This window comes from Spirosoma lituiforme, assembly GCF_054776635.1.
Map to the genome: position 1 here is coordinate 519,044 of NZ_BAAHBO010000003.1, position 230,686 is coordinate 749,729.

The following is a 230,686-nucleotide window of genomic DNA, read 5'->3' on the forward strand; positions in this document are numbered from 1 at the left end:
TTGAACGCCACTGGATTTATGTCCAACCGGGGTCGTCAGAACGTAGCCAGCCTGTTGCTTCACCGGGGCGAAAAGCCGGATTTGAGCGTATGGTGGCCGTGGGGGGCGGCCTACATGGAAAGCCTGCTGATTGATTATGATCCAGCCAGCAACTGGGGTAACTGGAATGCGGTGGCCGAGGTCGGGGCGGACCCGAACGGCGACCGTTATTTTAATATCTATACCCAGGCCACCCGATACGACCCTAAAGGGGAGTACGTTAAACACTGGTGTCCCGAACTTAAAGACGTACCCGCCGATAAGCTGCATTTGCTGTCACTCAACAGTCCAGAGGAGCTAGCCAGCTGGGGTGTTGAATTAGGCGTTACGTATCCGCGTCCATTAGTCGATCCCATCAAATGGACGCGTCGCAAACCGAAGCCTGATCAGGGCTAAACCTGGCTGGTTATTGACAGCAAATGGACCAGAACCTGGCATTACGCCCGCTATGTTTCGAATTTGACCACTACCACTGAGCTTGATTGACCAGGCAATAACCAGGTGAACGGGCATGTGAGCATTCGCAAGGTGAATGGCCGGACATCAATTCCGCTGCTGCTATCATTGTTAATTAAAAGAAGCCTGCACGACTAATGCAGGCTTCTTCTCATTTATAGCTGCCGTTAACCAGTAGATTACCATCTTCTGTGACGGAGTAACTTTCGACATCTTTGTATTCCTTCACTTCATAATGCTCCCCTTCTTCGAAGTTATATTTCTGCTTGAACGTCTCCTCCGCCTGCTCCCGGGTTTGGTTGACAAAGACGGCAACATATTGATACGGTTCTTTCTGAAAAACAATCAGGACAACAGGGCTGGGGCTGGGCAAATAGGACGCGATCTGATTTTGCATGACTAGGGCTATGTTTAGCTTTACAAGCCTGAGAACTCCCGGTTTATGACCTTTGTTCAGCGATCCTTTTGTACACGCGCTTTGCCTAACAGAATGCCACACTGGTTCGTACTGCCTAAACAAAAAGGCAGCGACCAATTAGTCACCTCCTTTCACGGGCCGACCAATGAATGGTGGGAACGCCTGCGGATGGATGGTGTAACTCTACTTAATACCTGCCAGGTATTGTCCGGTCTCAATCATAACATACCTCTCTCGACTGAATAACCGACAGATTATTGTTTCTGAGCCGTTGACACTGGCCGCTCTGTCAACCAAGCCAGATTAAACTGGTAATGGAGACTACTGCTGAGCAGATGAATCACATTGTCGGGCGTTTGCGTTGCGGCCAGATAGCCTTTGGGTTCAGCGTGGGTCTGATCCATTTCAAAAGCCCCGGTCCAGGCTCCCCCGTTCAGGTAACGCTCCTTTCCATCCGTCAGCAGCTTGACGAAAGGCCAGGTTTTACCCTCATCGAAGGACACGGCAGCATACATACCGTAGCCTTTGTAGCTTTTTCCGTCAGCCGTTTTAAATAACATACCCGCCATCTTTTCGCTGCGCTCGTCGGGGTGATGCGTAAATGAAACCAGAAGTAAAGCCCCTTCATTTAATCGGGTAAGCACCAACCGCTGACCGCTCCAGACGGGCGGAAAGGGGGATGCCGAATAAGTCCAGGTTTTACCCATATCGGTTGAACGACTCATGGGCATCCGCAGACCCGAGCTGTCGGCAGCCGGGATGTCGTTTTTTCGGCCGAATGCCAGTAAATCACCATTTTTGAGTGGCACCACGCCCGCATGGATACCGGCAATGAGACCACCAGTTTCGCCAGCGCCGAAGCTGGGCGTTTCGTTACCCTCGTACGGATTCGTCCAGGTACTGCCTTTGTCTTTACTAATATGAATGGCGGTACCGCCAGATGGACCCGGATCGGCATCGGCAGGCTGGATTAGCCACCCCTCCTTGGTTAGGCTCATGCCAGCAATGACCTGGTTTCGCTTCCTGTGCTCAGGATCAACCAGACGCGGAGCCGACCAACTCACCCCGTTGTCCCGACTAGTGCGCAACGCCATAGCCAAGTCCTGCCAATCGCCATCTGTTTCTACCCCGTTCATGTGATAGATCGTTCCTTTGCCGTCGTGTAGCAGAGAAGCGCCCGTCATGTTGCGATCCGGTACTTTAAAAAATTCACTGGGCTCATCCCACATTAACGCACCAGCCCGGCGTCGACTGGATAGAACGGTCATCTCGCGGCCACTCTCTTCGTCGGTCGAAAACCAGATCGTCAGCAAGTCTCCATTAGCACACCAGGTAACGGCGGGCTGGTGATTGTGGCTGTAAAATGGCACCCGATGCGCACAGTCAGGCTTGTTAATATACCGTTGCGGTTCCCGGAAGACGGGTTTTGTGGCATCTGTCGGCTTCCATGCGTAAGGCCGCTGCGGAACCGGACCGGCATAGGTAGGTAGCGCAACGGGTGGTAGCGGTTTACCCGTTGGCAAGGCTGCCTGAACGATGCGAAAACCAACCAGCCAGTTCTTATCTTCCGGGATCATTCCCGCCCGGTTGGCCGACCGCAAAAACGTGACCGGCGTTCCGAAACTCCCTCCCCGGCTCACCCGATACAAACCGGATGCCCGGCCCACAGGATCCTGTTGCGGGCTAGCCGCGTACGGGCCGTACCAGTCCAGACACCACTCTTCTACATTGCCATGCATGTCGTAAAGCCCCCAGGCATTAGCGGGCGTCTGGGCAACTTTTAACGAGACGACTGCCGTATGGCGATCGGTCATCTGGTTTTTCTGGTATTCTTTTGGTAGTGAATTACCTGTCGAAAAATCCGAAATCGTTCCGGCCCGGCAGGCATATTCCCACTCCGCTTCGGTGGGGAGTCGATAGGGTTTTCCTTCTTTTTTGGTGAGCCAGTTGCAGAAAGCGGTGGCTTGCTGATAGGAAACAAAAACAACCGCTTCGTCGTCCTGCGTTGAAAAGCCACCCTTGCCCCGAAGCTGCCTGTGTGTCGGATCGAACGCTTCGTACTGGGCGTTGGTCACTTCGGTGGCCGACATCCGGAACCCAGTTGTCAGCGTAACCCGGTGAACCGGACTTTCGTCAACATCCTTGCCTTCGCGCTCGGAGCCCATGTAAAATTTACCCGATGCTACCGATACCAGTTTTATACCAAGTGAGTTTACATCCTGAGCCCACGTTGTAGTCGTGATAAACGGAAAGTAAAAAAGCAATAATAAGCCTAGTTTTGCTTTCATAAGGGCAGTTGTTGCTGGCGTACGTTTGACATTAAAAAACCGCGATCAACTGGAAGTCAGTTAATCGCGGTTAATTTATGTGCCGAAGGCGAGACTCGAACTCGCATGTCCGTAAAGACACACGCCCCTGAAACGTGCGTGTCTACCAATTTCACCACTTCGGCAGCGCGTTTCCCCGTGTTGGGACTGCAAAGATAAGGGTCTCCAAACCGATTGTACAAGGTTTTGCCCTATTTTTTTTTGATGTTACCGGACAAATGCCAGCCGCTCACCCGGTTGATCGGTCATAAACCGGCCATTTTCATAGGCTAGTTTTCCCGAAACGATCGTGTGTGTTACGCTGGCACCAAACGTATGGCCATCCAGCGGTGACCAACCACATTGATACAGCGTGTTTTCCGCCGATACGGTCATCGACTGCGCTGGATCGACCAGGACCAGATCGGCCCAGTAACCCTCCCGTACGTAACCGCGCCGGTCTATCTGGAAACAGTCTGCGGGCGCATGACACATTTTTCGAACCAGGGTTTCGAGAGAAAGTTTTCCTTGTTTCACAAAATCGAGCATGAGCAGAAGCGGGTGCTGCACAAGTGGCAAACCAGACGGTGCCTGCCAATAGGGTTGTTGCTTTTCGGCCCAGGTGTGGGGGGCATGATCGGTCGCAATAATATCCAGGTGATCGTCCAGCAGGCCAGCCAGCAGTGCTTCTTTATGATAAGGCGCTTTAATGGCCGGATTGCATTTGATCAGGTTGCCTAATCTGGCGTAGTCTTCGCTGTCGAACCAAAGATGATGTACGCACACTTCGGCCGTAATTCGCTTTTGAGCAAGGGGCGTTTTGTTATCGAATAATGCCAGTTCATCAGCGGTAGAAATGTGCAGAATATGCAGGCGGGTGTTATGTCGTTTGGCCAGTTCAACGGCCATCGACGATGATCGCAGACAGGCATCTTCGTTCCGAATCAGGGGGTGGAGCCCCGCGGTGGCATGCTCACCGTATTCGGCTTTGTAATGCTCCGTGTTGGCTCGAATGGTAGCTTCATCCTCACAGTGGGTGGCAATCAGCATGGGGCTTTCCTGAAACAGCTGATCCAGCACTTTCTCATTATCCACCAGCATGTTACCGGTCGAGGAGCCCATGAACACCTTGATTCCACAAACGTCATTGCGGTTGGTTCGCAGGACTTCGTCAAGGTTATTGTTCGAGGCCCCCATAAAAAATGAGTAGTTGGCCAACGATGTGCCGGCCGCAATGGCGTATTTCTGGGCCAGTAACTCCTGCGTCAACGCATTGGGAACGGTATTGGGCATTTCCATAAAACTGGTTACACCCCCTGCCACGGCCGCCCGCGCTTCGGACCCAATCGTTGCCTTGTGCGTCAGACCGGGCTCCCGAAAATGCACCTGGTCGTCGATAACGCCGGGCAGTAAATACTTGCCTTGGGCGTCGATAATCTGACTAACACCCGCATCAGACAGACCGGACTTGACCTGGGCAATAAATCCGTTTTCTATTAATACATCCGTGTCAATAATTTGCCCTTCATTCACTAAGCGGGCGTTACGAATCAGGAGTTTAGTCATTACAAAAACGGTTGGGCACAGGACCAGAGTTTAGAATCAGTAAATTCCCCAACGAATGGCGCGTTGGTTACCAGCGCAGTTCGTTGAGGAAGTAAAGGGTACCATTATGGGCTCATCTGCCTAACTATTCAGTACCCGGGCGGCTTCCTTGGCAAAATACGTCAGAATGACATTCGCGCCAGCCCGTTTGATAGCCATCAGCGACTCCATCATAGCGCGTTCGCCATCGAGCCAGCCGTTTTGCGCAGCCGCTTTAATCATGGCGTACTCACCGCTGACGTTATAGGCCGCAATGGGCAGGTGAAAATTGTCGTTCAATAATTTGATGATGTCGAGGTAGGCCAGCGCCGGTTTTACCATCAAAAAATCAGCCCCTTCTTCGTAATCAAGCTGGGCTTCAATCAGTGCTTCCCGACTATTGGCGGGGTTCATCTGGTAGGTTTTCTTATCGCCGAATTTAGGGGCCGATTCAAGCGCATCACGGAAAGGACCGTAGAAAGCGCTCGCGTATTTGGCGGCATAAGACATAATCGCTACATCATGGAAGCCCCCTTCGTCCAGCACCTGCCGAAGATAACCGACGCGGCCGTCCATCATATCGGAAGGGCCAACGATGTTGGCACCAGCCTGCGCCTGGGCGAGAGCCATCTTTCCCAATACCTCCAGGGTCGGGTCATTGACGATCTTGCCGTTTTCCACAATGCCATCGTGCCCATCTGAACTGTAAGGGTCCATGGCCACATCGGTCATGATCATTACATCAGGAAAACGGTCTTTAATAGCCCGGATCGCCTGCATGTACAAGCCATCGGGGTTGTAACTTTCGGTGGCGTACTTATCTTTTTTCGACTCAGCGATATTGGGAAACAGGTCGAACGTTTTAACGCCCAGATCAACACATTCCTCAATTTCGTTGAGCAGCAGATCCAGTGAATACCGATAGATGCCCGGCATCGAGGATACTTCCGACCGAACATTCTGGCCATCCGTAATGAAGACCGGCAAAATAAAATCAGTAACCGACAGGCGGGTTTCCTGCACCATGTCGCGGATAACAGCCGATTGGCGATTCCGGCGCGGACGGCGTATAAGGTTCATGCGTTCTGGTTTATGGTAGTTGGTTTACGGTTTATAGCGTTTACAACACGCGGCATCACCAGCTGTTGAGAACCCCATGAACCCGTGTTTTGTAAACCAAAAACCATTAAACAATCAATTTAAATCCTTCGCCGTGTACATTAACAAGTTGGACCGCGGGGTCCTCTTTCAGGTACTTGCGTAGTTTTGTCACATACACGTCCATGCTTCGGGCGTTGAAATACGAGTCATCGCCCCAAACCATTTTCAAGGCAAAACTACGGCTAACCGGCTGATTCAGGTTCTGAGCCAGCAATTTTAATAACTCCGACTCCTTGCTGGTTAGCTTTTGCGGCTGTGTATCTGCCGTTCGGGAGAGAAGCTGATGAGGGTAATCGAAGGAAAAGGAGCCGATCTGGTAGGTAGTCGCTTCAATGGCTTCCGTTGTGCGCTGGTACCGGCGTAGAATGGCCTGAATCCTGAGCAGGAGTTCTTCCATGCTGAACGGCTTCGTCATGTAGTCATCGCCCCCCACTTTGAACCCCTGAATCGTATCTTCCTGCATGGACTTAGCGGTCAGAAAAATGATGGGTACGTCACGATGGTCCATGCGAACCTCCTTTGCCAACGTAAAGCCATCTTTTTTGGGCATCATCACGTCGAAGATGCACAGATCGTAATGGCCCGCCATGAATAGTTGCAGCCCCTGATTTCCGTCAGTAGCCCGGTCGGTCTGGTATCCTTTCATGGTCAGGTACTCCTGTACCAATAGACCCAGGTTCGGGTCGTCTTCAACAAGCAGAATGGTTGGCATAATACAGTAAAGAGCGAAAGAGTGAATGAGTGAATGAGCGGTCGGTCACCAGCCCTATACTCATTCACTCATTCACTCTTTCGCTCATTTGTTTATAGGGAATAATCACTTCGAAGGTACTGCCTTGTCCAGGCTGGCTTTCGACCAGAATTTGACCGTGGTGCTCCTCAACCATTTTCTTTACGTAGCTGAGGCCGAGGCCAAATCCTTTTACATCGTGCCGGTTTCCGGTAGGTACCCGGTAGAATTTTTCAAAAATACGGCTGGTCTGCTCTTTGCTCATACCCAGCCCCTGATCCGAAACAATAATACTGACGCCACCATTTGTTGCAGTCCCTTCGGGTAGACTACGCGTACTGATGGTAATGTGTGGACTTTCGGGCGAATATTTCAGTGCATTATCCAGCAGATTGTACACAATGTTGGTCAGGTGAAGCTCATCGGCTTCCACAACCTCCCGGTCGGCATCGAAGTGAAGATCGACCTCGCCCCCCCGCTGCTCAATTTGCAGACTCAGGTTATTCAGCACTTTCTCAATGACATCGTGCACGTTGACGGAGCTTAGGTTCAGCTTGATTTCTCCCTTGTCCAGCAACGCCATTTGCAGTACTTTTTCCACGTGGGAGCCTAACCGCCGGGTCTCATCCCGAATGATGCTCATGTAACGCGTCAGACGAGCGTCCGGTATACTCGATCCGGGCATCGCCTGATCCGGTAGCCCATCCGTAAATGAATTGGGTCGGGAGCCGAAGCCGCTAGAGCCCGCGTTGGTCAAAGCCGTCGATCGCTGATTCATTTCATTCGACCGCAACTGCTCCTGTGCCATCTCGACCGCCAGCGATATGGTCGAAATGGGCGTTTTGAACTCGTGGGTCATGTTGTTGATAAAGTCGTTCTTAATATCAGCCAGTTTTTTCTGCCGGACAATCGTGTTGATCGCAATGTAAAAACACGCCAGAATGACCAGAATCAGCACGACGGAAGCACCCAGCGTGAAGCCCAGGCGGCTCAGAATAAACTCTTTCTGGGTCGGGAAATAGACATATACGTAATTCCCGGTTTCCATTAAATTGTTGGGAAACAGCGCTGCCTTATAGCCACTTACATCGAACTGCTGGGCTTCAATGCCTTTTGAAGTGAACAGAAACCGGGGCTTCTGGCTGGTTCGCACGGCGTAGGCAAACGGAATACTGATGCCCCGCTCAATCAACGATTGACGAAGTAAGGTGTCGAGTGCCAGGCGGTTAACGCGGTCTTCAATCGGTCGGTCAGACAGGAGCAGGCCTTTGAGCACATCCTTGATCATATGCGATTGCTCTTCAGTCCGTCCCGCGTTAGTCCGGTGCTGGCTCGCCAGGGTACTGCTGGTGGGTGAACCGGATCTGGCCGATGCCAAAGCCTCATCAGCCTGATTTTTTCGGCGCTGGCTGGCCCGACGGAGCTTGTTCCTGGCCGCACGCACCGCCGAATCCTGCTTAACCTGGTTGTTGATTCGATTCAGCTCTGTGTACATAAGGCCTTCGGCCCACTGATTGAATTGCTGTTGCTGCGCTAGCTGGGTCTGCCAGTCGCCAACGGCCATTAGTTCATCTTGCTGACGAACAAACTCTTCAACGACCGCCATCTGCTCGGCCGAGAGCGGACGAACAATCGGATGCAGCACATCCGACTGCACAACAATATTCCCAACCGATGTCATACCGGAGGGGATTGTCTGACGGGCCGCCAGTTGATCAGGGGTTGACAGGTGTGGCTGTTTCTTCTGGTCTGCGCGGGCTGGTTTGGCGACAACAAGCGGTTTCTCCGTATCGGCTCTTTTAGTTGGCTGCCCCTCCTTCTTGGCAATGGCCATCAGCCGGTTCTGGTGTTCGCGAGCCTGAACACGCTGGTTGGTCAGGTAAAAAATTTCCTGGCGCTCCAGCGCTCGTACCACCTCCTGGAGCGCATCGGTTACTTTGTAGGCAAACTGTTCTCGCTGTAACTGCAATGCGCTACTGATCCAGTAGACCTGCAGTCCTACCAGCCCCAATAGTCCAATAGCCATTAAGGCTACAATCCAGCGTATGCGTTGTTTTGACATTTTTTTACTCGCTCATGCAACCTTTAACCAGCTTTTCCATCTATAAGAAACCAGGTTAAAAGGCTAGTAAAAGTACGAACGGGGTCAGCTAGTCATTGACCTGTTAACAAACTTTAACAACCCCTGTATCAATTGGTTTAGCAACTTTTCATTCCTTCGTTTGCAACGTACCAGTACCATGAAAAAAACAGTTATTGCTCGTTACCAGTTCGCATCGGCCCTGCTGCTGGCCGTTGCCTTTAGCGGAACTGCCCTGGCGCAGATGCAAACCAGCCCATCCAAAAAAACCGGCAGGAGCGACGTAAACGTACGGATCATCGAGCGCAATGGCGATGAGGTCCGCGAGATCGAACGGACGTACCACATAGATGGTATGAGTGATCCGGAGCGCGACGCTATGGTTATGAAACTGGTTGATTCACTCAAGGCATCCCGTAAAGATGCCGGCAAACGCCAGATGACCATTATCATTGACGATACCAACGGAGATCGACGGGTAACGCGGGAACGGACGGTACCAGGTCCGCGACGCGCTCCGGCCGATGCCTATGCACAGCGAGGGAAACTTCAGCGCGGCCATACGGACCAGGACGCCTGGACTAACCAGAATTGGCGCTACGAGTTTCGGCGGGGAGCCGATTCATTGGCCGACCAACTGAATCGGTTAAAATTTCAGCTTCCCAGAGATTTTGACCGGCAACTCGTTCGGCCCTTCGAAGACTGGGCGCGCAATACCAGCGGCAAAGTATCAACCATTCGCGGACTGGAGGCTTTCCCCAACAACCCCGATCACGACCAGTTGACTGTTCGCTTTACGGCACCCGCCAAAGGAGACATAAGCATCGTTGTCACCAATACGAAGGGTAAAGAAGTGGCTAAACGAGAGATCAAGGATTTCTCGGGTGAATTTGTTGGGCAGATAGATCTGAACAAAAAAGCGCAAGGCACCTACTTCATCACCGTCACACAGAACGAAGATGGTGCTGTTAAACGGATTGTGATCGATTAACGCGACGAGATAGTTCCTGATTTGGCGGTGTTGACCAAATCAGGAACTATCTCGTATAAAGTTGAAAAATAATTTAAAGAATTTAGTACTATGTATTGCAAGATACCAAACTAAACCCATATCTTTGTATTGTTCTTAGACACGAACGACCATGAAAACTCTCTGGGTAGTCGGCATTTTACTTTTAGGCATCAGTGCACAAGCGTTTAGCATGGGGCATCCCCACAACATGTTTGCTGCCCGGAAGCAACTGAGATTAAAGACCGCGGCTTCAGTTGCCAAGACAAAATCGACAACGTCGGCCTACTGGCATCAAACCGTTCAGGAAACGAAAGCCGTTATCGGTGAGCGTTTTCTGGCGGCCCTCATGAACGTGCGCCCCGCTCGGCCTTATTAGCCAAGCTGCTTACTACTTCATGTTTCGCCAGTGGTCAGAATCCGCTGCACTGGTTTACTGTTGGCCCATTTTACGGGCTTTTTTCGTTTTGCCCCATTTTTGATATGTATTACCGCCATTCGTTCAGGTATCCTTTTCCATTTTATATAGTTATACGAATAAATAGTTGATATTATCCATGCTGATTACAGACTAGTCTATCTTGAGAAGACAGTTTATTTGGTCATATTTCTTCTGCAGCGGTCTGTTTAACTTGTTGATTATCTGAATGGAGACCCGTTCAGCATTTAATTTAATTTTGGATTAATCAGCTAACAAGAACGTTTTATCAAAACTATTCTGTTAAAAACTTAGACAATTCGATGATTCCTTGTGGTTTACGGCAGCCTTTGGTTATTTTTATGGTCTGTCCAAAAAACTACCGTCAACTGACAACTGCTTTTTCTTTATTGAGTGTCCATGCGGAATATCGTTGTACGACCTATTTTACTTATTGTCCTTTTGTTCGTCAGCCTGTTAACCGCTTCCGGTTTAACAAAACCTGGTCGTAACTTCTGGGCAAAACTTGCTCGGACAACAGCCATCAGAGCAGCTGCCAAACGGACGGCGGCCGCCCACGCCAGTCGGATAGCCATCGTCCCCTATAAATTTGGTCCGGCTGCCAGACCGGTGGAGGTATTCGCTATGACTGATAGTAGCGAGCACTGGGTGGACAGCGTTTTTCATACGTTAACGCCCGAACAGAAAGTTGGCCAGTTCTTTATGGTGGCCACGTTCTCCAACCGCCACGACAATCATTACCAATACATTGACCACCTCATTCAGACGAATCATATCGGTGGATTGATCTTCTTTCAGGGTGGTCCCTACCGGCAGGCGGTTCTGACCAATCGCTACCAGGCGGCTTCGAAAGTACCGCTGTTAATTGGTATCGACGGCGAATGGGGGCTCGGCATGCGCCTGGATAGCACAATGGAATTCCCCAAGCAAATGTCACTTGGTGCTATTCGGGATAACGAAGTTATTTACCGCATGGGCGCTGAAATTGGCCGTCAATGCCAGCGCCTGGGGATTCACATCAATTTTGCTCCTGTATCAGACATCAACAGTAATCCGGCGAATCCGGTCATTGGCGTGCGATCGTTCGGCGAATCCAAAGAGAATGTAGCGCTGAAAGCGTCGGCCTACATGCGGGGTTTACAGGGTACACATGTGATTGCTACCGCCAAACATTTTCCCGGCCATGGCGATACCAACGCGGATTCTCACCATACGTTGCCAACCGTCAGTCGATCGTCGGAGCAGATGCGGGAAATTGATCTGTACCCATTCCGGAAACTGATTGCCGATAGCCTGATGGGTGTTGTCACGGGCCACCTGCACGTACCCGTTATGGATAACACGCCTGCTTTGGCCGCCACTCTATCCGAAAAAATCGTTACTGAACTTCTCAAAAAAGAACTGGGTTTCCGTGGACTGGTCTTTACCGATGCGCTGAACATGGGCGGAATCAGCCGGTCGCCCAAGGCAGTAGACGTTAACTTACGGGCGCTCATGGCTGGAAACGACATTCTCCTGTATCCTGAAAACGTGCGGGAAGCGACAATCAACATCCTGAACGCGGTACAGCAGGGAGTCATTACGCAGGAACTGATCGACGAAAAGGTCAAAAAGATCCTGCGGGCAAAATACTGGGCAGGGCTGGCCCACTACAAACCCATTAATCTGGGTGGCCTGTCGACAGATCTTAACTCGCCCGAAGCAAAACTGCTCAAACAGGAACTTTGCGAGCAATCAGTAACGGTAGCCGATAACAAGAATAGCCTGCTGCCCTTCAAGCACCTGGATACTCTGCGTCTGGCATCGGTAGCCATTGGAGCCGAACCAGGTAATGTTTTTCAGAAAACACTGAATCAATACGCTCCTTTTCAAACACTTGCCTATCCCGAAAAACCTGTTTCCGAAGCCGATCTGACCAATATTCTGGCGCAGGTTAGCGATGCGAACACGGTTGTGGTCAGTTTTCACCGAATGAGCGAGTCGGCACAACGGAAATACGGCATTACCAAACCATCGCTCGACTTGATTACCCGACTAAAACAGCGGGGGGCAAAAGTAGTGGTAACCGCCTTCGGCTCGCCGTACAGTCTTCAGCAGTTTACCGGAGCCGATGCGCTGGTTTGTGCGTACCAGGAGCTTGACGACATGCAACGCGTAGTTCCCCAGGTCCTGTTTGGTGGTTTGGGTTCGCAGGGTATGTTGCCAATCTCGATCGGCGATATGAAAGTAGGGATGGGCTTAACCTTAAGTCCCGAAGGACGGCTCTCGGTTGGGTCGCCGGAAAGTGTAGGGATGAAGTCGACCGTACTGAACCAGATAGATGCCATTGCGCAGGGAGCGGTGAAAAATCATGTCGTGCCCGGCTGCGAAATTCTGGTTGCCCGCAAGGGTAAAATTGTATACAGTAAAAACTTCGGCGCGTTGACCTACGCCCCAAATGCCGAAAAAGTAACGGACGAAACTCTGTATGATCTGGCATCACTAACGAAAGTGCTGGCCACTTTACAGTCCGTGATGGTGTTGTACGACCGGAAGCAACTTGACCTCACGCAGAAAGCCTCGTTTTACCTCCCCGAACTTCGGAACACAAACAAGCAAAACATTACCCTTCAGGATTTACTTTGGCATCAATCGGGTATGGTTTCGTTCTACCCGACTACCTGGGATCGTACCCGGTTGCCCGGCGGAGGCCTGAAAGCCGAGTATTACTCTTCGGTACACGACAGTTTGCATACACTCCAGATCGCACCAACACTCTGGGGTGTTCCGGCGTTACGGGATTCCGTCTGGAAATGGGTAGTCCAATCGCCGATGTCGAAGAAAAATGATGAAGCAGGCAGGCCCGCTTTCGTTTATAGCGACCTCAATTTTCTAACCTTACAGAAGATCGTTGAGCGAGTTAGCAAGCAGCCTCTGGACAAGTTCGTTACGGACAATGTGTACAAGCCGTTAGGGCTGCACCAGCTTGGTTTCACACCTTTACAGCGGATCAATAACCCAAAGTGCGCGCCAACGGAACAGGATACGTATTACCGCAATCAGCTCCTGGTAGGCACGGTTCATGATCAGATGGCGGCCGTGCAGGGAGGCATTTCCGGTCATGCCGGGTTGTTCGGGAATGCACACGATATTGCCACGCTGCTGCAAATGAATCTCCAGAAAGGCATGTACGGCGACGAGCGGATTCTTCAGCCAATGACGGTACCCTATTTTACGCAAACGCTCAGCAACCGCAGCCACCGGGCGCTCGGCTGGGACAAACCAAATCCGGAAAGTGCCAGCAGTGTTTACATGGCGCAACAGGTATCACCCCGTTCATTTGGGCATACGGGTTTTACCGGCAACGTTGTTTGGGTTGACCCCGATCAGGAGTTGATTTTTGTTTTTCTTTCCAATCGTATTTATCCAACGGCCGGCAACAATTCCATCAACACGACAAAACTCCGTCGGCGTATTCACGAAGTCATTTATTCGGCCATCCAGTAAGTATACAGCGGTCCGAAGCCATTTAAAGTCATCTGCTTTTAGTATAATCCTGTATGATGCCACTTCTATGCAGAAGTGGCATTTTTATTGCTACACTGCCTAATTAGTTAAACATAACGACCATCTGGTACACTGTAATTTATATATACTAGTCAGCGTACATTAATTAAGCATTTTTACAGCGAATACAGGCGGTCGCAGCCACACCAGCCGACTACTGCATATCGTTTATAAATGCGCTAACTTTAGGTTTTCAACCGCTTTTTCCTCCTACTTTATGAAGGGACGTATTGTTTACTCCTGCTTACTTCTCTGGCTTTCCTTGGTTGGCTTAAGCACCCATAGCTTTTCTCAGACAATTTCCGGTGTTTCGTTTTCTCCGGCGGCTGTTTGTTCAGGTACGGGTCTGACTGTCTCCTTCTCCACCAGCACGTCCTTTGCTACAGGGAATGTATTTACCGCCTATTTGTCGGATGTAGCTGGCACGTCATACCCAACCGCCATCGGGAGCGTTACCAGCCGAACGGCAGCGGCTATTAACGCAATCATTCCGGCATCAGCCACTAGCGGTTCAGCGTATAGAATTCAGGTGAGATCATCGACCGGTTTACCAGCCAACGCGGGAGCATCGTCAGCATCAACCCTCACAATCACCACCAGACCCGCTGCGCCAACTGTAGCCTCATTAATCACGTACTGCGAGAATGATGTAGCCTCTGTGTTGACGGCAATGGGATCGTCGGGGGGTACACTGAACTGGTACGCAGCCAACCAAACCAGTGGAACCACCTCAACGCAGGCGCCCAGGCCCAACACAGCCCCCGCGGCCATTGGAAATACCATTTACAACGTCAGCCAGACCATTAACGGCTGCGAAAGTGCGCTGGCCGCCATTACGGTAACGGTAAAAAGCAAACCCAGTGCCCCCACCGTAAAAACTCCCTTGATATACTGTCAGGGAGCAGCAACAGAGCCATTGAGCGCAACACCCACCGGCTCGAACACGCTCCTGTGGTGGGGCACGTCGGCATCGGGGGGAAGTTCAACCACAACAGCCATCGTTCCTAATAATCAGACCAGTGCCACGTATTACGTTAGCCAGATTGATAATGACGGCTGCCAAAGCCTAACCCGATCTCCTATTTCCGTTACCATCGTTGGAGCGCCAGGCGAACCTACAGTTCAGGGTCCGCCTGCCGTTTGTGCCGGTTCGCCGGTTGGCTCCCTGACCGCCACGGCAACGTCATCTGATTATGAGTTGCGCTGGTGGGGCACGTCGGCATCAGGAGGAAGCTCGACCACAACAGCGCCCACGGTAAGCAATACCCAATCAGCCACGTACTATGTCAGTCAGGTGGCTAAAGTAGGCGGGTGTTCCAGTCCCAGAAAGGGAATAACGGTCACCATTAATAGCCTCCCATCTACGCCAACGGTTTCGAGTTCGCCCGTTATTTACTGCCAGAGTAAGGCATCTAGCCCGTTGCAGGCGAGTGCCACTGGTAGCGCTACGCTGAACTGGTACGGTACACTCGACAAAGGGGGTAGCCCCAGCACCCAGGCCCCATCGCCACCAACCGACCAACTTAAAACAAGCACCTATTACGTAAGCCAATCAGTTAATGGTTGCGAAAGTGCTCGTGCGGCTATCACCGTTACTGTGAATGCCGTTCCAGCAGCCCCTACAGCTACGCCCCCCGCAGCGTATTGCGAAGGTGTAACAGCACAGCCCTTATCGGCTAGTGGTCAAAATCTCAGATGGTATGGCACCAATGAAACGAGTGGTTCAGGGTCTGGTAACGCTACTGTGCCTAGTACATCGGCCACTGCAATTGGCAGTACAGTATATTACGTATCGCAACTAGTAAACGGCTGTGAAAGCGACCGAACGGCCATACCGGTGCAAGTGAAAGATACACCAAACGCGCCCACGACATCGGCCATTGAGTTTTGCCAGGGAACCAGTGCACCAGCCTTGACGGCCACATTGGTAGCCAATGCAACGATCAATTGGTATGGTACAAGTTCATCGGGTGGTCCCGCATCGACAACAGCCCCGGTAGCTTCCAACGCCAACGCCGGTACCACCGTTTACTACGTCAGTCAGACGGTGGCCGGTTGTGAAAGCCCCCGCGCGACACTCAATGTTCGGGTTAAAGCTATACCCGGCGCTCCAGGCACAAATTCGGTCAGCTTCTGTAACAAAAGCCAGACCCAACCGCTAAGCGCTTCCGGTTCGGGCCTGAAATGGTATGATTCGTCGGATAACCTCCTGAACGGAGGAGCACCGACGCCCAATTCAGATGCTGTGGGAAATCAGACCTACAAAGTATCGCAAACGGTAGAAAGTTGCGAGGGCCCGAAAGCAACGGTTACCGTTACCATCAAACCCCTCCCCGACAAGCCCGGCGTATCCAGTCCAACTTATTGCCAGGCCCAGCAGGATCAGCCTTCGCAGAACATCACCTCATTGGCAGCCAACGTCACTGGATCAGACTTCAGATGGTACAACTCAGCAGGCGCGTCGCTTTCGGGAGCTCCGATTCCCTCTACCACACAAGCAGGTGTACAGAAATATTTAGTGAGCCAGGTAGTTAATGGGTGCGAAGGCGATAAAGCTGAAATCCAGGCAACCATTCTCACACCATCGGCGCCGGCTACGCCGAAGTCACTCGTTACCTATTGCATCAATGACAAAGCCGTGCCTTTAGAAGCGGTGGGCGAAACAGGAAGCCAGCTACGCTGGGTCGACCCGTATGGCAACGTAACGTCAAACGCCCCTACCCCATCGACGCTGAATACGAATGTCCAGCTTCAGGGCGATCCGTTCTACGTTTACCAGATTGCCTCCTACGGCTGCTACAGCGCCCGGTCAACGATTCGTGTTGTCGTGAACACAACGCCAACGCTGTCTTTATTTACCCAAACAACCACCGTCAACCTGGGTCTGCACGTTCCCTTGCAATTGAAGTTTACCGGATCAGGGCCTTATAGTTACAGCCTGACTAGCGGTTATTCCGGTACAGCACGAAGCGATACAACCATTTCGGTATTGCCGCGCGGCAACACATCGTACCAGGTAACGTCTGTTGTTAACGGCTGTGGAACAGGCTTACCCGGAAATCCGGCAACCATCGTGGTTCGCGTGCCGACCGTATCGACCAGCAGCTTAACCACCACAACCTTATGCGCGGGTACGTCACTTTCGGTTCCGTTTACCTCAACGGGTGAATTTAATTCAGGCAATGCGTTCAGAATTGAGCTGGTTAGCGTGGCCGATACAACAAAAAAATACGCGGCTTCGACAAGCACAGCCAGCTCGCCGGTTATCAGTTCACTGCCAATAACGTTACCGGGAGGCCAGTACTATGTTCGCGTAAAGGCAGATAATCCGGAAATAGGCATCACGGGCAGTAACAGCCCTACCCTCCTGACAATTCGCTCTTTACCAACAGCGACCCTCACCGGTACGCAGAACATTTACGAAGGTGTACCGGCGAATCTGACGCTTACCTTTGGCGGGGATGGCCCCTGGACGACGACGTACGCTGACAGCCTCCGCAGCTATTCCCTTACGGCTTCCACGAGCCCCTACGTTGTAGAAGCCCGCCCTTCCCGCACAACCACGTATCGCCTGACCAGTGTTCGCAACAGCTGCGGAACGGGCGCTCTTTCCGGTACAGCCGTCATTTCGGTGTTACCGCTATTGGGCGTTGATGACAACTCGCTCGATCCATTGATCAAAGCGTATCCGGTACCTACCGAAACAATCCTGATTGTTGAGTTAAACTTACCCCTGACGCGTGACCCGGCTATTGTTACGTTAACCGATTTGAGCGGCACCCCTGTTTTGAAACAGACTACCCGGAACCAGCGAAATGAACTAAACCTTGGTTCGCAGCCGAGCGGCCTGTATCTCATGCGCATCCAGGTTGGCGATCGGCAAACGGTTCGAAAAATAATGAAGCAATAAACGTTAGCCGATACAGACCCTCATGCCCGACGAGTATTTCATGGAGATGGCACTGATCCTGGCCGAAGAAGCTGCCGACAGTGGAGAAATTCCGGTTGGTGCCCTCGTTGTTTGCCGAAATCGAATTATTGCCAAAGCCCGCAATCAGACAGAGCAGCTAACGGACGTAACGGCGCATGCCGAATTAATGGCGATTACTTCAGCGACGCAGTATCTGGGTAGTAAATACCTTCCGGACTGCACCATGTACGTTACTCTGGAGCCCTGCGTCATGTGTGCAGGTGCTCTTTTCTGGGCGCAGCTTGGTCGTCTGGTTATCGGGGCCAGTGATCCCAAACGCGGCTATAGCCGATTTGGCTCATCCCTGCTTCACCCCAAAACCCGGCTCGAAACGGGAGTCCTTGCTGAAGAGAGTCAGGCTTTGCTGGTGAAGTTTTTTAATCGCTTAAGAACATAATTCACTGTAGTGTTGTTAAATCAACCGAATAATCTTCCATCTAACTGATTAGTAAAAATGGCTTTTGTACTAGACCCACTGCCTTATCCGAGCGATTCGCTCGAACCAAATATCGATAAACAGACCATGGAAATTCACCACGACAAGCACCACAATGCTTACGTGACGAATTTGAATAACGCCATTGCCGGTACCGAAATGGAGAATAAATCCATTGAAGACCTGTTGGTCAATGTGAGCAGCGCACCCGTTGCCGTTCGCAACAACGGCGGTGGTCACTATAACCACACATTGTTCTGGAATACGATTTCGGGTAATGGCGGTGGTCAGCCAACGGGTACACTGGCCGACGCTATCATGCAGAAATTCGGTTCGTTCGATGCGTTTAAAGAAGAATTTACGAAAGCAGCCACCACCCGTTTCGGGTCAGGCTGGGCCTGGTTAATCGTAACCCCCGAAGGTGAGTTGGCCGTTACCTCGTCGCCAAACCAGGATAACCCGCTCATGGACGTTGCCGATAAAAAGGGTTTCCCAATTATTGGTCTTGATGTATGGGAGCATGCATACTACCTGAAGTACCAGAACCGCCGGCCCGATTACATTGCCGCTTACTTTAACGTAGTGGACTGGAACGCAGCCGAAAAACGGTACCAGCAGGGCAAACAAGCCTAACGAATAGATAGGGATGGGTTATAAATGATGATTTTGTTGCTTAATTTGGCAAAAAACTTGTCGTTTATAACCCATAATCCACAAATCATTATTACTTTTGCACTCCTAAAACGGTGATTGTAGCTCAGTTGGTTAGAGCGCCGGATTGTGGTTCCGGAGGTCGCGGGTTCGAGCCCCGTCTTTCACCCTTCAGTAAAAAGGCCTTGATAACTCAAGGCCTTTTTTGTTTTCCGTTGAGCCATAGCAGCTATCAAAGCAACCCTCCTATTCTATTTTCTAGTTTACTGCGCGTAAAATGAGAGGCTCACCCCACATTAATTTTATTCGCTATTAACAGCTATATTTTGTTTAAACGTTTCAGAATTAAGTTAAACAAAAGAAATTTTTTCGTAATTTAGTACCTGTAATTTATAGAACATTATCATAGCCATTCAGCGCCTGAAATCGAGGGTATAAGCCAATGGCCTGAGAAAAGGCCCCTGTATTTTTCAATTCATGAGTACATACTCAATCAGAGATTTAGAACAACTTTCAGGTATCAAAGCGCATACGTTGCGCATATGGGAGCAACGCTATGCCATTCTCTCGCCTGACCGGACAGATACAAATATCCGCACCTACGGTGACGATGACCTTAAGCGGGTACTCAATATTTCTTTGCTGAAAGATCACGGCTACAAGATTTCCGAAATCGCCAAGCTTTCGTCGGAAGCCCTGAATCACGAAGTTGTCAAGATTTCAGAAAAACAGCTGAATTACCCGGACCAGATTCATGCTCTCACTATTTCAATGCTGGATCTGAGCGAAGAGCGGTTCGAGAAAATTATCAGTACCAACATTGCGCAGTTTGGCTTTGAGAACACGATGGTCAATATCATTTACCCGTTTCTCAGCCGCATCGGTACCCTCTGGGTAACGGGCTCCATTGGACCAGCGCAGGAACATTTTATTACGAACCTGATTCGTCAGAAAATTATTGTCGCCATCAACGGGCTAACGGGCACGCCCGCTGAATCGGGTAAAAAGTACATGCTGTTTTTACCCGAAGGCGAGTTTCATGAAATCAGCCTCCTGTTTGCCCATTACATCATTCGCTCCCGGTCCAACAAAGTAATTTATCTGGGGCAAAACCTACCGTTGAAGGAATTGGCTTTTGCTCACCAGATGCACCAGCCCGACTGCATCTTTACCGTACTGACATCCGTGCCGGCCAACCATGAAGTGCAGCCTTTCGTTAACCGAATGGCAAGTACCTTCCCGAATTCGCAGATACTCATGACGGGCTACCAGGTAGTTGGTCAGGATATAACTACCCCCGACAACACGGGCATCATCAATCAGATTAATGAGTTGATGCACATTTCGGCGAATTGACAAGTAGGTTCATTGAAACGGAAACCGTTCCCTACGCTATCGATTGGGCAAACGAGAGGGCCCGTCGTTCGGCGTAGGTGTGTGCATCCCGGATCATCTGAAAGCCAACGTGACCACCCGTTCTGGGAGTCTCCAGAAACAGGTGGGCATGTGATTCGGCAAGCCAGGCGGGTGAGCACTCCGGCGATAGCAATGGATCGTTCTGTGCGTTCAGCAACAACGTTGGTACGGTAATGCCGGGCATGAAATGAACGGCCGACGCCTGCGTGTAGAAATCAGTAGCGTCGCGGTAATTATTGACGGGTGCCGAGAAGAAATCGTCAAAATCCCGCCACTGCCTTACGTCTTTCAGGCGGCTCATGTCCAGCCGTCCTGGAAACAGGGTTGCTTTCTGACTGATTTTAACGACCAGCTTGCGCATGAATCGATTTCGATAGAAGCGGTTCGATGGCTGATCAAGTAGTTTCGCACTGGCGCCAAGGTCGGTTGGCGCCGATATAGCGATGCCCCCTCTGATAACGGCAGGCAGTTGGGAACCCTGCACGCCAAGGTATTTCAGGGTGATATTGCCCCCCATGCTGTAACCGACCAGCACGACTTCGCTGTACCGCTTTCGCTGAAGCGCATGGGCAATTACTTCACCCAGGTCACCTATTTCGCCGTGGTTATACAGCCGAAAGGCCTTGTTCATTTCTCCACTGCACGAACGGCAGTTCCAGGCCAGCACATCGTAATTATGCTCGGCAAACAATTTGGCCGTTCCCCGAATGTACTGCCGGTTGCTGTCTCCTTCCAGACCGTGGGTTAAAATGACCAGTCGCTCTTTCCCGTTTTCTAGCCAGTCTAAGTCGACAAAATCACCATCCTGCAAAACCAGCCGTTCGCGCTGGTATACAACGCCCTGTACCTTGCGCACCAGGCTGGGGATGACGGTTTGCAGGTGACCGTTGTACTGGTAAGTGGGTGGGCCAGGATAAGCAGACGGAATAAGTGGCATATTGCTAAACAAGGGATACTTTTACAACGTTGTTCCACAACACACCAACGCAATGCAGTTCGCAAAATACCTCTCTGTCATCATAGCCAGTACCATTAAATTTGCCGCTGGCCCCTTATCGGGCGCAGCACTCGGCCTGACCTGGATCGAAACAGCCATCTGCACAACGGTGGGTATGATGATCACAGTTATCGTGATTACCTATGCAGGCGCAGCCATACAAGCCCTAGTCAAACGGTTCAGGCCGGCTCCCGCCAAACGGTTTACCAGACGGACACGAATGGCTGTTCGAATCTGGAAGCGCTTTGGCATGACAGGCATCGCGTTTCTGACCCCTCTGCTTTTAACGCCCATTGGCGGCACAATACTGGCCGTTTCGTTTGGGGTTAACCGGGGGCGAGTGCTATTCTTCATGCTGATGAGCGCTATTCCCTGGGCAGTTGTTCAAACGCTGTTTTTCTATCTGATTCCCGGTCTGAAAGGATCAGTCGGGTAGCGTGTGCTTACCGACTGACCGTCTGCGGAACGGAAGCCGTTTTTTTGCGGAAATCGCCCTGCGAGAAATACTTCTCGATCAGGCAGTACATCAGAATAAAGAAATAACGACTTCCCATTTCTTTAATTTTCAGCTTCGACTCGCCGTATTTCCGATTGGTCCAGCTGTTGGGCACTACAGCGTACGAATAGCCACGAACAATTGCCTTTAGCGGAAGCTCGACCGTTAGGTTAAAGTGGGGTGCCAGAAACGGCTTTACCCCCTCAATCGTTTCGCGTTTGTACAGTTTAAAGGCGTTGGTCGTGTCGTTGTACTTGATGCCCATCACCATACGGACGATAAAATTCGCGATCCGATTGATGAATTTCTTCAGGGCCGGGTAATCGATCACTTTTCCACCTTTTTCCCAACGGGAGCCAAAAACGGCATCCACATCGGAGTCCAGCATTTTGTTGTAGAACCGCACCAAGTCTTCCGGATCATCAGAAAGATCGGCCATGAACACCGCCACGCAATCACCCGAAAACCGTTCCAGGCCGTACCGTACAGCATAGCCGAATCCGTTAGGTCCGGGATTTGTGTAATAAACGAGCGTTGGAATTTCGGTAGCCGCCAGGCGTTCGAGCACAGCCAGCGTACCATCTTTCGAATTATCGTTCGTCACACATATTTCGTGCGGAATCCCGTGCTCGGCCAAGGTCTGGTAAAGGATACGGAGTGTTGGCGGCAACGACTCTTCCTCATTGTATGCTGGTATGACGACGCTTAATTTCATAGACAAAAATAGAAAGAACTACGTCAAAATCAGCTTTTTGGTTTCCAGTGATCAGCAACATCGGGAACAGCCAACTGGATACGAGCCAATAAATCAGTCGGTAAAGGGCCCAGCTTTTCGGCCTGGCGGTTGGCTAAAACCTGTTTTTCGTTACGCATACCAGGAATAACGACGCCAACAGCCTCGTTCGACAAACTAAATCGCAGAGCCGACGTTGCCAGTCCCCCCGGCTGCTCGTCCAGAAAAGCTAGTTTACGGGCCGATTCCAACAGCCAGTTACGGTCGCGTTCGGGCAGGTAATGCCGATACTGATCCGTCGGAAAACTGGGGTCTTGGGTAAGGTAAGCAGGGTTCAGAAAACCCGATGCCAACGGAACCCGGCCAATAAACAGGTAGTCGCCCGCAGTGGGCGCATTGAATAGCAACTCTTCAGCCCGGCGGTCCAGCGCATTGTAAATTACTTCCAGTGCTGTACCAAAGCCTGCTTCCAGTACGCGCCGGGCCCCATACACCGAACGTGAGCTAACCCCGTAGGCCCGAATCTTGCCGGCTTTTTTCAACTTCTCGAACGGTGTTGAATCGTAGGTAGCCCAGTCAAACGCATCCGGCGGACTGTGCAACAGCAGCAGATCGATCGTATCGACTCCCAAGCGGTCCAGACTGGCCTCAACGGCTTCGGTCAGGTAGTCTGCACTGTAATCCTGTATCGGCTGGCCGTCCGGCAACTGACGATTCCCGAATTTAGTGCAAATGATTTTAGCTGAGTCGGGCTTTTGTGCAAAGGCTTCCTGCAAAATCAGTTCAGATTGGCCCCGACCGTAACTGTCGGCTGTATCGAAGAAGTTGATCCCCTGCTCCAACGCGCGGTGCACGGCCCGAATGGCATCCGCCTTGTTAACTTCACCCCAACCGGTTGGGTTGCCGTTTACAACGTTTGCCCCCCCAAATTGCCAGGTACCAAAACCCAGACGAGATGTTAACTGCTCTTTTATGGCTACACTCATAGTAAAAAAGCAGTCTGGTACTGGTCGAATCAGTCAACATAGTCACCTAATTCAACCAGCACCAGACTGCGTATGCAGGAACACGCCCAACTACCTCAGGGGTAATTTGGCTACTTTCCCGGTATGATTAATAAACGGCGTCAGCAGCCGGTGTAATAATGATTTTCCCTTTGATGAGGCTCCGTTGACCCGGAAATTCGGCAAAGAAAGCGTTGCGACCGTGTAGCACGCGATCATCGTGGAAGAATACGGCTTCGCCTTTCTTCAGCTGTACGGGTAGAATGATGCCCGCGTTCATGATCCGGCTTTCGAGGAACTGGTGAAAACGCTCGCATAGATCTAGCACCTCCGCCGAGTTCTCTTCGCGCGACAGACAGAAGTAGTTCCAGTTGGCCAGATAGCCTTCGCCATCCTTATCAATGATCTTCCGCACTTTCCGGGCGCCCCCTTTGGCGTGAACCACATCCGTACTCATCAATTCTTCCAGCAACGCTTCCTCACCATCCAGTTTCATGCACTCTACCAGATTGGGCAAGTCGAAGAACGTAGTCGCACCACCAACTTTGGCGTTCGAGGCACAATAGAAGAAGTTCACTGCTTCTTCGCCACCCAGTTCAACATACGAGTCATCCGTATGCAGGGGCTGGCGCGTATTGCTTGACCGATAACGATCAGGAATCTGTGGATCGTACGTGATATCAATCCAGCGATTTCCGGTCATTTTACCCGTAGCCAGGTCTTCATCGGCAGCGTGAATCCGGCCAACCGTTTCTGATAGCTTGCTGTAAAAATCGTGGACGGGCAGGTCTTCGCGGAAATCGGACAGGAAAACCAATTTATTGTTTTGAACGGCTTCTTTTACGTTCTGGATCGTTTCTTCCGGCGTTGTATAGGCAACTTGCTGAAAAAAATTCATAGCCTCTTCGGTTTCGTTATTTAGTTCACAAAATAGGGAAAGTGAAACAGTTACCCAAAAAGGTGTAACCGAGTTACTCAATTATTTAGAATACGGTGGAGGCCAATTGCCACTATGCCGTAAGCACGCTGTAGAACAGGTGGGGTTAAATGGTCATAAACAACCGTTTTTAAATCGGGCCAGTTTGGTTTCGCCAGTGAATAATACTGGCGAACCAACTTCAGTTTTCCTATGTATGAATTGCGGAACTGTCTGCTTTTCAGCATCATCCGATAATAACGGGCTATGTTCTTTTTCAGTAGCCGATCATATTGATAATTCAGTTCCTGGTTAATGTTGCTGTACATATCGATTCGGTTTTGCAGGAAGACCGCATCGTCATACTTATCCGTAAAACTCGTACCGTTACTATTTTTCCGATAGACCGACATAACATCCGGCAAATAACCAATCTTACCCATTTTCGCCTTCAGAATCAGGCGGGGAATATCGCCACTCACGGATTCACTGAACCAGGCAGGATACTCTTTTATGGAGTTCCGGTACAGCGTACTGGAAGTCGCCATAAACCAGATTTCGTCTTCCCCGATCAAATCCTCAATCGTATAGTAAGGCTTCATATCAGGCCCGTTGAGCACGTGCGACGGACTGCCATCCTCGTACGTTATCAGGGCATTATGAAAGGCCATCGAATAATCGGGATGCGCATCCAGCAGATCGACCTGTTTCTGTAACTTAAGCGGATCCGTTAAGTAATCATCCCCATCGATTAACGCGTAATACTCACCCGCTGCCCGTTTCAGCGTTTCCAGAAAGTTGATGCCGCCATTTTTACCCATGTTTCGTGGATGAAGCACCCCTTTCACTAAACCAGGATGCTGGCGTTCGTATTCCTGAATAATTTCCCGGGTACCATCGCTCGAAAAATCATCGCCAACTAATATTTCTATTGGAAATGTAGTCTCTTGGGCCAGCACACTATCGATGGCCTGACGAATAAAATTCTTCTGATTGTACGTGATAATCAGGACACTAACTTTTGGCATAACAATCAAGTGTTCGATTTATAGCAGAACCATTAACGTGTTCTACACTATAAACCGTAAAGCAACAAACTAGACAACAGCTTCCGACGCTGTGCTCTTAGCCGTTTGAATCTGAGCTTTCCAGCCTTGTGGTTCATCTTTATCGGCTGGTACGGCCCACGGATCATAGAAGGGCAGAATGGCCACCCAACGTCCGGCGGGATCTTCCCAGCTAAAGCGATCAGCAAAACTTGACGGGCTAACCCAATGTGGCAAATCGTAGCGAAACAGGATCAGATCACCGATATCCTGAAAGCCTTCTGTTTCAACGATATGGTCGTGAATAACATAGCCTGTACCACCCGATGTGTAATCCTTTCCGTACTGGTTCAGGGCCAGGATTGTTCCTACTTTCTGCGGATTGAGCGGGTGCCAGTGCCGACCAAAGAAACTTCCTCCCAATGGATAATGTGTTACCTGCGGGTGAAAATAAGGCTGTCCTTTGCGGATACCATACTCTTCGTTGTTTCCCGTCAGGTCGTTCCAGAATTGACGCATGGGTTTGAAAACTTCCATCAATCGTTGTTGCATTGGCGCTTCAAGATCCAGGATAGCATCGAAGGTGTGGTCGTGAAACAACTGCGGTGCCTGCTGAATTTTAGCAATGTGTAACCGCTGCTTGTGCTGGTTATTATCGAATGGATCGGGGCCTTCGGCCAATGGCGTTTTAGAAGCCCACTCGTGGGTCGTCTTGATAACGCTGCGCAATGTCTCTTCGGGGATGCCCGTTTTGATAATGACAATGTTTGGCTCATTGACCAACCGCATTACTTCCTCATAGGGAACTTCAGGAATGATCCTGCCGTCCTTGAACTCCGCATCAATTTTTATCAGGTATTTTGCAACTTCTTTCATAACAAAAAACGTGTAAATGCGCGACTATCCGCGGCTGTTCTTACTTGTTTTACATTGTGTCACAAAGTAGGGCGGTATCTGGAGAAAATACAACCTTCCCGATACTGATTTTCATCAGCCTGCGGGCTGAGTTGCGTAGCCAAATCCCGATGCACCAAACCCATTTCCATTGTACAGCATCACCCATTGGTCATGCTGTCTAAAAATATGACAATAGTCCATCATCATTGAATCCCAGCCATCAACCGACCGCTCAATTCCCGCCAGATCATCCTTGCGCTCCCAGGTAACACCATCTTTAGACTCGGCGTAACCAATCCGGTAACTCCGCTGAACATCGGTCCGGTAGTTGGTTGCGTTACGGTACGAAAAATACATTTTGTACAAATCAGCACCGGTTGAATCTTTATCCTTGTACACCGTTGGCCGGCCAATGGCATCCGTAAACTGATCGTAGCCAACACAAACGTGGCCGGTACGCTCCCAACTGATGCCGTCGTTCGACTCGGCGTATTTTACATCATAAAAAGGTTCGGGATGACCATTGATCACCTCGATCTTTGTACAGGACAGGTACCACATCCGCCACCGGATAGAGCCGTCCGCCTGTTCCTCGCGCATTACGCAGGGTTGGGCAATCCAGACCTGGTCGTATATGGATCTATCAAGAATCGGTCCAGTATATTTCCGCTCGAAGGTCAACCCTCCATCGCGGCTGATGGCCAGACCGATAGCCAGTCTGTAACTAGCGGTTTCACTCTTGTTCCAGCCGGTATAATACAACCAGATTTCGTCGCCCACTGGTAAGAACCAGGAAGGCATCGTTCCTGTTTCGTCAAACATGCCAACCGCGCCCTTTGTCAGACTCGCTTTGTCATGTATATACGTAACTTCCGAAAGGTTGTCCGGGTTCAGTTCGACGAAAGAAACGGCCGAAGCACTGTCTTCATCGCGGGTAGAGAAATACACGCGCAGCTTGTCCTGCATCGGATAACCAAACGGAACCTGCGCATGGGTACGGCTGAACGGTTTAGAACCGTCGGGTTTATAAACAAGTCCTTTTTTCTGCCAAGTCATTCAAATCAGGTCTTATAGAAGGTTGAATACCCACAGGCAAATGCCACGTTAACAACGTGAGCAGAAGCCTGTGGGTACGTCGATTAAATCGTTGGTGATAAACGCGAAACCATGCTGGTGTGGATCTGGCTCATCGTTTCTTTCAGATCGAACGTCCAGTCCCAGCCCGGGTAATGCTGTTTGAATTTGGTCAGATCGGAAATGTACCAGATGTGATCACCGCTGCGGTTGGTTTCCGAATACTGGTAGTTCATTTTGTTTCCCGAGATCTGCTCACACAGGGCAATGGCTTCGAGCATGGAGCAGTTGGCGTAACGGCCACCGCCTGCGTTGTACACTTCGCCCGGACGAGGATTCTGGTAAAAATGCCAAAACATGTTTACCAGATCCCAGCTGTGGATATTATCCCGAACCTGCTTGCCTTTATAACCAAAAATGGTGTACTGATTGCCCGTAATGGCGCATTTCATCAGGTACGACAAGAATCCGTGTAACTGAGCACCGGAGTGGTTCGGACCGGTTAGGCAGCCGCCCCGGAATACCCCCGTATTCATACCAAAATACCGGCCATATTCCTGCACCATAATATCAGCCGCTACTTTCGACGCGCCAAAAACCGAGTGCTTGGTATGGTCAATACTCATGTGCTCGTCGATACCGTTTTCGAAATAGGGGTGATTCTGGTCGATTTCCCAGCGCGTTTCTGTTTCAATCAGCGGCAGGAAGTTCGGGTTATCGCCGTATACTTTGTTGGTCGACGTGAAAATAAAGACAGCTTCGGGGCAATGCAGGCGGGTCATCTCCAGCATGTTAAGCGTGCCGACAGCATTAACGCCGAAATCGGTGAAAGGCTCGCGGGCAGCCCAGTCATGACTTGGCTGAGCGGCCGTGTGCAACACCAGTTTGATGTCGGTACCATATTCCTGGAAAATCGTTTCCAGTTGCGATACTTCCCGAATATCGGCGGGCCGGTGCTGGTAGTTGGCATACGCTTCTGCCAGGCGGTTGCGGTTCCACTCCGTTGAGCCATCGGCGCCAAAAAAGTACTGCCGCATGTTGTTGTCGATGCCGACAACCAAATCAAATTTATCCGCGAAGAAGGCTACCGCTTCGCTACCGATCAAGCCGGCAGAGCCCGTAACTAATGCAATTTTCATATCGTCTTCAGGTCGTAATGAAACTTTGTCATTCGAATAATACTATTTTTCGAAGATTTGAGTAGACAAAGTAACGCAAAAATCCAGACTTACATTCCTTTTATTATCCTATTCGGGGAAACAAGGTATGCATTTTAGCGAGCGGGAAAAAGCGACAGCGATGAATCAGCGTTTATCCGCCAATTCATCGCTGTCGCTTTGTCAATTGAGTCGTCAGGAAAATTTATGCACCCTGACCTGATGTGCCGGCACCAAATAGTTTCTCACGGATTTTTTGAGTCCGTGCATCCAAATCGGGATTCGGCGTGTATTTGTATTTTGTCTGTACAGCAGCTGAATCCCGGCCGGCGCCATACACTTCCGGATCACCCGCCCGATAGCCCGCCCGAAAGTCGTCTACCCGGGCATCCTTCTGACGGATTGAGTTATATTTCTGATAGTCGCAGGATGCCAGCGATAATGCCGCTACAGCCAACAAACCTATGCTTAGTACGCGTTTCATAGCCACTTGATTACGAATTGATTCGGCAAAAATAGGTTAGACCACTTAGGTTTCCAAACAAGAGTACCTAGTTCTTACGGAGCTGGGGCAGCATACATTTATTTTTTCGACCAGATGGCCGGGCCTCCATGAGTCGTCACTCCACCAGACCAGTCGGGAAGGGAACAGGACTACCCAGCGGATTGATTTTTCAGGCGCTCGATTTCTGCCCAGACAAAGCCTATTAACTCCTGAATATGATCGTACGAAAAGTCGAAAGGCACGTTGGCGGCTGCGTATATGTCCCGAATGGGCGCTTTATAACCCAGGCTCAACGCGTTCTTGTAACCCGCCAGTCCCGCCTTCGGATCACGACGATAGTTGCGCCACACGCCAATAGCCCCCAGCTGTGCAATGCCGTATTCAATGTAGTAGAATGGTACTTCGTACAGGTGCAGCTGCCGCTGCCAGATGTATTCCTGGTAAAACGCAAAGCCATCCCAACTGGTAACCGTATCGGCAAACTGGTTATAGATCTGAACCCAGTTTTCACGGCGTTCCGCATCCGTATGGGTCGAACGAGCCCCCGGTGGGTTCTCGTAAATCCAGTGTTGAAACTTATCAATCGTGGCTACCCAGGGAAGGGTTTCGATGATGGATTCGAGATGCTGAAGCTTGGCTCGACGCAGTTCATCCGGATTATCAAAAAATACATCCCAATGGTCCATCGACAATAGCTCCATACTCATCGAGGCTAGTTCCGCCACTTCCATGGGCGGGTTACGGAAGGCTTTCAGCGACAGATCACGCGTGAGAAACGAGTGAACAGCGTGGCCCCCTTCGTGAACCATTGTTACCAGATCGCGCAGGCTTGAGGTTGCGTTCATGAAAATAAACGGTACCCCAATCTCTTCGAGCGGGTAATTGTAGCCTCCCGGCGCTTTCCCTTTCCGCGACTCCAGATCGAGGTGGCCCATGGCGCGCATGATGCGCAGATCGTCACCCAGTTCGCGATCAAGCCGGTCGAAACACGCAATTGTCTTTTCGAGAAGCTCGCTTCCGGTCGAGAATGGCTTTAGTGGCGCACGGCCTTCTACATCCACTTTGGCATCCCAGGGCCGGAGAGGATTTACCGACGGGTCGGCTTCCTGTAATTTCTGTTTGCGTTCGTCAGCAAGCTTATTCACCAGTGGCACAACGGCCCTGGCTACGGAGTCATGAAAATTAACGCAATCCTGTGGACTGTAATCGAAGCGACCCAGAGCAGCAAAGGAATAATCGCGGAAATTGGCGAAACCGGCATTAATGGCAATTTGATTGCGTAAGTCGCGTAGCCGGTCAAAAAGCTGGTCGAGTACTTCGTGATCCTGGTACCGTCGTTCCCAGATTTTTCGCCAGGCCTCTTCGCGCACGGCCCGGTCAGTGGATTGCAACCGGTCACTGGCTTCGGGCAGGGTCATCTCGCGTCCGTCGATGGTTACGGTCATTGCGCCGACAATTGCCCCATATTTACGCTCTTCCGTCTGAAGTTCCGTTTGTAGCGGAACATTTTCGTCCCGGTAAATCTCAATGGCTTTCTTCATGCCCCGCACCATCACCTCATACCCATCGTCGGTTAATTCGCTCAGGAAAGGACTGTTAACGGCTTTCAGGTCCAGCTCGTTTCCAAGAGTGGTCATGGGTGGCTGAATCTCCGAGATGAAGAAATTTAATTGGGCAACCAATTCTTCATTGGCCGTGTCGCAGGTCATGCGAATGTACCGCCACGCAAAATTTTCGGATAAGTAGGATTCCAGTTCACTCCGGTCAATCAGCCATTGCTTAAGCTCCTCGGCATTGTCAATCGAGCGATCCAGTAGTTCTTCGTACAGCGGCTGAACATCGGCCCAACTGCTTAATTCGATGGTTTCACCGATAAATGAGCGCGTTGGCCGAGCCGGAAGGTTTAGAGTTTGATTGGCTGTCATAGGTATTGTTCCATGTTGTGGCTAAAAACCAGCTAGCTTATGGACTGGATTTCTGTATGCGATTTACCGGATTTATGCGGCTCAAAAGCTACGTTACAGTAAGCCATTATGCATGTTTTTTGTTCATAAGCTTGCAACTACGAAAATGTTCGTATATGTTTACTACGAAATTATTCGTAGTAAACATGAAGCCAACTGATTCTGAACTGGAGATTCTGCATGTACTCTGGGCCAACGGTCCCAGCACCGTACGTCAGGTGCATGAAAAACTAAGCCAAAGTCGTGACATTGGGTATACAACGGCCCTGAAGCTGATGCAGATCATGCATGAAAAAGGGTTTGTGTCCCGCCAGGAGGAGGCCCGCTCCCACACGTATAGCGCCCTTGTCAGCGAGGAAGATACCCAGCGGGGTCTGGTTGATCGTTTCGTCGAAACGGCCTTTCGGGGATCGGCGTCGAAACTGGTCATGCAGGTGCTGGGGCAGCACAAAGCCTCACGCCAGGAATTGGACGAGATAAAGAAGCTATTGAACGACCTCGACCGGAATTCGTAAACGATTCGGATTCGTCTTTTATGTATATGGGCCTCACCCTTCGCACGCGCTGACATACACTACCTCGATTTTCTAAACCAGCAGACAATACGTTTATGAACTCGTTCATCTTTCTATCAGGTCCGGTTGCCGACGCGCTTGGCCGGACCCTCCTCCATGCCGTTTGGCAGGGCTTTGCGCTTGTGCTGCCCGCAGCGGTGGCCTTGCATCTGTTGCGCAACCGATCGAGCGTGCTGCGCTACCGAATCGGTACCCTTGCGCTGCTCAGTCAATTATTAGTCTCGGCCGCTACATTCGTTTGGTCTTACAAACCCTTGATTCCTACAATCACACCAAGGTCCATGGCGATGGCGGTACAGGCCTTACCGGTTCGTTGGCAAGCCATTACCCAGACTCTCCCCTGGCAACAGCAGGTGCAACTGTTTCTGGAAAACCACCTGGGTCAGTTTGTTTTCATGTATCTGGTTGGTGTGGCGCTTTTCGGGTTGCGGCTGGCGGGTGGCTGGCTATACTTACAGCGGCTTACCCAAACGGCTACGGATCCGGTATCGTCTCTATGTCTGCAACTCACTAACCGAATCCGGTCTACGATGGCTATTCAACCCGTCATTCAGGTGCGCGAATCCACTCGTATTATGGTGCCAATGGTCGTTGGTATGCTGAAGCCGGTTCTGCTGTTGCCGGTTAGTCTCGTCACCAACCTCACAACGCGCAAAATAGAAGCTATTCTGGCGCACGAACTAGCGCATGTTAAGCGCCATGATTACGCCGTTAATCTGCTCCAATCGGTAATAGAGGTTCTTTACTTTTTCCACCCGGCCTTATGGTGGCTATCGGCGCGGGTGCGGGAAGAGCGCGAACATTGCTGCGACGACTTGGCGGTACTGGCCTGCGGTGGCGACGGCCGTATGCTGGCACGGGCGCTGGCGCATGTTGAAGAACTCCGACGAACGCCGGCATCCTCAACCCCGGCGCTGGCGATGGCCCTATCGACCAACCGGCAACAGTTGCTGCACCGGGTTCAGCGCATGCTGGGCGTTCCTACCCGCCCATTTGTCTCGAATGGCAGTTTGGCGGGCCTCACTCTGGCCACGATTCTGTTGATGAGTGTATCCGTTTATGCGGTGCAAAAGCACAGCCAGCCCAAGCCCGTAAAGAGTCATTCCCCGACAACGCGTCGGCACAAGACCGGAGATGATACGGTGTTCAGCCTAACCGATGACCGGAAAATCAACTCCGTCGTCTGGAAAGGCAAAAAGCTACCCGCCAGCCACATCACCCGACTCCAGCAGGCATTCGATCAGGTTATGGCGGGTCAGCTTTCACTGGATGACGTGAAGCAACCCGACCGGGATATTCTCCTTGAGCTGATTGAGACGACCGCAGCCAGTGCCGGTAAAACAGACGATATGGAAACCTTCGCCGATGGATTGACCCAGGTAGATTACAGCGATATTGTCGCATCGGCCCTGAATAATATACCGCTTAGCTCGGATGGGACAGTAGCAGGATTGGCCAATGTGAACTACGACAGCATCATCAAAGAAGCTATGTCAACGGTTGACACAAACATTACTGTATTTGATGGCGGTGTGGTCAACATCAATGATAGGCTCACCAGAGGGCTGTATAACCAGCGCCAGCTTGACAGTCTAAATCAGCTGATGGCTCAACGGTCAAAGCAGATACGGGCCATACAGTTACAGATGGAAAAACTCCGATTCCCGATTGAGGAGATTGAGCGTAATCAGGAAGTGCTGAACTGGCGAAAAGATAAACTGATGGAGCAACGGGATGCCTTGATCGAAAAACACCAACGTCTGCTTTACAATGACGGTAAGCAAAAGATTAGCCAGGTTGAGGTTGAAAAACAACTAGAGGCCATTGAGCCGGAAATCAAAAAACTGGAAAGCAGTTTAGAAAGCGTAAATCAGCAGGTCGAGGCAGCCAACGCCAAACAAGAAGAGGTGAAACTACCGCTTGAAAAATTAGAGCGCGAATCGGAACAGCTGGAAGAACAGATCGATAAACTCTCAGGCCAGGTCGACCAGTATAGTGATGATAGTGATGCCCTGACCATCAGGAACGTACTTGTACGCAGCGCCCCCCACCGTGCTCCGCGAACGGCAAGAAACGTGCGGGGGCTAATCCCACCCGCAGCGCCCACGCCCCCTGCGGTAACAATCCGTCCGGTCCCTGCACTCAAATCCGCTCCGGCGCCCCCGGCAACCCGTGTACGTGGTCGGGCTATATCAATTCCACCTGGCACACCGAAGCCCGCATCGGCATCAACTCCCAAGTAACTGTACTAACAAAAACAACCCGGCAGAAGGCTATAAGTCTCCTGCCGGGTTGTTTTGCCCTATATCAGGGCTTTTTATGTAGTATCTAGGCAGGGTTCGTGTCCTCACGACCCGGAGACACACAACCTGCTATTCTCTTGCTTGACGGCTATAGCCGTGGAATCAGCCGGGTCGCCGACTGATTCTACATTAACATAAAACAGCAAAATCCGACTAACCCTATTCAATCTCAATCACCACATCGCGGCCAACCGGGTGCGCCACGCAGGTAAGGACGTATCCGGCCTTCAGTTCTGATTCCGATAGGCCATCTTCTTCGTCCAGCTTGACTTTCCCGGAAATGCATTTGCCCAGACAGGCGGTACACATACCCGCCTGACACGAGTAGGGCAAATCGATGTCCAGATCCAGTGCCGCTTCCAGAATGGTCTGATGGGGCGCTACAGCGAACTTGTATTCACTCCCCTCATACAGCACCGTAACTTCGGGCGAACCGCTATCGGCAGCTGTCATGGGCTCCTCCACGACTTCGCCAGCTGCAACGGGTGCCGTCGCGTAACTTTCTTTATGAACACGCTCGGTCGAAACGCCCACCAGCGACAATGCCGAACGGGCCTCGGCCATCATGCCATCGGGACCACAGAGATAAAAGCTTGCATTCTGCAACTCTGCGCCGGGAAGCTGATCGAATAAACGGGTAAGCGTATGCTGATTCAACCGTCCTTCAACGCCCGTCCAGGTAGACGATGGCTGACTCAGTACATGGGTCACCTGAAAACGCGACTTGCCGTAGGCCTGCTCCATCGCGTCCAGATGTGCTTTGTAAATAATCGACTCCTGGTTCCGGTTACCGTAAATAAGCCAGACACGACTGTTGGGCTCCACGTGCAGGGCAGACTTAGCCATCGAGAACAGAGGGGTAATACCACTGCCCGCGCCAATCAGCACAATGGTCCGGCGGCTTTGCGGATCGAGCTTTGGAACAAACGTGCCCATTGGCTCCAGCGCTTCAAGTATATCGCCCGGCTTTGTGTGGTCGAAGAGGTAGTTGGACGCCAGTCCGCCCGGCACGCGCTTCACGGATACCGACAACGAAACGTCGACGTGGGGCGACGAGGCCATGGAATAGGACCGACGAACTTTTTGACCGTTTATATTGAGCAGAAATGTCAGAAATTGCCCTGGCAGGTATCGTACTTCCTCACTGATAGGATGCCAGAAACTTATTGTCACTGCGTCGCCTGTTTCGCGGTCAACGTCTTTTACTTTCAAAAAATACCGATTTGCCATTACTATTCAGGTTGTCTGTCACTACCGGGCGAACGGAGGAAGCAGAAGTGCGCTATATACTCTGGCGACTTCGCTTTTGTTAGACCCGCTTTTTTATTACATGCTGTTCCGCAAAGGTACAAGTGAACAGGAGGAACTTACCCATTTTTGTGAAAATCAACTAACTCATCAGCAGGAGCTTTAATAATGTGACCCATTGTTAAGCCGGTTTGTTTCACTGCCTGTTGCAGCAAATCAGAAAAATAATAGGCAATCGACCCCACGAAATGAACCGGCCATTGATCCGCTTCCGGAAAGCGCCGGACGTAGGTCGTCAAAAACAGGGCAAACGCGTCGGTTACCAGTTCAGTCACGTACGGGTGCGCTGCATGAGTGGACAGGAAAGGCGTGAAGGAAGCAAAATAGCGATTAGGAAACGGCTTCTGGTACGCATTTTCCAGCAGCGTAGCCCGGTCAAGCGCATATTGGTCCTGGAATGCCTCACGAAGCTCTGCCGGAAGCCGTTCCTGAAAAAAATCCCGAACCAGTGTCTTGCCCAGATATCCTCCGCTGCCTTCGTCGCCAAGCCAGAAGCCCAGCGACTGGATTCCGCGAACAATGCTGGTTCCATCGTAACAGCAGGCATTGGCCCCGGTTCCAAGGATACAAACAATACCCGACTGTTGCCCCATTGCCGCTCTGGCAGCCCCGAGCATGTCGCTGTTGACCTCAACCAGTTGCAGGCCCGGCAGCACCGCCTGCAATGCCTCGGCGATGATGTAATTAACCGATGGACCCGTACAGCCCGTTCCGTAGTAAAACACCGTTGTCACAACAGCCTGCTTCATGTGCGGTAGCAGTTGCGTTTGCAGCGTAGTCGCGATTTGCGGGGCATCCTGATAATATGGATTGAAACCATCCGTTTGAATAGCAAGGGAGTAATCCGTATCGGGATCGACGAGCCGCCAGTCGGTTTTGGTCGATCCACTATCAGCAAGTAAAAACATGGCCTGTTGTATGGGTTGTGATTCGGCTAACCTGTTTACCCCTTAAACGGGATAATGGATAGAACTAGCTTAGTAGAGTGCGTTCAGATTAATTTTCCAACGGCGGTAAACCGGGCAAACACCTTGTTGGTATGGGGGGCATCCAGAAGCTCATCGGTGAGGTCCTGCCCGGCCCAATGTTCATAGTGCTTACCCTGTCGCCAAAGCCGGGATGCTGTCAAGTCGTAAATAACGCCTTCGTACGCACACCAGATTTCGTCACGATCCTGACCATTGCGCAACGCCAATTGTGAGCGGGTAAATACCGGAAGTAATGTATTATCTGTGAGCATCGTATACCATAAGCAACCCCCTGATAATTATTAGATGCCGCTTTTGTTAGTGACCACAAAATTAGCGTAACTTAGCCACTTCTGTTCCTACTGCATTTGTTTAACCATGAGAAAGACTCATTACATCGCATTCCTTTCAATCGCCACTTTACTGGGTACCCTTGCCGGTTGTAGCGGCAACAAGCCAGCCCCTGTTTCTGAACGCATTGCCAAAATCTGGACTGCCAGTAAAGTAGACGAAGGGAAAATAACGGTTTACACCCGGGGAGGAGCCTCTAATGTTCGTAACTACGCCCCGTTTAAGCTGGATCTGAGCCAGGCCCCTATTGTCAGATATACGGAGTTCGACGGTAACACCTTTGTCGGCAAATATTCTCTTCCAACAGATACCCAACTCGTACTGACTGATTTAAATCCCGCCCCAACCACTTCCGATAATAGTACGACCATTGAGTTCACGATTAACTCAATTGACGATAACAATCTGAGTTTGTCGCGCACAAAGACATCCCTGAAAACCGGCGGTACGCTAAACGATTACACGTTGACGAATCCGTAAGGATTCCGCAAACCAATTTATCCTGAAAGCCGTTCCGTATGTCAATCGGAGCGGCTTTTTAGCTTTTGTGGTTAATAGATTGGCGCGCTTGCTTATCAATTACTTTGGCAGATCATGACTGACCTTACTAAAATCGGCGAAATTGGCCTGATCGAGCGGATTCGGCAGGCAACAACGGTGCCAGCACATACAGAAACAGTACGGGGTATTGGCGATGATGCCGCGGTGTTCGACTGGGGTGATGACTATGGACTACTCTCTACCGATATGCTGGTTGAAGGTATTCATTTCGATCTGACGTACGTTCCCCTCAAACACCTCGGTTACAAAGCGGTAACGTATGGCGTATCGGACATTGCGGCCATGAACGGACTACCCATTCAGCTAACCGTCAGCATTGCCCTGAGCAGTCGGTTTCCGGTAGAGGCCATCGATGAACTGTACGACGGCATTCGGGCCGCTTGCGAAGCGTATAACGTTGACCTGGTTGGGGGCGACACAACCGCATCGCGTTCGGGTCTGATCATTTCGGTATCCGTGGTCGGTAAAGTGGCGAAAGAGGCCATCACCTACCGCAATACCGCGAAAGCCAACGATGTGGTTTGTGTTACCGGCGATCTGGGGGCAGCTTACCTTGGTCTGCAACTGCTGGAACGCGAGAAGCAGGTTTATCTGGCCGACCCCAATATGCAGCCTAATCTTTCCGAAGAACGGGCTTACCTGGTTCAGCGCCAACTCCGCCCCGACGCCCGCACCGACATGGTTCATGAGCTGCGCGACCTCGGCATACGCCCAACGGCCATGATCGACATTTCGGACGGACTGGCTTCTGAGCTGCTTCATATTTGCCACCAGTCCGGCACGGGCGCCGTTATTTTTGACGAAAACATTCCCATCGACGATCAGACGCACTTGGCCGCTGATGAATTCAAAATAAGCCCCATCACGGCAGCCCTCAACGGCGGAGAAGACTATGAACTCCTGTTCACCGTTCGACCACAAGAATTCGAGAAACTATCTACCAATGCCCGCATTACCGCCATTGGCTACCTGACCGATAATCCATCGCAGATTGTGCTGGCTACCAAGGCCGGGCAGCAGACACCAATCCGGGCGCAGGGTTGGAATACACCTAAAAATTAGGTTACTTGGCACGGCCAGACTGGAGTCTGGCCGTTATTCTCCCCATTTACTCCCACATTTAGGCTGGAAACTGACCAGGATAAAGATGCAAAAGCGGGTTCGGTTCGATTTTGAATTTCACTTTACGAATGGCGGCAGCCTGACCGGCCAGGATTTCAGGCTGGATATTGAGGGCGACGATATTTCGGATCAGGCATTGATCGACTACGTCATTACGGATTTACGTCTGCTGATGGTGGGCCAAACCCGTGTTTTCAACAAAGAGATCATTACCGAAGCGCATAGACGAAAGCCGTTGACGGCAACTGGTCAGGGCAGCAAACTGATCGACTTGAGCCACACGATTGAGGAGGGTCTCGTTACGTATAAAGGATTACCGGCTCCCATTGTCTGCGATTACCTGAGTCGGGAAAACTCCCGCCAGTTTTATGAAGCGGGGACCGAGTTCCAGATTGGCAAGATTGAGATGGTAACCAACACGGGCACTTACCTGGATTGCCCTTTTCATCGGTATGAACACGGGAAGGATTTGTCGGAAGTTGGCCTCGACGCTTTCACGGACCTGGAAGGAACCCTTATTCATGTACCGTATACCAGCACGCTGGCTATCACGGCGCAGCATTTACAGCAGCATGAGATTCGGAATCGGGCCGTCCTGATTCATACCGGCTGGGCTGATTTCTGGAATACAGAAGCTTATTACGAACATCACCCGTTTCTGACCGCCGATGCTGCCCTGTACCTACGAGACTGTGGCGCTAAACTGGTTGGTATTGATTCGCACAACATCGACGATACAACCGGGAAAAGTCGCCCGGTGCACACCACCTTACTGGGAGCCGAAATACTGATCGTTGAGCACCTGTGTAATCTGGCGCTGCTGCCACCCACGGGCTTTACCTTTAGTGCCACCCCACCCAAGTTCAAAGGGGTTGGCACATTTCCGGTGCGAGCGCTGGCCAAGGTTCATTAACGCTGGCCTTTCCGGACGTATGTATAGATCATTTCTGACACCGTTGCCATAGCGGCTGTTGTCGCCTTGTCGTCTTTGATGTCTTTTGACAGAAGCACCAGAACATACGTTCGGCCATCGGGCAGGAAGACGATACCGGAATCGTGCCGGACGCCAGCAATCGACCCCGTTTTATGGGCCACTTTCACATTGCCGGGTAGTTTCCCCGGAATGGCATCGTTGAATTTCTGATCAAGCAAGGTAGAGATCATGGCTTTGGATGCCTGCGGATTTACGGCTCTCCCGGTAGCCATCTTCTCAAAAAGCACCATCAGATCATAAGCTGTCACCGTATTATTAAGACCCTGGGCAAACGCTTTGCTATCCTCCACTCCTCGTCGAACCTGAATGTCGTTAGCTCCCAGTTCGCGCATGGTTTGCGTTACGTTTGGGGCTCCTACCCGCTCAATTACCAGATTGGTCGCCAGATTACTGCTCACGATGATCATGTCATACATCAGGGCTGCCAGCGGACGCTTTGTCCCGACTTCTTTGTATATGTTCGTGTCGCTGTCTTCTGTGGCGTGCAGGCTGTACGTACTGCCATCGACAATACTCCTGAACTCGGTCTTGATCGTTATGGAGTCCGACAGTGCGAGTCGGTGCGCGGCTGCCTGTTTGTAGACCTCAATCATAACCGGCGTTTTCATGGTACTGGCCGCATGAAACACCTCCCGCTCCCGAATCAGCAACTCTTTACCTGTCCCTAAATCTTTGAACGCGACCGCAAACACGCCCGGCTGCTTACTCAACTCACGCATTATCTGGTCCTTTAATTGAGGAATTGTACGTTTGGTTTGAGCGGAGGCATTGAACCAACCAGCCAGCAAGCAGACTAAACTCAAAACCCAAAAGCTAACTCTCGCGTGCGCACAACCCATAAAGATAAAGGAGACGTATGATGATCAGAAACCCAAAAATGCGGTCAAATTAGCAGCTTTCTCTATTTAACCCGAACGAATTTCGAGTAGCAGGGCAACGTCTGGTTGCAGTTCGTCAGTAACATAAGCACGTCCTGCTGAACGACCAGCCTTTGCCTGACGGGTACGGTAGCCCGGTTGGTGTTGATGAAGAAATTAATGAAGAGGCTGTCGGGATAGGTGGTGTCAACCCGATAATACTTTGTTGACGTGTAGTACGTCATTTCACTGCCGTTGGGCGTCAACTGCCCGTCGGTACCGAACGTAAGGGTTTGCGCCGGTGTGGTGGCATAGCGTTTCGTTGTGTAGAACGACGTGTCACGGCGGACAAAAACAGTGTCGATCCCGTTTATCACGGTATCTTTCTTAACAGGCGGATTACCCACTAAAATACTAGTATCCCGGGTAACGACCACTTTAGTTAGAACCGACTTGGTGGAGTCTTTGAGATAATACCGTTCTACCAGCTGCCAGGTGCCCGTAACGCGGGAGTCGCCCGGACCGGGGGAAAAATTGGTTGCCGTATCCTTACAGTCAATAAGAAGGCTCGCCAGCAACAGGCTTAAACTAAGGTAGACTATTTTTTTCACAGGGTACGTATCGGTTCGTAAAGCTAACGAACAGCGGGCTTTCGCCATTGCTTCGCTGGTCTGACCAACCCGTCTTTTATCAAAAATTCCGGCTACTTAACCCGATTGTCGGATTAAGTAGCCGGAGCTGCAAGCGTAGGCCGATCAGGAAGATCTAAACAAACTCCATGCCTCTTTCTTTGGCATCGGAGACAAAGTTCTTTACTTTCTGTTCTTCTTCTTTCCGGCAGATCATCAGGACGTTATCGTATTCAGCAACGATATAACCATCCAGGCCGTTGACGACCACCAGGCGGTCTTTCGGTGTTTTGATGATGCAGTTTTTTGTATCGTACAACATAATGTGCCCATCAATAACGTTGAGGTCATCGTTCTTGTCGGATACTTCATACAGTGACTTCCAGGTACCCAGATCCGACCAGCCAAAATCACTTAAGACAACGTACACGTTATTGGCTTTTTCCATCACACCATTGTCGATGGAAATGCTTCCAGTAAGCGAGTAGGCCTTGGCTACAAAAGCTTTTTCGCGTTCCGTGTAATAGGCCTCGTTCCCCTCCGCAAAAATCTCGGCGATTTCTGGCAGGTGATTTTCGAAGGCTTTGATGATGGATTTTACGTTCCAGACGAAGATACCGGCATTCCAGACAAATTCGCCACTTTCCACAAATTGCTGCGCCAGTTCCAGGTGTGGCTTTTCCGTAAATGTCTTTACCTTCTTTACGGTCTTCTCCGAATCCGCGATGTACTGGATGTATCCGTATCCCGTATCAGGGCGGCTTGGCTGAATACCGAGCGTTACCAGAATATCCTGATCTTTTGTCGCATCAAGAGCAGACTGGATTGTCCGCTGGAATTCTTCTTCCTTTAAAATGATATGGTCGGCGGGAGCAACAACGATGTTTGCTTCCGGGTCTTGCTGGGCAATTTTGTAGCAGGCGTAGGCAATGCAGGGGGCCGTATTCCGCGCAATGGGTTCGCACAATACCTGGTCGTCGGAAAGCTGTGGCAGTTGTTGCTGGCAGAGGTCTTTGTAGAGCGAGCTTGTAACGATATAAATGTTTTCGGGAGGGCAGACACCGTCAAAACGATCGGCCGTTTGCTGCAACAACGTGCGACCGGTACCGAGTACATCGTGGAATTGCTTAGGGTAACTCGTGCGGCTGAACGGCCAGAAACGCGTTCCGACACCCCCCGCCATGATTATTACGTACGTGTGATTCATGAATGCTAAACTAGTTTATGACAAAAATGCCACTATAAAGTTGATTTACGAAGTGCTAGTTTCGTCATATAAATAAAAGTATATCAAAAGTTTATTAGTTTTCCTTACGATATACAACAAAACGAAACAAATCGGTTATATCCTATAAAACCTAATAATCGCCCCCAATTGTTCGAAGAAGGGCTACCGCATACTGAACTTCCTGACTTTGAAGCTGTACCAGTTGCTGTTCCGTGGTCAGAATAGTTCGCTGTGCATCGAGTACTTCCAGATACGTAGCCAATCCCCGAATGTATAATTCGCGGTTGTATTGCTCTGTCCGACGCGCCAAAGCCAGCGTTCGGGCCTGTAAATCAAGCTGCTGACGTAACATCGTTAAATTGTCCAGGGCTGTTTCCGCATCCCGCTGAGCCAATTGCAGGGCCTGTAGATAAATTTGCTGATTTGTTTGCGTCTGCTGCCGGGCCAGTGCTATGTTCTGGCGTGCCCGGTGACCTTCATAAATCGGCACAGACGCATTAACGCCCACGATGTAAGTAGCCGCACTGGGCGTAAACCACGGACCAATTTTGCCCGATAAAACGCCACCCGATCCAATCAGCGTAACCCGGGGCTGGGTGCTGGCCTGCTGAAGAATCACTTGAGCCGCAGCCACCTGGTTCTGACGAATGTACTGTACCAAATCAGGTCGTCGCTGGAGTTGATCGGCGGTAACACTGGCATAGGGATAGGTTGGTACGACAAGTGGTAACGTACCCGATGGGATTGAAAACGCTGTAGGGTCCTGGCCGCAGAGTTGGGCCAGCCCGTTCACCAGTTCGACACGGGACCGCTCCAGACCTTTGAGCGTAACCTGCAAACCGGCATAGTCGGTTTCCGCCCGTTGCACGTCGATCTGATTAATCAGCCCAACCCGGAATCGTTCGCGCAAAATGGACACGGTTGTATCCCGCGATTGAATATTCCGGCGAAAAACGGCCTGCTCAGCATCGTTTCCCCGAATGAGCATGTACGTCCGGGCAATATCAGATGCCAGCGCCAGCCGGAACGACAGGTAGTCAGCATCACTGGCCTGCGCCTGCAAATTGGCGACCGATATGCCGCCCCGAATTCGTTTGAATAAATCCAGTTCATAACTGGCATCGATGGGCAGGAACTGGAAGGTGTTTAGCTGGAAACGCGGCAATAAGTCCAGCTGATTGGGAATGGAGAGCGGCCGGCGTTCCGATAAGCTCTGGGTGGTAATCAGCGCCGAACTGCGCAGGGAAGGCGATAAAAAGGATTGCGCTATGCGCAGCCGAATTCTGGACTCTTCCAATCGGCTCAGGGCAGCCCGTATGTTAGGGCTATTATCAAGTCCCAGTTGAATAAGGGATTCCAGCATTGGATCGCCAAACCGCCGAAATCCACTAACAGTTAAGGCTGGCGTTATATCGGTTGCCGAAAGGGTGGCTCCCGGTAGCGCATTACCCACCGGGCTGTCGCCCTGCGGCTGCACTGTGCCCGGCGCGTTGGCAGGACCAGCACCGGGTTGAACGGTCACAGACCCACCGGGCGCGTTCAGGGGTGTTGTTTGCGCATTAACCTGAACGGCGAACAAACTTAAGATGAAACTAATACGAATACGGTTGATCATTGCTAAGCTATTAGTTTACCGGCCACGGCCTTACGGAATCTTACTTTTTGTCCTCTCACTGGTTGATCCTTAGTTAAGGCTGGCTATCCAGAACATCTATCTGCACAATGGCTTCTTTGTTGAGAGGTCCGTACAAATGGGGAAACGAATCGTGATTGGTAGCCAGTTCGTAGCGCAAATCACTGACCAGCTTATCGGTATCAACGTGCAGAAGCAACAGATCAGGTATGTTCTGGTAATAACGGCTCAACGTTCCGGCCACCTGCTCTTTTGTTGATAGGTGGATAAACCCTTCGGTCTGCAAACTGTTGGCTCTGTAGTTGGACTGGCTTTCCTGCTTTGCCCAGTCAGCGGCAGGAACAATGTGATAAATCAGGCTCATCAAACAACAATTGGTAACTGACTACTTACCCAAGTAATACTACTTAATAAGAAATATAGCGCTAGGCAGTATTGCACAAAAGCAAGACATGAGGACTTTTTCTCCCGCGCTTTCGGCTTAATGTCAGGCAATTTAGTTGTATTTTTTCAGAAACTGACGCCCGATAATTGACTTATTCAAAGAATAAATTTCTTGTCGCTACAAAAATGCGGGGCAGCAATAGCGAACACGGCAATTTGTCTCCGGCAGCAGACGGAGTTTGTGTCCTCTATCCAAAAAGATTTTAGTGATGCAGCTGGCGCTGGTTGGGGCTTAGTCCGAAGCGTTACTTCCTTAACCTACCGATGCGACGATAAGCTAGCCGGCTTTTCGTCGGCCTTATGTTTGGGGCGGCTAAAATCACCACACAAAGCCCGAAAGACCGACGGAGCAAATTTATCGAGGATAATCAGTAGTAGTATGCAGATACCCAGTCCGACCAGAGGGCTCACCAGATAGACGAATCCGCCCGTCACCATGTTTTTTTCAAAAATTCGGTGAAGACCAAGGTTAACAACGGGGTGATACAAGTAAAGTGGCAGGGAATAGCGTCTGCCGTAATAGCTAAGCCAATGATCTGCGGAGATCGATAAACGTAACGATAACAGCAGTATACCAACCGAGAGAGGCAAGGTGCCTACCAGAAAATTGACCCTGGCTGCGTCAGCCATGAAATTCGACAGCAGCGACACTTCAGCGAACTGAAGCCCGATACCAACAACAATCAGTGTATACGCAACCAGGCTGGACGTACTCCGATCCCATGCATGCTTGGATAGTAGAAAGCCAATGCACAAAAAAGGAACGGACAATAAAGAGCGGGCATAGATTGGGTGAGGGTTCAGACCCAGCAGGTAATTGTAAGGTATGAAGATCAGAATAACCAGCAGGCTAACAACCACCAGGGCAGGGAGTAAATTATCTAACTTGTACCGCAGCAGAAACCAAAGTACCAGATAGCCCAGTACCATAGAGGTCAGAAACCAAAGATGAAAGTAAACGCCCGTCAACAGCGTAAAATAGGAGATTAACGGCTCGATCGTTCCTTCGGTAAGTGCGGTAAACAGCAGATAAAATAAGTTAACAAAAGAGGTGACAACCAATAAATTCGTTGCCGTTTTAGCAAAAGCCTGGCTGGGCCGGGCAGCGTAACTCTTCTGAAAATAATAGCCCCCAACCATGAAAAAAAACGGAACGACCCATCGTCCGAATACATTCAGTAAACTCAGTGTTGGTGGATATTCAGCATAGATACTGTGACACAGAACCACTAGGCAGGCTCCAAGAAACCGAAACACATCTATACTTCCGTTGCGCTGATTCATGATTAATGTCCCTGACAGGCCAGCGGCCAGCGTAGTTTGATGAATGCCTTACGATATTATTCTACTAATTTTATATACTTATCACTATATAAACGCTGTGAGCAGTCTTGACTTGGCTCCTTCTTGATTCAGGCAATCTATAGAAAATTTATAAAACTTCGGCTTTAAGTAAACAACAAATGAACATAATTAATTATGCGGTCATTTTTGATATACCAATATAGAAATTTGACTCTGTGAGTTCGTAACCATACAGGCGATAGAAAGCACAGCCTACATTCATACCATCAGCACATAATTGTGAGGTCGAAGCGGAAAACGTCGTAATTTTGCATCAAACAAAATTGATTTCAGTCATGCCAAAGGCACAAATGAATACCGACAAGGGCACAATGCTCATCGAATTCTTCGAGAAGGATGCTCCTAAAGCGGTTGATAACTTTATTACGCTGGCCAAGAAAGGCTTCTACGATGGAATTAAATTTCACCGTGTCATTCCTAATTTCATGATTCAAGGGGGCGACCCAACGGGTACCGGCGCAGGCGGACCGGGCTATTCAATTGATTGTGAACTAACCGGTGATAATCAGTACCACGATCGGGGGGTTCTCTCCATGGCTCACCGGGGACGGAATACCGGCGGATCTCAGTTTTTCATCTGCCACAATCGCCAGAATACCGCCCACCTCGACCGCAACCATACCGTTTTTGGTAAAGTAGTTGACGGGCTGGAGGTGATCGACCAGATTCAGCAGGGTGACAAAATTAATAGCATCACGGTACTGGAAGATTAAAGTAGCTTCTTGTAAAAAGGGTGGTATCTGAGGAAAAATGAGTTATTTTCCTTAGATACCACCCTTTCATATTGACATTGTTCAAACCTGTGTAGTCGTTTCTCATCACGTCATGCCTGCCAAAATTGGTTTAGTACATCGTCAACTATAAGCGGGTGTCTTTTTCGAAATGAGCCCCGAGATGGCCAACCCGACCGCGGCAATGGCTCCAGCTCCGGCAATCAACTGGACTTGACTGTAGCCCGTCTGTTCGGCCGCAATGGCCACATACGCCCAGGTAAATACCAAGATGTAGGCTACACTCCGGTACCGGTTAAAGACGATTGCTCCTACAACCAGCCCAACAATTAGCATGGCCATAGCCCATGCCTGTTCGCTCAGGCCCAGCAGACTGAAATCTGTCGATTTCAGGTATACCGTTACGTTCAGAATTGTAGCCACCGTAAGCCAGCCGAAGTAGATTGAAAAAGGAATCCGGGCCAGCCAGGTTTCCGCCGAAGAGGCTGGTGATTCAGGCAGGGTAGCCTCCGGATCAGTATCAATCAGGGGTGTTGTCGCTCCTCGTACCCCCCGCCGAACAAGCAGTTGTTGCTCGATAATCACCAGCGAGAACAGCATCACCAAAATAACCAGTAAGGCAACGCCGATACGCTCATTATTGAAAAGCGGGCTCCAGGCAGCATTGCCGAATGCATTGATAACTACCCACCAGCCAATAGCCCGAAACCGAGGGTTTTCCCGTTGAGAACGGAGGCTCTGGTAGACAGCAAAGGCCAGCAGACCCAGAAAAATGATTCCCCAGATCGAAAAAGCATAACCCGCCGGCGTGATCAGCGTATGGTATCTGGCAGAAACTACCTTGTTCGTCTGCCCGCCAAAAGCACCTGTATTGGAAAGATAGTTCATCACAATGAGCGTGATGATACTGAACAGGACGAAGAATTGACGCAGTTTGTCGGACTTCATAAAACGAAAGGCTTGGTTACCAAATGATAACCAAGCCTTTCGGGGTAGTGTTTCCTGAACAGGAAGCGTTATAGCTCCAGAATCGTGATTTCGGTTCGACGGTTACGCTGGTGCTCCTCTTCGGTCCTGGCATTTTTAACGACCAGTCTCGTTTCGCCATACCCTTTGGCCACTAATCGATCAGCCGAAATACCCTGCGACACAATATAATCTACAGCTGCTTTTGCCCGGTTCTGAGACAGCTTCATGTTGTACGCGTCTGGGGCTCGGACGTCCGTATGCGAGCTAAGTTCAAGCTTGAGCGTTGGATTATCTTTTAAGATCACCACGATTTTGTCAAGTTCCGGTGCCGCATCCGATCGAATGTTGTATTTATCGAGATCATAGTAGATATTTTCGAGCACAAACGTCTTGTTCAGCAACGACCGGTCGAGCAGAATATCTACGTTGAAGGTGGTATCGGTCTGTGGTTTAGTCAGGAAAACGGCAGGAATGCTTCGGCCCTGCATCGTAAACGGCTCCCGATGGGTCAGGTAGCCTTTACGTTCGGCCAGGATCGTGTAATCTTTGCCTTCTGTCAGCGGATACTTGCCGAACGTTCCGGGCTGGCCCGTTGTGACTTCAGCAATGGGTTGCCCCGTGGCATCGTCCAGAATCCGAACGCGTGCCGAATCGAGCGGAGCAATGGGCGTTTCGTTGGATGAAACTGTCCCGGCAATAAAGTAGCGCACAATTTTGGGCGCATTGGCCGGTGGTGGCGTCTGCACGATAATCGTTGTGGTATCGGTTGGCGGTCCTTCCTGGAAGAAGTAAATGTCATCATCGCCCTTACCACCGCCCCGGTTGGAGGCTATAAAGCCCTTGGCGGGTTCGGTATAGATCAGGCCAAAATCATCGGCTGGCGAATTAATAGGCTGGCCCATGTTCTCCACCCGCGTAACGCCACCCGAGCGCGTAGCCACAAACACGTCCAGCTTCCCTAAACCCGGATGGCCATCGGAGGCAAAGTACAGTTTCGCGTTGGCTCCAACGTACGGAAACATCTCATCGCCGGGTGTGTTGATGTCGCGGCCCATATTAACGGGTCGGCTAAAGCGACCAGATGCGTCAATGCTGGTACGGTACAGATCGATGCCCCCGGCACCACCGGCCCGGTTTGAGGCAAAGTAAAGCGTTTTGCCGTCGGCCGAAAACGCGGGCGAACCATCCCAGGCCAGCGAATCACTAATCGGCAAACGCAGGGGCTGGCTCCAGGCGTTGTTTTCGCCCAGACGACTAATGTACAAGTCCACATCGAGGCCACCTTTCCGTTTGCCGTTGTTGCCCCGCGCCAGAATCATGGTCTTCCCATCTTTCGAGAACGCTGGTGTGCCTTCGTTCACATCTCCCTGAAATACATTGGTGCTGAACACCTCAGGCTTGCCCGATGCACCGCCCGGATTTCCGGTCTCGTCTGGCTTCTGATTCAGTTTAGTTTTGTACAACCCCAGCATGGGCTGCCCGTTATTCTTATACGTCGTTTCTTTTCGGGAAGCCGTAAAGATCAGGTCTTCTCCGCGAACCACGGGGGCAAATTCGGCACCCGGTGAGTTCAGGTTGCCCATGTTCCGGAGGGTAATAAGCGACTTGTTCTGGGCAATAGCGTCGATGGCCTTTAGTGTTTCTACTTCACGTTTGGCTTTGTCGAGCGTGGGCTTGGCTGTTGTTTTGGGGGCGTTGGTCACGTACTGCTGCAACTGCTCCAGCGCACCGGCATAGTTCCCCTGCGATTTCAGGGCATACGCGTAATTAAAATGGGCATCAGGTTCTTTTGTCCCGGCTTCGATGGCCTTCTGATAAAACGGAACGGCCTCGCTGAACCGGTTCGATAAGCGATAGGATTCGGCCATGTAGTAGTTCAGGCGGGCCGGATCAATACTTCCTTTTGCCGCCTTCTGGAACTGCGTCACGGCCAGATTGTATTCGCCAGCATCATAATGACGAACCCCTTTCTTATACGCCTGCATGGCCGAATTGCAGCCCGTTAGTCCGCTGGCCAGACCTAACACTACGAGCAGTACAGATAACGTATTGGTTTTCATAAGATTAAAAAAGCAAATCGCTGATTCTCGCCCAAGATAATGCAAATTTGGGCGGGTCTTACTTTTAACGTTTACAATTGGTTTTTATTGAGGATTGCCTCGCACTAAAACGGGTGAAAATCCGCGCTTTGTAAGAATCTGTTTTAGAGATCACAAAGCACGGATTTTCACCCGTTTTGCTAGGAATTAAATGTACTAGACCTGTTGTGCCACGCCTGCGTCCTCAGTAACTTCGGTTTCGTAGGCCTCCGTTGGAATGCAGGCACAAATCAGGTTCCGGTCGCCATAGGCCGAATCGATCCGGCTAACACTTGGCCAGAACTTACGCGCCCGCACCTGTGGCAACGGATAAACTGCTTTCTCCCGGCTATAGGGACGAGTCCAGGTATCGCTCAGGGCAACCGTAGCCGTATGGGGTGCGTGTTTCAGCACGTTACTGGCCCGGTCAACTTCACCTGTTTCGATTTCACGAATTTCATTTCGAATAGCGATCATTGCCTCACAGAAGCGATCCAGCTCGGCTTTCGATTCAGATTCGGTTGGTTCAATCATCAGCGTACCTGCCACCGGGAAGGAAACCGTTGGCGCATGAAAACCATAGTCCATCAACCGTTTGGCAATGTCTTCTACTTCAACACCGGATGTCGCCTTGAAGGGGCGGCAGTCGAGGATCATTTCGTGGGCGCAACGACCGTTTGTTCCCGTGTACAGGGTGTCGTAATGCCCTTCCAGACGGGCTTTGATGTAGTTGGCGTTCAGGATAGCCCGTTTCGTGGCATTCGTCAGTCCCTCACCACCCATCATGGCGATGTAGGCATACGAAATCGTGAGAATACTGGCCGACCCATAAGGCGCTGCCGAAACTGCGTGAATGGCCTGATCGCCCCCGATAGGCACCACGGCATGACCCGGCAAGAACGGTACCAGTTGCGGAGCCACACCGATGGGTCCCATGCCCGGCCCACCTCCGCCGTGCGGAATGCAGAACGTTTTATGCAGGTTCAGGTGGCAAACATCGGCACCAATCGTAGCCGGCGATGTCAGGCCAACCTGCGCGTTCATGTTCGCGCCGTCCATATATACCTGCCCGCCATGTTCGTGGATGATGGAGCAGATTTCCTTAATGCTTTCTTCGAACACACCGTGCGTAGACGGGTACGTAACCATCAGACACGACAGGTCATTGCTGTACTGCTCGGCTTTCGCTTTCAGATCGGCAACGTCGATATTACCCCGTTCGTCGCACTTAACGATAACGACCTTCATACCGGCCATAACGGCACTGGCCGGGTTGGTTCCGTGCGCCGACTGTGGAATGAGCGAGATCGTCCGGTGGAAATCACCCCGGCTTTCGTGGTAGGCCCGAATCACCATCAGCCCCGCGTATTCGCCCTGAGCACCCGAGTTTGGTTGCAGCGACATGGCGGCAAAACCCGTAATTTCACAAAGCCAGGCGTTCAGGTCGGTAAACATCTGCTGGTAACCTGTCGTCTGGTCTCTCGGAACAAACGGGTGAATTTTTCCGAGTTCGGGCCAGGTAACCGGAATCATTTCGGCGGTGGCGTTCAACTTCATCGTACAGCTACCCAGCGAAATCATGGAGTGAACCAGCGAAAGGTCTTTTTCTTCCAGTGACTTCAGATAGCGCAGCATTTCGTGTTCCGTATGGTGCGTATTAAACACCGGATGCGTCAGGTAATCCGACTGCCGGATGAGCTGATCGGGCCACGTAATTTCCAGACTTTCCAGCAGGGCTTCCATATCGGGCTTAATACCGAATACAGTCAGCAGTTCGGTTACGTCATGGAGCGATTTTGCTTCATCGAACGAGACCCCTACGTGCTCCTCATCGTCGAAATAGCGCAGGTTGATCTGAGCCGCTTTGGCCGACTTTTTCAGCGATTCGGTATCCGACACCTTTACGGTAACCGTATCAAAGTAATTTTCTGTGGTAACCTCGTAGCCATTCCAGCGAAGAGCGGTGGCGAATAGTTTGGTCAGCGCGTGTACCTGTTCGGCAATGGCGCGAAGTCGTTGCGGGCCATGATAAACGGCGTAGCTTCCGGCCATAACCGCCAGCAATACCTGTGCGGTACAGATATTCGACGTCGCTTTTTCCCGGCGAATGTGTTGCTCGCGCGTCTGGAGCGCCATCCGTAACGCCGGTTTACCTTCGGCATCCTGCGATACACCAATAATCCGACCGGGAATCTGCCGTTTGAAGGCGTCGCGGGTTGCGAAGTAAGCCGCGTGTGGGCCACCATAGCCCATCGGCACGCCAAACCGTTGCGACGAACCGACCACAACATCGGCACCCATTTCGCCGGGTGCCGTGAGCAGGGTTAGCGCCAGCAGGTCGGCAGCAACGGCAACGGTTATACCCAGTTCGTGAGCCGCAGCAATCAAATCGGTGTAATCGAATACTTCACCGTCTGAAGCCGGGTATTGCAACACCATACCGAAAATCTGGCCGCTGGTCAGGTCAACGGTGCGGTGGTCGCCAATCAGAATAGTGACACCAATGGGCGTAGCCCGGGTCAGCAGCACATCGATGGTTTGTGGATGGCACCGATCCGACACAAAAAATGTCGTTGCCGATTTCTTCTGCGCCGGACGCATGGCAAAAAGCATGTGCATGGCTTCGGCGGCAGCCGTCGCTTCATCGAGCAGCGATGCATTGGCTAGATCCATACCCGTCAAATCCGACACGACCGTCTGGAAATTCAACAGCGCTTCAAGCCGACCCTGGGCGATCTCGGCCTGATAAGGCGTGTAGGCCGTGTACCAGGCTGGATTTTCGAGGATGTTCCGAAGGATAACGTTTGGTGTGAGCGTATCGTAATACCCCGTACCAATGTATGATTTGAAAATCTTATTCTGCCCGGCTACCTTCTTGAAATCAGTCAGAAAAGCGGTTTCCGACTTGGGAGCGGGTAAGTTCAGTGGGTTAGCCAGTCGAATGGCATCGGGTACGGTCTGGCCAATCAGTTCGTCGATTGTGTTGACCCCAACGGTCTTAAGGATGTCGGCCAGAGCCGCGTCAGTCTGACCGTGATGACGGTCTTCAAATATGTCTGTTTGTTGAAGCTTTAGTTTCATGCCTGAATCGCCCACCTTTTCGTTTTATTGGGAACTCAAATTTACGTCAAAACGTGCAATTTTCGGGTTTGTCCCCCCCTGAATCGTACCGTTTTAGTCTCAGGTATGCCGCTATCCCAAATTTTTAGTCATCTTGTTCGTTTCCTTTCACCTGTCTCGCATAGTATTTGTTGAATGAGCTGATTATACAGGACCTGTTCCACTACACGACTCTCTCTATGAAGCCTTGTCCGGCTTGCGCTAATCGCGAGCACAATACGTTCCTTCGTGTTCGCGAGATGATGCTTGGCACTCGTAATACGTTTACGTATATCCATTGCCAAAAATGTTACTGCCTCTACCTAAATGACTTACCTTCTGATCTGGGTACCTACTATCCGGACACCTACTACAGTTTTAATTATACACCAGGTAACCAATTCATCGAATGGGTTCGTAAAACCAGAGATCGGTTTGCCGTAACGAATCAGGGCGCTCTAGGGCGTTTTTTTTACCTGATCTTTCCCGTAGCTACCATGCGGCTGCTTCATTGGGCGGGTAAATCAGACCGGACGACCAGCATCCTGGATGTAGGCTGCGGCAACGGGCAGGAGTTAGGGTACCTACAACGCCTGGGGTTCAACAACCTGCACGGAATTGATCCGTTTATTCGGGAAGATATTCTGGCGCATCAGGCAGATGGCTTATCCATTTACAGAAAAAATTTATGGGAGTGGAATGGTCAGCATGATCTGATTACGTTTAATCACTCTTTTGAACACTTTACGGTAGCGCCCGAGAAAGTGCTGCAACGGGTAGCCGATTTGCTCAAGCCCGGTGGTAAGTGCAGCATCCGGATTCCGGTTACGGATTGTTATGCGTTTACTCAGTACAATACCAACTGGGTTCAGATCGACGCCCCCCGCCACTATTTCATTCCCTCCGTGCAGACCATTCACCAGTTGGCCCGGCGCGTTGGCCTGACCGTCGAATCCATTCATTACGATTCAACCATGCTTCAATTTATTGGCAGCGAGCAGTATAAGCATGACATTGCTCTTCAGGAAAGTCGCTCGTTTTACTCCCCCTTACCCGGACCCAAATTTATCTCGTGGCCCCAGGCGATTCAGTACTGGTGGAAGGCCAAGCGACTCAATAAGAACAGGCAGGGCGATCAGGCCGTATTTATTCTGGCAAAATGAGCACAAGCCTTATTTGCACGGTGGTTGTCAACTACAAAACCTGGTCGTATACCCAGGCCTGCGTTGATAGTCTGTTAGCCTGCCAGCACCCGGGCCACATTGTCATTGTCGATAATGCGTCACCCAATGATTCCGTAGACAAGCTAACTCAGTTTCTGGCATCTGTCAGCGATTCTGTTGACGTGGGCCAGTTTGAGGGGTTTCGAACAATGACGATCGGGGCTCAGCAGGCAACCATTACCCTCATCGAATCCCGCGTAAACGGCGGCTACTCCGCCGGCAACAACATCGGGCTGCGCTATGGATTAGCCAACAGTAACTGCGCTTATTTCTGGGTTCTGAATAACGACACAATCGTTCACCCCGCGGCCTTACAGGCATTGCACTCACAGGCCGAAACCTCTATCCTACCCAAGCCGGGGCTTATTGGCTCCGTGCTCATGCATTACGATCGGCCGGATGTTGTTCAGTCAATAGGCGGACACTACTTGCCCTGGTTGGGCATCGCTTTTCCGGTGGGCGACGGACTAACAGATCAAACGAAATTAGGACACTATAAAAAACAGATCAATTACGTTATTGGCGCAGCCTGCTTCATGCAGCGCTCCTTTCTGATGGAGGTTGGCCTGATGGACGAGGACTATTTCCTGTATTATGAAGACACGGAATGGAGCTATCGGGCCACTCGCCTGGGCTACACAAACGACGTATGCCTGACGAGCGTAGTCTACCATCGAGACGGCGGCAGCACCCGGCAAAGCACCGCAACACCCCCACTTGTCGACTACTATTTTGCCCGTAATAAAATCCGATTTTCCAAGGTGTATTTTCCGTATTGGCTACCTACGTTGTGCCTGAGTGCTCTGGCCGCTACGGTCTGGCGCCTGCTCAACCGAAACACCAGGGCGGCTAAACTGATTTTGGCGGTAACCGTTGAGGAGCTTTTTGGGCGAGCCCCCAATTACCCGGACGACAAATAAAAACAGGCAGGCTCGGCTTAAGTACTCTTCGCCGGTAGCAGAGACATCACACCGTCGATGACGCGCGCAACCGAAATCTCCCGAATGGAGTAAGGCGATTCGGGGTTAAAATCTTGGGCTATTTCCGATAAACGATGCCTGTTGGCTTCAATGAAGGACGGGTACAGGTAAGTGATCTGAGACCGACTGGCCGCCGGGTAAGGATGCCACCGGACTAACGATTTGCCCTGCGAAATGACTAACGTTGGTGTTTGGGTCGAGGCCGCGATGTGGACAATTCCCGTTTCATTGGCAATCAGCAGATCAGCCTTGCTCAATACATAGATAAGTTCGGGAATCGATAATTTTCCGGTCAGATCGACGACCATTAATGGGTTGGTTAAACAGGCTAAAAACCGTTCTGCGTAAACCAACTCACTGGCTGTCCCCGTCAGCAGAATTTTATGCAGCGGATAATGACTTGATAGATGGGCAGCTACCTGCGCAAAGTTTTCGGCGGGCCATACCCGGAAATCCTGTCCGGCTCCCAGCGAGAATACAATATAGTGATCGGGTACCGTTACCGGCTTCGCATACCGGGTATTCAGCATAGACGCCGGAAGCGGAATTTCTTCCCGTAAGAATTCCTGTACGATACGGTGGTCACGCTCCATCTCGAAAACGATACCGTTTCCGGAGTCAATGAGCCGCGTGTAGAACGTATTTCCCCACCTGGCCTCCCAGGGCTTTATGTTACTGTAATCAGGCCGGCAACCCACGCGTTCAGCCGCTTCCGTTGCCAGGGCCAGGTAATCGTCCAGCACAAGTACGCGGCTGTATGTTGGGCAAAAAACCGCCGAAAAACCCGCCAGCCGAAGTTGCCGAACAACTCGAAACCGGTACAGCGGCTGCGTAGTCAATTTATAAATATCGACCCAGATGAATTGATCAATCACATCAGCATCGAAGGTTTCAGCCAGTGATTTGATCGACACATTACCCAACAGCGTGAGCCGATAGCCGCCGTAGCGAGATGACGCTTTTATCTGGTGGAGGTAATTACGAAACAGCAGGTAATCACCCATCACATCCAGTCGAATAATTAACAGCGACTTGGGTTGACGGGGGGCCGTCGTCGTTAACCGGGCTACCGTATCGACCAGCAGGATAGCCAGGTCGATCAGCACCAGCAGCGGCACCAGTAAAGGCGATGTCTTCAGAAATCGGATGAACGTTTTGAGCATCACTTAACGAGTTTATAAACGGCCGTTATGGCTCGGTTATGTGCCCGGTGCAGCCAGCGGATTGGCGCTCCTGTCCAGTAACGGCAAAACGTCTGGTAGTCTTCTTCGAACTGGCGTTCGTACTGATTTCCTCCTTTAGAATCGGCGTGGATGCGAAAGGCGGTCAGGGCTTCGGGCAATATGGCCGGTGGTTGTCGTTGCAGCAGGCGAAGCCACCAGTCATAATCCATCGTGTAGTGTAATGATTCCGTCAGGAACCCCAGCTTCGTATGGGCATCGCGTCGCCAGAACGTAGATGGCTGGCAGATGGCGTTCGTCATACCTAAATAGGCCGCTGGCGCGAGGGAACGCAGCAGTTGTTTATACCGCCGAACGGGTTGCTGAATAGGCTGGCCGACCTGATCAACGATCAAGCAATCGCCTGTTAGCCAGAGCACGTCGGGATTTTCCTCAAAAAAACGGCCTACTGTCGTCAGGGCATTCGGCAGAAAGTAATCATCCGAATTGAGCCAGCAAACGATATCGCCGGTAGCCCGGCGAAGCCCTTTATTTATCGCATCCGTCTGTCCGTTATCGCGTTCAGCAAGCAGGGTCAACCGATCTTCGTACTCCCTGACGATAGCCAGGGTACGATCGGTCGACAGACCATCCACTACCAGGTAGTCAAGTCGGGGGTACGCCTGCGTCAGCACCGATTCAATCGTTTGCCGAATAAAATCAGCCTGGTTATAGGACGGCGTAATAACGCTAATGGATGGCAGCATGACTACTCCGTAAGGGGGACCGGCTCAATAGCGCTGGCCGAGTTTGTGTCATTGAGCAGGTGACGCGTTTCCAGTTCATTTCGCAGGAGAGCCACTTCCTGCGACAGTACTTTTATCTGGTTTTGTAATCTGGACACCACTACCGATAAGTGAACCAGAAAAATTAGTATAGCGAAAATAGCCCCCAAAAAGATCAGTGAAGGGGGATAGAAAACGCCCAGTGCCAGCGAGATCTGTTCCAGCCCCTTCCGCCAGATAGAAAAGAGGATGAGTATAAGTGTACAGGCAATCCACAGGATGGAGTACTCCTCCCGAAGGCGCCCCTTCACAATCAGCCGAAAAATAAACGCCAGGAATAAAGACGCTCCCAGCAAGCTGATAATCTGAATGGTTAGCGGTACAGATGCCATTACTTCGTGCGTTTATTGACCAGACGAAAATACATAAATACAATGGCCAGCGATACTTTAAGCATGTAATAGAACGCCCGGCTGGTGTTGATGGACGAGACGCCTTCTTCCCGATGGCGCATCCTGACGGGCACCTCCTTAATGCGCAATCCCTGCAACCCAAATTGCACAATAGATTCTGGTTCCGGGTATTCGTCGGGGTAATATGTATTGACCAGCTCAATAGTCCGCCGGTTAAACGCCCGAAAGCCCGACGTGCTGTCGTAAATGGCTTTGCCGATAAGCAATTGGTTCAGCCAGCGAAAATACTTGATGCCCAAACGCCGGGTAAACGACGACTGAAACCCCTCGCCCGTTATAAATCGTGAGCCAATGGACACATCAGCTTCCTGTTGTAAAATTGGCTGCAAAACGGCGGGGAGTTCGGTAGCTGGATGTTGCCCATCGCCGTCGAGCTGCACCGCCACGTCGTACCCTTTCTGAAAAGCGTATCGATAGCCGCTGTGCATGGCCCCGCCAATACCCAGATTGACGGGCAGGTTCAGGTACAGACAGGGAAGTGTTCGAATAACCGCGAGCGAATTATCAGTCGAGCAATCGTTTACGATCAGTATGTCTAATTGATAACCTTCCCGATTTCGTAGTGCCACGAGTTCGTGAACCACCTGGGCAATGGCCCCCTGCTCGTTGTAACAAGGAATAATAACCAGTATACGGGGGGTAGAGACAGCCATTCGTTCCCTACGGATTTGCCTGATAGATGGTCAACGAACCCAGCGTGGCAATCGCCTTCATACACCGCACTTCGACGGGTTGCGGCTGATGATCAAAAACCTGATACTTGACATTCAGCATCTTCATCCGGGGTGAGCAGGGGTCCATCGCAATTACGTAGGCATCCTCAAACTGATTGACCAGAATAACCGAATCTCGGCCGTTGATGTAACTTTGATTGGTTACGTGTGCATACCGGTTGTAGGCTGAGTCTCGCTTCATTTCGGGATCCAGCACCTGAAGAACGTGTTTCCGATCCGGCAGGTACTTGACGCCCGTAATTTGTTTAGCTCCCGTAGCGGTAACCATATACGTCAGGTATTGACTACCGTTAACCAGCCAGCGCGCCTGTGGATCCTGCTCAACCAGTTGACGAACCGTCTTGTAAAATACATTCTCCGTAATGGGAGTCAGTCCCTTCGAGAGTGGGTTAGCCTTCAGGTTGGGCAATAGAAACAGCAGTATGCCCGTGCAGAAAATCGTTGTTCGGTAGCGAACAGGCAGGGTAAACAGCAGCAGCACATTCATCATCGAGAAAAACACAACAGGTATAAACGTCTGGTAGGGTTTGATCAGCCTATCCGAATCGTTCACATTGATGTAGGCCGTGTAAATTACAAACCCAACAATAGCCACTATAGCCAGGCCATTTGCCCAGACGGGCACCTGACGATAGGTAGTACGAATGGTCGTTTCGTTGATCGAGCCCAGGTACATGAACAGCAAAACAATGCCGCCCACCCCCATTGGTATCTGCGCCCGGCGCGTTGGCACCATGTTCATCAGGCTACCTTTGGCCAGCCCTTCCGAAAACCCGATCTCAATCCATACCCACATAAACAGGACGAAAACAGCCGCAGCGGTCAGCATCCAGTCGACTTTCCGATTCAGGACAAACTGGGCAATCAGAAGCGGAATAATGACGGGCGCAAAATTAAGATAGTGTGACAGCTCACAAATGTTGAGCCAGCTCTTGGGAAACGTCTGATCATCGAAAAACCAGCTATAGTATTCAGAATACCAGTTCCCGATAAAACCCGTTCCGCCCAGCTCACTCCGCTGACCCGGATACACCGTGCTGGTGACGGCTTTCAGCGTTTCCTGTACATCGGTATAGAAGGTAGCCAGTACAAGACCGGCAAGACCGGCTGCCACGACCAACATCCCCATTTTTGGTACGATTGCTTTCGGCGGAAATAAATCCCGACGATTGTTGAGGATATACCCCACAAGCACCAGACCAAACAGATAGGCCAGCGGAACCTGATAAGGCGGGTACAGAATAAGGGCATACGACACAACCAGCCAGACCAGCAGGAGCGCCAGTAAAGCAATGCGGAGTATTTTCTGCTCGGTCAACAGATAGACCGCAACCACAAAAGCCGCGCAGCAATATCCAATCATGCTCGATGGAATAAACGACCACCTGACCGTACCGGACGAAAACAACAACGTTAGCGACCCCGCGAGTGCCAGATAGTACTGGTTACGGGTAACGAGCAGGAAAAACAGAAAAGACGTTACTAATAGCACGAATGGGCTACTGTCGTACATCCAGGCGTACCCCCGCTCTACATCCAGCCCCAGAAAGCCCCAGAAAGCCGCTTTAAACAGCAAAATAGGATGCTTGACCGGCGACGTGAGCAAGGGTGAACGCAGTCCGCCAATGGCTTCATTCTCCGTCGGCATGCCGTTCAATACATTCGAGATTGTCCAGGGTGCGCCAACCGCGTAGTCGTCCATCCGGATTTGCTTGGGGGTTCCAGCAACCAGACCGCGCGAGGGTGGTGAACCATCGGGCAGAATCGTGTTCCAGATCGGAAGAGAAACATAGTGCCATTTAAACAGGACGAACAGCACGAATAAAGCAACAAAAGCCATGAGCGTCCGCTTTACCCGCTTGTCGAAGCGAATTAATTCGAATGGCAGCTCAACCGCTGGCGAATCAACAGGAGCGGACAAGTCTGGTACGAGCTGGCTGGATTTATCCGGGGCAGAAACGACAATCTTGCTAGCTGTAGTGGCACCGCCACTGGTAGCTCGGCCTTTTTGTTTCTTCGACATGAGGCAGGTTCTGAACGAATTCTCAGATTAGGTTACTAAGATTATTTAGTGTAACCAAACTTACTAATACCATGCCAGTTTGACAACATTCGGCATTTTCTTTCAGAAAATAGGTAATTTGCCCCATGACCAAGTCCTTCTTCCGTCGAGCAATACCGGTTTTACTGGCTGGTCTTCTTTTGTGGTATGTGCTCCGAAGTGTTCCCTTCCAGGCGATACAACATCAGTTTCTCATGGCCGATTATGGTTGGCTACTGGTAACGGGTTCGCTCATTCTGCTCTTTTACACGATCCGAGCGGGCCGGTGGAAAATTACCCTACAGGCTATCGGCTATCGGCCTTCGCTCCTGCGGGCAACGGTAGCCTTGCTGGCTGGTTCGCTGGCGAGTATGATTGTGCCGGGGGCGGGGGAACTGACCCGATGTGGTTCGCTTCAACGAACGGATGGCATTCCAATCGCACAGGGGCTGGGGTCAGTGGTAGCCGAACGAATTATCGATGTTTTCATGCTTCTGTTGGTCTTAATGCTCACGACTATACTGGAATTTAAGCGAGCGGTAACGTACCTCGCCAGTTTATCGTTCGCCGTACCAGGCACGATGCTCATGTTGGGAGGTGTGCTAGCAGTGGTTGTTGCAGGCCTGGTTATCTGGCAGTTCAACCGGTATCCATCCCTGAAGGAACACCCTTTGCTGGCCAAATTAATCAACGTCAGCCAGGGATTCGGGCGCGGGTTTATGGCGATCCGTCAACTACCGAACCCCGGCCTTTTTATTGCCCTTACGCTACTCATTCAGGTTATTGCCTGGCTGTCGACATACACGTTGTTGCGCACAACCAGCGATACGAGCAGTTTACCGCCCGTTGCCGCCCTGACCATTGTGGCCGTTAGTTCACTGGGCGGGCTGGCCGTACCAACGCAGGGTGGCATCGGCACCTACCACTTTTTTGTTAGCCGGGCGCTCGTTCTGTATGGATTTACGGCAACGCAGGGCGCCGTTACGGCCACTTACCTGCATGCGGTTGGGTTCGGCTTTAACCTGCTGTTGAGTAGCATCAGTTTCTTCGTTCTGCCTTTTCTGATTACGCAACGAGTTCCGCACACTTAGTTCTTGCCTCCGGTTACTTTCCCTGCTTTGGCCGGAACACCCGGTTGTGTCATTTCGAAGTTCTCCTTCTGTTTCGCGTCAGCAACCATTTTCCGGACATCGGCGAGCAGCTTTTTGGCATCGTATACCACGCCATCTTTCACCGTATACGTAACGCCCCCGACGCGCTCCACTTCGTTTTTGTCGCTCAGGTGAATGGCCCCCGTTCCGTAAAGCACTTTGAGGTTGGCGAGTGGATTCTGATCAACGATGACGAAATCAGCGAGTTTGCCCACCTCAACCGATCCAATCTGATCAGCCATACCCAGAGCCTCGGCTCCTTTCATGGTGGCGGCCCGGATAACTTCGAGCGGGTGAAACCCGGCTTCGCGCAGCAGTTCGAGTTCGCGGATATAGGCAAACCCATAAAGCTGGTAAATGAACCCGGAATCGGACCCCGCCGTAACGCGCCCACCCCGATTCTTGTATTCGTTGATGAATGCCATCCAGAGCTGGTAATTTTTCTTCCAGGCTACTTCCTGCTCGGTTCCCCACGAATGCCAGTACGACCCGTGCGAAATCCGGCTTGGCCCGTAAAAACGCCACAAGCTTGGCATCGTATAATCATCGTGCCATTCGGCGCGCCGGGCCAGCATCAGTTCGCGGTTGGCTTCGTAGATATTGAAGGTAGGGTCGAGCGTAAAATCAAGGGCAATCAACTCGTCCATTACCTTGTTCCAGCGATCGGTACCGGGTTTAGCGGCCTGCTGCCAGAGATTTCCCGCTTCCTCGAACCGGTTTTGTTCGTTGTTATAATTGTAGTTGGCGGGATAATTCTGAACAGTTTTATCGTCAAAAAGGGCTTCAGGGAGGCCATACCAGTGTTCGAGAGAGGTCAATCCCGCTTTGGCTGTCGCCAGCGCGTTCATGCGGGCCACTTCCAGTTGAGCGTGGTGACAGGCCGACCGCAGGCCAAGCTTCTTGTTTTCTTCCAAAGCCGCTTTAAATATGGCAGGTTCCGCGCCAAAAAACTTGATTCCGTCGGCGCCCCGTTTCGCATTATGCTGCACCCAGGCACGCGCCTGTTCGGGCGTACTGATGGGTTCTTTAGCACCCTGACCAAACACGGTGTACGCTTTGATACGTGGGGCAGTTATTTCGTTCCGGTCGCTTTTGGCCCGATGCTCCAGTACCCAGTCGAGGCCGTTGCCGCAGGATGGATCGCGGATGGTGGTGATGCCATGACCGAGCCAAAGCTTGAATACATACTCAGCGTTGGCGCCCTGGGCCTGACCGCCGATATGGCCGTGCATATCCACAAATCCGGGCATCAGGTACATCCCCTCGCAGTTCAGTTCTTTATCGCCGGAAGCCGCCTGCGGGCGACCTTTGGGGTCAATGGGAACGCCCGGATAACCCACTTGCCGAATCTGAGTGATGCGGTTTTTCTCCACCACAATATCGACGGGGCCGTAGGGCGGAGCACCCGTACTATTGACCAGGGTGACGCCCCGAATGATGAGCTTGCCGAACGGGCCGTCGCCTTCGTGGCGGGCCGGCGACTTCTCGACCTGAGCGAATGACGTGTAAACGATAAAGAAAATAACACTAACTGAAAGCAGCAGCCGGGCGTAAATTTTGGTCATAGTGAAGAAGATAGGTAGGCGAAACAGTTGTAAGGTAAGCGAAACTAGCGAACTTTTGCCCCGCCAACCACACTTTATCATACGGACTGACTAACTAACATATCGACGGGTTACACCCCGAAAGGCTCATGACTAACTACATTGCCCTGTTTCTGTTGTTCCTTCTATCAGCCTGTTCCAGCGATGGCGATAAGACCAAAGCCCGTACCGACGAGCCCGTTTATACGCTCATTTTTCTGGATAAAACCCGTAGTGTTAATGTAAACAATGCCTTCGTGGCCCGAAAGTACCAGCAGGCGCTAAACGAAATCATCGAGCACAATATTCGGCGTAAAGGGGATAAATTAGAGGTTTATTTTATTCATGAAAATACCTCGAAAGCCCGCGCCCTGACCCTGACAACCCGTACCGAAATGGAGGACGTATCGGCGGCCAGCGCCACCGACCGGGAAGCCGCCGAAACTGAGTTTGACCTGGCGCTTACCCGTGAGAAAGCGCAGATACGTCAGCGGGTTTTTCAGCAGTTGAGTGCCCAAAACGCGGGGGCATCCAACCAGGAAACGGATATCTGGGCCAGCCTGCCCGTTATCGCGAAAGCAAACGAATCGGGCGCAACGGTGAATGTCTATTACCTGAGCGACATGGTCGAAAGCGTAAAAGGCCCCACCCGGCGCGATTTTCAGGTGAAGCCTCCTAAAGACAATGCCCAGGCCGATGAATGGGCTAAAGCTGACGCCAGCCAGTTGAAACGCTACACCATTGGCAGCCCCACGATAACGATGATTCTGCCGTTTGAGCCAAACGCATCGGTGAAGCAGAACAACCCGGCCGTTACGCAGTACTGGCAAACGCTGTTCGCCGATTTAGGTGCCGGTACGGTCGAGGAGCAGTAACTACGGTTCGGCAACGGTTGCCTCAGCCGGAATATCGAACTGGTAGCCTACCGAAAAACCGGAAAAGTCGTTCTTCAAACAATACGAGGTTAACGATAACCCTTCTCCTTCCCGTCTAACAGCCAGGTAGTGAAACAGAGGCTTGTAGTCGGTTGCCAGATCGGGCAATCGGCTTGGCGATATATTTAGGGGCTGCTTGAGACCCCCGCCCCCGCCAATGACCAGAAACGTTTTACCCTCGAACTGATAGCGCTCAAACGCGTGGGAGTGCCCCGTGATGAACAACCGTGCCTTCTGCGACTGGGTATAGGCGGGAACGAACCGCTGCTGGACGAGCTTCGATGAACCAACCAGCTTGCTGTTTGAGTAAGGCGCGTGGTGGCAGGTTACGATAACGACTTTTACGGACGGATTTTCGTCGAGTTCTTTTAATGTTTGCTCATACCAGGTCTGCTGTTTCACCATATCGGCTACCGAGAGGATGCTGAAATTGGAATTGAGCATAATGACCGCAATCGAGTCAGTTATTTTTACGTAACCGGTAGGGCTGTGATCTGGAAAACGAAGCTGAAAGTTTTTGGCTCCCTTGCGCGGGCGACCCATCACATCGTGATTTCCCATAATGGCGTAGACGGCCGTTCCTACAGCCGTACATTTGGCCAGAAACTGATCGATAATCCGCCATTTATTCGATCGGTAGCCAAGTGAGACAATATCGCCCAGCCAATACAGTACTGCCGGTTTCAGGCGTACGATTTCGTCAAAAATGGTAGTCGTCGCTTTCGTGTTCTGGTGCGTCCGCAGGACCAGTCGCTCCACCCACATAGGGGCCTGCGTATCACTTAAAAATAATATATCCTGTTGATTGACGTCTTTCTCCATAATACGTTAGGTACAGCTTTTTTTACCATGAAAATGCTCGCCAGACAAGTTGAAGCTCAGCCGTGAATGCCGCATTTTCGGCCGCTACGGCATCAAACCATTTCAACTCCCCGGCTACTCTGAAACGACGGCCAATGGGGTACGTGTATGAGGCCGCTGCCATCCAGCCTAAACTGGTTGTGTTGGTGGTTACGGTACCTGCATAATTCAGCCGGGTGTAGTTGAGATACGCTCCAGTGCCAGCCGTCACGGCCAGCCGTCTGGTCAGCGTTCGGTCGGTGCCCTTGAGCCAGGCCAGCGGCATCGAAAAGACCAACAGAACCGGAACCGCCGACACATAAACGCGCACCGGGTCGTTGGCCACCTGCCCTCTGTAACTGTACATCGTTGTCCAGCCCGTTTCCAGGCCTACGCGCAGGCGGTGATCCGGATACCACATGACCCGCAAGGATCCAGGCACCCCGAACCGACTCAAATGCTTCTGTTCGATGGCATCAGGAACGCCCAGGTGCGTTGAATAATAAGATAGGCCGCCCCCGGCAGTCACCACAATCGTGTAAGGTCCCCGTTGGGTGGCGATTGAGTCGGGCATCTGAACCGGCTGTCCGTTAACCGTTGACCGGGTAACAAGCAGATAGACAACCACGGCTATGATTTGTACATAAACGCGCATAAAATTACTGCTGTTCAACATAGTGATAATAAGCAACGACGGGCGAGTAATTAGACAGAATACCATCGAAATTATTCTGACTGATAAACTCACGAACAAATTCCGGCTCATCGAGCGTCCAGACGAATACCGTTCGACCTTCGGCTTTCATAGCTGCTACCTCCTCTGTTTGTGGACCAAGGGTCCAACGCGGAGCCCAGATTCGGGCACCCAGACTACGGGTAATGGCGGTATCCAGTTCACACAGGATCGGCGTGTTTTCTTTATCGGCCAAAGCCTCGTATGAGGCTACTGCATCAGAACTGGGCAACCCGATTACGATGCGCAGATTTCGACCCGCCTGTAACGCCTTTTGCCGGTACTTTCGCTGAATAGCCTGTACTTTGTCCATGGGTCCAATGTATTTGGTATCGAGCCACACGAAACTCAGCGATGTATTGCTGACAACCGTTTCCAGGGCCTCCTCCAATGTTGGAATTTTCTCCCCATTGACCAGCCGAACCAGTGTTGCCAACTGTTGATAGGTGTAGTTCTCCACCGGTCCGGTAAGACCACTTTTCTGGATCAGCCGGAGGTTGAGTGTGTTATCATGATATAGGATCGGAACACCATCTTTTGTATAACGCACATCGATCTCGATGCCGGTTGCCCCCAAACGCGACGCCAGTTTTATGATTTCGACCGAGTTTTCGGAAGCCGGCAACAAATCCGATGTGCGCCCCCCGCTCCGGTGGGCCATGATAGCAAAAGGCCGCTGGTTTAGCGGACGTTTGTAGGTTAGGGTTATGGGCGTGGCTGGCTGGGCGGTCTTTTCGCCGTACGCACCCGTCAGCACCAGCGTATCACCCGAAGCCAATTGGCCGGTATAGGGCTGTAGCTGACCGTTGTGCTTGGCTTTCACCGTCAGGCTGGCTAATCCGGTAGCGGTATTGACTAGCTTACGCCAGTAGCCGTTTACGACTAACCCTTGGGTCTGAGGGCCCACTTCCAGATTAAAAAATCCGGCATCGACCCCGGTAAAAATGGACAGATAATGGGTTGTATCAGAGCCGCTTAGAAGATACGTCCATTTCAGCGCTACCTGATCACCGAACTGACCTGACCCATCCGTGACCGTATATACGCCTTCCATCGCCTGCCTGACAGACGGAACAAACTGGCCGGAGCCAGGGGTGTTGGCGAAGGTGTAGGGAACGGGCGCTTCGTACTCTTTTCTACAGCTGCTGAAGCCAATGAGGACTACCCCCAGGGCAAAAAGGTAAGTCAGTTTCACAGGATAAAGCCGAAAATGAGTTGAGGATAAAACAGGTTCCGATCAAACGTATCGTAGAGCGACCACAACTGCCAGTTGAAATTAGAGTAAGCGGCCCTGATACCCACCGTGACGTGGGTTTTGTTGTAAAAGGGCTGTTCCAGCACAGCCGCGAAGGCAACTCCGTTTACCTGCCTTCTGTTGTACTCAACGGCTAGCGAACCGACCTGCGATTTGTAGTACAGATCAATGATCGCTTCTGATTTGAGCGTGACCTGTAAATCTCTCGTCAGCCTATACCCCACGGACACGTTCGGGAACGTCTGAATCCCATAGGCCTGGCTGTTGAAGACATCTTTAATGAGTAACGCACCAAACCAGCCATGTATGTCGTAACCGACCGACGCCGACAACCGATTTGTGATGGGAGTAGCCCACCGTAAGCCAACGCCCAGGTTGCTCTGCACCAGCTGCGATTGTATTCGGCCAACAGCGTACAAGTGCCTGCCAAAGGCTCGCTGAATATTGAGATCAATGGCGGGTACACTAACACGGACCTCCTCCGTTAACTCGGGTGGTGTCGTCGTAAATACGGCCCCAATGGATCTTCGCCATTTGGCAGCCGGTGGTGCCTGAGGAAAGTAAATACCCGGTTGAGCAGGCCAGGGTTCGGTTGCTTGTGCCAATGCCGATGATACGGTAAGCATCAGCAAACAACCTATCTGGCAGTACTTGGTAACTAGTTTATCGATGGTGGCCACTTGACAACGTTGAAAGTCAAATGGAATAAACTGCACAGCAATGGAATATGTTACAAACTCACAAGAATATACGTTAGACGCCAGCAGAGGGTCTGCTTTTGCCGCTTGCCTACTAATTCTGACGTAGAATCAGGCGGTAAGGGCCAATGTAGATTAAGAAGGGGGAACACGGAAGCGAAACACTTGGCTGAGCCGAGTGAGAAAGTAAGCTTGCTCAACTGATTTTCCATTGCTGGACTAATTGACCAAAGAGCATCAACAATTTTCCGGAAGAGCCTGGTTTCGTTAAAAATGCACTGGCGCCTAAATTCATCGCCTTCACTTCGTCTTCATGGTGATTTGACGTCGTCAGAACCACCACGGGAAGATTACTGTAATCAGGGTTGGCCCGCAGCTGTTGTAAGACTTCAAATCCATTCAGGTAAGGCATATTCAAATCCAGCAAAATAAGGCTGGGTTTAACGTCACTCTGGCTAAGCGCAGGCAGCAGTTCTTCGCCATCATTCAATCGCCTGACACTAACGGGAGGATCCAAGGTTTTAAAAGCGATCTCAAACAGGTATTGATCGTCTTCATCATCGTCTACAATCCATATAACGGGCAAGAAAGGAGCAGGCATACATTACGGTAAAAGAGCAACAACAGAGCTAATACAGGGACAAAGCAAGAGTAAACATACCCAATAAACGGGTCAACTTAGCGGTTAAATAAGGAAACCCATGCATTTAGCTTATTCAACGGGTATACATTTTGACTAGCCAATAACTTAGTCTACCCTATCACAATAAATACACAAAATTATATAAACAATAATTTCCCATCTATGTATTTAATGAAATAGTAACCAATCTTGATATGCATCATGTGTTATAATTTCTGATGAATGTCGTGGACTGTAATCGGGCGAAAAGTAGCCTGGATCGGGTATCCATCCAGTTAATCCAGCTTCGCCAGGAAACGCTCCTGCGGGAACAGCCCGTTGACGTTATACAGGCTTGGTTATTCGTCATAGTAACTGGTTTTCCGGACCAGCCGGTCAACGCACATCCCATTCATACGCTCCGGCACCAACACCCTCAATTTTCCAGAAAGTTCCGGCCAAAACGGCCTTAACGACTGCCCCGTTTTGCCTTACCTGCTCTCTGGCTTTCTTACGGGGCAAATAAACGACTCCCCGTGTGTTAGCTGGCAGAGTAGCCCGGAGTTGAAAGCGTTCAGGCGTGTTGTAAAAGGCCACGAGAATCGCTCCCCGCACGGTAGCCAGTTGTAACGATGCCTGCCGCAACGTATCGGGCTGGGGTTTGATTTGCACGGTTTCAAAAGCTGGGGTCAGCGGCTCGACGCCCATCAATTTCCGCACAATAATATTCGCCGGGGCGGCTCCCCAAGCGTGGTTCCAGTCCTGATTGGGTTTGTACCGTGTATCCCAGGCTTCGGTGGTAATGGTTGACCCTGTCTGGATCATATTGTACCAGCTCCGTTCTTCGGTTGAGGTCAGCAGGGCCAGGGCGTAGGCACTTTCGTTCGCATTATAGAGTGCCTCCAGCAAAAACTGCGACCCGTAAACACTACATGCCATACCCCGCGAACGCATGTGAGCCAGCACAGCCGCCTGGTTTTGTGCAGGAACCAGCCCGAACGCCAGCGCCATCATGTTGGCATGAAGGGAACTGTGGTCGGTTTTTCACCGTCGTGAGCCAGACCTGTTTTAGCGTCGATGAACGTAGCAACAAACGCTTGCCTGACCTGACCAGCGCGATTCGCCAGAAATGTTGCCTCCTCGTTTTTACCCAGTTGCCCGGCCAGCTGCGCCATAACCACTAGCCCCCGGTAATGAAATGCGTTCACCACGGCATTGTAGTCGTTGAACACAAAGCCGTCGGTTTCGCCCGCTTCTTTCTTGCCTAGTCCTAATACACCCTGCTGAGGCCAGTCGACAATATCCTGAAGAATAGGCCGACCATCGAACGTTTCGTAATGAATCGACTTGGTGAAGGCAGGTGTCTGTAATCCGGTTCGGGTGCTGATCAACCCATCGGGACGAGCCAATGGCAGGAGCAGCTTCGCTTTCAGGTCATCATACAGCTTTTCGACAACCCGCGAATCGCCGGAATAGAGGTAGTCGTTCCAGGCAATCAGCGGGTTTTGCAACGACCATTCGGTAGGCCAGGTCGCGTGAAAAATCAGGTAATTCAACGACCGTTTGGCCATACTGAATTCGGCATCAGTAGCGTAGTGCGACAGCTGGTTGATCACGGCATCACCCTCGTAAGGAATCCGTTCCCGATCCCCATCGACGTAGTAGCCGGTGAACGTGGTAGCTTTGATGGTGTGTTTGCACAAATCCCAGATTTGATTCAGCGTCGTATCCGAACTGGTAAACGTGGTGGCTTCATTATCGAATGGATAGGTAACGGTCTGGCGGCCAATCTGGTCTACGCGAATAGTACCATTACGCAACTCAAGCTCAACGTACCGGAAGGGCAAGACCTCGCCAATGTAATCAGGCATGAGGATGGCCTTCGGACCCGTGTTGCGGCTATCCGGTTTGACTGGAAAGGCATACCGATGCGTACCCCGTTGCAGTAGAACCGGTATCCGGCGGTAACGAAGCGTGCCAGCGGGTCTGGTATTGACGTGGCCATCGGCTGTAACGGCTTCTCCAACGTGCAGAATCAGCGTATCGGTGTCGGCTAATGTACTAGCCGTAACGAATACCTGCCCGAACGAATCTTTTTCGAAGTCGTATAGAATCTGCCGCGGGCCCAGTTTTCGTTGCGAACGGGGTACGTCTTCCGCTTTCACCAAGGGGTAAAATGGTGTTTCGTAGTCCGATAGTTGAGGGGCGGTACGGAACGCTTTCGGACGGGAAAAAGTACTCTCGATATTCTTGTCATTCCAGACGTTTACTTTCCAGTAATAGATCCGATTCGTATCCAGCTGACGCGCTGCGGGTAACAGAATGCCTGTGCTTTGGCTACCTGTCACTTTTCCAGAATCCCATACGTCACCTACGTTCGCCTGACCGTTCTGCTGGGACGAGCTGACAATCAGTCGAAAAGCGATCTGACGGCTCTGGAGATGCGGGTCTGTCAGCGCCCAGCTAAACGACGGACGTTTGCTCCGAATCAGGGCCGTCTGTCCGGCAAAATGCGCTGAATCGGCGGCACCCAGGGTTAAGTTCGTCAGAAAGCCATTACTCCATACCCGGTCGGTGTGGAGTAACAGGTCAGTACGTAAGGCCGTCGGTATAGCTTGAGCCGACGCCATTATGCTGACCATGGTCAATAAGCTCACTAAAAATAGACAACGCATAAGCCATTCTGGTTATCGTAAATCGACGCTGTGGTCGTTCGGAACATCCTCACCGCTCCATATTTTTTGCGCGCTCCATTTCTCGGGCGCACCAGCCCAGAACGGATCGGACGCGGGCAAACCAAGCGGCAGGAAAATAGCCGTAGCTATGTAAAGACTACCCTGGTTATTGTAAAAATCGGCCAGGTCAGGCTGCGAGCCATACAGCCCGATGGTCAGCCAGCCATTCTGGTACGTGGTCGGACTTTCCAGCGTTTTTTTGATAACCGCCGTCAGCGCGCACCGTACCTGCGCGGGTCGGATCGGATCGGGTAAAGCGTTTCGCCGAGCCATATCCGCCAGGTGTTGAAAAACGGCTCCCCGGTACACAAGCGAACGGCCCGTTGCCGGGTAAGTACCATCTGTATTGATGAGCCGTTCCTGAATGACAGCGTACCGCTCGTTGCGTTTTTTCAGTTTGGCAATCATGCTGTCGTACGCATTCGTCTTCTTCCCGATAACGTCCGTGATGGCGGCCAGGTACGGGTGCATGACATAGCTGTTGTAATAGTCATACGCATACGACGGGCCATCGGAATATAGGCCATCGCCAACATACCACTGCTCCAGCTGCTGCAAGGCATAATCCACCCGCATGGGGTCCCATTCGTAGCCGTACCGGCAAAAAAACGCTTCCGTCATGGCCGAGAATAAAAGCCAGTTGGAGAACACCGGTTTGAACTGGCGCGTACTTTTCAGCGCATTGACCAATTTAGTCTGATCGGTTTTCGGCAGGCGCTCCCATAACGTGGGAGCCCGCACAAACGCCAGGGCAATGAACGACGCATCGACCAGCTGTTGCCCGGCAATGGTAAAAGGCATATAGTCCTTGGCGGTAGAATCCAGGGCATTGTGCACCCCTTGCAGAACCCACTGCCGATACTGATTCCGCAGCTTCACCTCTTCCGCGCTGCCGCCCGCCCCCTGTAACCACGGCGCTATGCCGCTCAACACCCGGCCCAGCACTTCGACGTACTGAACCTGTATTCTGTGCTCTTTATTGTCAACGCGCTTGGAAACTACCTTGGGCATAACTATTCGCAGACTGTCGTGCGCCAGACTGGTAATGACCGGCCGCACCATTTTATCCATCTGCGTCAGCCAGAACTGGCGATCGACAAGGCCGGGCGGCATCAATTTGTTTATCTTGACCGCCGTTTTCTTCTGAGCGTATGTTGTCGCGGCCGTGCAGGCAAACAGGACGACCAGTATAAACCAATTACTAATGTGCTTCATTTGTTGCTGATTTAGTACTGTTTACTCATTACAAACCGGTGCCTTTCGCAGCCCGCCCGCCGAGAAGCCCCTACTCCGACATTTGTGGCCGAAGCCGCGCTAACGACCTGCCCCGGTATGGCGGTAATAAAGGCCCGCATGAATTACTTTTTCCAGATACCCAGATTCCAGCTATCTACCCATCGTACCACGGGCTGATTGGCCTCAAACGACACCGGTAACCACAAATACCGGCTGTCTTTCAAATCCTTGGAATTCCAGCGATCAGCGATAAAAATGAATGCATCTTTCTTTCCCTGCACCGGCAAGATGTAGGTCGACTGCCCATCGAAAGTTTTGTCGGCCATTGGCCCGCGCATGGGGTCGCCTGCCGGCGTCCAGGGACCAAACAATGATTTCGCCACGTGCAGACTGGCGCGGTTGGGTGCCCAGCCCGTACAGCCGCTGGTGATGAGGTAATACTGTCCGTTTTTCTTGAACAGGGCCGGGGCTTCCCGGTGATCGCTGAACAACAGCGTGTCCTGTGTCGTAGCCGACAGGTAATCGTCGGTCAGTTTGACGATGCGCAGGTCGTAATTTTCGCGGGCCGAGTATACGTGGTAAGCCGAGCCGTCATCGTCGACATAGAGCGTCATGTCGCGCGACATGTGGCCGTTGGGCCGGAAGCTTTTCACGTAGGTATACGGACCGGTCACGTTTTTACTAACGGCAACCCCGGCGCGGGCGGCACTGTACCCTTTACCCGGCAGTTCGAGGTGAAACCACATGACGTACTGCTTCGTTTTCGGGTTATAAATCACCTTCGGCCGTTCCATCAGCCCGTTGGTGGCAATCTCGCTGGTTGTGTCGGTCGATTTGGCCAGTGCCAGCCCTTCCATCGTCCAGTTGTACAGGTCTTTTGACGAGTATACATTAACGCCCTCCGAGGCTGACTTACCACGCTTTTCGCCGAACCAGTAATAGGTACCCTTGTCGTAGAGCAGGCCACCGCCGTGGGCATTGATAACCGCACCTTTGTCGTCGTACCAGATTTCGCCGGGTTTGAATTCAGTTTGCCGGGGAGGAGTAGTCTGCGCCTGAATGGCCCGCGAGCCCGTCAGGTAAAGCATTAGGAATACTATGTAAAAGCGCATGGTTGTTTAAGGGTAAATGGTTGTTTTTTCATTCCGCACCGGCAGACCGGTCAGGATAATGTAATGACAAAGGGCAGGCTGTCTCTGCCGCCGGATGTTGTGCATTGCTTAACGGACAGCTTTTTTCACCGAAACGGGCCTGATTCCTTCCAGCGTTGGCTGTACTTTTTTGATGCTGCCGTCGGCGTTGAAGTTGAGTTTGTCGATGCAGGTTTCGCGGTGGTAGCCCGCCGATTCACCCATGTTGATGCCGTTGGGGTAGTTAAACCGGTGGTAAACGATGTACCACTCGTCACGACCGGGAAGTTGCAGGACCGAATTGTGCCCCGCGCCGTAGATACCCCGGCTCTTATCCTGCTCCAGAACAATATTATTGGCCGGTACGGTGATCTTACCCAGCGGGGAATCCGACGTGCCGTACCGCACCCGGTAGTTTGGGCTGCGCGTATCGTCTTCTGACCAGAAAAAGTAATATGTACCGTTTCGGTAAATCACATACGTTCCCTCCCGGAACGTTTTGTCGGGTGTCATTACCTGCTGCGTTTCGGAGTTGAGCGACACCATATCGTCGTTCAACTCAGCGCCGGCCATGTAGCCGTTGCCCCAGTAGAGGTAGCTCTTCCCCGTTTTCGGGTCAGTAAATACGTCGGGGTCAATCTCCTGCCCGCCGTTGACTCCCTCGGGCCTACCGGCAATCAGTGGTTTGCCCGAATCGACAAACGGACCGGCCGGATTATCGGCCCTGGCGACGCCGATTTTTTGAGCCGCGGTGAAATAGTAGAAATACGTATACTGCCCGGCGATCTGCTTCTCCACGATACAGGGAGCCCAGGCGTTGCGGTCGGCCCAGGACACGTCTTTACCCAGCGTCAGCATTGTACCCTCGTCGCGCCAGTTAACCAAGTTGTCGGACGAGAAGGTTTTGAAGTATTTTCCCGACCAATTGTCGAATCCGTCGGAGGTGGGGTACAGGTAGAATTTACCCGTTTTCCGGGCGTACAAAATCTCCGGATCGGCGAAGAAACCGGGTAACACGGGGTTGTTGGTTGTGGCCCATTGCCTGGTCAGTGCGTGGAGTTCGGCAGTAGTGATGGGGAGCACCGTTCCGTGGCGGGGGGTGAAATTCATCGATACCTGGCCGTCGATTTTCCTGAAATTCACCAGATCCGTACTTTCCGTAAACTCGTAGCGACCTTTGGTGTACACGTCGTACATCAGCACCCACTTGTCGGTGTTGTTCAGTTTAAATACTCCTGCGCCTTCCACGGCGTCTTGGGTCTGTTGCAGGTAGAGATCGGGCGTGGGCGGAGTGTAGGGACCCGTCAGGTTGGTAGCCAGTAACTGCTTGATCCCGTTGCCCGAACCTTCGGTTTTATAGAACAGGTGGTACTGCCCGTTTTTCTGAATAATGTCCGCATCGATGCACGATTTGTTACCGGGGCTGGCGTAGAGCACCTTCGGCTCAGTTTCCAAGTCGGTAAAATCAGCGTTGGCGTACGCATAGTAAAACACATCGGAATCGTTACCCTTCCGCATCGACCAATAAATCAGGTATTTCTTTTTCTGAGAGTCGTAGATCGTTTGCGGTGCCCACACCCGGTTAACGCCCGCCCACTGCGGAAAGCGCGTTGGCATATGCACCTTGTGCGACTGCCAGTGCGTCAGGTCTTTCGACTTCAGCAGCACCATGCCCTCATTGGGACCCCAGCCGTTCTTGGCTACGTGCATGTCCGTCACGACCATGTAAAAGAGCCCGTTTTGCCCGCGCAGAATATGCGGATCGCGTACCCCACCCGATGCGCTGATATCGGCCGAGGCCAGGATGGGCTGGTTGTAGTTCAGCGCCTTGTAGTTGAAGCCGTCCAGGCTGGTGGCAAACCGAATGGCTTCCTCACCCGCGCCATTGCCGGTGAAATACACAAACAGATAGGCCGAATAAGGATCGCGGTTGCTCTTTGTCTGAGCATTAGCCACGAAGGCCGGGAGACAAAAGAGGGCCAACAGCCAGCCGTAACGAACTAAAGGAAGTCGGGTCATTCGGATTAGTAAAGCAGATTAGTATAAAGAAATTCCGCCCGGAGAGGGCATCGGAGCGGAAACACCGGAAAATACCCATCCGTAAAGCCACGAAATTAGTGGGCTAAACCATGTTGTTCTAACACAAAACGAGCTATTGCTGAGCTATTTTTGATAAATCCTGACGTAGTCGACCTCAAAGCGGGCGGGGAACTTCGTCGGCTCAGGGTCACCGCCGTTATCGCCACCCAGAGCCAGATTCACCAGGACATAGTGCGGCTGGCGGAATGGATTTTTACCGCTGCCATCGCCGTTGATGGTGTCGGCTAATTTGACTTCGTTGAGTAATAAATCGTCGACGAACAGTTTAATGGCCGTCTCGTCCCAGTCCATGCGCCAGACATGGAACTGATTCGACCAGTCAGGATCATTAAAGGTGGTCAGGAGCTTTTTGGTACTACGCCAGTTGGCCGTCCATCGTTTGTTTGTTCCCCAGGCTACATTAGCCAGCAACATCCCCCGGTAATACTCCATGATATCAATTTCGCCGTTGGATGGCCACTCGCCGGCCGTACCCAGCGTCCAGAAAGCCGGCCACATGCCGGCCCGCGTGTCAATACGCGCCCGCATCTCGAACCGGCCGTACTGCCATTGACGAAGGCCGTTGGTAGTGAGGCTGGCAGACGTATAGTCGATGGTAGAACGTTTCATTTTCCAGTCGCGGCTACCCGCTTTATAGTTCGGGTTAGGCCGCTGTTCGCGCCGGGCTTCGATCACCAGCATTCCGTTCTGGCAACGGGCATTGTCGGGCTGATACCACTGACGTTCGTTGTTTCGCACAAAACCCTGCTCGAAGGCCCAGTTCTTCGGATCGGGCGCTCCGTCAATTGTGAACTCATCGGCCCAGGCCAGCCGCCATCCTGGTAACACGGGGGTATCGGGCGGGCGGTTAGGAGCGGGCTGGCTGTTGCCTCTACAGGCCAGCAGGGTAGCACCGAGGAGCAGGCAGTAGTGGGTTCGCCGAATAAGCGGGTGAAAGCGCATAGCACGTATCATGGGCAATTCATGTATTGGTAAGCTGATGGTCAGGAACCGCAAGATAGCACGGTTATGATTCCTGACCATCAGCTTACCAACGTCGATAGGTATGGGAAGACCACCATTATGCGCCGAAGTTTTTTGATCTAACAATGGGTCAGGGCCTGGTGTTAATGGACAATAGATGCGATTAAACCGCACCTGGCTGTAGCAATGGAAAACGAGCAGATTAAGAAGAAGATACTGGCCGACTACAAGACCCTGCTGGGTCTTAAGTACGACAGCCCTGATTTGGTGAAGGAAAAGCTGCGGATCATAGGCGAGCGCATCGGTCAGTTGGACCGGTCCACTTCGGAAGGGAACGACGTACTGGATGAAGCCCACCGTCTTATCAACTCAGCCTTGTCGACTGATTACCTGGCGTTTGCGGAAGCCCTGACCGAAGAAGATAAGGAGGAAGCACTTGCTCAGGTAAAGCATAAAGCCGCCGAAGCTTGTCAACGTTTACAGATTCATGCCTAGGCAGCCACGTCTGATAGTATCCTTATACGGAAGCGGGTACTCATTCTCCCAGATACCCGCTTCCCTTATTCAGCCGACTTACAAGGCGTTTAGACTACACACTTAAACGCTGTTGGCCGGATCGCGGTCATAATCATTGATTGCGTTGTCATTCCTGTTCCCCGTCAGGATTCCTGGGCCAGCTCATCGGATTCAGTTCGGTCTGCCCGAAACAACACAACTTATAACTATTGATCCCCATCGGGGTTTCATGGGTGAGTGTGTTGCCCAAAAGCACGTGCCCAAATGGTACAGACTTCGACATACCAATTCCCTTCCGGCTACGTCAAGACCGAATCGGCTTCCTGAACCGACACCTACGCATGAATCATGAATAAAGGCAATAAGCTCTATAGTATCTTTCTGAACAAGTGCCCCCGTTGCCAAACCGGCAATTTCTTTGCCGTCAACAACCCCTATGATTTAAAGCGATTTGATCAGATGAATGCACAGTGCCTTTGCTGTGGCGAACGCTTCGAGCGAGAACCGGGCTATTACACGGGTGCGCTGTACGTCAGTTACGCCTATTACGTAGCGCTGATTGTGAATTGTTTTATTCTGTTGCAAGTGTTCCTCGACATGGATTTGACTTATTTTCTGCTCATTCTGGTCGTTCTGATTGTTGGCTTAACTCCGCCCGTTTTCCGACTGGCTCGCCTGACCTGGATTAATTTTTTCGTTTCGTTTGACCCCAATAAGCCTACGCACTGCCCCTAACGGCCACCCATCATTGGTAGATAGGACCGTCGTTTCAGTTGAGTATAGGCAGCTATAGATGGCTATCGGCAAACGAGTTAAACAGCGGTCTTAATAGGTTGTTGAGCCGTTAGCGCGCGAAAGTATATACCCAAAGTCGTCTTTTACGGGGCACTCATAGAAAGCAGTCGGGCTTTGTCTGTAAAAGCCTGAAACTGGCTCGACCGGGGGATTTGGCCAGGTAATGTTGACCAGCGCAGGCTAGTTTAAGTTTAACCCGAACAATACCCCGAACCAGGGTCTTTGTTGATAAATCCAGCGCTGGCGGTTCTCATCCAGTAAATGGTCAAGGCCAACGGCGAGACCGATATTGAAAACCCGCGCATCATAAATAGCGGCCGCACCCGCATTGATAACAACGCCTTCGTATTCGATACCAACGGGCGTCCGCGTCACAAAGTCGTTGATCGCTACAGACCCGATACCGGCAAATAAACCATAGCCAAAGCCGCGACTCTGAAACTGGCGAACGGCGTAGGTTGGGCTGATGGCTTTCCAGGTGTAGCTGTATAAATCGATACGACGCCCCACATAAAGTGCTGCATTGAAATTCGAATTTAACTGAGCCGGTATCGCTGCCTGAGCCGGTCTGATTTTAAAGGGAAGCGTAAAAACGTCTACATCAATCTCGGATCGTTGGAATGTCCAGTGCTGGTAGGCTGATCGGCGCACGAACCGGCGCTGGTCAGTAAGGGGATTTAACAGCTGAAGAGAGTCGCCAATATCTTGCACATAGATTTTCTGTTTGAACAGATCAGGCTGATCCGCATGAATAATCCGGTAGAAGTCCGGCTCCAGTGATCCTTGTGGAGCCGTTACCCGGCAACCGGCCAACAGGCCTAATGCAAGCCAAATCGTCAACCCACTCAGGAGCCATTTTAATAGAGGCATTCTACAGATTAAACTTGAAGGAAGCTGGGGTACCACCGCTATTTTCTATCTTGAAACGAAGAAAAACTGATTAACTGCCTACACCAGTTTTGCAGACGTAAGACCAACAGGCTGGATTTGTCAACCTAAGTCGTGGGTTGAGGCAATCGTTTTATGTAAAAGAAGCTGGCTACTGGAAGTAATCGTTGTTTCTAACGCGACCTAAACCCTGGTCGATCGTGAATTCAGTTTACCAACTGACATCTTTAATTGCTGTAGCGCTTCCTCGACGGCCCGGGCCGTTTGTGTTCTCTGCAAGCCATAGAGCTGATGCGCAATCGTTTCCAGGGCATTTTCCAGTGCTGTTGTTAAAACGTGATCTCCCATCACCGAAAGCATAATCAACAGAACTCGCTCAATTCGTTGTTGCCAGCTGGCAGGAACCCGGGCAATCGTGGCGCTGAAAGAGGTCAAAATGGCTTCAAATACCTGATGCTGCATGGATTCAGACGAGACGACAGCAAGATTTTCGAAGCCCCGCATGAGTTCTTCGAGGGTGTTATCGGTGTAAAAAATGGCGGAAGCACATGCTTCTTTTTCCGTTGGTTGCTCTTCGCTCCAGCAACTTAACAGATTGTGTAACGTATGTACGCACAGAATGCCAGGCGATGGATTTGATTTTGCCGTCGACGTAGAGGTCCAGGCTATCGTCTCTACCTGCTGTATTCCATACGTAGTGTCGTGATCTAAATCCCGCTTCGTACCAATAGTCGTATGTTTCAGTAGTTCTTCGGTCAGTAAAGCAACATGACTCTTTTCTGCATAGATAATCTCGGCAAAAACTTCATGAAAAGCAATAAACGATCCGATAGACCGGGTGAAGCGGATGCGACTACCCTGGCAATGTGTCTGTACGAAAGTCGATAACTGTTTTGTATTGATGCCATTCAGATAACCCCCTTCAGTGGCTACTACGGCCTGGCGGTTTTGTTGATCATGCGGGTTTTCCTGTGTCGTGAATGCCAACATCTCCATCTGACTGGAGCGCGCTTTTAAAATGCGGCTATGGATTGCACTTATAATTTCAGATGGCCGCATCTGATCGATTGTCGTATACATCAACAGGACTAACAGATAAAGCGCAACGCCCGTTAAACTAAAGGCTACTGTACCGCCCAAAACAGGGTTAAATGGATCATTGACGGTGGCCAATGTAATCATTGAGTACAAAGCCAGTCCGACGAAAAATCCCAGGTAGAACTGGTTTGTTTTTCTTCTCAAAAACTGATCAAATACCTGAGCCGTCATAGAACTGGCAGACTGCTGAACAATAACCAGTAGTAAGGTCGTTGTGAGTGTTGTTACGGATATAGTCCCTGAAACAATGGCACCTAATAAACTGCTGGTAGCCTCAGAGCTGGAGAAGATGTGGCTTTTTAAAAAGGCCCTCGCAGGTTGTAACCAGCTAATTTTTGCGTGATCGATGCTATAGGTAAAATAGGATAGAAATATAAATAAAAATATGATAATAGAAGGTAGTAGCAGGAATTCGGAGAACGCTCGCTTGATAACGTCCAGTTTATTTTCGGCTATATAATTTTTTGTCACGATGAGTTTTATTAAATGAAATTCTACTAAAGCGTAACTGATTCTTATCGGTAAACTACTGGAAACCAGTAGTTATTATTATCATGTTTCAGGACAAGGCATAAAAAAACCTGTAAACTTTCGATTTACAGGTTTTCGATTTTGCTACTTAGTAGCGGGAGCTGGACTCGAACCAGCGACCTTTGGGTTATGAGCCCAACGAGCTACCAACTGCTCCATCCCGCGGTGTTTGGTTTGCAAAAGTACCAAAACTTTGCAGATATACAAGTACCTTTGTAAAAAAAAGTTTTTAACGCAACCGAAACGTTTTCTTTTCGGAGAGAGTTGTTTCCTAAAGCCGCTGGTAATCAGCCAGCGGGATCACCTGAGAATGAATACAGATAGTATTGCTAATTTTCCAGCCGATCATAAGGCCGGCTTCGTCAGTATAGTTGGTAAGCCAAACGTAGGCAAATCCACCCTGATGAATCAACTCGTTGGGGAGCGGTTATCGATTATTACCGCCAAGGCTCAGACCACCCGCCACCGCATTATGGGTATCCTCAACGGCACCCACAACGGCCAGGAATTCCAGCTCGTTTACTCCGACACCCCCGGCATCATCAAGCCCCTGTACAAACTTCATGAATCCATGATGAGTTTTGTGCGCGGCTCCATCGAAGATGCGGATGTGGTTTTATTCGTGACTGACATTTTTGAACAGCACGACGAAAACGACGTTATTGAACGGCTTCAGAAATCAGAAGTTCCGGTTGTGCTGATCATCAACAAAATTGATCAGGCCACGCAGGAACAGGTAAACGAGAAGATCGATTACTGGCAGGAACACTTTAACGCGCAGGAAATCATTCCAATTTCGGCCCTGAACGCTTTCAATACCGACCGCGTATTCGAAGCCGTTATGAGCCGATTGCCTCAGCACCCCCCCTATTTTCCCAAAGACGAGTTAACCGACAAACCTGAGCGGTTCTTTGCTTCGGAAATTATTCGGGAGAAAATCTTTCTGAACTACAAGAAAGAAGTACCCTACAGCAGCGAAGTTGTTGTAACAGGATTTAATGAGAAAGACGACATTATCGTCATTCAGGCGGAGATTCTGGTTGAACGAGCTACCCAGCGGGCAATTTTGCTAGGTGAAGGTGGCCGCATGATTAAGAAGACGGGCATTATGGCCCGCGAAGAGCTTGAACGCTTCTTCGGCAAGAAAGTATATCTGGAACAATTCGTCAAAGTAGAGCCCGATTGGCGGCAAAAAGAGCGCATGCTCAAACGCCTGGGGTACGACGAATAGTGGCTGGTAATCACTGGCTGGTGTTGCGCTAACCGTTCACCGGCAGCTAACCGCAAGGGCGGTCTGGCACGAATCAGTAACCACTAAAAAAATCATGGCAAACATTGTTGCAATCGTTGGCCGCCCAAACGTGGGCAAGTCCACGCTGTTTAACCGCTTGACGGAACAGCGACAGGCCATTATGGACAACCAAAGTGGCGTTACACGCGACCGGCATTATGGCACGGCCGAGTGGAATGACAAATATTTTACGGTCATCGATACCGGTGGCTATGTGGTCGGCTCCGAAGACATTTTTGAAGAGTCGATTCGCGAACAGGTGGAAATGGCCATCCAGGAATCCACTGTTTTATTGTTCGTTGTCGATACGCAGACGGGCATCACTGGCCTGGATGAAGATTTTGCCGACGTATTGCGCCGGTCGAAGAAGCCGGTTTACGTGGTTGCCAACAAAGCGGAGACCGCCGAACGGGCGCACGCTTCGGCTGAATTTTACGGCCTGGGCCTGGGAGATCCTTACGCCATTTCGTCACAGACCGGAACCGGTACGGGCGATTTGCTGGATGAAGTCGTTAAACACTTCCAGAGCGACGGTGTCGAAGATCCGGATGCCGGCATTCCACGTATTGCGATTCTGGGCCGTCCGAACGTCGGCAAATCGTCGTTCCTGAACGTTCTGACCGGACAGGAACGTAGTATCGTTACGGATATTGCCGGAACCACCCGTGATGCGATCAATACTCGTTACAAAGCGTACGGTAAAGATTTCATTCTGACCGATACGGCCGGGATCCGGCGGAAAGCCCGTGTTGACTCCAACATTGAGTTCTATTCTGTTCTGCGTTCCATCAAGGCCATGGAAGATTCGGACGTTTGCATTATCCTGCTCGATGCAACGCGCGGCCTGGAAGCTCAGGATCTGAACATCATCGGTCAGGCGGTAAAGGCTAAGAAAGGCGTTGTGATTATGGTCAATAAGTGGGACGCCGTTGAAAAAGATCACCGTACGGCCGACGTGCTGCGCAAAGAGATGATTCAACGGATGATGCCAATCGATTACGTTCCTATCATTTTTGCCTCGGTGCACGAGAAGCAACGTATTTTCCAGGTCATGGAAAAGGCGATGGAAGTGTACGAAAACAAGACCAAGAAGATTGCTACCTCGAAACTAAACGAGGCCATGCAGGCAGAGATCGAGAAGTTTCCTCCGCCAAGTATGAAAGGAAAATTCCTGAAGATCAAGTATATGGTGCAGGTTCCTACTCCTTCGCCAACGTTCATATTTTTCTGTAACCTGCCCCAGTACGTTCAGGAATCTTACCAGCGGTTTCTAGAAAACCGACTCCGTGATCACTTCGATTTTACCGGTGTCCCGATTACGGTCTTCTTCCGGCAGAAGTAGGCCGGTTTTCGGTCGTACAAACAGTCGGCTGGGTTAATCCCCACTTGTACTGCAACCAAACTTGCGTAAACATAAAGGGTGAGGGAGCTGGCGTATTCTTAGGGATACCTCAACTCTCTCACCCTTTATGCCGTTTACCGGTTACCTAACTATCTATCGTTTTGCAACCTGCCCGTTCACGTTATTGGCTTGGCGCTGGTTTGGTTTTTCTGGCAGCCTTTTGCTTTGCCATGAAAGGCATCCTGATCAAGCTTGCTTATCAGTACCCGATTGATGCCATTTCGCTGCTAACGTTGCGGATGCTTTTCGCCCTGCCTTTCTACATAGGCATTTCCATTCATCTGGCCCGAAAGTATCCACCCGTACAGCTGACCATAAAGCAATGGGCAACTCTGACCATGCTAGGTATAACGGGCTACTATTTTGCCAGTTTTTTCAACTTCCTGGGTTTGGTGTACATCACGGCCAGCCTGGAGCGCATCCTGCTTTTTGTTTACCCAACATTTGTGCTATTGATGAACGCCATCGGTTTTGGTCGGCGGGTAACCCGTTTGCAAGGTATAGCCCTGGTCCTGACGTATGCCGGTATTCTGCTGGCTTTCTGGGGAAACGTCGAAAGTTCTGTGCAACAAAATGTTGCCCTTGGCGCGTTCTTGGTTATTCTTAGTGGATTGGTATACGCTATTTACCTGGTCGGCAGCGACCGGGCCATCAGTTGGGTCGGTTCGCAGCGGTATACCTGTTATGCCATGATAGCCGCCACCGTACCAACCGTTTTACACTGTGCCTTGCAGAATGGCTTAGATTTGGTCAACTATTCCAGACCTGTTTATTGGCTGGGACTGGGCATGGCTATTTTTGTGACCGTAATACCAACGTTCATGATTGCCGAAGGGATCAAGCGAGTCGGGTCTGGCAACGCGTCTATCATTGCCAGCGTTGGTCCCATCTTCACGATTATCTTATCAACAACTGTTCTTCACGAGAAAATTAGTCAGGCACAAATCGTGGGTACGCTCTTGGTGTTGGCTGGCGTGTTCCTTATTGGCTGGCGCGGAAGGTAATACTTAAGTACCTGATTAATAATTGAGTATAAACACTTAATAAAATAATTTATATACTTACCAAAAAGTTACCAAGCGGTACATAAAAATATTATCATTGTATTATAGGATAGAAAAAACAGCCATTAAATAAATTCATACTCACTTTCAGGCCATTAGTTACGTTTAATACATTACCTTTCAAGCACTATACCTCTAAAAAAACAAAGTAATTATGGCCAGTGAAAAAGTAATTGATGACGAAAAACGGACTGATAAAGCCGCGTATGTACTCAAAGCAGTAGCACATCCGCTGCGTATCAGGATCATTCAAATGTTAAGTGAAAACAAAGAACTAAACGTATCCGCCATCTACAAAAACCTGAATGCTGAACAGTCGCTCATCTCCCATCACCTGATCAATATGCGCGACAAGGGGATACTTGATATTCGGCGGAGTGGCAAAAACATCTACTATTTTCTGGTAGACTCCGCGGTTGCTGAAGTGATCGAATGTATCTACAAAAGTAAGATACTTAGCTAAATAGATCAACATAGATCCGAAAAAAGGGTACTAAATAAGCGGACTCACACAGCTTATTTAGTACCCTTTTCTTTTCCTTATTCGTATTAACGCTACTGAGGGAATAACTCTCCCGGCCTGTAAGGCGGTGTAAGACCGAGATGGAGATAAGCCCGCTCGGTTGCCTCCCGACCACGCGAGGTCCGTTTCAGAAACCCTTCCTGAATCAGGAACGGCTCATACACTTCCTCAATGGTTTCCGATTCTTCTCCGCAGGCCGTAGCAATGGTTGAAAGACCAACCGGTCCGCCTTTGAACTTTTCGATGATCGTTGTCAGGATACGGATGTCCATATCATCGAGTCCATTCTGGTCAACTTCCAGCGCACTCAGGGCAATCTCGGCAATTTCTACGTTGATGTAGCCATTGCCCTTCACCTGAGCAAAGTCGCGGGTCCGGCGGAGCAGGTTGTTGGCAATACGGGGTGTTCCCCGGCTTCGGCGCGCAATCTCGTAAGCGCCCGTCTCATCAATTGGCGTTCCCAGAATAGCCGCCGACCGCTGTACAATGCTGGTCAAGAGTTTGGCATCGTAGTATTCAAGCCGGGCACTGATGCCAAACCGGGCCCGTAATGGCGAGGTAAGCATACCAGCCCGGGTGGTGGCACCAATCAGCGTAAATGGATTCAGCTTGATCTGAACGGTTCGGGCATTGGGACCAGAATCGAGCATGATATCGATTTTGTAATCTTCCATTGCCGAATACAAATACTCCTCCACAATGGGGTTGAGACGGTGAATCTCGTCGATAAAGAGTACGTCGTTGGGCTGAAGATTTGTCAGCAGGCCCGCCAGATCGCTGGGCTTGTCGAGCACTGGCCCGGAGGTCATTTTGATGCCTGCATTGAGTTCGTTCGCAATGATGTGCGACAGCGTCGTTTTGCCCAGACCAGGGGGGCCATGTAGCAATACGTGATCGAGCGCATCTCCCCGTTGCATGGCTGCTCTAACAAACACTTCGAGGTTGTCGAGAATTTTAGCCTGCCCCGTAAAGTCCTCGAACGAAAGCGGCCGAAGCGCCCGTTCAATCTCCTTGTCGGTTGTTGTCATCCCGTCTCCTGAACCTTTTAACAAGTCGTTTCGCATGGTTTTTAGTGGTACAAACCCACACCGGAAACACCCGAAAAACGGGCCTTCCCGGTGAAGTCGTTTACCTCAAATTTACGCAAAAAGGAGGACAATTACTACCGGATCAGGAGCACGGAACCGCGTTTTACGACTCGTTCCCGTTCAGGAAAATATTCGCTTTTAAAGAGCACAACATAGGGGTAAATCATCGACGGATAGATCGTTCCGTGATACGTTCCATCCCACTTCTGCTCGGGGCTATTGCTGGCAAAAATGACCTCTCCCCATCGATTGTATATCCGGAATTCGTAGTCGCTAATGTATGCCGTAAAGATTTGCAACAGGTCGTTCGTCCCATCGCCATTTGGTGTGAATGCGTCCGGCACATTAACCCGCGGCTCACACAGATTCAGGACACGGGCCACGCCGGTAGCGGTACAACCCAGCGGATCGGTTACCTGAATAGAATAATCTCCAGCGCGCTGAACAGTTATGCTTCTGGCGGTATCACTCCGGTTTGTCCACAAGTATTTCAGACCAGTAGCCCCACTAGCGGACAGTACCGTTGTCCCGTTATCACCCTCGCAAATGGCAGCCTGCTGGGTGTAGGAAAAGGACGGTGGCGGCCGATCACCTACCCGGACGCTGGTACGCCCCACACAGCCCGATAGGGTATTTCGTAGCACGAGGCTATAAGTCCCCGGCTGCGTTACGGTTATGGTAGGTGTACTGGCTCCCGTACTCCATTGGTACACATTGCCGGGAATGTCTCCTAACACGGGTTGGAGAGCCACCGCCAGACCATTACACTTTAGCGTATCGGGGCCTAACCGGGCAAATCCGGTACTATCGAGCCCAACCCGGATGCTATCTGAAAGGGCTTTACACCCGTTGATATCGACGACCTGGACCGTATAGACTCCTGGTGAGGCCTGCCCGAATACAGCCGTTGTCGACACGACGTTGCTGTTTCGATCTCGCCAGGAATACGTCGCAGCAGTCCCGCCCGAAACCGTCAGGGTAATGGTACCGCTGTTCGGTATGCTACACAAGGCATCTCGTACGTTGGGCACTAGCTGAAGCTGGTTGGCCGGTGATTTCAGAATGAAAGCCGAATCCACTTTACATTCATGAAGCGTATCGGTTACGGCTACTTTATACCCGCCTTCGACAAGGCCCGTCTGTTGGTTCAGCGTACCATTGAGGGCCGTTCCGTCAGCCCCCGTCCACGCATATTCGTAAGTTCCGGTAGGCGTAGTCGTGAGCACGATTGTTCCATCCGACGACGTACAGGCGGTTGGGCCGGTCAGGGCCGCCTGCAAGCGAATTTGAGGCAGTTCACGTACCCGAATGGTGTCTGAATTGACGCAGGTGGTACCATCGATAACATCCGATTGTGCCGTTACAGAATACACCCCGGCCGTTGTAACGCTGATTGTTTTCGAATTGCCCCCGTTGCTCCATTGAAACTGCTTCCAGGTTGGTTGTGGTACCGTTATATCGACTTTCGAGCGGTAACAGAATACGGTATCGGGTCCCAGGTCGAGTGTGGGAACCGGTTTAATCTGAACCTGAATCGTATCACTCTTGAAGCACTCGCCATTGGCGGCTAAAGCCACGGCGATGTAGTAGCCCGGTCGGGTAAGTATCAGGGTTCGTTGCCTGCTGACAAGGGCTCCGTTCACCAGCCAGACATACATCTTGGCCTGCACTTTTATATCGAGTGTAATGCCCCGCTTATTACAGATAGCTGTATCGGCCCCCAGCTTTATATCTGGCGGTAGTTCAACAATCGTCAACGTATCTTTGATCAGGGTGTCCTTGCAAATTCCTCCGGTACTGGTTCTTGTTATAATTCGGAGACTCACAAAGTATTGACCGGGCGTTTTGTAAGCATGGGTGATGGGGGTCGTTGCCGTAGTCGATGAAGGGCGGCTTCCATCCCCAAAATCCAGCGTATAAGCTTCCTTCAATTTTGGACAGTTCGGACTTATCTGAAATACGGTTGGCGCATTCACGCAGGTGTCGCCATACGTTAGTCCGGGCCCACTCGAGTTGTCATTAAAATTGGCCACTAAGTTCGGTAAACCCAGTTGGCTTGTTTGCCCACCGAGCGACTGCCCGGCCGGATTATAAATCAGGCTATCCAGCAACCCGCCATTTGGGTTTTCGATCGTGCCGAGCGAACTGCTGCCCTTAATAGCGACGTAAAGTCGACCATCGGGTCCGATCTGAATCGAGCCGTATTGCCTCGTTGTGCTACTGTCAACAACCGTCTTGGAATTTGTTAGAAGCGAATCTCGCTGGTTGAGGTCATATTTTAAGATGTACGACGATCCCTTCTGGCTCCCATCCGCGTTGGTATCAGCCAGCATGGTTACGTACAGACTCTTGCCATCGGGTGAGAACTCGACCCCGTACGCTTTGGGGGGCGCCGGACCCAGATCGAGCGTTCGATCAAATGTTAAGACACCAGTTGAATCGTTGAACGTAAACAGATCAACCGAGTTTTTGGGTGGACCAGGCACAACAACGGCCATCGGCCGGTTTCCCTTATTGCCTCCCGTCGTGTCGGCCGGACCAATTTTGATGTAGCCTTCTGCATTTGTTAAGGAATCAATGACCTGACCGCCCGTATAGGTAATCGGATCAACATTCTCACTGCGCGTTAAGTGACGAACTTCAAACTGATTCGTTCCGTATTTTCTTGTGATGACCCAATACGTAGAATCGCGGGTATTGGCCACCGATGTCGATTGTTCAGTACCCTGACCGGACAGCGGAATATTTTTTTCAACGACAGCCCCTTTTCCCCCATTCTGACGCATGTCCACTACGCTGTACGTTAGTGTTTTCTTCCCCCGTATTTCGGAGGTTGTGTAGACATAATACAGGTATTCACAACCCCGACACGTAGGCTTTGGCACGATCAGGGCCGATTGTGTCGAGTTTTTGTTACCGCCAAGTGGTATGGGGGTGGCTGTTGCCGAGGAATCGCGAGGGTCCAGTGATTTCAGTGGCTTACCATCTTTATCGTAAATGGTGGTTCCATCCGTATAAAACAGTAAGATCCCCTTTGTATTTGCGATGGACGATGACCCCTCAATGGTGCTCAGTTTACCATCGGTAATGGGCTTGGGAGTTCCTCCCCCACTAAAGTCCAGTCCCGCATTTTGTCCGAAATACCATTTAACCCCCTGTGATTCTTTTTTTTCTCCACACACATCGACATTAATCCGATCCTGATACGAACAGCCAACCGAGTTGGTCACTTCTACCGAATAACAGCCTGAACTGTCGACCTGAATGCTTTGTGTGGTTTGTCCCTTTGGGTACCAAAGGTACTGAAGCCCCGATTGTGGAGGACTTCCTGCATAGGGGTCTAGGGTAATGACTTCTCCTTTACAAATCGTTGTATCTGTTTTCCAGTTTACAAACGATTGTGGCCGGTTACCAACGTTGATTGGTGGACGCGTAACAGTTTGTACAACACCGTTCACTGTTCGTTTTAGGGTAACTGTGTATGTACCAGCCTGTAAAAAGACGTGCCGAACGATTGAGTCTTTTTGCGAAGTTGTTGTCACAGTGGCGCTACCATCGCCAAAATTCCAGACACGGTTTGTTACACCTGTCCGTACACTATCTGTAAACACAGCAGAGTCTGATTTACACTCCACGTCTGGCACACAGAATTTTCCGCTGACTTTGAAGCTTGGCCCTGTCTGTGCCCAGGCTGTGATTGACCCGGCCAGCAAGAACAGCATGGCCAAAAGTCCAATTTCCCGAATATGCTTAGTAAAAGTTAACATGAAGAAACGCTGAATAAAGCCCACTTACGCAAATTCGATTCTCAACATAACAACAACCGGGGCATTACGTTACTATAAACGACGTTGTTCAATTAAAATTTCATCGTTTTACACCCACAAAAGCGCCTATACGTCAATTAATTTCAGCCGTTGTTGTCCTCCTAAATACTTCGTTTCACCCGCCAGCGTTGCAACAATAATATTGGCCCAGTCTTTGCCCTGTTTTGCTATATGCTCAATAAATACCTACTACTGATTTTGACACTGACGGTGGGCCAGACTGCTTTCGCCCAGGATCCTCAGTTCACTCAATTTTACGCGGCTCCAATGTACTTAAACCCGGCTTTTGCCGGCTCAGCTCTGGCACCCCGTGTTACCGCTAACTACCGGAACCAATGGCCCGCGATCACGAATTACGTGACAACGATGGTGGCCGTGGATCACTTTATTGAAAAGTACAATAGCGGTGTTGGCCTGATGATTCAAAGTGATAACCAGGGTCAGGGAAGGATTCAATCGACAGACATAGGGTTGCAATATGCGTACCAGTTTCAGGTCAGCGAATCCTCGTTTGTGCGTTTAGGATTGCAGGGCTCTTACGTCAATCGAAGTGTCAACTACTTTGGTTTAACAACGGGCGACCAGTTTACCGACCGGGGCTTTATTACCGGCAGCGTTTCTGGCGACCCCACCCTGCAAGGTGGCTTGCCGGCTGTGAAATACATGGATTTTTCGACCGGAGGTCTGTTTTATTCGGATTGGTTTTGGGTTGGCGCGTCGGCGCACCACATCAACAGACCCGATCAGGGATTCTTTGCGGGCAACCGGGAACGACTGCCCATGAAGACCAGTATTCAGGCAGGTTTACGCATTCCGCTGGGGGGCTTTACGGGCCTGGCCGATGAAGAAGACCGTGAGATCAGTATTTCGCCAGTGGTCATGTATAAGCACCAGGGCAAATACGATCAGTTGGATATAGGGGCTTACCTGACGTATTCTCCTTTAACGATTGGCGCTTATTACCGGGGAATTCCCTTTAAGAAATACAATCAGACATTAAATAACCACGATGCCGTAGCAGCACTGGTTGGCTGGCGTATGGAGAAGTTCTCGATTGGCTACAGTTACGACGTTACTATTTCGACGCTTGGCAACAGCGGTGGCTCACACGAGTTGTCGCTATCCTACATCTTCGAAAAACCCGAAGGCCGACGGTCGGGGGTGAGACGGCGGGATAAGAAACTTCCTTGTCCGAAGTTTTAACCGGGTTAAATAAAAACGGGGCAGATGGTAAATCTGCCCCGTTTTTATTTACGCCAGCTTCTTGTATTTAATTCGGGTTGGCGTGGCATCGGTGCCCAGCCGTTTGCGCCGGTTCTCTTCATACTCCGAAAAATTACCCTCAAACCAGTAGGCTTGTGAATCGCCTTCGAAGGCCAGAATGTGCGTAGCAATCCGATCCAGGAACCAGCGATCGTGGCTGATGACGACGGCACAACCGGCAAAATTTTCCAGTCCTTCTTCCAGCGCCCGCAGGGTGTTCACGTCCAGATCGTTGGTTGGTTCATCGAGCAGCAACAGGTTTGCGCCTTCTTTGAGAATCATGGCCAGATGCACCCGATTTCGCTCACCACCCGATAAGGTTCCTATCTTCTTTTCCTGATCGGCCCCGGCGAAGTTGAACCGACTGACGTAAGCGCGCGCATTCGACTGCTTGCCGCCCATCATAATCCATTCACTGCCGCCCGAGATTGTTTCGAACACGGTCTTATCGGGATCGAGGCCGTCGTGCTCCTGGTCGACGTAAGCAACTTTCACGGTCTCGCCTACATCGAATGTTCCAGCATCGGGTTTTTCGCGGCCCGTAATCAGCTTGAACAGCGTTGTTTTACCAGCGCCGTTTGGTCCTATGATTCCGACAATACCCCCCTGTGGCAGCCGGAAGCCAAGATGCTCGAACAACAGCCGGTCACCAAAGGCTTTGGCAACATCATCTGCTTCGATCACTTTCGACCCCAGACGCGGCCCGGCGGGTATAAATATTTCGAGTTTTTCGTCCCGCTGCTTCGCGTCTTCGTTCAGGAGTTTTTCGTAAGCACCCAGGCGCGCCTTCGATTTGGCCTGGCGTGCCTTAGGGGCCATTTTCACCCATTCCAGTTCGCGCTGAAGCGTTTTTTGCCGCTTCGACTCGGTTTTTTCTTCTTTGGCTAACCGATTTTGCTTCTGTTCCAGCCAGGACGAGTAGTTACCTTTCCAGGGAATGCCTTCACCCCGATCCAGTTCGAGAATCCAGCCAGCTACGTTATCCAGAAAATAGCGATCGTGGGTTACGGCAATGACGGTGCCGGTGTACTGGCGTAAATGTTCTTCCAGCCACAACACCGATTCAGCGTCCAAGTGGTTGGTGGGCTCATCGAGCAACAGGACATCGGGTTGCTGAAGCAACAGGCGACACAAAGCGACCCGGCGTTTTTCGCCCCCGGAGAGGTTATCGATCAACGTCTCGGATGGTGGGCAGCGCAGGGCATCCATGGCCCGTTCGAGTTTCTGGTCAAGCTCCCAGCCATTGAAATGATCGATCTTTTCCTGAACTTCTCCCTGGCGGGCAATCAACTTATCGAAGTCGGCATCGGGATCGCCAAACGCTTCGTTGATCTCGTCAAATTCTTTCAGCAGATTAACCACCTCCTGCGCTCCTTCCTCAACAATTTCCCGAACCGTACGGCCGGGGGTAAACTGCGGCTCCTGCTCCAGCATACCAACCGAGTAGCCGGGAGAAAAAACAACTTCGCCCGTGTAATTTTTATCGATACCGGCAATGATGCGTAATAAAGTAGATTTACCGGAACCGTTCAATCCCAAAACACCAATTTTAGCGCCATAAAAGAAGGAAAGGTATATGTTCTTTAGGATTTGTCGGTTGGGCGGAATATTTTTACTCACGCCCGCCATTGAGAAAATTATGGTTTCCTGACTCATTAATTTCTGATAGATTTGTGTTGGCAATTACCCTCAAATTTAACCCACAGCGCAGCCTTAACCAAGCACAGTAATGGAAAACGCTTCACTGGTAGATGAATACGGTTACGTCAAAGACGGAAAGGTATTTTTGAAAGGCTACCTGAATTACGAAGACCGCCAGATCGGCGAAGTCAAACGAACCGAGCAGGAAGCGCTCGATTATTTCAAAAACCGCTTCATCATTGCCGAAAACAAAGTAAGCCAGTTAGAAAAGGATATTGACGAAGCCCAGAACAAAGGCTCCTATCTGACTAAACTGGTTCAACTCCGCAAGAAGCTGCTCGGCTTCGATGCACTCGGTGATTTCCCCCCCCTGCTCGATCGTCTGGATGTTCAGGAGAAATCACTGGCTGATTTGATTACGGTCAATCAGCTCAAAAATCTCGAGATCAAACGAGCACTCATTGTCGAAGCCGAAGCCGTTGCCGATAGTACGGAATGGCGCGAAACGGCGGATGTATTGCAGGAGATCAAGACGAAATGGATCAAAACAGGACCCGTCGACAAAGCCGCTGAACCCGAGGTTGAAGGTCGTTTTCAGGAACTCCTCGATGGCTTTTTTACCCGTCGGCGCGAGTTTTTCAACGAACAGAACAAAGTTATTCAGGAACGGCTCGACAAGTACGACGAGCTTATTCGGCTGGCTTTCCGGGCCAACCGGCTGGGCGATCTGGATGCTGCCTTCCAGGAAGTTCGGAAGCTCAACAACGCCTGGAAAGTGGTGGGTGAAGTACCGATCAAGAAGAGTGGGAAGCTGTACAAGCAGTTCAAGAAAGCGACCACGATGTTCTATGCCAAGTACAACGACGCGAAGGGCATTGTCATCGTCCCGAAAATTGACCCCCGTATCGAGCAGCAGATGAAAATGGCTGACGAAGTGGAAAAACTGTCGAAACAGCAGGACATTTTCGCGGCCGCCGAACGGGCCAAAGTGTTGCTCAACAGCTGGAAAGAAATCCGCGTACCGTTCAAACTACAGGATAAAGTGGTGAACGAACGGTTCCGGGCAGCCTGCGATAAGATTTTTGAATTGAGCTACCTGGGGCGTGTCCTTACCCGGAAATACCCGGCGTTTGAACTTAAGAGTAAATCGGAACAGATTCGGACGAAGATTCGGGAGATGGAGTACCTCGTTAAGCGGGAAAAGAACGATTTGCAGTTTGCCTTACAGGACGCCGACGGTCTTGACCCCAACAAAGACGAAGACAAACAAATTTTGAATAAGATCAATACGCAGAAGCGGAAGATCGCGATGAAAGAAACGATCCTGCGCGAATTACAGAAAGATCTGGAAACAGCAGGCTACTAACTGAAAAGGCATCGGGTTCAGACCTGGTGCCTTTTTTTAGGCACGTTTTGCTCTCGCCACTTGTTTTATAAACATGGAAACAAACCTGAACAACCCAGATTTTATTGTCGATGAGAACGCGTTTCGGGCAGCGCTTATTCCCGGCAAATTCGTGCGGCTCGAATACCTGACTGACCTCAACGAGTTTATAAAAGCCGACGTAACCATCAAGCAACTTCTCCATCAGGACGGCGCCGAAGTGCTGGAACTAGCCACGGGTGATTTTGTCCCGCTCGACCGTGTAGTGAGTGTTTCGGGTAATTTGTCGCCCCGTTACCCTGGTTATGGTAATTACTCCTGCGATTGCTAATTTGGCCTAGATTTGCCAATTAACCATTCCCTATGAAAGTTCGTCCGTCTGCTCTTATCTGGCGCCAATCCGAAGGCCAGACCCAGGTATTGCTCATGCGCTACTGCTACGGTGAGCAGGACGTTTTTGCGCTTCCCGGTGGCAATCCTGACCGGGGTGAAATTCTGACGGAAACCATTATCCGCGAAATTCGGGAGGAACTTGGTGTAACGGTTGATCTTGGTGAGATGATCCTGGCGGGCGAAATGCTTCTGTCGCAACGCAACGACGACGTTCTGCACGTAGTTTTTGCCGCCCGCAACCTCAAGGGCGAGCCCGCCCTCAATCCTGCCGAGACAACGGCCCTTAACCTGGTTTGGCTACCCGTAGCTGACTTGGATAAACTCAACCTGTATCCAAACATCGGGGCCAAACTCCAGCCGTGGTTTAGCAGCGCTACGTACCTGGGGTATGTGGGCCGGATTGAGCAGCGGTATTTTGGCTAAATCCCAACCCTACTCATGCTCATTCAAACACTGAAAGTGCTATTCCGTCGAGATCTCGAACGACTAAAGCAAGAGATTGATCTATACAAAAGTGAGGCTGTGATCTGGTGTACCGAGCAGGGCATTGCAAACTCAGCAGGCAACCTGTGCCTGCATTTGGTGGGCAACCTGAACACGTATTTGGGTGCTGAACTTGGCAAAACCGGCTACATACGGCAGCGAGAGCTGGAGTTTTCGCTCAAGGGTCTTTCCAAAGCATCGCTTCTGGAAAAAATTGATGACACAATGGTCGTTGTCGATAATGCGTTGGACATGTTGACTGAAGCACAGCTTGACCAAGAATATCCACTACTGGTTTTTGATGAGAAAACCTCAACGGGCTATTTTCTGGTCCATCTGACTACACACTTGACGTATCATCTTGGTCAGATCAATTACCACCGTCGGTTGCTGGATGTATAGTTGAGGTGGCTCGGCTTACCAGGCTGCCTACAACCATCCCAATCGCACTGGCCAATAGCCCCCAGAGCATTGGCGAATCAGGGGTATCCAGCCATAGGCAAGTAAGCCAGACGCCAAAGCCAACCAGCATCGACCACAGACAGCCCGTCAGATTCGCGCGTTTCCAGTAAATGCCCGCTGTCAGCGGAATAAACAGCGACACCAGACTGAAGGCCGACGATTCCCCGACGAGATCGAATATGTTGGCGTCGCGGGTGATGCTCATTCCCACGCAGATGACGGTGATAACAACAACCGTCCATCGGATGGTTTTCAATAACGCCCGATCGCTGATATCCGGCCGGAAAAACTTCATTACATTCTCCCCAAAAACAGTTGCCGGAGCCAGTATCGCCCCGCTCGAAACACTTAAAATGGCCGACGTGACCGCGCCAAAAAACAAGACCTGCAACGGCAGGCTTCCGTGTCGCATAACCATGTTGGGAATGATTAGCTGATTATCTTTCGGCAAATCGGGATGCAGCAGTTTAGCACTCAGGGCGATAAATAGGGGCAACATGGCGATGGTCAGGTACATACCCGATGCCAGAAACGATGCCCGAACGGCTGTCTTCTCACTCTTGGCAGCCATAACACGCTGAAAAACATCCTGCTGAGGGATAGAGCCGAGCCCAATGGTTATCCAGGCGGCTAGATAGGCCAGCCAGTCTTTGGTCGTCGATTGAGGCAAAAAGCGAAAAAAGCCTTTCGGTGTGCGCCTTTGAATCGTCTCCCACCCGCCCACCTCGTTCCAGAGCAACACGCCCAGTACCGCCAAGGCCAGAATGATAATGAGGTTGTGAAAAAAATCGGTAACCGAAATCGACCACATGCCCCCCAACAGCGTATACATCATGACGACGGCTGCACTGGCAATAATACAGTATTCGCGAGGAACATTCGTAACGACACTCAACACAATGCCAATGGCCACAAGCTGAGCGGCAATCCAGCTAAAATACGACGGAATAACCATCAAGGCCGACAGCAATTCGGCCGATCGCCCAAACCGAATACGGAAATAATCGGAGAAGGTCGTGATAGTCAGCCGATAGAGCGGACGTGCGAAGAAAGCGCCAACCAGAAACAAGCACAACGACGATCCGAACGGCTCTTCGATAACAGCCAGAAAACCGCCCTCCACAAACATAGCGGGCGCTCCCATAATTGTCTCGGAGCCAAACCAGGTAGCAAACGTGACCGAGGCCGCCAGCATCAGCGGCAACCGACGCCCCGCCAGAACGAAATCCTGGGATGTTGTAACACGCCGGGCGGCCCATGCGCCAACCGCAACGTTGGATAATAGGTATAGGCAGATGAGTAGCAGGAGCATGGACAGAAATTAAACACAAAAGCACAAACTATACAAATGGGCTCTGTATAGTTTGTGCTTTTGTTCAATGGGCTGTATCTACCTGGGGTATGTTCTCTAAATAAGCTGTGCTCGTCCAGGTACACACTACGTTGCTAGTGGCCGGAAGCACTTAAGCAACAAGTAGATGAATAAAGTTACAGTCGAAGCGTAGCAGGCAGGTATTTGGCGATCAACTCCTCATAATATGGCTTTAATTCGCTCACTACCGGTGGTTTCGGACTCTTGGAGTATAGATCGTATGGATTGAATTTATTGACCCATTTGAACATCTCATGGTCGTGTGCATCCATCAGGTGGTCGTAGGCGCCTTCCCGATGCTGCGAGTAGAACGAGTGGTATCGCATCATGTACAACGCCGGCTCAGGCATGTAGTTCTTCATCAGTTGATACAAATACTCGTCATGCCCCCAGGACATATGCACGTTGCGCAGGCCGCAGTTGGGCTCATAAATACCGTATTTGGTATTGTATCGCTCATCATGTGCATCCGGGTTGTTCACAAAATATTCAGAGTAAACGATCTTATCCGAATGCTTGCATCCAACCGGAAACGTATCGCCGACAACGGCCCATTGCGGCTCGCCGAACAGACACAATACTTTGCCCATGTCGTGCAGAAACCCCGTTAGCACGAACCAGTCCGGATGCCCATCGGCCCGGATGGCTTCGGCGGTTTGGAGAAGGTGCTGAAGCTGATCGAGGTCCGTGTCTGGATCGGAGTCATCAACCAATGTATTTAAAAACTCCATTGCCCCCCAAACAGGTAATTCCTTTTTGTCGAAAGCCAGGAACTCCCGCTCTTTCTCCCGAACAAAATCGTAGGTCTGGTACGTATGATTCAGCCGGTAGAACTCCCGAACGGTGTCGCGCTCTGGTGAGTCGTAGTTTCGGTAGTCTTCCTTCGACTTATGCTCGGGTTCAGGGTAGCGACTCAGCACGTCGTCTTCCCACTGATCGAGACTGGCAAGGGGGGCAATTTCACTTATCATGGCCAAATAGATTTAGAAGACAAATTTAAAAATTTATTGCTGTTAACCAGCGGTATAGTACAAAAGTTGTCTTATGGGATAAAACTCCGTCAAAGCCAAAACACGACCCATAAATCGTTGACTAGTAAAACGATGTCAAGACGCTTAGACCGTTTACCGTGTGTTCTACCAGAACATCGTGTATAAAACCGCGAGGACAGCAAATATGCCTACCGATCCCGCCACAAAGGAGGGAGTTACGCGGAACATGCGTTGATCTACCTCAATGCTTTTGCCGGTTGCGTACCCCGCCGGATCGGTCAATGATACAATGATCATCAATACGATATCGATGCAAAAAACCAGGGTTGTCCGGTGTAGAAATGGAATAGAGTCGGCCTGCACATTGACCAGGCCCATCACCTCGGGCCAGAACTTCAGCAGAGTCGATAAGGGAATTGTCAGGATAGCCACCGTCATGGCAGCCCGGTTCGTGGCCCGCTTCCAGAAAAAGCCGAGCAGAAATATGGCAAATACACCCGGCGTAATAAAATTGGTATATTCCTGAATATACTGGTATACCTGATCGAGCGAGCGAAGCATGGGTGCCAGCAAAATAGCGACGCCAAATGAAGCGATGATGGCCCACCGGCCAACGTTTACCAGCTTCTGCTCCGATGCTGATTTATCAACGTATTTTTTGTACAGATCGAGTGTAAAAATCGTGGATATCGAGTTGCATTTCCCGGCCAGTGACGCCACAACGGCAGCGGTCAGCGCGGCAAAGGCCAGCCCTTTCATCCCAATCGGCAGCAGATTCATTAGAACCGGATAAGCATGATCGGGCTTGACCACACCGGCAGCATCGGTCATGGCCTCGCGGAACGGTCCACTCTGGTAGAGGACAAAAGCCGCGATACCCGGAATGACCACAATGATGGGAATCAGTAATTTCAGAAAAGCGGCAAACAGAATACCCGAGCGAGCCGTCTTGAGATCGGCGCCCAGCGCCCGCTGAACGATGTACTGATTGCAGCCCCAGTACGACAGGTTATTGATCCACATACCACCCGTTACGAGCGCCATTCCCGGCAGAACTTCATAATGAGGGTGTCCTTTGGGGAGAAACATATGAAAATGACTATCGGCCTGCTTATGGATGGCCAGCAACCCATTCCAGACACCTGCCGTTCCTGTTTCCTGCGCAACCAGTTGCAGGGCCAGATACGTGACAACTAACCCACCGAAAATCAACACAACGACTTGAATAACATCCGTGTACCCAATTACTTTCATCCCGCCGAGGGTGATGAAGATGGCAAATAAAGCCAGCCCAATAGTACACGTTGTAAAGGATATACCCACCAGTGATTCAATGGCAATCGCGCCCAGATACAGAATTGAGGTAAGGTTAACCAGCACATAAACGATCAGCCAGAACACCGCCAGAATGGTGCTTACGGTATCGCTGTACCGCTGCGCCAGAAATTGCGGCATGGTGTAAATGTGGTTTCGAAGGTAGATGGGAATGAAAAAAACAGCCACAATGATAAGGGTAGCCGCGGCAAACCACTCGTACGACGATATAGCCAGTCCCATAGCAAAGCCCGAACCCGCCATGCCGATAAAATGCTCTGCCGATATATTGGATGCGATCAGGGAGGCCCCAATGGCCCACCAGGTCAACGACCCTTCGGCCAGAAAAAAGTCCGTCGTATTCATTTGGGCCTGCCGCTTTTTCCGATAAACCCAATAGCCGTACCCGACAACGATGATGAAATAAACGAAGAAAACAATGTAATCGGCCGTAGCGAGGTGATTCATGCAGTAGATATACTAAAAAGGGGGTGCCTTGTCATTAAAGCAAGGCACCCCCTTTTTATAATGTACCACGAGTTTCTACCCGCGCTAATCCAGGCTACTATAATTTACTGAAGTCGAATGTTTCCAGGAAAGCGGTGGTAAACTGTCCGGAGCGGAATGTCGCATCGTCCATCAGTTTGATATGAAAAGGAATCGTTGTTTTAATTCCTTCGATGACAAACTCCTGTAATGCCCGTTTCATCCGGGTAATAACCTCCTCCCGTGATTGACCCGATACAATCAATTTAGCGATCATAGAGTCGTAGTTGGGGGGAATGGTATAGCCACTGTACACATGGCTGTCGATCCGAACGCCATGCCCACCGGGGAAGTGCAAATTGGTGATTTTACCCGGTGATGGACGGAAACCGTTTGCAGGGTCTTCGGCGTTGATCCGGCACTCCATGGCATAAAGTTTCGGGGTATAATTGCGACCCGAAATCCGGGCACCAGCCGCCACTTTGATCTGTTCTTTGATCAGGTCGAAATCCGTCACCTCCTCCGTTATCGGGTGCTCCACCTGAATCCGGGTGTTCATTTCCATGAAGTAAAAATCCCCGTGCTTATCGACCAGGAATTCAACCGTTCCGGCCCCTTCGTACCCGATGGCCTGCGCTCCTTTGATAGCCGCTTCACCCATCCGCTCCCGCAACTCGGGCGAAACAATGGGCGACGGGGTCTCTTCGATCAGCTTCTGGTGCCGGCGCTGGATGGAGCAGTCCCGCTCCGACAGGTGACAAACAGTACCATACTGATCGCCCACAATCTGAATCTCAATGTGGCGGGGCTCTTCAACGAATTTCTCCAGGTAGAGCCCATCGTTACCGAAGGCCGCTCCCGCTTCCGTACGGGCGTCATTCCAGGCTTTTTCAAAATCATCTTCCGACCGAACAATGCGCATCCCGCGACCACCACCACCGGCTGTTGCCTTCACAATGACGGGGTACCCCATGCCAGCCGAGAGTTTTTTACCCTGTTCAACTGACTCCAGCAACCCTTCGGAACCCGGAATCACAGGAACGCCAGCTGCCCGCATGGTTGCTTTAGCCGTCGCTTTATCACCCATTCCGTTGATCTGCTCGGCCGTGGCACCAATAAATTTAATTCCGTAATCGGAGCAGATTTGAGAGAATTCAGCATTCTCCGACAAAAACCCGTAGCCGGGGTGAATGGCATCAGCGCCCGTTACTTCAGCCGCCGAAATAATGCTTGGAATACTTAGGTAAGATTGTTTGCTGATGGGTGGGCCAATACAAACGGCCTCATCCGCAAAACGTACATGCAGACTATCGCGGTCGGCCGTCGAGTAAACGGCTACCGTTTTGATACCCATTTCGCGACAGGTCCGAATAATCCGCAGAGCGATCTCTCCCCGATTGGCGATTAAGATTTTTTTGAACATGGTTCCAATGAATGAATGAGCGAATGGTTGAATGATTGAATAGCTGCTTCAGAATTATTCAATCATTCAACCATTCGCTCATTCACTAACTAAATTAGATGGGTTCTACCAAAAACAGCGGCTGGTCGTATTCGACTGGTGTAGCGTTCTCAACGAGAATCTTCACAATACGGCCCGATACTTCCGACTCGATTTCGTTGAACAGTTTCATGGCTTCGATAATACAAACCACTTTGCCTTCGGTTACGCTGTCGCCTACTTCAACAAACATCGGCGAGTCAGGATTGGCCGAGCGGTAGAAGGTTCCGATCATCGGCGATTTGATCGTGATGTATTTTGACGTATCGGCCTGAGGAGCAGCCGTCGGTGTAGCGACCGGCGCTGCTGGCACAGCAACTGCCTGTGATTGGGCAACGGGTGCCTGTGCTACAGGAGCAGCCGCTGCTGGTATAGCGGCCGGTGCACCGGCTCCATAACGCTTAACGCTGATCTTCAGATCAGTCGTTTCGATGTTGACTTCGTCTAAACCCGATTGCGAGATAAAGTCGATGAGTTGCTGTATGTCTTTTGTATTCATAGCTTTTGATGATAACGGGGCCGGAGCAAAGATGAATGACGAATGATGAATAGTCAATAGCGAGATCAATTCTCATCTACTTTTCATCATTCAGTATTTACTTCACTCGTTCTACATAATCACGAGTACGCGTATCGACCCGAATTTTTTGACCTGATTCAATGAATAAGGGCACCATGATTTTTGCTCCCGATTCTACTTCAACCCGTTTTTTCGGACTATTGGCCGTATCACCTTTAATACCTGGTTCGGCATACGTCACTTCCAGTTCAACAAATGGAGGCAATTCGCACGAAAGGGGCGTATCGCTGTCGGCATTTATCAGAATTTCGACTTCCTGTCCCTCTTTCATCAGATCGGCCCCTTCCACGATCTTTTCGTCCAGGTTAATCTGATCAAACGATTCCTGGTCCATAAAGTTATAGCCTGATTCGTCTTTGTAGAGGTACTGGAATTTCCGACGCTCAACCCGGACTGGGTAAATGGTAGCACCGGAGTTGAAGGTATTGTCAATTACCCGACCTGTTGTCAGGCTTTTCAACTTCGTCCGTACAAAAGCTGCGCCTTTCCCCGGCTTTACGTGTTGAAAGTCAGTGATTTGAAAAAGATCGTTGTTGTAATTAAGAACTAATCCATTACGGATGTCTGCGGTCGTTGCCATGCTTTATTGTGTATAATATACGGTGTATGATGTATAGTACTGCAGGTACATGTATACCTCATATACCCTACATCATACATAAAATTAATACGCCCATTTTACATAAGCGGCTCCCCACGTGAAGCCTCCACCAAAGGCAGCCAGCACCAGATTGTCGCCCTTTTTCAGCTGCGATTCATAATCGAACAGGCAGAGGGGTATGGTAGCCGCCGTTGTGTTACCGTACTTATGAATATTCATCATCACCTTATCGGTCTGAATACCCATTCGATGCGCCGTTGCGTCGATGATCCGTTTGTTTGCCTGGTGTGGTACCAGCCAGGCAACGTCGCTGCCGTTAAGCTGATTCCGCTCCATGATTTCAGCCGATACATCGGCCATGTTCTTGACGGCGAACTTGAAAACAGATGGACCGTCCTGGTAGACATAGTGCCAGCGTTTTTCGACCGTCTCGTGCGTGGGTGGGTAGCGGCTCCCCCCGGCTTTTTGAAACAGGTGGTTTTGCCCTACGCCATCCGACTTGATGATTGTATCCAGAATACCAAGCCCGTCGGTATTGGGTTCAAGCATAACAGCCCCGGCTCCATCGCCAAATAAAACACAGGTTGTCCGGTCGGTATAATCTGTAATGGCCGACATTTTATCGGCCCCAACGACAATTACTTTTCTGTACTTACCCGTTTCGATAAACTGCGAACCCACCGTGATGGCATACAGGAACCCGGAACAAGCAGCCTGAATATCAAAACTCCCTACGTTGCGAATGCCGACCATGTCGCAGATCAGATTAGCCGTACAGGGAAAAATAAAATCGGGCGTGGTCGTCGCACAAATCAGCAGATCGACTTCCTCGGGTTTAATGTTTAATTTCTCGAGCAAACCTGCCACGGCCTTTGCCCCCATGTGCGAAGACCCCATGCCTTCGCCCTTTAAAATATGCCGTTCTTTAATACCAGTCCGGCTAGTAATCCATTCATCGTTCGTATCCACCATACGCTCCAATTCGGCATTGGTCAGCACGTAATCGGGAACATAACCATGAACTCCAGTTATGGCAGCTTTACTCATAGGATGATAGTACAGTTATCAGTAAACAGTGACCAGATACCAATGCATTCAGCTAAATAACAACCTGCTTCTGTTCACTGATACGCGTGTCCGCTTAACTGAGTGCCTGTGCAATTTTAGTGTATGCGTCGGACTCAACCTGCCGAATGGCCAGATTAATCATATTTTTGATCGCTAACGGCGATGAAATACCGTGGGCAATAATCACATTTCCGTTGACTCCCAGAATCGGACTTCCCCCAACCGACTCGTAGTTGGTTTTATCCAGAAACTCGTCGCTCATACCTCGTTGGGCAGCCACGGAATAGAACGATTCTCCCAGCTTGAACATGGCGTTGCCAGTAAAGCCATCCGTTATGATAACGTCGGCGTGACCGGCAAAGAAGTCTCCTCCTTCCATATTCCCCACAAAGTTGATTCGGTTATTGTCTTTCAGAAGTTGATGGGCCGCCTGGGCCACCAATGACCCCTTTTGCTCTTCCGAGCCAATATTCATCAGAGCAACACGCGGCTTGGCAATGTTAAACGTCGATTGGGCATAAATGGAGCCGATATGGCCGAACTGAGCCAGCATTTCTGGCTTACAATCGGCATTGGCGCCAATATCGAGCATAACCGCGTATCCACCCGTGAGTTGTGGAACAAACCCGGCAATGCAGGGGCGCAGAATGCCCTCAATCGCTTTTATGCTAAATAAGGCCCCTACGTGCATAGCGCCGGTATTTCCCGCACTACAGAATGCCTGGACTTTACCTTCCTTCAAAAGTTTAAACCCAACCCCGATGCTGGAATTGGGCTTTTGCGAGAGCGCTTTTGTCGGGTGCTCACTCATTTCGATAACGTCGTCGGCATTCACCAGTTCGATGGTAGAAACTGCCTGGCCCCTGTGCTTCTGGATCAATTCCTGCACAACAGCCTCTCTGCCAATCAGTACGATCGTTACATTTTCCGGCAATTCATCAGCGGCCATCAATACTCCTTCAACGATAGCGTCGGGAGCAAAATCGCCACCCATTGCGTCCACTGCAATTTTCATTGACTCCGTTTGTTCAATACCTTCCCAGTTAAGCTGGTTTTCAAACTAAATACGCGTAAAAATAGGGAGGTGGCTGGCAATAAAAAAGTATTTCGCGTTCATCTTCGGAAAGACGTCAACGAAATACTTTTCAGAAATAGGCGAGATTTAGGCTGTTTTGGCGTAATTCTCAATGATCATTTGTCCTTTGTAAAACAGATTGCCTTCAAAGACGTGGGCGTGATGACGCTCGTGTACTTCGCCAGTCTGGGCGTCGGTTGACAGCGCAACAGGCGTAGCCTTGTAGTGCGTTCTGCGCTTATCGCGCCGGGTGCTGGAGTGGCGTCGTTTGGGGTGTGCCATGATTCAGTCTTATAGTTATAAAGTTATATAGTCACCTAGTTTTCGAGCGGGCAGATTGCGCATGGGTCATTACTTGAATACCCACCACGGCGAACCGTTTTACAACCTTGTCACTCTACAACTAAAATTAGTTGTCACTTAGTTTTCGCAAAGCGGCCCAGCGAGGATCAACTTCCGGCCGGTCGTTTGGTTCATCGTCATTTGTTTCAGCAACAGGGCCAGAACTATAAACGAGCTTTCCTTCCTGCTCGTCGTCCTGATCATCCTCGTCCCGGAAGCGAGGATGCAGCCGCTTCATCGGCAATGACAGACTCAGAAACTCAAAAATGTAACGGGCTACGTTGATGGTGGCCGTATTCCGCTCAATGAGCTCAATCTCATCGCTCAATTCTTCATTGTGATCGCCAAATTTTAACAGCATGGTCTGCTGTGTATCCACTGGCTCATCGTATTCATCAAGGCTACGGTCGCAGGTTTGCTCGACTGTGCCAACAATATGGAGGTCCAGACGAATCATCGTCTCCGACTTCTCCAGGACCACGTGGGTCTTCACCTGTCCCGCTTTGATCAAATCCTGTTCAAGCGCGGCAAAAAACGAATCGTCCGATGTGAAATCGTACTCGTACCGTTTATTGTCAAGACCAATGATATGGATGTCGTATGCGCGTAATGTATTCACCTCGTATCTCCTCCACTCCGGCAGCCCGGCTCAAAAATAAGACCGCAAAGGTACGAAACGTTTGTTAATCAGGAAAGTGCTAACCAAAAAAAGGTTTCTGCTAATTGATGCGTGTCCTCAACAAGGTATTAAATCAGGGGGCTTTCCGAGAAGGGCCTTCTTCTCCCAGTACTAGCCATCGCATTCGTCTGCTGGGGCGGGCCAAGCTTCTGCGTTTGCGCGAGTGCGCTTGTATCTCATTTCTTCCGGGAAACGGCTATCCTGTACCAGTTGATTGGGGCGGGCAGTAGGGTATCGGGAGTTATACGAATTACGATTCGAAGTTAACCATCTCATTACCTCAGACGTTATCGTTACCAGACCAATTTAGCATACGACTATGGCACACTATCAACTTGTCGAGAAACACTCGATTGAACACCACAACGAATACTACGAAGTGCGGACAACGCAAGCAGACGAACAGACTAAAAGCCTATTTTTCAGCACGAATGAAGAAAATCTGGAAGAAGTCGCAGCGGCCATCGTTGCCGATCATCTGCCGGGTGTTAAACAATGGACGGTCATTCCGCACCGTAAAGATGATTAAACCAGATGCGTCGGGTGTACCGTTACCAAAACTTTAACGAAGTATTAAACATTTTTTGTTGATTATAGTTGCGCTAAACTTTATATTCACGAAACGAATAATGGATACCCCATAGAGGTAATTCCTACCGTAACGTGAAACGATGAAGATTAAGGCAACACTGCGTCTAGTAAGTTTAATTATTAGCTTAAGTTACCAGATTTCGTTGGCTCAGGTTCTCACACCGGCCCAAACTCGTGCTGATTTAAGCTATCTCAAACGAAAACTCGATCTACTCCATCCGGGTATGGGTTATTACACGCCCCAGGCCCGGATGGAGCAGTTATACGACTCGCTGTATAACCACCTGAACTCGCCTACCGACTACCTGTCGTTTTACCACCATGTCAGCCCATTGGTATCCGCCCTTAAGGATGGCCATACCAATCTGAACCACCGTAAAAACTACATTGGTAAATCGACCCGGTTCATACCTTTCTACATTCGGCTGGTCGAATCGCAGTACTTCATCAGCCATAACGTATCGTCGGATACCACGCTTCTACGGGGAACTGAGCTACTGACCATCAATAACCGGCCGGTTGCCGATGTGCATGATGAACTGATGAACGCTGATCACTCCGGCTCCGATGGCGACAATCTCACCGGGCGCAGGCAGTGGAGCATGGTACAATTTGCCGACTATTATGCCGCCTGGTTTGGTTCAGCAGATTCCATCAACATCACGTATCGGCTCACGGGCGATTCGCTTGTCCGGCAGGCGCGGTTACGCTGCCTGACCCTGGATAGTTTTCGGAGCAGAATACAGCGCCGGTATGGTATCGAACTTGACAGACGCCCGAATCTGTCGGTGCGTATGGTCGATACGCTTACGCATACGGCGGTCCTGCGCGTCTCGACGTTCATGGGCACCAAGAAAAAAGACTTCTTTCAGTGGGGATTCAATCGGCGGCTGAAGCGGGCCTTCAAACAAATACGCCAGGAGAACGTCCAGAATCTGGTCATTGATATGCAGGGCAATGGCGGAGGAATTGTGCTGAACTCGGCCCGGTTGTTACGCTACTGGATGCCCAAATCGTTCCGGATTATGGACCATGAAGAAATGAAGCGGGCCGCCCGCACGGAACTCGTTACGCGCTGGAATCCTTTCTCAGCCCTCAATTTCAGTCTGCAATACCGTACGGACAACAATGGTGGGTTTGCCAGCCGTTCGGCCAACCGGCGCTTTCGTCCCCGGCATCGGGATTCGTTTTCCGGCAATTTGTATTTTCTAGTCAACGGCGCGTCGTTCTCGGCGACAACAACCGTACTGGCCAAAACGCTCGATGCGGGATTAGGCACGTATGTTGGCGAAGCGAGTGGTAGTGCCTATTGGGGCGATTTTGCGGGTCATTTCAAATCAATTACCCTGCCCAATTCCCGGCTTCAGGTACGTATTCCGCTCAAGAAACTAACCCATGCTGTTGAGACGGAGAAAGCCAACGGCTTCACGGTTGAACCGGATTTTGTTGTTACGCGCAGTTTTGATGACCTGATGAACAACCGGGATTACATACTGGATTATACGCTTCGGCTCATTCGGGAGGGCGTTGTGGTTCGGCCATGTGTTGACAAACAGCCTATTCGAAACCGGGCGTTGCAGGCTTCGCGGTAAAACCGTACCTTTATCATGTATTCGGTTCATGGTTTACAACGCTCAGTACAAACCAAAAGACCCGCGAATGCCTGAGGCCATTTGCGACCCAGTACTGAGATTAGCGAGCCCCGGCCGCAAATTTCTTATGTGTGTATTGCATCGTTGACGTTGAAACTACGGGGGGTGTAAAAGGCCCGACCCGACTTACCGAAATTGCCATCTTTCGCCACGACGGGCAGCAGGTTGTTGATTCGTTTCATTCCTTGTTGAACCCGGAATGCCCAATTCCACCGTTTATCCGGCACCTGACGGGTATCTCTAACGAAATGGTGCAGGACGCGCCCACGTTTGCCGAAGTCGCCAATGATGTGCTGAACATTACCCGAGATGCCATTTTTGTGGCCCACAATGTTGGCTTCGATTTTGGCTTCATTCAGAAGGAGTTGAATTGGCTAGGTCACGACTACCTGCGACGGACCCTGTGTACGGTTCGGACGAGCCGGAAGCTGTTGCCGGGTTACCCTTCCTATAGTTTGGGCAAGCTTTGCCGATCCCTCGACATTCCGCTGAGTGGGCGCCACCGCGCTCAGGGTGACGCGGCCGCTACGGTTTTGCTGTTCGAGATGCTGTTGCGCCACGATTCGAACGGGCTGATTCCGCGGATCAATCTTGAGTACACGCGCTAACGGACTAATAAACTACCCGTTCGGATATAGACGTCGTACCCGTTCCGAACGGCACTTGGCAACGCCTTTCATCCTCACGTTAATCACCAATGTATGCGCTTTTTCAACTTCATCCGTTTCTCCCTTATGTTGAGTTCGTCTGTTGCCCTGGGCCAGTCGTCAAGTCCCATAACGTACCCGGTTGCCCGCAAAACGGATCAGGTCGATAACTACCACGGCACCCAGGTGCCTGACCCCTATCGCTGGATGGAGGATGATCGCTCTACCGAAACCGCCGATTGGGTCAAAGCCGAAAATAAAGTCACGTTCGATTACCTGGCGCAAATTCCTTACCGCAAACAGTTTCAGGATCGGCTCGAACAGGTCTATAACTACCCGAAATACTCGGCCCCCAGCCGCAAAGGCGAGTGGTTTTATTTCTCGAAGAACGACGGTCTACAAAACCAGGCAGTGCTGTATCGCCAGAAAGGCCTTAATGGAAAGCCCGAGCTCGTCATCGACCCGAATAAGTTATCGACGGATGGCACAACGCGTTTAGGTGCTTTTTCGCTCTCGAAAGATGGCAAGTATGCCGTTGTCGGTTTATCGAAAGGGGGCTCCGACTGGCAGGAATACCAGATTATGGAACTAGCGACCAAAACGTATTTACCCGACAAAATTGACTGGGTAAAAGTATCGGGAGCCGCCTGGCAAGGCGACGGTTTCTACTATAGCCGCTATCCAAAGCCCGAAGGCAGCGCACTGGCCGCGAAAAATGAGAACCATCAGGTGTTTTTTCATAAGCTGAACACGCCCCAATCGGCCGACCGGCTGGTGTACGAAGACGCCAAGCACCCGCAGCGCTTTCACATTGTCAGTACCACCGACGATGAGCGCTTTGCCTTGTTGTCGATCAGCGACCGGGGCCAGGGAAAAGATGGAAACTCCCTGTTATTTATCGACGCTACCTCTCCGCAAAAAACCTTTACCCCGGTTGTGGCGGAGATTACTGACTTCAGTTATGGTGTGGTTGACAACGACGGTGACCGGCTCCTGATTCTGACAAACGAGAAAGCCCCTAATAGCAAAGTCGTGGCATTCGACACGAAAAAGAAAGCGTTTTCAACCCTGATTCCCGAAAAGCCGGAGCCCATTGCTGAAGGAAGCGTGAGTGCTGCCGGTGGTAAGCTGTTTGTCGAATACGCCAAGGACGTAACGTCCAAGGTCGAGATTTTCAATTATGCCGGGAAGTCGGAGGGTGAGGTCAAACTACCGGCTATTGGTTCGGCAGGCGGGTTCGGGGGCGAAAAAGACGACAAGTTCGTTTTCTACACGTTTACGTCGTTTACCTTCCCGCCAACCATTTACCGGTACGACATTGCGACACACAAAAGCACCGTTTTTCGCGCTCCCGAAGTCGATTTCAACCCATCTGACTACGAAACCAAGCAGGTATTCTACACCAGCAAAGACGGAACGAAGGTGCCTATGTTTCTGACGTACCGGAAGGGGTTAAAACTCGATGGCACCAATCCAACCTTGCTTTATGGGTACGGTGGCTTCAATGTTAGCCTCCCTCCTTCGTTCAGTCCGTTTCGGATTCCATTTCTGGAGCAGGGGGGTGTCTATGCGCAGGCCAATCTGCGGGGTGGTAGCGAGTACGGCGAGAAGTGGCACGAGCAAGGTATGAAACTCAAAAAGCAGAATGTTTTTGATGATTTTATTGCCGCGGCCGAATACCTGATCGCTCAGAAATACACGAGTCCAGCCAAGCTGGCTGTTCAGGGTGGATCGAATGGAGGTTTGCTGGTTGGCGCCGTTATGAATCAACGTCCCGACCTGTTTCGGGTAGTGATTCCGCAGGTGGGCGTGATGGATATGCTGCGGTTCCACAAGTTTACGATTGGCTGGAACTGGATCGCCGATTACGGCAGCAGCGACAATGCCGACGAATTTAAGGCGCTTTATGCCTACTCACCCGTTCACAACATCAGGACTGGCATTAACTACCCGGCTACCCTGATCACTACCGCCGACCATGATGACCGGGTTGTACCTGCTCACTCGTTCAAATACGCGGCTACGTTACAGGAAATGTATAAAGGCACGAATCCGGTACTGATTCGGATCGACACGAATTCCGGCCACGGAGCCAGCAATACTAAAAAGAACATCGAAACAGCCGCCGATATCTACTCGTTTATTCTCTGGAACATGGGCATCAAGAGTTTGAAGGAAGTAGCGAGCAAGTAACTTCACTTAGTAAAACAAAAAATGGCTTCCTGATAATCAGGAAGCCATTTTTTGTTTTACTAGTTAATTATAGTTTGAACGTTACGCCTAGTCTTAACGGCGAAACATCGGTAGTCAATTCGGCAAATCCTCCTACTTTTTCGCTGAAGAAATAACGACCACCCAAATGAATAGGAACAATGATTGCACCAGTTCCACCATAGTAGTAGGTACCAGAAATACCTTGGTATCCTAACCCGATACCTGCATACAAATCTGCCTTGTCAGTTCCTAGATTCAGCAACTCGTTGAAGTGGTACGAACCCCGTGCACCCAGGTAATAGTACGAAACTCCATCTCCGCCAAGGCCACTGAAGCTCAACCGGCGGTAATCAGCGAAACCGCCAACGGTAATATTCTTCACAACGCCTACCTCAAAAGATGCACCGAATGATACACTTGAGCTATACCCTACTCCAAAGCCATAGCCACCAACGCCAATGCCAACGTTTAACAGCTTAGACCCTTTATCTGGAATGTATTGTGCAAACGACTGTGTTCCGGCCAGCAATCCAAGAACGAGTAAAATAGAAAAGTGAAATTTTTTCATGTGACGAAACTGATTTATGTTAAAACCTGCGACAAAGTAAAGGCGAATCTGCGGGGTCAGCAAGTAAAAAAAATACCCACTTATTAATCGGTCGTTTGTTTATTCGAATAAGAAATGGTTTCTCCTATAAACTATACACCTGTATTAGAGCAATATACAGCACATAAATCGTTTGCTTACGGGAGCCATATTTACCACACTTTTTCCGTTCAGCACAACAAGTAAAAGAGACAACCCAAAGCGAGTTGTCTCTTTTACTTGCACTACTAGGTGGCTAATCTGATAGCTAGTTCGCCATTTCGGGCTTCAATTTCTCTTTGAACACTTTTTTAAACTTGTCCATTTTGGGCGCAATCACGAAAGCGCAATAACCCTGGTTCGGATTATTGGCAAAATAACTCTGGTGATAGGCTTCGGCTTCGTAGAATGTTTCGGCGGGGCTGATCTCGGTCACAATCGGACGACTGTAGGCACCCGCTTTATCTAATTCCGCTTTGGCTGCTTCGGCCAGTTGCTTCTGCTCATCATCGTGATAAAAAATCACCGACCGATACTGCGTACCAACATCTTCGCCCTGACGGTTAAGCGACGTTGGGTCATGACCACGGAAGAAGGCCTCTAGAAGTTCCTGATAGGTTATTTTAGCCGGGTCGTAGGTAACTTCAACGCACTCTGCGTGGCCGGTAGTACCGGTACACACGTCTTTATACGTGGGATTTGGCTTTTGGCCCCCCTCGTAGCCGGAGACAGCGCCAAATACGCCGTCGAGCGATTCATACAGGGCTTCCGTACACCAGAAACAACCCGTTCCAAAAGTCGCTTTGGCCAGATTGGCCGATTGATTTGTGGTCATAAATCGTGTTTTTATAAACCCGTAAGCTTAGCACTAAGGGGATTCTCAAACCTTATAGGCTTAATCAGGTTAATTTTCCTGATTGTTTAACATAACTGTCAAGCGTAAAGTTTACGCCCCCCGCCCGTGAAAGACTTCGATACTGACCGTTTCCGCTACGATGGCGACAAGCCATTTAAACTGAAGAAAGCACCCACCAAAATAGACGATCTCTACGAAGACGATGACCATTATGAGGCCCTGCTTCGGCAACAGGCCGCTGAGATCGATAAGTGGCAGGAACGCATGTTTTCGCACAATCGGTTTGGCTTGTTACTAATTTTTCAGGCCCTCGATGCGGCCGGGAAAGACGGTACCATTCAGCACGTATTTACCGGTACCAATCCGACGGGTGTGCGGGTCAGTTCCTTTAAACGACCTACTGATCAGGAACTGGACCACGATTTTTTATGGCGCAGCTGGCGCGAATTACCCGAACGCGGTACCATCGGCATTTTCAATCGGTCGTATTACGAAGAAGTGCTGGTAACCAAAGTTCACCCCGAGATCCTGACAAAAAGCCAGCGGCTGCCCGAAAAAACAACGGATGATCTGAATAAGCTGTTCAAACATCGCTTCGAGGCTATCCGGGATATGGAGACATTCCTGTTCCGCAATGGTTTCCCCACGATCAAGTTCTACCTGCACGTCTCCAAAAAAGAACAGGGCGAACGACTGATTGCCCGGATCAAGGATGCGGAGAAGAACTGGAAGTTTGACGAAGGTGATGTGAAAGAACGTGAATTCTGGGACGATTATCAGGATGCCTACGAAACCTGCATCAGCGAAACCACCACCAAAAAAGCACCCTGGTACGTGGTTCCAGCCGATGACAAAAAGAATATGCGCTTGCTGGTGGGCCGGATCATCATCGAAGAACTCAAAAAATTACCCATCGCCGAACCCGAACCCAATAATGAGCGCTTTGACGCCTTACAGAAACTGATTCCGGTTATTGAAGCACAATAGTAGCGCGGCCAATCTGTCATTCCTGCAGCAAAGCCGCCATTTTAGTTTACTCTGCGGCTTCTCTGGAATGGGTTCAGCCATGTTACGTTATGAAAAAAATAAACACGAAAGATTTCCGGTACGACGGCAAACGGCCGTTTTTGGATAAGGAAACGGCCACCGTCACCACTCCCTTTTATACGGACGAAGCCGATCAGCGCAAGCAACTGGATGCGCTGGCCGATCGTATGGATCAGGCACAAAACATAATGCACGCCGACGAGCACTATGGGTTGCTGGTCGTTTTTCAGGCCATGGATGCCGCCGGAAAAGACAGTAGCATCCGGCGGATATTCAACGGCGTCAATCCATCCCGTTTTCAGATAGCGCCGTTCAAGAAACCGGAAAAAGAAGATTTAAAACATGATTTCCTGTGGCGCTTCTGGCAGAAATTACCCGAGCGGGGCAACATTGGCGTTTTCAACCGCTCCTATTACGAAGAAGTGCTTGTTCTGCGCGTGCATCCCGAACAGCTCAAAAAGCAATCCATTCCCGAAGATCTCTTGCCAACTGATGAAGACACGCTCTGGAAACAGCGTTTTGGGGATATTGTCCATTTTGAGGATTATCTGTTCCGAAATGGCTTTCCTGTCGTGAAATTTTACCTGCATGTCGAACAAAAAGAGCAGGGCAAACGACTCGTGGCCCGGCTGGAAGACACGGAGAAACAATGGAAATTAAGTCCGAGTGACCTGGAAGAGCGGGCATTCTGGCCCCAGTATATGCAGGCTTACGAAGATACCATCAACGCAACCGCTACCAAACAAAACCCCTGGTACGTGATTCCAAGCGACGACCGGGTTAATCAACAGTTGATCATCGCGACGATTTTGACCGAAATTCTTGAATCGTTGCCGGTAAAATTCCCGGAAACAGATGATAAGGAAGCCAAGAAGCTGATCCGGCAGATAAAGAAACAGGATAGCCAGTAACATCTTCGTTGGTTTTTTCAGCACAGCCTGCCGTTCACCCGCTCATTTGGTGACTTCATCTATTTTTTGCCCGAGCTTACTATAGCTGAACGTACTTTTGCGTTAGCAACCCGAACTGCCATCGGTAACATGGCTGGTTTATTGATAACGCAATGAAACAACGAATACCCTTTTGGCTATGTGGCCTTCTTATATACCTGATGCCCCTGCAAGCCGTAAAGGCCCAGGAATCGCTTAATGCCAAGGGCAGTACGCCTGAGCGAGGAACGCGAGCAGCGGGCCTGACCATCAGCGGGTACATCAAAGATGCGGGTAACGGAGAAGGCTTGATTGGCGTCTCGGTTTACGTCAAAGAAACCGGTACAGGAGCCGTAACCAACAGTTACGGCTTCTACGCCGTTACGCTGCAACCCGGAAACTATAACCTGGTTATCAGCTATGTTGGCTACGAAAAGCAGAACAGAACGATCAATCTGACCAATCAAAACGTGCGGCTCGATCTTGAGCTGGGCCAGGAAGGCAAACAGCTTCAGGAAGTTGTCGTGTCGACGACGCGCGATGATGACAATGTGAAAAACATTGAAATGAGCGTCAACAGGATTGACGTAAAGACGCTGCAACGGATTCCGGCACTGCTTGGCGAAGTCGATGTGATTCGCAGTATTCAACTCCTGCCCGGTGTATCGACCGTGGGCGAAGGAGCTACAGGCTTCAACGTGCGCGGGGGCAGTATCGACCAGAATCTGGTCCTGCTCGATGAAGCGCCGGTCTATAACTCATCCCACTTATTTGGCTTCTTTTCGGTGTTCAATCCCGACGCGGTTAAGGATGTGAAGCTGATAAAAGGCGGTATTCCAGCCAATTACGGCGGGCGAATCTCGTCCATTCTGGATGTACGCTTAAAGGAAGGCAATGCCAAGAAGCCCGAACTGAATGGCGGTATTGGGCTTATTTTCAGTCGATTGTCTTACGAGCGCCCTTTGTTCAAGGGCAAAGGTTCATTTATTGTAGCGGCCCGGCGCTCCTATGCCGATGTACTGGCGCAACCTTTCCTGACGGGTGATCTGAAAGGCGCAAAATTCTATTTCTACGACCTTACAGCGAAAGCTAATTACCACATCAACGACAAGAACACAGTGTTTTTATCGGGCTATCTGGGCCGCGATGTATTCGGGTCTGACTTCGGTTTCAACTGGGGCAATACAACCCTGTCGGCCCGGTGGAATCACGTATTCAGCGACCGGCTGTTCCTGAACACCACCGCCTACTACAGCAATTATGATTACTCCCTGAATTCGGACCTGAAGCAGAAACGGCCCAACGACTTTTTCCGGACAGATTCCCGCATTGTCGATTACAGCCTAAAACCTGATTTCTCGCTGTTTCTGGGCAAAAACACGATTTCGTTCGGCGGGCAGGCCATTGTTCATGACTTTCAGCCGGGTCTGGCTACAGCGGCCAGTTCAGGTAGCGTTCGTACGTTTGGCATCGCCAATAAGCACGCGCTCGAAGCGGCCTTGTACATCGGTAACGAACAGCAGCTCAACCCCAAACTACAACTCCAGTATGGGCTTCGGTATTCGTTGTTCAATTACGTAGGACCGGGCGAAGCGTATGCCTTTCAAACCGATGTACCACTGGGCACCCGTCGCGAGGTGATTACGACAGTGGCCTACCGGGATGGCGATGTGATCAAAACCTACGGCAACTGGGAACCCCGCTTTTCGGCAAAATACGACCTCACTAGCAACAGTTCGCTTAAGTTCAGCTACAACCGGCTGGCGCAGTATATTCACCTGATTTCGAACACAACAGCCTCAACTCCACTGGACATCTGGACACCGTCGACCAACAACATCAGGCCGCAGGTGGGTGATCAGGTAGCGGGCGGGTACTTCAAAAACTTTGGCCGATCGAACGGGGCGGCCAAAGTTTTTGAAGCATCGGTTGAAGTCTATTACAAATGGCTTCAGAACCAGATCGATTACATAGACGGGGCCAGCCTGATTCTGAACAAGTATCTGGAGGGCGATCTGTTGAGCGGGAAAGGGCGTGCCTACGGGGCCGAATTTTTCGTTAAACGGAATACCGGCGTTGTGAATGGCTGGATCAGCTACACGCTGGCAAAAACCGAACGGCAGGTAAACGGCATCAATAACAACAACTGGTACCCCACGCGTTTCGACAAACGGCATACCCTGACATCGGTGCTTTTGTTTGATCCACCGCAGGCCAAACGATGGAGTTTCTCGGCCACGTTTACGCTGGCCAGTGGTACACCCGCCACGTTCCCGACGAACCGATTTGAGTATGAAGGATTTGTAGTGCCCCTGAATACTGAGAATACCCGAAATAACTACCGGATTCCCGCCTACCACCGGCTCGATCTGGCGGCCACGCTGCAGGGACGCAAACGACCCGGCAAACGGAAGGAAGATAACTGGGTGTTCTCGGTGTACAACGTGTACGCTCGCAAAAACCCATTTTCGGTTTATTTCCAGCCCAACACCGATAATCCCCGGGTTACGGAAGCGATTCGTTACTCCGTCTTTGCCACGTTGATTCCATCGGTTACTTATAACTTTAAATTCTAGTACCACCGGCCTCCGGGCTGATCTGGTCGTCCATCAACAGTCGCTCCGGCAGGGCGGTCTAACAGCATGAACTCAATACGTTTTTTCTTCATCATGGCAGCAGCGGTTTTGGTCCTGAACAGTTGCACTACAGTAATCGACGCCAAACTCGATACGGGCCCGATTCAGCTATCAGTCGATGGAACACTGACTGATGTGCCCGGTCAGCAGACGATTCGACTTACCCGGACAGCCGCCTATTTTGATAACGGCCAGCCTACGCCAGCGACCAGCGCAACGGTGTCGGTGTCGGATAATGCCGGAAAGACGTATTCCTTTTCAGATCCGGATAACGATGGCTATTATGTTTGGCAGCCAACGGGTGAAGACACGCTGGGGCACATCGGGCGGACCTACCAGCTTACGATAGCTTATCAGGGCGATACGTACAGGGCCAGTTCAACATTGAATCGCCTACCCCCTGTCGACTCGATCATTTTTGTGAAACGGAAGCTTAACCCTCTCTCGAAAACCGAAGGCTACCGGGCCGAATTCTATGCGGTCGATATTGCCGGTGGCGTTGACTATTACCGAGTCCGTTTCTTCAGAAATGGCCAGTTACAGAATAAGCCTACCAATATCATTACGTCTCAGGACGGTGGGTTTCGGGGCTCCAACACGGTAACTGACGGCCTGACCTTTATTGCGCCCATCCGGCGGTCGGTTAACCCGGATAGCCTATACGCCCTGAACGATGTTGTCAAAGTAGAGCTCCAGTCGCTCACGAGCGACGCTTTCGATTTCTGGCAATCACTGCGCACCCAGATCACGAACGGGGGGTTATTTGCCACGCCCGCCGTCAATGTGCCGACCAATATCATCAATACCAGCGCTACCGGACGTAAAGCAACGGGCTTTTTCATTACATCAGCCGTTCGCAGCAAAACGGCATCAGTTGTCGAGGCTAACATTCGCGTACGGGCAGACTAGTCAGTCAGCTACCGCTTCAGATCGCCCCGTTTCAGGGCTTTTACCGCATAATCGGCGGCACGGGCCGACAGTGCCATGTACGTAAGCGACGGGTTCTGACAGGGCGACGACGTCATGGATGCTCCATCGGTACAGAATACGTTTTTCACCACATGGTGCTGATTGAACTTGTTGAAGACCGAGTTTTGGGGCGATGTACCCATACGAGCGGTACCCATTTCGTGAATACTCAGACCGGGGTGTGCCTGCGCATCGAACCCATTGATATTCGAAAAACCGGCTTTTTCCAGCATCTGAACGGCCTGCTCGCGCGCATCTTTCCGCATGAGCGCTTCGTTTTCCCGGTAATGAACATCCATTTTCAAAACGGGCTGCCCCCACTTATCCTTGACGTCGCTGGTTAGATACACCCGATTATCTTCGTAGGGCATGCACTCGCCAAACGCATCCAGCGTGATTTTCCAGTTACCAAACTGGGTAGCCTTCTCTTTAAAGTCAGCCCCAAATCCTTCTTTGTGGAGAGCATGATCCCAGTTTTCCCGGCTTGTATACACCTCGAAACCATAGCCTCGTTTGAACGCCTGTTTTTCCTGACCCTGCACATTTCGGAAACGCGGAATATACAGACCTGCCGGATGCCGACCGTAGTAATATTTATCCAGATCATGCTCGTAATCCGCGGTAGCGCCGACATGGAAATGGTGATCCATCAGGTTACGTCCCAACTGCCCGCTGTCGTCCATGCCCTTGGGGAAGCGATTCGACGTAGAGTTCATCAGAATATACGTCGATCCTAAGGCCGACGCATTCAGAAAAATGATACTGGCCTGAAACTCGTGCCACTGGTGCGTCTGCTCATCAATTACCCGAACACCCGTTGCCCGGCCCGTCTTTTCATCATAGATAATTGAGTTGACAATGGAGTGCGGCCGCACCGTAAGTCGCTTTGTTCGGCGGGCCGCTGGTAATGTGGCCGACTGGGTGCTGAAATAGGCGCCATAAGGACAGCCGCGCATACACAGGTTTCGGTACTGGCACTTGGCGCGGCCCAGGTTCATCTGCTCCTGCGTGGGTGCCGTCAGGTGGGCGGCCCGCGCCGAAATCACCTTGCGGTCGGGAAAATCAGCATTCGTACTTTGCCGGAAATGCGCTTCCACGCAGTTATCGGGCATGGCGGGTTGAAATTGGCCATCGGGCAGATGCGGCAGCCCGTCACGATCGCCGGCAATACCGGCAAACTTTTCGACGTAATCGTACCAGGGCGCAATGTCTTTGTAGCGAATCGGCCAGTCGGTAGCAATACCTTCTTTGGCATTGGCTTCGAAATCGAGGTCCGAGAAACGGAATGAATACCGGCCCCACATCAGCGATTTGCCCCCAACGTGGTACCCACGAATCCAGTCGAATGGTTTTTCTTCGACGTATGGATTCTCCAGGTCGTTCACAAAATGCTGGTGCGTAGCCTCGGTAATAGTAAAACCCGTTCGGTTTTGCACGGGATACTGCTTCACAATATCGAGTGGCACAGCCTGGTTGTGGTGCGCAAAATCCCACGGATTCATCATGGCTGTGTGGTAGTCCGTAACGTGTTCAATCATGCGACCACGTTCCAGCAAGAGCACATTCAGGCCTTTCTCACACAACTCCTTTGCCGACCAGCCTCCGCTAATGCCCGACCCCACAACAATGGCATCAAATTTTTTGCCCGGCGGAATGGCAGGCGAAGCGGAGGTCTTTCTGAAATTCATGAGTTAGTAGTTAGTGAGCTTACGAAAATGGATTAGCCCTGGCTCCCTTAAAACGATATAGCGTTGACCAAAAATACAAAAATATAGCCTTACCGGCCTACTCCTTGCAGAAAAGCGGCAAGCTCCATCCCCCACGCAATGCCGATGTGAATGAGCAATCCGCCCCAGATACTGCGGGTACTGAGTGCCAGAACGCCCAATAGGTAGCCACCGAACAGCGAAGAAATCGTTTCGCCTACAGGGCGACCAAAATGAACCGTACAGTACCAGACAACCATGGGCAACACGGCCCCGCGGCCTAACACCTGGCTCATTCCAATGACGAGAAAGCCCCGGAAGATTAATTCGGTAGGGACAAAATCCCAGCCGTAGCAGAGTTCATAAAGAAGTGCGGTCACCCACTCGGGTACACCAAAAAACTCGTTGGCGTTTGTGTCCCGGTACGTCGGGTATGATTGCAGAAAATCGGGTTGAAAGGACGCCAGCGTTATGAGCGGAATCATTAGCCCCAGCAGAATCGCATACAGCACCAGCCCCTTCCTTTTTGGTGCCATGCCATAAAAGTTATTAACATAGGGGTCTACGAACGTATAGAATAGATAAAGCGGCAGGACAATGGTTAGTACCGACTGTAAGTTATGCAGACAGTAGTAGGCAAAAACGTAAATCTGCCCATCGAACAGTTGTCGGCTCCAGGCACTATGGGCGTAAAAACCCGCGTAGATCGAATAACAGATCAGGGCCGTTCCACTCCGCAGCCAGAAGTCACGGTTGCGCCAGACATCGGGCCGTTTGTGAAAATAGGTCCAGAGCCAAACGCTGCCATAATAGGCAGTAGCGTACAGGCAAAAGTACAGAAATGGCCAGATGGGTTTCCCTTGGTAGGCATCGATGTACGAATCTTCTAGGTCAACGTAATAATTAACCGCGATGAGCAAAGTCACCCACAGCGCCGTGGCCCCATAAAGATCAGGCCGGAAGTCGGCACGAAGATGGATGCGCAAATCGCGCCATAGGGTTTTCACGTAAAAGCTAAGTCGTGCTAGTTACAGGTTCTCTCCAACCGGGCAATGTTGGAAAAATGTCGAGTGAAGTTCAGGTGAAGTCAGTTTCTTAAAACTGACTTCACTATGACTATCAGTCCACGTTGACAAATAAACAGAAATTAAAATCCTTCCTTCTCCGCTTCTTTGTCTTTTTTCTTCTCGTCTTTCTTCTTCTCTTCCTTCACGACTTTCTGGCCCGGCTGTGGTTTAGGCTTGGGAGCTGCTTTGGCTTTCGTCTTGTACTGGTCCAGATACCGATCAACAAAGAGCGCTTTCTCGTCAACCGTTGCCGCAACAACTTCGAGTGTTGCCTTCGACGAGTTTTTCGACCCGGCCAATAAGCGATCGTTGATGTCCTGCTCGGAGGTTATGATGGCCAGTTGCCCGAGAGCGGATGGCGTACTACCCGGTTTGTAATCATAGAACACCCACGCATCCGGCGACGCTTCCAGATAAATGCTTGTTTCGTCGCCGTTGGCTCCTTTCCGAATTTCGATGAAGCCATCCATCTGGGCATTTATGTCCGTCGCCATCATGTTCGATACGCCCAACCGACCTGTACTGTAAAAAGCATTGTACTTCGTAGACCAGCGCAGGTTAGCATTTGCCAGCACCAGCATGGCGTTCAACTTCGGCGAGGCCAGGTTGAGCGGAGCGTGCTGATTCTGCGCCTTGATCCGGTAGGCATCCACCGCCTGCTGGCCAATCAGCGGCAGTAACTTATCCGACAGTCGATTCAGATCATCGTCGGCGGCTTCGTCATTTTTTTCCTCCTGATTGGCCTTAACCAGTTTATCGGAGATGAGGCTATTGATCGGATCGGGAACCGGAAAAGCAAACGCCATCAACGTATTGAACCGGTATTGACTGCTATCGATATTTACCCGCGCCGAGCCCGATGCCAGCAGGTACTCATTCGGGGCGGCATTCAGCAGATTCATTTTCCCCTTGAACGTCATGAGCCCGCGGGAGTCGTTGAACGTGAACGCATTTTCAACCTCGTCATCAACCGAGGCCAGGACAGGATCGGTTTTTGTACTGTCCGCTTTCGTACTATCCGTTTTCACCGCCCCTGCTGTCATACTATCCGGCGCGCTGGTTACGGGTTCTGCAGCCGTGAGGTCGCTACCTTTCGAGGCAATCCGGTATACTTTATCTTTTTCGTCGTAACGCATAATGCCCGTTGCGCTGAACAGATCGTCGTCTTTCGAGTCTTCTTTCGGCGACAGGAACGTTGGGTACAGCCCAGCGCCCCCCAGCCGGAAATGGATACCGGCCACCAACGGCTGTCCACCTTCGTTCTTCAGATTTTTATCCACCTTGATCTCCAGCCGTTCCTCCACTTTCTCTTTGAACGGAATCCAGCCCGCAACCAGATCCTGCCGTTTTTTCAGCGCCGGTTTAATGAAGCCATCCATGGCAAGGTCGGGGGCCGGGGCCTGCATCACAATGGCCCCTTTAAAGAGCATTTTTGGTGCTAATTGCAGGTTATCGTCTTCATCAACTTCAGCGCGGGCAACGGTAAAATAGGTCCTTGCAGCAGTTGCCTTTGCACTGCCCCGTCTACCTTTAGTCGCTTTTTTCGTATCGGCGGTTAGGGTGGCAGCGGCTACGGCGGGGGCTTCTTTTAGTTCGAAGCTTCCCATCTTGATACTGGCGGTGTCGCCTTTAGCCGTTGCGAACTGATAGGTGGCATCGCCCGCAAAACGGGTACGCGACAAGATCTGAATGTTCCCGTTTTTTAGCCGGTGAAACAGACTGATCGTATCCAGTTCGAGCCGGGCGTTTTTCAGGGGTAGCATCTCCCCGTTCCGGCGGATCGTTAGCTGGCCTTTCTCGGGAAAAATCCGGGCATCAGCCGAAGTAACGTAGGGAACACCACTAATATTGAGCACCCGTTTTTCTACATCGTACAAGGCTGCCGACCCATTAAACGTCAGCTTTTCCTGCTCTTCGGCTGTAGCGGTAAAGGTTGATGTTTTCACATCGCCGAGCGTCGGCCCGGCCTTCATCGCAATCGTTTTGGCGTTGATGTTCCAAACCGCCCGGTTGATACTGGTCTTGTAGGCCGCAAACGGAAATTCCATGCTGGCGCTCACGGTGTCATCGAGGCTTTCTTTTTTGTTGATCGCCAGCCCGACGATGCCTTTCATCTGGTTGAAATCAACGTCAATGCCGTTACCCAGCAGAATAGGTTTGCCAATGGGACTGCCCGGTGTTTCTTTATCCGCTATTATTTTGAACTGGGCGTTCGTGGCAATAAACCCTTCCTTATTGAATTTAATGCTTCCCGATATAGCTTCCGAATCTTTCCGCCGTAAGATTCCATTACCAAATAAACCCGACGAGCGCAGGGCCAGGCCACCTTCGAGATTGGTCGTGGCGTTGTAGAAGTTAAAATTATTTTTCTGCGTCGTAATAACCATGCTATCCGCTTTGGGCCACCATTTCAGGCTATAGTTATTGAGCTGAACCTGTGGAAAATAGCCCTTCCCAATGACGCCTTCCTTAATTTCACCTTTCTCCCCCGAAGCCAGCAGCGAATCAGTCATGAACAGCATATCCTTGGTGTTCAGGCTGGCGGTCAGGTGGTTCAGGACGCCCTCGGCCCGTAGTCCGCTTTTGTCCATGGTCAACTCACCCGCAAACTTAACCGTCGACGGGGTAGACCCTTTTTTGCTGCTGTACACGGGGTAGCCCGTTGCGGGTGCTTTGTGCACGAAGCCAAGAGTATTATCCGGCATCGTTTTGAGCTCGGCTTTAAACGGCGGGAAAATACCGTCGGAATGGAACGTTCCGATAAACGAAATATCCCCTTTGCCCAGACTGTCGTTGTCGATAGCCGGAATCTTGAAGTAGACTTTCTGATTGTACAGAATGTTACCCCGGATGGGCTGATTAAAATAAACCGTCATGCCTTCGGGCATAACCAGGCGCTGGGTTGTTTTCTTACCCGCAATTCGACCCGATTTATTGTCGGCACTACCCAAATAGACCGTTCCGGGATTCTCGTACTTAATATCGCCCCCAATTTCACCTTCTTTTCCCTGAGCCGCCAGTTTTTGCGACGAGAACGTGATTGAGTCGATTTTATTCATGGTCATCCCAAACTTGTCGTAATCAAATTTGAGGTCGCGGCCCGCATACCGGAGGTTACCCGCTTTGAGCTGGCCATTCAGGGTAAAAGCCCGGCCCTTGCCAACCCGTAAGGTTTTGTCGGAGGGGAAACCCACAATTTTCAACGAATCGGACAGAACAAACCGCTCAACGCCCCGAATGGTCAGCAGTTTATCATCGAGATTGATCGTGGCATTTTTGGTACTATCGTTCGAGGCAAACAGCGACTGTACCTGAAAATTGTCATAATCCCGCTTCTGAGTGTAAGCCAGCACATACAGATATCCTTTCCGGCTCAATCGCATCAGGGACGTGTTGGGGTCACGGTCGATGTACCCTTCCAGCACCATGCGGTTGAGGGAACCCCGCAGTGATCTGGCATTCACGTTCTTCGCAAACTGAATAATGTCTTCGTCCAGAAATGTCTGCTGCTTTTTGGTTGAGATGTAGTTTGCCACAATTTGCAGCGGATGGAACCCATAGTCAACGGTCAGATCGGCGTAGCGCTGGGGCTGGAAATAATCATACGATTCGAAACGCACAGGTACTTCACGCTTGGCACCAACCTGATAAAAGTCAACTTTCCGACGGGGCAGATCCCAGCGCACCACTTCGGGCAGAATGTAAAATTTGTGGTACGAATCGGCGTAGGGCACCCGGGCATAATCCGTCCGTTGTTCGCGGTCGAGCCAGGCGATACGCCGATTTTTGTCATACCGCAACATCACCGATGGGTGCGAGATCGAGTCGGTATCGATGTAGCCAACAAACGAGGCCGAAGCCGCCGAGATCAACGATCGCGCACTGGCCCCGGTTGCTTTGGTGGGTTCGGGCATTGTGTTGAAACCGGATTGAGCCAGGCCCGCCTGAGTTGAATCGGGTCGTAAGGCTCCGGCACTGTTACTGACGAATCGGGTCGTGTCGCTTACGCCAAACTCGAACCGACGGCTGCTGGCTTTGAAGGCTGGCTTGCCGTTGTATTTCACAATGATCTGAGCGGGCTGGCCACTGGCCGAAGCACCCACCATTTGCGTACCCGATAAAGCCAGACCACCGCGATACTCCAGATCTGGTCCTAAATCAGGCAATTTCACATCATTTTGCCATGACATAAAGCGGGGGTAAGTGACAGGAGCCCCTTTTTTCCTGCTGACGTACTCAAAAACACCTTTCACGGGCTTACTGGTACCGTATGTCAGCGTTACGTCATCAGCCTGAAGGCGCGGGGTCATGACCGGCATCGCGTAATCATTCAGCGTTACAAAAATATCCGGCCGACCCGCCGTTGCCCAGGTAAACGTACCGCCCTTCCCCACGAGCATCCCTTCTTTGAGCATCAGATCACCACTGGTATTGGCCAAAACAGCCGAATCTCCGTTGGCCCGGATAGCCAGCGAAACATTGTTTAGGCTAAGCACAACACCCGACACGGCTGGCATTGGCCGACGCTGTGGAACATATTGAGGACCAAGCGGGCGGGGCAGCGTCGAATCCGTTGACGCGGGCGTGTCCCAGCCATCGAATCGGGAACGTTCAATGGATGCTTTGACCGCAGCCAGCGAATCGGCGGGCGTTTGAACGGCTCCCGGCTGCGTGGGTTGCACACCCTCTACATACCGAAACTGATAAGTGCCGCCTACTGCATAGAGTTTGTTGTACGTACTGGCATACAGTTCGCGCCGTTCCATAAACCGCCGGGCGGTTTCCAGACTACGGGCAAATATCTTCGGATCATTGGCCTCAAATAGCTTCTCGGCTATCGTCAGAACACCATCCACGGTGGCAGATCCGGCCTGTGGCGCATTGGCAGCCAGGTAAAGCGACTCATAAAAAGGCACAAAATGCGTGGCCGCCGGAAGCCGCTTCTGGTTCAATTTCCGGCTTAGAGCCATCACACGCTCCTGTTGTGCTGCCGATAACTTATTCTCCGACCAGAGTGATTGCAAATCGGTACCGGCCCGAACGGCCGCGGGTCCACCCGTTGCCATCAGCTTTTGCACCTCGGCCATAAACTGGTCGGGTTTATCGGAAAGCCGAACCGCCTGACCGAAGGCGGTAGTCAGGGTCAGGAGCGTTACGATCAGACTGTACTGTATGCGATTCATAGCTAGTCGATAGCTGACAGAAAATACGTTCGTTTGCTCCGTATAGCTGTCAACGTTTGTAAAATGATAAAGACGTCCATTGATTTTTTGTCAGCCGATTGGTCATAACCAGCCCAGCTTCAGCGGCTTTCTGGTCAATATCGGCGGCATCATTTTCATAAAAGCCGCTGACAACCAGATACCCGTTTTCCGTTAACAGATTGGTGTAGGTAGGAATTTCGGCCAGCAATACGTTCCGGTTAATATTGGCCAGTATAATCGCATACTGATTGTTCGGGTCAACATCGGCAATAGTACCCATCAATACCTCGACCTGCGGACAATCGTTTAGTTCAGCATTTTCGCGGGCGTTCTCGACGGCCCATTCCTCAATGTCGAACGCTAGCACGTTACGTGCTCCCATCTTGGCCGCCAGAATCGCCAGAATACCCGTTCCACTGCCTACGTCAAGTACGGATTTGCCCACAAAATCGAGGCCAAGTTGCTGTTCCAGCATCATAGCTGTCGTTTCATGATGGCCTGTACCAAATGACATTTTGGGGTCAATAACAATATCGTATTGAAATGGACCCGAGCCATCGCTACCGTCCGACGGATGAAAGGACGCCCGTACCCGCACGGATGCGTCCGGCCCGATACCCACTTCAATTGGCTCGTAACTACGTTCCCATTCGGCATTCCAGTTCCTCTTTTCTAACGAATTGACTTCATAGGCTATTGCTGTCTGACCGGCGTATTTAGCGATCAATTCCTGGACTGCCTGCTCACTAAAATCGGGCTCGATAATGTAGGCGTTCAGACCCTCGTCAGTTTCCACAAAGGACTCATACCCAAGTTCTGCCAGCTCGGCGGTAAGTATATCGGTGTAATCGGGCGACAGGCGCAATTGGAGTTCGCTATAGTTCATCCCTCAAAGTAACGAAAAAGGGATAAGCTCTTCGGTTTACAAGCTATTATCTGCCGATGTTCCACTTATTTTTAGCCGATTTCCAACCATTCATCCGTTTCATTGCCCTTTATGCGACACAGCCATAAACTCAATGTTCCGCTTGGCAACTCCACCCGATAACGATGCCCAGAATCCGGTCTGGATCGAGAAAGCTCTGGTTGACCGCTGCCAGTTGGCAGACCAGCCAGTTGTACAGCGAGCGGCTCAGCGGCAACTCTTTGAGCGCTATAAACGGGCGATGTTTTCGACAGCCTATCGTATTCTCAACGATTACGATCATGCCAACGATGCCTTACAGGATGCCTTTGTCGATGTCTTTCGCAGTCTGGATCAGTTTACGTTTCGCTCCACATTAGGCGCCTGGATCAAAGCCATCGTTGTTCGGCGGGCTATTCGGAAGCAGCAACTCGAAGGCCGCTTTCTCTCCCTCGACGAAACATTGCACGATCAGCCAGCGCCCTTCCGGGACTCGCTTACGGGAGCCGAACTGGACACGGCCATCCGAACATTGCCCGAAGGTGCCCGAACCATTTTTCTGCTGGTTGAGGTGGAGGGCTATGCGCACAAGGAAGTAGCGGTGATGCTCGGCATTTCAGAAGGTACGTCAAAATCGCAGACGAGTTATGCTAAAAAATTATTGAGACAGCGACTTCTATGAACGATTTATTGTCACAACTGCCCGAATACGACCCTCATCCAGATCTCTGGGCGCGAATTGAGGCCGACTTACTGGCCGATGAGCAATTGAGCCGTCGTTTACCTGAACTACCCTTGTATGAGCCCAAAGCTACCTTATGGAATGCTATTGAGGAAAACCTAGACAATGAGCCCGCAGCAAAGGTTCGGCCACTCTGGAACAACAGCAGCAACCAGGCACGATGGACAAGGTTTGCCGCTGCGGCTGTTGTCGTTCTTACTGGCAGCTGGCTTCTGCTACAACCCGAAGCAGCAGACGATGTACGGATAGAATATACGGTTGAACAAACCGACACAGTATCCCGCAAAGAAACAATGCCCCCTGCTGACGAGTCGCTGGCCGATAATCGGGCCGAGGAATTTATTAATCGCCAGTGCGCCGAGCAACAGCTGATTTGCCAGCGGCCTGACGTGCATGAACTCCGCAATCAGCTGGCCAGCCTGACGGTCGAGCAACAACGCATTGAGCGTGAGCAGCAGATTTTCGGCAACGACCCGGACTTGATTCGGGCACAGGTCAAGGTTGAGAACCAGCGGGCCGAAATAACCAAAGAACTCATTACTCTCCTGCGCTCATGAGACATCCGTTCGTACAGGCAAAATTGCTGTTTATGCTGCTTTTTATGCCGTCGTTTGGTTTCGCTCAAGTACCGGTTCAAGTTGTCACGAAGGTAATTGAGAAGGAATTTACGTACACTGAAGGCCAGCGTCTTCGTCTGGCCGCGCAAAAGGCCGATGTGATCGTAAAAGGCTGGAGCCGCTCGTCGGTTTCCGTCAGGCTACGACTTGTTGCCAGGCACTCCGACCGAGCTACGGCCGAACGTGAACTGAACGTTCATCAATATGTAGCCGAGGTTCAGAATGGGCAGATTGAGTTGTCGAACCGCTTCGTTATTCCACCGCGCGCCGGCAAACTACAAAGTCAGCTCAAGGCAGTTTATGAAATCAGTTTGCCCGCCCGTATGCTACTGACACTCACCAATTCGTTTGGCGACATTCATGTAAGCGACGTAGCCGGTGATGTCTCCCTGACGTTTGAATTTGGCAAACTTACCCTCGAGGATATCGGCGGCAAACTGGCCGTAACGTCAACCTACGGCGATATTGATGGACGTAACCTCAATGCATCACTAACCCTGAAGGCAGAAAAAGCGGACATAACCTTGCGCGACCTGGGGGGAACGGTTACGCTACAAAGTCGCTACGGCAAACTAACTGTTTTACCTGCCACAACCTTACACGACCTGAAAATAGAAGCGGCCCGTACGGAAATTCTGGTCACCACGAAGCGCATCGTAGACTTTAGATTCGACGTCATCTCCGCCTTTGCCGACATCCGGGTGCCGGACGGGCTGACCGATCAACTCAGCAAATACAATGGCAAACAGGTATTCAGCTACCAGCCTGCCGGTCGGAAACCCGAAATCACTATCCTGAACAGCTACACCCCCGTAATCATCCAGGGCGAAAAACCACTGGTCGATCGATGACCCTCACGTCTACTGCTATGAAAACTCAGCTCACCAAATTACCGGTCTGGGGCCTGATAATGGGCTTGTCTACTGGAATCGTTTCAGCACAGGAATGGTCATTTGGACCAAAAGCGTACCTGGGTCTCAGTCAACGTCGAAGCGTAGGCGATCAGGTACGGATCAACTCGACGCTGGTATCAGCCACGAACGATGGCGATGCGGTGGGTGGTTCGGTTGGGGCGTTTGCCCGGTATGACCGATTGCGCTGGTATCTGCAGGCCGAAGCAACCAGGGGTAGCTATTCGCTCGCCAATGCAGTCGTCAGCAATTCAGGAGGAGGTTTTCCAACGTACCCCAAAGCGTTCCGAACGGATATCCGGCTGATTGCCGGGGCCAGACTATTACCCTGGCTACGGCTGAGCGCTGGCCTAACGGGAGCCGCTAGCCGCTGGAAAATGATCGATTATGCCAATGATATCCGGCGGTTTCAGGAATACATCCAGAAGAATCCGTTTCAGCAGGAGTTCTATGGTCGTCAGATTGAGCAATACCAGATTGCCGATGCCATTCAGACCAGCTACAAAAAAGTCAATTTCGAAGGCCAGTTGGGTGCTGGCGCGGATATTGGCGGGCTAACCCTCGACCTGATCTACGCGCATAGCCTCACGCCGGTGGTTGATGGCATCACCGTTCAAAACCAGACATACGCCCATCGGCAACAGTACGGCTATTGGTCGCTGGGAATAGGGTATAAACTCTTCCCGTTAAAGCAACACGTGCTGGCTCCCCGAAAGAATAAAGCCTACGAACGCCTAAAACAGGATATTCCCTTCTACCGAAACGAGGTGCATGTATCGGCTGGTCTTCTGGGCGAAGATCTCGGAAGCCAGCTACTATACGAAAATCGATATACGCGTTACCTCAGTCGGCGGGTTGGGCTGATGGGTGGCCTGACCTTTTCCCACCGTTTTACGGGCACCAACGATCAGCCCGGTGGGCCGCAGCTGTCCAATCAGCTTTCGTTACTAACAGGTATTCGCTTGTTACCGCTCTACAGTCGTCGACATACCATCGGATTTACGGCGGGGCCGCTTCTGGCTTATACCGATGAGCTACAGGCGAGTTCATCCAGCACAACGTCGGCAAATGGTCAGGTTACCCACTACTTAACCCTCAATCGTAATGCGGCTAAAAGTGTCCTGACAACAGGGTGGCACGGTAGCCTCGACTATCAGTTTGCTTTCACCGATCGCCTGATTGCTGGCCCGTGGCTTCGGCTACTTGGGCAATCGTTTCTTACTCCTGACTATGCCAGTCTTGGTATTCAAACCGGTTATCGATTTTAAAGCCTTATGAAAACTACTTTATTTTTCATCTTACTGCTTGGTAGCAGAGTGCTGGCTCAATTACCCAATCAGCACCGATTTGAATTTGAAGCGGGCGTTTCGGCGCTTCGTCTACCAACACCGTACCGCACAGGCTGGCATCTTCGTCAGCAATTCACGGGTTACTTGCGGCCAAAGCTGGGTGTTGCCGTGGGTATCGGCTGGAGCGCGTCAGCCAATAACGATCCACTCAACACCATCGATCCGGCCGCTCCCTCACAGCCAGACCCGGCTCAGCTCCCGGCCTTCTATAAACGCCAGGACCTTATGACCGACGTTTCGGTCGTTGCCTTACCCGTTTTTACCAAACGGCAGCAGGTAAAAATTCAGGTTGGCTTTTCTGTTTATCGTCGGCGCGAAATAGGGATTGAGCGTATCGTCCGGGAAAACCCGGCGAGCCCAACCTATAGTGCGATAGACCAATTTACCGACACACGCCGGATAGTGCCTATGGCAGCTCTGAGTTATGACTATCGGCTCTCGTCACGGTGGGGTATTGGTCTGAATGGCACAGCGTATTTCACCGGTAACGGCCAGCCAACGACAACCGTAGGCTTGCGGGGTACCTATCGCCTGGGCCTCTCAGCCGACTCACTTGGCATAAAACCCTTACCCTGGCATGATCTGCGGGTGGGCGTCCGGCTTGGGGCCAGTCTGGTGAGCCAAAATAGCACGGGACCAGGCGGACGTTACCGGGTACGCGGTGTAGGCGGACTATGGGCCGAGTTGCCTTTGTCGCTGACGTGGGTCGTTCGGGGCGAGTTAAACTACGCACAGCGCGGCTACCGATCTGTCGAAGTATCGACCGGTAGTGTACGGTATTCGTCAAGTTTCTCGAACCTCAACTACCTTGAACTTCCCCTCCTGTTCCGGCATGAGGTAGCCTACCGATGGCATTTGTATACGGGTCCCTATCTGGCGTTTTTTCTAAATGGCTACAGCGAGACAGAGGGTATCCGAAATCCGCCGGTCCGGCCCAATACCATCAGTGGCCTGATGGTTGGTGCCTCATTTGCGGTAACCGAGCGCCTATCGGCTGACGCACGCTATCAGCGCGATCTTATTCAGATTTCCAGTACGCCTTATGGTGGTTTTCATTCGCTTCAGCTAACCATGGGCTGGGCATTTCGTTGAGATACGAACATGAGCGACCAAGTTTAGTATCCAACGCTTAATTTGCGGGTAATTTTTTTTGCCGACAAGGTAAGCGTCATACTATGAAGACTGCTTTTTTGATTATTGATACTCAGTTTGATTTCTGCCACCCGGACGGGGCTTTGTTTGTGCCGGGGGCGGAACAGGATGTGGAACGGATGGCGGACCTGATTCGAAAACACGCCCACCAGATTGACCACATCGTGGTTACGCTCGATACACACCATGTGCTGGACATTGCCCACCCCTTGTTCTGGCGTGATGCAACGGGAAAACACCCGGACCCATTTACCCAGATTACGGCGGCTGATGTGGATGCTGGTCGTTGGATACCCCGTTTTTCGGCAGACAAAGCCCGTTCCTACATCCATGCCCTCGAAGCCGATGGGCAGTTCTCACATCTTATCTGGCCGGAGCATTGTCTGGTCGGCTCCCGGGGCGCGGCCTTGCACGATACAATACTCGTTGCCATCCGGGAATGGTCGCAACAGCGGGATCTTGATTACGTAGCGGTGCAAAAAGGACTGTATCCATTGACCGAACACTTTGGCATTTTTCGGGCGCAGGTACCCGATCCGGCAGTTCCCGAAACGCAGCTCGACACAGCCCTGATTGCAGACTTATCCCGTTTCGATACAGTATATTTAATGGGTGAGGCCAAATCGCACTGCGTAGCCAATAGTATCAGGCAACTCCTGGATGTGGCCCCCGAACTGGTGGCTAAAGTCGTCGTCGTAGCAGATTGCATGTCGGATGTAGCAGGCTTGGGTTATCTGGCCGATTCAATTTATGCCGAAGCACAAGCAAGACAAATACGTTTTGCCAACGCTAACACTATTTTTTCTGATCAGCCATCGCTTTAAGAGTCAGTCAGGAGGCTATTTTAACAAAAACCTGTATCTTTTCAGTTCTATGGAAAAGACGCTTTCGCTGTTCCCGCTTAATCTGGTTGTTTATCCCGGTGAGGATTTAAACCTGCATATTTTCGAACCACGCTATCGCCAACTTATCGACGAATGCCTGGAGGAAGAAAAGACCTTTGGCATACCTACCTTTCTAAACAACAAGCTGCCCGGTTATGGTACGGAGATGCACGTAACAACGCTGCACAAACGCTACCCTGATGGTCGAATGGATATTAAGTCGAAAGGACTGGGGGCTTTTCGGCTGGTGAATTTCGAAAATCCGTTGTCTGGCAAACTCTACGCTGGTGGCGAGGTGGAACTGATTGAACCGGGGGATAGCTTCAGTGCTCACTCCTCGGCTTTGATTGAGCGGCTGGAGCGGCTCTATAATCTGATGCAAATGGAACCGGATTTTAGCCTCTCCACCGAAACCATTTCCTACCGGGTGGCACACAAGGTCGGTTTATCCATTGAACAGGAATACGAGCTTTTAACGCTAGAAACCGAAGCCGAACGGCAACTTTTTCTGATTCAGCACCTCAACAATGTGCTGCCCGTATTGTCGGACATGGAACGTACCAAGCAACGTATTCAGATGAACGGTCATTTCAAAAACCTCGATCCGCTGAATTTTTAGTTATCAAAGAGCGAAAGACTGAATGAGTGAAAGAGCGAAAAGGGCTGCTTTGTCTTTTTCGCTCTTTCACTCATTCAGTCTTTCGCTCTTTAATTTTTCTCCTCAACCTTCCCGACTTTCCTGGCTCGTTTGGGCAGTTGTTCGGCAAATTCCTGGAAGTTCTTGATGGGCGGACGCGGTTTCTCCGCTTCACCGATCAGAAATCCGTAGGGCTTGAGGGCGTCTACCGAGTCGAATACAACCTTGATGATCGCCGTCATGGGTAAGGCAAGCACAAGGCCGGGCAAACCCCATACATTCTCCCACAAGATCAGAACAACGATAGCTGCCAGCGGATTAATGCTGACTTTTGAGCCGACGATGTAAGGCGTGATGAAATTACCTTCCAGCGTTTGCACGAACAGAAAAACGCCAATAACGCCCAACGCCTTAACCGGATTATCTTGTGTGACAAGCGTATAAGCGGCCGGCAGCAACGACCCCAGCGAGATACCGAAGTACGGAATCAGCACCAGGCAGGCCCCGAAGAAACCAAAAAATACGGCATAATCGACGCCCAGAATAAGAAGCCCGACGGTCATTAAGGTACCAATGATGAGGATGACGAGCACCAGACCCGCCAGGTAATCTTTAACCACCTCGTAAATTCTACTCATTACATCGTCAATCTTCGACCGACGCGTATCTTCGAACACTTTGTAGAAAAAAGAGCGAAAGAAATCGCGGTAGAGCAGGAAAAAGAAGGCAAATAGCAGAATCAGAAAGAGATTTGTGATGATGCTGGTGGTGGCCAACAATGTTGTTGTCAGGATGGTGCCGCCTTCGGCAAGAGCCTGATTCAGGTATTTCTGAATCTCAGATACCTGTCGTTGCCGATCAATATTGAGCTTCTCATCGGCAAACGTCCGTAGGCTGTTTACGTAATCCGTACCTTTTTCAACGAACTTCGGAATAACTTCCGAAAAGTTACTGATCTGGATCGAGATGCCCCAGAACAAAGCGGTTAACACGCCTAGCGTCAGCACCAGACACAGAACGATGGCCAGTACCCTTGGCACGCGCCAGTTTTCGAGCCGGTTGGCCAGCGGAAACAAAAGAACCGCAAACAGGATGGCAAAAACCAGAGGTATCAGCAGCCCGTGCAGTATGTGCAGACCATAAACGATAACGACCAATGACAACAGTACGCAGACAATTTTTGCGTAGGCAGGGAGTTCAATTTCCCGGGAACGGATATTCATAACGGAGGCAGAAAAAAGCGCAGATTTTAGTCGTTAATTTTGATCGGTGGACTGTTGTAACCAACCCGTAATTTTCGTCTTTGTTCAATAGAATCAGCGTTCTTTTCAGAAATTAACAAACTCGTTTTCAACGGTTAGTTGCCAAAATATACCGGTTTAAGGTGTTAAGTTTTTGTTAAGGATGCATTCCTGATCCATAACGTTGTGGATAAGCCCCGTAACTTCGGGCTACCGATTACTCGGTGACCTAGCAACAAGGTGAACCATTCTTATCAAACCAGTTCTGTATGAGTGCTGCCAAGGCTGCTCAACCTCTGCACCGCGTTTTAGTCGTTGACGATGACGCTGACATTGTGGAGATGCTCGAATACAATCTAGACAAGGAGGGCTACGATGTCCGTACCGCAACCGATGGCCGGAAAGCCGTTGAAATTGCCAAGACATACATGCCTGAATTAGTTCTGCTCGACATAATGATGCCCCATATGGATGGCATTGAAGCCGGACGGCAACTACGTAACATACCCGAGTTGCGCCAGACGTTCATTCTGTATTTGACCGCCCGCTCCGAAGAATACTCCGAAGTGGCGGCTTTCGATGTGGGCGCCGATGACTACATTACCAAGCCCATTAAGCCGCGCGCGCTGATGAGCCGTATCAATGCCCTGTTCCGGCGCGAAGCGCAGAAAGCCGATCCCGGCGAACAGATTGCCATTGCCGACCTGCTGATCAACCGAAAAAACTATTCTGTCAGTCAGAACGATAAGTCGGTTATTTTGCCCAAGAAAGAGTTCGAGCTGTTGTTTTTCCTGGCCCAGCATCCCAACAAAGTGTGTAGTCGGGAGGAGTTACTGCAAAAAATCTGGGGGGCAGATATCTACGTCCTCGAACGCACGGTAGACGTTCATATCCGCAAACTCCGCGAAAAGATCGGGGATACCCACATTCGCACCTTAAAGGGCGTTGGGTACATGTTCACCGACCAGCCTGAATGATTGAATTATTGAATGAGCGAATGATTGAATTACTATCAGGAGCCTATTTGTTCATTCAGGCATTCAATCATTCGCTCATTCAATAACTCAATAGATGTCCCTGAGTCCCCGCTTAATTGCGCTTTTACTGGCCTGCCTGATCTCAGCTTTAACGCTGGCATTTCTGACGTTTGTCGAGGGCGTTACCAGCACCATGCTCTTCGTGGTAGGCATCTCATCGTTTGTCATCTCGTTTTTTCTGGTCTTTTACGCCATCGAACTTCTCGTGTTTCGGGAAGTGAATAAGATGTACAAGACCATTCACAAATTGAAAATTCGCGATTTCAATATCTCCCGGAAATCAATCGTCAAGAACACGAATCCGTTCAAGAAGCTGAACGACGAGATTTTTGTGTACGTCGCCCGGAAGCAGAAGGAAATTGATGAACTGAAACGGCTGGAGCTGTTTCGACGGGAATTTCTGGCCGACGTATCGCATGAGCTGAAGACGCCGATCTTTGCCGCCCAGGGCTTCATTCATACCCTTATTGACGGGGCGGTGGATGATGAAAAAGTACGGGATAAATTTCTGGCAAAAGCCGCCCGAAGCCTGGACGGTCTCGATGCGCTGGTAAAAGACCTGGTTGCTCTGTCGCAGCTGGAAACCGGGGAGGTGCGTATGAATTTTGAGCGGGTCGACCTGACGCACATTACGCAGGATATCTTTGAGCAGCTGGAAACAATTGCTCACGCTAAACAGACGTCATTTCAGTTGAAAAGTGCTCATATTGGTCCCGTTTGGGTGAAAGCCGATGCACAGCGTATTACTCAGGTCATGACTAACCTGATCGAGAACGCAGTAAAGTACGGCAACGAGAACGGACGCGTGCAGGTAAATTTTGAAGACGATAAAAAATCAGTCCTTGTGTCCATTCGCGACGATGGTCCGGGTATTCCTCCCGAGCATTTGAGCCGCATCTTCGAACGTTTTTACCGGGTTGAAAAAAGTCGCTCCAAAGACCGGGGGGGCACGGGTCTGGGTTTAGCCATCGTCAAGCATATTCTGAATGCACACAAAGCCAAAATTTCGGTAATGAGCAAAGTTGATCGGGGCACCACGTTCCGGTTCAAGCTGGAACGGATGGATTGATGTAGTGCTATGAGCCGGCATTCGGTTAGACTGTTGGAATGCAAACCACTGCGCCATGTCAAATTAACCTTTTTAGCACAAAGCTTGTCACAATGATCTGGCTGTTGCGCCGAACCAGTATGGAAATTTCCTTGCCTTCTCCCTTCTGAAGTATTTTGTAGATATCACTCACCGTCAGGTCATTGCAGGAACTATTGTTGACGAACAAGACTTCGTCGCCTTCCAGTAAACCAGCCAGATCGGCGGGGGAGCCCGTCACAACTTTATCGACGTAGTAATTGCGGAATCGTTCCCCTTTGGCGCGTAACTCCATGCCGCTCATGTCGTGCTCGAATGTTTCTTTCAGGAGCCGCCGAATTGGCTTCATGACAATGTAACGGTCCGGGTAATTGAACGTAACGTTGAACCGACGCAGTAGCTCACAGCCCACATTCCCCTGCCGCTCGGGCATATCGACCAGTTTCATACCGAATCCGAGGCTATCCGGAAACGATGCCAGAATATTGTCCAGTTCGTAGCGCCCGAACCGAACCTTCTGAATACGACCCATTACCCCATTGATCACCCCGTTGAGCCCCCGCCCTAGCTGCGCCCGTACGCTTTTTACAGGCATGGGCATCGACGCTGTGCTCCGCGAGCGATCAAGCAAGAGCGCATGGCCGGCACCAGTGTCCAGCACAACCCGCAACGGCAGACTCTTTTCGCCATCGAATACCGACAGCGCGTCGGTGTACGCTTTTGTATCCTGAATAGTGATCGGATACCGGTCGCCCTTGCGCTTTTTGTAGCTGTATTTCTCCGGCTTCGTAAGGGTTATTTCATGCCGTTGAAAATCGACGTTCACAACGAAATTAGCGAAGATCTCATAACCAAAAATGCCATGCACGGGGGTCCCCACGTACTCCGATAGCCGTAAAATATCTTCATCCAACAGAACCAGATTATGGTGCGATGCCCGCAGGCCACCCATTATCAAGGTATTATCGATCGCAATAGAAGCGGTCAGACTTCCCCCCTCTCCCGCTCCACTGATTTTGACCTTGCGAGTTAGGGTAAGTGGCTTTTTACGAAACGCGCGGGGATCCGTAATGATGGTATTGCTAACGCCCGTATCCAGAATGAACCGGAGCGTATCCGACCCATTGATGGTCACCGGAACGACAATTAGGTTCGAATGAAGTTGAAAGGGAATCCGCGTCCAGGAGCGGTTATTAGCCAAGAAGAAACCATAACGCTCCCGGTCAGGTGTCCGATCCTTACCCTTGGCGGTCCTGCCCTCCTGATCATCTCCCCGGGCGATAGCATACATGCCTAACAGCCCGATTATCAATGCCAGCGTTTTCATAGAGTAGATTTGTTACATTAAAATTACTCATTTTTTTATCCGAATAACACAATAATTAAAAAGTTAGTTTATGCCCGATTCGGATAGTGGTTTGTCCTTATTGACTGGCAATCAAAATTTAGCGTCTGTGGGGGAAGGTGTTCGACCGAAAAGCCCTAATTTCGCCCGAAAGTACCCACTGAGCGAGATGGCTACTGGGCTTACTAATCTGACTTTGACTTTATTATTAATTAGTTATGCGTAAGAAAATCGTTGCCGGCAACTGGAAAATGAACAAAACCTCCGAAGAAGCAAAAGCGCTGCTATCGGAAGTGATCAATATGGTAAAGGATGAGGTTACGGGCGACGTAGAAGTCGTGCTGTGCCCTCCGGCTTTGTATCTGGCTACTGCCCGGCAATACGTAACGGCTGGCGGTAAGGTTGCGCTGGGCGCCCAGAACTGCCACGAAAAAGCATCAGGTGCATACACCGGCGAAATTTCGGCCCCTATGCTTCAATCCATTGGCGTTGAATACGTTATACTGGGCCACAGCGAACGCCGGCAGTACTTCGATGAAACGAACGCGCAACTGGCTGAAAAAGTAAACATCGCTCTTGAGAATGGGCTGAAGCCAATTTTCTGCTGCGGTGAATCCCGCGATCTGCGCGAAAACGGCGATTTCATTGGGTTCGTAAAAGACCAGATTACCGAAAGTCTGTTTCATCTTTCGCCCGAGTCGTTTGCCAACATCGTTATTGCCTACGAACCGATCTGGGCTATCGGCACCGGCTTAACAGCTTCGTCGGCACAGGCGCAGGATATGCACTTCGAATTACGCCAGCATATTGCCAGCCAGTACGGTGATGTTGTAGCGCAGGACACAACGATTTTGTACGGTGGCAGCGCTAACGCGCAAAACGCCGAAGAACTCTTTGCCCGTCCCGACGTGGATGGTGGCCTGATCGGTGGCGCTTCCCTCAAGTCCCGCGACTTCCTGACTGTGGTGAAAGCCGCGCAGTAATAAAAAAGGTGAAAGAGCGAATGAGTGAACGAGCGAAATGTTCAGCCATTCTCTTCGCTCTTTCACTCATTTGCTCTTTCGCTACAGATGACAGCCGCTTACTACGTTGAGACGTTTGCCATGCAGCCCCATCCCGAGGGCGGCTATTTTGCCGAAACATACCGGTCTGCCGAGCGAATTCCGAAAGCGGGGTTGCCTGAGCGGTTCACCGAAGCGCGTTCGTTTAGCACAGCGATTTATTTCCTGCTCGAACGCCAGCATATGTCTGCACTGCACCGGATCGCATCCGACGAGGTCTGGCATTTTTACGCGGGCGGCTCTCTGGAAATTTTTGTCATCACACCAACTGGCGAGTTAACCGTTATCCGCCTGGGTAACAACCCGGAACAGGGCGACGTATTTCAGGCCGTTGTGCCAGCAGGCTGCTGGTTTGGCTCGAAGCCAGCACCTGGTACAGACTTCTCTCTGGTGGGCTGTACCGTATCGCCCGGCTTTGACTTTGCCGATTTTGAGATGGCCCGCCAGGAGAATCTCCTGCGAGAATTTCCTCAGCACAGGGAGATAATCGAGGCCCTAACGGAAGCTCACATTCCCAAATTTTGACACCACCCGCACTTTGGTGCCAGAGCCGCTTCCTACTTTACCAACGTACTGCTTGGTAAGCCGTGGCCCACGGTGATTGTCATTGTCGCTAGGCTGCGACGTGAAGTGCATCGCCGAACCTGATCCGTAATTGAAGTTGCCGTAACTTACGGTCACATCGAAATCACAGTCATTGTCCCCATCCAGGGGTAAGCCGATAGACGAATAGGCAGCCTGAATGATTAGATTCTCCGCCGTTTTGGGCAACTGATCAATCCGGAAGCCGCTCGAAAATTCAATTTTGATTTTACCAGATTCGCGTAGCGTACCTATTTTAGCCCCCGAGTAGTTGATGTCGGCGTCTAATTTACCGACGTTTCCAATATTCATTTTGCCGAACTTATTGCTCAGTACCAGTACATTGGCCCGTGAGAGTTCGAGGTCGCCATACGCCATATCGACCTTGCCCTGCCCAAAGTTGCCGATGTCCGCTTTACCATATGCTACATCAATATCGTTTTGACGACTGGTGAGGTCATCGGCACTGAAATTTCCATAGCGACTATAGACCGTCAGTGGGGCCTGAAACGCCGGAATACTTGTGTTCCCGAACTTGTTCCGCACGCTTAGCGCATTTTGCCGGGGCATCGTTACCTCATAGTTGATCTTAACGAAGTTCCGTTCGCCACCATCTTTCCATTTGCCAAGACTCCAGTTTGAGACGCTGTTCTGGCTAAAGTTTGTCCGAATTGTAATCTGATTACCCGTTCGTTTTTCTTCAATCGAAACGGCGTCAATAAATTTCTGGACGCGCTCGTCAGAATCTGAATTAGCAATGATTGTAATCTGAACACGGATTTCGTTTTTATCCCATAAGCCCACCGATACCTGACCAAACTGATTATCAATCAGCAGGTTGTCACTACTGGTCACATCGAACAGTTTGATGATGGTCTTCTTTTTTTCGATGGTACTCAGCCCCAGAGGCTCCTCGGCCCAGGTGAGCATTGGCAGCAGGCACAGCAATAGACTACACAGGATTTTCATGAGTTTGTTGTTTAATGCGCTGGATAACGCGCAGCTGTTCATTGAGCAGGTTAATCTGGAGTTGCAAATTCTGGATCATGGCCTGAATAAGCACTGCCTGATTCGGGTTTTGCGGCAAATCGGCTTTGAGTGATTTATACGACTTTTCGAGCCGCACAAGGTCGGTCGCAAACTCCTGGTAAAGCGCCGGATTGTCTTCCGTCATCTGTTTCAGTTCAGCCCGTTTATCGTCGATCAACCGGGTGTACTGCACCACTTCTTTGGCGTACATTGGGCTGGCAGCCACTATATCAGGTTGGTGCGTAACGCCATACTGCTGGTTCATGTACATAAAAGCACCCGCCAGCACGAGTACGGCAATGGATGCCGCCACACGCCAATCGAGCGAAGGCCAGCCAATTTGACGCCCGATCGCCCTCGACCCTTTTCCCGCCGTTGACAGGTTTTGATCCGGATTTTTATAAATGTCAAGAAATGGCGCTTCCCGACCCTGTTGCTGCTGATCCAGACTACTTTCGAGTCGTTGCCACAAACTATTAGGTGGCTCTTTGTCGTCAAAGGCTTCGCGGTTATCCCGGACGAAGCGTTCAAGATTGTCCTTTTTCATGTTAGGTTTGTCGAATCAGCTAATTGACTCGTCGTTCGTATTTGTTCGTTGTACGCTTCACTTGATTAACGGCTCGTACCCGGCCGCTTTACAATAATTCCAGCAATCGTTTTTTACCCCGCAGGTACTGCGTTCGAGACGTAGTCTCACTAATTTTCAACACATTCCCGATCTCTTCGTGGTCATACCCCTCAAATAAATACAGCGATAACACCACCCGATATCCTTCGGGCAACTTCTGCATGGCCTGCCGAACCCGTTCAACTTCCAACAGAGTGCCCTCTTCATCGCGGGAATCTGTATCCGCGAAGTCAAGTCCGTCGTCTTCACCCAGTCGGTGCGACTCAATGTCTACCAGCTCCAACCGTCTACTACGCAGATGGTTAATAGCCCGATGCACCACAATCTGTTTTAACCACGCCCCAAACGTACTTTGCCCCCGAAACGAGTTAATGTGGCTGAAGGCATCCATAAACGCTTCCTGCAAGACATCTTCCGCTTCGGCCTCATGATTTAAAATCCGCAGACAGACATTATACATGGCCTTAACGTACTGTTGGTACAGGTCATACTGGGCTCGTCGCTCACCTTGCTGGCAGCGTTTAACGAGGTCGGCATGACGGTCCGGGTAGGGCGGCCCCACGTTTCGGTTCGGTTCCAAAAGGCTCAGCGTCTTCGGGGTAATGTAGTTTGTTAACGACAGAAAGAGGCTGGAAAATGGAGAACGTTGCACAATAATTCAGAAATTTTAAGCGTTTTCGTCTGTCCTCTATTTCTGAGCTGTTTTTCTGTAACTTGGAGAGGACAAATTCGTCCAATGGCTATGTACGAATAACCTTATAACACGCCCTATATGGTGCATGACGATGGCACCAATTCTCCGTTTAGTCATCAGCGTATAATCAGCAAACTAACCGTCGAATTAGGGGTGCTGTATTATCATAAAAAGACGATAAAATTCATCCCATTACCCGAAACGCCGTTGGACGAAGGGCCCGGCTTTCCTGTACCCGATATCATCCTTTTTGATGAAAAAACGGAGCAGACTCGAATCATTATTGAAGTTTGTACGAATCGGGGGATCAATAATGACATAAAAAAAGTCATTCGGCTAATTGAAGACGATGATTACGGCATTCTCGAAGGTTTTGTTTTCAATTACAAAAGCCGCGAGTGGTTCCGCTACCGCAAAGGAGATGGCGGAGTAGCTACGGCTTCATCTTTTTCAGAGGTGATGGGCGTTGATATGGGCCCGATGGTATGAGTATTGCTGATCTTCCTGCCTGCCCCGACTAAATTATTTCGTACTTTTACTTGTTATAGACGGAAGAGAAACGAGCGGAATGGTTGATTATATTTCTGGATTAAATGACCCCCAGCGGGAGGCCGTTATGCACGGCAGCGGCCCGTTAATGATTATAGCCGGGGCTGGTTCGGGGAAAACCCGCGTACTGACCTATCGGATTGCCCACCTGATTGAAACCGGAGTAGACCCGTTCCGTATTCTGTCGCTGACGTTTACCAACAAAGCAGCGGGCGAAATGCGGAATCGGATCGAGAAAGTTGTCGGTACGGAAGCCCGCAACATCTGGATGGGTACATTTCACTCGGTTTTTGCCAAAATTTTACGGATCGAAGCCAAAGCGATTGGCTATACAAGCAACTTTTCGATTTACGACACCGACGACTCAAAGTCGCTGTTGCGTAGCATCGTTAAAGAAATGGGGCTCGATGATAAAGTATATCGCGTTAACGGTGTTTTTGGCCGTATTTCCGGTGCGAAAAACCGGCTCATTGGCCCGGAAGATTACCTGAACAACGCAGTTATTCTGGCCGACGACGAAGCCGCCCGAATGCCGCACATTGGCCGGATTTACAAGCAGTATGCGTTACGGTGTTTCGCGGCTAATGCGATGGACTTCGATGATTTACTGTTCAATACCAATGTATTGTTGCGGGACCATCTGGATATTCTGAACAAATACCAGCACAAGTTTCAGCACGTGATGGTCGACGAGTTTCAGGATACAAACGTCTCTCAGTACCTTATTACCCGTAAGCTGGCGGCTGTCCACCAGAACATCTGTATCGTCGGCGATGATGCGCAAAGCATCTATGCCTTCCGGGGAGCCAACATCGAGAACATTCTTAATTTTCAGCGCGATTACGGCAAGGAAAACGTCAAAATCGTTAAGCTGGAGCAGAATTACCGATCGACCAAAACGATTGTTCAGGCGGCTAATTCCATTATTTCCCGGAACAAAAATCAGCTGGAAAAACACGTTTTCACCGATAATGAAGACGGCACGCTGATCGACGTGATCAAAGCGTCGTCGGATAACGAAGAAGGTCGGCTGGTGGCTTCGTCCATTTTTGAAGCCAAAATGAACGGTTCGCTGGTCAACAACGACTTTGCCATTCTCTACCGAACCAATGCCCAGTCGCGGGCTTTTGAAGAAGCCTTACGCAAAGTGAGCATTAAGTACCGCATCATTGGCGGTCTGTCGTTCTACCAGCGAAAAGAAATCAAGGACTTGATTGCGTACCTGCGTTTCACGGTCAACCAGCAGGACGAAGAAGCGTTCAAGCGAATTATCAACTTACCCAAGCGGGGCATTGGCGACACGACCATTGCCAAGCTTAGCGTAATTGCGGCCGAGAAACAGGACTCGATCTGGGAGATTGTTACCGAGATCACCAAGCACGTGGCCGGTCGGTCGGCGATTGCGATTGAAGGATTTGCCGATCTGATCAAAAGTTTCAAACTGTTGCTCGACCAGAAAGATGCCTTCGAAGTAGCCTCGCACATTGCCAAAGCGTCGGGTTTGCTCAAAGAACTATACGACGATAAGACCGTTGAAGGGCTGGCTCGTTACGAGAACGTACAGGAATTGCTGAATGCAATCAAGGAGTTTGTTGATAACCCGGACAATGAAGAGAAGAGCCTGAGTGCGTTCTTACAGTCCGTGTCGCTGCTCACCACCGCCGATGAAAAAGAGGATGATGGCGATAACGACAAAGTAACCCTGATGACCATTCACGCAGCGAAAGGACTGGAGTTCAAAAACGTACACATCGTTGGGATGGAAGAAGACCTGTTTCCAAGCCAGATGATGCTCGAAAGCCGCAACGACCTGGAAGAGGAACGACGCCTGTTCTACGTAGCCGTTACGCGTGCCGAGAAGCGATTGACCATGTCGTACGCCGAAACCCGCTACCACTATGGTCGCCTTAAGATGTGCGAACCTAGTCGCTTTCTGATGGAGATGGACCAGCAATACCTGAAGATGTCGAAACAGCGGTCGGCACCCAGCCGGATGGACTTTGACCGTCCGGAGCGGGACCGTAGCGAGAACACCTCGACCGGTTCCATGAACTTTGTTCGGTCACTGGCGCAGAAAACGGGCCGTTCGCAGGCACCGCAGCCCCTGGTATCGCACACGCCTTCGGCCGATTTTGCCCCCACCAGCACGGCTGAGCTGGCGGTTGGCCAGCGCGTTGAGCACGCCAAATTTGGTTTTGGCACGGTTAAAGCGGTCGATGTGAATGGAACCGAACGCAAAGCAACCATTGCCTTCGAGAAAGCGGGCGAAAAGGTGCTGCTGCTTAGCTTCGCCAAGCTGCGGGTGGTATAACCAGATCGGTTCATACAAAACCGAGTCTTACCAACGTTCCTTCTGTAAGCACCTTACTGTCCCATCTTACGTTCATGAATGCTTCCGGCGCTGTTGTAGCCTGCTTTTTAGTACATATCTCGTTGCTTGTATACGGGCAACCCAAGTTAGACTCAGCCCAAACGGCAAGTTCAGGTACAGGTGTCGAAAATTTGGGGAGCCAGGTCAACTCGGAATACAATGAGATCAATCCAATGATTTCGCCGGATGGCAAAACGCTCTATTTCGCCCGGATCAGCCACCCAAACAACACCCATGGAACGAAAGGCAGTCAGGATATCTGGTATTCTGAGCTAGACCCGACTAGTGGCAAGTGGGGCCCTGGCCGACGGATGGGTTTTCCGCTCAACAAAGATGAGTACAACTGCGCTTACAGCATCACGCCCGATGGCAACAGCATGCTCATAAAAGGGCAATACAACAATGGAACCTACGAAACCAGGGGCTTTTCGCTCAGCAAAAAAACCGCCAGCGGCTGGTCGCCACCGCAGAAGATAGACATTCCCGGTTACGTCAACATGAGTAAAGGCCAGTTCGACTGCGGCTTTATGTCGGCCGATGGGAAGGTGTTGCTCATGGCGTTCAGCGAGAAGAAAAACAGTAAAGAAGACGATCTGTACGTTACCTTCCGGCAAAAAGACGGGTCGTGGACAAAACCCATGGACCTTGGCGTTGAGGTTAATACGAAGTTTACGGAAACAACGCCTTTTCTCGCCCCCGACGGGGCTACGCTGTATTTCTCAAGTAACCGGGATGGCGGACTGGGCAGCAACGATATTTACGTTTGCAAACGGGTCGACAAAACCTGGAAACACTGGTCGAAGCCGGTTAACCTCGGCCCGAAAGTCAACACAGATGGGTACGACGCCTATTACACGCTCGGCGCTTCGGGCGACTATGCGTACCTGACCACCTTCAAAAATACGCTTGGAAAAGGCGACATCGTTCGAATCAAGCTGAGCGACAGTCAGCCTACCGATCAACCCGGCAAACTGGGTGGCGGAGGTGATGAGGTGGCCAATAAAACGGACGCACCCCGCCCCGATCCCGTTGCCCTCATTAGCGGCAAGGTTATTAACCAAACGACGGGGAAACCCGTTGAAGCCCGCATTATTTACCAGACCCTGCCCGATGGCGCCGAAGTGGGCGAGGCAACCTCCGATCCGCTAACGGGCGAGTACAAGATCGTGTTGCCCTATGGCCAGAAATACTCGATGCGTGCAATCGCCAAGGATTTCATTGCCGAAGGCGACAACATTGACCTAACGCAACCCAAGGGTTTTCAGGAGGTTACGGGCAAACAACTGATTATGATTCCGTTGGTGAGCGGCAGTGTTGTGCGGCTGAACAACATCTTTTTCGATACAGGAAAATCAGAACTTCGGCCGGAGTCAGGTCCCGAACTCGACCGGCTGGTTACCACCCTGAACGAAACCCCCAAAATGGTTATTGAAGTTCGTGGACACACGGACAATACGGGTTCCAACGAAATAAACGCCAAACTTTCGCAGGATCGGGCCGACTCGGTTCGCGAGTATTTTATCAGCAAAGGCATCGAGCCCGACCGGGTAGCCAGTAAAGGCTTTGGTGAATCGAAACCCGTTGCAACCAATGATACCGACGAGGGGCGCCAGAAAAATAGACGAGTAGAGTTTGTAATTGTCCGAAAATGAGCAAATAAAGATGCTCAAATTGGTAACCATCGGTCCAGACACGCGTTAGACTATATGTTAAAACAACTCTAAATCACTCTTATTATCTACTTAACGATGCAACTTAATGCTGGCTGCGAACTGTCTTTCTCCGCTCAAACGCCGACTCCATTAATTTTAATGCTACGTCCTCAGTCTGGTGCAGGACAGTGGATCATGCGGGAAGAATACCAGATTACCCCTGCCGTTAACGTTACCGAGTTTACCGATATGTACGGCAACCTCTGCCAGCGATTGGTAGCTCCCGAAGGGCCGTTTTCCATTCATTTTTCGGCAACTGTTCAAACAGCCGACCTCATTGACACAGCTCCCGGTGCGCCCTATACGCCGGTAGAAGAGCTGCCAGATGACGTACTTCACTACACGCTGCCGAGCCGGTATTGCCAATCGGATCAGTTGGGAAATCTAGCCGCTCAGATTACGGAAAACGTGGAGTCAGGTTACGACCAGGCCGAAGCGATTCGTAAGTGGATCAATGAAAACGTAACCTATCAGTACGGAACTAGCAATGCCAGCACATCGGCAGTCGATACGGCCGCCAGCCGGATTGGGGTTTGCCGGGACTTTACGCACTTGGGCATATCGCTTTGCCGGGCGCTGAATATTCCGGCCCGGATGGTTGTCGGCTATCTGTACAAACTTGACCCTATGGATCTTCACGCCTGGTTTGAAGCGTATGTAGATGGACGTTGGTTCACGTTTGACGCTACGCAGAAAACTCCGCTCGGCAACCGAATTACGGTAGCGTATGGTCGGGATGCCGCTGATGTCGCGTTTACCACTCAATTTGGGCAAATGACGTTGAACGATATGAAAGTATGGGTCGATGCCGTTAATTTTGAACCAGGAGAAGCTGAAAAAAATGCCGATCAGGCTCCAACCTTTCCAGGTTCAATTGGGTCTCCAAATCAAATAGGTAACTGATATGAAAAAACAACTGCTTTTCTGCGCGCTGCTAGGCTCACTGACTGCTTGTCAGGAAGAAGCTGATGTGCAACCTAGCTCGACTTCATTGGCCAGTGAAGTAGTTGGCACGTATCGAACTAACTTTTATCTTGACCCTTCCTGCGTAGCCATTTCGGCCGGCCAAATGCCGTATGCTGAATTGAAAGCGCAGTCGGACAGTACAGTAACGCTAATTTACACTAAGTTTTCCCCCGTAAAAATCAGCCGTTCAATTGAGCATGTTAGTCTGAGCCGCCAGGCCAACGGGGTTCAACTGCGCGTGGCCAATTCGAATATAGGTACCTTACAGACCGATCGGGTCTTCACGGACAATGGTATGGAAAAGCAGGATAAACTGCTGCGTATCAACGTTCAGGATAATCCGCAGGACCTTTTCTATTTTGCGGGTATTAAGCAATAAACGCTTTAATCCAGGCGAGTGGGAGTGTTCATCACACCGGAAGTACTACGTAAAAAAAGCGCGCCACCGTTGGGTAGCGCGCTTTTTTTACGTAGTACTTTGAAATATTAGCGGACCGCAAATTCACCCGAACCAATCCGGAAACCCTCCGAATAAAGCTCTACTGTGTATTTGCCGGGTTTGTAAGGAATACCACGTGTGTAAAGAAGTTCGACGTTTTGGCCGTTGCTGGTGTAATTTACAGTCTGTTTGGTCGTATAGATGGTTTCGTTGCCATCTACCGAAAACGTACCCGATCCATTAGCCATATCCGATACAACAGCGCCCGATGGATCAAGTACCCGAACGAACACATCCTTAGGTTCTTCTTTTGTCAGCGGATTATCGAGCAGCGTGTAAACCAGTTTTATTTTGTCTAAACGTTTGGCTTTGTAGGAGTCATCTTCTTTAACCTTGCCCTTGGCATTAACCGCAAATACTTTCACGTTTTGCGCTTTCAGAGCGGCAGCCCGGGTCACTTTGGTGGCAAGTTCCTGATTTTGTGAAACAACCGTCGTAACCGAGTCGGCCAGACGCTGGCGTTGTGTTTTCAGGCCCGTATTTTCTTCATCCAGCACCTTAACGTTCGATGCCAGGGTCACGTTTTCACGCTGCAAACTGGCAATGAGCGTATCCTTTTCGACCAGAAACGCTTCGTACTGTTTTATTTTAGCATCGTATTTAGCGATGGATATCCGGTTTCCTTTGCGTAACGAAGCCTTATCCTGCTCCAGCTGCACTTTCATTTTCTCCAGCTCCGAAACGTCACCACCCAGTTTTTGTACTTCGGCAATCTTAGCATCCAGGGCTGTCGAGATCGAATCCAGCTTAACGCGGGTTGTCGACAGTTCTTCTACACGCTCGGAAATGGTCACCTCCTGATTTTCAGAGACTTTTTTCTGATCGAAGTACAGATAACTCGATACACCAGCCAAACCCGTCATAATGATGAGGGCAGCCAGAAGGGCACCGTTTGTTTTAGACTTTTGCGGATTATTTTCCATTGAAAATTTTCAGTTTAACAATTGAACATGCACAGACTTGTAAAAAAAGCCGCTTTCGCGGTTGTGTAGAGGTTGTTACATCTGAGGTTTTTTAGTGAATGAGAAAATAAAAATCGGCACCGAAAGCCGGGGTTGCCTCTACACAGGTTTGTATTGGAACGTTGTATACGCTAACCTATTGCCTTCCTACAACGTACAGCCATCTAAAAAAGTTTTTAATCTGACTCCGGATTATCCCAAAAAGTACTTCTGACTACCAGCTAAGTACACCGCAAAATAAACACTTTTTTTTAATAACCCTACAGGTTACAGCCCTGTTGACCAGACGGTAGCCGGAAACAACGCCAGTAAACGGATGGTTGCCCCTCAAACGTATTGACCATGCCAGAACTACCAGAAGTTGAAATCAGACGCCAGTACCTCGAAACTTCATCGCTTTATCAGCCCATCAGCCACATTGACGTTGAAGACAAAAAGCTGTTGACAACTGATCTATCGACCCTACAAAACGCACTGATCGGCAGGCAATTTACGGGTACGCAACGCGTGGGCAAAAACCTGTTTGTTCTGACCGATGCGCCCGATACAATTGTTCACATGCATTTTGGCATGACAGGCGATCTGGCCTATTACCACGCTTCGCTCGACCGGCCCCGTTTTGCCCGCATCGTTTTCGAGTTTACCAGCGGCTTCAATCTGGGCTTTCTGTGCCCCCGAAAATTCGAGCGGGTCGGCCTGATCAATGATATACCTTCGTTTCTGGTGCGGAAAAAGATTGGAGACGATGGTCTCGACATTTCTCTGGAAGCCTTGACCAATCGGGTACGGCGCAAGAAAGCGCTGATCAAACCTGTCCTGCTGGATCAGAGTGTAGTCGCCGGGCTGGGCAACTGGATCGTCGATGAAGTGCTTTTTCAGGCGTTTATCCACCCCGAGCAACGCGCCGACACCCTCACGGATGCGCAAATGAGCGCGCTTCACGATGCCATTCAGCTTGTTCTTACGACAGCCATCCGCTACGAGGCCACCTATCGGGATTTCCCGAGTGGGTTTCTGATTCACGTTCGGGAGTGGGACAGTTCTCCTTACGACGATGTGGAAGCGCATAAATTCTGCCCTCGCTGCCAAACCCGCATCGAACGTTCGGTGGTGGGTGGCCGAACAACCTTCTTCTGCCCGAACGAGCAGATTCTGGTTGGGTAATTGAGGTGTATAAGGCAACACATTAAAAAATGAACTAGTCGGTTACTAAGTTAGTTTTCATAATACATGTATCTACACGTATTATGAAAATGCAACGCACAATTTCCGATATCCGGACCGCCACCCCCAACAGCGTTGGCGATGGGTTTGTGGGCCTGAATGCCTTTCATCCGCAGGGGTCACGGCCGTTCAATCCGTTTCTGTTGTTAGACCACCATGGCCCCATGCAGGTACAGCCTTCCGACCAGCAAAAAGGGGTTGATGAGCACCCGCACCGGGGTTTCGAAACGGTGACGATTGTGTACGACGGTGCGCTGGAGCACCGCGATTCGGCCGGAAATCACGGTAAGCTTTTTGCCGGCGATGTACAATGGATGACTGCTGCTTCGGGTATTATTCACGAAGAAAAACACGAACAGGCGTTTTCTCGGCAAGGTGGAAATCTCGATTTTGTTCAATTATGGGTTAACCTGCGGGCCAGAGACAAGATGAACCCACCACGTTACCAGGACATCGCTTCGTCGCGTATCCCAACGGATACATTGCCCAATGGCGGCCAGTTACGGGTTATCGCCGGTGAACTGGCGGGCTTACAAGGCCCGGCCAACACGTTTAGCCCGATTACCGTTGCTGACCTGACACTGGCCAACGGCCAGGCCGAAACGATTACTGTTCCTGCCAGCCATAGCCTTATGGTGTATGTGCTTCGTGGACAGGGAACAATAAATGGTAAGCCAATTGAGCGCGGCCAGATCGCCCTCACGAAGATTGATGGTGATACTATTGATCTGACTACGACTTCGGGAATGAAGATACTTATATTAGCTGGGGAACCCATTCAGGAGCCATTAGCGGTGTATGGCCCATTCGTTATGAACACCCGGGAAGAAATTCTGGAAGCCTTTAGTGATTTTCAGGCGGGAAAAATGGGTGTACTACGCTGAAGCTGTCTAAACGTGTGTAAAGTGGTTTCCCGGTGCGTCATGCCGAAACAACGGGGCCGCCCGAGCGGTTCGGCATGACGCACTTGCTGATAAAATCATCTCTAAATAGACCGTTCAGTCGCTTCGGCTGGCTTAAGCAGTCTCTGCTGTTTGATTGACAACTAATGCTACCAACAGCCGGAGACTGCTTAGTCCTTTTACAAGTCCTTGATATTTCCGAAGCCAATCACATCCCGATAAGCGGGATCATCGCGCAGTTCGGTAGCCCGGAGTAGTTTGTCCGGACCAAATTTTGCCTTCAGATCGTAGAGCGTCTGGCGAAATTTGTCCTTACGCGTATCGTTCCCAAACAGGCTCAGCGGCACGGCTTCTGCCGGTATAAACCGAAATACCGATACAGACACACTACGCAGGTGTTCGTTCAAGACTGGTTCGCACTGGTTCACGTTCTGAAACATTAGCAAACGCGCCTGTATAATAGCAAACAATTCGGGACCGTCCTGCTTCGGCTCCGAAAAACGCACCTCGTAATTGTAGGTTTTTCCATTCTGGTAACGGCAGGAAAACGACATGTCCTGACAGAAAACGCCCTTGCTCACCATTCTACGTTCGAGGGTCAGACAGAGCGACTGCACCAATTCTTCCAGACGTTCGGGGGTGTTACGCTGGTCCGTTGATACGGTGCGCATGGCCGACATGCTTTTGTTATCAGCGCTCGTGTCCAGATCTACCTCGCCACCAAAGTTGAGCCGCAAGTGCCAGTGCCAGCCGATAATACTTTTACAAACGGCCCGGAGGTGCTCCGGCGAAGCATACCTAAGTTCGAGTGGTGTATGTACCCCACCTGCCTGCAGTCGGTCTGCCATGCGGTCGCCAATACCGGGCAAGTCGGTTAGGCTCAGCGTTTGCAACACCTGATCAATTGTATCTGGCGTAATAACCGTCAGGCCATCGGGTTTCTGGATATCTGAAGCCAGTTTGGCCAGGAAGACATTCGGAGCAATTCCAATTGAACATCGCAGCCAATCGCCCACCTTTTGCCTGATGGCGTGTTTGATAGCCAGGGCCGTCTGTTGCATGTCTTTATAGACCAATTGGTAATTTGTTAAATCGACAACAGCCTCGTCAATACTTTTGGGTACCACATCGTCTGAGAACGTACGCAGCACCTCAACAATCCTGACATGGTACTCCCGATACCGCGCCGGGTGTGTTTCTATCGGCACAAGTTCCGGGCACAGGACCATTGCTTCATCCAGCCGCATCCCCGTTTTTATACCCCGTGCCTTTGCTTCTATCGAGGGGGCAATAATGCAGCCTTTCCGCCCGGTATACACACATACCCCAACCGGCCGGCCGCGCAGCCAGTAATTGTCCTGCTGTTCGCAGGAGGCAAAGAAGCTGTTCATGTCCACAAACAGAATTGTTGGCAGCGTGTGCGTAGACAGTCGGTTATGATTCATTCGTTTTTTGGGTAAGAAAGTATCTTACGGCACATGAACTCGTCTATATTTTGACTATGTTTGCTGTAATACAAGCGCAATATATTTTACTTGTATTATATAGACTACTTATTCGGGCGACAATGGTTAAAAATTGTCTAAAAGAAACTATTATCTCCGTGACTATCCAGGATCGACTAAAGCATGTTTTCGATGCTCTTGGCATAACTATATACCAGATTGCCAAAGAGTTAGGCGAAAACCCATCAAAATTTTACAATATTTTGAATGGGCGGGCCAAGCCTTCATACGATACGATTATGAGTTTACTGGCCTGTTATCCACAAATAAGTGCCGATTATCTGATCCGGGGGATTACACCCGTGTTGAATGCTCCGCAGGCAAACGCCCGCATTATGACCTCAGAGGATGATACAGTTGAGGTTCCCTTCGTGCCGGTGAAATTCTACGCCAGTTTTGTGGAAAGCTTTAGTGATGGTATCAGCACGAATGAAGTGGAATCGTTCCGTGTTCGTAAGCCCATTATGAAGGGACACAAGAACGGGGTTGTTCTGGAAATTTCGGGGAGCAGCATGAGCCCCCAGCTAACACACGGCGCTAAAGTACTGGCCATCCCCGTTAGCGAAAACAACTGGGAATACCAGTCGGGTGGTGTGTATGCCGTTATGTATCGGGATTACTTTGTTGTCAAACGCATCCGGGATAACGAACTCCTGACCCGCAAATACCTGACGCTCCACTCCGACAATCCGAACGGTGGTAACGTAACCGTTCCCTTGCAGGATATACGAGCGCTCTGGAAAATTGTCGCCATTGTTGAAGCACCTGTAGAATAAACGGACAAATAACGACCCGTACCAGACATGGCCGGATCTCTCAACCGAGGAATCCGGCCATTTTTCGTGCCAAACACAATCAATGGCTACGGCATCGCGCAGGTCTGCGGCAAACATCGGTTTCCACTATATTCTTTGCCTTTCCATTTGATTTGTCGTTGACTTTCAGTAATTTTGCGTCCTGATTCGCAAAGGAGCCTTTTACAAACTGTAGCAGCTTCTTCCTTCGATTTTAGAAAAACATAACAATCAGTATAACAAGCTAATGGCTCGCGATTTAAATTTCACGAGAAACATCGGTATCGCTGCCCACATTGATGCGGGTAAGACGACCACAACCGAACGAATTCTCTATTACGCAGGGGTAAGCCACAAAATTGGTGAGGTACACGATGGTGCCGCAACGATGGACTGGATGGAGCAGGAGCAGGAGCGGGGTATTACCATTACCTCAGCGGCTACAACTGTTGACTGGACCTACCGCGAGAATAAGTACCACATCAACATCATTGATACACCTGGCCACGTTGACTTCACAGTTGAAGTGAACCGTTCGCTGCGTGTATTGGATGGTCTGGTGTTCCTGTTCAGTGCCGTTGACGGCGTTGAGCCCCAGTCAGAAACGAACTGGCGTCTGGCGAACAACTACAACGTAGCTCGTTTGGGCTTCGTTAACAAAATGGACCGCTCCGGTGCCGACTTCCTGAACGTGTGCAAGCAGGTTAAGGAAATGCTGGGTAGCTACGCGGTTCCGCTTCAGTTGCCAATCGGCGAGGAAGACTCCTTCAAAGGCGTTGTCGATCTCGTAAACTTCCGGGGTATTGTCTGGAATGATTCGGACAAGGGTATGACCTTTGAGGTTGTCCCCATTCCTGCCGATATGCTGGACGAAGCCACGGAATGGCGTGAAAAACTTCTTGAAGCTGTTGCCGAATTCGACGATTCGCTGATGGAGAAATATTTCGAAGATCCTGAATCGATCTCGGAAGACGAAATTCTGGCGGCCCTGCGTAAAGCAACCATCGCCATGAAGATCGTTCCCATGCTTTGCGGTTCTTCGTTCAAAAACAAGGGCGTTCAAACCATGCTCGATTACGTGATGTCATTACTGCCATCACCTCTGGACAAAGACAGCATTTTTGGTACGGATCCTAACACGGGAGCCGAAATTTCCCGCAAGCCATCTACAACGGAGCCTTTTTCGGGTCTGGCGTTCAAAATTGCTACCGACCCCTACGTAGGTCGGTTGTGCTTTGTCCGTTCTTACTCGGGTGTGCTGGAATCAGGTTCTTACATCCTAAACAACCGGTCGGGTAACAAAGAGCGGATTTCGCGGATTTTCCAGATGCACGCCAACAAGCAGAATCAAATCGAACGTCTGGAAGCAGGTGACATCGGTGCTGTTGTTGGTTTCAAAGACATCAAAACCGGCGATACGCTATCGGACGAAAAACACCCGATTATTCTGGAATCGATGGTATTCCCCGATCCCGTTATCGGTTACGCTATCGAACCGAAGAAATCGGCCGATCAGGACAACTTCTCGAAAGCCATTGGCAAATTGATCGAAGAAGATCCGACCCTCAAAGTTGAATCGAATGAAGAAACCGGCCAGACCATTATCCGTGGTATGGGCGAACTTCACCTGGAGATCATCATTGACCGGATGCGTCGTGAATTTAAAGTTGAAGTAAACCAGGGTGCGCCACAGGTAGCTTACAAAGAAAAGCTTACCAAAAATGTTGAGCACCGGGAAGTATACAAGAAGCAGACAGGTGGTCGCGGTAAATTCGCGGATATCGTGTTTGAACTTGGACCCCGTGGCGAAGACGAAACGGGCCTTATTCCATCCGGCTTAGAGTTTGTGAACGGCATTGTTGGTGGTGTAATTCCCCGCGAATTTATCCCGGCTATCGAAAAAGGCTTTAAAGAGTCGTTGAAAAACGGGCCTTTGGCTGGCTTCCCACTCGAAAGCATGAAAGTCCGGATATTCCACGGTTCCTACCACGATGTTGACTCCGATGCTCTGTCGTTCGAAATGGCAGCCCGAATCGGTTTCCGTGAAGCCGCTCGTCAGGCTGGCCCGAAATTGCTCGAACCAATCATGGCGGTTGAAGTATTGACACCAGAAGAATATACGGGTCCAATCACGGGTGACCTGAACCGTCGTCGGGGTGTTATGAAAGGTATGGATACGAAAGCGGGTTCTCAAGTGATCAAGGCGGACGTTCCTCTTTCTGAACTGTTCGGTTATGTGACTGATTTGCGGACGATGTCATCGGGACGTGCCACGGCCAACCTGACCTTCGCTCACTATGAAGTTGTTCCAAACAACCTGGCAGAGACTGTAGTAGCTAAAGAAAAAGGCGGCAAATAGTCGGTCCTTGTCAATACAGGGTAGTCGGTCAGAACCGGTCGACTACCTTTTTTTTGTGCCGCTGGAGTAAATGGTTCTTTCGGCGACCCTTTTCACATAACGAACCAAAACACAATGAGTCAAAAAATTCGCATTAAGCTAAAGTCGTTCGACCACATGCTGGTTGACAAGTCGGCGGAGAAAATCGTGAAAGCGGTTAAATCAACGGGTGCTATTGTAAGCGGTCCTATCCCTCTGCCAACGAACAAAGAAATCTACACCGTACTGCGGTCGCCCCACGTTAACAAAAAGGCTCGGGAGCAATTCCAGCTTTGCACGTACAAGCGGTTGGTAGACATCTATAGCAGCAGTGCTAAAACGGTAGACGCTCTGATGAAGCTCGAGCTACCCAGTGGTGTTGATGTAGAAATCAAAGTCTAACGATTTTCGGCTAAAGGCCTTTAATGCCGCCAGTACGAGACCTAATCCGTTTCGCGCTGGCGGCATTTCGCATCTAGGGGATTTCCCTCAAATTACGTTGAATTATAAGGGTTCTTACCGGGTTATTTTTGTATATTGTATCATAAGGCCGCTATCTATTCAGGGAGATTTTACCCACTATGTTAAACGTCATCCAGCTACTGCCCGATTCGATTGCCAACCAGATAGCCGCTGGAGAGGTTGTTCAACGACCAGCTTCCGTCGTCAAAGAGCTGCTCGAAAACTCGGTGGATGCCAAAGCGAAATCCGTACAGGTCATTATTCGGGAAGCAGGCCGCAACTTGATTCAAATTGTGGACGATGGCCTCGGCATGACGGAAACCGACGCCCGAATGAGTTTTGAACGACATGCAACGTCCAAAATCCGGACATCCGACGACCTTTTCCGTATTCGTACGATGGGCTTTCGGGGTGAGGCACTAGCGTCCATCGCTGCGGTTGCCCAGATTGAGATGCGAACAAGGAGGGCCGAGGAAGAATTAGGCACGTTGATCCGGATTGAAGGCTCTGACATCAAAGCTCAAGAGTCCATTTCCTGCCTGCCTGGTACGAACCTGCTCATCAAAAACCTATTTTTCAACGTACCCGCCCGGCGCAACTTCCTGAAGTCAAATTCGGTAGAAATGCGGCACATCATCGATGAGTTTCAGCGGGTAGCGCTGGCCAACCCGGAGGTTGCTTTCTCACTGTTTCACAACGATCAGGAAATTTATAACCTGCCGGCCGGTAAACTAAGCCGCCGGATTGTCGACATGTTTGGCAAGAGTTACCGCGAGCAGCTCAACTTTTGTGAAGAACAAACGCCCTACGTGACGGTACATGGCTACATTGGCAAGCCCGAATCAGCCAAGAAAGCCCGGAACGAGCAGTTCTTTTTTGTCAACAATCGATTTATCCGCCACAACTACCTGCATCATGCGGTTGTTGGCGCTTACGAAGGCACGCTGCCCGAGGGTAGCCATCCGTTCTACGTTTTGTTCATCGATATTGATCCGTCGCACATCGATATCAATATTCATCCAACCAAGACGGAAATCAAATTTGACGACGAGCGGTCCGTATATGCCATCATGATGGCTGCTGTCCGGAAAGCGGTGGGGCTCTATAACCTCTCCCCTTCGCTCGACTTCGACTCCGACGTAAACTTTCTGGCTGGTGTTCGTCCAAGCCCAGCAAAACAAGAGACATTAGATACGAAACCGAATAGCGCTACGGCGCCCGTCCCCCAGCCAACAACCAATGCCCGACCTATAACACCGTCCTGGGCATCAGGCAACATGCAACCCACCAACGAGCGGAGTTCATCGCGGAATGAATCGCTGGATAAGGCTGCGGGCAGTGGTTTCGATGTACCAAAGAAGCCCTCAGTCAACAACTGGCAGGCGTTGTACGATGGCGTTGCTACCCCCGTTCCCAGTGATCGCCCGACAACGCCAAAGAGCGTGCCAGAAGAAGGGGACGACTGGCTCGGAAAATCCCCTCAGGCTACGCCACCACCTGAACAGGTACTGCCCGATAATGAGCCCATTACGTTAGGAAGCCGGGCCAATCAATTAAACGTTGATTTAGAGTTACCCGAACAAGACGTGCCCATATTAGTTGATGATGATACCATTGTTCAGGTACAGAACCGTTACTTGTTGGCTCCAATCCGGTCTGGTATGTTGCTGATTGATCAACGGCGTGCTCACGAGCGTATTCTGTACGATCAATTTTACACAGCCCTGACAAAGCGGAATGGGTCGTCGCAGCAGTTGCTGTTTCCAAAAACGATTACATTGATGCCCGTCGATTTTCAGCTGGCTCTTGACCTGCGGGACGATTTGACGAATCTGGGATTTGAATTCGACGAACTGGGTGCCAATACGTTCGTTATTCGGGGCGTGCCGACGCTGATCATGGGCGAGAATGAAGAAGAGTTATTTTCTAACTTGCTGGCCCAATTACGGGCAGATACCGGCCGATTGAAAATAGACCGGATTGAATCGATGGCGCGTTCGTTGGCTCGCCGGTCGGCTATGCGGTATGTGAACCGCCTGAGCGCAACGGAACGAAAGGCTCTGGTCAATCAACTATTTGCGTCGGCAAACCCAAGCTATACACCCACCGGCGAACCCGTAACGGTTGTCTTGTCGTTGGATAAAATTGCGGCTTTATTTCGCTGATAATTGAGTTAATCAGCATAACTTGTCACTAGTAAGATGTTTTCACTTTCTCCGGTAGTTCGCGTTCTGTTAATCATTAATGTGTTGGTTTTTCTAGTCACGAACGAATCCATCATTCAGCAATTTGGATTACACTCGTTTCTGTCGGATAGATTCAACCCGATCCAGTTATTAACACACATGTTTCTGCATGGTGGTTTTAACCACATTTTCAGTAACATGATTGGCTTAGTAGTTTTTGGGCCAATGCTCGAACGGTACTGGGGACCCAAGCGATTTACGTTCTTTTACTTTTTTACCGGTCTGGGTGCGGCATTATTATTTTCCGGTATAAACTATTTTGAGATGCACGACGTATATGAGACAGTTCAAAGCTATCGGGCCAGCCCAAGCTACGAAAATTTCATGGCGTTTGTGGATCAGCACGCGGGGTCTTATTACGACGGGCTAGCCCCTTTTATTGAAAAATTCAGGGTATATCCGAGTGATAGCAACAATATTCAGGACAGCGTAACCATCGTCAACCGGATTTTTACCAACCAGGTTGACGAGCCAATGGTCGGCGCGTCCGGTGCGATTTTTGGGGTGATTATGGGCTTCGGACTTTTGTTTCCGAACACTCAACTGTTTTTATTGTTTCCACCTATACCAGTGAAGGCCAAGTATCTCGTTATCTTTTACGGAGCCTTCGAAGTCTACTCGGGAGTCTATCGGGCACAGTCTGACAACGTTGCTCATTTCGCCCATATTGGTGGTATGTTGTTTGCATTTATATTGGTGAAATACTGGGGTTCACAACGAAAAACGTTTTATTAGGGATGAGCGGGCTGTTCGATGATTTTCGGAGCGAATTCAATAAACCCAACAATACGTTGGTTCAATTGATACTGGTTAATGTCGTCATTTTTCTGGTTCTGTTAGTGACAAAAGTCAGCCTGACAATGGCTCAGAATTCAGGATATGGCTTTATCATGTCGCAGCTGCTAATTCCAGGCGACATAAATTCCTTTCTGCACAAACCCTGGACGTTATTCACTTACTTTTTCACGCATGAGGAGATTTTCCACATTCTCTACAACATGCTGTTTTTGTACTGGTTTGGTCGGCTAATTGACGAATACCTGGGCAATCGCCGTTTGATGGGCCTGTATATCATGGGCGGGGTAGCGGGTGGTTTGCTGTATCTGGCCATGTACAACCTGGTACCTTATTTCCAGGGCCAGGCTGATACCGCTCGCATGTTAGGGGCTTCCGCTGCTGCCTTTTCGGTAGCTGTCGGGGCAGCCACGCTGTTGCCAAACTACACGTTTCATTTGCTGTTCTTTGGCCCGGTACGTATCAAGTATATCGTTTTCTTTTTTATCATCCTTTCTGTCGCCCAATCGGCAGGGTCAAATGCGGGTGGCAACCTGGCTCACCTGGGTGGTGCTCTGATGGGATTTGCCTACGTTAAACTGTTACAGAACGGCACCGATCTCGGTCGACCCATTTACTGGCTCGCTGATGGATGGAGTAATCTATTGAGACCCAAGCCAGCGGTTAAAGTATCTTATCGCCAGCGCAGCAACGCAAACACGCAAGCCAGTACGTATGTCTCATCGACGGGGGCAGCTACTCCATCAGCCTCAACGCCTGATCAGGATGAAGTAGATACAATTCTGGACAAAATTTCCCGGTCCGGTTACGAAAGCCTCACCCGGGAGGAAAAGCAAAAGCTCTTTCGGGCAAGTCAGCGCAATTAGTTGCTAAACCGGCACCTGTAGATAACTATTTACTCATTTAGTTATACTAACAAAGGGCTGCGTAGAATGCTCATTATTCCCTTAAAAATCTAAGCCTTCTGTGCCCACGTATGTATATGGGTAACTGAAGGCTTAGATTTTTTATAATTATTGAAATTTGTAGTAGCTTCGTTGTACAAATCTGCTGGCAAGCTGCCAGGAGAACAAAGGTTTATGTACGTGTGTTGTTGTAAGACAGACGCTTATCTGCTACCACCATGCTGATTACCCCCGGCAGCCTTCTTGCCACAATTAATACCCCCGAAGATCTTCGTAAACTCGATAAATCCCGCTTACCTCAGGTCGCTGATGAACTACGCCAGTTTATTATTGATGATGTATCGGTTTTTGGCGGACATTTTGGTGCCAGCCTGGGGGTAGTAGAATTAACCGTTGCCCTTCATTATGTTTTCAATACCCCCGACGATCAATTGGTTTGGGATGTGGGCCACCAGGCTTACGGCCATAAAATTCTGACGGGTCGGCGGGAAAAGTTTCATACCAACCGGTTTTATAAAGGCCTTTCCGGTTTCCCCAAACGGAAAGAAAGCGAGTACGACTCCTTCGGTGTGGGTCACTCCTCTACGTCTATTTCGGCGGCACTGGGCATGGCCGTAGCTTCGCAGTTGCAGGGCAATTCGCAGCGTAACCACATTGCCGTTATTGGCGATGGTGCCCTGACGGCGGGAGAGGCCTTCGAGGGAATGAACCACGCCGGTGCTACGGACAGCAATCTGCTCATTGTCCTGAATGACAATTGCATGAGCATTGACCCAAACGTTGGTGCCCTGCGCGAATACCTGACCGACATTACTACGTCGCAAACATATAACCGGGTGAAAGACGAGGTCTGGAACCTGCTCGGAAAAATGGACAAGCTGGGCAAAACAGCCCAGGATCTGGTGTCGCAGGTTCAGTCGGGTATAAAAAGCTCGCTGCTCGAACAAAGTAATCTTTTCGAATCGCTCAATCTCCGTTATTTCGGACCAATCGATGGCCACGACATTGATCATCTGGTCAGTGTTCTGGACGACATGAAGCACATTCCCGGTCCGAAACTGCTTCATGTTCTTACGGTAAAAGGTAAAGGCTACGCCCCTGCCGAGAAAGACCAGACCAAATGGCACGCGCCGGGTTTATTTGACAAGGTAACGGGGGTTATCCAAAAGAAAATTTACGATACGCCCCAGGCACCTAAATACCAGGACGTTTTTGGCAACACACTCGTTGAGCTGGCCGAAGCTAATCCTCGCATTGTTGGTGTAACCCCGGCCATGCCTTCCGGCTCTTCCATGAACATCATGATGAAGGCTATGCCTGAGCGGGCCTTCGACGTAGGTATTGCCGAGCAACATGCCGTCACATTTTCGGCAGGTATGGCTACGCAGGGCGAGGTTGTTTTCTGTAATATTTACTCGACGTTTATGCAGCGGGCCTACGACCAGGTCATCCATGACGTTTGTATTCAGGAACTACCCGTCGTATTCTGCCTCGACCGGGCTGGTTTTGCCGGTGCCGACGGCCCTACGCACCACGGGGCTTATGATCTGGCTTACATGCGTTGTATTCCAAACATGATTGTGGCAGCGCCGATGAACGAACAGGAGCTGCGTAACATGATGTTTACGGCACAATCCGATACCATTCAGCAAGGCAAACAGGCATTTACCATTCGATACCCCCGTGGCGAGGGCGTGATGCCTAGCTGGCGCACCCCACTCGAACAACAGGTTGTTGGAAAAGGCCGGATGATTTCTGACGGTGACGAGGTAGCTATTCTGACGATTGGCCATATCGGTAACTACGCCGTCGAAGCCACGCGCCTGCTGGCGAAGGAAGGAATCAAGCCAGCCCACTTTGATATGCGCTATGTGAAACCGCTTGACGAGGAGTTACTCCATCAGATTTTTAGCCGTTTCGACCGGGTGTTGACCGTCGAAGACGGCTGTGTGATGGGTGGATTCGGTAGCGCTGTACTGGAGTTTATGGCCGACAACGGGTACATGGCTCGCGTTAAGCGCCTGGGCATTCCCGATGCCGTTATTGAACATGGTGAACAAATTGAGTTATACCGCGAATGTGGATTTGATCCACAGGGCATTGCCGACGCGGTGCGCCAACTCCTTTTTACCGGCCGAACGGTAAGCGTTTAATTAGTTTCATTTCGACAGGATTAACAGGGTTGACAGGATAACAAAATTCTGTCAACCCTGTTAATCCTGTCTGTTTTTTTACTGGTATGAAAGTCTTCAAATTTGGGGGTGCTTCCGTGAAAGATGCCGCCGGGGTGCGTAATCTGGCTGAAATTGTCAAAGCACAAGGTCAGAACACGGTTGTTGTTGTGTCGGCGATGGGCAAGACAACCAACGCACTGGAAAGCATCGTCCGCGCTTATACAGATCAGCACACAGACAGTGTTCGTAGCCAGATTGAGAGCCTGAAGGCCTATCACTACACCATAATGAATGAGTTGACGGGTGACTTCAGCCGGGTTAACCAGACATTTGCCTACCTCGACCACTACGTTAACCAGCCCGTCAGTGGTTTTTATGATGAAGTTTACGATCAGCTTGTTTCACTGGGCGAGCTTCTGTCTACCCAGATTGTTGCCGCTTATCTGATACAGGCTGGCCTGCCCGCTCAGTGGCTCGACGCCCGGCAACTGGTACGAACCGACGTAACGTTTCGGGAAGGTCGCGTTGATTGGGACGTAACAAATCGACAAATAAAGGAAGTCGTTGCCAAGAACACCATATACATTACCCAGGGCTTTATTGGAAAAACGGACGATAACCGGACAACCACGCTTGGCCGCGAAGGGTCCGACTATACGGCGGCTATCTTCGCTTATTGCCTGAATGCGGAGAGTGTTACGATCTGGAAAGATGTACCTGGGGTGTTAAACGCCGATCCAAAATGGTTTGATGAGACGGTATTACTGGACAAACTAACCTACCAGGATGCCATTGAACTGGCTTATTACGGTGCTACGGTCATTCACCCAAAAACGATCAAACCTCTTCAAAACAAGGGGATTCCGCTCTATGTTAAGTCGTTTCTGAAGCCTGGTGCCTCCGGAACTGTTATTGGTCATTACGAGCGTCACCTGACCACTCCGTCGTTTATCTTCAAGGTCAATCAGGTACTCATCTCACTGCATCCAAATGACTTCTCATTTATTGCGGAAGATAACCTGAGCCGGATCTTCGGGCGATTTGCCCAGGCGGGTGTCAAAATAAACCTGATGCAAAACACGGCAATCAGCTTTTCAGTCGTTGTCGACAACAATCCGGATCGGGTACCTGCCTTATTGGATTTGCTGAAACAGGATTTCCGGGTCAGCTACAACGACGGCCTTGAATTGATCACCATTCGCTACTACGATCAGGGAACCATTGATCGCGTACTGCCTAACAAAAAACTGTTACTGGAACAAAAGAGCCGCTACACGGTGCAGTTGGTGGTAAAAGACCTGGGTTAGAAACAGGCAATCCAGCCCGGCATCGAAGCAATTGACGTATTCCCTGTATATTTGACGCTGAGTTACTCCAACCCCGCTCCCATGCATTACGGTTATTTTAATGGTACCATCGCCCCTACCGACCAGCTTGCTGTTGGCATCACGGATCTCAGTCTGCTTCGGGGATACGGGCTTTTTGACTATTTTCTGACCTACAACGGTCGCCCGTTTCAGTGGGACTGGTACTGGGAGCGGTTTCAGAATTCGGCCTCGCGCATGCATCTGGCCTTACCGCTAAGCAAAGATGAAACATACGCTATCGTCATGGACCTGATGGGGCGGAGCAGCGAAGCCAGCCTGGCAACCGGACTGACCGCACCCGGTGATCTGGCCTTCCGGTTTATCCTGACCGGCGGATACTCACCTGATGGCATCAGCGTAGTACGGCCAAATCTGCTTATTCTTACCGAGATGATTCACCCGACCCCGACTATTCAGTACGAGCAGGGCATCAAGGTAATTCTGGATGAGTATGTCCGGGAGATGGCCGAAGTAAAAAGTACGGACTACAAACGGGTCATCCTCATGGCCGAAGCCATTCGGGCCGCGCGTGCCTCCGATTTGCTATACCAGAAAGGGGGCGAAATCAGCGAATTAAGCAGAAGCAACTTTTTTATCGTAAAAGGGGATCGACTCATCACACCGGATCGGCATATTCTGCGCGGCATTACCCGAAAAACAATTATTCAGCTAGCCCAGAGCGATTTTCAGGTCGATGAACGGCCTGTCCTACTATCTGAACTCTACGATGCCGACGAGGCCTTTACCACCAGCTCGACCAAAAAAGTGCTACCTATCACCCAGATTGGCGATCTGACCATTGGCAACGGTCACGTTGGTCCAAAATCCAGGTTTTTGCTGGAACGCTTCGATGAGCTGGTGAAGACTTGGTAAAGTTTACTCCTCAGATTATTCCAGCTTTTTCAGAGTCTGCCCTATAGAGCCCGCGTATTTTCGTATTGCTTCTTTTGTCATGTGTTCCTCCTGACCAATGCGGCCAAGGCAGGGAAGGCCCGTGTAGGTTAAAATAAACGTTTCTGACGTTGGCACGGTCGGTCCATTAAAAAGAATGCCCAGTAGTGGAATGTTCCGGCTCCGGCAGGCATCAACAGACAACAGCGTATGGTTGATACTGCCCAGATAATTCCGGGATACGAGAACGACGGGACAGCCCAGTTGCCGGACCAGATCAATCGTCAGATCGTGGTCATTGAGCGGCACCATCAGCCCACCGGCCAGTTCGATAATCAGTTTATTCTGGGTTTCGGGCGGAGCAAATTTAGCCAGGTCAATCGTAACGCCATCAATTTCGGCTGCAGCATGGGGCGATAGGGGTTCCGTAAGCCGGTACGCTTCCGGATGAAACCGAGACGTTACATTACTGATCAATCGACGCACGGTGTCTGTATCCGAATCATCCAGCCCACCCGATTGAATGGGTTTCCAGTAATCGGCCCGCAAGGCCTCTACCAGAACCGCCGAAGCAACCGTTTTACCGATCTCCGTTCCAATTCCGGCAACAATTAGTGTGCGATTAGTCATTGGTTGAGTTATTCGCCAGGGCTGTTCGTAAGCTTGCCAGCAGGCTATCTATTTCATTTGTTGTATTGAACGCATGGATGCACAGGCGCAACCGCTCCTGCCCCACTGGCACCGTAGGACTCAGAATAGCCCGAACATCCAGCCCAATTCGCTGGGCTTCTGCGGCCACCGCCCGGGCTTTCTCGTTTCCCGGAACAAGCAGGCACTGAATAGGCGACTGGCTGTTTGTCCAGGTCGTACCCGGCAGCACCTCGTCTACCCGCTGACGAAAGTAGGTAAGTCGTTCGTGAAGCTGCGCCGAAGCATCCGGATTCTGTCTGACGTGCTCATGCGCACAGCGAATGGCCAGAAGGCTATGGGGCGGCAGTGCGGTGGTGTAAATGAACGGGCGGGCAAAATTGATAAGATACTGCCGTAGCAGAACTGGGCCAACAACAGCTGCTCCATGAACGCCTAACGCTTTTCCAAACGTGTGTATCCGGGCGAGTACCCGGTCCTGTAAACCCAGCGCCACCACTAACCCTTCTCCACCATGGCCGTTTTCTCCGGACCCATACACGCCCGTTGCGTGGGCTTCATCAACAAGCAAGGCCGCGCCGTACTGATCGCAAAGGTCAGCTATATCGGCCAAAGGAGCCCTGTCGCCATCCATCGAATAAACCGACTCGACCGCCACAAATAGTTGTCCGCCCCGTTGGGTTGCCTGCTGAAGTTTCAGAGTTAAATCGGCTAGATTATTGTGCGCAAACCGATGCCGCGTAGCATAGCTGAGCCGCGCTCCGTCGATCATACTGGCGTGAATCAGCTCGTCCGTCAGCAGCGTATCTCCCGCTTTCGGCAGGCAGGCCAGTAAGCCGATATTCGCGTCGTAGCCCGAGTTAAAGATCAGCGAAGCTTCTGTTTGGTAAAATTGAGCCAGTTCCTGTTCCACTTCGTCGGCCAGGGCTGACTGGCCCGCCAGTAACCGAGAACCCGTAGCACCTGTACGGGAAATATCGCGGTGTGCATCGGCCTCCTGAATAGCCTGTCGAAGCGACGCAGAGCGGGCAAAACCCAGGTAATCATTGGAACAAAAATCAACAAAATCATCCGCCGTTCGGAGCTGCCGAAGCAAGCCAGCCTGCTGGTATGTCGCTAACCGGTCCGATAATGTTTGCTTGATTGAAGGCGTTATTGTAAGCATAATCACAAAGGTAAAGTACCCAACAGGAAGGGTTGACTACAATTTACCATCAATTGCGAAAATGTGCGTAAGTACAGAGTTATCCACAATTGAATTGTGGATAACTCTGTGAAGTAAGAGTTACTACGTGAAAAGGGTAGACGAATAAGAGTCAGTTAGTGCATATTCATTAACTTGTTAAATTCTCAGCCATTCACCTTCAGGACAATTTTCCCAAACTGCCGACCCGAATCCATCTTCTTCATGGCTTCCTCAATGTCATTCATTGGAAATACCTCATCCAATACGGGCACAATAGTATGCCTGTTAACAAACGAAAGCATGTCGGCAAATTCATGTTCAGTACCCATGGTTGACCCGAAAATAGATAGCTGTTTAAAGAATACTTTTGGCGGACTAATGTCGGTGATAGCCCCGGTTGTTCCACCAAAGAAAGCGATGCGCCCTCCCGGTGCCGTCACATCAATCAACTTGCCAAAGCCTGGTCCACCAGCGCTGTCGATGACAACATCGAAATAGCCGCTCTGCAGCGAACTCCCACGGTTTCCACCCGTCTGAGTCATGAGCGTTTTAGCCCAGTCCGGATCGCGGTAATTGACGCCACCGGTAGCCCCCAACGCTTTGGCTTTAGCCAGTTTTTCGTCGGAGCCCGACGTCACCCAAACCTTGGCTCCGGCCATCACGGCGAACTGTAATGCAAATAAAGCGGCCCCACCACCAATACCCGTAATGAGCACCTTTTCGGGCGTGCCGGATGTATGAAGGGCTGCCCGTGTCATAAGCGCACGCCAGGCCGTCAGTCCCGCCAATGGAAGAGCGGCCGCCTGCTCGAATGACAGATGAGCAGGTTTGTGGTGAACATAGGCCTTTCCGGCTACTACATATTCGGCAAAGGTGCCGTGATCGGGCATACCCAGAATTCGGAAGTCGGAGCCGTAAAATTTCGGGTTATCACCCCAGTGCATAGCCGGATTAATCACAACGGCTTGTCCGCGCCAGGTCGAATCCACGCCTTCGCCGGTTTCAATCACGGTTCCGGCACCATCGGAACCCAGAATAGCGGGAAGTTTGATCCCCGGATAAAAACCCTGCTGGATGAATACATCGCGGTGATTTAAAGCCGCGGCATCCAGTCTGATGAGAAATTCGCCCGGCCCGGCAGTAGGTGTAGGTACGTCAACCTGTTGTAGTGGCTGGTTCTTTTCGGCGAGCAACAATGCTTTCATAAGCTAAAGCGTAAAGGAGAAGATGAACTTAGAACGAAATACCTGACTTTTGTACCAACTAAACAACGTAAGTCAGCAAGAACAACCTACAGAAGGGCCGATACTGATAATATGGCGTCCTGCGTATGGCCTGCGACCAATGCATTACTGAATCAGACGATTACTCACTATTACTTATGATTCGTTTTTTTAACGAGGACGTTCCTTATAAACTACTTCAGAAGCGGATAATCTCCCAATGGCTGAAAAAGCAGGCTGAACAGGAAGGCTATTCGGTCGGCGATCTGAATTATATTTTTTGCTCCGACGAGCATGTGCTCCAGGTCAACCGGGACTATCTGCAGCACGATTACTACACCGATATTATCACCTTCGATCAAAGTGAAGAAGAGGAGTTGATCGAAGGTGACATTTTTGTCAGTGTCGATCGGGTGGCCGACAACGCCAGCCAGTTAGCCATCACGGCCGAACAGGAAATGCGTCGGGTACTGGCCCACGGCATGCTACACCTGTGCGGTTATGGCGACAAAACGGATGAAGAAGAGGCCCATATGCGCGCGAAAGAAGATGAATGGCTAAAGGAACTTCACCAACTCTTGCCTAAGAATAGCGACTGATGTGGGCTCATGGATCACATCCCAATCCGTTAGCCAGCGGTCATACCACCGTCTACCTGAATCGCCTGGCCTGTGCAGAAGGTGTTTTCGGGCGAGCAAAGCCATAGAATCGTTTGGGCAACTTCTTCCGGTTGCCCAAAGCGACCCATTGGAATCATCCGGCGCAGGCGTTCTTCCATACCAGGTGCCTTGGAGATGAGTTCCTCGACCATAGTCGAATGTGTGTACACCGGACAAACGGCGTTAATTCGAATGTTTTGCCGTGCGTATTCCAGCGCGGCCGTTTTAGTCAGTCCAATTACGGCGTGTTTGGCGGCACTGTAAGGAGCGCCCATCGGCATTCCCCGAACGCCCGCAATACTGGAAACGTTGACAATCCTCCCGCCAGGTATATGGCTGTCAGTTCTTCCATTGTTGTCGGCTTGCTGCGCGAGCATTTGGCGTAACTGAGCCTGCATTCCGTAAAATACCCCCCCAACGTTAACGGCCATCATCTGGTCGAAATCTTCGGGTAACTGTTCCGTAATACGTCCGTATTTCCCGCCAATACCGGCGTTGTTAACGGCAATATCCAATCGGCCGAAGGCGCTGACGGTCGCTCTGATGGCCGACTCAATCTGAGCGGGATCGGCCACATCGCAACGAACAAACAAGGCTCCGGCCCCCACTTGTTGAAGCTGTCTAACCGTTTCCTGCCCATTCATTTCGTTTATGTCGGCGATAACTACCTGAGCATTTTGTTTGGCGAACGCCAGCGCTGTAGCCCGCCCAATACCCGACCCCGCCCCTGTAACAAACGTAACCTGATCTGTGAAGTCCGACATATCGTTCTTTGGGCTCTGACATGAATCCAAAATAAGTGCATTTTACAGGTATCTGGCCATTTCCCCAAAAATTGCTACCATTTCATTATTGTTGCCTGGTCAATGTAACACACACCAAGTATAAGTAATATCGGAAGAGCTGAGCCATTCGGTAAATACTCAATAAAGGCGGTTTTAGCTATTCTTCAAATTATCTTTTTCCATGAATATTTAAAAAATTATTCATTCAATATGCTTACTATCAAAAGATTAACTTTTACCATTATTAGCACTTAAAAGCTATTATAACGTATTCAAAATCTCTACTTCACCGATCCGCGTAGATATGAGCGTTCTGGTTGACAAATAGCCGGACTCACACTTAACTAGTTATACTCAATGGAAAACGTTACAAATCGGCCTGAGACGACAACTTCGGAGGCTGCTGCCAGCCGTCGGTCGTTTCTGCGAGTTGCAGGAGCAGCAGCCGTAACCGGTGGCTTGCTGACAGCTTGCTCTAACGCGGATCAAACCTCTGTAGTACCAGCTGGTGGTGGCGCCCGTGCCGCTGGTCCGATGGTGTCATTACCTACAGGAGACAATGGTATTCTTGGCTTTGCCTACGTTCTGGAACAGCTTGAAGCGGCTTTCTACGAAATGGTACTTGCCAAACCATACCCAAACATGTCGTCGGCCGACCAGATGCTGTGGATGGACATCCGCGGTCACGAAATCATCCACCGGGCCCTTTTCAAAGCTGCGGTTGGTTCGTTGGTACCCCAATTGACATTCGATTTCTCGAGCATTGATTTTAACAGCCGTGCTGCTGTTTTAATTGCCGCAGAAACGTTTGAGAAAGTAGGCGTAGGTGCTTACAACGGCGCGGGCAAATACATCAAAAATGCTGATTACCTGACGCTGGCAGGCAAAATCGTATCGGTTGAAACACGTCACCATTCGATTCTCCGCGAAATGCAGTACCCTTACTCCGATGCGTTTGCCGGTCCAACGATCGTTACCAGCGATACAGGTCTGCACTTAGCTTACGAGCCTACGTACGTATTGCCGATCGCCCAGAAATACATCTTTGAAACAATCGACGCAGGTGCGTTAGTAGCCAGCCTTGCCTAAACCACTCAACTCCAATGAACTTACAGAACATACTTAGCGAAATTGAGAAAGTGGACGGCGAGATCTTTGATCGCTTAGCTCACGTCTCGCGTCGGGGTCTATTTAGCTCTCTGACCAAAAAAACCATCGCCGTAGCAGCTCCAGCTATCATGGCATCAGCCCTGACGACTGCTTATGGTCAGGCGAGTGGCCTGCCACCAGCGGTAAAAGAAGTGCTTAATTTTGCGCTTACGCTGGAATACCTGGAATATCGTTTTTATGACGCAGGTCGTAACCTGTCGATGATTCCAAACAACTACAAGGCAGCTTTCGAATTAATTCGTCAGCACGAACAAGTGCACGTGCGCCTGCTGAAATCCGTTCTTGGCACCGATGCTGTACCCGAACCTAAGTTCGACTTTACGGCTAAAGGTACGTTTAACGATGTGTTCAGCAACTTCGCTACGTTCTCGGCCGTAGCCCAGACGCTGGAAGATACAGGCGTTCGTGCTTACAAAGGTCAGGCGCGTCATTTGATGGCAGCACCAGCCATTCTGCAGGTAGCTCTTCAAATTCACGCGACGGAAGCGGCTCACGCGGCAAATGTTCGTTACATGCGTGGCCAGAAAGGATGGATCACGGGTGGAACGGCCGCTCTGCAAGGTCTTCCATTAGTGGTTGAAGGCAACTACAAAGGTGAAGAAAATCTGATGCAGGCCGGTGTGAACCTGGCAACAGCACTGGCAGGTGATTCTCGTATCACGGCTCAAATGGTAAGCGAAGCTTTTGACGAAATTCTGACCAAAGAAGAAGTACTCAAGCTTGTTACGCCTTTCCTGGCCTAACAAACTCGTCAATAATGCAAAAGCCGCTGGTCATTTGATCAGCGGCTTTTGCATTATTGACGGAATTACTTTTTTACAAGCCGAAAGCCGATAGCTTCACAAAGTCGCTTACACGCGCCTGAATTTCTTCCTGCGTCAGGTTCATGACCCGTTCAGCCCCAAATTTCTCGACGCAAAACGACGCCATCGCTGAACCATAGATGATCGCCCGCTTCATATTGTCGAAGGAAATATCATCCGTTTGGGCCAGATAACCGATAAATCCACCCGCAAACGTATCACCGGCTCCGGTTGGATCGAACACTTCTTCAAGCGGCAACGCCGGAGCAAAAAAGGTCTGGCCTTCGCTGAATAACAGAGCACCATGCTCCCCTTTTTTGATAATAACGGTTTTAGGTCCCATCGTCTGGATCTTTGCCGCGGCTTTCACCAATGAATATTCGCGCGTCAGTTGACGAGCTTCCTCATCGTTAACAACCAGTACATCAACCAGTTTGAGCAAATTTACTAGATCAGGATTAGCAATTTCAATCCACAGATTCATGGTATCCAGCACGATTAGTTTGGGCCGTGCGTTTAAGCGCTCAATAACCATTTGCTGAATGGACGGAGCCGTATTTCCCAGCATCAAGTAGGTGCAGTCCTGATACGATTCAGGAATTTTTGGATCAAAATCCTCCATTACATTCAGGTGCACTTCCACCGTATCGCGGGTGTTCATATCGTTGTGGTACTTACCCGACCAGAAAAAGGTCTTCTCCCCCACCCGAATTTCTAACCCCTCGGTATTGATGCCGTGTTGATTGAGGTCATCAATCATTGATTGGGGGAAATCATCGCCGACTACAGCGACCAGGTTGTTTTCTTTCGTGAAGTACGAAGCCGAGAGGGTGATATAGGTAGCGGCTCCACCAATAATTTTGTCGGTTTTGCCGAACGGGGTTTCCAGTGCATCGAATGCGACGGAACCAACGGTAAGTAAGCTCATTGTTTTGGTTTACAGTTTATGATCTATGGTATACGGGTTACGGTTTGTGATGGTTGACGCGTCACGTATCCGTGTACTTATGTCAACCCCAACAAATCCTGAACCAGATACTATATACTTATTTCTTCCGCCCGATGACGGGGCAGCGTTTAAATGGTTTTGTTTCGTCGAAGAGCTTGCGGTATGTAATGTGGGTCTTCACAATTGTTGACCCTAACTGGCTCACGAACCGCACCATGATCGGGTTAAAATCGCCGACCCAGTTCATTTCCAGTTCTGTATACTGGAAGTTGGAATTATGGTCGGCTTCGTGGGGCATCCGCAAGGCAATGGCGGCCTCAACGCCCTTTCCCTGATGCTCGGGCGCTACACCAAACACAACGCCAAACGCTTTGTGGTTGGTTTTCAGCACCATATGCCACAGAAACTTTAGCTTGCCAACTAAATCCAGCTTCCCGTTTACGTGTTTGAACACCTGATTCAGTTCGGGCAAACAGACAAAAAAAGCCACGGGCTCGTCCTGATAATAAGCGAAATAAATAATCTTTTCATCGATTACGGGCTTTAGCTTCTGCATGAGCAACTGCGCCTGGGCAGCCGACATCTCTTTTACCCCACTATGCCCTCCCCAGGCTGCGTTATAAATATGCCGGAACTGCTCAGCGGCTGCGGGCAGTTGCTTTTTATCGATCGTGCGAAAGGTATAGTCCGGGTTCTGAAAAATGCGTTCAGCCCGGTCTTTCACCGCCTGCGACATATTTACCAGTTTCGACCAGGTTGTTGGAATCCCAAACGTGTATTGCTTGAAATAATCCTTAAAGCCGTAATTCTCGAAGAAAGGAATGTAATACGCTTTGGTATAGGGCATGCAGTAATTAGGCTCCCGATCAAACCCATCCACCAGCAACCCCCACCAGCGATCACGGTCGCCGAAATTAATGGGGCCATCCATTGCTTCCATACCCCGGCTTTGCAACCAGGCTTTTCCGGCGTCGAACAACCGGAAAGCAGCCGCCTGATCATCAATGCATTCAAAAAAGCCCAATCCACCCGTGGGCTGGTCATTGTCAAGATTGGCAATTTCGTAGTCGATGAAAGCCGCTACCCGGCCAATGGTTTCATCTTTGTCGTTCAGCAGCAAATACCGCACGCACTCGCCGTGCTCGAATCGCTTGTTACGAACAGGATCGAACACTTCATCGACATCAGCATCCAGTGGCCTGATCCAGCAGGTGTCAGCACGATAGAGACGTACGGGGAACTGAATGAATTCTTTCTTATACCGGGCGTTTTCGCCTACCTCAACTACCTGCATTTCAGAACCTGAACGGGTCTAGTATCAAAACAAAATGCGAATATAGCCAAAACCATCCGGGCTACCGTTTTCCGACGAACAATCCCTAACTTTGGGCACTTGTTTTACCTGTTGCGGGCTCGCCCGCCAACGGAAGGAATCTCCTTCTTAAGCAGGATAGCAACGCTTAAAAGACGCTTCCTTCGCCGGACTGGGCCAAGGAAAACATGACCCAAAACAGCATGCAACCACTTCAGGTATACAATACCCTATCGCGCAAAAAAGAACTGTTTGAGCCGCTCAACGCCCCGTACGTGGGTATGTATGTTTGCGGCCCTACGGTCTACAATTACGTTCACCTGGGCAACGTCCGCACGTTTCTGACCTTCGATACGCTGTATCGCTATCTTACGTTCATCGGCTACAAAGTGCGTTATGTCCGTAACCTTACCGACGTAGGTCATCTGGTTGGCGATGGCGATGAGGGCGAAGACAAAATTGGCCGGATGGCTAAATTAGAAAAAGTTGAGCCGATGGAAATCGTGCAGCGCTTCACGAATGATTTTCATACCGTGATGGCCCAGTTCAACACGTTTCCGCCCAGCATCGAACCAACCGCCACGGGCCACATGGTTGAGCAGATTGAAGCGGTTCAGGCATTGCTGGCGAACGGACTGGCGTATGAAGCCAACGGTTCCGTTTATTTTAACATCGAAACCTACAACCAGCGGGGTGGCAATTATGGTAAGCTGTCGGGCCGGATTCTGGACGACCTGCTGAACGAAACCCGTGAGCTGGATGGTCAGTCGGAGAAACGCAGCCCGCTTGATTTTGCCATCTGGAAACGAGCGTCTCCCGAGCACCTCATGCGCTGGAACTCCCCCTGGGGCGAAGGCTTCCCCGGCTGGCACCTGGAGTGCACTTGCATGAGTACGAAGTACCTGGGCAAACAATTCGACATTCACGGGGGCGGCATGGACTTGAAATTCCCTCACCACGAGTGTGAGATTGCGCAGGGCGATGGCCTGACCGGACATGACCCCGTCCGGTACTGGATGCACTCCAACATGCTGACCGTGAACGGGCAAAAAATGTCCAAGTCATTGGGAAATTCGTTTTTACCGGCGGAGCTTTTCGCGGGTAGTCACTACCTGCTCGAACAGGCCTACAGTCCCATGACCGTCCGCTTCTTTATGCTACAGTCGCACTACCGCAGTACACTCGATTTCTCGAACGATGCGCTCAAGGCGGCCCAGAAAGGCTACCGGCGGCTGGCTAATGGCTTACGGGTTAGTAAAGCCATGACGTACCAGCCAGGGGAAGGGACCATTGATGACGCCAAGCAGCAGGACATTCGGCAAGCCATTCAACAGTTTTACGACGCGATGAACGATGACCTTAATACGGCAGTCGGTATTGCGCAGTTATTTACCCTGCTGAAGTACATCAATATGCTTTACCTCAATCAGCTTCAGGCGTCGGCGCTGGGCGAAGAGGTATTCACATTGTTGAAAGAGTCGTTTGTTACGTTTATGCAGGATGTGCTTGGTTTACTGGAAGAAGGCATCGATAATCAGCCCGTGCTGGAAGGCTTGCTGACGCTTTACCGTGAGTACAAGGAGCAACGCCAATACGACAAGGTAGATCAGATTCGTTCGTATTTCAAAGCGCAGGGACTGGCCATCAAAGATATGAAACATCAGATCGACTGGGCCTACGAAGAATAGCGACCAGGGTCCGGCTCCAGCCCGGCCTGCGTTATGACTCTTATTTTGTGACGGACCGGGCTGGAGCCGGACCCATACATACTTCGATGACTAAATCGTCTTATTTTCTTATTTCTGCCCTGCTACTGCTGTCGGTGGGGGCTTGCCAAAACAAGCAATCGCAAAGCGACGCTACGCAAACGACCGAGAAACCGACTACAGCCGCGGTGTCGGCTCCATCGTTCAACGCCGACTCGGCCTATAGTTACGTTGATCGGCAGGTGGCTTTTGGTCCGCGGGTGCCCAACACGCCGGCTCATGTACAGACTGGTAACTACCTGGCTGCCAAGCTAAAACAATTTGGCTGTGAGGTAACGGAGCAGTCGTTTGTGGCAACCACCTGGGATGGCAAGAAACTAAATGCCCGGAACATTATTGGTAACATAAACCCCAAGGCGACCAAACGTATTGTCTTGGCCTCCCACTGGGATTCGCGTCCGCATGCCGATCAGGACGAGGACGTTGCCGATCAGAAAAAACCCGTCGTAGCGGCAAATGACGGGGCCAGCGGTGTTGGTGTTCTACTCGAACTAGCCCGTACTATTCAGCAGAGTCAGCAAAAGCCAACCGTCGGTATCGACATTATTTTCTTCGATGCGGAAGATTGGGGAAACGGCGAAAAAGCCACCAACGATTTTGAGAAGGAAAGCGGAAACCAGTTCGATTACATTGGTTTTTGCCTGGGGTCACGCTATTGGGCCAAGAACTTACACAAGCCGGGGTATTCGGCCTATTACGGGATTTTACTGGACATGGTTGGTGCCAAAGGGGCCACTTTTGCGAAGGAGGGCCTTTCCATGCAATTCGCACCGACGGTTGTCAACAACGTCTGGCAAACGGCCAGCCGGTCGGGGTATAGCCAGTATTTTGTTGATACCCCCGGTGGTCAAATTACCGACGACCACGTAGCGCCAAACACAATCGCCAAAATTCCGATGATCGACATTATTCATACGACTATCGGTACGGGGGGCTTCTTCCCCGCCTGGCACACCGCAGAAGACAACATGAGCAATATTGACCGGGGTACGCTCAAAGCAGTGGGTCAAACGTTGTTACAGGTACTCTACAATGAGCAGTAAGGATGAATCAGAAAGGCCCCAATCAACCGGGGCCTTTCTGCTCAATAGACAAACTATGAAATTCGTATACGTACTACTCGCGGCTGTGCTGGCTAGTGGCTGCAACCCAGCCCCTGACCAGTTTGGCAGGCTGGATTTAAAGAAATGGCGCGGGGATCGGGGTGGCTGTAACGGCGTTCGAGGAACTCTCGAGCCCGACTTCAGAGCAGAAATTCAGAACTTGAAAGGAAAAACCGCGAACACGATCGGCGAACTGCTGGGCCGCCCCGATGTTAACCAGATCGCTGACCGGAATCAGAAATTCTACGTTTATTTTCTCGAAGAAGGACCTCATTGCGATCAGGCAGGTGGCCGGTCAATGAGCCGGTCGGTAGCCATTCGAATGAGCGCCATTGGCTTGGCCACCGAAATTACGTTTCAAAACGGAATACCCTGAGCAAAGCGGCCAGTCTGGCCGAATTACAGGTAGAACTTCTTTCGCCCAATCATTTCCTCGACAACATCGGGCACCATGTACCGAATGGAGCGGTTCGTCCGAATATTTTCCCGGATAAACGTTGCCGAAATGTCTAACAAAGGCGCTTCGACCAACCGCACATTCGGGTGTATTTTAAAGGGACTCTCTTTACTTTTCGGTCTTGGATATACGTACAGGCCATAGTACTCCAACACCTTATCGTAGTTTTTCCAGTTGGCGAACTGCTCCAGATTGTCTTCGCCCATGATCAGCCGAAATGAATGCTGGGGATACTTTTCGCTGAGCCGCGTTAGTGTATCAATGGTATAGCTGGGCTTGGGCATCGAAAACTCGATATTGGTCGCTTTTAAGCGGCTATTGTCCGCAATAGCCCGTTCGACCATATCCAGACGATCAAACTCATGAAGCAGGCTCTTGGTCTTCTTAAACGGGTTTTGCGGAGATACCACAAACCAGACCTGCTCCAGATCGGTCGTTGTGGCCATCGTATTCGCAATGATCAGGTGGCCGACATGAATCGGGTTGAAGGAGCCAAAAAATAAGCCGATTTTCATACGATGCCGTTAAATGATCACTCCCTTTTCTGGCACCTTGTTTTCGTTTATAAAATCGTCGACCAGCTTTTGGGCTTTCTGTAACGATGTTTCCAAATCGTCATTGACCAGAATGACGTCAAAACGATCCTGAAAGCTCATTTCAAAGTGGACTTTAAAGAGTCGTTTGGAAAGGCTTTCTTCCGTTTCAGAACCGCGACCAATCAGACGCTGGCGGAGCGTATCTTCATCCGGCACTTTCACAAAAACGGCCAGTGCTTTGTCGCCATAGTATTCTTTGAGTTTTAAGCCGCCCTGTACATCAACATCGAACAACACGTGTTTTCCACTATCCCAAACACGCTGAATTTCAGACTTGAGCGTACCATAAAAAGCGCCTACATACACTTCTTCCCACTCCACAAACTCGTCCAGATCAATCCGGTGCTTGAACTCTTCCGGAGTCAGGAAATAATAGTCCTTACCATTCTCTTCGGCACGTCCCCGGCGATCGCGGGTGCAGGCTGAGATAGAAAAGCCAAGATTCGCCTTCTCAGCGAGTAAATGTTTGACGATGGTTGTCTTGCCCGAACCGGAAGGGGCAGAAAAAATGATGAGTTTACCGTCCACGGTGGTATTGAATTGACTGGGTATATAATAAAAAAAGGGTAATTAAGGGTGCCAGAAGCATTACCCTAATTACCCCAATTGAGAACGTATTCTACTTAACTGAAAGTCAGAATTTTGGTTTTGATCCTTTCCACTAATTGGTCGGGGCAGCACTTCTTCTCTACTCGTTTCGTTAACAACTCTTTGACCTCTTTTTCGAGGTGATACATCTGAATACACGGTTGGCAAGACACCAGATTTGCTTTCAATCGGGCAAGTTGCTGTTCTGTGGCTTCCCCATCCAAAATCAATTGGATCATCTTCAGGCAGTCAGCCTGGTGGCTGCAATGTTCTTTCATCTCGGGCTTCGCATCTGATGAAGATGAGGGTGACAATGACGTTTGCATTGGAAAAATTTAATTTATTCCAAGAATAATAATATCGTTAAGTTATTAGCAGAACCAATATGGAGTTATAAAAAGTTCGGTCTATTCTTCACTTTCTTCTTTATAACCCATTGAAGATGCGTAATCGCGTAGTTTTTCTTTTAAGAGATTACGAGCTCGGTGCAAACGTGATCGTACAGTTCCTATTGGAATATCCAGAATCTTGGCCATTTCCTCGTAGGTAAATCCTTCAATATCACAAAGAATAATAACTGTCCGGAAATCAACCGGCAACGAATTAAGCGCCGTTGCCACTTCATCACCAATCAGATCGGAAACAGATTCGGCCCGCAGGTCGACTGTGTGTTCAGATTCAGCATCTTCGGAGTTATAGGTCGTTTCAACGTCCTGATAATCTACTTTAGCTGGCTCTTTACTTTTCTTCCGGTAATCGTTGATGAAGCTGTTCTTCAGAATCCGAAACAGCCATGCTTTAGCGTTAGTTCCTTGCTCAAAGGACGAAATAAAGCGGAAGGCCTTCAGATACGTATCCTGTACCAGGTCATTGGCATCATCCTCATCGGTCGTCAGGCGAAAGGCAAAATTGTACATGGAGTCGATGTGGGGCATGAACTCCTTATTAAAAACCTGGTATTTCTGTTCGTCCGTATACCGGCGAGCAGGTGTATCAGCCGTGGGCTGTTCAACGGGGTCTCCGTCTGGTAGCAATTGGTTCGATCCATCTTGTCCGCTTTGGTCCGGCATTCCGTGGTCCGGCATTCCAGCGGCCGATGCTCCGGAGCGGTTCTGGTCGTCGCGAGTTGGCGTATCTGACATAACTTCGGGTATAGTCGCCATAAAAGTAAGAGTAAATTGCCGTTTACCGTCGGCGGAACCCAACGAATTCAATAATTGTGAAAACCGATTCGCCGGATCTTGTCTGAGGTTGACTGCAAAAATCAATCCTTTGTTTAAAAAAAAGGTTTAAAATCAGGGTACTATGACGATTTGGCAGTGAACGTTTCAACTAACCGCAACGTTAAAGCCGGTCAATTGCGCCCATTGGGCAGACAACCGACCGGCTCTACTTCATTTAAAGCTTAGTCTAAACCGTTACAGACCTGAAATACCGCTTCAGCCAGGAGTCAGCGGCCCGAACACGCCAGTCTGCCAAAAGCTCTGCTTTCGTTTTTACCAGCGTGTTGAAGACGGGGGTATCCGGTGTCAGTATCCCATCCGTGACCGCTGCTTTGAGCGCAGGCAGCACAAAGGTTTGTACGGTACCACTTGTTGTCTGAACCGCCACGGAACGGTCAAAAAAGTCAGCCGATAGTTGCTGGCCGATCTCCTGCACTGTACGTACCGAAGCATCGATAGAACAACCACTGGGCAACGTATAGCTTTCATCGACACCAATGACGACAAAACGATTCTCAATCACTTGTGCCGATGCCAGCAGCGGTTGACCGTGCGCTGCCCATTGGTTTAGAGCCTGTTGCAACGATTCACTGATTGTCTTCACCTCGCCATCCGATAAAGGGCGATCTGCTTGGTATACCCAAACGCGGGCCGTATCAGGCAATTTATCAAAATCAACGTACATAGAAGAAGGGATGTATGATTTACGAACGATAGCTCTTATATCATCGGCTACACATCTATTTCACAACCCCTGCCCTTGCGCAATGAGTTCCGAAATATCGTAGACCCGAACAGCGTCTTCCTTGTTCTTGTTCTTGACCCCATCAGACATCATGGTCATGCAGAAGGGGCAGGCTACCGCAATGGTATCAGCACCCGTGGCCAGTGCTTCTTCTACCCGCTCGATGTTTACATCTTTCTTTCCCGGCTCCGGCTCTTTGAAGTACTGCCCTCCCCCGGCGCCACAGCAGAGGCCATTGGTCCGCACACGCTTCATCTCAACCAAGTCAGCATCCAGCGCAGCCAGCACGTCGCGGGGGGCTTCATATACCTTGTTAGCACGGCCCAGATAGCAGGAATCATGAAAAGTAATTCGACGACCCTTGAACGACTCGCCGTCCTTAACCCGAACGCGCCCTTCGTTGATCAGACCCTGCAAAAACTGCGAATGGTGAATCACGTCGTAGTTGCCCCCCAGTTCGGGATACTCATTTTTGAGCGTATTGAAACAGTGCGGACACGCCGTTACGATTTTCTTAATGTTGTAGCCATTTAGCACCTGAATATTGGACATGGCTTGCATCTGGAACAGAAACTCGTTTCCGGCCCGACGGGCCGGATCACCCGTACAGCCCTCCTCCGGCCCCAACACGGCGAACTTGATGCCTACATGATTCAGGATGCGGACAAAGGCAATGGTGACCCGTTTGTAGCGATCATCGAATGAGCCGGCACAGCCTACCCAAAACAGAATCTCTGGTTCCTCACCCGAGGCCATCATTTCGGCCATGGTGGGCACTTTGTATGTTTTTTCGGTTGACATAATTCGGTTTGCGGTAGTTGATTTACGATAGGTGGCATTCGGTGGCTGACGTGTTAGTGGTTCATGCAACAACCCCGGAAAGCCGAATATCGTAAACGTCATTTAACTTCATTTACCTGATCGGCCCAATTGAACCGATCACTCGGCGAGAATTTCCAGGGAGCCATATTGTTCTCGATGTTGCTGAACATGGCATTCCAGGAAGCTGGCGCCTGCGATTCTTCCATGACCCGATACCGGCGCAATTGAAGGATGATATCCAGTGGATTAATGTTAATCGGGCAAGCCGTCACACACGCCTGGCAGGTTGTACAGGCATTTAACTCTTCGGCTGTGATGTAGTCGTTTAGCAGTGACTTGTCATCCCGGTAGTCATCCCCATTTGCTTTCCAACCCCGCTGAATCTCTTCAAGCCGATCGCGCGTATCCATCATGATTTTACGGGGGGATAATTTCTTGCCGGTAATATTTGCCGGACAAGCCGATGTACAGCGCCCACACTCGGTGCAGCTGTAAGCGTTCATCAGGTTTATCCATTTCAGATCCTGCACATCTTTAGCCCCGAAACGACCAATCTCAGCCGGTTGTTGGCCATTATCATTCGCTTGAGAACCCGGCCGGTCCGCCGATGCGGTAGACTCGCCGTCGGCTTCGATAGTAACCGGCAAGCCAAGAGCGAGCTGCACCTCTTTGGTAATTTCGGGCATGTTTTGCATTTCTCCCTTCGGCTGGAGATCTGAGAAGTATACATTCGGGAAACCCAGCGCAATGTGCAGGTGCTTCGAATACGTCACGTAAACAGCAAACGCCAGAATGCCCAAAATATGAAACCACCAGGAAATGCGTTCGTAGGCGACCAAAGCCACGTCGCTGAAAGTAGTAAAAAGGGGTTTCAGGTATTGGCTGATGATAAAATCAGGGACAATGCCCTTCAACTCGCCATAGTGTCCTACGCCACGATCCCGCAGAACACTGTCCGACGCGTTCCAGGTCAGGAAGGCAATCATTAGCAGAATTTCGGCTAGCAGGATGATCGCAGCATCCGTACGGGGCCAGCGGCTCATTTCCCGGTGACGCTCGGGTTGAAACCGAGCTACTTTCGCGACAAACCGACGACATAGGAAAACGACACAAACAGCCAGCACCCCGAAAGCCAGTACCTCAAATACATCGATCAGAATTGAGTAGATGGGCGTAATGTAGGGGGCAAACAGGCGGTGTGTACCCAAAACCCCGTCGACAATGATTTCCAGTATCTCAAGGTTGATGATGATAAATCCGGCATAGATGACAAAGTGCATAGTGCCAACCAGTAAGTTGGTAAACATCTTTTTCTGACCAAAGGCTACCAGTAGCATTGTTTTCTGTCGCTCGTCGGCGTGGTCGAACCGATTTTCGGGTCGGCCGAGGTTGATAGCGCGTGAAATAAGCCGAACTCGCCGGCTAATGTACCAGACTACGGCGGCTAATGCTGCGACAAACAGAATTTGTTGAAAAATTTCCATTCGGTTAAGGATACTTATTAGCTCTGACAATCAACCGATTGACGAGAATAATCAAACTTTATTAAAAATATTTTACAGAAAGTGTTGCAAAAAGACCGGGAACGTCTACTTTTGCACCCACGTTTCAGGGTGATGTAGCTCAGTTGGTAGAGCAAAGGACTGAAAATCCTTGTGTCGGCGGTTCGATTCCGTCCATCACCACCTTGAACAGAGGCAGTTACAACTCAATGTTGTAGCTGCCTTTTTTATTGCTACAACAATACTACAACTTTTGACCATCTGCCTGTTAAACGTTTTGCGTTAATAATGAATAAATTCGAAGGGAAAACACATGCTCTACAAGCATGAAACCCTGACATTAGTATGCGTGCATACTATTTCCTGCGTCAGCAAAGATACAACTCACGCGAATCCAAACAAGAAGAATATCCCCTATTTTAGTACTCTGAATAATCGATACCAATCACCGGATAGACTTATTCCTGTTTGGTAATAGTCTATCGCCGAAAAACACCTTGCAGGTACCTGTATGGAATTGAGATCAGTTCTCCATCTTTCCGATTTTCAAGAATACAAGCTGCACGCTGCGCGGAAAAGCGGCACAGTGGAACCTTTGGATGTTTTTCTACGTGACCAGAACGAGTGGCATCAATGGAATAGCTGGCAGGGAAACAGGAACGAGTTCAACCGAGACATGATCCTGTCCCTGATCGACTTCTATCCTGAGCGTAACGAGTGGCTATTTGGCGGCATCTATGAAGTACAGCAACGCGGTACCGAAAAAAACGCCCCTAGCTATGTCGTAAAACTTCTGGATCAGGGACAGGATTTGATTGGGAGGCTAAAACTGACCGGTTCATTGTCACGTGGTCGGGCATTTAAACTTGAATCCGTTTACGACAATTTTAAAATCTCCGAGCTTTTGAGAACGCCTTATTCCGGCGAGGTATTCAGCGGATATGAAAATGTGTCCCTGGATCTATCCATGCTGGAGATCATTTATAAAAACAATCGTACTGACTGGAAAACCGCTCTTGAGAGCGTGAAAGGTGTTTATCTGATCGCTGATAAACTGACAGGCAAACAGTACGTTGGTTCGGCTTACGGTGACACGGGCATCTGGGCTCGTTGGTCCTGTTACATCAATACAGGCCACGGCTGGAATGAGAAACTGGTCAATCTGACAGATGGTGATCCATCCTACGCACGGACAAATTTCAGGATTACGCTTGTCGAATGCTGGCCGTTTAAGACGGATGATAAGACGATCATCATCCGTGAAAACTTCTGGAAGGAAGCGTTTCTAACAAGACGGCATGGCTATAACAGTAATTAGTCAGACAAATCTTTAATGCTCTGCGCATCCTGAATATTGATGTTCTGAATCGACATGTAAAATATATTTTTACAAAACAGCGCCTTTTATGTTCTTCAAGAAGCTGACAGACCTTTTTGCGTCTAATAAAATAGATGGAAACACCTCTTCTCATTCGAATGAAGCGCTACCTCGAATAGATGTAACCAGACTACCTCTATTTCCGCAGGTCGATCCAACGGTACGTCACATGGTAAATGAACACCAGCGATTTATCAGGGAGCATATCACTTTTATAAATCTTTGGATAAAGGAAGAGAAGCTCAGTTCAGTCGCAAACATGTTTGTACGACTCAAATGGGTCGATTATCTTAATCCTGAAATTCCTAAATTTGAACAGAATGCGGCATTGATGTCGGTTGTCAGGACTCTTCCACAGCAACCAGATACGACAAGCCTGCATTGTCCTTTCCGTCGGGTGTATCCATACGCTAAATACGATAAGAGCATGTTTGAACTTACCGATGACGGTTACAGGAATATCGTTACAGCTCCGTATATGCCGAACCGCGCTTATGGCATGGGGGACTCGTGGCGAACGAGAGAAAAGACACCGGATGACGAGACGTATTTTGACACTGCACTTGAAATCATCTTTCACTATTACCTTGTCGGGTTTGATAAGGTTGACCATCCGTCGTTTAAACGTTCCTAGAAAGATTAAACCTGGGATGGCAGCTTCAAATACTTAGGTTGATCACTTCGGAATATCTGTTGTGTCTGAATGAATTCAACCAGATCTGTTTCAGTCGTGAGGGAGATGATCTATATTTATTGCAGCTTAAACTGCGCTGAATAAAAATATTCACCTAAGTATGCAAGTTATCTGTCTCGAAGACAAAGCCTTCTTTGCCTTGATCGAGGAGGTCGTTGAACGGCTAAAAGAAAAGCATGGGCAGGAGCTGGATAAGTGGGTTTCTGGCGAACAGGCAATGCAGCTCCTCAATGTCAAGTCAAAGACGACGTTGCAGACATTGCGTGACGAGGGAAAAATCCGCTTCTCTCAACCCCAGAAGAAAATCATCCTCTACGACCGGGATTCCATCAACGCTTATCTTGAAAAGAACGCCCGTAAAACCTTCTAGCTATGGAAGAACAGGACAACGTTGAGTCGGAATACGTGAAAGGGTTCAATGAAGGATATACAATCTCTCAACACAAGCCCGAACTCGCCGAAAGATTAGCTGGTATCGACAGCGATTTCATTCGGCTGGTGGGCTTTAAAGCCGGTCGTGAGCAATTTCAGAAAGAGCAGCTAAGGGAGCGTCTTCCTGATTGGTTAAAAGGAGACCGTTCCAACAAGGAACGGATTGAACCTGAAAAATCGAAAGATAGAGAGATTGAGCCTGAAGTCTAATCTGACTTAGTCTTTCTCAATGCCTGGATCAACATCCGGTTCGACCATCTCTCGGCCTTGCTCAACAAACCTTGTGTAAGCCAGTGTTCTCGAAAACCTTTCTGATGCGGACAACGGCGCAGTATCTTCTCTTTCTGGCGTTTCTTTGTCTGGCTCTGGTTCTTTGTTTCGTTTTATCGCACTTTCCACGAGCACGGCATCAAATCTATCCTGCAACGTATTAAAATCATTATCTCTGTCACTCTCCTGCATTCTTTCACTTTTGTTCATGTGAAGGAAGCGATTTGGAAACATCTCTTCTCTCGCTCTATCCCGCACGATGCGAACCGTTTTAGGATCGCCGTTTCGGGTTTCCGCTTCTATTTTTTCCCAAGTATCCTCCCTCATCTGATCCTGCTGATCTTTCAGGAAAGCAATTTTACGTTCGTTGTTGCCCTTGCGTGGGTTGCTAGTTGTACTGGGCGGCCTTAAAGCTGGCTCCGGGCCTCTATCTGGTGCTCCTGTTTTGATCTGTCTGTCGATCTCTTCCAGACGTTCTTTTGTCTGCTTCAGGCGTTCTTCGATGCGCTCATATCCATCTGGAAACGAGGATTTCTTTTCATCGTTCTTATCCATGTCCTTTACGGTTTTGATTGAATTTTCAGACGTTTATGCTAAGATAAGAAACTGTTCGAAGCTTTATCACTTGGTACAAAAATGTCCTGGAAACAGAACGTCATTGATGAACATTACAGCGGAGATGCAACCCGTTTTGAAACCGATTTTTAAGGAAGCTGTGACCGAAGGCAGACTTGGTGCTGTCCATTGGGATGATCTGATAGTTGATGCGACAACATTAACTCATCTCAAAGATACTGGGCGGGGCTTTGTTGAAATTAGTTTGGGCTACCTTCCACCTGAAAACGTATTATTGCCGTTTGAGCCTTATCTGCGGGCCTTGATACAAGCCCACTGGCAGGGAGCCATTGCTGAAGATGATTTTTTAAATCAGGCGGATGACCATATCAAACTCATTCGCAATGCTGACATGAAGCATAACACGTGCCTGACCTATGACAGTGCGATCTACGATAACTACCATCAAACGTTTGCGGCTTATGGCTATGCTGTCAAAGACAGGCTTGCACGATTTCTGGGCTATGTTCCACAGTTGGAACATTCATTGATCGCTGAAATGTGGATGAGGGACATTGTAGGTGATGAAACCTACCGTCTGCCATCAGAAATGACGCCAGACGATATTCGAGCGATGACATTGATCAAATATCGAGAAGTTCTGCTCGCTGAAGGAAAGCAGGCTGCTGACTTATCACCTCTTTTAGGATAAAGGTTATTTTTGCGCATCCAGTGTGACACCCGCAATGATCGTGATTTTAGTACTGCAAGTCGTTACCAAAACTAGTTTATTGATGTAAAAGAGCTTATTTTGAACTCTAGCATGATTGAGTTTCAAAGTTTCTAGACAGAGGGTCTTTGAACTGCTTGATTATTAGGCAATAATAAATACCACAAGATTAGTTTTTGGAAATACCATAATGACGATAACCTCCACAAGTGAACGCCTTGATATGGCTAGCACCGATTTGGTGAATCATAACATAGGAGCTTTAGCAGCCTTATTTCCCAATTGTGTAACCGAAACACCAGCTGGCAAGGCTGTTGATTTTGATTTGCTCAAACAGGAGCTAAATCACCAAGTCATCGAAGGGAACAAGGAGCGGTACCGCTTAGAATGGCCGGGAAAACGTGAAGCGATTGTAACGGCAAATCTTCCAACCAACAAAACCCTACGACCAGTTCGCGAAGAATCCGTTGATTTCGACAATACTGGGAACCTTTATATTGAAGGTGACAACCTCGAAGTATTGAAGCTTTTGCAGGAAAGCTACTTTGGCAAGATTAAAATGATCTACATTGATCCACCTTATAACACTGGGAATGATTTTGTTTATAAAGATAACTTTACACAAGAAAGTGAAGAGTTTAAAAAAGAGAGCGGACAAAAGGACGATTATAGTCAACGCTTGATAGCTAACCCCGATACTTCTGGCCGGTACCATTCTGACTGGTTAAGTATGATGTATCCCAGGCTGAAGTTAGCGAGAAATCTATTAAGTAATGATGGAATTATTTTTATCTCTATTGACGAAAATGAACTCAATAATCTAAAAATTATTTGTGATGAGATTTTTGGACAGGTAAATTTTGTAGAACAAATAGCATGGAAAAATAAATATGGCTCTGGAGCTCTAACCAAGGGATTTGCAAATGTACATGAGTATATTTTAGTTTATTCAAAAGATATTCTTACAAGTATTGCCGCTCCATTGAGTGAAGATCAAAAGCTTGAATATAAACAAAAAGACGAAAAGTTTAGTGTTCGCGGGGGATATATAACCCAGCCTCTTGCAACAACGAGTAAGGACGAGAGACCTAACTTGCGTTATCCTGTACATCATCAAGGTGTCGAAATATGGCCTGAAAAGCAATGGATTTGGTCAGAAGATCGCTTTTTAAAGGCTTATAATAATAATGAGATTGTTATTAATGAAACAAATGGAAATTATAGCGTAAGATCCAAGCAGTATTTAAAGGACGAAAATGGAAATCTTAGATTGGGGAAACCCATTTCATTATTGAATGGCCCTTTCAATCAAGAAGGAACGAAAGAAATTAAAAGTTATTTTTCTGAAGTAGTTTTTGACTTTCCAAAACCCACTGCATTGTTAAAATATTTATTATCATTTGTTATAAATGCAAATGAGGATAAATCATTTTTCGTTCTAGACTTCTTTTCTGGATCAGCGGCAACCGCAGATGCTATTTATCAACTAAATAGTGAAGACGGCGGTGATAGAAAATTTATATTAGTTCAGATTCCAGAAAGAACAGATGAAAAGAGTGTCGCTTACAAAGAAAAATTTGAAACTATTTGTGAAATAGGAAAAGAACGAATTCGAAGATCGGGTAAAAGAATCAAAGAAGCATTAGATAATAGAAATTCAGAACAGCTTGATTTCAGTAGCAAAAAAGAAAAAGATTTAGACATTGGCTTTCGTGTATACCGTCTAGATGAAAGTAATATGCAGGATGTTTACTATCGTCCTCAAGATTATAATCAGGATCAATTAGAGATTTTTGCAGACAATATTAAATCTGACCGATCCGCTGACGATTTATTAGCGCAAGTAATGCTCGATTGGGGATTGCCACTTTCCTACAAAATTGATCAGTTCGAAATTGCTGGAAAACAAGTATTCCAAGTGGCGAAAAATTCACTTATGGCTTGTTTTGATGACAATATCGACGAGACATTTGCAAAGCAAGTGGCAGTTTATAAGCCTATACGTATCGTATGCCGTGATAAGGGATTTAAAAATGATACTGCTAAAGAAAATGTAAGGCAGCTACTAAAACAATTGAGTCCTGAAACCGAAATGCGTGTCATCTAGCTATGAAATTACAATTTAAAGAACAGGACTTTCAAATTCAGGCAGTAAAAGCAGTTACAGATTGCTTTGCTGGTCAGCCCAGAGAAACTAACCGTTTTACGCTCGAAAGAAGTGAAGAGATAATCCGTAAAGCCAAAGCAGCAAGTGTTGGTCAAACAGATATAGATATGGATGTGATGGAAACGATTGGTTACCGGAACCGTCCTATCCAAATCACCGAAGATCAGCTGCTTGAAAACATAAAACTGGTACAACGCCAAAACGATATACCGGAAAGCGACAAGCTGGACCGTCCCAAAGGCCTGAAACTTGGCTATAACCTAACTATAGAAATGGAGACGGGGACAGGTAAAACCTATACCTATATCCGTTCTATGTACGAACTACATCAACTGTATGGTTGGAGTAAGTTCATCATTATTGTGCCAAGTATAGCCATTCGGGAAGGAGTATATAAATCGTTTGAGGTTACACAGGATCACTTCCAGGAGATTTACGGACACCGTATTAGTCCGTTCATTTATAACTCTGGCCGTCCCCAGGATATTGAAAACTTTGCATCTGATAGCCGTATCAGTGTGATGATCATCAATACCCAAGCATTTAACGCCAAAGGTAAAGATGCCCGAAGAATATATATGGAGTTAGATCAGTTTGCCTCCAGGCGTCCAATTGAAATTATCGCGCAAACTAACCCCATCCTGATCATTGACGAACCGCAGTCCGTCGATGGAGATCGTACACTAGACAGCATGCAGGATTTTCGTCCGCTGTTCACTTTGCGTTATTCAGCTACGCACAAAAATGAATACAACAAAGTGTACCGATTAGATGCCTTGGATGCTTACAATAAAAAGCTGGTTAAAAAGATTCAGGTCAAGGGAATAAGTCTCAAAGGAAGCACGGGTACCACGGGTTACGTGTATTTGGAGCAAATACAGCTTTCAACCAATAAGGCACCAGTCGCGGTCATTGAATATGAGAAACGCAGTGGCACCGCTGTTAAACGTGTTCGGGAGAAGCTGGAGAAGGGAGCGAATCTCTTTGAGCTATCAGGTGAAATGCCACAATATAAAAACTGGATTATTCAGGACGTCGATGGCTATTTTAACAAAGTAATCATTAATGGACAGGAAATCATCGCCGGTGAAGCCATGGGGGATCTGGACGAAAAAGCTTTTCGTCGCATTCAGATACGCGAAACCATTCTTTCTCATTTCAGCAAAGAGCGTGACCTTTTCGAAAAAGGAATAAAAGTATTGTCGCTCTTCTTCATTGACGCAGTAGAGAAATACCGGATCTATGATCAGGACGGGGAACAGCAATTAGGCGAATACGCCAAAATTTTTGAAGAGGAGTATAATCTTCTGAGAAACGATTATATCGACTTGTTCCATCAGAGTTACAATCAATATTTGTACGACGCCGACCCAGGGCATACGCACAAAGGATATATGCCCGATAACTATGCTCAATACTTAGAACGAGATGACGCAGAGCGCGTACATAACGGGTATTTTTCAATTGACAAAAATAAGAAACTCGTTGATCCCTCATTAAAGCGTGGGAAAGAAGACACCGACGATATCAGTGCCTATGATTTAATCATGAAAGACAAAGAGCGCTTGTTGAGCTTTGACGAGCCAACCCGCTTCTTGTTTTCGCACTCTGCCCTGAAAGAAGGCTGGGACAATCCCAATGTTTTCCAGATCTGTACGCTCAAGCATTCGGATGCGACCATTCGTCGTCGCCAGGAAGTCGGGCGGGGAATGCGTCTTTGCGTCAATGATCACGGTATTAGACAGGATTACGAAACAGTCGGCGAACAAGTTCATGACATTAACAAGCTAACCATTGTTGCTTCCGAAAGCTATGAAATCTTTGCTAGAGGCCTGCAAAGCGAAATTGCCGAAACCCTTAAGGACCGGCCTCAGAAAGCCTCTGTCGAGTTCCTGGCGGGGCGTTTGGTGAAGGATGAAAAAGGTCATGATTTCCGTTTGACGCCCGACGAGGCAAAAAAACTAAACAAATTCTTATACAAGCATGACGTGCTGGACGAGGATGATAAGATCACAACCGAAGGGCGTCAGAACATTGAAGAAAATAAGCTTCCCTTGCCGGATAACCTAGAAATCTATCGCGCCAGCTTGACGGGTCTGCTGCGCTCGATTTATACGGGCGCAGGTATCATGCCCGAAAATGACAGAGACAACATAACGCTTACGCTTAACCCTAATTTCCGAAAAAAAGAATTTCAGGAACTGTGGAGTAAGATTAATCTGAAAACGATTTACGAAGTCCAGTTTGACTCAGAAAAACTGATTAAAGATGCAAAAATCCGGATCAATTCGGATCTGCACATTGCTGAGCGCACGTATGAAGTCCGTAGTGGTGAGCTCAAAGAAACTACAAAAGAAGAACTCGTTCAACGAGAAGGATTTAGGGAAACTGCCCGAGAGAGCAAGAAACTCAAATCGGACATTTACACCAATACCGTCTATGACATTGTGGGGGAGATCGTAAAGCTCACCAACCTAACCCGTCGAACCATAGTAGAAATCCTGAAGGCGATTAATCCAGATAAGTTTTTGCTAATCCGGAAGAATCCAGAAGAGTTCATTGCTAAGTCCGCAAAGTTGATTAACGAAGTAAAGGCAAGCCTGATCATCAACAACATCGTTTACCACAAGACCGAAGAACGGCATGACGCTAAAACTGTCTTCGCAAATGATAAATCGGTGATCCGTCAATCAGAATTCCTGAAAAAGCACATATATGACTATCTCACTACAGATTCCAAGACCGAAGCTCGCTTTGCCGAGGCCCTTGAAAGCAGTAGTCAAGTGTCTGTATATGCCAAGTTACCGAAGACCTTTTACATCACCACTCCTGTAGCCAATTACAGTCCTGACTGGGCGATTGTGTTCGATAACGAGACAGTGAGACATATCTATTTCGTAGCAGAAACCAAAGGTTCTGACTCAAATCTCGAACTGCGGGAGATTGAAAGTCTAAAAATTCACTGCGCCGATGAACACTTTAAATCCATTAGCGGACAAGAGGTAAAGTTCTCAAAAGTCAGCAGTTATGAACAAATGTTAGAAATTGTGCAAGTGAAGTAAGGTCTATGAAACTTCTCGACAATATTAAAAATCGCTTGGGCGAGGATTTGAAAGAAGAAATTAAAGTAGGCAGCAAATTATCGATTGCTGCTTCCTCTTTTTCAATCTACGCCTACGAAGCTTTGAAAAAAGAATTGAGAGGAATTGACGAATTGCGATTCATCTTCACCTCTCCAACTTTTGTCGAAGAAAAATTTCAAAAGGAGTCCCGTGAATTTTACATTCCAAATATTTACAATGAATCTCATATTTGTGGTGGAGAATTTGAGTTACGGCTTAAAAATGAGCTAAACCAACGTGCCATCGCAAAGGAATGCAGCAACTGGGTCAAAAAGAAAGTAACGTTTAAGTCCAACAATCACTCTAATCAGCCTCTTTTGGGCTTATTGCATATAAATGGCATTGAGCAGCAAGGAACGGCCTATACCAACCTCAACGGATTTACGACGTCGGATCTCGGCATTACGCCCAAAAAAGGATTCCCCACGCTCATCCAGAAAACCGGATTTCCAGAAAGCACCGCCTACCTGGAGTGGTTTAATGAAGTATGGGACAATGAGAACAACCTGACGGATGTGACGCAGGCAGTACAGAAATATTTTGAAAATGCGTTTAAAGAAAACAGTCCGGAGTTCATCTATTTCGTCACCCTATACAATCTGTTTCAGGATTTCCTGAGTGACTTGTCACTCGATAACCTACCCAATGATGCAATCGGGTTTAAGGAAACCGCTATTTGGAGCAAACTGTACAATTTTCAGCGTGATGCAGTTATTGGGGCCATTAATAAGCTCGAAAAATTCAACGGCTGTATTATTGCTGACAGCGTCGGTTTAGGAAAAACGTTTTCCGCACTTGGCGTAATCAAGTATTACGAAAAAAGAAACAAAGATGTCCTCGTACTCTGTCCTAAGAAGTTAGAAGCGAACTGGAACACGTACCGCCACAATGATAAGAATAACATTCTGGCAAAAGATAGGTTCGGTTATGACGTTCTGTTTCATACTGATTTATCCCGTGAAACAGGCTTAAGCAATGGACGTAGCTTAGAAAATGTGAATTGGGGGAATTACGGCCTCGTCGTCATTGATGAATCCCATAATTTTCGCAATAACAACACAGCCGTCGGAAAAGAAAACCGGTATCAGAAATTACTCCGTAAGATCATTCACGAAGGCATCCAAACTAAGGTTTTGATGCTGTCCGCGACGCCAGTCAATAACCGGTTTAATGACCTCAGAAACCAACTTGCCTTGGCTTATGAAGGTTCAGCCAATAAAATTGATGAAAAACTCAATACCGAATTCAGTATAGAGCTAGTGTTCCGCCGAGCACAGCAGGCCTTTAATTCTTGGTCGAAGTTTTCAGCTGAACAGCGAACAACAGAACGTCTGTTAGAGATGCTGGATTTTGACTTTTTTGAAATCCTCGACAGCCTCACAATTGCGCGTTCACGCAAACATATCACAACATACTATGACACCACTGACATCGGTAAATTTCCTGTTCGGAATAAGCCGGTATCGATACAGAGTTCCCTAAAAGAGGGAGTGAGCATAAACTATGAAGACATTGCCAGCAGATTAGAATTGCTCAATTTGTCAGTCTATTCGCCATTAAGCTATATCCTGCCCAGCAAGATCCCGCTGTATGCGGCAAAGTATGATAAGAAGGTCAAGTCTGGAACTTTCACACAGCAAGATCGAGAAAAGAGCTTGCAGTTACTGATGAGAATTAACTTGCTGAAGCGAATTGAGAGTTCAGCTGATTCATTTAGTCTCACACTTGAGAATATAAAATCCCAAATTGAGGGTGCCATTGCATCTCTATCAAAAGACGACACCGAAACACTTTCGGGATTTCAGGCTGATACTTCTGAAGAAGAGTTTGATTGGGAATCAGAATGGGGTGAAGAAGAGGAGGTGACCGGTAAGAAGATTAAAGTGCGTATCGCCGATCTTGATAAGATGCGCTGGAAGGAAGATCTGTCTACGGACTTATTTGTAATTGAAGAATTGCTAGCGGACATTAAAGAGGTAATCGGGCAGTTTGATTTAAAATTAGAAAAATTAAAAAACCTGATCTCTACAAAAATCGAAAATCCATCTAACCCTGGGAATAAAAAAGTTATTGTCTTTACCGCTTTTGCCGATACGGCCAATTATCTATATGCCTCGTTGAAACAGTATTTTAAGGATGAGTACGGTATCAACACGGCGCTTATAACGGGCTCAAGCCGTAAATCGTCGGCAAAGAATATTCCAACTGATCTAAATGTCTTATTGACCTGTTTTTCTCCGCTCTCAAAAGGCAAAGCGCAAACGATGCCTCACTTGGAAGAAAGTATTGATATTCTGATCGCAACGGATTGCATATCTGAAGGGCAGAATTTGCAGGACTGTGATTATCTCGTGAATTACGACATTCATTGGAATCCAGTACGGATTATTCAACGTTTCGGGCGCATAGATCGCATAGGGTCAATAAACAGTAATATAACGATGGTCAACTTTTGGCCAGATATGACCCTCGACAAGTATATCAACCTCAAACAAAGGGTTGAGAACAAGATGTTGATTAGTAACATGGCCAGTACGGGCGATGATAATATTTTAAATACGGACGAAAAGGATCTCGAATACCGGAAAATTCAGCTTATGAAGCTCCAGGACGAAGTCGTGGATTTGGAAGATTTGAAAGAAGGCGTCAGCATAACGGATCTAGGGCTAAACGATTTTAGAGTAGATCTGGCTAATTACCTCAAGATATATGGTGATTTAAAGAATATTCCCCAAGGGCTTCATGCTGTTGTCAAAGCCAAAGATATCAGCCAACGAGGGACTATTTATGTATTGAAAAATACACATAATAAAGTAGACATTGATAAGCATAACCGATTACATCCCTACTATCTGGTTTATATAAACGCAAGCGGTGAGATTATTCAGGGTCATCTGGAAGCCAAGAAGACACTAGATATGGTTCGGTTACTTTGCAAAGGCGAGTTAGAGCCTATTACTGAATTGTGTGATGCCTTAAGTCGTGAAACCAATGAATACCGGAAAATGCAAACGTATACAGATCTCTTGCAAAAAGGAATTGGATCTATTCTTGACGTGGATGAAGAGAAAGAAGTTCTCAGTCTTTTTTCCGCAGGTGGTACAACTGCATTGACACATGCATTAAAAGGAATTGAGGATTTCACTCTAGTTACTTTTATCGTGATTAAATAATGGACATCTTCGACCTTCCAATCAAAACCAATGTTGAGAAAACCATTCCGAAAAATGCGTTTGATCGATATATCAGCGCGAAACAAAAAAAGCTGTTCACTGATCTAGTCGAAAGAATCCGATGGACAAATAAATTAAGTAAGGAAACACTTAATTTGAGTGGAAGCGAGATAAAAGAAATTCAGATTTTTTCAATTGACCTTAAAGATCAAGACGGCATAGACGAGTTAATGGCTATCATTGATAAATCAATTCCTTATCCAATAATCTTTTGCCTTCAGCACAAAAATAGACTTCGGTTCTCAACAAGTCAAAAACATCCTCATCTGCTTAATCCCGATAATTCTGTAATTGACTGGACGTTTTCGAGTGACTGGATAGACCAAATGACCGTATCTTATTCCCTTAATTTAAAGCGAAGCTTAGACTTTATCTTTTTTGATTTTTGTCTTCAGTTATCTCGGTTTCCAATCAAAGCTAAAAACCTGGCTGATCTGGTTGAGCATGAGCAACGTTTTAAGGATTTAACCACCTCCATACGAAAACTGAAAGTGGCTCTTGATAGATGCAAACAATTTAATAAAAAGGTCGAGTTGAATATTGAACTTCAAAAGAAAAAAGCTGAACTATTAGCACTAAAACAGCAATAAATTCTGATGGCTGGATTTTACAAGTTGTTAGTTCTAATCCGCAACTATATCTTCTGATTAATGTCTAAAGCATCCATTTTTACACTGTTATTCAATCTAGTTCTTAATTTAATTTTTCGTTTCAAGCTCTATTTCCCACTTAATCATAGATAATCTTTCTCTGATTTTTATCAGCGTTCTTAATATAGCCTCATTATCTGGGAAGTCGCCATATACCAGATTTCTGAATTCACCATTGTACACGCCTTTTAGCCCATTCCAGACATTTTCTGTATCCCGAAATACCAATGCGTCTTTAGGGTGATGAACTAACCATTGGTTATTATTTTTGAAGCTGACGACATCATCATTGGCAACTTTCAGGAGCATTTCGTCAAATGCAGGTGATTGGAAAAAGGCATCGTATTCATCCTGCTGCAACAGTTGGTGTAGATCGTATGTATGTCTGATTTTCTTTTTTAAGTCTTCAGTGGGATCTTTCCCATAGGAAAACCGGACGAGGCTCATTATCTTCTCACATAGTGTGCGAATAGGTTCGAGGACACGAACCTCGAACGGGAGCAACCCGTAGTCTCGTGCTATGCTCTCCTGTCCATTGGTCACCATCATATTGCCGACAAATGAATTTAGCATTCTGGTCGTGTAGGGCTCAAAATAGCCCAGCCAGGTGGCTTCAACTACAATGACATCACGCACTTGTCCATAAGCTCCCGTAAATTCTTTACTGTAGTTATGAGCCGTTTTTCGGTTCATACCCATTTTACGCGTTAAGCCTTCGACTTGGACTTCAGGTAATACGGCATTTACCACTTCGCCAATCATTTTAATTTTGGTGCTTAGTCTATTGTTGGTTTCTCCATCGCGTCTTAAGACCACCAGATCAATATCCTCCGACAGCCGGTCAATCATGTCGTAGCATTTTGAGAGGGCTGTGCCGCCTTTAAACACGGTGTCAGCTCCAATCGGATGATAAAAGATCGTATGCAGTGCATAAGTCACCCAATAGTCTTTTTCGACATAAATAGCCGCTATTTGCATCTGATCAGCCGTGAACTGCACTGCTTGCCGAAAAAGCGTTTTGTTTTCGTGTAACCTCATACGATATTCCACTTGTCAGCAGTGCTCAGGAGTTTGCCCAAGCCGGGCAGTTTGTAGTTGGTAATCGGGTTCAATGTTTTGTAGAGAGAAGGGGTCAGTGACGTGTTCTCCAACTCATCCAACAAGGCTCCTAACAGCGCCCTTGTAGCGGGTGGATACTTGAAAGCCAGACGCATCATTGTCCTTATATCTTTATCTGAGATCGTTTGCAGTATGGCCAATAAACGTTTTGCTGAGGCTTCTAAGCTAGCATCCGGGATCTTTTTTATAGTGCGAATAGCGTCCAGAATTTGCAAAAGAGAAATATTCTCTTTGGTAATAGTATTTTTCTGCTTGATAAATGAGATCGTGTAACGCTCCCGTTTAAAAGCAGGCCGAATGTCTTTTTTACCAATCTGGATCGTATTGCTCACCTGTGTGGTTAAGCCCAACTGATTATAGATACTGTAACCAGTGAGATAGCCCGTGATTTTGCCATCCTCTTCCAGCAGGTCCTTGACCACTTGGGTTTGACTAGGAAGCAGGTCGCCGAAAGGTGTACTTTCAGGCTTGTAGTACTTGCCTTTAGACAGTTTGCCAATCTTACCGGATTGTACCATACGGTTAAGGGCTTTTATCACCGCTTCCTTTTGGCTCACCTCAGTACTAAAATCGGCATAGGTGAAAACATAACCTTTAGGGAATCTGTCTATCGTAACTGCAATATAATCAGACGTTTTCATGGCCCAATATTACATTAGATAAGTTTAAGATGTCCAGTTTTTTATTAAAAAAACTGGACATCTTGACGTGCATAGCTGGATGAGCTAGCTTCTGGGAAGCCAGAAGCTAGCTCATCCAGCTGATCAACCGCCACGAATGCATTTCTTTAGGGGGACTTTGTGGGGGACTGGGAACGAAGTGGCAATTAGAAAATGCAGCCTTTTTCTATGTATAGGGTCATAAAATGGAATCCTGCTCGAGGAGCCAATACTTCCTTTAATCAGCGTTATTTGTTCTTAAAAACCTTGACAAAACCCCGGTTTTGTAGGGCTTTTGGCGTATCGTTTGATTTACGAGCAATCACCCAGATTACCCCGCATTTATTCGAAATGGGGGCATATTGGGGGCATGCTGTGAATTTAGCATATTCTTTGTCCCCCGCTTGTTCAATCACCGCCAATAGATAGAAAGGGAGGGGAGCCATGCCGCTCACCGACATGCAATGCCGCACCGCCAAACCAAAAATCAAACCATATAAGCTTTCTGATAGCGAGGGTCTTTATCTGGAGGTCTTGCCATCAGGAGGACGCTACTGGCGACTTAAATACCGCCTTCACGGCAAAGAAAAGCGTCTGGCGCTCGGCGTTTATCCGAAGGTCACTCTATTGGAAGCCAGACAGGGCAGAGACAAAGTTAAGCGCGAACTCAAAGACGGGATCGATCCGAAGCTTGCCAAGCATGCGCGAAAACAGCAAGCAGCTTTCGCGCATGGTCAAACTTTCGAATTAATTGCCCGTGAGTGGCACAGTAAGGGATTAGAAACATGGGACCCGCGTTACTCGAAAACCATTCTGCACCGTCTTGAAAAGTACGTTTTTGATAGTTTAGGTCAGTTCCCGATTCATCTTCTGAAGCCGCTCACTGTACTTGCCTGTCTTCAGGCAATCGAGGCAACCGCCCCCGAAATGGCACGGCGGATTAAGCAGTTGATCAGCCATATTTGCCGGTATGCAATCATAACGGGCCGCACTGAGAACGATCCGACGACAGGTTTAGAAAAGGCTCTTAAGCGTTATAAGAAGGGGCATTTCGCATCCCTCGACATTGATCAGTTGCCTGAGTTCATGTTAGCTCTTCACCATCATAAGGCACGTCTGCACCATCAAACTTATCTGGCAATCCGTTTAATGTTCCTCACTTTCGTTCGAACCAGCGAGCTTGTCGATGCAACTTGGTCGGAAATAGACTTTGATCAAGCTATGTGGACGATACCAGCTGAGCGCATGAAAATGCGCAGCCCACATCTGGTACCGTTGTCCCGGCAAGCTCTAGAAATTCTTTCAGAGTTAAAGAATATGAATGGCAAACGCGATTTCTTATTTCCGAGCCTTCCACGCCCTCGAAAACCAATGAGTAAGGGTACAATCTTGGTTGCTCTTAAGAGGATGGGATACAGCCGACGAATGACGGGGCATGGCTTTCGCGCGCTAGCCCTTGGTGTTTTGAAAGAGAAGCTAGAATACTCTCACGAGATTGCAGACCGTCAACTAGCTCACGCACCTAGAAGCAGTACAGACCGAGCTTACGACAGGGCCAAGTTTTTGCCTCAGCGTATTAATATGATGCAGAAGTATGCTGATTACCTCGACCAAGTCTATATACAAAGCTTGATGAAGCAGATTAATAAGGCTAATTAATCTCTTCACCTTCTCTAAAATATCGAACCTCAAAGTTTAATTCGTCAGAGTTTGTTTGAAAACATACGAAAACTCCAAGCTGGTAGCTTAGTTCGTTCCCATAGAGATGAGAAGTGTAGGCCATTAGTTTCAGACGATCATACTGAAAAGATACCCTGCTAGTACTCTTTTTGACCTCAATCACGCACATATTTTGTTCATGGCTACCACGCTTATGAACGATGATATCAGGGAATACAGCTCTATCAACTGGATCTTTTCCAGCTTCTTCTTCTCTCAAAAAGCCTGCCTGTCGTAAATCTTCATTTAATAAATATATTTTCTTTCTGTCGTCTTCTTGTGCGTTGCCGTTGTATTCGCAGTCAACATCAAAGTCGACAACAAGTGCCTGTAGGTGCTCAGCTAATTTATGTGAGATACTCCGTTCGCTCAGATCTTTCTTTAAGAGCCAGGAATCACGCTCAAGCACTCTCTGAGCTGCTCTATTTATGTAGTCAAATAACTCTTCTTCAGTCATGGTCCTCTGCCTACTTAGTTTTCTGTCTGATATTCAACACAAGCTTCTGTATTAACTTTATCAACTGAAGAATGTCTTTCTCTCTCACCACAATGCGCTGCCCAACTTGATACGAATTATCTTTGCTCTTTGAGACATACTTATCATCTACAATACCTTCACTATGAGCTAGAAGGTGTCGTTTCTGGAATAAAATCAACAATTCGTTCAATTCTTTTGTAGAAAGCCAATCATCATAACCTTCACTGAAGACGCTATTCCATAGCTTGCTTCCTTGATCGAGTCTCTGGAAAGCGTTGTGAGGTATCTCTGAGTTTTTGGTATACCTACGGTATGTTTCTTCGGAAAATCGTTGAAAAGCGACAACGCAATCAGACAAACTTGTCTCAATCAATGACAAGCATGTAATTTCAGCTTCATCGACCTGACCTGCCTCCTCGAGAGCAGTCTTTATCAATGGAATGTTTTTGATTTTGACTTCAACTTTTTTTATAGAGTCATCAAAGGTTTTTTCGACAGAGTTATGTCCGCAGCAAGGGCAAAAGAACGCGCTTCCTATAACAGCATAGTTAGCGTTACATTTTTCGCACTCAATCTCTAATTGCATTTCTTTTTGCGCGCGGATCGGTACAACAATGTGCTTTCGTGATATCCCCGAGACGTTCAGAGAAAGTGATATGAACCCTCCCTTAGGCTGACTGTTGTTGAAGCCTTTGGCATCCTTGCGTATAGCCTCTCCAATTGCACCTCTGATTTGCTTAATAGCTTGTTGCTTTGCAGTTGCTAGCTGTTCAGTCGTCCACCAAGAGTCAGCGTTCGCTTCATGCCGACATTTTGGACAAAACACGGAATCGTCGGAAAAAAGATCATGCCAGTCATCGGCCTTCACTTTGAATTGAAACATGCAGTTTTCGTTTGGACACTCTTTGTCCAAGTAGCCCTTGTCGTCAACGGACACTGGTACTGAAACCGTTGTGCGTTCTAATTGCTTTAGTTGTTTTAGAAGGTTTTCAAACATGGCTAATCAGTTCGGCATGAATAAAATTGAAGCAATAGCTTAATATAGAGCAATATACGAATTATCGCGATAACATTGTCTATGCTCTCCATGTGGCCCTAAACGACGTATGACGTGTATTACAGGCGGGATTATCTCATGCTGCTTTCTGTTTCCGTGATCCAAGAATTAATTAAGCTCTCTTCGAATAAATAAAAATTATCCCAATGTATTATTCATTATTAATAGGATGAAAATCCCATTGTATTCCGCTATATACTTATGTATCATGAATATATTCCTAATGTCTACATCATTGATGACATAGGTTGATTCGCTGGCTCTGAGGAGGGGACAATGACGGACAAGATCGAATCTCTACTCGACCGTAAGAGTGCTGCCAGATACCTCAATCTTTCGCCAGGAACGCTGGCTGTCTGGGACTGCACCAAGCGTTACAACCTCAATCCGATCAAAATCGGCCGCGCCGTGCGCTACCGAAAATCAGACCTGGATAAATTCATCGAACAAAGGCTCTGGTCATCTAACAATCCCAACCCTGACCCGCCCAGTAAGACGCGCCGTTAAAATCTAAGCCATTCCTTTTTTCCGTTGCCTGGAGATCGCCGTGAACATTGATCATGCGAAACTGATACCTATTGCCCAGATTTTAGATCAACTCAACATTAAGCCCCGTAAAACGAGTGCAGGCAAACTCCTTTATCTGTCACCCATCCGCAAAGAAAAAACACCGAGCTTTTGGGTCTATAGCAAAACCAACAGCTGGTATGACTATGGCATCGGGCAGGGTGGTGATCCCATTGATCTGGCATGTGCGTACCTCAAATTTATCCGGGAAGATCATACCGTCGCGGACGCCTTGCGATGGATCAGCAATATCACTATTGGTCCTTATAAATTTGCCCCAGCTTCAATAGATGCGCCAAGGGAAGATGACGAACCCTGTCTTTTCCTGAAAAAAGCGGGTGTCATTCAGCATATCGGACTGATTCATTATTTGGGAAAACGTGGCATCCCGGTGCCGACCGCTCATAAACACTTGAAAGAAGTTCATGTCCATAACAAGCGCACGCAAAAGAGTTTCATCGCCCTAGGATTTGACAATGAGGAGGGCGGTTATGAACTCCGCAATCCTTTCTTCAAAGGTTCGCTTGGGTCGAAGTCCATATCATTCATTCGCGGCTCAGTTCCGGAAGAGAAAGCGATCCACATTTTTGAAGGCTTTTTCGACTACCTCTCTGCTATCGCACAATTGAAAGGCCCAGGGTTCAAGGGTGATACCATCGTTCTCAACTCGGTCTCCTGCCTCAAGCAGATTTTGCCGTACATCAGCAATTACGGGTATCGTAACGCTTTTACTTGGCTCGACAATGATTTTGCCGGTGATACCGCCACCCGCACTCTTAGCGAATTCTTCAAAACGCAACATGAGCTTATCCACAAACCCATGAACCGCATCTATGCCCCACACAAAGACGTGAACGCATGGCACATGCACAAGCTGAATTTGTCCATATAAGACCCCGAGCCTTTGGAGGATGCACGGGGCGGTATATCATCATTTCCGTGCTCGATCATCTGATTTTTGTTACGAGCGCTCATTTGCGGTTATGGCTTGTTGCCATCGTATGAGCCCGATGCTTGCTGCGATTAACTCGAATGCTGGTGTCAATCGTTCAGGCCCGCTCTGCCACAACTAAGGCTTAAGGACGGGACTGTACCCGCCATCACTCTTTCACCAACAAGAATTTTCCCCGGCCTGACGGCCTTCCTCGCGAGACAAAATTCTTGCCGGTTCCTTCGCTGGATACCGGGTTTTGCCAGTCCCTGTAACCCTCACCTGTGGAGAAAACACCATGACGACCAACACCCGCAAAACCTCTTCCAAACGCACTCAGCAGAAAAGCGCTTCCAACGAAACCCCTCCTACCCAAAACGACCTTTACGCCCGTGTCACGGGCAAGATCATCATCGACCTCGAACAGAGAAATCTAACATGGCGCAAACCGTGGCACTCCGATCATCTTGCCGGTCAGGTCATGCGTCCGCTTCGCTGGAATGGCATTCCCTATCAGGGTATCAATACCCTCCTACTATGGGGAACAGCCGCCGAGCATGGCTACACTTCGCCTTACTGGATGACCTATAAACAGGCAGTTGAGCTTAAGGCCAACGTTTGCAAAGGCGAGAAGGCAACACAGATCATCTATGCCGACAAAATTACGGTCGAAGACAAGAACGATAACAATGAAACCGTGACCAGTCAGATCCCGTTTCTAAAACCTTATGCTGTTTTCAATGCCGATCAGATCGACGGTCTGTCTGACAGATATTATAACCAGACCAAACAGGAGATTGTCGATACGATGTCACGTAATCGACAACTTGAAACTTTCTTTGCGGAAACCAAAGCCGACATCTACACCGGATGCGAAGCCTCCTATTCTATCACGACCGACCGCGTTCAGATGCCGCCGTTCGAGAGCTTTGCAAGTGTTGAAGATTATTATGCGATTTTAGCCCATGAAATCACGCATTGGACGCGGCACCCAACTCGTCTTGACCGGGATCTAGGCCGCAAGGTGTATGGCGATGCCGGTTACGCGAAAGAAGAACTGGTTTCCGAACTGGGAGCCTGCTTCCTGGCGGCTGATCTTGGTTTTGAGCCGATGCCGGAGGCCAAACATGCGGCCTATATCCAATCCTGGCTACACGCTTTGCAGAACGACAAACGCCTGATCTTCTCAGCGGCATCCCACGCGCAAAAGGCCGTCGAATACCTGCATGGTCTTCAACCATCCTGATTAACGAAACGCCGGACGGAGTGCCTTGAGTAATGTTCCGTCCGGTTTCAACTCCCGCTTTTCTGTGTCCGTTGATTGATGCTGTCAGCTTAACCGCCACCCTTGCTCCGACGCTTATCCCTCCTTTTTACTAACGAAAAAAGGCTCTGCGACTTCGGCAAAAAATAGACACTCCGCTTCACTTCGCATCGATTTTTTGCCTTCGGGGAGCGGTCGCAAGGGTGGCGGTTTTAATTGCTGACATCATCAACAACACAGAAAAGGAGATTTGATGATGACCAACCAGAACACTAACCCGAAAGGCCCCTCGCATATCGTCTACAGCGTCAAACAGAAAGATGGTTCTGACAAAGCGGTGTGGATCAAGGTCGGTGCGGCATGGGCCCATAGCGACGGGGAGGGTTTAAATCTTATCCTCAACCTCTTGGGTCAGGATATAAACCTGACCATCCGGCCCAACAAGCCAAAAACTGAATAAACCCGTAGCCGGGCAGACGTAAGTTTGCCCGGCTTTTTTATTGCCGCTATTTCCGAACGGCAAGGGTTAGCTATCGCTTTTTTCCAGGACAATTTCTATGACCACGCTTTTCTGTTTATCCTCATCAAGCACGTAGCGCGGGTCGATAGCAGTGATGATGCGAGGCAGATGGTCAAGCAACGCCACAAAGAGCGTTTCGAGACTATATCCCAGTAAGGTGACATTGTGCGATGAAAATCCCAGCTTGATCATATTCTTTTCGTTGTTTGGCTCAAAGTCTGCAACGACCAGATAGGCGTAATTCAGAAAAGCCTTCCGGCCATCCGGCCAGACCAGACAGACGTTCCGTGTATGACCCGGCGCAGTATAATTCTCGATCAATAGCAAACTGGACCCGTCCGCTGGATTGGTTGGGTCATTTTCGCGCAACTGGTCGAAACGGAGTTTAAAGCCCTGGTTCATAGTCAAGATCTTTAAAGCGGGCTATTTTTGAAACGTCTTTCGGCTTGTCCAGATTAACCGGCTGACGGTTCAGATCGTCGCGGATGCGTTGCTGTACGAGGTCTGTCGTCTTATTTTTACGTCCGACCAGTTCAAGGGCCGATTGCCGGTCGCCCATTTGAGACGCCTGCAACATCAATTCTTCTTTATCATCCGTATAGATACGGACACGATCACGCCCTCTTGAAACAGAGACGTAAAACTGTTTCGCGTTCGTTGCCGAAAATGTGGAAGCCGGTTGCGAAATAAAAACCTCATCAACCGTTTTCCCCTGCGAAGCATGGGATGTGACGCAGTAATTATGCGCAATATGGCCGAATTCCTTATCCAACCGGTATTCGACCTTGCTCTGTGCGTTGCGTAAGATCACGTCCCCTTGTTTCGACACTTTCAGCACGTCCAGCGTCTGGCCGTTATTCATTCGCGTTCCATCACGATCAAAGCCGTTGCGGGTGATACGCACGGCATCACCCTTGGCAAGGCTGATTTCGCTCTTGTGGTACACGTCATAGTCGCGGCTCCTGACAGTTGGTAGGGGCACGGCGTGTCCCTGATCGTCTTTTATCATCACGCCCTTGTCAGTCGCGTTTTCGACCGTCCACACGCTACCGCGCCTGATCCCGGTCAGATTCTGATTGAACTGAATCACCTGACCGGTTCTGAAATTGCGCCAGTCGCTCCGTTCGGCCTCCGTCAGGTTGAGATTGACTAGACGGGAAGCCGTCACCTCTTTTTTTGAGAGCATGCCGCGTTCCTTCAAAGTCCGGCGAATATCACCCGTCACCGCTTCGCCCTGCGCGTGGGTTGGGGAAACGGCAAGTGCCGATCTGCCCTTTTTGACCGTATCGACATAATCTTTCACAAGCTGTTGATTCGCCTGTAACGGGTCGATGGTCTGTATGGCTCCCATGCTGTCGAGTTTGGTAAATCCTTGCGCGACATCGCCCTTCGCCAGATCTTCCACAACTGAGCGGTAGTCCGCTCCGCGTTGCCGGTAAATCCGGCTGACCTCCGCCGTCTTGATACCGCCGACGGTATTTAATATACGCAACGCATCACCGCGTATTACAGCATTATGCTGCCTCGTATCTCCGCCTAAAATTAGTCGGGCGTTCTGCTTTGTTGTGATTTCAAGAAGCCGGGTCATGTCGGACGTTCCCAGTAATCCGGCCTCATCAATCCATAAAATTTTATTCCGTAAGCCCTCCTGCATTTTCTCATCGACGAGAAACCGCGCAACGGTTTCAGCTTCCTTGAAACCCTCTTCGCGCAGGACACCCCGCGACGCTTGGGAAGAGGGAGCCAACACCGTCACTTTTTCGCCAGCCTGTTCCATCAGACCGACAGCTTCTTTCATCAACGTGGTTTTGCCCGTGCCGGCAGCACCACGGATAATCGAGACGCGGTGCGGGGTGGTCAGGACGTGCCGGACAGCTTCTGCCTGTTGACCGTCAAGTTTTAATTCAGGCGCTTTGTCGTACAGTGGCTTCAACTTGCCCTGTCCCTGACGGGCAAGATTGACCATCCGTTGTTCCTCAGACAGAACCTGTTTCGTTGTACAGAGTGTCCGGCCTTTTTCTTCAACATGAACCAGCCGACCATCTGCCTTGAAACCCGCCGTCACCGCATCCAGCGACACCGTCCGTTGCCCGATACTGTGCCGGTACGCCTGCGCCAGCAACCGGCGCTCTGACTGTACAGACGCCCGTTCAAAGCCATGGCTTATCGCATGATCGACGCACAGTTGCGGGGTGAGGTTGCTTTTATCCTGAACCGGAGTGGCGTGACGAAGGGTTCGTTTCCCTTCTTCGTCGGTCAGCGGCCCCAGATCAAAAATCTGCTGCCGCCAGTTTTCTTTCAGTTCGGCCATGCTATGGCCTTTCTGCTTACGCGCCCGTGTTCGTGCGCCCAATTCGCTAACCTCTTTCGGATCAACGATGCCCTTTTCCTTTGCGACGCGATTGATCTCATCCAAGCGCTTGGAAAATAGGTCGATCACGTTTTGCGGTACGCCTTCGACCTCGAAACTTTTCTCCGTCCGGCGTATCTGATAGCCGCCGTCCATCAGCTTGTCAGACAACCGCTTGAAAAACATCTCTTGATAATACGGCATGTCTCGTTTGATGTCCGTAAAACGGGCCGCCTTGATTCGCTGTTCGGCGTTGTCCCATGTTGCATTTTGCACAAAGCAATGTGCATGTAACTGCGGGTCTGGCAAACTGCCATCCAAGGGGCGGGCGGTCTGGTGGATAAATTCTGACCAGATTAATTCGCCCGTGTCGCGGTCTTCACTCATTCCGTTCTGTCGCACCCGCGTTTTGCTGTCCCGCTCGATGTCCTGCATTGTTTGACGAACCGACTCTTGAAAAGCCGTCAGGATACGGTCGTCGTCTGACAGGCCATGGATGATCGAAATACTTTTCGGGCAAGAAAATGAAATGTCCCAGCCCGTGACCCGGTTTTCTTTTGTGCGGGGCGTCAGCGGCTTTCCGGTATTTGGGTCGATGTTATCGCATAGATTATGAAACACTTCCTTATTGACCAATCCGGCAAGCCCCAGCCGTTCTGCCAGCTTGCCCTGCATCCGACCCGCCAGTTCCTGATCGTCCAGATAGTAATCGGGCTTTGACAGTGCTTCAGAGAAGTACTGTTTTGCGTGACCCGCGCTGTTTGAGGCTATCATCCTTATCATGGCTCAGAGTTTACATCTGGCCGCGCTAACAGGGCTTAAGATTTACGCCCTGTTAGCGGCCATGCGTCAGCAATAAAGAGTGTCGTGCAGTGCAACGAATTAACACATGCAAATTTTTACATTTAACATCAGGCATCTGCCCTTAGCAGTGCTAGAGGGGTTACCGAGCCTCGATAATTTCTTCAGGCTGGGTGAATGAGTCCGCCAACTGACGACGAAGGGCCGGGTCTGTCGGACGGCGACCCTCAAAACTGACACCACGCGCTTCTGACGCATCTTTCGCATTCATGATCACGTCACCCAACTCTTCATTCATGATAATAGTATCGATTTTATCCATCACTGCATTATCGGCCTTGTGATGTGAAGCGACATGTCCTAGTGAATAGAAAACACTACATATCATCAAAAGCACACCAAGTGGCTGAGAGATCAGCCAGAGAAACAGGCCGATAAAAAAGAATAACCCTGGTTCAAGCACTGTTTCAATCATCCGCTGATCTGCATACTGACCATTAATCTTTCGGTCTCTAAACCAGCTATTTATCTCACCTTTTGACACGCTGACGCGGCCAAAATTGAACACAGAGGGCAGACGTTTGATCTCATTTCTCCGCTCGATTGCCTGCATCAGGAAATAGCCAAAAAAAGCGTACCATGTCAGATATTGCCCAATAAAGGGGAAGAAATAAAAAGCCCGTCCAGAATAAATGTAACGTGGGAAGAGGTCAAGATCCGTGTATTTCAGTACCGGGAAGAAGCCAAGAATGGCAACCAGGAATAATGCACCCGAAAACGAAAAATACCGTTCGCCAAAGTTTTTTCTTATCAGCGTTTCCAGCAGCAGGCGAGGCCATGAGCTGGCTAGTAGAAAAAAGTTAAGCAGAGCTTCGCCGATTGCATTCCGGCGGCGGAACATGGTTTCAAAATATTCATTGGTTCTCATGACTGTATGGGTTTAAAAATTAACTGATTGATTCGGTCGGTAATCCTGATTAAAGACCATTTTGATATGATTGAAGCCGCTTGAGAAGCACTCCCCGGCCCGGTGGATGTAGGCTTCAACCCGCAAACCGTTCAATGGGCCACCAGTCCTTAGATTGACGAATTGCTCCGGCCTGACGACCCGTTCCAGCTTGAGTGCCTGGCCACGTGTTTGTGAAAACTGTTCCGATGCTGTCCTGCTCTTGGTTTTCTCTTCAAAAAATGCATCACCAATCAGTTTGCTGGCGAACTCATTTGTCGTTTCGTCGGTGTTCGTATTAAATATTTTTGTTGAAAAATTTCCCAACAGACTTCTCACACGGTACTCAGCTTTTTGCCCACCCATTACGGCGTAGTAATTGGATAGCGATTGAGACAGGAAAACCGTTGCGATCCGGCTGCTACGGGCAGTTGTAAGGAACTGGGCGTCGAACTCACTAAGGAACTCCTGTGCCTCATCTATAAAAATGAAGCATGGACGAGGTTTAAGGCGAACATCACGTTGTTCCCACGTTCTGATAAAAATCAGTTTGGCCGCGAGTTGAATGTCCCTACCAACCTTTTGGTATGTTTTGGTTGGCAGATTGATAATTACGATTTTACCGTCGAAACAGTCCTCAGGTGTGATTGTGCTCTTTTTACAGAACAGGGAGTAGAACGGTTCACGTAACAGACTGAACATAAATGCAGTCACGGACACCTGTATGATACTTCTTGTCTTCTGGGCAAGCGGAATAAACTCGTCAACAAAATAACCATCGACAAATTTCAGAAGTCTTGCATCAGGAATAGCCTCCAGTATCTCGTCTTCAAACGCATCTTTGTCTGAAGAGACAGTTTTTCCATTTTTTATACAATCAGCGGTCCATGCGTCGATCTGCTTATATACATTCTCCTGAGCAGCTTTGAACGCCTGATGAAACGCCTTGTCTCCCTGCGCAAGACCTTTTATCGCATCATCTGCCTGAGGGATCGTCCGTATGATGTCATAAATGGACTGTACGGAAACACGATTATAAGCCAGTCTGCACAGATCAATCGTATTGGTAATGAGGAGCTTTAATTGATCCTGCCAGAAGAAGTCATTACCTTTCCCGCTATCCTGTGTCTGTCCGGCTTCGATAATTTTGGTTAACAGCTCAACGATGTTATCCGTCGAAGCGCTTGTATCTATTTCACCGCCAGCGGCATGGTCAATTATGTTGAAGGCATGGTCAGCTTTTGGCTCAATGACAACCAGGTCATTCAACCGCCCGGTCAGCGCGCAATAGGAACGCCACGTTTCCACCTCGTCCGGTTTCACCGTAAGCACCAGGCCACCAAAACCGGCCATCAGGTACTTTATCGCCAACATTCTCCCGGGTCCGCTGGATTTTCCGCTTGACGTTGCGCCAAATACCGCAATGCCGGAAACAGCATGGCGTATCGTCAGGTAATCTGTTCCGTCTACAGAGGGAAATTCTATAAGAGGAGTATCCAAGTCAAAATTGCTCATGATTTCATGTTTTGAATTGATGTATCACCATTTCTGGAAACGGGCCAAAGCACGCAGGCTTTGACCCGTACCACATTCTGCGTCTAATCGGACTCCCGATTACAAATGCCCATCATGTTACTTTTTGTAGAACTTGCCGGTATAGGGGCAAGGCTCATACACGTCACCGCCGGAGACGATTTCGGTGATCTTGCCTGAACCGGTTACATCTGTAACGCAGCCAGTGATCGTCGTGCCGTTTGGCCCGTCTACTGTTTGTGTTGTGTTAACCATTGTCAAATGTCGTTTGACGTGAACCGAGAGATTGAAAAATTCAGGCTTCCCGGTTTGGCCTGATCACCCGTGCACTGGTAATATCGTGTGGGCAGTATGCCCGTTATTTCTGTTGGTATCATCTGCCTACCTGAGCCGGTAGGCAGATGATTTGGTTTCCCACTATCACTCCGGAACATAGAGGCCAGTCGCTTCACTGAGACGTAAGGTGAGACCAGTGGCCAAGCGAATTCTGGCGGGTCGTGTGCCGCGCCATTCGATGACTTGACCCGCATCGGGTAGGTTGTGCGGGTTGGAGATGATTTTGATGTTATTCATCGTCATTATTGTCTAAATTTTCGCGGTCATAGTCTCTTTGCTGTCCGAAATAGGTAATCAATCTTTCGCGATTCAAAAGCAGAGGTTCGGTTGAACGTGCGAGAAGCAGGGAGAGAGTGGTCGGGTTCATAATTGGTTTATTTTGACGGTTCTTTCGTAATTATTTAAGCTCACAGTAAGTTGGCTATTCGAAATATGAGGGCTGACTAACGAGCGTTTTTGTATTATTTATAGTTTGTTAATACAAATACTCGAAAAAAATATGCCAGTGGTCACAAGATGATGAATTATCAAATGTGGTTTTGGCATTCTATTTGCCCGTTTTTTGTATCAATTACAGTTTAATAATACAAATTTATATCGTTCATTCTAATTTGTCAAGTTTTTTAACATATTATTTTGCAAAAACTTGCTAACTTAGCTTATGATGGCAAACAGCAGTAGACGAAATAAGAAATTGTCGGATGATGATCCTTTACAGGATCATTTTGACATACAAAAGACTGTACAACAGTATTTTAAGAATAACGTAAACCGACCGCTTCGTCTTCGACCCAACCCTTACAAACCCACGGAGGCTGAGTTGACTGAGGCTCAAAATGTAAGAGAAGAAAATTTAAAGAAGGCAGAAGCAAAGCTCGAGAACGAGCGATTAAGACTAGAAGAAGCCGTTCAGAAAGAACGGTTAAGCATTGAGGAGGAAAAGTCTAAATTAAAAACTGAAAGGAGAAGCCTTGCTCAAATAAAGTCTGCTTACAAGGCTAAGATCAAACAATTAGGCTTAGACGAATTTGGCGAAAATATACCTGAAGTTGTAGTCAAGGCAGTCAGAAGAGCAGTAATAGAAACACCATTAGATCGTCCAGCAAAGTTTCATGTCCACGATGAAAGTATAGTCGAGATGAAAAAACATGATAATGAAGCTGGATATAGATTAGTTGTGTTCAAACATACCTATACTGATCTTATGGAAGCTATAGCTCATGATGAAGTAATTAAGCATGCAATTGAAGGTGATTTTAATCTAAGGGAGGAATTACAAAATCCAAAATTCAGGTTCATAAGCGTGCAGGCTCCCCGTCTAAGCAGGTTGGCGGCTGATGCCCTTTCCGCACAAACACAGTATACAAAGACCCTTTATGGACGCGAATTGTCCAAAAAGGGGGCTGAAAAACGTAATATTGATGCGGATCAATATGCAGTGAATATGTATGATTTGATTTCTCGTTTGAAAAAGAAAGAAAATATTTCATCGTATCGTGATACTGTGAAAGCACTAAATGCGAATAACATCCCAACATTTAGAGAGGGTGGAGAATGGCATTTGAGTACTTTGCAAAATTTACAAAAACGTTGGAAGGAATTAAATTTGATATCAGCCAAGTCTAAGAGTTCGAAAAAACCCAAGCCGTAGCAATAATGCTCTTTTATGCTTTCGAGCTCAGATTTAGCGATATGCAAGGACATTGATGTAATAGAAGACTTGCAAGTATAATATCTTCTAGGTTTCATCCCGGTTTATTCCCTAACACCTTATCAAGTGCGTCATCAACATCCTGTGTCGTAAAATTCGATTGGTATCCCATCGTTGTAAGGATACTACTATGCCGGTACATCTTTTGCAGCGTTTGTAACAGAACCTTGTCACCAGCGTTTTGTGCAAAAGAATGACGGGCGATATGCATGGTTAGTGTCTTGTCGATGCCAGCAGCAGGTGCTACATGCTTCTTCAGGCACTTATCGATAGCGCTTGTCTTGAAAGCTATTGTGCGTTCCGTAATGAACTTGTCGTCAAGGTTGACATCCTTGAGTTCAGGAAATACCAGATCTTCCTTATTGCGCTGAAACGTCTTGTACTGCGCCATGATCAGAAGTGCTTTATCCGGCACCTTGAGAGAGCCGCCTTTATTGTTCTTGCCCATCTCATAATGCAGGCGGTCGTTCTGAAAGTCGCTCCATCGCAGACGCAGCACATCACTGACCCGCACACCGGCCAGATAATAAGAAAAGAGCCAGAGGTTCCGCACATGGTGCGGCTGACCCTCAAGAGCAACCGTTTCGAGCCTCTCCAACTCCTCAGGATTAAGGCCAACCTTGGACGAGTCCGGGAACTTGATCTTCATTTTCCCCTTACCAAAGGGATAGAACTTATCGTCAACCGCACCTTCTTTAATGGCGTGGCTGAAGACCGAGCGCATCATGACGATATGGTTGACAGCCGACCGTTCCGACAGGTTGAGTTTCGTGCGAACATGACCCTTGAACCGTTCCAGCACCGCAACGGTAATTTCCGGCAAGGCAATGTCCTGTTTGATAAATTCCTTGAAATGTTTGACGCGCGGCTTGTCTGCCGTGTACTGGTTGTACTTGCCAGCTTCTTTCAGGCGTTGCAGATACAGATCAGCTTGGGCAAAGAAGGTTGAACCAGTGGACGGTTTAATCTTCTGCCGGACCGCATGTGATGAGACGTGCGATTTGTGGGTTTCAAGCTCTATGGCCTGTTTTTCGGCTTCCAGCTTTTTGGTAGACAGAAAATTGTTGAGCCAGGTGCTGTTGGGATATGATTTTTTGACGCGCTGTTTTTCGGCGTCCCAATCCTCAGCTTTTATGCTATAGTCGAAATAGATATAGGAGGATTTACGATCTTTGGTAATGCGAATGGCAAGCGGAGAGGTGCCATCCTTCTTCTTTTCCTTGCGAAGTACAATGTTGACAGTTGCCATTTTGCCTACAACAATCCTACAACAAGAGGTGGTTTAGCCCGGAGTCTTGTGTACTGACCTGATTGCTAAGATACTCAAAATCAGTAGTATCAATTCATATCAAACCATATAAATTCAATTTACGCAGGACTGAAAATCCTTGTGTCGGCGGTTCGATTCCGTCCATCACCACCACCCTAACGCAAGCCTTCTCAATTGAGAAGGCTTTTTTTGTGGACCAAATCGAAAAAATCATCTGTCTTCCAGTCGTTTACCTAATACAAACCACAAACAGTATGCATGCATACTGTTTTATCAGCAGCAAATATACTGCTTTCAACAAACCGAACAAGGTGCTTTAGTAGTTGTTTCGGGTTCAGCCCAGATGTACCCGCGAAATTCCGCTAAGGGCTGGTTATTCGGTAAACAGATTGTCGTTACTGACTGGATTGATCCATCAGCCGTACCCTTGGCAACTCTATTTCTGAACGGCGTCCATGTCGATACCGATTGCCCGCATGAGTTGACTGGCATTGAAGCTCTTACAAATGCCATCCCGAAGTCTGTAATCAAATACCAGCTCTCCGTTATTAAGGTCAGACTGGAAATGGTAGTTGCGGACAAAACTATCTGCATCGGTCAGCTGACCTAATTCGAGATCGTGCGTGGAGACAAAACCCGAGGCCGTTGTGCGATGCATTTGGCGAATGAGTGCCTCAGCCCCACGGTGCCGATCGGTCGAATTCGTCCCTTTCAGAATCTCATCCAGAAAATAAAGCACGGGTAGCTTTTTTACGCCCGCTGGGGTTTCCGATTGATTGGGACCCGCTAAGCCAATAAGCGTCTGAAGGCGCTTTAATTCAGCGTAGAACGACGAAGTGCTTTCTTCGAGTGAATCCTGCGTACGCATGCTCGTAAACACCTGCACGGGCGAGCATCTGAATTGTTCGGCTCTCACGACGGCTCCCGCAAGCGCCAGTACGACGTTGGTACCTACCGTACGCAGAAATGTGCTTTTCCCCGACATATTGGAGCCAGTAATCAACACCGTTTTACCCGAGTCTCGTAAAACAAGCGAATTGGCAACGCTATTATTCTGGGCTAACAGCGGATGAGCGGCCGATGTCAACTCCAGCACAAACTGGCTGTCGACAATAGCAGGCGTGGCATAGGCCGGATGTGCATAAGCAAAACCCGCCAAGCTATTCAGGGCTTCCAGTTCACCAAGTACCTCGAACCAATAGCTGAGGGAGGGTCCATAGGTTTGCCGCCAGCGTTCGAGCCGGAGCAGATAGTGAATATCCCAGAGTGTCGCTACGCCAAAAAGTAAGAAGAAATACGGATTTCGTCGATAATTCAACCCCTCGGTCAGCCGACCCAACTGGCCAATCGCTTCGGAGGCTGATTGTTTATCGGTGGTCAGTGCTTTGTGGATCGCCTGCAACCGAACGGCTTCACCTCTAAGTTGTTCGGCCTGTTTGAAAAGAGAGTGGTAGGCTTTCAGAGCCCTGGCCATCTCAACGGTCTGCTCACTAACCTCCTTGGCTCGTGCCGACGTTTGACTCAGCACCAAACCATGCACCGACAGCGCCAGTAATACCCCCACACCCGGAACATACCCTGTTAACCAGGCAACGAATAAGCTCAGCGTAATGGCGGGGAAAATAAACCGAATGGCTGTCAGATAACCGGGTAAAGAAGCCACTTCAGCCGTAGCCCACTTAATGAGCGCGCCGGGCGATTGGCTGATTGTCGACTCGATGTAGGCTAACGCTTCAACTTCCTGGCGCCAGTCGATCTTTGGTTTTAGCTCCGCTACGGACTCCTGCCGAAGTCGGATGGTATCGGGTCCCGATGGCGTTTTGAGCCATGTAGCAAGTCGTTTCTGGCCGTCGTAGGTATGTGCCCGGTTAAGAAGCCGGAAAAGCGAGTGTTTCCCGAACACATCCAGATCACCCGCGTAATAATGCGTAGAGGTCACGTACTGCTCGCCGGTCTCGGGGCGTATATACTGCCGTTTAAGCCGACCTGATTCATCCTCGTTAATGAAGGCTAACTGATGAGTCAAATCCCGTTCGTAGCGAATTTGCTGATGCTTTTTCAGCAAAACGAGAAAGCCGATCAAGCCCACCACCAGCGTGCCGACTGCCGCCAGTTGCTCATCGAGTCGGATAAGCAGCCAAACAGCTGCAACGCTTCCGATAAACCAGACAAGCCGCCAGAAGCCCAATTGATTGTATTTTTGTTGGGTAGCCTGCTCTTTCTGACTGAATTGTTGCTGACGTTCGAGAAAAGTTGTTTCCGGGAGCATTCGATAACGCAGACAGAAGCCGCGACTAGTGGATAAAAAACGTAGACGACGCCAACCATAGATCTATTTGCCGTGGTGGACTTATTCGCTACGAACGGTGGGCGTTATTTATTACAATCCTGACATACCCCCTGAATGAGCAAGTTCATTTCCTTCCGATTGTACCCTTCGGGCAGCGCAATGGACGGGATGCTAACTTTATCAAGGCAGGTCGTTTGACCACAGGCTTCGCATTTGAAGTGCACATGGTCATGATGGTGATGTCCGGCGGAGCAATTATCGCGGCACAGGGCGTACTTGGTTCCTCCCTCATCATCCAAAACCTTATGCAACAATCCCTTATCCAGAAACGTACGCAAGGTCCTGTAGATCGTAACACGGTCATGATCGGGGCCAAGACCATTTTCAACGTCATTATGCGCCAGCGCGTGACCCGCATTCAGAAACAAATCGAGCACCTCCTCCCGGCCGTTTGTGTGGCGGAGGTTGAAGTTTTTCAGCGTTTTGGAAGCAGGGGTCATTTCAGTAAACGTTTGTGGTTTGTGGTTCATCGTTCGCCATTAGTAAGGCCAAACAACTAACCACGACCGATTATTCGGTCGTCTCAAATTGCAATTTAACCAGATTCGCGTAGATACCATCTTCCTGGGTTGCCAGCTCGTCGTGCGTACCCGACTCGGCAATCTGCCCTTCACGCATGACGTAAATCATATCCACTTTGCGGATCGTTGCCAGCCGGTGCGCAATGATGATCGTTGTCCGGTTTTGCATCAGCACGTCCAGCGCTTCCTGCACTAGCCGCTCCGATTCAGCATCGAGTGAACTCGTCGCTTCATCCAGAATCAAAATAGCGGGATCTTTCAGAATGGCCCGGGCAATGGCAATGCGCTGCCGCTGACCACCCGACAATTTAACACCCCGCTCGCCAACAACGGTTTGCAGGCCCTCGGGGAAGGAATCAATAAACTGGAGCGCATTGGCCTTCCGGGCGGCTTCGCGCACTTCGGTTTCCGACGCACCAGGTTTGCCATATTGAATATTTTCGAGAATAGTGCCGCCAAAGAGCATTACCTCCTGAGGCACTACGGCAATGTTTTTTCGTAACTCCGTCACGTTAAAACCCGACAGGTCGCGGTTATCGACCGTAATCTGACCGCTACCAATTGGGTAATAGCGCATCAGCAATTGAACAATGGTCGACTTCCCGGCACCACTCTGCCCAACCAGGGCAATTTTACGGCCAGCGGCCACATCGAGTGAAATACCTTTCAGCACGGCTACATCCGGGCGGGAAGGATAGGAGAACCGGACATCGCTAAATTGAACGCGTCCGTGTACCGGAACAAACAAGGGTGTTTCTTCTTCGGCATTTACTTCGGACGGTTCTTCCAGAATTTCCAGAATCCGCTCCGACGAGCCAATCGTTCGTTGCAGTTGAGCGTATAAATCGCCCATACCCGCGACGGAACCACCGATAAAGGTTGTGTACACGATGAACGTCAGTAGGTCAGCAAACGGCATTTCGTTCGATATTACCAGCGAACCACCATACCATACCACCCCGATAATACCACCAAAGAGGGCAAAAATAACGAACGACACAAATACGCCCCGGAAGCGGGCCGCGTGTAAAGCCGTATTCACAACAAGCTGCAAGGCATTGCCATAACGATTGATCTCCAGCTTTTCGTTGGTAAATGCTTTGACCACATTAACCGACTGAAGCGTTTCTTCAACAATGATATTGGCCTGAGCCAGTAAATCCTGCGCTTTCTTTGACAGCTTCCGGATGAACCGGCCAAAAAACATGGCGGCCAAAATAATTACCGGGAAGGTGGCCAGCATGAAGAGCGTCAATTTCCAGGAAACGTAGAAAATGATGGCCGTACCAATCGTCAGCGTACCTACTTGCCGGAATAACTCGGCTACGGTCAGCGTCAGCACATCCTGCAACTGCGAAATATCAGCCGAGATTCGGCTCGTCAGTTCGCCCACCCGCCGTTGCTCAAAAAACGGAATCGGTAGAGTAATAATTTTACTGTAAGCTGCCCGCCGTACATCGGCCATGGCCCGTTCACTTACCTGCGAGAAAAAGTATATCCGGAAGAACGAGAAAATAGCTTGCGCAATGAGCACACCCACAAAAAACAGCGTTACCTGATTCAGTGTGTAGGCCGATTTTCCCTGGATTACACTGGTGATCTGACCAATGAGCAACCCGAAGCTCATGGTTGTGCCCGTCGATAAGATCAGAAATACAAACCCGATTATGTATTGAACCCGATAAGGTTTTACGAACCGGAAGATGCTGACGGCCTTCTTGAACCCGTCGCGGCTGAACTTCTTCTTATCTTCCTCGTTGGCTTCTTCGCCAAAATTTCTTGCCCCAGTGGATGCTGATCGTTTTGCCATTCGTTTGTTGCTACAGAGACGCAAAGGGTTGCGTCTCTACTCTTTTTGTCCTTTGTAACCCGACTGCTCGAAAATCATACGAGCATCGGCATTGCGCATTAACTCCGAAATACTTACGCTACTGTGCTCATCATGATACCGACCCACAATTCGCCAGCCCAACCAGCGTCCAATAGCCCCGGGACATGCCTGACCGATTTCGGCTGTAAACGGCCGCTCGTTCAAATATCGCTGTTTTATGGCAGGACTGGTCTGATACAGCAACTGATTATCAATAAAATGCGCCCAGACCACATCCTGCGCATTAAACGTTTGCGTTAATTGCTTGTCTGAGTAACCGATAACTAAACTGTCGGCAACGTTGGGTAACATCGTTTTCGTAAATACATACCCTTTTCCATAGTAGACCATATCGGCAAGCATGGTTTGGTCGGCCCGGTTGGCAGCGTTGTATTTATCGGAAATGGCGAAAATAATGGCCGGAACAATGTACTCTTTCTGGTAACGGCGCAGAATGTACTGCGGAAATTCTTGCCCCGGCGGGCGATATTTGGCTTTCGGACCGGCGAAATAATCGATACCAATAATGATCAGACTGTCGGTAACCACCAGGTCAGGACCAAGAAAGCCCGTCACCAGGGTAGCCACTTTGGGTGCCCTGAAATCGGGAAAGTTTTCTTTGATGGCGGTAAAGGCTTCGGCCAACTGCTTTTTCAGGTCGGCCATGTCACCAAACTCGGTTTGAATCTGGTCGTTAAATTCACTAAGGGCCGGGTTGTTGACCCGGTTGGTCAAATCTCGGACAAGAGCCGTATCATTTCCGGCTCCATTCGCGTTAAAGTACAATTGAGCTACCGCTTGATTCTGGTTCAGCAAAGCCCGGACTTTGTCGGGCGATTTACTCGAAAAAAGCTTTTGGTCAAGCCGGATCAGCGTAACCTCTTCGTTTTTAGTACACGAAGACAGCAGAAAGAAACAAAAAAGGCCTACGATGGCCAACCGTATTTGCATGAAAATCACGTGTTTTCAATATAGAAAACGTGCAAAATTATGAAAAAAGTTGCAGGGTTTGGTCTGATTTTGGTCATGTTGGCTGCTGGCGGTGGTTGGGCGCAATCCACAACACCTGCGCTCTACCAGATGAGAACGAAGGAATCGAGCGTTACCGAAAAGCGGTTTCGAAAAATATTAGGGGATAATTACGATGGCCAGGACAAGAATCGTCGTGCGTATGACGATGATCGGAAACGCCGACGCCGGAAGCAGCAGCAGACGGCTGAAAACCAGACCGAGAACAACGGTTACGGTGCTGGCCCCGACTACGCCTGGCCTAGTCACCTGATTGAGATGGGCATTCGATTTGCTCCCTCGCTCGGCATGAATACGGCCGAAGGGTCGGGCACCTATCGTGGATTTAGTGATAACGGCGCAGGCGTTCGGATGAGCGTTGGCCCAACGCTCGATTATTTTTTCTTCAAAGATCGCTACGCGTTCAGCACCGGGCTTTGGTATACCATAAAACGCTCGGGCTTTCAGATGCCCGGCTCGTTTGGCCAGACCGTCTGGAATCCGGGCGCTCCCGAAAAAGAATCAGTCTACAATTTGCAGTACCTGCAAATTCCGGCAACAGTAAAGCTGTTTGCCAACAACATTGGTCCCAACATGCGCTTGTACGTACAGACGGGAGGCCTGATCAGTATCAAACTGGCCGAAAGAGCCCTTGACCCCGCGCGCAATGGTCTGTACATGGCAGAAAGTGGTGGCACTCGGCGGCAATATGGTTTTGGCGATATCGAACTGTTGCTCGGCGCTGGTGTGCAGTATAAGGTCAACCAGAACAACGCGTTCAACATTGGCATGAGTTACCAGCGGGGACTAATCAACGTTATGCGTGCCAGCGAACTGACATCCAAAAACCGAATTGTCTCGCTTGATCTGGGCTTTAAGTTCTAGTTTCGGTTAGGCCAAGAGGAAGCATCTTCGACAATTAGCCAATCGAGCTGTTACCGGAGATGCTTCCTCTTAGCCGAAACTAAATCCGCATGTCAATTCCTTTTTGCCGTAAGTACCCTTTCAGATCGGGAATGCCAATTTCCTTAAAGTGAAAGATACTAGCGGCTAATCCGGCATCGGCTTTTCCAGTGGTAAACACATCCAAAAAATGGTCCATTGTGCCAGCCCCGCCCGATGCAATAACTGGAATATTGGCATTTCCCGAAATCTGCGCCGTCAGTTCGAGGGCAAATCCGGCTTTTGTACCGTCGGCATCCATCGAGGTCAGCAGGAGTTCACCGGCTCCCCTGTTCTCTACTTCTTTTGCCCAGGTAACGGTGTGGAGTACTGTCGGTTTACGGCCTCCATGCGTATGAACGATGTGTTCGTCGGCCACATGACGTGTGTCAATGGCGACCACTACGCACTGACTTCCAAACTCCAGAGCCAGTTTATTAATCAGATCGGGATCGCGAACGGCCGACGAGTTGATGGAGATTTTATCGGCACCGGCATTGAGCAACGCCGACACATCGGCTACGGATGAGATTCCTCCGCCAACTGTAAACGGTATATTGATCGTGTGCGCTACGTTCCGAACGAGTTCGATAAGCGTTTTTCGCTCATCGACGGTGGCCGTAATATCCAGAAAAACCAGTTCATCAGCGCCCTGTTCAGCGTATATAGCCGCTAAGGCAACCGGATCGCCCGCATCGCGGAGGTTAACAAAATTGGTTCCTTTTACGGTGCGGCCGTCTTTAATATCGAGGCAGGGAATAATTCGTTTCGTAAGCATTAGTAGACGCTGAACGCTTTGATAGCTAATAAATTTTCGGGCGTTTCGAGAGGGGCAAAGCCAAATTGCCTGTAGAGGCCGTGGGCATCGAGTGTGAACAGCATCATCCGCCGAAGGCCCTGCACAGCAGGGTAGGCCATGATGAACGCTACGAGTTGTTTCGACAAACCCTTCCCCCGATGTTCGGGCAGAATAAAGACATCGGCCAGATACCCGAACGTGGCCGAATCCGTTATGAACCGGGCAAAACCAACCTGATTGTCTCCCTGGTACACGCCAAAGCAAAGCGAATTCTCAATTGACCGCTGAACGATCTCGACCGGAATGTTTTTGCTCCAGTACGCTTCTTCACTCAGAAAGCGGTGAATTACCTCAAGGTTGAGTTTGGTTTTATCGTCGCTGATGGTGTAGTCGGCGGTCATTGTTCACTGATTTTTTGCAATTCTTTTAACGTTACACGCCCCTCATAAATCGCCTTTCCGACAATAACGCCGAAGATATTCATGTCAGCCAGCGTTTCGATATCGACCATATTGCTGACGCCCCCGCTGGCAATGATGTTCAAATTAGGAAACTGATCCTGCATATTCCGGTACAGATCAAACGATGGCCCCTGTAACAAACCATCTTTAGCAACGTCGGTACTAATTACATACTGGATGCCTTTATCGACCCAGTTCTCCAGAAAATCATAAATCCACACATCAGTACCTTCTTCCCAACCGCTGACGGCAATTTTTTCGTTTTTTGCATCAGCTCCCAAAATGATTTTCTCCGAGCCAAGCCGGGAGAGCCAGCGCTCCATCTGATCGGGATTTTTTACCGCGATGCTCCCACCCGTTACCTGTTTGGCACCACATTCGAACACAACCCGCAAGTCTTCGTCAGACTGTACGCCACCGCCAAAATCCACATGTAGGCTGGTTTTGGACGTAATCAACTCGAGCACTTTCCAGTTTATGACGCGCTTCTCTTTGGCCCCATCGAGGTCAACCAGGTGCAGGCGTGTCAGGCCGGCACCTTCAAATTGCTGGGCTACCTCCAGCGGACGGGCGTTGTATTCTTTCTTCTGGTTGTAATCACCCTGAGTAAGCCGAACGGCTTTCCCATCAATCAGGTCAATAGCGGGGATGATATGCATGAGTAACGCGGACAGGCTGTCCGCCGTTTATGAATGATAGCTAAACAGGAGGCTGAAATACCAGCCCGGCCGCATTATAAGGTCAGAAAATTCTCCAGAATCCGCTGCCCAACGTTTCCACTGATTTCGGCGTGGAACTGAGCTGCGTAAAAATTATCGCGGTGCAGCATGGCACTAAATGGCCGGACATAATCGCAAACGGCCGTTGTTTCGGAGCAAATACCAGCGGCAAAACTGTGCACAAAATAAACGTACGCGTTGTCGGTCAATCCCTGCGTTAACAGCCCCTGTAGCGAGTGAATGTTGTTCCAACCCGTATGCGGCACCTTAAAGCCCGGCTCGTTCGGAAACCGCCGAACATCAACGTCGAATATGCCCATACAGGTCGTGTCGCTCTCTTCCGAGTAGCGACACATCAGTTGCATACCAACACAGGTACCCAGCACAGGCTGTTTCAGGGATGGAATCAGTTTATCGAGGCCCCGTTCGCGCAGGTAAGCCATCGCGGTACTGGCCTCTCCCACACCGGGAAAGATAACCTTGTCGGCCGAGCGGATTTCAGCCTCATCATCGGTTAGCAGGTAGCTGGCGCCCAGCCGTTCCAGGGCATACATGACCGACTGAACGTTGCCTGCATTGTATTTGATAATTACTGTTTTCATGCATGAAAAAAGCCCGGTTCCTTGGCAGAACCGAGCTTTGTATAGTGTGTTAATCAGGAGTATCTCACCAAATCCACAAACAAGCGCATCTCGTTCTGCCGCGTTACCGCTCAGAATGGTGATGCCAATGCGTTGCTGTCTGTAAAATCATAAGGCAAAGGTAACGCTCACGGACTTAAATCAAAACAAACTACCCTGCACGACTTTCGGCTGCAAAACGGGTTCGGGCAGGTTGAGGCCACAATGTTTGTTTAACTCGCGAACCCAGTATAGAATCAGTTCGGGGGCCGTGTCATTATCGCCACCACCATGAACAAACAAATAGGCTTTCTGTAACCCTTTGTCAAACCAAGTTTTCAGTCGCTGTACCCAGGCATCAACTCGTGTGTAATCCGTTGGATGGCCTTCGTTGGCAATAAACCGCAACGTAAGAACAGGACTGCTCAGGCCCATGTGCAGCACATCCCGCCGACCGGCAACGTCGGTGATCACCACATGCCGATGCAGGCCATAAAGTCGCTCAAGCGTTTGCTGCCAGACGGGTGCTTTGCTGAACCAGTCCGGATGGCGAAACTCCACCGCTACATCAAGTTCATCGGGCAGACTTTTCAGGTAGGTTTCCAGAACCGGCCACTTATCCGGCCCAAAGGTGGGTGGCAGTTGCAGAAACGTCATACCCAGAAATTCTTCCAGACTCAGCACCGCATTCACAAATTCTTCGGTCAGGCCTTCAGCCGCAATCAAATGGCGTTCGTGACTGATCGCCTGCGGAAACTTGGGGCAGTAGGTAAATCCTTCCGTTGCTTCGGATTTCCATTTTTCGATCATGCCCGGCGTAGGAATCTGATAGTGCGTCAGGTTCAATTCAATGGTATTGAACTGCCGGGTGTAGTAATGCAGAAAATCTTTGTCTTTGGCATGGGTTGGGTACACTTTCCCAACGTAATCTTTGTTGGCCCAGACAGGACCACCGATAAAAACAACTGGCTTGTACCGATCGCTGACGGGTAACGGTTCGACGGCCGCCCAAATTCGACCATTGAAGGCCGCTCCCGGCGGTAAGTCGAAATTGACGGTATCTGGGTTGTGTGTTTTCCCGAATTCCATGGGTGCCTATTCATGAAGTGTGCAGGTAAAACTGGTAAAGACCCGCTTTCGTTTTTTCGCCCTACCCAATTTAGTTAATTTTGCTTTTTATCCGTAGTGCTCGCCGTCGGTTTTTGCTACACAAACCATGTATACGATAACGGGAGACAGGATTTCAACTGATCTATGATTTCAAAAACATACGCCCCCCAGGAAATTGAAGCCAAGTGGTATCAATATTGGCTTGATAACCAATTTTTTAAGTCTGTTCCGGACGAACGCGAACCTTATACCATCGTTATCCCGCCCCCGAACGTGACGGGTGTGTTGCACATGGGCCATATGCTCAACAATACGATTCAGGACGTATTGGTCCGGAAAGCACGTATGGAAGGCAAGAACGCCTGTTGGGTACCCGGAACGGACCATGCCAGTATTGCTACCGAAGCCAAAGTAGTGGCCATGCTCAAAGAGCGGGGCATCGACAAGAAGGATTTGACCCGGGACGAATTTCTGGAATACGCCTGGGAATGGACGCACAAGTACGGAGGTATCATTCTGTCGCAGCTTCGGAAGCTGGGGGCTTCCTGCGACTGGGACCGGACTCGTTTCACGATGGAACCGCCTTTGTACGACTCCGTAATCGATGTGTTTGTAGACCTCTACGAGAAAGGCCAGATTTACCGGGGCGTTCGGATGGTTAACTGGGACCCGCAGGGACGAACAGCGGTATCCGACGAGGAAGTTATCACGAAGGAAATTCAGCAGAAGCTGGTTTATATCCGCTATGAAATAGCCGGGAGCAACGGCCAGGAATTCATCACCATCGCTACTGTCCGGCCGGAAACAATCATGGCCGATGCGGCTATTGCCGTTAACCCGAACGATGAGCGTTTCAGGCATCTGCACGGCCGTAAAGCCATTATTCCGCTCATCCATCGCGAGATTCCTATCATTACGGATGAGTACGTAACGATGGATTTCGGAACGGGTGGCCTCAAGGTAACCCCCGCCCACGATCCGAATGACTACGCGTTGGGAATTACGCATAACCTGCCCGTACTGGATATTCTCAACGACGATGGTACGCTGAATGAGAAGGCCCAGATTCTGGTGGGTATGGATCGCTTTGCCGCCCGAAAAGCCATTATCAAGTTGCTGGATGAATCCGGAAATCTGGAGAAAACCGAAGACTACAAATCCAACGTGGGTACGTCGGAGCGGACCGGAGCCGTTATTGAGCCGAAACTCTCGTTGCAGTGGTTCCTGAAAATGGACGATCTGTCGAAGCCCGCGCTCAAGAACGTGATGGACGATACCATTCAGCTCGTTCCGCCCAAGTTCAAGAACATGTACCGCTCCTGGATGGAGAACGTCCACGACTGGTGCATTAGCCGTCAGCTGTGGTGGGGCCAGCGGATACCGGCTTTTTACATGCAGGACGGAACAGTGATCGTTGCCAGAAACAAGCACGAAGCTCTGGAAAAAGTGCAGCATGAAAAATTGCTCTTCGCCATGACCGAAGCCGATCTGACGCAGGATGAAGACGTGCTGGATACCTGGTTTTCATCGTGGCTATGGCCCATCTCTGTTTTTGACGGCTTGAAAGATCCCAATAACGCCGACATTAATTATTACTACCCGACCAATGATCTCGTTACAGCGCCCGAAATCCTGTTTTTCTGGGTGGCCCGGATGATTATTGCCGGGTACGAATACCGGGGAGAAGCGCCGTTCAAAAATGTTTACCTGACGGGTATCGTTCGCGATAAATTAGGTCGAAAGATGTCGAAATCCTTGGGTAACTCGCCGGACCCGCTCGACCTCATCGACCAGTACGGAGCCGATGGCGTGCGCACGGGTATGCTGTTCAGTTCGGCCGCGGGGAATGACCTGATGTTCGACGAAAAACTGGTGGAGCAGGGCCGGAATTTCAGTAATAAGGTCTGGAATGCTTTTCGGCTGGTTAAAGGCTGGACAGTAAAGACGCAATCCCTTGCGTCTCCTGTGCGTCAGCAAAATCCATCCGGCCAAGAGACGCAAGGGATTGCGTCCCTACCTATCCAATGGTTTGAATCCAAACTGAATGCAACGCTGATCCAAATCGAAGATGATTTCAGCAAATTCCGTATTTCTGACGCCTTGCAGGCCGTTTACAAGTTGATCTGGGATGACTTTTGTTCGCAGTATCTCGAACTGATCAAACCGCCCTTTGATTCAGAGACGGGTACGCCACAGCCAATAGATTCGGTTACGTACGAGGCTACGATCGATTTCTTTGAACGACTGATGCGGTTGGCTCATCCGTTTATGCCATTCATTACCGAAGAAATCTGGCAGGACATTCGCGAACGGCAAACCGGTGACAGCATTTGTATCGCACCGTTTCCTAAAGCCGGACCGGTTGACGAGCACCTGTTGACGGACTTTGACACACTGTTCGACGTAATTTCCAACATCCGCAATATTCGCAATGCCAAGCAGATTTCGCCCAAGACCGAACTTCCGCTGGCCATTAAAACCAGTTCGCCGGACCGGTTTGAAAAACTCGGGCCGCTAGTCAAGAAAATGGCCAATGTTTCGGCTGTCAGTTACGTCAGCGACAAGGTAGAGGGTGAAACGCAGGCCACTTCTGCCGATCGGCTGGCGCTATCTTTTCTGATTAAAGGCGACGAGTTCTTTGTCAACATTGCCGGAGAAATTGACGTTGAGCAAGAGATGGTCAACACACGTAAGGAATTGGATTACAACATTGGCTTCCGTGAATCGACGCTCAAAAAGCTATCGAACGAGAAGTTCGTTGCGAATGCCAAACCAGATCTTGTTGAGCGGGAGCGCCAAAAACTCGCCGATGCTGATGTTAAAATTCAGGCGTTGGAGCAACGATTGCGAGACTTAGGCGTATAAACCATTACCCGGTCAACATAGTCCAACTGATCAAGACGAAAGATTTCGCCCTATCTGGTGGTATTTATTAATAATTTTCAAAGCAATAATACAATTAATAAGTCAAATAATTGTATTATTGCTTTTTACATAACAACTTCTGTCATCAATGAACAAGTGTATATTTTTAGACCGAGACGGTGTACTGAACGAGGACCGAACGGACTATGTGTATCGAATCGAGGATTTTATCATTCCCGAGGGGGTACCCGAAGCACTTCGTTTGTTGAAAGATGCGGGCTACCTGCTGATTGTTATCACAAATCAGGCAGGCATCGCGAAGGGACTGTATACCCGCGACGATGTGATGACCTGTTATAAGTATTTACAGGATCAGTGCGGTCAGTTGATTGACGATATTTACTACTGCCCTCACCACCCCAGCTACGACAGCGAATCACTTACCCGAAAACCTGGTTCGTTACTGCTCGAAAAAGCTATAGCTAAGTATGACATTGAACCGGACGTATCCTGGATGATCGGGGATGCGCTTCGGGATATGCAGGCGGGCAGGCGCGTCGGTGTACGAACCGTTCGTATTGCTCATGAGCCAAAACCCTCCACTGAGTACGATGGCTGTGCGACCAGCCTCCTGGAAGCGTCTCAATTTGTACTGAAGTATGCGTAAAAAAGAACCCCAACTTTTAAACAAGTTGGGGTTCTTTTTTACGATCAAATGTTTTTACTACGCCCGAATCTGGTTTGGCGCAGATTTTTGTACACTGCCGTACGCAGGACAATTAGACTTGCGCGAGCACGACCCAAGCGTTAACGTTGCCAGTACGGCACCCAAAATCAGTAATTTTTTCATGAATCTATAGCTCCGTTTTTGCCCTAACCTTCAGATTGATAAACGAATATAGTGCCAAAAACTGTACAGCCTGTTAATTTTTTGTCGGGCTACAGCAACTTCCGTCGTTCAGCTGCGTAGCCCGACAAAAACTAACGTTTAATTTTCTTCTTTTACTAACTCCGCTTCTTCTTCGCGCTCCTCGGCGGCTTCCGTTGCTTCGAGTTCTGTCATACCAGGTTCAGCGCCACCATAACCCAGAATTTTGAGCATCACCTCACTATTCTGTTCGGGTGCAAACAGCCGGGTTCTCAGATTACCCTGTTCATCCTTATCGACGATAACGTGTTGAGGAGCGGGGATAAGGCAATGCTGAATACCGCCGTATCCGCCCAATGATTCCTGATAAGCACCCGTATGGAAAAGACCAATGTACTGGTCTTCGGCCTCCTGATCAAAAATGGGCAGGTATAAGTCGGCGCTGTGCGCTTCAGTGTTGTAAAAATCGTGTGAATCGCAGGTCAGACCACCCAGATTGACTTTCTGATAGGGATTGTCCCAGTTGTTGACCGACAGCATAATGTATTTCTGACCCAAGCCCCATGAGTCGGGTAGCTGCGTAATGAACGATCCATCAATCATATACCACAACTCCTTATCGTTCTGCAGTTTCTGATCAATTACTTTATAAATGACCGCCCCACTTTCGCCGACCGTATAAGAGCCGAACTCCGTGAAGATGTGCGGTACCGGTACATTGTTCTTGTTACAAATCCATTGAATACTTTCCACAATCTGATCGATCATGGCCTGGTAATCGTACGTGAACTGGAACGACGTTTGTATGGGCATCCCCCCTCCGATATCAATGGAGTCAAGGTCGGGACACATCTTCCGCAATTCGCAGTATTTGTACATGAACCGGCTTAGCTCGCTCCAGTAGTAGGCACTGTCTTTGATACCCGTGTTAATGAAAAAATGCAGCATTTTCAGCTTGAATTTTTCATTTGGCTGGATTTTACTCCGATACAGTTCGTTTACATCGCTGTACCGAATACCCAGACGCGACGTATAGAACGCAAAGTTCGGCTCCTCATCGGTAGCGATCCGGATACCAAAATTCACTGTATCAGTCGTTACCGAATTCTCATAGGCTTCAATTTCCTTCAGGTTGTCGAGAACCGGAATACAATTGGTAAAGCCTTCGTTGAGAAGTTCGCTGATGTATTGGGTATAAAGCGGACGTTTGTACCCGTTGCAAATGATATACGTGCTTTTGTTAATCTTACCCGATTTGTATAACTCCCTCAGTATCTGAATGTCGTAAGCCGAGGACGTTTCGAGGTGTACGTTGTTCTTCAGAACTTCGTCGAGCACAAATCGAAAATGAGACGACTTCGTACAATAGCAATAGGTGTAATTGCCCTTGTAGTTATACCGCTTCATCGCATTCTTGAACAATATTTTGGCATGTTCAATATGCTCCGTAATCTTTGGTAGATAGGTCAGTTTCAAGGGCGTACCGTACTCCTTGACAATGTCCATCAGCGGAACATTATTGAACATCAGTTCATTGTTCTCAACATTGAATTCCCGCGTGGGGAACTCGAACGTCTGGTCAATCAGATCATAGTATGTCTTCATCCCTGCGTTTAGAGCATAAAATGGGGTTTCCTGCTGCGGCCCGGTCCGTTAACAGGATACAGGCCGTTGCGGTTTTAATTTGAAAAAACAGCTGCGAAATTGACCCCGAAAATCGGGCTTTCCAAAGAAAGGACATGCGCACCATAGTCAACGAAAAAGTAGGGGGTTTGATTCGGGAATAGCAGAAATTTAATAGTGTGGAAACATACTTTCTCCATCAACGGATTGTCATCTTTCTTCAAACCAAAAGAACGTCTACTTTTGTCGCTCGACACTGATTGATTTTACCGAATGTCTCAGGTTATTCATTTTATCTCCATTGGCGGCAGTGCTATGCATAATCTCGCCCTGGCACTTCAACAACAAGGGTATACCATCACTGGCTCCGATGATCAAATTCACGAACCATCACGGACTCATTTGCAACGGCATGGTCTGTTGCCAGCGGAATCGGGTTGGTTTTCCGATAAAATAACGACTCAGTTAGAGGCTGTTATCGTTGGTACGCACACGCGTAAAGACAATCCTGAGCTTATTCGGGCCTTGGAGCTGGACTTGCCAATTTATTCCTATTCCGAGTTCATGTATCAGCAGAGCCAGCAGAAACAGCGGGTCGTGATTGCCGGAAGCCATGGCAAAACAACGATAACGGCCTTAATTCTGCACGTACTGAAATTCCACAACCGGAAGTTCGATTACCTGGTCGGTGAGCCGGTAGAAGGGTTTGAAACCCTGGCCCGGTTAACACCCGATGCACCAATTATTATTTTAGAAGGCGATGAGTACCCTTCATCGCCCGTTGATACCCGGCCAAAGTTTTTACACTATCAGCCACACATTGCCCTAATTAATGGGATTGCCTGGGATCACGTGAATATTTACCCAACCTGGGATGAGTACGTCGATGCTTTTGAGTTGCTGGCCGAAGCCATGCCTAAAGCGGGCATTCTGATCTTCGATGAATCAGACGACATGCTCGATGTTATTGGGCAGAAAGATCGCGCAGATATTACAAAAATTCCCTATTTACCGCACCCAAGCGCCATTGTTGATGGGCAAACCGTTTTGCTGACCAAGAAAGGGGTAAAAATACCCGTACAGATTTTTGGGCAGCACAACCTGAAAAATATTGCCGGGGCCATGACCCTCTGCGATCGCATTGGCATTACGGAAGAGCAGTTTTATGAAGCCATCCCAACGTTTAAGAATGTAGCCATGCGGCTGGAGAAACTGGCCGAAAACAATGGGCGATTTGTTTACCGCGATTTTGCCCACTCCCCCGCTAAGGTGGAGGCAACAACGGAAGCTGTTAAGCAACAGTACGCCGGCAGAAAACTAATGGCAATTGTTGAACTTCATACGTTCAGTAGCTTAAATAAAGCCTTTTTAGAGCAATATAAAGGCACATTAGAGGCCGCTGACTATGGAGTAGTTTACATTGATGAACATGCGTCAGAAGGTAATCCTGAGGCTATAACGGTCAACGACGTGTTTTCGGCTTTTGACAAGTCCGGTTTGACCGTATTGACTACACCGGATGAGTTGCATTCCTTTCTATCCAGGCACCGCAACGACGCCGATATTTTTTTGCTGATGAGTTCCGGGGACTTTGGTGGATCAAATCTTGACGAGTTTGCGAACCATCTCGTGTAACAGGAAAGCGAGTTCCGGAAGGCCAAATGCTATCCAGAACTCGCTTTCTTTTATTTTTTGTCTGACGAAAACGAAAAGGGGAAGTTGGCTGCGCCCGTGCCACGTTGCGTGTTGGCTTTGTCGATCATCTGAAAGTCCAGCCGGGCACCCTGCATCAATTCCTTGTGGCTTAACCAATTAGGATTGTATAGCTTTCCGTTCACGTTAAGTGCCTTAACGTAGCGGTTCTGCACACTGTTCGCTGGCGCATTAATGGTCAATGTCTTTCCGTTTTCCAGTTTCAGCGTTATTTTCTTAAATAGCGGAGCACCCAACACATATTGATCCGTGCCGGGGCAGACGGGGTAGAAGCCCATGGCCGAAAATACGTACCAGGCGGATGTTTGTCCATTATCTTCGTCTCCGCAATAGCCATCGGGGGTAGGCTGGTACAGTCGATTCATTACTTCGCGCAACCAATACTGCGTTTTCCAGGGCTGACCGGCATAGTTGTACAGGTAAATCATGTGCTGGATCGGCTGATTGCCATGTGCGTAGTTGCCCATATTCATAATTTGCATCTCGCGGATTTCATGAATAACAGACCCATAATACGAATCATCGAAAACGGGAGGCACCACAAAAACGGAGTCCAGCATGTTCACAAACTCCTGACGTCCACCCATCAGCCCAACCAACCCCTGTACATCATGAAAAACGGACCAGGTATAGTGCCAGCTGTTACCTTCCGTAAAAGCATCCCCCCACTTAAATGGGTTAAACAGGGCTTGAAAGGTACCATTCTCGTTTTTCCCCCGCATGAGCTTTGTGCTCGGGTCAAAAAGATTACGGTAATTTTGTGACCGTTTGGCGAAACGATCTATCTCCGCCTGCGGACGCTTTAACTCCTTCGCCAGTTGATAAATTGTGAAATCATCATAGGCATATTCCAACGTTCGGGCTGCATTTTCATTAATCTTCACGTCGTAGGGTACATAGCCAAGTCTGTTGTAATAGCTGGCACCTTTGCGACCCACGGAAGTAAGGGGTCCTTCTGTTTCTGTATTCTTCAGGATGGCTTCATACAAGGTATTGATATCATAGCCCCCTCGAACGCCTTTTAAATAAGCATCGGCAATAATAGACGCCGAGTTCGAGCCAATCATGCAATCCCGATGGCCTGGGCTGGCCCATTCCGGCAGAAACCCACTTTCCTTGTACGCGTTTACCAAGCCCTCCATGATGTGCGTATTCAGGGTAGGCTGAGTTAAGTTGAAAAGCGGAAAAGCGGCCCGAAAGGTGTCCCAGAATCCATTATCCGTGAACATATAACCCGGTAAAACCTGGCCATTGTAAGGGCTGTAATGAACAACCTTTTTCGCAGCATCCAGTTCGTAGAATTTACGGGGGAAAAGCATTGTCCGGTACAGACAGGAGTAAAAAGTTTTGAGTTGCTCGTCGGTGCCTCCTTCGGCAGAAATTCTACTCAATTCTTTATTCCAGATGGCTTTTGCTTTCTCCTTAACGGCATCGAATGAGTCTTTACCAATTTCATCCAGATTGCGTTCGGCTTGCTCAGCACTGATGAACGACGAAGCCACACGAGCGTAAACCTGTTCTCCTTTCCTGGTCTTGAAGCCAACAACCGCACCAACATGATCTGCTTTCTGTTCGAGTTCTTTAGCTTCCAACAGTTTATCATGCCATACAGCCGTGTTCGCAAAGGGCTTGTTGAACTGAATGACGAAGTAATTTTTAAAATTATCCGGTACGCCCCCGCTATTTTTAGTCGTGTATCCGATAATTTTATTTTCACTCGGAATGATCTTCACGTACGAACCCTTATCCAGTGCGTCGATCACGACATAAGCCTCTTCAGTTTGCGGAAATGTGAACCGTAAAGCAGCCGCGCGCTCTGTTGGACTTATTTCTGTAGTTACATCGTGATCGGCCAGATAAACCTTGTAGTAATACGGTTTTGCCGTTTCCGATTTATGCGAGAACCAGCTGGCCCGTTCATCCTCATTGAACCGTAATTTACCCGTGATCGGCATGATGGCAAACTGTCCATAATCGTTGATCCAGGGGCTGGGCTGGTGTGTCTGTTTGAATCCACGAAGCTTATCCGCATCGTAGGTGTAGGCCCAACCATCGCCCATTTTGCCGGTTTGTGGCATCCAGCAGTTCATACCCCATGGCAGGGAAATGGATGGGTAGGTGTTTCCTGTAGATAGGCTAGGTTTGGAGGCTGTACCCATCAGCGGATTAATTAAGTCGACAGGATCATTTATCTGAGAGAAA

Annotated in this window: 198 protein-coding genes and 4 tRNA genes (2 of these 202 cut by a window edge); 92 read left to right on the forward strand and 110 right to left on the reverse strand. The window is 49.7% G+C overall.

Going from position 1 to position 230,686, the window contains the following annotated elements; all coding sequences use genetic code 11:
• Positions 1-435 carry the final stretch of a DASH family cryptochrome gene (locus tag ACYU87_RS14520; protein WP_461134784.1) on the forward strand. The gene continues 1,032 nt to the left of window position 1, outside the view, so the window shows 435 of its 1,467 coding nt (coding positions 1,033-1,467); its start codon lies off the left edge, out of view; it ends in the stop codon at positions 433-435.
• A 211-nt stretch (positions 436-646) separates the two neighbouring features.
• Here ACYU87_RS14520 and ACYU87_RS14525 read toward each other — a convergent pair whose 3' ends face one another.
• The 7 genes from ACYU87_RS14525 to ACYU87_RS14555 all read right to left on the reverse strand — a co-directional run bounded on the left by ACYU87_RS14525 (position 647) and on the right by ACYU87_RS14555 (position 8,756).
• A complete protein-coding gene (locus ACYU87_RS14525; protein ID WP_461134785.1) occupies positions 647-892 on the reverse strand; it encodes a hypothetical protein in 246 nt (81 codons plus the stop codon).
• 275 nt (positions 893-1,167) lie between these two features.
• Entirely contained in the window at positions 1,168-3,201 is a 2,034-nt protein-coding gene (locus ACYU87_RS14530; RefSeq protein ID WP_461134786.1) for an SUMF1/EgtB/PvdO family nonheme iron enzyme, read from the reverse strand.
• A gap of 80 nt (positions 3,202-3,281) precedes the next feature.
• A tRNA-Leu gene (locus ACYU87_RS14535) sits at positions 3,282-3,365 on the reverse strand.
• An 82-nt stretch (positions 3,366-3,447) separates the two neighbouring features.
• Positions 3,448-4,785 carry a dihydroorotase gene (locus tag ACYU87_RS14540; protein WP_461134787.1) on the reverse strand — a complete coding sequence of 446 codons (1,338 nt, stop codon included), beginning with the start codon at positions 4,783-4,785 and terminating at the stop codon, positions 3,448-3,450.
• Between the two features lie 120 nt (positions 4,786-4,905).
• A complete protein-coding gene (gene hemB / locus ACYU87_RS14545; protein ID WP_461134788.1) occupies positions 4,906-5,883 on the reverse strand; it encodes a porphobilinogen synthase in 978 nt (325 codons plus the stop codon).
• A gap of 106 nt (positions 5,884-5,989) precedes the next feature.
• Positions 5,990-6,676 carry a response regulator transcription factor gene (locus ACYU87_RS14550; protein WP_461134789.1) on the reverse strand — a complete coding sequence of 229 codons (687 nt, stop codon included), beginning with the start codon at positions 6,674-6,676 and terminating at the stop codon, positions 5,990-5,992.
• 64 nt (positions 6,677-6,740) lie between these two features.
• Positions 6,741-8,756 (reverse strand): sensor histidine kinase, encoded by a 2,016-nt coding sequence (locus ACYU87_RS14555; RefSeq protein ID WP_461134790.1) that lies wholly within the window; start codon positions 8,754-8,756, stop codon positions 6,741-6,743.
• Between the two features lie 178 nt (positions 8,757-8,934).
• On the opposite strand from ACYU87_RS14555, the gene ACYU87_RS14560 reads away from it, so the two are divergent.
• The 8 genes from ACYU87_RS14560 (at position 8,935) to ACYU87_RS14595 (ending at position 20,181) form a co-directional block, all read left to right on the forward strand.
• On the forward strand, positions 8,935-9,765 hold the full coding sequence (locus ACYU87_RS14560) for a T9SS type A sorting domain-containing protein (protein ID WP_461134791.1): 831 nt from the start codon (positions 8,935-8,937) through the stop codon (positions 9,763-9,765).
• A 151-nt stretch (positions 9,766-9,916) separates the two neighbouring features.
• Positions 9,917-10,162 (forward strand): hypothetical protein, encoded by a 246-nt coding sequence (locus ACYU87_RS14565; protein WP_461134792.1) that lies wholly within the window; start codon positions 9,917-9,919, stop codon positions 10,160-10,162.
• A 459-nt stretch (positions 10,163-10,621) separates the two neighbouring features.
• Positions 10,622-13,708: a glycoside hydrolase family 3 N-terminal domain-containing protein gene (locus tag ACYU87_RS14570; protein WP_461134793.1), complete on the forward strand. Its 3,087-nt coding sequence runs from the start codon at positions 10,622-10,624 to the stop codon at positions 13,706-13,708.
• A gap of 277 nt (positions 13,709-13,985) precedes the next feature.
• Positions 13,986-17,678 carry an Ig-like domain-containing protein gene (locus ACYU87_RS14575; RefSeq protein WP_461134794.1) on the forward strand — a complete coding sequence of 1,231 codons (3,693 nt, stop codon included), beginning with the start codon at positions 13,986-13,988 and terminating at the stop codon, positions 17,676-17,678.
• A gap of 22 nt (positions 17,679-17,700) precedes the next feature.
• Positions 17,701-18,135: a nucleoside deaminase gene (locus ACYU87_RS14580; protein ID WP_461134795.1), complete on the forward strand. Its 435-nt coding sequence runs from the start codon at positions 17,701-17,703 to the stop codon at positions 18,133-18,135.
• Positions 18,136-18,192: 57 nt separating this feature from the next.
• Complete coding sequence (locus ACYU87_RS14585) at positions 18,193-18,807, forward strand: superoxide dismutase (RefSeq protein WP_461134796.1); 615 nt, start codon at positions 18,193-18,195, stop codon at positions 18,805-18,807.
• 112 nt (positions 18,808-18,919) lie between these two features.
• A tRNA-His gene (locus ACYU87_RS14590) sits at positions 18,920-18,995 on the forward strand.
• 307 nt (positions 18,996-19,302) lie between these two features.
• Positions 19,303-20,181 carry a MerR family transcriptional regulator gene (locus ACYU87_RS14595; RefSeq protein ID WP_461134797.1) on the forward strand — a complete coding sequence of 293 codons (879 nt, stop codon included), beginning with the start codon at positions 19,303-19,305 and terminating at the stop codon, positions 20,179-20,181.
• A gap of 31 nt (positions 20,182-20,212) precedes the next feature.
• Here the strand turns inward: ACYU87_RS14595 and ACYU87_RS14600 are convergent, their stop codons facing one another.
• Positions 20,213-21,178 (reverse strand): YheT family hydrolase, encoded by a 966-nt coding sequence (locus ACYU87_RS14600; protein ID WP_461134798.1) that lies wholly within the window; start codon positions 21,176-21,178, stop codon positions 20,213-20,215.
• A 52-nt stretch (positions 21,179-21,230) separates the two neighbouring features.
• On the opposite strand from ACYU87_RS14600, the gene ACYU87_RS14605 reads away from it, so the two are divergent.
• Positions 21,231-21,674, forward strand: a complete 444-nt coding sequence (locus tag ACYU87_RS14605; RefSeq protein ID WP_461134799.1) for a hypothetical protein — start codon at positions 21,231-21,233, stop codon at positions 21,672-21,674.
• A 7-nt stretch (positions 21,675-21,681) separates the two neighbouring features.
• On the opposite strand, the gene ACYU87_RS14610 is transcribed toward ACYU87_RS14605, so the two are convergent.
• The 9 genes from ACYU87_RS14610 to ACYU87_RS14650 all read right to left on the reverse strand — a co-directional run bounded on the left by ACYU87_RS14610 (position 21,682) and on the right by ACYU87_RS14650 (position 30,991).
• A complete protein-coding gene (locus tag ACYU87_RS14610) occupies positions 21,682-22,449 on the reverse strand; it encodes a glycosyltransferase family 2 protein (protein WP_461134800.1) in 768 nt (255 codons plus the stop codon).
• A gap of 29 nt (positions 22,450-22,478) precedes the next feature.
• Positions 22,479-23,453, reverse strand: coding sequence for an aldo/keto reductase (locus ACYU87_RS14615; RefSeq protein WP_461134801.1), 975 nt, complete (start codon positions 23,451-23,453; stop codon positions 22,479-22,481).
• 127 nt (positions 23,454-23,580) lie between these two features.
• Entirely contained in the window at positions 23,581-24,369 is a 789-nt protein-coding gene (locus ACYU87_RS14620) for a TauD/TfdA family dioxygenase (protein WP_461134802.1), read from the reverse strand.
• 77 nt (positions 24,370-24,446) lie between these two features.
• On the reverse strand, positions 24,447-25,415 hold the full coding sequence (locus tag ACYU87_RS14625) for a glycosyltransferase family 2 protein (RefSeq protein WP_461134803.1): 969 nt from the start codon (positions 25,413-25,415) through the stop codon (positions 24,447-24,449).
• Positions 25,416-25,484: 69 nt separating this feature from the next.
• Positions 25,485-26,309: a hypothetical protein gene (locus ACYU87_RS14630; protein WP_461134804.1), complete on the reverse strand. Its 825-nt coding sequence runs from the start codon at positions 26,307-26,309 to the stop codon at positions 25,485-25,487.
• Positions 26,310-26,423: 114 nt separating this feature from the next.
• Positions 26,424-27,386: a glycoside hydrolase family protein gene (locus tag ACYU87_RS14635; RefSeq protein WP_461134805.1), complete on the reverse strand. Its 963-nt coding sequence runs from the start codon at positions 27,384-27,386 to the stop codon at positions 26,424-26,426.
• 83 nt (positions 27,387-27,469) lie between these two features.
• Positions 27,470-28,543, reverse strand: coding sequence for an NAD-dependent epimerase/dehydratase family protein (locus ACYU87_RS14640; RefSeq protein WP_461134806.1), 1,074 nt, complete (start codon positions 28,541-28,543; stop codon positions 27,470-27,472).
• A 223-nt stretch (positions 28,544-28,766) separates the two neighbouring features.
• Positions 28,767-29,045, reverse strand: a complete 279-nt coding sequence (locus tag ACYU87_RS14645; protein WP_461134807.1) for a hypothetical protein — start codon at positions 29,043-29,045, stop codon at positions 28,767-28,769.
• 170 nt (positions 29,046-29,215) lie between these two features.
• Entirely contained in the window at positions 29,216-30,991 is a 1,776-nt protein-coding gene (locus ACYU87_RS14650) for a M3 family oligoendopeptidase (protein WP_461134808.1), read from the reverse strand.
• A gap of 185 nt (positions 30,992-31,176) precedes the next feature.
• On the opposite strand from ACYU87_RS14650, the gene ACYU87_RS14655 reads away from it, so the two are divergent.
• Both ACYU87_RS14655 and ACYU87_RS14660 read left to right on the forward strand, forming a co-directional pair.
• Positions 31,177-31,545: a BlaI/MecI/CopY family transcriptional regulator gene (locus ACYU87_RS14655; protein ID WP_461134809.1), complete on the forward strand. Its 369-nt coding sequence runs from the start codon at positions 31,177-31,179 to the stop codon at positions 31,543-31,545.
• Positions 31,546-31,640: 95 nt separating this feature from the next.
• The gene (locus tag ACYU87_RS14660; RefSeq protein ID WP_461134810.1) at positions 31,641-33,848 is read left to right on the forward strand and encodes a M56 family metallopeptidase; all 2,208 of its coding nucleotides are present in this window, start codon (positions 31,641-31,643) and stop codon (positions 33,846-33,848) included.
• Positions 33,849-34,067: 219 nt separating this feature from the next.
• Here ACYU87_RS14660 and ACYU87_RS14665 read toward each other — a convergent pair whose 3' ends face one another.
• The 3 genes from ACYU87_RS14665 to ACYU87_RS14675 form a co-directional block, all read right to left on the reverse strand.
• A complete protein-coding gene (locus ACYU87_RS14665) occupies positions 34,068-35,138 on the reverse strand; it encodes a 2Fe-2S iron-sulfur cluster-binding protein (protein WP_461134811.1) in 1,071 nt (356 codons plus the stop codon).
• A gap of 137 nt (positions 35,139-35,275) precedes the next feature.
• Positions 35,276-36,124 (reverse strand): N-acetylglucosamine kinase, encoded by an 849-nt coding sequence (locus tag ACYU87_RS14670; RefSeq protein WP_461134812.1) that lies wholly within the window; start codon positions 36,122-36,124, stop codon positions 35,276-35,278.
• Positions 36,125-36,207: 83 nt separating this feature from the next.
• On the reverse strand, positions 36,208-36,456 hold the full coding sequence (locus ACYU87_RS14675) for a cytochrome b5 domain-containing protein (protein WP_461134813.1): 249 nt from the start codon (positions 36,454-36,456) through the stop codon (positions 36,208-36,210).
• 106 nt (positions 36,457-36,562) lie between these two features.
• On the opposite strand from ACYU87_RS14675, the gene ACYU87_RS14680 reads away from it, so the two are divergent.
• The 3 genes from ACYU87_RS14680 (at position 36,563) to ACYU87_RS14690 (ending at position 39,131) form a co-directional block, all read left to right on the forward strand.
• On the forward strand, positions 36,563-37,015 hold the full coding sequence (locus ACYU87_RS14680) for a hypothetical protein (protein WP_461134814.1): 453 nt from the start codon (positions 36,563-36,565) through the stop codon (positions 37,013-37,015).
• A gap of 114 nt (positions 37,016-37,129) precedes the next feature.
• Positions 37,130-38,158 (forward strand): thiamine-phosphate kinase, encoded by a 1,029-nt coding sequence (gene thiL, locus ACYU87_RS14685; protein ID WP_461134815.1) that lies wholly within the window; start codon positions 37,130-37,132, stop codon positions 38,156-38,158.
• 85 nt (positions 38,159-38,243) lie between these two features.
• Positions 38,244-39,131, forward strand: a complete 888-nt coding sequence (locus ACYU87_RS14690; RefSeq protein WP_461134816.1) for a cyclase family protein — start codon at positions 38,244-38,246, stop codon at positions 39,129-39,131.
• Here the strand turns inward: ACYU87_RS14690 and ACYU87_RS14695 are convergent.
• From ACYU87_RS14695 to ACYU87_RS14720, 6 genes are all read right to left on the reverse strand, one after another.
• Positions 39,128-39,931 (reverse strand): serine hydrolase, encoded by an 804-nt coding sequence (locus tag ACYU87_RS14695; RefSeq protein ID WP_461134817.1) that lies wholly within the window; start codon positions 39,929-39,931, stop codon positions 39,128-39,130. The two genes, ACYU87_RS14690 and ACYU87_RS14695, sit on opposite strands and share 4 nt — an antisense overlap.
• Before the next feature lie 182 nt (positions 39,932-40,113).
• On the reverse strand, positions 40,114-40,680 hold the full coding sequence (locus tag ACYU87_RS14700) for a hypothetical protein (protein WP_461134818.1): 567 nt from the start codon (positions 40,678-40,680) through the stop codon (positions 40,114-40,116).
• A 154-nt stretch (positions 40,681-40,834) separates the two neighbouring features.
• Positions 40,835-41,905: a mannose-1-phosphate guanylyltransferase gene (locus ACYU87_RS14705; RefSeq protein ID WP_461134819.1), complete on the reverse strand. Its 1,071-nt coding sequence runs from the start codon at positions 41,903-41,905 to the stop codon at positions 40,835-40,837.
• Positions 41,906-42,056: 151 nt separating this feature from the next.
• Positions 42,057-43,541, reverse strand: coding sequence for an efflux transporter outer membrane subunit (locus tag ACYU87_RS14710; RefSeq protein WP_461134820.1), 1,485 nt, complete (start codon positions 43,539-43,541; stop codon positions 42,057-42,059).
• A 73-nt stretch (positions 43,542-43,614) separates the two neighbouring features.
• Positions 43,615-43,923 carry a DUF952 domain-containing protein gene (locus ACYU87_RS14715; protein ID WP_461134821.1) on the reverse strand — a complete coding sequence of 103 codons (309 nt, stop codon included), beginning with the start codon at positions 43,921-43,923 and terminating at the stop codon, positions 43,615-43,617.
• Positions 43,924-44,261: 338 nt separating this feature from the next.
• The gene (locus ACYU87_RS14720) at positions 44,262-45,287 is read right to left on the reverse strand and encodes an acyltransferase family protein (protein ID WP_461134822.1); all 1,026 of its coding nucleotides are present in this window, start codon (positions 45,285-45,287) and stop codon (positions 44,262-44,264) included.
• Between the two features lie 356 nt (positions 45,288-45,643).
• On the opposite strand from ACYU87_RS14720, the gene ACYU87_RS14725 reads away from it, so the two are divergent.
• Entirely contained in the window at positions 45,644-46,081 is a 438-nt protein-coding gene (locus ACYU87_RS14725) for a peptidylprolyl isomerase (RefSeq protein WP_461134823.1), read from the forward strand.
• 141 nt (positions 46,082-46,222) lie between these two features.
• Here the strand turns inward: ACYU87_RS14725 and ACYU87_RS14730 are convergent, their stop codons facing one another.
• The 3 genes from ACYU87_RS14730 to gcvP form a co-directional block, all read right to left on the reverse strand.
• Positions 46,223-47,047: a tryptophan-rich sensory protein gene (locus ACYU87_RS14730; RefSeq protein ID WP_461134824.1), complete on the reverse strand. Its 825-nt coding sequence runs from the start codon at positions 47,045-47,047 to the stop codon at positions 46,223-46,225.
• Between the two features lie 68 nt (positions 47,048-47,115).
• Positions 47,116-49,128, reverse strand: a complete 2,013-nt coding sequence (locus ACYU87_RS14735; RefSeq protein WP_461134825.1) for an OmpA family protein — start codon at positions 49,126-49,128, stop codon at positions 47,116-47,118.
• A gap of 195 nt (positions 49,129-49,323) precedes the next feature.
• Positions 49,324-52,227: an aminomethyl-transferring glycine dehydrogenase gene (gene gcvP / locus ACYU87_RS14740; protein ID WP_461134826.1), complete on the reverse strand. Its 2,904-nt coding sequence runs from the start codon at positions 52,225-52,227 to the stop codon at positions 49,324-49,326.
• Between the two features lie 218 nt (positions 52,228-52,445).
• Between gcvP and ACYU87_RS14745 the strand changes: the two genes are divergently transcribed.
• Complete coding sequence (locus ACYU87_RS14745; RefSeq protein ID WP_461134827.1) at positions 52,446-53,408, forward strand: class I SAM-dependent methyltransferase; 963 nt, start codon at positions 52,446-52,448, stop codon at positions 53,406-53,408.
• Positions 53,405-54,388 carry a glycosyltransferase family 2 protein gene (locus ACYU87_RS14750; RefSeq protein WP_461134828.1) on the forward strand — a complete coding sequence of 328 codons (984 nt, stop codon included), beginning with the start codon at positions 53,405-53,407 and terminating at the stop codon, positions 54,386-54,388. The genes ACYU87_RS14745 and ACYU87_RS14750 overlap by 4 nt, the downstream gene beginning before the upstream one ends.
• A 17-nt stretch (positions 54,389-54,405) precedes the next feature.
• Here ACYU87_RS14750 and ACYU87_RS14755 read toward each other — a convergent pair whose 3' ends face one another.
• From ACYU87_RS14755 to ACYU87_RS14775, 5 genes are read right to left on the reverse strand one after another with little or no spacing between them, the layout of a single operon-like run.
• The gene (locus tag ACYU87_RS14755) at positions 54,406-55,611 is read right to left on the reverse strand and encodes a glycosyltransferase family 9 protein (protein ID WP_461134829.1); all 1,206 of its coding nucleotides are present in this window, start codon (positions 55,609-55,611) and stop codon (positions 54,406-54,408) included.
• On the reverse strand, positions 55,611-56,375 hold the full coding sequence (locus ACYU87_RS14760) for a glycosyltransferase family 2 protein (protein WP_461134830.1): 765 nt from the start codon (positions 56,373-56,375) through the stop codon (positions 55,611-55,613). Before ACYU87_RS14760 ends, ACYU87_RS14755 begins: the two co-directional genes overlap by 1 nt.
• A 2-nt stretch (positions 56,376-56,377) precedes the next feature.
• The gene (locus ACYU87_RS14765) at positions 56,378-56,785 is read right to left on the reverse strand and encodes a DUF2304 domain-containing protein (protein ID WP_461134831.1); all 408 of its coding nucleotides are present in this window, start codon (positions 56,783-56,785) and stop codon (positions 56,378-56,380) included.
• Entirely contained in the window at positions 56,785-57,519 is a 735-nt protein-coding gene (locus ACYU87_RS14770) for a glycosyltransferase family 2 protein (protein WP_461134832.1), read from the reverse strand. The genes ACYU87_RS14765 and ACYU87_RS14770 overlap by 1 nt, the downstream gene beginning before the upstream one ends.
• Positions 57,520-57,526: 7 nt before the next feature.
• Entirely contained in the window at positions 57,527-59,623 is a 2,097-nt protein-coding gene (locus ACYU87_RS14775) for a DUF7657 domain-containing protein (RefSeq protein ID WP_461134833.1), read from the reverse strand.
• 125 nt (positions 59,624-59,748) lie between these two features.
• On the opposite strand from ACYU87_RS14775, the gene ACYU87_RS14780 reads away from it, so the two are divergent.
• On the forward strand, positions 59,749-60,732 hold the full coding sequence (locus ACYU87_RS14780) for a lysylphosphatidylglycerol synthase transmembrane domain-containing protein (RefSeq protein WP_461134834.1): 984 nt from the start codon (positions 59,749-59,751) through the stop codon (positions 60,730-60,732).
• On the opposite strand, the gene ACYU87_RS14785 is transcribed toward ACYU87_RS14780, so the two are convergent.
• A complete protein-coding gene (locus tag ACYU87_RS14785) occupies positions 60,729-62,357 on the reverse strand; it encodes an amidohydrolase family protein (RefSeq protein ID WP_461134835.1) in 1,629 nt (542 codons plus the stop codon). The genes ACYU87_RS14780 and ACYU87_RS14785 overlap by 4 nt on opposite strands.
• Positions 62,358-62,485: 128 nt before the next feature.
• Between ACYU87_RS14785 and ACYU87_RS14790 the strand changes: the two genes are divergently transcribed.
• Positions 62,486-63,250, forward strand: coding sequence for a hypothetical protein (locus tag ACYU87_RS14790; protein WP_461134836.1), 765 nt, complete (start codon positions 62,486-62,488; stop codon positions 63,248-63,250).
• Here ACYU87_RS14790 and ACYU87_RS14795 read toward each other — a convergent pair whose 3' ends face one another.
• The 11 genes from ACYU87_RS14795 to ACYU87_RS14845 form a co-directional block, all read right to left on the reverse strand.
• Positions 63,251-64,132, reverse strand: a complete 882-nt coding sequence (locus ACYU87_RS14795; RefSeq protein ID WP_461134837.1) for a metallophosphoesterase family protein — start codon at positions 64,130-64,132, stop codon at positions 63,251-63,253.
• Between the two features lie 22 nt (positions 64,133-64,154).
• A complete protein-coding gene (locus tag ACYU87_RS14800; protein ID WP_461134838.1) occupies positions 64,155-64,805 on the reverse strand; it encodes a hypothetical protein in 651 nt (216 codons plus the stop codon).
• Between the two features lie 4 nt (positions 64,806-64,809).
• On the reverse strand, positions 64,810-66,078 hold the full coding sequence (locus ACYU87_RS14805; RefSeq protein ID WP_461134839.1) for a glycerophosphodiester phosphodiesterase: 1,269 nt from the start codon (positions 66,076-66,078) through the stop codon (positions 64,810-64,812).
• Entirely contained in the window at positions 66,075-66,764 is a 690-nt protein-coding gene (locus tag ACYU87_RS14810) for a hypothetical protein (RefSeq protein ID WP_461134840.1), read from the reverse strand. The genes ACYU87_RS14805 and ACYU87_RS14810 overlap by 4 nt, the downstream gene beginning before the upstream one ends.
• A 268-nt stretch (positions 66,765-67,032) precedes the next feature.
• The gene (locus ACYU87_RS14815) at positions 67,033-67,437 is read right to left on the reverse strand and encodes a response regulator (RefSeq protein ID WP_461134841.1); all 405 of its coding nucleotides are present in this window, start codon (positions 67,435-67,437) and stop codon (positions 67,033-67,035) included.
• A 417-nt stretch (positions 67,438-67,854) separates the two neighbouring features.
• Positions 67,855-68,472 carry an alpha-L-rhamnosidase-related protein gene (locus tag ACYU87_RS14820; protein WP_461134842.1) on the reverse strand — a complete coding sequence of 206 codons (618 nt, stop codon included), beginning with the start codon at positions 68,470-68,472 and terminating at the stop codon, positions 67,855-67,857.
• Positions 68,469-70,133 carry an alpha-L-rhamnosidase-related protein gene (locus ACYU87_RS14825; protein ID WP_461134843.1) on the reverse strand — a complete coding sequence of 555 codons (1,665 nt, stop codon included), beginning with the start codon at positions 70,131-70,133 and terminating at the stop codon, positions 68,469-68,471. The genes ACYU87_RS14820 and ACYU87_RS14825 overlap by 4 nt, the downstream gene beginning before the upstream one ends.
• A gap of 12 nt (positions 70,134-70,145) precedes the next feature.
• Positions 70,146-71,408 carry a DUF2264 domain-containing protein gene (locus tag ACYU87_RS14830; protein ID WP_461134844.1) on the reverse strand — a complete coding sequence of 421 codons (1,263 nt, stop codon included), beginning with the start codon at positions 71,406-71,408 and terminating at the stop codon, positions 70,146-70,148.
• Positions 71,409-71,551: 143 nt separating this feature from the next.
• A complete protein-coding gene (locus ACYU87_RS14835) occupies positions 71,552-72,541 on the reverse strand; it encodes a glycoside hydrolase family 43 protein (protein ID WP_461134845.1) in 990 nt (329 codons plus the stop codon).
• A gap of 108 nt (positions 72,542-72,649) precedes the next feature.
• Complete coding sequence (locus tag ACYU87_RS14840; protein ID WP_461134846.1) at positions 72,650-74,578, reverse strand: family 43 glycosylhydrolase; 1,929 nt, start codon at positions 74,576-74,578, stop codon at positions 72,650-72,652.
• 144 nt (positions 74,579-74,722) lie between these two features.
• The gene (locus ACYU87_RS14845) at positions 74,723-75,613 is read right to left on the reverse strand and encodes a glycoside hydrolase family 16 protein (protein ID WP_461134847.1); all 891 of its coding nucleotides are present in this window, start codon (positions 75,611-75,613) and stop codon (positions 74,723-74,725) included.
• Between the two features lie 195 nt (positions 75,614-75,808).
• On the opposite strand from ACYU87_RS14845, the gene ACYU87_RS14850 reads away from it, so the two are divergent.
• Entirely contained in the window at positions 75,809-76,117 is a 309-nt protein-coding gene (locus ACYU87_RS14850; protein ID WP_461134848.1) for a hypothetical protein, read from the forward strand.
• Positions 76,118-76,486: 369 nt separating this feature from the next.
• The gene (locus tag ACYU87_RS14855) at positions 76,487-76,873 is read left to right on the forward strand and encodes a DUF983 domain-containing protein (protein ID WP_461134849.1); all 387 of its coding nucleotides are present in this window, start codon (positions 76,487-76,489) and stop codon (positions 76,871-76,873) included.
• Positions 76,874-77,113: 240 nt separating this feature from the next.
• Here the strand turns inward: ACYU87_RS14855 and ACYU87_RS14860 are convergent, their stop codons facing one another.
• From ACYU87_RS14860 to ACYU87_RS14870, 3 genes are all read right to left on the reverse strand, one after another.
• Complete coding sequence (locus ACYU87_RS14860; protein WP_461134850.1) at positions 77,114-77,803, reverse strand: hypothetical protein; 690 nt, start codon at positions 77,801-77,803, stop codon at positions 77,114-77,116.
• A gap of 201 nt (positions 77,804-78,004) precedes the next feature.
• Entirely contained in the window at positions 78,005-79,390 is a 1,386-nt protein-coding gene (locus tag ACYU87_RS14865) for a DUF2254 family protein (RefSeq protein ID WP_461134851.1), read from the reverse strand.
• A 152-nt stretch (positions 79,391-79,542) separates the two neighbouring features.
• Positions 79,543-79,615 (reverse strand) — tRNA-Met (locus tag ACYU87_RS14870).
• A 145-nt stretch (positions 79,616-79,760) separates the two neighbouring features.
• Between ACYU87_RS14870 and era the strand changes: the two genes are divergently transcribed.
• The 4 genes from era (at position 79,761) to ACYU87_RS14890 (ending at position 83,670) form a co-directional block, all read left to right on the forward strand.
• Positions 79,761-80,681, forward strand: coding sequence for a GTPase Era (era, locus tag ACYU87_RS14875; RefSeq protein WP_461134852.1), 921 nt, complete (start codon positions 79,761-79,763; stop codon positions 80,679-80,681).
• Between the two features lie 94 nt (positions 80,682-80,775).
• Positions 80,776-82,083, forward strand: a complete 1,308-nt coding sequence (der, locus tag ACYU87_RS14880) for a ribosome biogenesis GTPase Der (protein ID WP_461134853.1) — start codon at positions 80,776-80,778, stop codon at positions 82,081-82,083.
• A gap of 161 nt (positions 82,084-82,244) precedes the next feature.
• Positions 82,245-83,147: a DMT family transporter gene (locus ACYU87_RS14885; RefSeq protein WP_461134854.1), complete on the forward strand. Its 903-nt coding sequence runs from the start codon at positions 82,245-82,247 to the stop codon at positions 83,145-83,147.
• 214 nt (positions 83,148-83,361) lie between these two features.
• Positions 83,362-83,670 (forward strand): ArsR/SmtB family transcription factor, encoded by a 309-nt coding sequence (locus ACYU87_RS14890; protein WP_461134855.1) that lies wholly within the window; start codon positions 83,362-83,364, stop codon positions 83,668-83,670.
• A 92-nt stretch (positions 83,671-83,762) separates the two neighbouring features.
• Here the strand turns inward: ACYU87_RS14890 and ruvB are convergent, their stop codons facing one another.
• Both ruvB and ACYU87_RS14900 read right to left on the reverse strand, forming a co-directional pair.
• A complete protein-coding gene (ruvB, locus tag ACYU87_RS14895; RefSeq protein WP_461134856.1) occupies positions 83,763-84,794 on the reverse strand; it encodes a Holliday junction branch migration DNA helicase RuvB in 1,032 nt (343 codons plus the stop codon).
• Between the two features lie 98 nt (positions 84,795-84,892).
• Complete coding sequence (locus tag ACYU87_RS14900; RefSeq protein ID WP_461134857.1) at positions 84,893-88,585, reverse strand: T9SS type B sorting domain-containing protein; 3,693 nt, start codon at positions 88,583-88,585, stop codon at positions 84,893-84,895.
• Positions 88,586-88,816: 231 nt separating this feature from the next.
• Here ACYU87_RS14900 and ACYU87_RS14905 point away from each other — a divergent pair, with 231 nt between their 5' ends.
• A complete protein-coding gene (locus ACYU87_RS14905) occupies positions 88,817-89,848 on the forward strand; it encodes a PorP/SprF family type IX secretion system membrane protein (protein ID WP_461134858.1) in 1,032 nt (343 codons plus the stop codon).
• A 48-nt stretch (positions 89,849-89,896) separates the two neighbouring features.
• On the opposite strand, the gene ettA is transcribed toward ACYU87_RS14905, so the two are convergent.
• Positions 89,897-91,564 carry an energy-dependent translational throttle protein EttA gene (gene ettA / locus ACYU87_RS14910; protein ID WP_461134859.1) on the reverse strand — a complete coding sequence of 556 codons (1,668 nt, stop codon included), beginning with the start codon at positions 91,562-91,564 and terminating at the stop codon, positions 89,897-89,899.
• Positions 91,565-91,637: 73 nt separating this feature from the next.
• Here ettA and ACYU87_RS14915 point away from each other — a divergent pair, with 73 nt between their 5' ends.
• From ACYU87_RS14915 to ACYU87_RS14930, 4 genes are all read left to right on the forward strand, one after another.
• Positions 91,638-92,915 (forward strand): DUF349 domain-containing protein, encoded by a 1,278-nt coding sequence (locus ACYU87_RS14915; protein WP_461134860.1) that lies wholly within the window; start codon positions 91,638-91,640, stop codon positions 92,913-92,915.
• 73 nt (positions 92,916-92,988) lie between these two features.
• Positions 92,989-93,264 (forward strand): hypothetical protein, encoded by a 276-nt coding sequence (locus tag ACYU87_RS14920; protein WP_461134861.1) that lies wholly within the window; start codon positions 92,989-92,991, stop codon positions 93,262-93,264.
• Positions 93,265-93,296: 32 nt separating this feature from the next.
• Positions 93,297-93,749, forward strand: coding sequence for an NUDIX domain-containing protein (locus tag ACYU87_RS14925; RefSeq protein ID WP_461134862.1), 453 nt, complete (start codon positions 93,297-93,299; stop codon positions 93,747-93,749).
• 15 nt (positions 93,750-93,764) lie between these two features.
• Positions 93,765-94,211 (forward strand): DinB family protein, encoded by a 447-nt coding sequence (locus ACYU87_RS14930; protein ID WP_461134863.1) that lies wholly within the window; start codon positions 93,765-93,767, stop codon positions 94,209-94,211.
• On the opposite strand, the gene ACYU87_RS14935 is transcribed toward ACYU87_RS14930, so the two are convergent.
• The 10 genes from ACYU87_RS14935 to ACYU87_RS14980 all read right to left on the reverse strand — a co-directional run bounded on the left by ACYU87_RS14935 (position 94,180) and on the right by ACYU87_RS14980 (position 104,221).
• On the reverse strand, positions 94,180-95,583 hold the full coding sequence (locus tag ACYU87_RS14935) for a high affinity choline transporter 1 (RefSeq protein ID WP_461134864.1): 1,404 nt from the start codon (positions 95,581-95,583) through the stop codon (positions 94,180-94,182). The two genes, ACYU87_RS14930 and ACYU87_RS14935, sit on opposite strands and share 32 nt — an antisense overlap.
• Positions 95,584-95,759: 176 nt before the next feature.
• A complete protein-coding gene (locus ACYU87_RS14940; protein WP_461134865.1) occupies positions 95,760-96,614 on the reverse strand; it encodes an inositol oxygenase family protein in 855 nt (284 codons plus the stop codon).
• 165 nt (positions 96,615-96,779) lie between these two features.
• A complete protein-coding gene (locus ACYU87_RS14945; protein ID WP_461134866.1) occupies positions 96,780-98,417 on the reverse strand; it encodes a sodium/sugar symporter in 1,638 nt (545 codons plus the stop codon).
• 97 nt (positions 98,418-98,514) lie between these two features.
• Positions 98,515-99,858 carry an acetyl-CoA carboxylase biotin carboxylase subunit gene (gene accC, locus ACYU87_RS14950; RefSeq protein WP_461134867.1) on the reverse strand — a complete coding sequence of 448 codons (1,344 nt, stop codon included), beginning with the start codon at positions 99,856-99,858 and terminating at the stop codon, positions 98,515-98,517.
• A gap of 94 nt (positions 99,859-99,952) precedes the next feature.
• Entirely contained in the window at positions 99,953-100,435 is a 483-nt protein-coding gene (accB, locus tag ACYU87_RS14955; RefSeq protein WP_461134868.1) for an acetyl-CoA carboxylase biotin carboxyl carrier protein, read from the reverse strand.
• Positions 100,436-100,532: 97 nt separating this feature from the next.
• A complete protein-coding gene (gene efp, locus ACYU87_RS14960) occupies positions 100,533-101,096 on the reverse strand; it encodes an elongation factor P (RefSeq protein ID WP_461134869.1) in 564 nt (187 codons plus the stop codon).
• An 84-nt stretch (positions 101,097-101,180) separates the two neighbouring features.
• Positions 101,181-102,164 carry a beta-ketoacyl-ACP synthase III gene (locus ACYU87_RS14965; protein ID WP_461134870.1) on the reverse strand — a complete coding sequence of 328 codons (984 nt, stop codon included), beginning with the start codon at positions 102,162-102,164 and terminating at the stop codon, positions 101,181-101,183.
• A gap of 94 nt (positions 102,165-102,258) precedes the next feature.
• Positions 102,259-103,200 carry a phosphate acyltransferase PlsX gene (plsX, locus tag ACYU87_RS14970; protein ID WP_461134871.1) on the reverse strand — a complete coding sequence of 314 codons (942 nt, stop codon included), beginning with the start codon at positions 103,198-103,200 and terminating at the stop codon, positions 102,259-102,261.
• A 147-nt stretch (positions 103,201-103,347) separates the two neighbouring features.
• Positions 103,348-103,542 carry a 50S ribosomal protein L32 gene (rpmF, locus tag ACYU87_RS14975; RefSeq protein WP_012929722.1) on the reverse strand — a complete coding sequence of 65 codons (195 nt, stop codon included), beginning with the start codon at positions 103,540-103,542 and terminating at the stop codon, positions 103,348-103,350.
• A gap of 127 nt (positions 103,543-103,669) precedes the next feature.
• The gene (locus ACYU87_RS14980; RefSeq protein WP_461134872.1) at positions 103,670-104,221 is read right to left on the reverse strand and encodes a YceD family protein; all 552 of its coding nucleotides are present in this window, start codon (positions 104,219-104,221) and stop codon (positions 103,670-103,672) included.
• Between the two features lie 379 nt (positions 104,222-104,600).
• Here ACYU87_RS14980 and ACYU87_RS14985 point away from each other — a divergent pair, with 379 nt between their 5' ends.
• From ACYU87_RS14985 to ACYU87_RS15000, 4 genes are all read left to right on the forward strand, one after another.
• The gene (locus ACYU87_RS14985; protein WP_461134873.1) at positions 104,601-104,810 is read left to right on the forward strand and encodes a hypothetical protein; all 210 of its coding nucleotides are present in this window, start codon (positions 104,601-104,603) and stop codon (positions 104,808-104,810) included.
• Positions 104,811-104,952: 142 nt separating this feature from the next.
• Entirely contained in the window at positions 104,953-106,464 is a 1,512-nt protein-coding gene (locus ACYU87_RS14990) for a S41 family peptidase (protein WP_461134874.1), read from the forward strand.
• Positions 106,465-106,595: 131 nt separating this feature from the next.
• Positions 106,596-107,132 carry a 3'-5' exonuclease gene (locus ACYU87_RS14995; RefSeq protein WP_461134875.1) on the forward strand — a complete coding sequence of 179 codons (537 nt, stop codon included), beginning with the start codon at positions 106,596-106,598 and terminating at the stop codon, positions 107,130-107,132.
• Between the two features lie 126 nt (positions 107,133-107,258).
• The gene (locus ACYU87_RS15000; RefSeq protein WP_461134988.1) at positions 107,259-109,364 is read left to right on the forward strand and encodes a prolyl oligopeptidase family serine peptidase; all 2,106 of its coding nucleotides are present in this window, start codon (positions 107,259-107,261) and stop codon (positions 109,362-109,364) included.
• 67 nt (positions 109,365-109,431) lie between these two features.
• On the opposite strand, the gene ACYU87_RS15005 is transcribed toward ACYU87_RS15000, so the two are convergent.
• Positions 109,432-109,953, reverse strand: a complete 522-nt coding sequence (locus tag ACYU87_RS15005) for a hypothetical protein (RefSeq protein ID WP_461134876.1) — start codon at positions 109,951-109,953, stop codon at positions 109,432-109,434.
• A gap of 286 nt (positions 109,954-110,239) precedes the next feature.
• Positions 110,240-110,806 carry a peptide-methionine (S)-S-oxide reductase MsrA gene (gene msrA / locus ACYU87_RS15010; RefSeq protein WP_461134877.1) on the reverse strand — a complete coding sequence of 189 codons (567 nt, stop codon included), beginning with the start codon at positions 110,804-110,806 and terminating at the stop codon, positions 110,240-110,242.
• 126 nt (positions 110,807-110,932) lie between these two features.
• On the opposite strand from msrA, the gene ACYU87_RS15015 reads away from it, so the two are divergent.
• From ACYU87_RS15015 to ACYU87_RS15030, 4 genes are all read left to right on the forward strand, one after another.
• Entirely contained in the window at positions 110,933-111,814 is an 882-nt protein-coding gene (locus ACYU87_RS15015) for a PPK2 family polyphosphate kinase (protein ID WP_461134878.1), read from the forward strand.
• A gap of 89 nt (positions 111,815-111,903) precedes the next feature.
• The gene (locus ACYU87_RS15020) at positions 111,904-112,785 is read left to right on the forward strand and encodes a PPK2 family polyphosphate kinase (RefSeq protein WP_461134879.1); all 882 of its coding nucleotides are present in this window, start codon (positions 111,904-111,906) and stop codon (positions 112,783-112,785) included.
• A gap of 152 nt (positions 112,786-112,937) precedes the next feature.
• On the forward strand, positions 112,938-115,379 hold the full coding sequence (locus tag ACYU87_RS15025; RefSeq protein ID WP_461134880.1) for a TonB-dependent receptor: 2,442 nt from the start codon (positions 112,938-112,940) through the stop codon (positions 115,377-115,379).
• 93 nt (positions 115,380-115,472) lie between these two features.
• Positions 115,473-116,348, forward strand: a complete 876-nt coding sequence (locus ACYU87_RS15030) for a DUF4249 domain-containing protein (RefSeq protein ID WP_461134881.1) — start codon at positions 115,473-115,475, stop codon at positions 116,346-116,348.
• A gap of 8 nt (positions 116,349-116,356) precedes the next feature.
• Here ACYU87_RS15030 and ACYU87_RS15035 read toward each other — a convergent pair whose 3' ends face one another.
• The 4 genes from ACYU87_RS15035 to prmA form a co-directional block, all read right to left on the reverse strand.
• Complete coding sequence (locus tag ACYU87_RS15035; protein ID WP_461134882.1) at positions 116,357-118,096, reverse strand: GMC oxidoreductase; 1,740 nt, start codon at positions 118,094-118,096, stop codon at positions 116,357-116,359.
• An 89-nt stretch (positions 118,097-118,185) separates the two neighbouring features.
• Entirely contained in the window at positions 118,186-119,121 is a 936-nt protein-coding gene (locus tag ACYU87_RS15040; protein ID WP_461134883.1) for a CPBP family intramembrane glutamic endopeptidase, read from the reverse strand.
• A gap of 140 nt (positions 119,122-119,261) precedes the next feature.
• Positions 119,262-124,364: a hypothetical protein gene (locus ACYU87_RS15045; protein WP_461134884.1), complete on the reverse strand. Its 5,103-nt coding sequence runs from the start codon at positions 124,362-124,364 to the stop codon at positions 119,262-119,264.
• Between the two features lie 49 nt (positions 124,365-124,413).
• Complete coding sequence (prmA, locus tag ACYU87_RS15050) at positions 124,414-125,271, reverse strand: 50S ribosomal protein L11 methyltransferase (protein WP_461134885.1); 858 nt, start codon at positions 125,269-125,271, stop codon at positions 124,414-124,416.
• A gap of 133 nt (positions 125,272-125,404) precedes the next feature.
• Here prmA and ACYU87_RS15055 point away from each other — a divergent pair, with 133 nt between their 5' ends.
• The 7 genes from ACYU87_RS15055 (at position 125,405) to ACYU87_RS15085 (ending at position 131,563) form a co-directional block, all read left to right on the forward strand.
• Positions 125,405-125,971 (forward strand): RNA polymerase sigma factor, encoded by a 567-nt coding sequence (locus tag ACYU87_RS15055; protein WP_461134886.1) that lies wholly within the window; start codon positions 125,405-125,407, stop codon positions 125,969-125,971.
• A complete protein-coding gene (locus ACYU87_RS15060) occupies positions 125,968-126,588 on the forward strand; it encodes a hypothetical protein (RefSeq protein ID WP_461134887.1) in 621 nt (206 codons plus the stop codon). The genes ACYU87_RS15055 and ACYU87_RS15060 overlap by 4 nt, the downstream gene beginning before the upstream one ends.
• On the forward strand, positions 126,585-127,499 hold the full coding sequence (locus ACYU87_RS15065; protein ID WP_461134888.1) for a DUF4097 family beta strand repeat-containing protein: 915 nt from the start codon (positions 126,585-126,587) through the stop codon (positions 127,497-127,499). The genes ACYU87_RS15060 and ACYU87_RS15065 overlap by 4 nt, the downstream gene beginning before the upstream one ends.
• A gap of 17 nt (positions 127,500-127,516) precedes the next feature.
• Positions 127,517-128,827 (forward strand): hypothetical protein, encoded by a 1,311-nt coding sequence (locus ACYU87_RS15070; protein WP_461134889.1) that lies wholly within the window; start codon positions 127,517-127,519, stop codon positions 128,825-128,827.
• A gap of 6 nt (positions 128,828-128,833) precedes the next feature.
• On the forward strand, positions 128,834-130,000 hold the full coding sequence (locus tag ACYU87_RS15075) for a porin family protein (RefSeq protein ID WP_461134890.1): 1,167 nt from the start codon (positions 128,834-128,836) through the stop codon (positions 129,998-130,000).
• An 83-nt stretch (positions 130,001-130,083) separates the two neighbouring features.
• Positions 130,084-130,884 carry a cysteine hydrolase family protein gene (locus ACYU87_RS15080; RefSeq protein WP_461134891.1) on the forward strand — a complete coding sequence of 267 codons (801 nt, stop codon included), beginning with the start codon at positions 130,084-130,086 and terminating at the stop codon, positions 130,882-130,884.
• 49 nt (positions 130,885-130,933) lie between these two features.
• A complete protein-coding gene (locus tag ACYU87_RS15085; protein WP_461134892.1) occupies positions 130,934-131,563 on the forward strand; it encodes an LON peptidase substrate-binding domain-containing protein in 630 nt (209 codons plus the stop codon).
• Positions 131,564-131,652: 89 nt separating this feature from the next.
• Here the strand turns inward: ACYU87_RS15085 and ACYU87_RS15090 are convergent, their stop codons facing one another.
• Complete coding sequence (locus tag ACYU87_RS15090; protein ID WP_461134893.1) at positions 131,653-132,804, reverse strand: AI-2E family transporter; 1,152 nt, start codon at positions 132,802-132,804, stop codon at positions 131,653-131,655.
• 287 nt (positions 132,805-133,091) lie between these two features.
• Here ACYU87_RS15090 and ACYU87_RS15095 point away from each other — a divergent pair, with 287 nt between their 5' ends.
• The gene (locus ACYU87_RS15095; RefSeq protein ID WP_046578271.1) at positions 133,092-133,799 is read left to right on the forward strand and encodes a response regulator transcription factor; all 708 of its coding nucleotides are present in this window, start codon (positions 133,092-133,094) and stop codon (positions 133,797-133,799) included.
• Between the two features lie 94 nt (positions 133,800-133,893).
• Entirely contained in the window at positions 133,894-134,928 is a 1,035-nt protein-coding gene (locus tag ACYU87_RS15100) for a sensor histidine kinase (protein ID WP_461134894.1), read from the forward strand.
• A 58-nt stretch (positions 134,929-134,986) separates the two neighbouring features.
• Here ACYU87_RS15100 and ACYU87_RS15105 read toward each other — a convergent pair whose 3' ends face one another.
• Positions 134,987-136,273: an aspartyl protease family protein gene (locus ACYU87_RS15105; RefSeq protein ID WP_461134895.1), complete on the reverse strand. Its 1,287-nt coding sequence runs from the start codon at positions 136,271-136,273 to the stop codon at positions 134,987-134,989.
• 236 nt (positions 136,274-136,509) lie between these two features.
• Here ACYU87_RS15105 and tpiA point away from each other — a divergent pair, with 236 nt between their 5' ends.
• Both tpiA and ACYU87_RS15115 read left to right on the forward strand, forming a co-directional pair.
• Complete coding sequence (gene tpiA / locus ACYU87_RS15110; RefSeq protein WP_461134896.1) at positions 136,510-137,274, forward strand: triose-phosphate isomerase; 765 nt, start codon at positions 136,510-136,512, stop codon at positions 137,272-137,274.
• 87 nt (positions 137,275-137,361) lie between these two features.
• The gene (locus ACYU87_RS15115; RefSeq protein WP_461134897.1) at positions 137,362-137,877 is read left to right on the forward strand and encodes a cupin domain-containing protein; all 516 of its coding nucleotides are present in this window, start codon (positions 137,362-137,364) and stop codon (positions 137,875-137,877) included.
• On the opposite strand, the gene ACYU87_RS15120 is transcribed toward ACYU87_RS15115, so the two are convergent.
• The 3 genes from ACYU87_RS15120 to ACYU87_RS15130 all read right to left on the reverse strand — a co-directional run bounded on the left by ACYU87_RS15120 (position 137,848) and on the right by ACYU87_RS15130 (position 140,171).
• Positions 137,848-138,903: a hypothetical protein gene (locus ACYU87_RS15120; RefSeq protein ID WP_461134898.1), complete on the reverse strand. Its 1,056-nt coding sequence runs from the start codon at positions 138,901-138,903 to the stop codon at positions 137,848-137,850. The two genes, ACYU87_RS15115 and ACYU87_RS15120, sit on opposite strands and share 30 nt — an antisense overlap.
• Positions 138,887-139,510, reverse strand: coding sequence for a hypothetical protein (locus ACYU87_RS15125; protein ID WP_461134899.1), 624 nt, complete (start codon positions 139,508-139,510; stop codon positions 138,887-138,889). The genes ACYU87_RS15120 and ACYU87_RS15125 overlap by 17 nt, the downstream gene beginning before the upstream one ends.
• A gap of 88 nt (positions 139,511-139,598) precedes the next feature.
• Complete coding sequence (locus tag ACYU87_RS15130; RefSeq protein ID WP_461134989.1) at positions 139,599-140,171, reverse strand: RNA polymerase sigma factor; 573 nt, start codon at positions 140,169-140,171, stop codon at positions 139,599-139,601.
• Positions 140,172-140,363: 192 nt separating this feature from the next.
• On the opposite strand from ACYU87_RS15130, the gene ACYU87_RS15135 reads away from it, so the two are divergent.
• From ACYU87_RS15135 to ACYU87_RS15155, 5 genes are all read left to right on the forward strand, one after another.
• Positions 140,364-140,774, forward strand: coding sequence for a hypothetical protein (locus tag ACYU87_RS15135; protein ID WP_461134900.1), 411 nt, complete (start codon positions 140,364-140,366; stop codon positions 140,772-140,774).
• Positions 140,775-140,853: 79 nt separating this feature from the next.
• Complete coding sequence (locus ACYU87_RS15140; protein WP_461134901.1) at positions 140,854-143,145, forward strand: ATP-dependent helicase; 2,292 nt, start codon at positions 140,854-140,856, stop codon at positions 143,143-143,145.
• 74 nt (positions 143,146-143,219) lie between these two features.
• Positions 143,220-144,857, forward strand: a complete 1,638-nt coding sequence (locus ACYU87_RS15145) for an OmpA family protein (protein WP_461134902.1) — start codon at positions 143,220-143,222, stop codon at positions 144,855-144,857.
• 96 nt (positions 144,858-144,953) lie between these two features.
• A complete protein-coding gene (locus ACYU87_RS15150; protein WP_461134903.1) occupies positions 144,954-145,820 on the forward strand; it encodes a transglutaminase domain-containing protein in 867 nt (288 codons plus the stop codon).
• Position 145,821: 1 nt separating this feature from the next.
• Entirely contained in the window at positions 145,822-146,262 is a 441-nt protein-coding gene (locus ACYU87_RS15155; protein ID WP_461134904.1) for a hypothetical protein, read from the forward strand.
• Between the two features lie 107 nt (positions 146,263-146,369).
• Here ACYU87_RS15155 and ACYU87_RS15160 read toward each other — a convergent pair whose 3' ends face one another.
• Complete coding sequence (locus ACYU87_RS15160; RefSeq protein WP_461134905.1) at positions 146,370-147,305, reverse strand: hypothetical protein; 936 nt, start codon at positions 147,303-147,305, stop codon at positions 146,370-146,372.
• Between the two features lie 381 nt (positions 147,306-147,686).
• Here ACYU87_RS15160 and ACYU87_RS15165 point away from each other — a divergent pair, with 381 nt between their 5' ends.
• Together ACYU87_RS15165 and ACYU87_RS15170 are read left to right on the forward strand one after the other, a co-directional pair.
• Complete coding sequence (locus ACYU87_RS15165; protein WP_461134906.1) at positions 147,687-148,508, forward strand: Fpg/Nei family DNA glycosylase; 822 nt, start codon at positions 147,687-147,689, stop codon at positions 148,506-148,508.
• A gap of 89 nt (positions 148,509-148,597) precedes the next feature.
• On the forward strand, positions 148,598-149,452 hold the full coding sequence (locus ACYU87_RS15170) for a pirin family protein (protein WP_461134907.1): 855 nt from the start codon (positions 148,598-148,600) through the stop codon (positions 149,450-149,452).
• 197 nt (positions 149,453-149,649) lie between these two features.
• Here ACYU87_RS15170 and ACYU87_RS15175 read toward each other — a convergent pair whose 3' ends face one another.
• On the reverse strand, positions 149,650-150,915 hold the full coding sequence (locus ACYU87_RS15175; protein WP_461134908.1) for a DNA polymerase Y family protein: 1,266 nt from the start codon (positions 150,913-150,915) through the stop codon (positions 149,650-149,652).
• Positions 150,916-151,037: 122 nt separating this feature from the next.
• Here ACYU87_RS15175 and ACYU87_RS15180 point away from each other — a divergent pair, with 122 nt between their 5' ends.
• From ACYU87_RS15180 to ACYU87_RS15220, 9 genes are all read left to right on the forward strand, one after another.
• The gene (locus ACYU87_RS15180) at positions 151,038-151,751 is read left to right on the forward strand and encodes a LexA family transcriptional regulator (RefSeq protein WP_461134909.1); all 714 of its coding nucleotides are present in this window, start codon (positions 151,038-151,040) and stop codon (positions 151,749-151,751) included.
• Positions 151,752-152,016: 265 nt separating this feature from the next.
• On the forward strand, positions 152,017-154,128 hold the full coding sequence (gene fusA, locus ACYU87_RS15185) for an elongation factor G (RefSeq protein WP_461134910.1): 2,112 nt from the start codon (positions 152,017-152,019) through the stop codon (positions 154,126-154,128).
• A 114-nt stretch (positions 154,129-154,242) separates the two neighbouring features.
• Positions 154,243-154,548: a 30S ribosomal protein S10 gene (rpsJ, locus tag ACYU87_RS15190; RefSeq protein ID WP_012930032.1), complete on the forward strand. Its 306-nt coding sequence runs from the start codon at positions 154,243-154,245 to the stop codon at positions 154,546-154,548.
• A gap of 179 nt (positions 154,549-154,727) precedes the next feature.
• A complete protein-coding gene (mutL, locus tag ACYU87_RS15195; protein WP_461134911.1) occupies positions 154,728-156,773 on the forward strand; it encodes a DNA mismatch repair endonuclease MutL in 2,046 nt (681 codons plus the stop codon).
• A gap of 36 nt (positions 156,774-156,809) precedes the next feature.
• Positions 156,810-157,589: a rhomboid family intramembrane serine protease gene (locus ACYU87_RS15200; RefSeq protein ID WP_461134912.1), complete on the forward strand. Its 780-nt coding sequence runs from the start codon at positions 156,810-156,812 to the stop codon at positions 157,587-157,589.
• Positions 157,590-157,591: 2 nt separating this feature from the next.
• On the forward strand, positions 157,592-158,515 hold the full coding sequence (locus tag ACYU87_RS15205) for a rhomboid family intramembrane serine protease (RefSeq protein ID WP_461134913.1): 924 nt from the start codon (positions 157,592-157,594) through the stop codon (positions 158,513-158,515).
• A 257-nt stretch (positions 158,516-158,772) separates the two neighbouring features.
• Positions 158,773-160,707, forward strand: coding sequence for a 1-deoxy-D-xylulose-5-phosphate synthase (gene dxs / locus ACYU87_RS15210; RefSeq protein ID WP_461134914.1), 1,935 nt, complete (start codon positions 158,773-158,775; stop codon positions 160,705-160,707).
• 86 nt (positions 160,708-160,793) lie between these two features.
• A complete protein-coding gene (locus ACYU87_RS15215) occupies positions 160,794-162,035 on the forward strand; it encodes an aspartate kinase (protein WP_461134915.1) in 1,242 nt (413 codons plus the stop codon).
• Between the two features lie 81 nt (positions 162,036-162,116).
• Positions 162,117-162,968 (forward strand): aminotransferase class IV, encoded by an 852-nt coding sequence (locus tag ACYU87_RS15220; RefSeq protein WP_461134916.1) that lies wholly within the window; start codon positions 162,117-162,119, stop codon positions 162,966-162,968.
• A 15-nt stretch (positions 162,969-162,983) separates the two neighbouring features.
• On the opposite strand, the gene bioD is transcribed toward ACYU87_RS15220, so the two are convergent.
• From bioD to ACYU87_RS15235, 3 genes are all read right to left on the reverse strand, one after another.
• Positions 162,984-163,616, reverse strand: coding sequence for a dethiobiotin synthase (gene bioD, locus ACYU87_RS15225; protein ID WP_461134917.1), 633 nt, complete (start codon positions 163,614-163,616; stop codon positions 162,984-162,986).
• Positions 163,609-164,799: an aminotransferase class I/II-fold pyridoxal phosphate-dependent enzyme gene (locus tag ACYU87_RS15230; protein WP_461134918.1), complete on the reverse strand. Its 1,191-nt coding sequence runs from the start codon at positions 164,797-164,799 to the stop codon at positions 163,609-163,611. Before ACYU87_RS15230 ends, bioD begins: the two co-directional genes overlap by 8 nt.
• 185 nt (positions 164,800-164,984) lie before the next feature.
• Positions 164,985-166,025 carry a quinone oxidoreductase family protein gene (locus ACYU87_RS15235; RefSeq protein WP_461134919.1) on the reverse strand — a complete coding sequence of 347 codons (1,041 nt, stop codon included), beginning with the start codon at positions 166,023-166,025 and terminating at the stop codon, positions 164,985-164,987.
• Positions 166,026-166,201: 176 nt separating this feature from the next.
• Between ACYU87_RS15235 and ybeY the strand changes: the two genes are divergently transcribed.
• Entirely contained in the window at positions 166,202-166,642 is a 441-nt protein-coding gene (gene ybeY / locus ACYU87_RS15240) for an rRNA maturation RNase YbeY (RefSeq protein WP_461134920.1), read from the forward strand.
• A 29-nt stretch (positions 166,643-166,671) separates the two neighbouring features.
• Here ybeY and ACYU87_RS15245 read toward each other — a convergent pair whose 3' ends face one another.
• Positions 166,672-167,466 (reverse strand): SDR family NAD(P)-dependent oxidoreductase, encoded by a 795-nt coding sequence (locus ACYU87_RS15245; RefSeq protein WP_461134921.1) that lies wholly within the window; start codon positions 167,464-167,466, stop codon positions 166,672-166,674.
• Positions 167,467-167,844: 378 nt separating this feature from the next.
• Here ACYU87_RS15245 and ACYU87_RS15250 point away from each other — a divergent pair, with 378 nt between their 5' ends.
• Positions 167,845-168,576: a ferritin-like domain-containing protein gene (locus ACYU87_RS15250; protein WP_461134922.1), complete on the forward strand. Its 732-nt coding sequence runs from the start codon at positions 167,845-167,847 to the stop codon at positions 168,574-168,576.
• A 14-nt stretch (positions 168,577-168,590) separates the two neighbouring features.
• Positions 168,591-169,400 (forward strand): ferritin-like domain-containing protein, encoded by an 810-nt coding sequence (locus ACYU87_RS15255; protein ID WP_461134923.1) that lies wholly within the window; start codon positions 168,591-168,593, stop codon positions 169,398-169,400.
• 73 nt (positions 169,401-169,473) lie between these two features.
• Here ACYU87_RS15255 and ACYU87_RS15260 read toward each other — a convergent pair whose 3' ends face one another.
• Together ACYU87_RS15260 and ACYU87_RS15265 are read right to left on the reverse strand one after the other, a co-directional pair.
• Entirely contained in the window at positions 169,474-170,388 is a 915-nt protein-coding gene (locus ACYU87_RS15260) for a PfkB family carbohydrate kinase (protein WP_461134924.1), read from the reverse strand.
• A gap of 118 nt (positions 170,389-170,506) precedes the next feature.
• Positions 170,507-171,703: a hypothetical protein gene (locus tag ACYU87_RS15265; protein WP_461134925.1), complete on the reverse strand. Its 1,197-nt coding sequence runs from the start codon at positions 171,701-171,703 to the stop codon at positions 170,507-170,509.
• 221 nt (positions 171,704-171,924) lie between these two features.
• On the opposite strand from ACYU87_RS15265, the gene cysS reads away from it, so the two are divergent.
• The 3 genes from cysS (at position 171,925) to ACYU87_RS15280 (ending at position 174,966) form a co-directional block, all read left to right on the forward strand.
• Positions 171,925-173,409, forward strand: a complete 1,485-nt coding sequence (gene cysS, locus ACYU87_RS15270; protein ID WP_461134926.1) for a cysteine--tRNA ligase — start codon at positions 171,925-171,927, stop codon at positions 173,407-173,409.
• An 86-nt stretch (positions 173,410-173,495) separates the two neighbouring features.
• Positions 173,496-174,530 carry a M28 family peptidase gene (locus ACYU87_RS15275; RefSeq protein WP_461134927.1) on the forward strand — a complete coding sequence of 345 codons (1,035 nt, stop codon included), beginning with the start codon at positions 173,496-173,498 and terminating at the stop codon, positions 174,528-174,530.
• Positions 174,531-174,585: 55 nt separating this feature from the next.
• Positions 174,586-174,966: a hypothetical protein gene (locus tag ACYU87_RS15280; RefSeq protein WP_461134928.1), complete on the forward strand. Its 381-nt coding sequence runs from the start codon at positions 174,586-174,588 to the stop codon at positions 174,964-174,966.
• Positions 174,967-174,989: 23 nt separating this feature from the next.
• Here the strand turns inward: ACYU87_RS15280 and nadD are convergent, their stop codons facing one another.
• From nadD to ACYU87_RS15315, 7 genes are all read right to left on the reverse strand, one after another.
• Positions 174,990-175,562, reverse strand: a complete 573-nt coding sequence (gene nadD / locus ACYU87_RS15285) for a nicotinate (nicotinamide) nucleotide adenylyltransferase (protein WP_461134929.1) — start codon at positions 175,560-175,562, stop codon at positions 174,990-174,992.
• A 9-nt stretch (positions 175,563-175,571) separates the two neighbouring features.
• Positions 175,572-176,171 (reverse strand): guanylate kinase, encoded by a 600-nt coding sequence (gmk, locus tag ACYU87_RS15290; protein WP_461134930.1) that lies wholly within the window; start codon positions 176,169-176,171, stop codon positions 175,572-175,574.
• Positions 176,172-176,266: 95 nt separating this feature from the next.
• Positions 176,267-176,557, reverse strand: coding sequence for a hypothetical protein (locus tag ACYU87_RS15295; protein ID WP_461134931.1), 291 nt, complete (start codon positions 176,555-176,557; stop codon positions 176,267-176,269).
• 81 nt (positions 176,558-176,638) lie between these two features.
• Positions 176,639-177,373: a sigma-70 family RNA polymerase sigma factor gene (locus ACYU87_RS15300; RefSeq protein ID WP_461134990.1), complete on the reverse strand. Its 735-nt coding sequence runs from the start codon at positions 177,371-177,373 to the stop codon at positions 176,639-176,641.
• A 268-nt stretch (positions 177,374-177,641) separates the two neighbouring features.
• On the reverse strand, positions 177,642-178,139 hold the full coding sequence (locus ACYU87_RS15305; RefSeq protein ID WP_461134932.1) for a hypothetical protein: 498 nt from the start codon (positions 178,137-178,139) through the stop codon (positions 177,642-177,644).
• Between the two features lie 60 nt (positions 178,140-178,199).
• Positions 178,200-179,000, reverse strand: a complete 801-nt coding sequence (locus tag ACYU87_RS15310; RefSeq protein ID WP_461134933.1) for a (Fe-S)-binding protein — start codon at positions 178,998-179,000, stop codon at positions 178,200-178,202.
• A gap of 98 nt (positions 179,001-179,098) precedes the next feature.
• On the reverse strand, positions 179,099-180,505 hold the full coding sequence (locus tag ACYU87_RS15315) for a 4Fe-4S dicluster domain-containing protein (protein ID WP_461134934.1): 1,407 nt from the start codon (positions 180,503-180,505) through the stop codon (positions 179,099-179,101).
• A gap of 128 nt (positions 180,506-180,633) precedes the next feature.
• On the opposite strand from ACYU87_RS15315, the gene ACYU87_RS15320 reads away from it, so the two are divergent.
• From ACYU87_RS15320 to ACYU87_RS15340, 5 genes are all read left to right on the forward strand, one after another.
• Positions 180,634-180,706 (forward strand) — tRNA-Phe (locus ACYU87_RS15320).
• 328 nt (positions 180,707-181,034) lie between these two features.
• Positions 181,035-181,841 (forward strand): GIY-YIG nuclease family protein, encoded by an 807-nt coding sequence (locus ACYU87_RS15325; RefSeq protein ID WP_461134935.1) that lies wholly within the window; start codon positions 181,035-181,037, stop codon positions 181,839-181,841.
• An 88-nt stretch (positions 181,842-181,929) separates the two neighbouring features.
• On the forward strand, positions 181,930-182,535 hold the full coding sequence (locus ACYU87_RS15330) for a hypothetical protein (RefSeq protein ID WP_461134936.1): 606 nt from the start codon (positions 181,930-181,932) through the stop codon (positions 182,533-182,535).
• Positions 182,536-182,695: 160 nt separating this feature from the next.
• The gene (locus ACYU87_RS15335; RefSeq protein WP_461134937.1) at positions 182,696-182,965 is read left to right on the forward strand and encodes a helix-turn-helix domain-containing protein; all 270 of its coding nucleotides are present in this window, start codon (positions 182,696-182,698) and stop codon (positions 182,963-182,965) included.
• 2 nt (positions 182,966-182,967) lie between these two features.
• Complete coding sequence (locus ACYU87_RS15340) at positions 182,968-183,237, forward strand: hypothetical protein (RefSeq protein WP_461134938.1); 270 nt, start codon at positions 182,968-182,970, stop codon at positions 183,235-183,237.
• A gap of 6 nt (positions 183,238-183,243) precedes the next feature.
• Here ACYU87_RS15340 and ACYU87_RS15345 read toward each other — a convergent pair whose 3' ends face one another.
• Positions 183,244-183,852, reverse strand: coding sequence for a hypothetical protein (locus tag ACYU87_RS15345; RefSeq protein WP_461134939.1), 609 nt, complete (start codon positions 183,850-183,852; stop codon positions 183,244-183,246).
• On the opposite strand from ACYU87_RS15345, the gene ACYU87_RS15350 reads away from it, so the two are divergent.
• The 5 genes from ACYU87_RS15350 (at position 183,851) to ACYU87_RS15370 (ending at position 193,694) form a co-directional block, all read left to right on the forward strand.
• Positions 183,851-184,564, forward strand: a complete 714-nt coding sequence (locus ACYU87_RS15350; RefSeq protein WP_461134940.1) for a hypothetical protein — start codon at positions 183,851-183,853, stop codon at positions 184,562-184,564. The two genes, ACYU87_RS15345 and ACYU87_RS15350, sit on opposite strands and share 2 nt — an antisense overlap.
• A 241-nt stretch (positions 184,565-184,805) precedes the next feature.
• Positions 184,806-186,689, forward strand: coding sequence for a site-specific DNA-methyltransferase (locus ACYU87_RS15355; protein WP_461134941.1), 1,884 nt, complete (start codon positions 184,806-184,808; stop codon positions 186,687-186,689).
• A 2-nt stretch (positions 186,690-186,691) separates the two neighbouring features.
• Positions 186,692-189,811, forward strand: coding sequence for a type III restriction-modification system endonuclease (locus ACYU87_RS15360; RefSeq protein WP_461134942.1), 3,120 nt, complete (start codon positions 186,692-186,694; stop codon positions 189,809-189,811).
• Between the two features lie 5 nt (positions 189,812-189,816).
• On the forward strand, positions 189,817-193,044 hold the full coding sequence (locus tag ACYU87_RS15365) for a helicase-related protein (protein ID WP_461134943.1): 3,228 nt from the start codon (positions 189,817-189,819) through the stop codon (positions 193,042-193,044).
• Positions 193,044-193,694 (forward strand): DUF4391 domain-containing protein, encoded by a 651-nt coding sequence (locus tag ACYU87_RS15370; RefSeq protein ID WP_461134944.1) that lies wholly within the window; start codon positions 193,044-193,046, stop codon positions 193,692-193,694. Before ACYU87_RS15365 ends, ACYU87_RS15370 begins: the two co-directional genes overlap by 1 nt.
• 108 nt (positions 193,695-193,802) lie before the next feature.
• On the opposite strand, the gene ACYU87_RS15375 is transcribed toward ACYU87_RS15370, so the two are convergent.
• Together ACYU87_RS15375 and ACYU87_RS15380 are read right to left on the reverse strand one after the other, a co-directional pair.
• Positions 193,803-194,792, reverse strand: coding sequence for a nucleotidyl transferase AbiEii/AbiGii toxin family protein (locus ACYU87_RS15375; RefSeq protein ID WP_461134945.1), 990 nt, complete (start codon positions 194,790-194,792; stop codon positions 193,803-193,805).
• On the reverse strand, positions 194,789-195,514 hold the full coding sequence (locus tag ACYU87_RS15380; RefSeq protein WP_461134946.1) for a DUF6088 family protein: 726 nt from the start codon (positions 195,512-195,514) through the stop codon (positions 194,789-194,791). Before ACYU87_RS15380 ends, ACYU87_RS15375 begins: the two co-directional genes overlap by 4 nt.
• A gap of 462 nt (positions 195,515-195,976) precedes the next feature.
• Here ACYU87_RS15380 and ACYU87_RS15385 point away from each other — a divergent pair, with 462 nt between their 5' ends.
• Positions 195,977-197,191 carry a tyrosine-type recombinase/integrase gene (locus ACYU87_RS15385; protein WP_461134947.1) on the forward strand — a complete coding sequence of 405 codons (1,215 nt, stop codon included), beginning with the start codon at positions 195,977-195,979 and terminating at the stop codon, positions 197,189-197,191.
• Here ACYU87_RS15385 and ACYU87_RS15390 read toward each other — a convergent pair.
• On the reverse strand, positions 197,184-197,708 hold the full coding sequence (locus ACYU87_RS15390; protein ID WP_461134948.1) for a hypothetical protein: 525 nt from the start codon (positions 197,706-197,708) through the stop codon (positions 197,184-197,186). The genes ACYU87_RS15385 and ACYU87_RS15390 overlap by 8 nt on opposite strands.
• Before the next feature lie 10 nt (positions 197,709-197,718).
• Positions 197,719-198,726: a hypothetical protein gene (locus tag ACYU87_RS15395; RefSeq protein ID WP_461134949.1), complete on the reverse strand. Its 1,008-nt coding sequence runs from the start codon at positions 198,724-198,726 to the stop codon at positions 197,719-197,721.
• 336 nt (positions 198,727-199,062) lie between these two features.
• Between ACYU87_RS15395 and ACYU87_RS15400 the strand changes: the two genes are divergently transcribed.
• The 4 genes from ACYU87_RS15400 to ACYU87_RS15415 all read left to right on the forward strand — a co-directional run bounded on the left by ACYU87_RS15400 (position 199,063) and on the right by ACYU87_RS15415 (position 202,008).
• Positions 199,063-199,293, forward strand: coding sequence for a helix-turn-helix domain-containing protein (locus ACYU87_RS15400; protein WP_461134950.1), 231 nt, complete (start codon positions 199,063-199,065; stop codon positions 199,291-199,293).
• Positions 199,294-199,333: 40 nt separating this feature from the next.
• Complete coding sequence (locus ACYU87_RS15405; RefSeq protein WP_461134951.1) at positions 199,334-200,245, forward strand: toprim domain-containing protein; 912 nt, start codon at positions 199,334-199,336, stop codon at positions 200,243-200,245.
• 337 nt (positions 200,246-200,582) lie between these two features.
• Entirely contained in the window at positions 200,583-201,530 is a 948-nt protein-coding gene (locus ACYU87_RS15410) for an ArdC family protein (protein WP_461134952.1), read from the forward strand.
• Positions 201,531-201,801: 271 nt separating this feature from the next.
• Positions 201,802-202,008, forward strand: coding sequence for a hypothetical protein (locus tag ACYU87_RS15415; protein ID WP_461134953.1), 207 nt, complete (start codon positions 201,802-201,804; stop codon positions 202,006-202,008).
• 66 nt (positions 202,009-202,074) lie between these two features.
• Here the strand turns inward: ACYU87_RS15415 and ACYU87_RS15420 are convergent, their stop codons facing one another.
• From ACYU87_RS15420 to ACYU87_RS15440, 5 genes are all read right to left on the reverse strand, one after another.
• Positions 202,075-202,470: a hypothetical protein gene (locus tag ACYU87_RS15420; protein ID WP_461134954.1), complete on the reverse strand. Its 396-nt coding sequence runs from the start codon at positions 202,468-202,470 to the stop codon at positions 202,075-202,077.
• Positions 202,454-205,192: a MobF family relaxase gene (gene mobF, locus ACYU87_RS15425; RefSeq protein ID WP_461134955.1), complete on the reverse strand. Its 2,739-nt coding sequence runs from the start codon at positions 205,190-205,192 to the stop codon at positions 202,454-202,456. The genes ACYU87_RS15420 and mobF overlap by 17 nt, the downstream gene beginning before the upstream one ends.
• 169 nt (positions 205,193-205,361) lie before the next feature.
• Complete coding sequence (locus ACYU87_RS15430; RefSeq protein ID WP_461134956.1) at positions 205,362-206,147, reverse strand: hypothetical protein; 786 nt, start codon at positions 206,145-206,147, stop codon at positions 205,362-205,364.
• A 12-nt stretch (positions 206,148-206,159) separates the two neighbouring features.
• Entirely contained in the window at positions 206,160-207,680 is a 1,521-nt protein-coding gene (locus tag ACYU87_RS15435) for a type IV secretory system conjugative DNA transfer family protein (protein WP_461134957.1), read from the reverse strand.
• 117 nt (positions 207,681-207,797) lie between these two features.
• Complete coding sequence (locus ACYU87_RS15440) at positions 207,798-207,953, reverse strand: hypothetical protein (protein WP_461134958.1); 156 nt, start codon at positions 207,951-207,953, stop codon at positions 207,798-207,800.
• 742 nt (positions 207,954-208,695) lie between these two features.
• Between ACYU87_RS15440 and ACYU87_RS15445 the strand changes: the two genes are divergently transcribed.
• Positions 208,696-209,685 (forward strand): hypothetical protein, encoded by a 990-nt coding sequence (locus ACYU87_RS15445; RefSeq protein ID WP_461134959.1) that lies wholly within the window; start codon positions 208,696-208,698, stop codon positions 209,683-209,685.
• 94 nt (positions 209,686-209,779) lie between these two features.
• Here the strand turns inward: ACYU87_RS15445 and ACYU87_RS15450 are convergent, their stop codons facing one another.
• From ACYU87_RS15450 to gldB, 5 genes are all read right to left on the reverse strand, one after another.
• On the reverse strand, positions 209,780-210,994 hold the full coding sequence (locus tag ACYU87_RS15450; RefSeq protein WP_461134960.1) for a tyrosine-type recombinase/integrase: 1,215 nt from the start codon (positions 210,992-210,994) through the stop codon (positions 209,780-209,782).
• A gap of 457 nt (positions 210,995-211,451) precedes the next feature.
• On the reverse strand, positions 211,452-213,284 hold the full coding sequence (locus ACYU87_RS15455) for a MutS-related protein (protein WP_461134961.1): 1,833 nt from the start codon (positions 213,282-213,284) through the stop codon (positions 211,452-211,454).
• Positions 213,285-213,388: 104 nt separating this feature from the next.
• Positions 213,389-213,805: a Fur family transcriptional regulator gene (locus ACYU87_RS15460; protein WP_460936192.1), complete on the reverse strand. Its 417-nt coding sequence runs from the start codon at positions 213,803-213,805 to the stop codon at positions 213,389-213,391.
• A 70-nt stretch (positions 213,806-213,875) separates the two neighbouring features.
• The gene (locus ACYU87_RS15465) at positions 213,876-215,696 is read right to left on the reverse strand and encodes an ABC transporter ATP-binding protein (protein WP_461134962.1); all 1,821 of its coding nucleotides are present in this window, start codon (positions 215,694-215,696) and stop codon (positions 213,876-213,878) included.
• Positions 215,697-215,732: 36 nt separating this feature from the next.
• Positions 215,733-216,707: a gliding motility lipoprotein GldB gene (gene gldB, locus ACYU87_RS15470; RefSeq protein WP_461134963.1), complete on the reverse strand. Its 975-nt coding sequence runs from the start codon at positions 216,705-216,707 to the stop codon at positions 215,733-215,735.
• A gap of 39 nt (positions 216,708-216,746) precedes the next feature.
• Between gldB and ACYU87_RS15475 the strand changes: the two genes are divergently transcribed.
• On the forward strand, positions 216,747-217,649 hold the full coding sequence (locus ACYU87_RS15475; RefSeq protein WP_461134964.1) for a porin family protein: 903 nt from the start codon (positions 216,747-216,749) through the stop codon (positions 217,647-217,649).
• A 79-nt stretch (positions 217,650-217,728) separates the two neighbouring features.
• On the opposite strand, the gene hisF is transcribed toward ACYU87_RS15475, so the two are convergent.
• From hisF to ACYU87_RS15500, 5 genes are all read right to left on the reverse strand, one after another.
• Entirely contained in the window at positions 217,729-218,484 is a 756-nt protein-coding gene (hisF, locus tag ACYU87_RS15480) for an imidazole glycerol phosphate synthase subunit HisF (RefSeq protein ID WP_461134965.1), read from the reverse strand.
• Entirely contained in the window at positions 218,484-218,906 is a 423-nt protein-coding gene (locus ACYU87_RS15485) for a GNAT family N-acetyltransferase (protein WP_461134966.1), read from the reverse strand. The genes hisF and ACYU87_RS15485 overlap by 1 nt, the downstream gene beginning before the upstream one ends.
• Complete coding sequence (gene hisA, locus ACYU87_RS15490; RefSeq protein WP_461134967.1) at positions 218,903-219,625, reverse strand: 1-(5-phosphoribosyl)-5-[(5-phosphoribosylamino)methylideneamino]imidazole-4-carboxamide isomerase; 723 nt, start codon at positions 219,623-219,625, stop codon at positions 218,903-218,905. The genes ACYU87_RS15485 and hisA overlap by 4 nt, the downstream gene beginning before the upstream one ends.
• A 74-nt stretch (positions 219,626-219,699) precedes the next feature.
• Positions 219,700-220,287: an imidazole glycerol phosphate synthase subunit HisH gene (gene hisH, locus ACYU87_RS15495; RefSeq protein ID WP_461134968.1), complete on the reverse strand. Its 588-nt coding sequence runs from the start codon at positions 220,285-220,287 to the stop codon at positions 219,700-219,702.
• Positions 220,288-220,467: 180 nt separating this feature from the next.
• Positions 220,468-221,394 (reverse strand): DUF72 domain-containing protein, encoded by a 927-nt coding sequence (locus ACYU87_RS15500; RefSeq protein WP_461134969.1) that lies wholly within the window; start codon positions 221,392-221,394, stop codon positions 220,468-220,470.
• 165 nt (positions 221,395-221,559) lie between these two features.
• On the opposite strand from ACYU87_RS15500, the gene ACYU87_RS15505 reads away from it, so the two are divergent.
• Positions 221,560-224,280: a valine--tRNA ligase gene (locus ACYU87_RS15505; protein ID WP_461134970.1), complete on the forward strand. Its 2,721-nt coding sequence runs from the start codon at positions 221,560-221,562 to the stop codon at positions 224,278-224,280.
• Between the two features lie 148 nt (positions 224,281-224,428).
• Positions 224,429-224,947 (forward strand): D-glycero-alpha-D-manno-heptose-1,7-bisphosphate 7-phosphatase, encoded by a 519-nt coding sequence (locus ACYU87_RS15510; protein ID WP_461134971.1) that lies wholly within the window; start codon positions 224,429-224,431, stop codon positions 224,945-224,947.
• A gap of 321 nt (positions 224,948-225,268) precedes the next feature.
• On the opposite strand, the gene ACYU87_RS15515 is transcribed toward ACYU87_RS15510, so the two are convergent.
• Positions 225,269-226,753, reverse strand: coding sequence for a type III PLP-dependent enzyme domain-containing protein (locus ACYU87_RS15515; RefSeq protein WP_461134972.1), 1,485 nt, complete (start codon positions 226,751-226,753; stop codon positions 225,269-225,271).
• 291 nt (positions 226,754-227,044) lie between these two features.
• Here ACYU87_RS15515 and ACYU87_RS15520 point away from each other — a divergent pair, with 291 nt between their 5' ends.
• Positions 227,045-228,406 (forward strand): UDP-N-acetylmuramate--L-alanine ligase, encoded by a 1,362-nt coding sequence (locus ACYU87_RS15520; RefSeq protein ID WP_461134973.1) that lies wholly within the window; start codon positions 227,045-227,047, stop codon positions 228,404-228,406.
• A gap of 50 nt (positions 228,407-228,456) precedes the next feature.
• Here ACYU87_RS15520 and ACYU87_RS15525 read toward each other — a convergent pair whose 3' ends face one another.
• A protein-coding gene (locus ACYU87_RS15525; RefSeq protein ID WP_461134974.1) for a GH92 family glycosyl hydrolase crosses the window boundary here: on the reverse strand, positions 228,457-230,686 show its 3' portion. The gene runs 77 nt beyond the window's last position; 2,230 of the gene's 2,307 nt are visible here — the last part of the coding sequence; its start codon lies beyond the right edge, outside the window — the gene reads right to left on this strand; it ends in the stop codon at positions 228,457-228,459.

Coding starts and splice junctions, on each gene's coding strand:
- ACYU87_RS14525 (WP_461134785.1), bottom strand. CDS start 892: ATGCAAAATCAGATCGCGTCCTATTTGCCCAGCCCCAGCCCTGTTGTC.
- ACYU87_RS14530 (WP_461134786.1), bottom strand. CDS start 3,201: ATGAAAGCAAAACTAGGCTTATTATTGCTTTTTTACTTTCCGTTTATC.
- ACYU87_RS14540 (WP_461134787.1), bottom strand. CDS start 4,785: ATGACTAAACTCCTGATTCGTAACGCCCGCTTAGTGAATGAAGGGCAA.
- hemB (WP_461134788.1), bottom strand. CDS start 5,883: ATGAACCTTATACGCCGTCCGCGCCGGAATCGCCAATCGGCTGTTATC.
- ACYU87_RS14550 (WP_461134789.1), bottom strand. CDS start 6,676: ATGCCAACCATTCTGCTTGTTGAAGACGACCCGAACCTGGGTCTATTG.
- ACYU87_RS14555 (WP_461134790.1), bottom strand. CDS start 8,756: ATGTCAAAACAACGCATACGCTGGATTGTAGCCTTAATGGCTATTGGA.
- ACYU87_RS14560 (WP_461134791.1), top strand. CDS start 8,935: ATGAAAAAAACAGTTATTGCTCGTTACCAGTTCGCATCGGCCCTGCTG.
- ACYU87_RS14565 (WP_461134792.1), top strand. CDS start 9,917: ATGAAAACTCTCTGGGTAGTCGGCATTTTACTTTTAGGCATCAGTGCA.
- ACYU87_RS14570 (WP_461134793.1), top strand. CDS start 10,622: ATGCGGAATATCGTTGTACGACCTATTTTACTTATTGTCCTTTTGTTC.
- ACYU87_RS14575 (WP_461134794.1), top strand. CDS start 13,986: ATGAAGGGACGTATTGTTTACTCCTGCTTACTTCTCTGGCTTTCCTTG.
- ACYU87_RS14580 (WP_461134795.1), top strand. CDS start 17,701: ATGCCCGACGAGTATTTCATGGAGATGGCACTGATCCTGGCCGAAGAA.
- ACYU87_RS14585 (WP_461134796.1), top strand. CDS start 18,193: ATGGCTTTTGTACTAGACCCACTGCCTTATCCGAGCGATTCGCTCGAA.
- ACYU87_RS14595 (WP_461134797.1), top strand. CDS start 19,303: ATGAGTACATACTCAATCAGAGATTTAGAACAACTTTCAGGTATCAAA.
- ACYU87_RS14600 (WP_461134798.1), bottom strand. CDS start 21,178: ATGCCACTTATTCCGTCTGCTTATCCTGGCCCACCCACTTACCAGTAC.
- ACYU87_RS14605 (WP_461134799.1), top strand. CDS start 21,231: ATGCAGTTCGCAAAATACCTCTCTGTCATCATAGCCAGTACCATTAAA.
- ACYU87_RS14610 (WP_461134800.1), bottom strand. CDS start 22,449: ATGAAATTAAGCGTCGTCATACCAGCATACAATGAGGAAGAGTCGTTG.
- ACYU87_RS14615 (WP_461134801.1), bottom strand. CDS start 23,453: ATGAGTGTAGCCATAAAAGAGCAGTTAACATCTCGTCTGGGTTTTGGT.
- ACYU87_RS14620 (WP_461134802.1), bottom strand. CDS start 24,369: ATGAATTTTTTTCAGCAAGTTGCCTATACAACGCCGGAAGAAACGATC.
- ACYU87_RS14625 (WP_461134803.1), bottom strand. CDS start 25,415: ATGCCAAAAGTTAGTGTCCTGATTATCACGTACAATCAGAAGAATTTT.
- ACYU87_RS14630 (WP_461134804.1), bottom strand. CDS start 26,309: ATGAAAGAAGTTGCAAAATACCTGATAAAAATTGATGCGGAGTTCAAG.
- ACYU87_RS14635 (WP_461134805.1), bottom strand. CDS start 27,386: ATGACTTGGCAGAAAAAAGGACTTGTTTATAAACCCGACGGTTCTAAA.
- ACYU87_RS14640 (WP_461134806.1), bottom strand. CDS start 28,543: ATGAAAATTGCATTAGTTACGGGCTCTGCCGGCTTGATCGGTAGCGAA.
- ACYU87_RS14645 (WP_461134807.1), bottom strand. CDS start 29,045: ATGAAACGCGTACTAAGCATAGGTTTGTTGGCTGTAGCGGCATTATCG.
- ACYU87_RS14650 (WP_461134808.1), bottom strand. CDS start 30,991: ATGACAGCCAATCAAACTCTAAACCTTCCGGCTCGGCCAACGCGCTCA.
- ACYU87_RS14655 (WP_461134809.1), top strand. CDS start 31,177: ATGAAGCCAACTGATTCTGAACTGGAGATTCTGCATGTACTCTGGGCC.
- ACYU87_RS14660 (WP_461134810.1), top strand. CDS start 31,641: ATGAACTCGTTCATCTTTCTATCAGGTCCGGTTGCCGACGCGCTTGGC.
- ACYU87_RS14665 (WP_461134811.1), bottom strand. CDS start 35,138: ATGGCAAATCGGTATTTTTTGAAAGTAAAAGACGTTGACCGCGAAACA.
- ACYU87_RS14670 (WP_461134812.1), bottom strand. CDS start 36,124: ATGTTTTTACTTGCTGATAGTGGATCGACCAAAACCGACTGGCGGCTC.
- ACYU87_RS14675 (WP_461134813.1), bottom strand. CDS start 36,456: ATGCTCACAGATAATACATTACTTCCGGTATTTACCCGCTCACAATTG.
- ACYU87_RS14680 (WP_461134814.1), top strand. CDS start 36,563: ATGAGAAAGACTCATTACATCGCATTCCTTTCAATCGCCACTTTACTG.
- thiL (WP_461134815.1), top strand. CDS start 37,130: ATGACTGACCTTACTAAAATCGGCGAAATTGGCCTGATCGAGCGGATT.
- ACYU87_RS14690 (WP_461134816.1), top strand. CDS start 38,244: ATGCAAAAGCGGGTTCGGTTCGATTTTGAATTTCACTTTACGAATGGC.
- ACYU87_RS14695 (WP_461134817.1), bottom strand. CDS start 39,931: ATGCGTGAGTTGAGTAAGCAGCCGGGCGTGTTTGCGGTCGCGTTCAAA.
- ACYU87_RS14705 (WP_461134819.1), bottom strand. CDS start 41,905: ATGAATCACACGTACGTAATAATCATGGCGGGGGGTGTCGGAACGCGT.
- ACYU87_RS14710 (WP_461134820.1), bottom strand. CDS start 43,541: ATGATCAACCGTATTCGTATTAGTTTCATCTTAAGTTTGTTCGCCGTT.
- ACYU87_RS14715 (WP_461134821.1), bottom strand. CDS start 43,923: ATGAGCCTGATTTATCACATTGTTCCTGCCGCTGACTGGGCAAAGCAG.
- ACYU87_RS14720 (WP_461134822.1), bottom strand. CDS start 45,287: ATGAATCAGCGCAACGGAAGTATAGATGTGTTTCGGTTTCTTGGAGCC.
- ACYU87_RS14725 (WP_461134823.1), top strand. CDS start 45,644: ATGCCAAAGGCACAAATGAATACCGACAAGGGCACAATGCTCATCGAA.
- ACYU87_RS14730 (WP_461134824.1), bottom strand. CDS start 47,047: ATGAAGTCCGACAAACTGCGTCAATTCTTCGTCCTGTTCAGTATCATC.
- ACYU87_RS14735 (WP_461134825.1), bottom strand. CDS start 49,128: ATGAAAACCAATACGTTATCTGTACTGCTCGTAGTGTTAGGTCTGGCC.
- gcvP (WP_461134826.1), bottom strand. CDS start 52,227: ATGAAACTAAAGCTTCAACAAACAGACATATTTGAAGACCGTCATCAC.
- ACYU87_RS14745 (WP_461134827.1), top strand. CDS start 52,446: ATGAAGCCTTGTCCGGCTTGCGCTAATCGCGAGCACAATACGTTCCTT.
- ACYU87_RS14750 (WP_461134828.1), top strand. CDS start 53,405: ATGAGCACAAGCCTTATTTGCACGGTGGTTGTCAACTACAAAACCTGG.
- ACYU87_RS14755 (WP_461134829.1), bottom strand. CDS start 55,611: ATGCTCAAAACGTTCATCCGATTTCTGAAGACATCGCCTTTACTGGTG.
- ACYU87_RS14760 (WP_461134830.1), bottom strand. CDS start 56,375: ATGCTGCCATCCATTAGCGTTATTACGCCGTCCTATAACCAGGCTGAT.
- ACYU87_RS14765 (WP_461134831.1), bottom strand. CDS start 56,785: ATGGCATCTGTACCGCTAACCATTCAGATTATCAGCTTGCTGGGAGCG.
- ACYU87_RS14770 (WP_461134832.1), bottom strand. CDS start 57,519: ATGGCTGTCTCTACCCCCCGTATACTGGTTATTATTCCTTGTTACAAC.
- ACYU87_RS14775 (WP_461134833.1), bottom strand. CDS start 59,623: ATGTCGAAGAAACAAAAAGGCCGAGCTACCAGTGGCGGTGCCACTACA.
- ACYU87_RS14780 (WP_461134834.1), top strand. CDS start 59,749: ATGACCAAGTCCTTCTTCCGTCGAGCAATACCGGTTTTACTGGCTGGT.
- ACYU87_RS14785 (WP_461134835.1), bottom strand. CDS start 62,357: ATGACCAAAATTTACGCCCGGCTGCTGCTTTCAGTTAGTGTTATTTTC.
- ACYU87_RS14790 (WP_461134836.1), top strand. CDS start 62,486: ATGACTAACTACATTGCCCTGTTTCTGTTGTTCCTTCTATCAGCCTGT.
- ACYU87_RS14795 (WP_461134837.1), bottom strand. CDS start 64,132: ATGGAGAAAGACGTCAATCAACAGGATATATTATTTTTAAGTGATACG.
- ACYU87_RS14800 (WP_461134838.1), bottom strand. CDS start 64,805: ATGCGCGTTTATGTACAAATCATAGCCGTGGTTGTCTATCTGCTTGTT.
- ACYU87_RS14810 (WP_461134840.1), bottom strand. CDS start 66,764: ATGCTTACCGTATCATCGGCATTGGCACAAGCAACCGAACCCTGGCCT.
- ACYU87_RS14815 (WP_461134841.1), bottom strand. CDS start 67,437: ATGCCTGCTCCTTTCTTGCCCGTTATATGGATTGTAGACGATGATGAA.
- ACYU87_RS14820 (WP_461134842.1), bottom strand. CDS start 68,472: ATGATGGCGCTGGCGTTCGGGCTGGTTCCTGCACAAAACCAGGCGGCT.
- ACYU87_RS14825 (WP_461134843.1), bottom strand. CDS start 70,133: ATGCGTTGTCTATTTTTAGTGAGCTTATTGACCATGGTCAGCATAATG.
- ACYU87_RS14830 (WP_461134844.1), bottom strand. CDS start 71,408: ATGAAGCACATTAGTAATTGGTTTATACTGGTCGTCCTGTTTGCCTGC.
- ACYU87_RS14835 (WP_461134845.1), bottom strand. CDS start 72,541: ATGCGCTTTTACATAGTATTCCTAATGCTTTACCTGACGGGCTCGCGG.
- ACYU87_RS14840 (WP_461134846.1), bottom strand. CDS start 74,578: ATGACCCGACTTCCTTTAGTTCGTTACGGCTGGCTGTTGGCCCTCTTT.
- ACYU87_RS14845 (WP_461134847.1), bottom strand. CDS start 75,613: ATGATACGTGCTATGCGCTTTCACCCGCTTATTCGGCGAACCCACTAC.
- ACYU87_RS14850 (WP_461134848.1), top strand. CDS start 75,809: ATGGAAAACGAGCAGATTAAGAAGAAGATACTGGCCGACTACAAGACC.
- ACYU87_RS14855 (WP_461134849.1), top strand. CDS start 76,487: ATGAATAAAGGCAATAAGCTCTATAGTATCTTTCTGAACAAGTGCCCC.
- ACYU87_RS14860 (WP_461134850.1), bottom strand. CDS start 77,803: ATGCCTCTATTAAAATGGCTCCTGAGTGGGTTGACGATTTGGCTTGCA.
- era (WP_461134852.1), top strand. CDS start 79,761: ATGAATACAGATAGTATTGCTAATTTTCCAGCCGATCATAAGGCCGGC.
- der (WP_461134853.1), top strand. CDS start 80,776: ATGGCAAACATTGTTGCAATCGTTGGCCGCCCAAACGTGGGCAAGTCC.
- ACYU87_RS14890 (WP_461134855.1), top strand. CDS start 83,362: ATGGCCAGTGAAAAAGTAATTGATGACGAAAAACGGACTGATAAAGCC.
- ruvB (WP_461134856.1), bottom strand. CDS start 84,794: ATGCGAAACGACTTGTTAAAAGGTTCAGGAGACGGGATGACAACAACC.
- ACYU87_RS14900 (WP_461134857.1), bottom strand. CDS start 88,585: ATGTTAACTTTTACTAAGCATATTCGGGAAATTGGACTTTTGGCCATG.
- ACYU87_RS14905 (WP_461134858.1), top strand. CDS start 88,817: ATGCTCAATAAATACCTACTACTGATTTTGACACTGACGGTGGGCCAG.
- ettA (WP_461134859.1), bottom strand. CDS start 91,564: ATGAGTCAGGAAACCATAATTTTCTCAATGGCGGGCGTGAGTAAAAAT.
- ACYU87_RS14915 (WP_461134860.1), top strand. CDS start 91,638: ATGGAAAACGCTTCACTGGTAGATGAATACGGTTACGTCAAAGACGGA.
- ACYU87_RS14920 (WP_461134861.1), top strand. CDS start 92,989: ATGGAAACAAACCTGAACAACCCAGATTTTATTGTCGATGAGAACGCG.
- ACYU87_RS14925 (WP_461134862.1), top strand. CDS start 93,297: ATGAAAGTTCGTCCGTCTGCTCTTATCTGGCGCCAATCCGAAGGCCAG.
- ACYU87_RS14930 (WP_461134863.1), top strand. CDS start 93,765: ATGCTCATTCAAACACTGAAAGTGCTATTCCGTCGAGATCTCGAACGA.
- ACYU87_RS14935 (WP_461134864.1), bottom strand. CDS start 95,583: ATGCTCCTGCTACTCATCTGCCTATACCTATTATCCAACGTTGCGGTT.
- ACYU87_RS14940 (WP_461134865.1), bottom strand. CDS start 96,614: ATGATAAGTGAAATTGCCCCCCTTGCCAGTCTCGATCAGTGGGAAGAC.
- ACYU87_RS14945 (WP_461134866.1), bottom strand. CDS start 98,417: ATGAATCACCTCGCTACGGCCGATTACATTGTTTTCTTCGTTTATTTC.
- accC (WP_461134867.1), bottom strand. CDS start 99,858: ATGTTCAAAAAAATCTTAATCGCCAATCGGGGAGAGATCGCTCTGCGG.
- accB (WP_461134868.1), bottom strand. CDS start 100,435: ATGAATACAAAAGACATACAGCAACTCATCGACTTTATCTCGCAATCG.
- efp (WP_461134869.1), bottom strand. CDS start 101,096: ATGGCAACGACCGCAGACATCCGTAATGGATTAGTTCTTAATTACAAC.
- ACYU87_RS14965 (WP_461134870.1), bottom strand. CDS start 102,164: ATGAGTAAAGCTGCCATAACTGGAGTTCATGGTTATGTTCCCGATTAC.
- plsX (WP_461134871.1), bottom strand. CDS start 103,200: ATGAAAATTGCAGTGGACGCAATGGGTGGCGATTTTGCTCCCGACGCT.
- rpmF (WP_012929722.1), bottom strand. CDS start 103,542: ATGGCACACCCCAAACGACGCCACTCCAGCACCCGGCGCGATAAGCGC.
- ACYU87_RS14985 (WP_461134873.1), top strand. CDS start 104,601: ATGGCACACTATCAACTTGTCGAGAAACACTCGATTGAACACCACAAC.
- ACYU87_RS14990 (WP_461134874.1), top strand. CDS start 104,953: ATGAAGATTAAGGCAACACTGCGTCTAGTAAGTTTAATTATTAGCTTA.
- ACYU87_RS15000 (WP_461134988.1), top strand. CDS start 107,259: ATGTTGAGTTCGTCTGTTGCCCTGGGCCAGTCGTCAAGTCCCATAACG.
- ACYU87_RS15005 (WP_461134876.1), bottom strand. CDS start 109,953: ATGAAAAAATTTCACTTTTCTATTTTACTCGTTCTTGGATTGCTGGCC.
- msrA (WP_461134877.1), bottom strand. CDS start 110,806: ATGACCACAAATCAATCGGCCAATCTGGCCAAAGCGACTTTTGGAACG.
- ACYU87_RS15020 (WP_461134879.1), top strand. CDS start 111,904: ATGAAAAAAATAAACACGAAAGATTTCCGGTACGACGGCAAACGGCCG.
- ACYU87_RS15025 (WP_461134880.1), top strand. CDS start 112,938: ATGAAACAACGAATACCCTTTTGGCTATGTGGCCTTCTTATATACCTG.
- ACYU87_RS15030 (WP_461134881.1), top strand. CDS start 115,473: ATGGCAGCAGCGGTTTTGGTCCTGAACAGTTGCACTACAGTAATCGAC.
- ACYU87_RS15035 (WP_461134882.1), bottom strand. CDS start 118,096: ATGAATTTCAGAAAGACCTCCGCTTCGCCTGCCATTCCGCCGGGCAAA.
- ACYU87_RS15045 (WP_461134884.1), bottom strand. CDS start 124,364: ATGAATCGCATACAGTACAGTCTGATCGTAACGCTCCTGACCCTGACT.
- prmA (WP_461134885.1), bottom strand. CDS start 125,271: ATGAACTATAGCGAACTCCAATTGCGCCTGTCGCCCGATTACACCGAT.
- ACYU87_RS15055 (WP_461134886.1), top strand. CDS start 125,405: ATGTTCCGCTTGGCAACTCCACCCGATAACGATGCCCAGAATCCGGTC.
- ACYU87_RS15060 (WP_461134887.1), top strand. CDS start 125,968: ATGAACGATTTATTGTCACAACTGCCCGAATACGACCCTCATCCAGAT.
- ACYU87_RS15065 (WP_461134888.1), top strand. CDS start 126,585: ATGAGACATCCGTTCGTACAGGCAAAATTGCTGTTTATGCTGCTTTTT.
- ACYU87_RS15070 (WP_461134889.1), top strand. CDS start 127,517: ATGAAAACTCAGCTCACCAAATTACCGGTCTGGGGCCTGATAATGGGC.
- ACYU87_RS15075 (WP_461134890.1), top strand. CDS start 128,834: ATGAAAACTACTTTATTTTTCATCTTACTGCTTGGTAGCAGAGTGCTG.
- ACYU87_RS15080 (WP_461134891.1), top strand. CDS start 130,084: ATGAAGACTGCTTTTTTGATTATTGATACTCAGTTTGATTTCTGCCAC.
- ACYU87_RS15085 (WP_461134892.1), top strand. CDS start 130,934: ATGGAAAAGACGCTTTCGCTGTTCCCGCTTAATCTGGTTGTTTATCCC.
- ACYU87_RS15090 (WP_461134893.1), bottom strand. CDS start 132,804: ATGAATATCCGTTCCCGGGAAATTGAACTCCCTGCCTACGCAAAAATT.
- ACYU87_RS15095 (WP_046578271.1), top strand. CDS start 133,092: ATGAGTGCTGCCAAGGCTGCTCAACCTCTGCACCGCGTTTTAGTCGTT.
- ACYU87_RS15100 (WP_461134894.1), top strand. CDS start 133,894: ATGTCCCTGAGTCCCCGCTTAATTGCGCTTTTACTGGCCTGCCTGATC.
- ACYU87_RS15105 (WP_461134895.1), bottom strand. CDS start 136,273: ATGAAAACGCTGGCATTGATAATCGGGCTGTTAGGCATGTATGCTATC.
- tpiA (WP_461134896.1), top strand. CDS start 136,510: ATGCGTAAGAAAATCGTTGCCGGCAACTGGAAAATGAACAAAACCTCC.
- ACYU87_RS15115 (WP_461134897.1), top strand. CDS start 137,362: ATGACAGCCGCTTACTACGTTGAGACGTTTGCCATGCAGCCCCATCCC.
- ACYU87_RS15120 (WP_461134898.1), bottom strand. CDS start 138,903: ATGAAAATCCTGTGTAGTCTATTGCTGTGCCTGCTGCCAATGCTCACC.
- ACYU87_RS15125 (WP_461134899.1), bottom strand. CDS start 139,510: ATGAAAAAGGACAATCTTGAACGCTTCGTCCGGGATAACCGCGAAGCC.
- ACYU87_RS15135 (WP_461134900.1), top strand. CDS start 140,364: ATGGTGCATGACGATGGCACCAATTCTCCGTTTAGTCATCAGCGTATA.
- ACYU87_RS15140 (WP_461134901.1), top strand. CDS start 140,854: ATGGTTGATTATATTTCTGGATTAAATGACCCCCAGCGGGAGGCCGTT.
- ACYU87_RS15145 (WP_461134902.1), top strand. CDS start 143,220: ATGAATGCTTCCGGCGCTGTTGTAGCCTGCTTTTTAGTACATATCTCG.
- ACYU87_RS15150 (WP_461134903.1), top strand. CDS start 144,954: ATGCAACTTAATGCTGGCTGCGAACTGTCTTTCTCCGCTCAAACGCCG.
- ACYU87_RS15155 (WP_461134904.1), top strand. CDS start 145,822: ATGAAAAAACAACTGCTTTTCTGCGCGCTGCTAGGCTCACTGACTGCT.
- ACYU87_RS15160 (WP_461134905.1), bottom strand. CDS start 147,305: ATGGAAAATAATCCGCAAAAGTCTAAAACAAACGGTGCCCTTCTGGCT.
- ACYU87_RS15165 (WP_461134906.1), top strand. CDS start 147,687: ATGCCAGAACTACCAGAAGTTGAAATCAGACGCCAGTACCTCGAAACT.
- ACYU87_RS15170 (WP_461134907.1), top strand. CDS start 148,598: ATGCAACGCACAATTTCCGATATCCGGACCGCCACCCCCAACAGCGTT.
- ACYU87_RS15175 (WP_461134908.1), bottom strand. CDS start 150,915: ATGAATCATAACCGACTGTCTACGCACACGCTGCCAACAATTCTGTTT.
- ACYU87_RS15180 (WP_461134909.1), top strand. CDS start 151,038: ATGGTTAAAAATTGTCTAAAAGAAACTATTATCTCCGTGACTATCCAG.
- fusA (WP_461134910.1), top strand. CDS start 152,017: ATGGCTCGCGATTTAAATTTCACGAGAAACATCGGTATCGCTGCCCAC.
- rpsJ (WP_012930032.1), top strand. CDS start 154,243: ATGAGTCAAAAAATTCGCATTAAGCTAAAGTCGTTCGACCACATGCTG.
- mutL (WP_461134911.1), top strand. CDS start 154,728: ATGTTAAACGTCATCCAGCTACTGCCCGATTCGATTGCCAACCAGATA.
- ACYU87_RS15200 (WP_461134912.1), top strand. CDS start 156,810: ATGTTTTCACTTTCTCCGGTAGTTCGCGTTCTGTTAATCATTAATGTG.
- ACYU87_RS15205 (WP_461134913.1), top strand. CDS start 157,592: ATGAGCGGGCTGTTCGATGATTTTCGGAGCGAATTCAATAAACCCAAC.
- dxs (WP_461134914.1), top strand. CDS start 158,773: ATGCTGATTACCCCCGGCAGCCTTCTTGCCACAATTAATACCCCCGAA.
- ACYU87_RS15215 (WP_461134915.1), top strand. CDS start 160,794: ATGAAAGTCTTCAAATTTGGGGGTGCTTCCGTGAAAGATGCCGCCGGG.
- ACYU87_RS15220 (WP_461134916.1), top strand. CDS start 162,117: ATGCATTACGGTTATTTTAATGGTACCATCGCCCCTACCGACCAGCTT.
- bioD (WP_461134917.1), bottom strand. CDS start 163,616: ATGACTAATCGCACACTAATTGTTGCCGGAATTGGAACGGAGATCGGT.
- ACYU87_RS15230 (WP_461134918.1), bottom strand. CDS start 164,799: ATGCTTACAATAACGCCTTCAATCAAGCAAACATTATCGGACCGGTTA.
- ACYU87_RS15235 (WP_461134919.1), bottom strand. CDS start 166,025: ATGAAAGCATTGTTGCTCGCCGAAAAGAACCAGCCACTACAACAGGTT.
- ybeY (WP_461134920.1), top strand. CDS start 166,202: ATGATTCGTTTTTTTAACGAGGACGTTCCTTATAAACTACTTCAGAAG.
- ACYU87_RS15245 (WP_461134921.1), bottom strand. CDS start 167,466: ATGTCGGACTTCACAGATCAGGTTACGTTTGTTACAGGGGCGGGGTCG.
- ACYU87_RS15250 (WP_461134922.1), top strand. CDS start 167,845: ATGGAAAACGTTACAAATCGGCCTGAGACGACAACTTCGGAGGCTGCT.
- ACYU87_RS15255 (WP_461134923.1), top strand. CDS start 168,591: ATGAACTTACAGAACATACTTAGCGAAATTGAGAAAGTGGACGGCGAG.
- ACYU87_RS15260 (WP_461134924.1), bottom strand. CDS start 170,388: ATGAGCTTACTTACCGTTGGTTCCGTCGCATTCGATGCACTGGAAACC.
- ACYU87_RS15265 (WP_461134925.1), bottom strand. CDS start 171,703: ATGCAGGTAGTTGAGGTAGGCGAAAACGCCCGGTATAAGAAAGAATTC.
- cysS (WP_461134926.1), top strand. CDS start 171,925: ATGCAACCACTTCAGGTATACAATACCCTATCGCGCAAAAAAGAACTG.
- ACYU87_RS15275 (WP_461134927.1), top strand. CDS start 173,496: ATGACTAAATCGTCTTATTTTCTTATTTCTGCCCTGCTACTGCTGTCG.
- ACYU87_RS15280 (WP_461134928.1), top strand. CDS start 174,586: ATGAAATTCGTATACGTACTACTCGCGGCTGTGCTGGCTAGTGGCTGC.
- nadD (WP_461134929.1), bottom strand. CDS start 175,562: ATGAAAATCGGCTTATTTTTTGGCTCCTTCAACCCGATTCATGTCGGC.
- ACYU87_RS15295 (WP_461134931.1), bottom strand. CDS start 176,557: ATGCAAACGTCATTGTCACCCTCATCTTCATCAGATGCGAAGCCCGAG.
- ACYU87_RS15300 (WP_461134990.1), bottom strand. CDS start 177,373: ATGTCAGATACGCCAACTCGCGACGACCAGAACCGCTCCGGAGCATCG.
- ACYU87_RS15305 (WP_461134932.1), bottom strand. CDS start 178,139: ATGTACGTTGATTTTGATAAATTGCCTGATACGGCCCGCGTTTGGGTA.
- ACYU87_RS15310 (WP_461134933.1), bottom strand. CDS start 179,000: ATGTCAACCGAAAAAACATACAAAGTGCCCACCATGGCCGAAATGATG.
- ACYU87_RS15315 (WP_461134934.1), bottom strand. CDS start 180,505: ATGGAAATTTTTCAACAAATTCTGTTTGTCGCAGCATTAGCCGCCGTA.
- ACYU87_RS15325 (WP_461134935.1), top strand. CDS start 181,035: ATGGAATTGAGATCAGTTCTCCATCTTTCCGATTTTCAAGAATACAAG.
- ACYU87_RS15330 (WP_461134936.1), top strand. CDS start 181,930: ATGTTCTTCAAGAAGCTGACAGACCTTTTTGCGTCTAATAAAATAGAT.
- ACYU87_RS15335 (WP_461134937.1), top strand. CDS start 182,696: ATGCAAGTTATCTGTCTCGAAGACAAAGCCTTCTTTGCCTTGATCGAG.
- ACYU87_RS15340 (WP_461134938.1), top strand. CDS start 182,968: ATGGAAGAACAGGACAACGTTGAGTCGGAATACGTGAAAGGGTTCAAT.
- ACYU87_RS15350 (WP_461134940.1), top strand. CDS start 183,851: ATGTCCTTTACGGTTTTGATTGAATTTTCAGACGTTTATGCTAAGATA.
- ACYU87_RS15345 (WP_461134939.1), bottom strand. CDS start 183,852: ATGGATAAGAACGATGAAAAGAAATCCTCGTTTCCAGATGGATATGAG.
- ACYU87_RS15355 (WP_461134941.1), top strand. CDS start 184,806: ATGGCTAGCACCGATTTGGTGAATCATAACATAGGAGCTTTAGCAGCC.
- ACYU87_RS15360 (WP_461134942.1), top strand. CDS start 186,692: ATGAAATTACAATTTAAAGAACAGGACTTTCAAATTCAGGCAGTAAAA.
- ACYU87_RS15365 (WP_461134943.1), top strand. CDS start 189,817: ATGAAACTTCTCGACAATATTAAAAATCGCTTGGGCGAGGATTTGAAA.
- ACYU87_RS15370 (WP_461134944.1), top strand. CDS start 193,044: ATGGACATCTTCGACCTTCCAATCAAAACCAATGTTGAGAAAACCATT.
- ACYU87_RS15375 (WP_461134945.1), bottom strand. CDS start 194,792: ATGAGGTTACACGAAAACAAAACGCTTTTTCGGCAAGCAGTGCAGTTC.
- ACYU87_RS15380 (WP_461134946.1), bottom strand. CDS start 195,514: ATGAAAACGTCTGATTATATTGCAGTTACGATAGACAGATTCCCTAAA.
- ACYU87_RS15385 (WP_461134947.1), top strand. CDS start 195,977: ATGCCGCTCACCGACATGCAATGCCGCACCGCCAAACCAAAAATCAAA.
- ACYU87_RS15390 (WP_461134948.1), bottom strand. CDS start 197,708: ATGACTGAAGAAGAGTTATTTGACTACATAAATAGAGCAGCTCAGAGA.
- ACYU87_RS15395 (WP_461134949.1), bottom strand. CDS start 198,726: ATGTTTGAAAACCTTCTAAAACAACTAAAGCAATTAGAACGCACAACG.
- ACYU87_RS15400 (WP_461134950.1), top strand. CDS start 199,063: ATGACGGACAAGATCGAATCTCTACTCGACCGTAAGAGTGCTGCCAGA.
- ACYU87_RS15410 (WP_461134952.1), top strand. CDS start 200,583: ATGACGACCAACACCCGCAAAACCTCTTCCAAACGCACTCAGCAGAAA.
- ACYU87_RS15415 (WP_461134953.1), top strand. CDS start 201,802: ATGATGACCAACCAGAACACTAACCCGAAAGGCCCCTCGCATATCGTC.
- ACYU87_RS15420 (WP_461134954.1), bottom strand. CDS start 202,470: ATGAACCAGGGCTTTAAACTCCGTTTCGACCAGTTGCGCGAAAATGAC.
- mobF (WP_461134955.1), bottom strand. CDS start 205,192: ATGATAGCCTCAAACAGCGCGGGTCACGCAAAACAGTACTTCTCTGAA.
- ACYU87_RS15430 (WP_461134956.1), bottom strand. CDS start 206,147: ATGAGAACCAATGAATATTTTGAAACCATGTTCCGCCGCCGGAATGCA.
- ACYU87_RS15435 (WP_461134957.1), bottom strand. CDS start 207,680: ATGAGCAATTTTGACTTGGATACTCCTCTTATAGAATTTCCCTCTGTA.
- ACYU87_RS15440 (WP_461134958.1), bottom strand. CDS start 207,953: ATGGTTAACACAACACAAACAGTAGACGGGCCAAACGGCACGACGATC.
- ACYU87_RS15445 (WP_461134959.1), top strand. CDS start 208,696: ATGATGGCAAACAGCAGTAGACGAAATAAGAAATTGTCGGATGATGAT.
- ACYU87_RS15450 (WP_461134960.1), bottom strand. CDS start 210,994: ATGGCAACTGTCAACATTGTACTTCGCAAGGAAAAGAAGAAGGATGGC.
- ACYU87_RS15455 (WP_461134961.1), bottom strand. CDS start 213,284: ATGCTCCCGGAAACAACTTTTCTCGAACGTCAGCAACAATTCAGTCAG.
- ACYU87_RS15460 (WP_460936192.1), bottom strand. CDS start 213,805: ATGACCCCTGCTTCCAAAACGCTGAAAAACTTCAACCTCCGCCACACA.
- ACYU87_RS15465 (WP_461134962.1), bottom strand. CDS start 215,696: ATGGCAAAACGATCAGCATCCACTGGGGCAAGAAATTTTGGCGAAGAA.
- gldB (WP_461134963.1), bottom strand. CDS start 216,707: ATGCAAATACGGTTGGCCATCGTAGGCCTTTTTTGTTTCTTTCTGCTG.
- ACYU87_RS15475 (WP_461134964.1), top strand. CDS start 216,747: ATGAAAAAAGTTGCAGGGTTTGGTCTGATTTTGGTCATGTTGGCTGCT.
- hisF (WP_461134965.1), bottom strand. CDS start 218,484: ATGCTTACGAAACGAATTATTCCCTGCCTCGATATTAAAGACGGCCGC.
- ACYU87_RS15485 (WP_461134966.1), bottom strand. CDS start 218,906: ATGACCGCCGACTACACCATCAGCGACGATAAAACCAAACTCAACCTT.
- hisA (WP_461134967.1), bottom strand. CDS start 219,625: ATGCATATCATCCCCGCTATTGACCTGATTGATGGGAAAGCCGTTCGG.
- hisH (WP_461134968.1), bottom strand. CDS start 220,287: ATGAAAACAGTAATTATCAAATACAATGCAGGCAACGTTCAGTCGGTC.
- ACYU87_RS15500 (WP_461134969.1), bottom strand. CDS start 221,394: ATGGAATTCGGGAAAACACACAACCCAGATACCGTCAATTTCGACTTA.
- ACYU87_RS15505 (WP_461134970.1), top strand. CDS start 221,560: ATGATTTCAAAAACATACGCCCCCCAGGAAATTGAAGCCAAGTGGTAT.
- ACYU87_RS15510 (WP_461134971.1), top strand. CDS start 224,429: ATGAACAAGTGTATATTTTTAGACCGAGACGGTGTACTGAACGAGGAC.
- ACYU87_RS15515 (WP_461134972.1), bottom strand. CDS start 226,753: ATGAAGACATACTATGATCTGATTGACCAGACGTTCGAGTTCCCCACG.
- ACYU87_RS15520 (WP_461134973.1), top strand. CDS start 227,045: ATGTCTCAGGTTATTCATTTTATCTCCATTGGCGGCAGTGCTATGCAT.